Annotated in this window: 231 protein-coding genes, 2 tRNA genes and 1 pseudogene (2 of these 234 running past the window's edge); 117 read left to right on the top strand and 117 right to left on the bottom strand. The window is 60.9% G+C overall.

Features of this window, described 5'->3' with window-relative positions; translation table 11 throughout:
- Positions 1 to 170 carry the end of an AraC family transcriptional regulator gene (locus tag LVY75_15090; GenBank protein XAZ24530.1) on the top strand. Its footprint begins 898 nt before the window's first position, so the window shows 170 of its 1,068 coding nt (coding positions 899-1,068); its start codon lies beyond the left edge, outside the window; the stop codon is at positions 168 to 170.
- Between the two features lie 17 nt (positions 171 to 187).
- Here LVY75_15090 and LVY75_15085 read toward each other — a convergent pair whose 3' ends face one another.
- Together LVY75_15085 and LVY75_15080 are read right to left on the bottom strand one after the other, a co-directional pair.
- Complete coding sequence (locus LVY75_15085) at positions 188 to 1,141, bottom strand: peptidoglycan-binding protein (GenBank protein ID XAZ24529.1); 954 nt, start codon at positions 1,139 to 1,141, stop codon at positions 188 to 190.
- The gene (locus LVY75_15080) at positions 1,113 to 2,651 is read right to left on the bottom strand and encodes a HAMP domain-containing histidine kinase (protein XAZ24528.1); all 1,539 of its coding nucleotides are present in this window, start codon (positions 2,649 to 2,651) and stop codon (positions 1,113 to 1,115) included. The genes LVY75_15085 and LVY75_15080 overlap by 29 nt, the downstream gene beginning before the upstream one ends.
- 451 nt (positions 2,652 to 3,102) lie before the next feature.
- On the opposite strand from LVY75_15080, the gene LVY75_15075 reads away from it, so the two are divergent.
- Positions 3,103 to 3,627 carry a DUF5330 domain-containing protein gene (locus tag LVY75_15075; protein ID XAZ25726.1) on the top strand — a complete coding sequence of 175 codons (525 nt, stop codon included), beginning with the start codon at positions 3,103 to 3,105 and terminating at the stop codon, positions 3,625 to 3,627.
- Positions 3,628 to 3,838: 211 nt separating this feature from the next.
- Positions 3,839 to 4,261, top strand: coding sequence for a SufE family protein (locus LVY75_15070; GenBank protein XAZ24527.1), 423 nt, complete (start codon positions 3,839 to 3,841; stop codon positions 4,259 to 4,261).
- A gap of 94 nt (positions 4,262 to 4,355) precedes the next feature.
- Here LVY75_15070 and LVY75_15065 read toward each other — a convergent pair whose 3' ends face one another.
- From LVY75_15065 to LVY75_15020, 10 genes are all read right to left on the bottom strand, one after another.
- Positions 4,356 to 4,781, bottom strand: coding sequence for a YciI family protein (locus tag LVY75_15065; protein ID XAZ24526.1), 426 nt, complete (start codon positions 4,779 to 4,781; stop codon positions 4,356 to 4,358).
- A gap of 261 nt (positions 4,782 to 5,042) precedes the next feature.
- Positions 5,043 to 5,474 carry a MucR family transcriptional regulator gene (locus LVY75_15060; protein ID XAZ24525.1) on the bottom strand — a complete coding sequence of 144 codons (432 nt, stop codon included), beginning with the start codon at positions 5,472 to 5,474 and terminating at the stop codon, positions 5,043 to 5,045.
- 438 nt (positions 5,475 to 5,912) lie between these two features.
- Positions 5,913 to 6,245, bottom strand: a complete 333-nt coding sequence (gene mnhG, locus LVY75_15055; protein XAZ25725.1) for a monovalent cation/H(+) antiporter subunit G — start codon at positions 6,243 to 6,245, stop codon at positions 5,913 to 5,915.
- Complete coding sequence (locus tag LVY75_15050; protein XAZ24524.1) at positions 6,245 to 6,556, bottom strand: cation:proton antiporter; 312 nt, start codon at positions 6,554 to 6,556, stop codon at positions 6,245 to 6,247. The genes mnhG and LVY75_15050 overlap by 1 nt, the downstream gene beginning before the upstream one ends.
- A complete protein-coding gene (locus tag LVY75_15045; GenBank protein XAZ24523.1) occupies positions 6,553 to 7,032 on the bottom strand; it encodes a Na+/H+ antiporter subunit E in 480 nt (159 codons plus the stop codon). The genes LVY75_15050 and LVY75_15045 overlap by 4 nt, the downstream gene beginning before the upstream one ends.
- On the bottom strand, positions 7,029 to 8,576 hold the full coding sequence (locus LVY75_15040) for a Na+/H+ antiporter subunit D (protein ID XAZ24522.1): 1,548 nt from the start codon (positions 8,574 to 8,576) through the stop codon (positions 7,029 to 7,031). Before LVY75_15040 ends, LVY75_15045 begins: the two co-directional genes overlap by 4 nt.
- Before the next feature lie 61 nt (positions 8,577 to 8,637).
- The gene (locus tag LVY75_15035) at positions 8,638 to 9,015 is read right to left on the bottom strand and encodes a Na+/H+ antiporter subunit C (protein ID XAZ24521.1); all 378 of its coding nucleotides are present in this window, start codon (positions 9,013 to 9,015) and stop codon (positions 8,638 to 8,640) included.
- Positions 9,015 to 9,434, bottom strand: coding sequence for a Na+/H+ antiporter subunit B (locus LVY75_15030; protein ID XAZ24520.1), 420 nt, complete (start codon positions 9,432 to 9,434; stop codon positions 9,015 to 9,017). Before LVY75_15030 ends, LVY75_15035 begins: the two co-directional genes overlap by 1 nt.
- Before the next feature lie 265 nt (positions 9,435 to 9,699).
- The gene (locus LVY75_15025) at positions 9,700 to 12,057 is read right to left on the bottom strand and encodes a putative monovalent cation/H+ antiporter subunit A (GenBank protein ID XAZ24519.1); all 2,358 of its coding nucleotides are present in this window, start codon (positions 12,055 to 12,057) and stop codon (positions 9,700 to 9,702) included.
- Between the two features lie 128 nt (positions 12,058 to 12,185).
- On the bottom strand, positions 12,186 to 12,389 hold the full coding sequence (locus LVY75_15020; GenBank protein XAZ24518.1) for a hypothetical protein: 204 nt from the start codon (positions 12,387 to 12,389) through the stop codon (positions 12,186 to 12,188).
- 547 nt (positions 12,390 to 12,936) lie between these two features.
- On the opposite strand from LVY75_15020, the gene LVY75_15015 reads away from it, so the two are divergent.
- The 5 genes from LVY75_15015 (at position 12,937) to msrB (ending at position 17,394) form a co-directional block, all read left to right on the top strand.
- Positions 12,937 to 14,598, top strand: a complete 1,662-nt coding sequence (locus LVY75_15015; protein XAZ24517.1) for a SulP family inorganic anion transporter — start codon at positions 12,937 to 12,939, stop codon at positions 14,596 to 14,598.
- 227 nt (positions 14,599 to 14,825) lie between these two features.
- Complete coding sequence (locus tag LVY75_15010) at positions 14,826 to 15,620, top strand: DUF2092 domain-containing protein (protein ID XAZ24516.1); 795 nt, start codon at positions 14,826 to 14,828, stop codon at positions 15,618 to 15,620.
- A gap of 23 nt (positions 15,621 to 15,643) precedes the next feature.
- Positions 15,644 to 15,844 carry a hypothetical protein gene (locus tag LVY75_15005; protein XAZ24515.1) on the top strand — a complete coding sequence of 67 codons (201 nt, stop codon included), beginning with the start codon at positions 15,644 to 15,646 and terminating at the stop codon, positions 15,842 to 15,844.
- An 86-nt stretch (positions 15,845 to 15,930) separates the two neighbouring features.
- Positions 15,931 to 16,830 carry a hypothetical protein gene (locus LVY75_15000; protein ID XAZ24514.1) on the top strand — a complete coding sequence of 300 codons (900 nt, stop codon included), beginning with the start codon at positions 15,931 to 15,933 and terminating at the stop codon, positions 16,828 to 16,830.
- Between the two features lie 150 nt (positions 16,831 to 16,980).
- Positions 16,981 to 17,394 (top strand): peptide-methionine (R)-S-oxide reductase MsrB, encoded by a 414-nt coding sequence (gene msrB, locus LVY75_14995; GenBank protein ID XAZ24513.1) that lies wholly within the window; start codon positions 16,981 to 16,983, stop codon positions 17,392 to 17,394.
- A gap of 45 nt (positions 17,395 to 17,439) precedes the next feature.
- On the opposite strand, the gene LVY75_14990 is transcribed toward msrB, so the two are convergent.
- Positions 17,440 to 18,507 carry an FAD-binding oxidoreductase gene (locus tag LVY75_14990; protein XAZ24512.1) on the bottom strand — a complete coding sequence of 356 codons (1,068 nt, stop codon included), beginning with the start codon at positions 18,505 to 18,507 and terminating at the stop codon, positions 17,440 to 17,442.
- Between the two features lie 75 nt (positions 18,508 to 18,582).
- Here LVY75_14990 and LVY75_14985 point away from each other — a divergent pair, with 75 nt between their 5' ends.
- Together LVY75_14985 and LVY75_14980 are read left to right on the top strand one after the other, a co-directional pair.
- A complete protein-coding gene (locus tag LVY75_14985) occupies positions 18,583 to 19,122 on the top strand; it encodes a GNAT family N-acetyltransferase (protein XAZ24511.1) in 540 nt (179 codons plus the stop codon).
- Positions 19,119 to 19,865, top strand: a complete 747-nt coding sequence (locus LVY75_14980) for a class I SAM-dependent methyltransferase (GenBank protein XAZ24510.1) — start codon at positions 19,119 to 19,121, stop codon at positions 19,863 to 19,865. Before LVY75_14985 ends, LVY75_14980 begins: the two co-directional genes overlap by 4 nt.
- Position 19,866: 1 nt before the next feature.
- Here LVY75_14980 and LVY75_14975 read toward each other — a convergent pair whose 3' ends face one another.
- The 5 genes from LVY75_14975 to LVY75_14955 all read right to left on the bottom strand — a co-directional run bounded on the left by LVY75_14975 (position 19,867) and on the right by LVY75_14955 (position 22,801).
- The gene (locus tag LVY75_14975) at positions 19,867 to 20,565 is read right to left on the bottom strand and encodes a pentapeptide repeat-containing protein (protein ID XAZ24509.1); all 699 of its coding nucleotides are present in this window, start codon (positions 20,563 to 20,565) and stop codon (positions 19,867 to 19,869) included.
- A 104-nt stretch (positions 20,566 to 20,669) separates the two neighbouring features.
- Positions 20,670 to 21,179 (bottom strand): N-acetyltransferase family protein, encoded by a 510-nt coding sequence (locus tag LVY75_14970; protein ID XAZ24508.1) that lies wholly within the window; start codon positions 21,177 to 21,179, stop codon positions 20,670 to 20,672.
- Between the two features lie 89 nt (positions 21,180 to 21,268).
- Complete coding sequence (locus LVY75_14965) at positions 21,269 to 21,937, bottom strand: hemolysin III family protein (protein ID XAZ24507.1); 669 nt, start codon at positions 21,935 to 21,937, stop codon at positions 21,269 to 21,271.
- A gap of 120 nt (positions 21,938 to 22,057) precedes the next feature.
- Positions 22,058 to 22,378 carry a TraR/DksA family transcriptional regulator gene (locus LVY75_14960; protein ID XAZ24506.1) on the bottom strand — a complete coding sequence of 107 codons (321 nt, stop codon included), beginning with the start codon at positions 22,376 to 22,378 and terminating at the stop codon, positions 22,058 to 22,060.
- Between the two features lie 12 nt (positions 22,379 to 22,390).
- Complete coding sequence (locus tag LVY75_14955; protein ID XAZ24505.1) at positions 22,391 to 22,801, bottom strand: universal stress protein; 411 nt, start codon at positions 22,799 to 22,801, stop codon at positions 22,391 to 22,393.
- Between the two features lie 199 nt (positions 22,802 to 23,000).
- Here LVY75_14955 and LVY75_14950 point away from each other — a divergent pair, with 199 nt between their 5' ends.
- Both LVY75_14950 and LVY75_14945 read left to right on the top strand, forming a co-directional pair.
- Positions 23,001 to 23,957, top strand: a complete 957-nt coding sequence (locus LVY75_14950; protein ID XAZ24504.1) for a VOC family protein — start codon at positions 23,001 to 23,003, stop codon at positions 23,955 to 23,957.
- Between the two features lie 231 nt (positions 23,958 to 24,188).
- The gene (locus LVY75_14945; protein XAZ24503.1) at positions 24,189 to 27,023 is read left to right on the top strand and encodes a phospholipase D-like domain-containing protein; all 2,835 of its coding nucleotides are present in this window, start codon (positions 24,189 to 24,191) and stop codon (positions 27,021 to 27,023) included.
- Between the two features lie 95 nt (positions 27,024 to 27,118).
- Here the strand turns inward: LVY75_14945 and LVY75_14940 are convergent, their stop codons facing one another.
- Positions 27,119 to 28,192, bottom strand: coding sequence for an aldo/keto reductase (locus LVY75_14940; GenBank protein ID XAZ24502.1), 1,074 nt, complete (start codon positions 28,190 to 28,192; stop codon positions 27,119 to 27,121).
- Between the two features lie 95 nt (positions 28,193 to 28,287).
- Here LVY75_14940 and LVY75_14935 point away from each other — a divergent pair, with 95 nt between their 5' ends.
- The 3 genes from LVY75_14935 (at position 28,288) to LVY75_14925 (ending at position 31,752) form a co-directional block, all read left to right on the top strand.
- A complete protein-coding gene (locus LVY75_14935; GenBank protein ID XAZ24501.1) occupies positions 28,288 to 29,187 on the top strand; it encodes a LysR family transcriptional regulator in 900 nt (299 codons plus the stop codon).
- An 82-nt stretch (positions 29,188 to 29,269) separates the two neighbouring features.
- Positions 29,270 to 30,436, top strand: coding sequence for an AI-2E family transporter (locus LVY75_14930; GenBank protein XAZ24500.1), 1,167 nt, complete (start codon positions 29,270 to 29,272; stop codon positions 30,434 to 30,436).
- A 23-nt stretch (positions 30,437 to 30,459) separates the two neighbouring features.
- Positions 30,460 to 31,752, top strand: a complete 1,293-nt coding sequence (locus LVY75_14925) for an FAD-binding oxidoreductase (protein ID XAZ24499.1) — start codon at positions 30,460 to 30,462, stop codon at positions 31,750 to 31,752.
- A gap of 108 nt (positions 31,753 to 31,860) precedes the next feature.
- On the opposite strand, the gene LVY75_14920 is transcribed toward LVY75_14925, so the two are convergent.
- Both LVY75_14920 and LVY75_14915 read right to left on the bottom strand, forming a co-directional pair.
- The gene (locus LVY75_14920) at positions 31,861 to 32,643 is read right to left on the bottom strand and encodes a polysaccharide deacetylase family protein (GenBank protein ID XAZ24498.1); all 783 of its coding nucleotides are present in this window, start codon (positions 32,641 to 32,643) and stop codon (positions 31,861 to 31,863) included.
- 161 nt (positions 32,644 to 32,804) lie between these two features.
- Entirely contained in the window at positions 32,805 to 33,197 is a 393-nt protein-coding gene (locus LVY75_14915; protein ID XAZ24497.1) for a DUF930 domain-containing protein, read from the bottom strand.
- Positions 33,198 to 33,430: 233 nt separating this feature from the next.
- Here LVY75_14915 and LVY75_14910 point away from each other — a divergent pair, with 233 nt between their 5' ends.
- Positions 33,431 to 35,539, top strand: coding sequence for a S9 family peptidase (locus tag LVY75_14910; GenBank protein XAZ24496.1), 2,109 nt, complete (start codon positions 33,431 to 33,433; stop codon positions 35,537 to 35,539).
- A 52-nt stretch (positions 35,540 to 35,591) separates the two neighbouring features.
- A complete protein-coding gene (locus LVY75_14905) occupies positions 35,592 to 36,119 on the top strand; it encodes a DUF1697 domain-containing protein (GenBank protein ID XAZ24495.1) in 528 nt (175 codons plus the stop codon).
- Here LVY75_14905 and LVY75_14900 read toward each other — a convergent pair.
- Positions 36,116 to 36,796, bottom strand: a complete 681-nt coding sequence (locus LVY75_14900; GenBank protein XAZ24494.1) for a TetR/AcrR family transcriptional regulator — start codon at positions 36,794 to 36,796, stop codon at positions 36,116 to 36,118. The two genes, LVY75_14905 and LVY75_14900, sit on opposite strands and share 4 nt — an antisense overlap.
- A gap of 219 nt (positions 36,797 to 37,015) precedes the next feature.
- Here LVY75_14900 and LVY75_14895 point away from each other — a divergent pair, with 219 nt between their 5' ends.
- On the top strand, positions 37,016 to 37,963 hold the full coding sequence (locus tag LVY75_14895; GenBank protein ID XAZ24493.1) for a homocysteine S-methyltransferase family protein: 948 nt from the start codon (positions 37,016 to 37,018) through the stop codon (positions 37,961 to 37,963).
- Between the two features lie 278 nt (positions 37,964 to 38,241).
- Here LVY75_14895 and LVY75_14890 read toward each other — a convergent pair whose 3' ends face one another.
- The gene (locus LVY75_14890) at positions 38,242 to 39,690 is read right to left on the bottom strand and encodes a multidrug efflux MFS transporter (protein ID XAZ24492.1); all 1,449 of its coding nucleotides are present in this window, start codon (positions 39,688 to 39,690) and stop codon (positions 38,242 to 38,244) included.
- 258 nt (positions 39,691 to 39,948) lie between these two features.
- Here LVY75_14890 and LVY75_14885 point away from each other — a divergent pair, with 258 nt between their 5' ends.
- The 4 genes from LVY75_14885 to LVY75_14870 all read left to right on the top strand — a co-directional run bounded on the left by LVY75_14885 (position 39,949) and on the right by LVY75_14870 (position 45,044).
- The gene (locus LVY75_14885; protein ID XAZ24491.1) at positions 39,949 to 41,451 is read left to right on the top strand and encodes a YdiU family protein; all 1,503 of its coding nucleotides are present in this window, start codon (positions 39,949 to 39,951) and stop codon (positions 41,449 to 41,451) included.
- 48 nt (positions 41,452 to 41,499) lie between these two features.
- Positions 41,500 to 42,045, top strand: coding sequence for a glutathione peroxidase (locus LVY75_14880; protein ID XAZ24490.1), 546 nt, complete (start codon positions 41,500 to 41,502; stop codon positions 42,043 to 42,045).
- Positions 42,046 to 42,166: 121 nt separating this feature from the next.
- Positions 42,167 to 44,506, top strand: coding sequence for a glucose/quinate/shikimate family membrane-bound PQQ-dependent dehydrogenase (locus tag LVY75_14875; protein XAZ24489.1), 2,340 nt, complete (start codon positions 42,167 to 42,169; stop codon positions 44,504 to 44,506).
- A gap of 76 nt (positions 44,507 to 44,582) precedes the next feature.
- Positions 44,583 to 45,044: a hypothetical protein gene (locus tag LVY75_14870; GenBank protein ID XAZ24488.1), complete on the top strand. Its 462-nt coding sequence runs from the start codon at positions 44,583 to 44,585 to the stop codon at positions 45,042 to 45,044.
- 49 nt (positions 45,045 to 45,093) lie between these two features.
- Here the strand turns inward: LVY75_14870 and LVY75_14865 are convergent, their stop codons facing one another.
- Positions 45,094 to 47,106 (bottom strand): adenylate cyclase, encoded by a 2,013-nt coding sequence (locus LVY75_14865; GenBank protein XAZ24487.1) that lies wholly within the window; start codon positions 47,104 to 47,106, stop codon positions 45,094 to 45,096.
- 176 nt (positions 47,107 to 47,282) lie between these two features.
- On the opposite strand from LVY75_14865, the gene LVY75_14860 reads away from it, so the two are divergent.
- Positions 47,283 to 47,537: a DUF1127 domain-containing protein gene (locus tag LVY75_14860; GenBank protein XAZ24486.1), complete on the top strand. Its 255-nt coding sequence runs from the start codon at positions 47,283 to 47,285 to the stop codon at positions 47,535 to 47,537.
- A 74-nt stretch (positions 47,538 to 47,611) separates the two neighbouring features.
- Here the strand turns inward: LVY75_14860 and bla are convergent, their stop codons facing one another.
- The 3 genes from bla to dmeR all read right to left on the bottom strand — a co-directional run bounded on the left by bla (position 47,612) and on the right by dmeR (position 49,823).
- Positions 47,612 to 48,496: a class A beta-lactamase gene (gene bla, locus LVY75_14855; GenBank protein ID XAZ24485.1), complete on the bottom strand. Its 885-nt coding sequence runs from the start codon at positions 48,494 to 48,496 to the stop codon at positions 47,612 to 47,614.
- Between the two features lie 71 nt (positions 48,497 to 48,567).
- Complete coding sequence (dmeF, locus tag LVY75_14850) at positions 48,568 to 49,521, bottom strand: CDF family Co(II)/Ni(II) efflux transporter DmeF (GenBank protein ID XAZ24484.1); 954 nt, start codon at positions 49,519 to 49,521, stop codon at positions 48,568 to 48,570.
- 29 nt (positions 49,522 to 49,550) lie between these two features.
- A complete protein-coding gene (dmeR, locus tag LVY75_14845; protein ID XAZ24483.1) occupies positions 49,551 to 49,823 on the bottom strand; it encodes a Ni(II)/Co(II)-sensing transcriptional repressor DmeR in 273 nt (90 codons plus the stop codon).
- Between the two features lie 114 nt (positions 49,824 to 49,937).
- Here dmeR and LVY75_14840 point away from each other — a divergent pair, with 114 nt between their 5' ends.
- From LVY75_14840 to LVY75_14820, 5 genes are all read left to right on the top strand, one after another.
- Complete coding sequence (locus tag LVY75_14840) at positions 49,938 to 50,579, top strand: MarR family winged helix-turn-helix transcriptional regulator (GenBank protein ID XAZ24482.1); 642 nt, start codon at positions 49,938 to 49,940, stop codon at positions 50,577 to 50,579.
- Between the two features lie 41 nt (positions 50,580 to 50,620).
- Positions 50,621 to 51,337, top strand: coding sequence for a hypothetical protein (locus LVY75_14835; GenBank protein ID XAZ24481.1), 717 nt, complete (start codon positions 50,621 to 50,623; stop codon positions 51,335 to 51,337).
- A gap of 152 nt (positions 51,338 to 51,489) precedes the next feature.
- Positions 51,490 to 52,035, top strand: a complete 546-nt coding sequence (locus LVY75_14830; GenBank protein ID XAZ24480.1) for a TlpA family protein disulfide reductase — start codon at positions 51,490 to 51,492, stop codon at positions 52,033 to 52,035.
- A 217-nt stretch (positions 52,036 to 52,252) separates the two neighbouring features.
- A complete protein-coding gene (locus LVY75_14825; protein XAZ24479.1) occupies positions 52,253 to 52,747 on the top strand; it encodes a GNAT family N-acetyltransferase in 495 nt (164 codons plus the stop codon).
- A 40-nt stretch (positions 52,748 to 52,787) separates the two neighbouring features.
- Complete coding sequence (locus tag LVY75_14820; GenBank protein ID XAZ24478.1) at positions 52,788 to 53,366, top strand: glutamine amidotransferase; 579 nt, start codon at positions 52,788 to 52,790, stop codon at positions 53,364 to 53,366.
- Here the strand turns inward: LVY75_14820 and LVY75_14815 are convergent.
- The 5 genes from LVY75_14815 to LVY75_14795 all read right to left on the bottom strand — a co-directional run bounded on the left by LVY75_14815 (position 53,348) and on the right by LVY75_14795 (position 56,646).
- The gene (locus tag LVY75_14815) at positions 53,348 to 54,031 is read right to left on the bottom strand and encodes a cysteine hydrolase (protein XAZ24477.1); all 684 of its coding nucleotides are present in this window, start codon (positions 54,029 to 54,031) and stop codon (positions 53,348 to 53,350) included. The two genes, LVY75_14820 and LVY75_14815, sit on opposite strands and share 19 nt — an antisense overlap.
- 23 nt (positions 54,032 to 54,054) lie before the next feature.
- Complete coding sequence (locus LVY75_14810; GenBank protein ID XAZ24476.1) at positions 54,055 to 54,348, bottom strand: hypothetical protein; 294 nt, start codon at positions 54,346 to 54,348, stop codon at positions 54,055 to 54,057.
- Between the two features lie 39 nt (positions 54,349 to 54,387).
- Entirely contained in the window at positions 54,388 to 55,302 is a 915-nt protein-coding gene (locus LVY75_14805) for a c-type cytochrome (protein XAZ24475.1), read from the bottom strand.
- A gap of 130 nt (positions 55,303 to 55,432) precedes the next feature.
- Complete coding sequence (locus LVY75_14800; GenBank protein ID XAZ24474.1) at positions 55,433 to 55,876, bottom strand: cytochrome c; 444 nt, start codon at positions 55,874 to 55,876, stop codon at positions 55,433 to 55,435.
- Between the two features lie 134 nt (positions 55,877 to 56,010).
- The gene (locus LVY75_14795; protein XAZ24473.1) at positions 56,011 to 56,646 is read right to left on the bottom strand and encodes a LysE family translocator; all 636 of its coding nucleotides are present in this window, start codon (positions 56,644 to 56,646) and stop codon (positions 56,011 to 56,013) included.
- Positions 56,647 to 56,773: 127 nt separating this feature from the next.
- On the opposite strand from LVY75_14795, the gene LVY75_14790 reads away from it, so the two are divergent.
- The gene (locus LVY75_14790) at positions 56,774 to 57,475 is read left to right on the top strand and encodes a YafY family transcriptional regulator (protein ID XAZ24472.1); all 702 of its coding nucleotides are present in this window, start codon (positions 56,774 to 56,776) and stop codon (positions 57,473 to 57,475) included.
- Here LVY75_14790 and LVY75_14785 read toward each other — a convergent pair.
- On the bottom strand, positions 57,472 to 58,242 hold the full coding sequence (locus LVY75_14785) for an SDR family oxidoreductase (GenBank protein XAZ24471.1): 771 nt from the start codon (positions 58,240 to 58,242) through the stop codon (positions 57,472 to 57,474). The genes LVY75_14790 and LVY75_14785 overlap by 4 nt on opposite strands.
- Before the next feature lie 168 nt (positions 58,243 to 58,410).
- Between LVY75_14785 and LVY75_14780 the strand changes: the two genes are divergently transcribed.
- The gene (locus LVY75_14780) at positions 58,411 to 59,325 is read left to right on the top strand and encodes an AraC family transcriptional regulator (GenBank protein ID XAZ24470.1); all 915 of its coding nucleotides are present in this window, start codon (positions 58,411 to 58,413) and stop codon (positions 59,323 to 59,325) included.
- On the opposite strand, the gene LVY75_14775 is transcribed toward LVY75_14780, so the two are convergent.
- The 5 genes from LVY75_14775 to LVY75_14755 all read right to left on the bottom strand — a co-directional run bounded on the left by LVY75_14775 (position 59,322) and on the right by LVY75_14755 (position 62,006).
- Positions 59,322 to 60,167, bottom strand: a complete 846-nt coding sequence (locus LVY75_14775) for a metallophosphoesterase (protein ID XAZ24469.1) — start codon at positions 60,165 to 60,167, stop codon at positions 59,322 to 59,324. The genes LVY75_14780 and LVY75_14775 overlap by 4 nt on opposite strands.
- 84 nt (positions 60,168 to 60,251) lie before the next feature.
- The gene (locus tag LVY75_14770) at positions 60,252 to 60,473 is read right to left on the bottom strand and encodes a hypothetical protein (protein ID XAZ24468.1); all 222 of its coding nucleotides are present in this window, start codon (positions 60,471 to 60,473) and stop codon (positions 60,252 to 60,254) included.
- Positions 60,474 to 60,513: 40 nt separating this feature from the next.
- Positions 60,514 to 60,924 carry an SRPBCC domain-containing protein gene (locus LVY75_14765; protein XAZ24467.1) on the bottom strand — a complete coding sequence of 137 codons (411 nt, stop codon included), beginning with the start codon at positions 60,922 to 60,924 and terminating at the stop codon, positions 60,514 to 60,516.
- Positions 60,921 to 61,244: a metalloregulator ArsR/SmtB family transcription factor gene (locus LVY75_14760; protein ID XAZ24466.1), complete on the bottom strand. Its 324-nt coding sequence runs from the start codon at positions 61,242 to 61,244 to the stop codon at positions 60,921 to 60,923. Before LVY75_14760 ends, LVY75_14765 begins: the two co-directional genes overlap by 4 nt.
- Positions 61,245 to 61,403: 159 nt before the next feature.
- Positions 61,404 to 62,006, bottom strand: a complete 603-nt coding sequence (locus LVY75_14755; GenBank protein XAZ24465.1) for a superoxide dismutase — start codon at positions 62,004 to 62,006, stop codon at positions 61,404 to 61,406.
- Between the two features lie 494 nt (positions 62,007 to 62,500).
- Here LVY75_14755 and LVY75_14750 point away from each other — a divergent pair, with 494 nt between their 5' ends.
- From LVY75_14750 to LVY75_14740, 3 genes are all read left to right on the top strand, one after another.
- The gene (locus tag LVY75_14750) at positions 62,501 to 64,045 is read left to right on the top strand and encodes a hypothetical protein (protein ID XAZ24464.1); all 1,545 of its coding nucleotides are present in this window, start codon (positions 62,501 to 62,503) and stop codon (positions 64,043 to 64,045) included.
- 134 nt (positions 64,046 to 64,179) lie between these two features.
- Positions 64,180 to 64,848: a class I SAM-dependent methyltransferase gene (locus LVY75_14745; protein ID XAZ24463.1), complete on the top strand. Its 669-nt coding sequence runs from the start codon at positions 64,180 to 64,182 to the stop codon at positions 64,846 to 64,848.
- 72 nt (positions 64,849 to 64,920) lie between these two features.
- Positions 64,921 to 65,652: a sulfite exporter TauE/SafE family protein gene (locus LVY75_14740; GenBank protein ID XAZ24462.1), complete on the top strand. Its 732-nt coding sequence runs from the start codon at positions 64,921 to 64,923 to the stop codon at positions 65,650 to 65,652.
- Here the strand turns inward: LVY75_14740 and LVY75_14735 are convergent.
- Positions 65,649 to 65,996: a nuclear transport factor 2 family protein gene (locus tag LVY75_14735; GenBank protein ID XAZ24461.1), complete on the bottom strand. Its 348-nt coding sequence runs from the start codon at positions 65,994 to 65,996 to the stop codon at positions 65,649 to 65,651. The genes LVY75_14740 and LVY75_14735 overlap by 4 nt on opposite strands.
- Positions 65,997 to 66,189: 193 nt before the next feature.
- Between LVY75_14735 and LVY75_14730 the strand changes: the two genes are divergently transcribed.
- Positions 66,190 to 67,419, top strand: coding sequence for an MFS transporter (locus tag LVY75_14730; GenBank protein ID XAZ24460.1), 1,230 nt, complete (start codon positions 66,190 to 66,192; stop codon positions 67,417 to 67,419).
- A 3-nt stretch (positions 67,420 to 67,422) separates the two neighbouring features.
- On the opposite strand, the gene LVY75_14725 is transcribed toward LVY75_14730, so the two are convergent.
- Positions 67,423 to 68,031, bottom strand: coding sequence for a TetR/AcrR family transcriptional regulator (locus LVY75_14725; protein ID XAZ24459.1), 609 nt, complete (start codon positions 68,029 to 68,031; stop codon positions 67,423 to 67,425).
- A 110-nt stretch (positions 68,032 to 68,141) separates the two neighbouring features.
- Here LVY75_14725 and gstA point away from each other — a divergent pair, with 110 nt between their 5' ends.
- Entirely contained in the window at positions 68,142 to 68,825 is a 684-nt protein-coding gene (gene gstA, locus LVY75_14720; GenBank protein XAZ24458.1) for a glutathione transferase GstA, read from the top strand.
- A gap of 152 nt (positions 68,826 to 68,977) precedes the next feature.
- Entirely contained in the window at positions 68,978 to 69,949 is a 972-nt protein-coding gene (locus tag LVY75_14715) for an NADP-dependent oxidoreductase (protein XAZ24457.1), read from the top strand.
- A 51-nt stretch (positions 69,950 to 70,000) separates the two neighbouring features.
- On the opposite strand, the gene LVY75_14710 is transcribed toward LVY75_14715, so the two are convergent.
- Positions 70,001 to 70,903 carry a LysR family transcriptional regulator gene (locus LVY75_14710; GenBank protein ID XAZ24456.1) on the bottom strand — a complete coding sequence of 301 codons (903 nt, stop codon included), beginning with the start codon at positions 70,901 to 70,903 and terminating at the stop codon, positions 70,001 to 70,003.
- Between the two features lie 137 nt (positions 70,904 to 71,040).
- Between LVY75_14710 and LVY75_14705 the strand changes: the two genes are divergently transcribed.
- From LVY75_14705 to LVY75_14695, 3 genes are all read left to right on the top strand, one after another.
- On the top strand, positions 71,041 to 72,234 hold the full coding sequence (locus LVY75_14705; protein ID XAZ24455.1) for an HlyD family secretion protein: 1,194 nt from the start codon (positions 71,041 to 71,043) through the stop codon (positions 72,232 to 72,234).
- Positions 72,235 to 72,309: 75 nt separating this feature from the next.
- Positions 72,310 to 73,932: a multidrug efflux MFS transporter gene (locus LVY75_14700; GenBank protein XAZ24454.1), complete on the top strand. Its 1,623-nt coding sequence runs from the start codon at positions 72,310 to 72,312 to the stop codon at positions 73,930 to 73,932.
- A 30-nt stretch (positions 73,933 to 73,962) separates the two neighbouring features.
- A complete protein-coding gene (locus LVY75_14695) occupies positions 73,963 to 75,159 on the top strand; it encodes an adenylate/guanylate cyclase domain-containing protein (GenBank protein XAZ24453.1) in 1,197 nt (398 codons plus the stop codon).
- A 101-nt stretch (positions 75,160 to 75,260) separates the two neighbouring features.
- Here LVY75_14695 and LVY75_14690 read toward each other — a convergent pair whose 3' ends face one another.
- Positions 75,261 to 76,148, bottom strand: coding sequence for a branched-chain amino acid aminotransferase (locus tag LVY75_14690; GenBank protein XAZ24452.1), 888 nt, complete (start codon positions 76,146 to 76,148; stop codon positions 75,261 to 75,263).
- A gap of 251 nt (positions 76,149 to 76,399) precedes the next feature.
- Between LVY75_14690 and LVY75_14685 the strand changes: the two genes are divergently transcribed.
- Positions 76,400 to 77,440, top strand: a complete 1,041-nt coding sequence (locus LVY75_14685; GenBank protein ID XAZ24451.1) for a zinc-dependent alcohol dehydrogenase family protein — start codon at positions 76,400 to 76,402, stop codon at positions 77,438 to 77,440.
- A 107-nt stretch (positions 77,441 to 77,547) separates the two neighbouring features.
- Entirely contained in the window at positions 77,548 to 78,453 is a 906-nt protein-coding gene (locus LVY75_14680; protein XAZ24450.1) for an adenylate/guanylate cyclase domain-containing protein, read from the top strand.
- Positions 78,454 to 78,456: 3 nt separating this feature from the next.
- Here LVY75_14680 and tetR read toward each other — a convergent pair whose 3' ends face one another.
- Entirely contained in the window at positions 78,457 to 79,068 is a 612-nt protein-coding gene (gene tetR / locus LVY75_14675) for a tetracycline resistance transcriptional repressor TetR (protein XAZ24449.1), read from the bottom strand.
- Positions 79,069 to 79,145: 77 nt separating this feature from the next.
- On the opposite strand from tetR, the gene tet reads away from it, so the two are divergent.
- Positions 79,146 to 80,324: a Tet(A)/Tet(B)/Tet(C) family tetracycline efflux MFS transporter gene (tet, locus tag LVY75_14670; GenBank protein XAZ24448.1), complete on the top strand. Its 1,179-nt coding sequence runs from the start codon at positions 79,146 to 79,148 to the stop codon at positions 80,322 to 80,324.
- Between the two features lie 42 nt (positions 80,325 to 80,366).
- On the opposite strand, the gene LVY75_14665 is transcribed toward tet, so the two are convergent.
- A complete protein-coding gene (locus tag LVY75_14665; GenBank protein XAZ24447.1) occupies positions 80,367 to 81,185 on the bottom strand; it encodes a sugar phosphate isomerase/epimerase in 819 nt (272 codons plus the stop codon).
- A 272-nt stretch (positions 81,186 to 81,457) separates the two neighbouring features.
- Here LVY75_14665 and LVY75_14660 point away from each other — a divergent pair, with 272 nt between their 5' ends.
- The 3 genes from LVY75_14660 (at position 81,458) to LVY75_14650 (ending at position 83,802) form a co-directional block, all read left to right on the top strand.
- On the top strand, positions 81,458 to 81,922 hold the full coding sequence (locus tag LVY75_14660) for a cupin domain-containing protein (GenBank protein XAZ24446.1): 465 nt from the start codon (positions 81,458 to 81,460) through the stop codon (positions 81,920 to 81,922).
- A 179-nt stretch (positions 81,923 to 82,101) separates the two neighbouring features.
- Positions 82,102 to 82,872: a trans-aconitate 2-methyltransferase gene (gene tam, locus LVY75_14655; GenBank protein ID XAZ25724.1), complete on the top strand. Its 771-nt coding sequence runs from the start codon at positions 82,102 to 82,104 to the stop codon at positions 82,870 to 82,872.
- Between the two features lie 219 nt (positions 82,873 to 83,091).
- Positions 83,092 to 83,802, top strand: a complete 711-nt coding sequence (locus tag LVY75_14650) for a hypothetical protein (protein XAZ24445.1) — start codon at positions 83,092 to 83,094, stop codon at positions 83,800 to 83,802.
- A gap of 59 nt (positions 83,803 to 83,861) precedes the next feature.
- Here the strand turns inward: LVY75_14650 and LVY75_14645 are convergent, their stop codons facing one another.
- A complete protein-coding gene (locus tag LVY75_14645) occupies positions 83,862 to 84,485 on the bottom strand; it encodes a LysE family transporter (GenBank protein ID XAZ24444.1) in 624 nt (207 codons plus the stop codon).
- A 148-nt stretch (positions 84,486 to 84,633) separates the two neighbouring features.
- Between LVY75_14645 and zwf the strand changes: the two genes are divergently transcribed.
- Positions 84,634 to 86,142: a glucose-6-phosphate dehydrogenase gene (gene zwf, locus LVY75_14640; protein ID XAZ24443.1), complete on the top strand. Its 1,509-nt coding sequence runs from the start codon at positions 84,634 to 84,636 to the stop codon at positions 86,140 to 86,142.
- A gap of 29 nt (positions 86,143 to 86,171) precedes the next feature.
- On the opposite strand, the gene LVY75_14635 is transcribed toward zwf, so the two are convergent.
- Both LVY75_14635 and LVY75_14630 read right to left on the bottom strand, forming a co-directional pair.
- On the bottom strand, positions 86,172 to 86,462 hold the full coding sequence (locus LVY75_14635) for a hypothetical protein (GenBank protein ID XAZ24442.1): 291 nt from the start codon (positions 86,460 to 86,462) through the stop codon (positions 86,172 to 86,174).
- Positions 86,463 to 86,800: 338 nt separating this feature from the next.
- On the bottom strand, positions 86,801 to 87,196 hold the full coding sequence (locus LVY75_14630; protein XAZ24441.1) for a hypothetical protein: 396 nt from the start codon (positions 87,194 to 87,196) through the stop codon (positions 86,801 to 86,803).
- A gap of 228 nt (positions 87,197 to 87,424) precedes the next feature.
- Here LVY75_14630 and LVY75_14625 point away from each other — a divergent pair, with 228 nt between their 5' ends.
- On the top strand, positions 87,425 to 88,981 hold the full coding sequence (locus tag LVY75_14625) for a DUF853 domain-containing protein (GenBank protein XAZ24440.1): 1,557 nt from the start codon (positions 87,425 to 87,427) through the stop codon (positions 88,979 to 88,981).
- 105 nt (positions 88,982 to 89,086) lie between these two features.
- Here LVY75_14625 and LVY75_14620 read toward each other — a convergent pair whose 3' ends face one another.
- Positions 89,087 to 89,389 (bottom strand): alkylphosphonate utilization protein, encoded by a 303-nt coding sequence (locus LVY75_14620; protein XAZ25723.1) that lies wholly within the window; start codon positions 89,387 to 89,389, stop codon positions 89,087 to 89,089.
- Positions 89,390 to 89,536: 147 nt separating this feature from the next.
- A complete protein-coding gene (locus tag LVY75_14615; protein XAZ24439.1) occupies positions 89,537 to 90,037 on the bottom strand; it encodes a metal-dependent hydrolase in 501 nt (166 codons plus the stop codon).
- A 460-nt stretch (positions 90,038 to 90,497) separates the two neighbouring features.
- Here LVY75_14615 and LVY75_14610 point away from each other — a divergent pair, with 460 nt between their 5' ends.
- Positions 90,498 to 92,018 carry an ATP-binding cassette domain-containing protein gene (locus LVY75_14610; protein XAZ24438.1) on the top strand — a complete coding sequence of 507 codons (1,521 nt, stop codon included), beginning with the start codon at positions 90,498 to 90,500 and terminating at the stop codon, positions 92,016 to 92,018.
- 55 nt (positions 92,019 to 92,073) lie between these two features.
- Here LVY75_14610 and LVY75_14605 read toward each other — a convergent pair whose 3' ends face one another.
- The 3 genes from LVY75_14605 to LVY75_14595 all read right to left on the bottom strand — a co-directional run bounded on the left by LVY75_14605 (position 92,074) and on the right by LVY75_14595 (position 94,260).
- Entirely contained in the window at positions 92,074 to 92,850 is a 777-nt protein-coding gene (locus LVY75_14605) for a VOC family protein (GenBank protein ID XAZ24437.1), read from the bottom strand.
- Between the two features lie 112 nt (positions 92,851 to 92,962).
- Complete coding sequence (locus tag LVY75_14600; protein ID XAZ24436.1) at positions 92,963 to 93,427, bottom strand: DUF1579 domain-containing protein; 465 nt, start codon at positions 93,425 to 93,427, stop codon at positions 92,963 to 92,965.
- An 89-nt stretch (positions 93,428 to 93,516) separates the two neighbouring features.
- Positions 93,517 to 94,260, bottom strand: coding sequence for a thioredoxin family protein (locus LVY75_14595; GenBank protein ID XAZ24435.1), 744 nt, complete (start codon positions 94,258 to 94,260; stop codon positions 93,517 to 93,519).
- Between the two features lie 90 nt (positions 94,261 to 94,350).
- Between LVY75_14595 and LVY75_14590 the strand changes: the two genes are divergently transcribed.
- The 3 genes from LVY75_14590 to LVY75_14580 all read left to right on the top strand — a co-directional run bounded on the left by LVY75_14590 (position 94,351) and on the right by LVY75_14580 (position 96,282).
- On the top strand, positions 94,351 to 94,797 hold the full coding sequence (locus LVY75_14590) for a MarR family transcriptional regulator (protein ID XAZ24434.1): 447 nt from the start codon (positions 94,351 to 94,353) through the stop codon (positions 94,795 to 94,797).
- A gap of 113 nt (positions 94,798 to 94,910) precedes the next feature.
- Complete coding sequence (locus LVY75_14585) at positions 94,911 to 95,318, top strand: MerR family transcriptional regulator (GenBank protein ID XAZ24433.1); 408 nt, start codon at positions 94,911 to 94,913, stop codon at positions 95,316 to 95,318.
- Entirely contained in the window at positions 95,287 to 96,282 is a 996-nt protein-coding gene (locus LVY75_14580) for an aldo/keto reductase (GenBank protein XAZ25722.1), read from the top strand. Before LVY75_14585 ends, LVY75_14580 begins: the two co-directional genes overlap by 32 nt.
- 63 nt (positions 96,283 to 96,345) lie before the next feature.
- Here the strand turns inward: LVY75_14580 and LVY75_14575 are convergent, their stop codons facing one another.
- A complete protein-coding gene (locus LVY75_14575; GenBank protein ID XAZ24432.1) occupies positions 96,346 to 97,890 on the bottom strand; it encodes an acid phosphatase in 1,545 nt (514 codons plus the stop codon).
- 211 nt (positions 97,891 to 98,101) lie between these two features.
- Between LVY75_14575 and LVY75_14570 the strand changes: the two genes are divergently transcribed.
- Positions 98,102 to 99,400: a cytochrome-c peroxidase gene (locus tag LVY75_14570; protein XAZ24431.1), complete on the top strand. Its 1,299-nt coding sequence runs from the start codon at positions 98,102 to 98,104 to the stop codon at positions 99,398 to 99,400.
- Between the two features lie 57 nt (positions 99,401 to 99,457).
- On the opposite strand, the gene LVY75_14565 is transcribed toward LVY75_14570, so the two are convergent.
- Complete coding sequence (locus LVY75_14565; protein ID XAZ24430.1) at positions 99,458 to 99,880, bottom strand: organic hydroperoxide resistance protein; 423 nt, start codon at positions 99,878 to 99,880, stop codon at positions 99,458 to 99,460.
- 127 nt (positions 99,881 to 100,007) lie between these two features.
- Between LVY75_14565 and LVY75_14560 the strand changes: the two genes are divergently transcribed.
- Positions 100,008 to 100,484, top strand: a complete 477-nt coding sequence (locus tag LVY75_14560) for a MarR family transcriptional regulator (GenBank protein ID XAZ24429.1) — start codon at positions 100,008 to 100,010, stop codon at positions 100,482 to 100,484.
- Positions 100,485 to 100,545: 61 nt separating this feature from the next.
- Here the strand turns inward: LVY75_14560 and LVY75_14555 are convergent, their stop codons facing one another.
- Entirely contained in the window at positions 100,546 to 101,946 is a 1,401-nt protein-coding gene (locus tag LVY75_14555) for an MFS transporter (protein XAZ24428.1), read from the bottom strand.
- Between the two features lie 123 nt (positions 101,947 to 102,069).
- On the opposite strand from LVY75_14555, the gene LVY75_14550 reads away from it, so the two are divergent.
- Entirely contained in the window at positions 102,070 to 103,032 is a 963-nt protein-coding gene (locus LVY75_14550; GenBank protein XAZ24427.1) for a LysR substrate-binding domain-containing protein, read from the top strand.
- Between the two features lie 147 nt (positions 103,033 to 103,179).
- On the opposite strand, the gene LVY75_14545 is transcribed toward LVY75_14550, so the two are convergent.
- The 5 genes from LVY75_14545 to LVY75_14525 form a co-directional block, all read right to left on the bottom strand.
- A complete protein-coding gene (locus LVY75_14545) occupies positions 103,180 to 103,905 on the bottom strand; it encodes a L,D-transpeptidase (protein ID XAZ24426.1) in 726 nt (241 codons plus the stop codon).
- 176 nt (positions 103,906 to 104,081) lie between these two features.
- A complete protein-coding gene (locus LVY75_14540) occupies positions 104,082 to 104,894 on the bottom strand; it encodes a L,D-transpeptidase (GenBank protein ID XAZ24425.1) in 813 nt (270 codons plus the stop codon).
- A 147-nt stretch (positions 104,895 to 105,041) separates the two neighbouring features.
- The gene (locus tag LVY75_14535; protein XAZ24424.1) at positions 105,042 to 105,965 is read right to left on the bottom strand and encodes an alpha/beta fold hydrolase; all 924 of its coding nucleotides are present in this window, start codon (positions 105,963 to 105,965) and stop codon (positions 105,042 to 105,044) included.
- 114 nt (positions 105,966 to 106,079) lie between these two features.
- On the bottom strand, positions 106,080 to 107,705 hold the full coding sequence (locus tag LVY75_14530) for a cisplatin damage response ATP-dependent DNA ligase (protein XAZ24423.1): 1,626 nt from the start codon (positions 107,703 to 107,705) through the stop codon (positions 106,080 to 106,082).
- A 3-nt stretch (positions 107,706 to 107,708) separates the two neighbouring features.
- Positions 107,709 to 108,719, bottom strand: coding sequence for a ligase-associated DNA damage response exonuclease (locus tag LVY75_14525; protein ID XAZ24422.1), 1,011 nt, complete (start codon positions 108,717 to 108,719; stop codon positions 107,709 to 107,711).
- Positions 108,720 to 108,874: 155 nt separating this feature from the next.
- Between LVY75_14525 and LVY75_14520 the strand changes: the two genes are divergently transcribed.
- Positions 108,875 to 109,471: a DUF922 domain-containing protein gene (locus LVY75_14520; GenBank protein XAZ24421.1), complete on the top strand. Its 597-nt coding sequence runs from the start codon at positions 108,875 to 108,877 to the stop codon at positions 109,469 to 109,471.
- 5 nt (positions 109,472 to 109,476) lie between these two features.
- Here the strand turns inward: LVY75_14520 and LVY75_14515 are convergent, their stop codons facing one another.
- On the bottom strand, positions 109,477 to 110,043 hold the full coding sequence (locus tag LVY75_14515) for a dienelactone hydrolase family protein (GenBank protein ID XAZ24420.1): 567 nt from the start codon (positions 110,041 to 110,043) through the stop codon (positions 109,477 to 109,479).
- A 139-nt stretch (positions 110,044 to 110,182) separates the two neighbouring features.
- On the opposite strand from LVY75_14515, the gene LVY75_14510 reads away from it, so the two are divergent.
- Positions 110,183 to 111,154 carry a glycerophosphodiester phosphodiesterase gene (locus tag LVY75_14510; protein XAZ24419.1) on the top strand — a complete coding sequence of 324 codons (972 nt, stop codon included), beginning with the start codon at positions 110,183 to 110,185 and terminating at the stop codon, positions 111,152 to 111,154.
- Here LVY75_14510 and LVY75_14505 read toward each other — a convergent pair whose 3' ends face one another.
- A complete protein-coding gene (locus LVY75_14505) occupies positions 111,155 to 113,452 on the bottom strand; it encodes an EAL domain-containing protein (protein XAZ24418.1) in 2,298 nt (765 codons plus the stop codon). It abuts the gene before it with no gap.
- Between the two features lie 269 nt (positions 113,453 to 113,721).
- Here LVY75_14505 and LVY75_14500 point away from each other — a divergent pair, with 269 nt between their 5' ends.
- The gene (locus LVY75_14500) at positions 113,722 to 115,044 is read left to right on the top strand and encodes a TIGR03808 family TAT-translocated repetitive protein (protein ID XAZ25721.1); all 1,323 of its coding nucleotides are present in this window, start codon (positions 113,722 to 113,724) and stop codon (positions 115,042 to 115,044) included.
- A 98-nt stretch (positions 115,045 to 115,142) separates the two neighbouring features.
- Entirely contained in the window at positions 115,143 to 115,808 is a 666-nt protein-coding gene (locus tag LVY75_14495) for a glutathione S-transferase family protein (GenBank protein XAZ24417.1), read from the top strand.
- Between the two features lie 3 nt (positions 115,809 to 115,811).
- On the opposite strand, the gene LVY75_14490 is transcribed toward LVY75_14495, so the two are convergent.
- A complete protein-coding gene (locus LVY75_14490; GenBank protein ID XAZ24416.1) occupies positions 115,812 to 116,708 on the bottom strand; it encodes a LysR substrate-binding domain-containing protein in 897 nt (298 codons plus the stop codon).
- A 191-nt stretch (positions 116,709 to 116,899) separates the two neighbouring features.
- On the opposite strand from LVY75_14490, the gene LVY75_14485 reads away from it, so the two are divergent.
- On the top strand, positions 116,900 to 117,073 hold the full coding sequence (locus LVY75_14485) for a hypothetical protein (protein ID XAZ24415.1): 174 nt from the start codon (positions 116,900 to 116,902) through the stop codon (positions 117,071 to 117,073).
- Between the two features lie 46 nt (positions 117,074 to 117,119).
- Positions 117,120 to 117,497 (top strand): MmcQ/YjbR family DNA-binding protein, encoded by a 378-nt coding sequence (locus LVY75_14480; protein ID XAZ24414.1) that lies wholly within the window; start codon positions 117,120 to 117,122, stop codon positions 117,495 to 117,497.
- Here LVY75_14480 and LVY75_14475 read toward each other — a convergent pair.
- Together LVY75_14475 and LVY75_14470 are read right to left on the bottom strand one after the other, a co-directional pair.
- Positions 117,467 to 118,087: a glutathione S-transferase family protein gene (locus tag LVY75_14475; GenBank protein ID XAZ24413.1), complete on the bottom strand. Its 621-nt coding sequence runs from the start codon at positions 118,085 to 118,087 to the stop codon at positions 117,467 to 117,469. The genes LVY75_14480 and LVY75_14475 overlap by 31 nt on opposite strands.
- A 103-nt stretch (positions 118,088 to 118,190) precedes the next feature.
- Positions 118,191 to 118,547: a DUF4406 domain-containing protein gene (locus LVY75_14470; GenBank protein XAZ24412.1), complete on the bottom strand. Its 357-nt coding sequence runs from the start codon at positions 118,545 to 118,547 to the stop codon at positions 118,191 to 118,193.
- A 123-nt stretch (positions 118,548 to 118,670) separates the two neighbouring features.
- Here LVY75_14470 and LVY75_14465 point away from each other — a divergent pair, with 123 nt between their 5' ends.
- The gene (locus LVY75_14465) at positions 118,671 to 119,426 is read left to right on the top strand and encodes a DeoR/GlpR family DNA-binding transcription regulator (GenBank protein XAZ24411.1); all 756 of its coding nucleotides are present in this window, start codon (positions 118,671 to 118,673) and stop codon (positions 119,424 to 119,426) included.
- On the opposite strand, the gene LVY75_14460 is transcribed toward LVY75_14465, so the two are convergent.
- Complete coding sequence (locus LVY75_14460) at positions 119,401 to 120,222, bottom strand: hypothetical protein (GenBank protein XAZ24410.1); 822 nt, start codon at positions 120,220 to 120,222, stop codon at positions 119,401 to 119,403. The two genes, LVY75_14465 and LVY75_14460, sit on opposite strands and share 26 nt — an antisense overlap.
- A gap of 66 nt (positions 120,223 to 120,288) precedes the next feature.
- Positions 120,289 to 121,293, bottom strand: coding sequence for an asparaginase (locus tag LVY75_14455; GenBank protein XAZ24409.1), 1,005 nt, complete (start codon positions 121,291 to 121,293; stop codon positions 120,289 to 120,291).
- Positions 121,294 to 121,491: 198 nt separating this feature from the next.
- On the opposite strand from LVY75_14455, the gene LVY75_14450 reads away from it, so the two are divergent.
- The gene (locus LVY75_14450) at positions 121,492 to 122,703 is read left to right on the top strand and encodes an MFS transporter (protein ID XAZ24408.1); all 1,212 of its coding nucleotides are present in this window, start codon (positions 121,492 to 121,494) and stop codon (positions 122,701 to 122,703) included.
- Position 122,704: 1 nt separating this feature from the next.
- On the opposite strand, the gene LVY75_14445 is transcribed toward LVY75_14450, so the two are convergent.
- Complete coding sequence (locus tag LVY75_14445; GenBank protein ID XAZ24407.1) at positions 122,705 to 123,328, bottom strand: transcriptional regulator; 624 nt, start codon at positions 123,326 to 123,328, stop codon at positions 122,705 to 122,707.
- Between the two features lie 100 nt (positions 123,329 to 123,428).
- On the opposite strand from LVY75_14445, the gene LVY75_14440 reads away from it, so the two are divergent.
- Entirely contained in the window at positions 123,429 to 124,886 is a 1,458-nt protein-coding gene (locus LVY75_14440) for an MFS transporter (GenBank protein XAZ24406.1), read from the top strand.
- A gap of 61 nt (positions 124,887 to 124,947) precedes the next feature.
- On the opposite strand, the gene LVY75_14435 is transcribed toward LVY75_14440, so the two are convergent.
- The 4 genes from LVY75_14435 to LVY75_14420 form a co-directional block, all read right to left on the bottom strand.
- Positions 124,948 to 125,946 (bottom strand): NAD(P)H-quinone oxidoreductase, encoded by a 999-nt coding sequence (locus LVY75_14435; GenBank protein ID XAZ24405.1) that lies wholly within the window; start codon positions 125,944 to 125,946, stop codon positions 124,948 to 124,950.
- Positions 125,947 to 126,023: 77 nt separating this feature from the next.
- Entirely contained in the window at positions 126,024 to 127,829 is a 1,806-nt protein-coding gene (locus LVY75_14430; GenBank protein XAZ24404.1) for an EAL domain-containing protein, read from the bottom strand.
- Between the two features lie 154 nt (positions 127,830 to 127,983).
- Positions 127,984 to 128,226, bottom strand: a complete 243-nt coding sequence (locus LVY75_14425; protein XAZ24403.1) for an amino acid ABC transporter — start codon at positions 128,224 to 128,226, stop codon at positions 127,984 to 127,986.
- Positions 128,227 to 128,438: 212 nt separating this feature from the next.
- Positions 128,439 to 128,987 carry an HdeD family acid-resistance protein gene (locus tag LVY75_14420; protein ID XAZ24402.1) on the bottom strand — a complete coding sequence of 183 codons (549 nt, stop codon included), beginning with the start codon at positions 128,985 to 128,987 and terminating at the stop codon, positions 128,439 to 128,441.
- A gap of 140 nt (positions 128,988 to 129,127) precedes the next feature.
- Between LVY75_14420 and betI the strand changes: the two genes are divergently transcribed.
- The 5 genes and pseudogenes from betI to LVY75_14395 all read left to right on the top strand — a co-directional run bounded on the left by betI (position 129,128) and on the right by LVY75_14395 (position 134,593).
- Entirely contained in the window at positions 129,128 to 129,802 is a 675-nt protein-coding gene (gene betI, locus LVY75_14415) for a transcriptional regulator BetI (GenBank protein ID XAZ24401.1), read from the top strand.
- Positions 129,747 to 131,209, top strand: a pseudogene (betB, locus tag LVY75_14410) (betaine-aldehyde dehydrogenase). The gene betI and the pseudogene betB overlap by 56 nt, the downstream one beginning before the upstream one ends.
- 51 nt (positions 131,210 to 131,260) lie before the next feature.
- Complete coding sequence (gene betA / locus LVY75_14405; protein ID XAZ24400.1) at positions 131,261 to 132,913, top strand: choline dehydrogenase; 1,653 nt, start codon at positions 131,261 to 131,263, stop codon at positions 132,911 to 132,913.
- A gap of 111 nt (positions 132,914 to 133,024) precedes the next feature.
- Positions 133,025 to 133,900: a sigma-70 family RNA polymerase sigma factor gene (locus tag LVY75_14400; GenBank protein ID XAZ25720.1), complete on the top strand. Its 876-nt coding sequence runs from the start codon at positions 133,025 to 133,027 to the stop codon at positions 133,898 to 133,900.
- 87 nt (positions 133,901 to 133,987) lie between these two features.
- The gene (locus tag LVY75_14395) at positions 133,988 to 134,593 is read left to right on the top strand and encodes a flavodoxin family protein (protein ID XAZ24399.1); all 606 of its coding nucleotides are present in this window, start codon (positions 133,988 to 133,990) and stop codon (positions 134,591 to 134,593) included.
- A gap of 5 nt (positions 134,594 to 134,598) precedes the next feature.
- Here the strand turns inward: LVY75_14395 and LVY75_14390 are convergent, their stop codons facing one another.
- The 3 genes from LVY75_14390 to LVY75_14380 form a co-directional block, all read right to left on the bottom strand.
- Complete coding sequence (locus tag LVY75_14390) at positions 134,599 to 135,069, bottom strand: DUF2214 domain-containing protein (protein ID XAZ24398.1); 471 nt, start codon at positions 135,067 to 135,069, stop codon at positions 134,599 to 134,601.
- A 9-nt stretch (positions 135,070 to 135,078) separates the two neighbouring features.
- A complete protein-coding gene (locus LVY75_14385) occupies positions 135,079 to 135,465 on the bottom strand; it encodes a DUF6152 family protein (GenBank protein ID XAZ25719.1) in 387 nt (128 codons plus the stop codon).
- A gap of 93 nt (positions 135,466 to 135,558) precedes the next feature.
- Positions 135,559 to 136,005 (bottom strand): Rrf2 family transcriptional regulator, encoded by a 447-nt coding sequence (locus LVY75_14380; GenBank protein ID XAZ24397.1) that lies wholly within the window; start codon positions 136,003 to 136,005, stop codon positions 135,559 to 135,561.
- A 419-nt stretch (positions 136,006 to 136,424) separates the two neighbouring features.
- On the opposite strand from LVY75_14380, the gene LVY75_14375 reads away from it, so the two are divergent.
- The 3 genes from LVY75_14375 to cysN are packed head-to-tail and all read left to right on the top strand — an operon-like array spanning position 136,425 to position 139,625.
- Positions 136,425 to 137,168, top strand: a complete 744-nt coding sequence (locus tag LVY75_14375) for a phosphoadenylyl-sulfate reductase (protein XAZ24396.1) — start codon at positions 136,425 to 136,427, stop codon at positions 137,166 to 137,168.
- Positions 137,169 to 137,185: 17 nt separating this feature from the next.
- Entirely contained in the window at positions 137,186 to 138,139 is a 954-nt protein-coding gene (gene cysD / locus LVY75_14370; GenBank protein ID XAZ24395.1) for a sulfate adenylyltransferase subunit CysD, read from the top strand.
- Between the two features lies 1 nt (position 138,140).
- Positions 138,141 to 139,625 carry a sulfate adenylyltransferase subunit CysN gene (gene cysN, locus LVY75_14365; protein ID XAZ24394.1) on the top strand — a complete coding sequence of 495 codons (1,485 nt, stop codon included), beginning with the start codon at positions 138,141 to 138,143 and terminating at the stop codon, positions 139,623 to 139,625.
- A gap of 27 nt (positions 139,626 to 139,652) precedes the next feature.
- Here cysN and LVY75_14360 read toward each other — a convergent pair whose 3' ends face one another.
- The gene (locus LVY75_14360; GenBank protein XAZ24393.1) at positions 139,653 to 140,705 is read right to left on the bottom strand and encodes a LacI family transcriptional regulator; all 1,053 of its coding nucleotides are present in this window, start codon (positions 140,703 to 140,705) and stop codon (positions 139,653 to 139,655) included.
- Positions 140,706 to 141,226: 521 nt separating this feature from the next.
- Here LVY75_14360 and LVY75_14355 point away from each other — a divergent pair.
- Entirely contained in the window at positions 141,227 to 142,732 is a 1,506-nt protein-coding gene (locus tag LVY75_14355; GenBank protein ID XAZ24392.1) for a DegQ family serine endoprotease, read from the top strand.
- 51 nt (positions 142,733 to 142,783) lie between these two features.
- Here the strand turns inward: LVY75_14355 and LVY75_14350 are convergent, their stop codons facing one another.
- Complete coding sequence (locus tag LVY75_14350; GenBank protein XAZ24391.1) at positions 142,784 to 144,190, bottom strand: PLP-dependent aminotransferase family protein; 1,407 nt, start codon at positions 144,188 to 144,190, stop codon at positions 142,784 to 142,786.
- Between the two features lie 97 nt (positions 144,191 to 144,287).
- Here LVY75_14350 and LVY75_14345 point away from each other — a divergent pair, with 97 nt between their 5' ends.
- Positions 144,288 to 144,965: a GNAT family N-acetyltransferase gene (locus LVY75_14345; protein ID XAZ24390.1), complete on the top strand. Its 678-nt coding sequence runs from the start codon at positions 144,288 to 144,290 to the stop codon at positions 144,963 to 144,965.
- Between the two features lie 227 nt (positions 144,966 to 145,192).
- A complete protein-coding gene (gene yghU, locus LVY75_14340) occupies positions 145,193 to 146,071 on the top strand; it encodes a glutathione-dependent disulfide-bond oxidoreductase (GenBank protein ID XAZ24389.1) in 879 nt (292 codons plus the stop codon).
- Positions 146,072 to 146,409: 338 nt separating this feature from the next.
- Here the strand turns inward: yghU and LVY75_14335 are convergent, their stop codons facing one another.
- Both LVY75_14335 and LVY75_14330 read right to left on the bottom strand, forming a co-directional pair.
- The gene (locus tag LVY75_14335) at positions 146,410 to 146,595 is read right to left on the bottom strand and encodes a hypothetical protein (GenBank protein XAZ24388.1); all 186 of its coding nucleotides are present in this window, start codon (positions 146,593 to 146,595) and stop codon (positions 146,410 to 146,412) included.
- A 197-nt stretch (positions 146,596 to 146,792) separates the two neighbouring features.
- Positions 146,793 to 146,869: transfer RNA gene (locus LVY75_14330), tRNA-Pro, on the bottom strand.
- 261 nt (positions 146,870 to 147,130) lie between these two features.
- Here LVY75_14330 and LVY75_14325 point away from each other — a divergent pair.
- On the top strand, positions 147,131 to 147,541 hold the full coding sequence (locus LVY75_14325; protein ID XAZ24387.1) for a hypothetical protein: 411 nt from the start codon (positions 147,131 to 147,133) through the stop codon (positions 147,539 to 147,541).
- Positions 147,542 to 147,636: 95 nt separating this feature from the next.
- On the opposite strand, the gene LVY75_14320 is transcribed toward LVY75_14325, so the two are convergent.
- From LVY75_14320 to LVY75_14310, 3 genes are all read right to left on the bottom strand, one after another.
- A complete protein-coding gene (locus LVY75_14320; GenBank protein XAZ24386.1) occupies positions 147,637 to 151,032 on the bottom strand; it encodes an acyl-[ACP]--phospholipid O-acyltransferase in 3,396 nt (1,131 codons plus the stop codon).
- Between the two features lie 91 nt (positions 151,033 to 151,123).
- Complete coding sequence (locus tag LVY75_14315) at positions 151,124 to 151,405, bottom strand: hypothetical protein (GenBank protein ID XAZ24385.1); 282 nt, start codon at positions 151,403 to 151,405, stop codon at positions 151,124 to 151,126.
- Positions 151,406 to 151,439: 34 nt separating this feature from the next.
- Positions 151,440 to 152,126, bottom strand: coding sequence for a PspA/IM30 family protein (locus LVY75_14310; protein XAZ24384.1), 687 nt, complete (start codon positions 152,124 to 152,126; stop codon positions 151,440 to 151,442).
- Positions 152,127 to 152,237: 111 nt separating this feature from the next.
- Between LVY75_14310 and LVY75_14305 the strand changes: the two genes are divergently transcribed.
- Positions 152,238 to 152,855, top strand: a complete 618-nt coding sequence (locus LVY75_14305; GenBank protein ID XAZ24383.1) for a WHG domain-containing protein — start codon at positions 152,238 to 152,240, stop codon at positions 152,853 to 152,855.
- A 6-nt stretch (positions 152,856 to 152,861) separates the two neighbouring features.
- On the opposite strand, the gene LVY75_14300 is transcribed toward LVY75_14305, so the two are convergent.
- Positions 152,862 to 152,936 (bottom strand) — tRNA-Gln (locus LVY75_14300).
- A 157-nt stretch (positions 152,937 to 153,093) separates the two neighbouring features.
- Here LVY75_14300 and LVY75_14295 point away from each other — a divergent pair.
- The 3 genes from LVY75_14295 to LVY75_14285 are packed head-to-tail and all read left to right on the top strand — an operon-like array spanning position 153,094 to position 154,765.
- On the top strand, positions 153,094 to 153,390 hold the full coding sequence (locus LVY75_14295) for a cupin domain-containing protein (protein XAZ24382.1): 297 nt from the start codon (positions 153,094 to 153,096) through the stop codon (positions 153,388 to 153,390).
- A 2-nt stretch (positions 153,391 to 153,392) separates the two neighbouring features.
- Entirely contained in the window at positions 153,393 to 154,307 is a 915-nt protein-coding gene (locus LVY75_14290; protein ID XAZ24381.1) for an MBL fold metallo-hydrolase, read from the top strand.
- A gap of 2 nt (positions 154,308 to 154,309) precedes the next feature.
- A complete protein-coding gene (locus LVY75_14285) occupies positions 154,310 to 154,765 on the top strand; it encodes a thiol-disulfide oxidoreductase DCC family protein (protein XAZ24380.1) in 456 nt (151 codons plus the stop codon).
- A 170-nt stretch (positions 154,766 to 154,935) separates the two neighbouring features.
- On the opposite strand, the gene LVY75_14280 is transcribed toward LVY75_14285, so the two are convergent.
- Positions 154,936 to 155,841: a DUF1499 domain-containing protein gene (locus LVY75_14280; GenBank protein ID XAZ24379.1), complete on the bottom strand. Its 906-nt coding sequence runs from the start codon at positions 155,839 to 155,841 to the stop codon at positions 154,936 to 154,938.
- Positions 155,842 to 156,066: 225 nt separating this feature from the next.
- Here LVY75_14280 and LVY75_14275 point away from each other — a divergent pair, with 225 nt between their 5' ends.
- Positions 156,067 to 156,456 carry a hypothetical protein gene (locus tag LVY75_14275; GenBank protein XAZ24378.1) on the top strand — a complete coding sequence of 130 codons (390 nt, stop codon included), beginning with the start codon at positions 156,067 to 156,069 and terminating at the stop codon, positions 156,454 to 156,456.
- A 52-nt stretch (positions 156,457 to 156,508) separates the two neighbouring features.
- On the opposite strand, the gene LVY75_14270 is transcribed toward LVY75_14275, so the two are convergent.
- Positions 156,509 to 156,754: a hypothetical protein gene (locus tag LVY75_14270; GenBank protein ID XAZ24377.1), complete on the bottom strand. Its 246-nt coding sequence runs from the start codon at positions 156,752 to 156,754 to the stop codon at positions 156,509 to 156,511.
- A gap of 108 nt (positions 156,755 to 156,862) precedes the next feature.
- Between LVY75_14270 and LVY75_14265 the strand changes: the two genes are divergently transcribed.
- Together LVY75_14265 and LVY75_14260 are read left to right on the top strand one after the other, a co-directional pair.
- The gene (locus LVY75_14265; protein XAZ24376.1) at positions 156,863 to 157,060 is read left to right on the top strand and encodes a hypothetical protein; all 198 of its coding nucleotides are present in this window, start codon (positions 156,863 to 156,865) and stop codon (positions 157,058 to 157,060) included.
- Positions 157,061 to 157,133: 73 nt separating this feature from the next.
- On the top strand, positions 157,134 to 157,409 hold the full coding sequence (locus LVY75_14260; GenBank protein XAZ24375.1) for a hypothetical protein: 276 nt from the start codon (positions 157,134 to 157,136) through the stop codon (positions 157,407 to 157,409).
- Here the strand turns inward: LVY75_14260 and ppdK are convergent.
- The 4 genes from ppdK to LVY75_14240 all read right to left on the bottom strand — a co-directional run bounded on the left by ppdK (position 157,403) and on the right by LVY75_14240 (position 165,488).
- The gene (gene ppdK / locus LVY75_14255) at positions 157,403 to 160,069 is read right to left on the bottom strand and encodes a pyruvate, phosphate dikinase (protein XAZ24374.1); all 2,667 of its coding nucleotides are present in this window, start codon (positions 160,067 to 160,069) and stop codon (positions 157,403 to 157,405) included. The two genes, LVY75_14260 and ppdK, sit on opposite strands and share 7 nt — an antisense overlap.
- A gap of 442 nt (positions 160,070 to 160,511) precedes the next feature.
- On the bottom strand, positions 160,512 to 163,970 hold the full coding sequence (locus LVY75_14250; GenBank protein XAZ24373.1) for a chromosome segregation protein SMC: 3,459 nt from the start codon (positions 163,968 to 163,970) through the stop codon (positions 160,512 to 160,514).
- Between the two features lie 78 nt (positions 163,971 to 164,048).
- Positions 164,049 to 164,747 (bottom strand): DsbA family protein, encoded by a 699-nt coding sequence (locus tag LVY75_14245; GenBank protein ID XAZ24372.1) that lies wholly within the window; start codon positions 164,745 to 164,747, stop codon positions 164,049 to 164,051.
- 249 nt (positions 164,748 to 164,996) lie between these two features.
- Positions 164,997 to 165,488 carry a DUF721 domain-containing protein gene (locus LVY75_14240; GenBank protein ID XAZ24371.1) on the bottom strand — a complete coding sequence of 164 codons (492 nt, stop codon included), beginning with the start codon at positions 165,486 to 165,488 and terminating at the stop codon, positions 164,997 to 164,999.
- A 97-nt stretch (positions 165,489 to 165,585) separates the two neighbouring features.
- On the opposite strand from LVY75_14240, the gene mutY reads away from it, so the two are divergent.
- Genes mutY through LVY75_14225 form a run of 3 tightly spaced genes read left to right on the top strand, consistent with a single transcriptional unit; the run spans position 165,586 to position 167,663 of the window.
- The gene (gene mutY / locus LVY75_14235) at positions 165,586 to 166,677 is read left to right on the top strand and encodes an A/G-specific adenine glycosylase (GenBank protein ID XAZ24370.1); all 1,092 of its coding nucleotides are present in this window, start codon (positions 165,586 to 165,588) and stop codon (positions 166,675 to 166,677) included.
- Between the two features lie 2 nt (positions 166,678 to 166,679).
- Positions 166,680 to 167,294, top strand: coding sequence for an HAD family phosphatase (locus LVY75_14230; protein ID XAZ24369.1), 615 nt, complete (start codon positions 166,680 to 166,682; stop codon positions 167,292 to 167,294).
- 3 nt (positions 167,295 to 167,297) lie between these two features.
- Positions 167,298 to 167,663: a nuclear transport factor 2 family protein gene (locus LVY75_14225; GenBank protein XAZ24368.1), complete on the top strand. Its 366-nt coding sequence runs from the start codon at positions 167,298 to 167,300 to the stop codon at positions 167,661 to 167,663.
- 129 nt (positions 167,664 to 167,792) lie between these two features.
- Here LVY75_14225 and LVY75_14220 read toward each other — a convergent pair whose 3' ends face one another.
- The 3 genes from LVY75_14220 to LVY75_14210 all read right to left on the bottom strand — a co-directional run bounded on the left by LVY75_14220 (position 167,793) and on the right by LVY75_14210 (position 169,756).
- The gene (locus tag LVY75_14220) at positions 167,793 to 168,923 is read right to left on the bottom strand and encodes a site-specific DNA-methyltransferase (GenBank protein ID XAZ24367.1); all 1,131 of its coding nucleotides are present in this window, start codon (positions 168,921 to 168,923) and stop codon (positions 167,793 to 167,795) included.
- Between the two features lie 147 nt (positions 168,924 to 169,070).
- Positions 169,071 to 169,430, bottom strand: a complete 360-nt coding sequence (locus tag LVY75_14215; protein ID XAZ24366.1) for an antibiotic biosynthesis monooxygenase — start codon at positions 169,428 to 169,430, stop codon at positions 169,071 to 169,073.
- Positions 169,427 to 169,756, bottom strand: a complete 330-nt coding sequence (locus LVY75_14210) for an NIPSNAP family protein (protein XAZ24365.1) — start codon at positions 169,754 to 169,756, stop codon at positions 169,427 to 169,429. Before LVY75_14210 ends, LVY75_14215 begins: the two co-directional genes overlap by 4 nt.
- A gap of 71 nt (positions 169,757 to 169,827) precedes the next feature.
- Here LVY75_14210 and LVY75_14205 point away from each other — a divergent pair, with 71 nt between their 5' ends.
- Positions 169,828 to 170,514, top strand: coding sequence for an ArsR family transcriptional regulator (locus LVY75_14205; GenBank protein XAZ24364.1), 687 nt, complete (start codon positions 169,828 to 169,830; stop codon positions 170,512 to 170,514).
- 78 nt (positions 170,515 to 170,592) lie between these two features.
- Here LVY75_14205 and LVY75_14200 read toward each other — a convergent pair whose 3' ends face one another.
- On the bottom strand, positions 170,593 to 171,261 hold the full coding sequence (locus tag LVY75_14200; protein XAZ24363.1) for a GntR family transcriptional regulator: 669 nt from the start codon (positions 171,259 to 171,261) through the stop codon (positions 170,593 to 170,595).
- A gap of 160 nt (positions 171,262 to 171,421) precedes the next feature.
- Between LVY75_14200 and LVY75_14195 the strand changes: the two genes are divergently transcribed.
- On the top strand, positions 171,422 to 172,111 hold the full coding sequence (locus tag LVY75_14195; protein ID XAZ24362.1) for an HAD-IA family hydrolase: 690 nt from the start codon (positions 171,422 to 171,424) through the stop codon (positions 172,109 to 172,111).
- 154 nt (positions 172,112 to 172,265) lie between these two features.
- Here the strand turns inward: LVY75_14195 and LVY75_14190 are convergent, their stop codons facing one another.
- The gene (locus LVY75_14190; protein XAZ25718.1) at positions 172,266 to 172,952 is read right to left on the bottom strand and encodes a hypothetical protein; all 687 of its coding nucleotides are present in this window, start codon (positions 172,950 to 172,952) and stop codon (positions 172,266 to 172,268) included.
- A 262-nt stretch (positions 172,953 to 173,214) separates the two neighbouring features.
- Here LVY75_14190 and thrC point away from each other — a divergent pair, with 262 nt between their 5' ends.
- The 6 genes from thrC (at position 173,215) to LVY75_14160 (ending at position 180,458) form a co-directional block, all read left to right on the top strand.
- Positions 173,215 to 174,615, top strand: a complete 1,401-nt coding sequence (gene thrC / locus LVY75_14185; protein XAZ24361.1) for a threonine synthase — start codon at positions 173,215 to 173,217, stop codon at positions 174,613 to 174,615.
- Between the two features lie 27 nt (positions 174,616 to 174,642).
- Positions 174,643 to 175,941, top strand: a complete 1,299-nt coding sequence (locus tag LVY75_14180; protein XAZ24360.1) for an insulinase family protein — start codon at positions 174,643 to 174,645, stop codon at positions 175,939 to 175,941.
- Between the two features lie 30 nt (positions 175,942 to 175,971).
- Complete coding sequence (locus LVY75_14175) at positions 175,972 to 176,586, top strand: GNAT family N-acetyltransferase (protein XAZ24359.1); 615 nt, start codon at positions 175,972 to 175,974, stop codon at positions 176,584 to 176,586.
- Entirely contained in the window at positions 176,583 to 179,495 is a 2,913-nt protein-coding gene (locus LVY75_14170) for a sensor domain-containing phosphodiesterase (protein XAZ24358.1), read from the top strand. Before LVY75_14175 ends, LVY75_14170 begins: the two co-directional genes overlap by 4 nt.
- 134 nt (positions 179,496 to 179,629) lie before the next feature.
- On the top strand, positions 179,630 to 180,055 hold the full coding sequence (locus LVY75_14165) for a hypothetical protein (protein XAZ24357.1): 426 nt from the start codon (positions 179,630 to 179,632) through the stop codon (positions 180,053 to 180,055).
- 94 nt (positions 180,056 to 180,149) lie between these two features.
- The gene (locus LVY75_14160) at positions 180,150 to 180,458 is read left to right on the top strand and encodes a Dabb family protein (GenBank protein XAZ24356.1); all 309 of its coding nucleotides are present in this window, start codon (positions 180,150 to 180,152) and stop codon (positions 180,456 to 180,458) included.
- Between the two features lie 12 nt (positions 180,459 to 180,470).
- Here LVY75_14160 and LVY75_14155 read toward each other — a convergent pair whose 3' ends face one another.
- From LVY75_14155 to LVY75_14135, 5 genes are all read right to left on the bottom strand, one after another.
- Complete coding sequence (locus tag LVY75_14155; protein ID XAZ24355.1) at positions 180,471 to 181,370, bottom strand: zinc ABC transporter substrate-binding protein; 900 nt, start codon at positions 181,368 to 181,370, stop codon at positions 180,471 to 180,473.
- A 15-nt stretch (positions 181,371 to 181,385) separates the two neighbouring features.
- Positions 181,386 to 182,258: a metal ABC transporter permease gene (locus LVY75_14150; GenBank protein ID XAZ24354.1), complete on the bottom strand. Its 873-nt coding sequence runs from the start codon at positions 182,256 to 182,258 to the stop codon at positions 181,386 to 181,388.
- Positions 182,255 to 182,995, bottom strand: a complete 741-nt coding sequence (locus LVY75_14145; protein XAZ24353.1) for an ABC transporter ATP-binding protein — start codon at positions 182,993 to 182,995, stop codon at positions 182,255 to 182,257. The genes LVY75_14150 and LVY75_14145 overlap by 4 nt, the downstream gene beginning before the upstream one ends.
- A gap of 283 nt (positions 182,996 to 183,278) precedes the next feature.
- The gene (locus tag LVY75_14140) at positions 183,279 to 183,764 is read right to left on the bottom strand and encodes a peroxiredoxin (protein ID XAZ24352.1); all 486 of its coding nucleotides are present in this window, start codon (positions 183,762 to 183,764) and stop codon (positions 183,279 to 183,281) included.
- Positions 183,765 to 183,832: 68 nt separating this feature from the next.
- Positions 183,833 to 184,672, bottom strand: a complete 840-nt coding sequence (locus LVY75_14135; GenBank protein XAZ24351.1) for a cytochrome C biogenesis protein — start codon at positions 184,670 to 184,672, stop codon at positions 183,833 to 183,835.
- Positions 184,673 to 184,813: 141 nt separating this feature from the next.
- Between LVY75_14135 and LVY75_14130 the strand changes: the two genes are divergently transcribed.
- The 3 genes from LVY75_14130 (at position 184,814) to LVY75_14120 (ending at position 186,867) form a co-directional block, all read left to right on the top strand.
- Positions 184,814 to 185,419 (top strand): YqgE/AlgH family protein, encoded by a 606-nt coding sequence (locus tag LVY75_14130; protein XAZ24350.1) that lies wholly within the window; start codon positions 184,814 to 184,816, stop codon positions 185,417 to 185,419.
- Between the two features lie 94 nt (positions 185,420 to 185,513).
- Positions 185,514 to 185,705 (top strand): CsbD family protein, encoded by a 192-nt coding sequence (locus tag LVY75_14125; protein XAZ24349.1) that lies wholly within the window; start codon positions 185,514 to 185,516, stop codon positions 185,703 to 185,705.
- Between the two features lie 85 nt (positions 185,706 to 185,790).
- Entirely contained in the window at positions 185,791 to 186,867 is a 1,077-nt protein-coding gene (locus LVY75_14120) for a putative zinc-binding metallopeptidase (protein XAZ24348.1), read from the top strand.
- Here the strand turns inward: LVY75_14120 and rnhA are convergent, their stop codons facing one another.
- The 5 genes from rnhA to LVY75_14095 all read right to left on the bottom strand — a co-directional run bounded on the left by rnhA (position 186,868) and on the right by LVY75_14095 (position 190,539).
- Positions 186,868 to 187,320 (bottom strand): ribonuclease HI, encoded by a 453-nt coding sequence (rnhA, locus tag LVY75_14115; protein XAZ24347.1) that lies wholly within the window; start codon positions 187,318 to 187,320, stop codon positions 186,868 to 186,870. It abuts the gene before it with no gap.
- A complete protein-coding gene (locus LVY75_14110) occupies positions 187,317 to 188,282 on the bottom strand; it encodes a homoserine kinase (protein ID XAZ24346.1) in 966 nt (321 codons plus the stop codon). The genes rnhA and LVY75_14110 overlap by 4 nt, the downstream gene beginning before the upstream one ends.
- 65 nt (positions 188,283 to 188,347) lie before the next feature.
- A complete protein-coding gene (ispH, locus tag LVY75_14105; GenBank protein ID XAZ24345.1) occupies positions 188,348 to 189,352 on the bottom strand; it encodes a 4-hydroxy-3-methylbut-2-enyl diphosphate reductase in 1,005 nt (334 codons plus the stop codon).
- Between the two features lie 61 nt (positions 189,353 to 189,413).
- Positions 189,414 to 190,166 (bottom strand): SURF1 family protein, encoded by a 753-nt coding sequence (locus LVY75_14100; protein ID XAZ24344.1) that lies wholly within the window; start codon positions 190,164 to 190,166, stop codon positions 189,414 to 189,416.
- Positions 190,159 to 190,539 carry a DUF983 domain-containing protein gene (locus LVY75_14095; GenBank protein XAZ24343.1) on the bottom strand — a complete coding sequence of 127 codons (381 nt, stop codon included), beginning with the start codon at positions 190,537 to 190,539 and terminating at the stop codon, positions 190,159 to 190,161. Before LVY75_14095 ends, LVY75_14100 begins: the two co-directional genes overlap by 8 nt.
- A 125-nt stretch (positions 190,540 to 190,664) precedes the next feature.
- Here LVY75_14095 and LVY75_14090 point away from each other — a divergent pair, with 125 nt between their 5' ends.
- Complete coding sequence (locus tag LVY75_14090) at positions 190,665 to 191,306, top strand: chloramphenicol phosphotransferase (protein XAZ24342.1); 642 nt, start codon at positions 190,665 to 190,667, stop codon at positions 191,304 to 191,306.
- 76 nt (positions 191,307 to 191,382) lie between these two features.
- Here the strand turns inward: LVY75_14090 and LVY75_14085 are convergent, their stop codons facing one another.
- From LVY75_14085 to coxB, 6 genes are all read right to left on the bottom strand, one after another.
- Positions 191,383 to 192,261: a cytochrome c oxidase subunit 3 gene (locus LVY75_14085; protein ID XAZ24341.1), complete on the bottom strand. Its 879-nt coding sequence runs from the start codon at positions 192,259 to 192,261 to the stop codon at positions 191,383 to 191,385.
- Positions 192,262 to 192,318: 57 nt separating this feature from the next.
- Entirely contained in the window at positions 192,319 to 192,924 is a 606-nt protein-coding gene (locus LVY75_14080; GenBank protein XAZ24340.1) for a cytochrome c oxidase assembly protein, read from the bottom strand.
- A 4-nt stretch (positions 192,925 to 192,928) separates the two neighbouring features.
- Positions 192,929 to 193,066, bottom strand: a complete 138-nt coding sequence (locus tag LVY75_14075; GenBank protein ID XAZ24339.1) for a hypothetical protein — start codon at positions 193,064 to 193,066, stop codon at positions 192,929 to 192,931.
- Entirely contained in the window at positions 193,066 to 194,022 is a 957-nt protein-coding gene (locus tag LVY75_14070; GenBank protein XAZ25717.1) for a heme o synthase, read from the bottom strand. The genes LVY75_14075 and LVY75_14070 overlap by 1 nt, the downstream gene beginning before the upstream one ends.
- A gap of 67 nt (positions 194,023 to 194,089) precedes the next feature.
- Complete coding sequence (ctaD, locus tag LVY75_14065; GenBank protein ID XAZ24338.1) at positions 194,090 to 195,793, bottom strand: cytochrome c oxidase subunit I; 1,704 nt, start codon at positions 195,791 to 195,793, stop codon at positions 194,090 to 194,092.
- A gap of 17 nt (positions 195,794 to 195,810) precedes the next feature.
- Entirely contained in the window at positions 195,811 to 196,704 is an 894-nt protein-coding gene (gene coxB, locus LVY75_14060) for a cytochrome c oxidase subunit II (GenBank protein ID XAZ24337.1), read from the bottom strand.
- Positions 196,705 to 197,018: 314 nt separating this feature from the next.
- On the opposite strand from coxB, the gene LVY75_14055 reads away from it, so the two are divergent.
- The 4 genes from LVY75_14055 to maiA all read left to right on the top strand — a co-directional run bounded on the left by LVY75_14055 (position 197,019) and on the right by maiA (position 200,369).
- On the top strand, positions 197,019 to 197,681 hold the full coding sequence (locus LVY75_14055; protein XAZ24336.1) for an invasion associated locus B family protein: 663 nt from the start codon (positions 197,019 to 197,021) through the stop codon (positions 197,679 to 197,681).
- A 78-nt stretch (positions 197,682 to 197,759) separates the two neighbouring features.
- On the top strand, positions 197,760 to 199,175 hold the full coding sequence (gene tldD / locus LVY75_14050) for a metalloprotease TldD (GenBank protein ID XAZ24335.1): 1,416 nt from the start codon (positions 197,760 to 197,762) through the stop codon (positions 199,173 to 199,175).
- Positions 199,176 to 199,186: 11 nt separating this feature from the next.
- Positions 199,187 to 199,678 (top strand): GNAT family N-acetyltransferase, encoded by a 492-nt coding sequence (locus tag LVY75_14045; protein ID XAZ24334.1) that lies wholly within the window; start codon positions 199,187 to 199,189, stop codon positions 199,676 to 199,678.
- A 64-nt stretch (positions 199,679 to 199,742) separates the two neighbouring features.
- Positions 199,743 to 200,369, top strand: coding sequence for a maleylacetoacetate isomerase (gene maiA, locus LVY75_14040; protein XAZ24333.1), 627 nt, complete (start codon positions 199,743 to 199,745; stop codon positions 200,367 to 200,369).
- Positions 200,370 to 200,403: 34 nt separating this feature from the next.
- Here maiA and LVY75_14035 read toward each other — a convergent pair whose 3' ends face one another.
- From LVY75_14035 to LVY75_14025, 3 genes are all read right to left on the bottom strand, one after another.
- On the bottom strand, positions 200,404 to 200,922 hold the full coding sequence (locus LVY75_14035) for a hypothetical protein (GenBank protein XAZ24332.1): 519 nt from the start codon (positions 200,920 to 200,922) through the stop codon (positions 200,404 to 200,406).
- A 78-nt stretch (positions 200,923 to 201,000) separates the two neighbouring features.
- Positions 201,001 to 201,300: a pyrophosphatase gene (locus LVY75_14030; protein XAZ24331.1), complete on the bottom strand. Its 300-nt coding sequence runs from the start codon at positions 201,298 to 201,300 to the stop codon at positions 201,001 to 201,003.
- Positions 201,301 to 201,365: 65 nt separating this feature from the next.
- Positions 201,366 to 202,652, bottom strand: coding sequence for a D-alanyl-D-alanine carboxypeptidase (locus tag LVY75_14025; GenBank protein XAZ24330.1), 1,287 nt, complete (start codon positions 202,650 to 202,652; stop codon positions 201,366 to 201,368).
- Positions 202,653 to 202,885: 233 nt separating this feature from the next.
- Between LVY75_14025 and LVY75_14020 the strand changes: the two genes are divergently transcribed.
- Positions 202,886 to 203,920: a polysaccharide deacetylase family protein gene (locus tag LVY75_14020; protein ID XAZ24329.1), complete on the top strand. Its 1,035-nt coding sequence runs from the start codon at positions 202,886 to 202,888 to the stop codon at positions 203,918 to 203,920.
- Between the two features lie 5 nt (positions 203,921 to 203,925).
- Here LVY75_14020 and pdxH read toward each other — a convergent pair whose 3' ends face one another.
- Complete coding sequence (pdxH, locus tag LVY75_14015) at positions 203,926 to 204,546, bottom strand: pyridoxamine 5'-phosphate oxidase (protein ID XAZ24328.1); 621 nt, start codon at positions 204,544 to 204,546, stop codon at positions 203,926 to 203,928.
- Positions 204,547 to 204,610: 64 nt separating this feature from the next.
- Here pdxH and LVY75_14010 point away from each other — a divergent pair, with 64 nt between their 5' ends.
- From LVY75_14010 to LVY75_13995, 4 genes are all read left to right on the top strand, one after another.
- Positions 204,611 to 205,069: a hypothetical protein gene (locus tag LVY75_14010; GenBank protein XAZ24327.1), complete on the top strand. Its 459-nt coding sequence runs from the start codon at positions 204,611 to 204,613 to the stop codon at positions 205,067 to 205,069.
- Between the two features lie 282 nt (positions 205,070 to 205,351).
- The gene (locus tag LVY75_14005; GenBank protein XAZ24326.1) at positions 205,352 to 206,560 is read left to right on the top strand and encodes a DnaJ domain-containing protein; all 1,209 of its coding nucleotides are present in this window, start codon (positions 205,352 to 205,354) and stop codon (positions 206,558 to 206,560) included.
- A 122-nt stretch (positions 206,561 to 206,682) separates the two neighbouring features.
- Positions 206,683 to 207,501: an enoyl-ACP reductase FabI gene (gene fabI, locus LVY75_14000; protein XAZ24325.1), complete on the top strand. Its 819-nt coding sequence runs from the start codon at positions 206,683 to 206,685 to the stop codon at positions 207,499 to 207,501.
- Between the two features lie 32 nt (positions 207,502 to 207,533).
- Positions 207,534 to 208,124, top strand: a complete 591-nt coding sequence (locus LVY75_13995; GenBank protein ID XAZ24324.1) for a phosphoglycerate mutase family protein — start codon at positions 207,534 to 207,536, stop codon at positions 208,122 to 208,124.
- 16 nt (positions 208,125 to 208,140) lie between these two features.
- Here the strand turns inward: LVY75_13995 and LVY75_13990 are convergent, their stop codons facing one another.
- Positions 208,141 to 208,401, bottom strand: a complete 261-nt coding sequence (locus LVY75_13990) for a DUF1344 domain-containing protein (protein ID XAZ24323.1) — start codon at positions 208,399 to 208,401, stop codon at positions 208,141 to 208,143.
- A 246-nt stretch (positions 208,402 to 208,647) separates the two neighbouring features.
- On the opposite strand from LVY75_13990, the gene LVY75_13985 reads away from it, so the two are divergent.
- The 3 genes from LVY75_13985 to ribB all read left to right on the top strand — a co-directional run bounded on the left by LVY75_13985 (position 208,648) and on the right by ribB (position 214,212).
- Entirely contained in the window at positions 208,648 to 211,821 is a 3,174-nt protein-coding gene (locus LVY75_13985; GenBank protein ID XAZ24322.1) for an EAL domain-containing protein, read from the top strand.
- Positions 211,822 to 212,000: 179 nt separating this feature from the next.
- On the top strand, positions 212,001 to 213,098 hold the full coding sequence (aroC, locus tag LVY75_13980; GenBank protein ID XAZ24321.1) for a chorismate synthase: 1,098 nt from the start codon (positions 212,001 to 212,003) through the stop codon (positions 213,096 to 213,098).
- Between the two features lie 10 nt (positions 213,099 to 213,108).
- On the top strand, positions 213,109 to 214,212 hold the full coding sequence (ribB, locus tag LVY75_13975) for a 3,4-dihydroxy-2-butanone-4-phosphate synthase (GenBank protein ID XAZ24320.1): 1,104 nt from the start codon (positions 213,109 to 213,111) through the stop codon (positions 214,210 to 214,212).
- A 33-nt stretch (positions 214,213 to 214,245) separates the two neighbouring features.
- Here ribB and LVY75_13970 read toward each other — a convergent pair whose 3' ends face one another.
- The gene (locus LVY75_13970; GenBank protein ID XAZ24319.1) at positions 214,246 to 215,436 is read right to left on the bottom strand and encodes a winged helix-turn-helix domain-containing protein; all 1,191 of its coding nucleotides are present in this window, start codon (positions 215,434 to 215,436) and stop codon (positions 214,246 to 214,248) included.
- A 125-nt stretch (positions 215,437 to 215,561) separates the two neighbouring features.
- Here LVY75_13970 and LVY75_13965 point away from each other — a divergent pair, with 125 nt between their 5' ends.
- Genes LVY75_13965 through LVY75_13955 form a run of 3 tightly spaced genes read left to right on the top strand, consistent with a single transcriptional unit; the run spans position 215,562 to position 217,434 of the window.
- Positions 215,562 to 216,236, top strand: coding sequence for an energy-coupling factor ABC transporter ATP-binding protein (locus tag LVY75_13965; GenBank protein XAZ24318.1), 675 nt, complete (start codon positions 215,562 to 215,564; stop codon positions 216,234 to 216,236).
- Entirely contained in the window at positions 216,236 to 216,844 is a 609-nt protein-coding gene (locus tag LVY75_13960) for an energy-coupling factor transporter transmembrane protein EcfT (GenBank protein XAZ24317.1), read from the top strand. Before LVY75_13965 ends, LVY75_13960 begins: the two co-directional genes overlap by 1 nt.
- A 23-nt stretch (positions 216,845 to 216,867) precedes the next feature.
- Complete coding sequence (locus LVY75_13955) at positions 216,868 to 217,434, top strand: biotin transporter BioY (protein XAZ24316.1); 567 nt, start codon at positions 216,868 to 216,870, stop codon at positions 217,432 to 217,434.
- Here LVY75_13955 and LVY75_13950 read toward each other — a convergent pair.
- On the bottom strand, positions 217,431 to 217,832 hold the full coding sequence (locus LVY75_13950; GenBank protein ID XAZ24315.1) for an acyl-CoA thioesterase: 402 nt from the start codon (positions 217,830 to 217,832) through the stop codon (positions 217,431 to 217,433). The genes LVY75_13955 and LVY75_13950 overlap by 4 nt on opposite strands.
- 186 nt (positions 217,833 to 218,018) lie before the next feature.
- Here LVY75_13950 and LVY75_13945 point away from each other — a divergent pair, with 186 nt between their 5' ends.
- The 5 genes from LVY75_13945 to dxs all read left to right on the top strand — a co-directional run.
- Positions 218,019 to 218,954, top strand: coding sequence for a histone deacetylase family protein (locus LVY75_13945; protein XAZ24314.1), 936 nt, complete (start codon positions 218,019 to 218,021; stop codon positions 218,952 to 218,954).
- Between the two features lie 2 nt (positions 218,955 to 218,956).
- Positions 218,957 to 219,208 (top strand): exodeoxyribonuclease VII small subunit, encoded by a 252-nt coding sequence (locus tag LVY75_13940; GenBank protein ID XAZ24313.1) that lies wholly within the window; start codon positions 218,957 to 218,959, stop codon positions 219,206 to 219,208.
- 89 nt (positions 219,209 to 219,297) lie between these two features.
- On the top strand, positions 219,298 to 220,065 hold the full coding sequence (locus LVY75_13935; protein XAZ24312.1) for an SDR family oxidoreductase: 768 nt from the start codon (positions 219,298 to 219,300) through the stop codon (positions 220,063 to 220,065).
- A 90-nt stretch (positions 220,066 to 220,155) separates the two neighbouring features.
- Positions 220,156 to 221,079: a pirin family protein gene (locus LVY75_13930; GenBank protein XAZ24311.1), complete on the top strand. Its 924-nt coding sequence runs from the start codon at positions 220,156 to 220,158 to the stop codon at positions 221,077 to 221,079.
- A gap of 102 nt (positions 221,080 to 221,181) precedes the next feature.
- A protein-coding gene (gene dxs / locus LVY75_13925) for a 1-deoxy-D-xylulose-5-phosphate synthase (GenBank protein ID XAZ24310.1) crosses the window boundary here: on the top strand, positions 221,182 to 221,343 show its start. The gene runs 1,755 nt beyond the window's last position; only the first 162 of its 1,917 coding nucleotides appear in the window; its start codon is at positions 221,182 to 221,184; its stop codon lies off the right edge, out of view.

The following is a 221,343-nucleotide window of genomic DNA, read 5'->3' as shown; positions in this document are numbered from 1 at the left end:
ATGCGTTCAAGCGCGTGACCGGCATTGCGCCGAAGCGCTACCGGACTTCGGCCGCTATCAATGTCGGGCCGATCGAAGAGGTGGTCGATGTCGAAGGTCGGGTGCGAACGGTGGACTACCGGCTCCTGCGGTTGGCGAGCCAGCCGTCAGCCCTGCCGCGGCAAGGCTGATTTCAGTCCGTTATTGCTCAGAGCGCACCGATTTCCTTGAGCTTCTTCAGGACGGCTTCGCTGGGTTCGCCATTTTCCGGGAGATTGTAGTGCTTCTGGAAGTGCCGGATGGCGGCGCGGGTCTGTTCGCCGGCGACACCGTCAACGCCGACATTGGCGTAGGCCATGTTGACCAGGCCCTTCTGGATCTTCAGCACCAAATCGACACTGGAAATGCCTGACAGCGGAACCTGTTTCGGCCCTGAGGGCGCCGTCTTGACGGTCTTTTCGGCGCTGCGGATTGCGGCTGCGACCGGATCTTCCTCCGTCGCCTTCGACGTCACGTCTTCCCGAGGTTTCTCCGGCGGGACGGTCGAGGGACCGACTGCATCGGTTCTGAGCGCAGCAAGCACGTCGGGCGTCGCATCGCCACTTTGCGCCATGCCAACCGTTTCCTCGAAGAAAAGGATGGCTGCGCTGGTGCGCGGGCCGATGACGCCGTCGGCATTGCCGTTATAGAGGCCGCGGCGGATCAGTTCCTTCTGGATGTCCATCACGAGCTGGCTCGGCTGCTGGCCGGCCGCGGCAGATGGCGGCGTGGTCTGGGTCGTTGCCGCGGCGTCGTCCGGCCGCTCGATGCGGAACGTGGTGACATCGCCCTGCGGCTCAACCTGCGGGCGGAAGCCTATGGCGGTCGGCGCGCCCGGATCGCGGGTACGGAAAATCGGATGCGGATGCGCGCCTGGCTGATACCAGAGTGCGTTGGCAGCGACGAAGGAGAAAATGACGACGAAGGCGATCGTGCCGCCGGCAATGGACGGATTACGGCCGATGACGCCTCCAAGCGCACCGGCGCCCTGAAGACCGAGGCCACCCAGCGCAGTCGCACCCTGCAGGCCAATGCCGCCGAGTGCTGCCGCACCGGTCATCACAAGGCCCGGCTGCTGCCGTCCCTTCCTGCCCTTAGGCGATTTTCGCTTGCGCGCGGCCATCGAAAAGCCCCTCTTCCAGTTCTGCGGCGCCCGCCGCGCCCTTCAGCCGCGGCGGAAACTCGACCGTTTCCACCTGGCCGGCATTTTCTGCCGCCGGGGCTCCGGAACCGTCCGCCGCAATCTCGATGGTGATGATCGTGCCCTCGCCAGGCTGGCTGGCAATGGCGAAATTGCCGCCATGCAGGGCGACAAGGCCTTTGACCAGCGACAGGCCAAGACCCGTGCCCTCGAATCGACGGGTATAATCGTTCTGGATCTGGACGAAAGGTTGGCCGAGTGTGGCGAGCCTGTCGGCAGGAATGCCGATGCCGGTATCGCTGACAGTGAGCTTCAGAATGCCGTCGCGCATGGCCGCATCGACGGTGACCACGCCTCCCGTTTCGGTGAATTTCACGGCATTGCCGACAAGATTGATAAGGATCTGCTGCAGCGCGCGCTGATCGGCCACGACCTCTGCGATACCGCGCTGGACACGGCTCGTGAGCGTCACGCCCTTGCTCTTGGCCTGCAGCGCCAGCATGGATTCGCAGGACCGGATCGATGCGCCGATATCGAAAGGCTCGAGCATCAGCTCGTAGCGGCCGGCCTCGATCTTGCTCATGTCCAGCATCGTGTTGACGACGGAAAGCAGATGCGCACCGGATTCACGGATCAGGCCGACATATTCGCGCTGGCGCTCGTTCTCGAACTTGCCGAAATATTCGCCGATCAGGATATCCGAAAAGCCGAGGATGGCATTCAGCGGCGTGCGCAACTCGTGGCTGACGGCGGCGAGGAAACGGGATTTGGCATCGTTGGCCGATTCCGCATCTGCCGCGCGCGTCTGCGCCTCGGCGCGAAGCCGTTGCTCCACCGAAACATCATGCAACTGGGCAATAACGGCCGAAAGCATGCCGTCGACATCACGCCGTGCGGTCATATCCATGCGCAGATAAGCGAACTGCCTGTTATCGCGCGAGACGGAGGGGCGTTCCAGCCTGAGATCGACGGTCGCCTTTTCCTCGCCCTGGCGCAGCGCATCCAGCGCCTGCAGGAAAAGGATGCGATCGGAAACATGCACCTGCTCGAAGAAGCCACGGCCCTTCAGGTCGCGCATCCAGACGAGATAGTCGCGCTTGTCGCGGCCGCCGGCCATCGTCACGCTGCCAAGCGGATCGAGGAAGAGGACGAGGCCCGGGCTCATCTCAAGGAAGAGATCGTCGGCACTGGCTGCGGCTACGTGCTGTGGAATAGCCTGGCGGGCGAGCGCAATGCTGCCGACGGCAGAAAAAAGAAAGGCGGCGCAGACCGTGGCGACGCCGGCCGGCAGTGCAACTGCGGGGCTGGTAACGATGGAGAGGCCGACCGGAGCGGCGACAAGAGCGGCAGAGGAGAGGAAGACCAGGCGGCGCAGAATGGTGAGCTCGCTCTGACGCACAGCTTCGCCGCCGCTCGTGCGGGAAAGCCAGCTTGCAGCTGCCCGGTCCACGAGGGCTGTCGCCCAACCGCCAATGTCACTCAATACACGCACGCAATACCTGCCCGAAAAGGCCTTTCATTGACCCGGACAATAGGCCCTCGCGGCTTAAGGAAAGGATAAGGCAAAGTCGCCTTCCACAGCCCAAAAATGCTAAAAGTCCCGTTTTGGGCCATCTGCCTGGCTCTTTGAATTTCGTGGTTAATAGCAGGTAAGCGCCGGATTTTCCTCATATTTCAGCATCACGTTAACTCTTGTGGCAGAGCGGCGGGGCAAAAGTCCAGCAATTGCAGGCGGCGGCTGCCACCATGCTTAACGACATCTGTTAGAATTTGAGTGAAATGCCCCGAAAATACCGATCATTAAAATTTGAGATAAATTTGCCGCAAATGCCGATGAGTTTCGAAAAGCTGCATTCGCAACTCGGCTGTAAGGTGCAGACATACCGGACAACCGGCCCGATTCGGCGACAAGACCGGACGGGAAAAACAGGATGGGCAAGACAATGTGGTTTCTGATCAAAGGATCATTCTGGTTTGGCCTTGTGCTCGTCGCTCTCTCCGTTTTCTCTTCGGAGAGCTCCGACAATGCCGGCCACCCGCAATTGCAGCTTTCCGACGCCTTCACCGCGGCAAGCGGCGCTTACGTCTATATCACCGGCATGTGCTCCGAAAAGCCCGAGGTCTGCAGCAAGGGTGGGGAGACCCTGACGGCTCTCGGCTACCGGGCCCGCGAAGGCGCCCGTGTCGCCTATGAGCTGCTCGACAGCCAGTTCAGGGACGACAACTCCAAAATGGCCTCCGCAAAGACGGCCGTGCCGCCGGCGCCTGTCGCGCTTGCCGCTCCTTCCCTGCCGGAGGCCATCACTAATACAATGCGCGAGGCTCAGGCCGCGCTGAACCAGCCGATGCCGCACCTGCCGCAGCCCTACCGCCCACCGGTAGACGACGGCGCTTCGACCGAACGTGTGGTAACCGGAACCATTCCGGCCGGGTCGATCCCGCTGCCGACGCCGAAACCGGCGATCTGACGAATTTCGCGGGCACCCCGCCCGCGCCCCAGCTTGCATCGGTGGTCCGCATGACGCGGAGATGCCCCATGCCTGACGTGCCTGCCCTGTTTATTTCAGCACTTTGCTGCGCCGTGAGGATGCCCATCCCTCACGGCGTTTCTTTTTAACGGTTCAAATCTGCGGTCGCTTCGCCTATATGAACTGATAATAGTGAAAGGCCTGAACAAGCATGGCGACCCTCGACCAGATCATCGACGACTTTTCCTTCCTGGACGATTGGGAAGACCGCTACCGCTACGTTATCGAACTCGGCAAGGCGCTGCCTGAACTGGCAGACGAGAAGAAGACTTCCGAGAACAAGGTGATGGGCTGCGCCAGCCAGGTATGGCTGGTCACGCATACAGCAGGCAATCCCGACAATCCGGTCATGACATTCGAAGGCGATTCCGACGCGCATATCGTGCGCGGCCTCGTCGCTATCGTGCTTGCCACCTATTCCGGAAAGACTGCTGCCGAGATCGCCTCGCTCGATGCTTTCGAGATCTTCTCAAAGATCGGTCTGACTGAAAATCTCTCCTCGCAGCGCTCGAACGGCTTGCGCTCGATGGTCAACCGCATCCGCGAGGAAGCGCGCGTGCGGGCTACTGCCTGACAGGTGCGATCCGCACGAGAAAACAAGCCTTGAGACCAGACGGTTCGGCGCACGGAGAAATACGCCGGGCGCCGAACCTGATCTTGCCGATTCGTTATTTGCCGTTTGTCATCCGCTCACCGAGACGTTCTGCCCGCTCGGCAAGCTCCGGCGTCAGGGCCTCGCCGAAATCGGCTGCTTCGAACACCTGACGGATTTCGATCTCGCTCGGACCGAGCATTGGATTGGGGCAGCGCTTTACCCACTCGACGGCTTCGTCCATATCCTTGACCTGCCACAGCCAGAAACCGGCGATCAGTTCCTTGGTCTCGGCGAAGGGGCCGTCGATGACCATGCGCTTCGGGCCATCGAACGCGATGCGCTTTCCCTTGGAAGAAGGATGCAGGCCTTCACCCGCCATCATGATGCCGGCATTGACCAGATCCTCGTTATACTTGCCCATAGCCCCCAGAAGCTCAGTCGTGGGCATGATGCCCGCTTCACTGTCTGCCGTCGCCTTGACGATGACCATTACGCGCATGTCTCTTCTCCTCTTGTTTGCGGCGGCATGAGTGCCCGCCCGTCCTCGATCTTTCATGTCATTCCGTCGTTATCGCAAAACCGCTGCGCACTTTTGCGCGACATGATTTAGAGACGGATGAGCAATCGCGAGACCGACATTTTTTGCCGCGCTTTTTTTGAAGATAGATGACGAGAGCCGAAATCACCGGAAGAGACGACCGGTAAATACAAAAAAAGCCGGGCAACAGGCCCGGCTCTTTATCATGCAGCGGTGCAATACTCAGCCGCGGCCGCGCTTGCGGCGCTGTCCCAGGCCCATTTCCTTCGCAAGGCGCGAACGCGCTTCGGCATAGGCCGGGGCTACCATTGGGTAATCGGCAGGCAGGTCCCACTTCTCGCGATATTCTTCCGGCGCGAGATTGTGATGCGTCATCAGGTGGCGCTTCAGGGACTTGAAGTTGCCGCCGCATTCGAGGCACGTAATCTGCTCGTCCTGCACGGACTTGCGGACAGAGACCGCAGGCTTCTGCTTTTCGACGACCGCTGCCACCGGCTGCGGTACGGATGTGTTGCTCAATGCCGAATGTACGTCGGAAATCAGATTAGCCAGGTCGCTGACCGGGACAACGTGGTTGCTGACATAGGCCGCGACGATATCGGCCGTCAGTTCCACAAGCAGCTCCGGCGCATTGCCGGTCGCCATATCCGTCATATTCTTTCTCCTGTTAGCATGCTCAAACGGTCCTTCTCCCAAAAAGACAAAGAACCCTCGTCGTAGAGCCAAACACCAAAAGAGCAGCTTACAGCCTTTGTTTCGAAAAACCGGAATCCACCCCTAGATTCCGAAGACCGTACTCTGCACCAATACTGCCTGACGGTGAGCTACTACGTATTCTTCCAGGCCGTCACCCAGTTAGACATTGACAAACAAGGCTAGGAGACCTGGAAGCAGTACGATTCTAATTCACAATCAGAACTCTACTTGGATTTTCAAATAGCATCGTTTTCGCAAAAGGCCAATTATTAATTGTGATTTTCCTAGAAAAAAAATCCATCACAAAGAATTGGTCAGCGGTTCAGCAAGCTTTACTCGTGCTTCCAGTGCATAAGTTTGCGTAAAATTGCTTAAAATTCTGAGTAGCCCTCGCCCTCAGCGCATTCGCATATCGTCACGTACTGAGATATCGGCCGGAAAATGTCCTGATATATGCGAAGCTCTCGCAAGAAGGTGTGCAGAAACCGGTGCAGTCAGGATAAAAAAGAGGAAACCGGCCAACGCTCTTGCAAGCACAGCAAGTTCGCCCGAATAAAGCCCGGCAGCAAGCAACAACAAACCGGAACCGACCGTGCCGGCTTTTGAAGCGGCGTGCATGCGCGTGTAGAGATCCGGCAAGCGCGCGATACCGATCGCGGCCACCAGGGCGAAGAAGGCACCTGCCAGCAGCAGGACCGCAGTGACGATAGCAAGCGCATAGTCCATTATCATTCGCCTCTCCCCTGCGTCCCAGATGCCACGGCTCTCCGAGAGAGCACGAAACGGGCGAAGGCGACTGTCGCCAGAAAACCGACGAGGCCGAGCGCGATGGCGATATCGATGTAAAGCGAAAATCCGGTGCGCACCGCGACGACGGCAATGAAACCAATGGCGATGCCCGTCATCATGTCGAGCGCCAGGATGCGGTCGGGAAGAGTGGGGCCGGCAATGACGCGCCAGACGGTCACAAAAAGCGCAATACAGAGAATACCGAGGGCTGCGATGGCGGCGGCGGAAACGATGGCGGCAGGCGTTATCATCCAAAGGCCTCCATGATACGGCGCTCGAAACCGCCAGCAATATCGCGCCTGACCGCGGCAGGATCGGCGCAGTCCAGCGCATGCACATAGAGCGTGCGCCGGTCCTCGGAAACATCAACCGAAAGAGTACCCGGCGTCAGTGTGATGAGATTGGCAAGGAGCGTGATCTCAAAATCGGTTCTCACCGTCAGCGGGAATGCGAGGATACCGGGCGCCAGCTGCATACGCGGCGAAAGCACCGTCAATGCCACCCGCCAGGCCGAAAGCGCCAGTTCCCAAAGGAAAAGACCCGCCAGCAGGAAGATGTGCCAAGGGCGGATGCGGCGCGGCGGCGAACGGCCGGCGAAGGCCTCGCGCACGACTGCGAGCGACAGCAGCGACAGAGCGAGGCCGAGAACGAAATTAAGCGGCGAGGTGCTGCCGGTTACGGCGACCCAGGCGACGGCAAGCGGCAGGCTGAGGAACAGGACTGTCATCGTATGGTCCCTTCCGGAAAGACGGAGAAGATATAGGCGGAGGGATCAGCAAGCCCGTCGGCGGCGGAGCGCGCGAGTTGCAGCAACTGTTCCGGCAGGAGACCGATGCCGATGACGAGGATCGTCAACGCCGCAAGCGGAAGACCAGCCGTCCAGCCGGTCCGCACCGGAGGGAGCGCCGGGGACGCGGGACGCCAATAGGCAAACAGGAAGACGCGGCCGCAGGCAATCGTCAACAGGAAGCCGCCGAGCAGGATCGTGCCCGCCAGCCACCACGCGCCGACATCGAGCGAGGCCTTGACCAGCAACACCTTGGGCCAGAAGCCGGAAAAGGGCGGCAGGCCGCAGGCGGCCAGCAGCAGCATCAGCGAAATCGCCGCGAACCAGCCATTCTGACGATAGAGGCCGCCGAGCGCGGCCAGCGAGAAGGAGCCGCCTCGCCTGCCCGCTTCGCCGGCCAGAAGATAGAGCGCCGTCATCAGCACTACCGAATGCAGCGCATAGAAGACTGCGCCGCCGAGGCCTTCGGCGGTGCCGAGTGCTGCACCGATCAGCATATTGCCGATGCCCGAGATCACCACATAGCCGAGCAGACGACGCAGGTCGGTTTCAGCGAGTGCACCGAGTGCGCCGACGAGGACAGTCAGGGCTCCGACGACAGCTATCAGCAGGCTGAGTTCATCGCGCTCGGCCGGCAGCAGCATGACCAGGACGCGCAGCAGCGCGTAGATGCCGACCTTGGTCAGGAGGCCGGCAAAGAGTGCGGAAACGGCGATGCGCGGCGTGTGGTAGGAGGCCGGCAGCCAGAAATTGACCGGAAAGGCCGCAGCCTTCATGGCAAAGGCGAGCAGGAAGAGGCAGGCGAGCGTCATCAGCGGCGCCGTGCCGCTCAAGGCTGCTGCCCGCTCGGCAATGTCGGCCATGTTGAGCGTGCCGAAGCTCGCATAGAGGATGCCGACAGCAATGAGGAACAGCGTCGTGGCGATGAGGTTGAGCACCGCATATTTCAGCGCCCCATCGATCTGCGCCCGTTCGGAACCGAGGATCAGCAGGCCGAAGGAGGAGATGAGCAGCACCTCGAACCAGACGTAGAGGTTGAAAATATCGCCGGTCAGGAAGGCGCCGGTGACGCCTGCCATCAGCAGCATCAGCAGCGGGAAGAAACCGTATCGGCGGCCGCTTTCGGTGGTATCTGACAGGGCATAGATGCCGGCTGCCAGGGCAGCGACCGCTGCGGCCAGCGCCATCAGCGCGCTGAAGACATCGACCGTAAAGGCGATACCGAAGGGCGGCAGCCAGCGGCCCATGACCATGGTGAGCGGGCCGTGTCCGACGACCTGCTGCAGGAGGGCAGCGTCAAGGAGCAGCAGGACTACGAGGCCGGCAATTGCGATCCATGCCTGCAGGCGCGGAAGGCTGCGCAGCATCAGGAGCAGCGCACCGAGGCTGATGCAGAGCACGACCGGCAGGATCGCCAGCCAGTGGGCGGGCGGGACGGGAGCGGTGACCATGGCGGCCGAGAGGTCGGTGACGGGGGCGGCCATTAGTGGGTGCCTCCCGCGAGGGTCGGCGCATGGGCATTGAGCATCCGCATCTTACTCACGATCAATACCCCAAAGGCGGCAGCGGCCGGTCTTCAGGTTCGGCATCGTGCATGCGGGTCGTATCATCGGTGCCGAGCTCCTGATAGGCGCGGTAGGTCAGCACCAGCAGAAAAGCGAGGAAAGAGAAGGAGATGACAATGGCCGTCAGGATCAGCGCCTGCGGCAGCGGATTGGCCGCACCTGATGGCAGCATGTCGGCCCCGGCGGGTATGATCGGCGGCACGACACGGGTCAGCCTTCCTGCCGTGAAGATCAGCAGGTTCACGGAGTTACCGAGAATGGCGATGCCGAGCATCATGCGGATCGAGAAGCGCGACAGGATCAGATAGACAGCGGCCGAAAAGAACAGGCCGACGAGAATGGCAAAGAGCGCTTCCATCAGTCCAGCTCCCTTTCTTCCAGCGCCAGCGCGATCGAAGCGACGGCGCCGAGCACCACGAAATAGACGCCGAGATCGAAGAGCATGACGCTGGAGAGCGGCACTTCCACACCTGCCAGGACGGGATAGACCCAAAGGCCGGTCATGAATGGCACGGCAAAGAAGATCGAGATCAGGCCGGCGAGGCAAGAGAGCAAGAGACCGAAGCCGGCAATCGCCAATGGATGGAAGCGGATCGCCCGGCGCACCGCGTCCACGCCGAAAGCAATGCCGTAAATCGCCAGAGCCGAAGCGGCGATCAAGCCGCCGATGAAACCGCCACCCGGCTCGTTGTGGCCGCGCAGCAGGATAAAAACGGAAAAAAGCAGCATCAGCGCGGTGATGAAGGGGGCGACCGTACGGAAGATGAGGGTGTTCATCGCGTGCCTCCACAAAGAGACTGAGACGGCCGGGGACGTCTACCAACCTCCCTCATTCCTGTGCTTGTCACAGGAATCCAGCCACGACGCGTCTGCGTCGTGAATGACTCACTTGCAGCAAACCAAAGAGTCTCTCCTGCCCAAGGACTTGGGCAGGCTGGATTCCTGTGGCAAGCACATGAATGAGGTGAAACGGTAACGTCTCGCGATACCTCGAACGCTGCATTCGCTGCGAGGACAGAATCAGATTCCAAAGAGACCTGTCTCATGCCTCCTCCGCATCCGGATCGTTTGTCGCCAGCCGGCGCTCCGTGTTGCCGCGGATGCGGATCAGCGCAAGGATGGCGAGGCCTGTCACCGCCACGACGGCGATTTCGCCGAGCGTGTCAGTGCCGCGGAAATCGACGATGATGACGTTCACGACATTGGCGCCGTGGGCGATCAGCTTCGAATGGGCATTGAAGAAATCGCTGAGGGCCGTGTTGAACGGCGCCTGCGTGGCGCGCATCAAAAGCAGCGCGAAGCCGAGACCGCAGGCGAGTGAAAGTACGATATCGAAGAAGCGGCGGACGCCGTGGCGCGGATCGGTCGGCGACAGGCGCAGACGGGTCATGACGAGGGCAAGAATGACGACCGCGAGCGTTTCGACCATGAACTGGGTGAAGGCGAGATCCGGGGCGCCGAAGAGCAGGAAGATCAGCGCGACGGCAAAACCCTGAATGCCGAGCGATACGATCGCCGTCAGCCTGTCGCGGGCGATCAGCACGGCGACAAGGCCGAGCACGGCGATGACCATGATGCCCGCTTCGCGCAGGCGCAGGTCTGCAGGCCAGGCAAAGCCTGGCGGCAGTCCGTCATTGATGACGACCGGTACAAGCAGGATTGCGGCAATGCAGAGGAATGTGCAGGCGACGTAGATATCCAGCCGCCTTGGCTGGACGATGCCGATGAAACCGTGGGCGAAACGGACAAGTCCGGCGATGAAATGATCGAAACCGCGATCCGGGCCACGTGGGGAGTGCAGCACGTAGGCGACGAAAGCCCTGCTACGGTCGAGCTGCCAGTAAACAGCGATGCCGAGTACGATCGTCAGCAACGACAAGGCAAGCGGCAGGCCGATATGCGGGGTCAGCGAAATGGAAACCTCTTTGGGAGCGCCAGCAATAGCGGAGGCCATGGGCGAGGAGATCGCACTGTGGGTGACGCCGGAAAAGACTGCAGCAAGCGGACCTGCCAAAGCAAGGACGGCAGGGCCGAGCCAAAGCAGGACCGGCGCCTCATGCGGATGTTTGGGCGTCTCCACCAGTCTGCCGGCGAAAGGCCTCAGTCCCACGGCAAAGGCGATCGCAAACATCAGCGCATTGCCGAGGACGGCGATGGTGGTGGCAAGGACGGGATAGAGATCACTGCCGACGATAGCCGTATAAATTTCCTCCTTAGCGAGGAAACCGAAGAAAGGCGGCAACCCGGCCATGGAAAGTGCGGCGACGATAGCGATCGCAAAGGTCAGCGGCATGGCCCCTCGCAGGCCCCGCAGCCGCGTGATATTCCGCGTGCCGGTTTCGTGGTCGATGATGCCGGCGACCATGAAAAGCGCGCCCTTGAAGAGCGAATGCGCCACGAGATAGAGCACTGCGCCTTCAATGGCATAATCCGATCCGAAGCCGGTCAGCAGCACCAGCAGGCCAAGGGAGGAGACAGTCGTATAGGCGAGCTTCAGCTTCAGATCCGTCTGTCGGATCGCAAGCACCGAGCCGGTGACGAGCGTCAGGCCGCCAAAGACCGGCAGCAGAACCTCCCATGCGGGTGTTGCGCCCATGACCGGGTTCAGCCGCATCAGCAGATAGACGCCGGCCTTCACCATGGTGGCGGAATGCAGGTAGGCCGAAACGGGTGTCGGCGCCTCCATGGCGTTCGGCAGCCAGAAGTGGAATGGAAACTGTGCCGATTTGGTGAAGGCGCCGCCGAGCACCAGCAACAGGGTGGCAAAATAGAGCGGGCTGCCTCTGACGACATCGCCGAACTGCATCAGTTCCGACAGCTGCGCAACGCCTGTCTGCCCCCAGAGCAGGAGCAAGCCGGCAAGCAGCAGCAGCCCTCCCCCGCCTGTGACGACGAGTGCCTGCAAAGCGGCGCGCCGTGCCGCCTGCCGTTCATAGTCGAAGCCGATCAGCAGAAAGGAGGTGATCGAGGTGAGCTCCCAAAAGATGAAGAACATCAGAAAGCTGTCCGACACCACGACGCCGAGCATTGCGCCCATGAAGAGGAAGATGAAGGAGAAGAACCGGCCCTGATCCGGATGGCCCTTCAGATACCCGCCGGCATAAAGCACGATCAGCGTGCCGATGCCGGTGATGAGCAGGGCGAAGGTGAGCGACAATCCGTCGAGGAACCAGGAAAAACGCAGGCCCAGGCCCGGCACCCAGTCATAGCCGCCGGTTATGATTTCGCCATCAGCGATCTGCGGCACGAGACGCAGGAAATGCAGGAAGGCGAGCAAAGGGGCGACGGCGAGCAGCCAGGCGCCGCCTGCGCCGAAGGCACGAATGATTAAGGGAGCCGCAAGAGCGCCGATCAACGGCAGACACAGGGCCAGAAATGTCAGAGCCGTGACATCGGCCATGTCCCCTCCCCGTGAGCACGGATGAAAGCCGGCAATCAGCCTTTTCAAGGCTTAGGTGAATCGGCTGATAGCCTCAAGCAATTTCGACAACCCGCAATGGGTGCGGGCTGTGTTCACAGGCTTGACGTTCAGGAAAGGCGCGTGGCGAGACGCAAAACGGAACCGTGCAGGATGAAGAAAGCGAGCGGCAGCGGCCAGACCAGACAGGCGACCAGCCCTGCGATACGGAACACCGTCCAGCGATCATGATTGACCCAGCCCTCCAGCAGGGTCACACCCATGGCAATCGCGGCGACTGCGCCGTACAGAACAATCATCAGAGTATGAAACACCGTTTGTCCCCGAAACACGCAGCATTAAGCTTAATGGCACACTAAAGATAAAGCACGGGTGATTCGTCGTCTTCCCCCGAATTGGGTAGATGACAATTGGGGCGCTGAAGCGGCACGGTCTGCTTTGGGGACCTGATCACACCGAGGCTTCCATCCTCAGGCACTCTCAGGACAGGCCGAGACGGCTATTGGCGGGCGAAAAAATCCGCGGCGACGACCTAAGAGAACATCAGTTCTCCTACAATGACCGCAAGAAAGATGTAAGCAACGACCCCCATACTCACTTCTTTTCGCATGTATTTTACGTTATAATGACACCTCTTTTAGTTTGCACCCGTCCAGTAAACATCCAACTCTGCTGAGGCAGAGTGCGTGGCATGTGTATTCAATTGAGTTTCTACGAAGCGAGCACAAGGTTTTGAACTGGAGCAAGACAGCCGCTGACGCCGGGACGCGGCTATAGTGACATCGTCAAAATGCCCGGTGAAATGTCACGAAAGCGACTGAATTTCCGATCGGAGCAGTGGCCGTGTCCCACGAAACCCACATGGCAGTCAGGAGAAACGACGGCGGTGCCTCGTTCGCGGCTGGCCTTCGGTTCGATATAATGGCGGGCCTTGTCGCCGCTGCGGTCGTACTGCCCAAGGCCATGGCTTATGCCACGGTTGCCGGGCTGCCGGTGAGCGTCGGTCTCTATACGGCATTCGTGCCGATGATTGTCTACGCATTACTCGGCACGTCACGCGTGCTGAGTGTCAGTTCGACCACCACCCTTGCCATTTTGGCCGGGACCGAGCTTGGAACCGCCGTTCCAGATGGCGATCCAGGCAAGCTGGTCACCGCCGTTGCGACACTTGTGGCGTTGACGGGGGCTCTCCTCATTGCAGCCTCCGTGCTGCGCCTGGGGTTTGTGGCCAACTTCATTTCATCGCCAGTGTTAACCGGTTTCAAAGCAGGCATCGGCCTGGTGATCGTACTGGATCAGATACCGAAACTGCTGGGCGTGCATATTGAAAAGGCGGGCTTTTTCCGCGACATCATGAGCGTGGTCCAGCATATACCCGAAACGTCGCTGCTTACGCTGGCCATTGCAGCCGTGGCGCTGATCGCCTTGTGGATGATGGAAAGGCTTTGGCCCCATTCTCCGGCCCCACTCGTGGTCGTCGGCGCGGGCATTCTGGTATCCTGGCTCGCCGGTCTCAATGCCTTGGGTATCGCGACAGTCGGATTCATCCCGCGGTCGCTGCCGTCACTCACTCTCCCCAGCGCCAGTTTGGTCGAGCAACTCTTGCCCGGAGCGCTCGGCATCGCACTTATGAGTTTTACCGAAACGATTGCCGCGGGTCGGGCGTTTGCCGCACCGTCCGAGCCCCCAATCAGGCCCAACCGCGAACTTCTCGCGACAGGCACGGCCAACGTGGTCGGCGCATTCTTCGGCTCGATGCCCGCAGGTGGTGGCACTTCGCAGACGGCGGTCGTCCGCGCAGTGGGCGGGCGGTCCCAGACGGCCTCGCTTGTCACTGCTGCGACTTCTGCGGCCACCATGCTGTTCCTTGCGCCGCTGCTTGGCTTGCTGCCACAGGCCGTTCTCGCCGCGATTGTGATCATCTACTCGGTCGGCCTCATTGCTCCGGCGGAATTTGCGGCCATCCGCAAGGTGCGGCGAATGGAATTTCGCTGGGCACTGGCGGCATTCCTCGGCGTGCTCGTGTTCGGTACGCTTCAGGGCATCGTCGTCGCGATCGTTCTTTCGCTGATCGGTTTGGCCAGTCAGTCGGCGAAACCGAAAGTTTACGTCATCGGCTGCAAGCCGGGCACTGACGTGCTCCGGCCGCTGTCTTCGGACCATCCTGACGACGAAACATTTGATGGTCTGCTGATACTGCGCCCGGAGGGACGGTTGTTTTTCGCCAACGTCCAGCAAGTCGCGGATCAGATTCAGGCATTCGTAGCCGAATACAAACCGAAAGTGCTCGCACTCGATATGAGCGGGGTCTTTGACATCGAGTATTCCGCTCTCCAGACGATGATTGAGAGCGAACGCCGCGTTACCGACCAGGGCATAACCGTCTGGCTCGCAGGTTTGAATTCCGATGTACTCGACTATCTTCGCGCCTCCGGTTTCGCCGACAAGCTCGGCCGTGAGCGCCTCTTTTTTAGCATGAATGCCGCTCTGCAACGCCATTTGGAGCAAAAGAGCGGCAGCTAGGCATGGACTGGAGCCGGCAGCATTGCGGTGGTGCGTCGCTGCGCTGCTCTCCTTGGCATCTTCAATCTTTGCAATGCAGTCTTTTTGAGGGAGCAAGCTACTTCAGCCGAAAGTCGCTGGTGGACCGTCTCAGCGAGGCCCACACGAGCGCTGTAGGACAATCCATCCCGCGCGTTTGTTTGAGCCACGCGGGTCGTCTTCTCACTATCTTAGCGGAGGAAACACCCATGCGATCTCGATCGGAAAACCCCTTTCAGAATGCCCGCCTGCTTGCCGCTGGGCTTGCCCTGGCTGCGCTGACTTGCGCGACGTCCGCCCAGGCCGACGACACACAAGCGAAGAGCCTGCTAAAGGCGATGTCGGACTACATGGCAGCGCAGGACGCAATCTCCTTCGAATATGACACGAGCCTGGAGGTCGTTACCAAACAGAAGCAGAAACTGGCACTTGCAAGCTCCGGCGCGGTGAAGCTCAATCGGCCCGACAAGCTGAACGTCACACGCCAGGGCGGCTTCGCTAACGTCGAAATCGTTTTCGACGGCAAGACACTCTCGGTTCTCGGGAAGGACGCCAACCTTTACGCTCAGACGGAAGTGCCCGGAACGACCGACCAGCTGATCGACGCCTTGCGGGACAAATTCCATCGGCCGCTGCCGGCCGGCGACATCTTGATGTCACACCCTTACGACGCGCTCATGTCGGAGGTCACCGACGTCAAGGATCTCGGGAGTGGCGTAATACGCGGCGAGGAATGCGATCACCTGGCATTTCGCACCAAGGAAGGGGTGGATTGGCAAATCTGGATTGCCCAGGGACAGAACCCCTACCCTTGCCGCTACGTTGTTACCAGCACCAAGGTCGCAGGCTTTCCGCAATATACGATTGACATACGGTCATGGAAGGCAGGGGCGGACGTGGCGGCAGGCGACTTCAGCTTCAAGGCGCCCGACGGGGCTCAAAAGCGGGATTTGAGCAAGCTTCCAGACGCTGACGAACTGCCAGAGATATTCTCCATGAAATGATCGAACTTGAAAGGAGAGACGGCATGCTTAAATGGATCGCTATCACGTTGCTTGCTGTAGTCGCCGGGGGCTCAAGCATCGAATTTCGCGGCGCCCTTCCGGTCGAATTCAACCTGATGCCTTCCGCAGAGGCCAGGGTTGGGCGCCCGCTGACACCCGTCAGCGTCGCCGGCGTTGCCCGCAGGAGCGCAAGGCGATGCGCGGCAGGTGTCTATAACTGTTAGCCAAGGCAACTGCGCGCAGCGACCACGTCCTTTCAACGACAAACTGCGCGCAGCCGCCGGATCTGTCTGTGCAGGGGGGTGTCGACATGGCAAAGGGCTCTACAGAAGACCATTCGTGTGAAACCTCTGCGTTGCTGGCCGAAGTGATCTATCGGTTCGCGTTCGATGCGCCACACAGGCCCCTGCCGCAGGATGCAGATGCTGCTCGTTTGCGGCTCGAGGCTGGCAATCGGGCTTTCGCCGAACTCCTGACCCGATTCGGATCTTCCAAGGCGACAACATTAAGTATCGATATCGACCCGCGGGATCTCGGCCTTTATCCAAGGGGCAGCGGCGCGCCAGCTCAGCAACCGTTCGCGGCAATTGTTGGCTGTGCCGACGCCCGTGTTCCTGTCGAGCTAGTCTTTTCCGAGGGCCCGAACGACTTGTTCGTCGTCAGGACCGCCGGCAACGGCATCGGAGATGATGTCGTGGGGAGCCTGAGCTATGCGATTAGCCATCTCGGGGATAGTCTCAAGTCTATCGTGGTTCTTGGCCACAGCCGGTGCGGCGCCGTTTCTACGGCAGTCGATGTCTATTTGCAGCCCGCCAAATACATGCATATCGTGCCGCTGAAGGATCTGCGGTGCATTGTGGACCGCACACTGGTCATCGTCCAGCTCGCAGCGACCTGGCTGGAAAGGGCTCATGGAGTGGAGGTCATTCGCCAACCGGGCTATCGCGCAGCACTGGTCGAGGTTGCGATCGTGCTGAACGCCGCTCTCACCGCTTATAGCATTCGGACGTGCCTCGGGCTAACCGGAAGCGACTCGATCGATGTCGTTTACGGCATCTATCTTCTGGAGCAACGGCTCGTATGGGCGCCACGAGAAAAAGGGCAGAACTGGTTTGGGCTTGCGTCTGCGCCTCACGACGCGAATGAATTTGCTGTTCTGTGTGATCTCGTGGTCTCCTGCCCCAGGATACAGGCTTTGCTCGTTGCTTAGGGGCGTATCGAGAGCAGAAATATCTCCGATCACGTGCGATGCCCCCAGGTTCAGCTCCCGGAGGCGCGATCCCAGTCTTGATCAATTGCGCTCAACGCACCACATTTGCGCACGAAAAGAGATTGCCCCCATCGGCGAAAGGAGCACTCCATGGCCGAAACGACCACCACACCAAAAGTCCACAAGACCGATGCCGAATGGAAGGAACTGCTGACCCCCGAGCAGTACCGTATCACCCGCCAGCACGGGACCGAACGCGCCTTTACTGGTCCCTACTGGGATTCCTTCGAGACCGGTCTCTACCGCTGCGTCAGCTGTAATTCGCCGCTCTTCCGCTCCGACACGAAGTTCGATGCCGGATGCGGCTGGCCGAGCTATTTCGAGCCGGTCTCTCCGGAGTCCGTGACCGAACACAGCGACACGACCTATGGAATGGTGCGCACGGAAATCCGCTGCGGCACCTGCGAGGCCCATCTCGGTCACGTCTTCCCGGATGGGCCGCCGCCGACCGGCCTTCGCTACTGCATCAACGGGCATGCGATGGTTTTCGAGCCCGGCAAGTAAGAGCTTGAAACCAAAACGAAAAGCGGACCCACGGGTCCGCTTTTTTCATATCAGGCCGGCGCATGGGATGAGCGGCGAACGCCGGCCTTCCAGCACATGCTCTGCGGCAAGCCGTCCAAGCAGCGGCGCGAGAATGACGCCGGGATGACCGACCGCGACATAGGCGCCCTCGATGCCGGGCAGGAAACCGAGCCGCGGCATTTCATCGGAGAAGAATGGCCGGTAACCGGCAGCAGCCTCGATCAATGAGACGCCTTCGGGCAGGCGCAGGCGCTCATGCATGATCTTCAAGATCCGCTGACCAACCTCTTCCGGTGCGTTCTCCGCGGAATCATCGATATAGCCCTTGGCGACGTGCAACATGTTGTCCGCTGATTGGCGAATTTCCAGGCCGGGGCCGCGGAGAATGCGGTTCACGACAGGCTCTGCGCACCTATAGCGCAGGATGATCGAGGGTGAGGCTTCGACGCCCGTTTGGAAATCCACGCTTTCCGTCAGGCGGTCGACCGCTGTTCCGCCTGCGAGGATCACGAGATCGGCCTCGATCGTGCCATCGGCCAGACGTACGCCACGCACCCGATCGCCCGAAAGGATGAGGCTTTCGACCTTCCGGCCGAAGGTAACGGGCACGCCGGCGGCATCGATCAGGTCCCGCGCCAGCCTTGCAGGATCGAGCGCGAGATCGCGAGGCGAGAAGATCGCGCAGGCGGGAGGCTCAAGTAGATTGGGCTCCCATGCTGCGATCCTTGCGGCATCGACCAGTTCGACATCCGTCCCTTCGGCGCGATGGGCTGCGGCGAAGTCTTCGGTTTCCGCAGTGCCTTTGAGCCAGAACAGGGAACCGGGACGCGCGGCGACAAAGGCATCCGGCAGATCGGAGTGCAGGCGGGTATAGTCGGCGAGCGCCTGCTGCACGAGGCCGTAATTGACGGCTCCCGGCACGACATTGATGATATTAACCCAGCCGAAGGCCCGTGCCGTCACGCCGCTGCCGGCTTGCTCATTTTCATCCACGACTTGGACAGTGGCTCCACGCCGGGCCAAATGGAAGGCAAGCGAAGCGCCGACAACGCCGGCACCAACGATAATGACGCGTATCTTTGCAGATGCCATGGCGGAAGCTCTCGTATAAAGCGGACTGAAGAAGTTGGCGGGCTTAGGCGCGCTGGATGACAGAGGGATGAAACAATGTCCATCGTCCGCGAAATCCTGCGCAGCGATCGGCTGGTGTTGCGCGAAATCACCGTCGCGGACCTGCCGGCGCTCGAGCGCATCTTCGCCGATCCGCTGTGCATGCGATATTACCCTTCCGTGAAGGATGCCGCAGCAACGCGCGATTTCTTCGACAGGCTCGCCTTCGGAAGCTATGAGAAAAATGGTTTCGGCCTCTGGGCGATGATCGATCGCGAGAGCGGCGAACTGCTCGGCGACTGCGGGATCACACTGCAGGACACATCGCGCGGATTGGAGCCCGAGCTTGGCTACCACCTCTGGCCGGATTACTGGGGCAAGGGCTATGCCACCGAGGCCGCGCTTGCCTGCCGCGATCATGCCTTTTCGGCCATGGGGCTGTCGCGCCTCGTCAGTATCGTCAGCCTGGAAAATCTTCCCTCGCAGAAGGTCGCCGGACGCGTGCATCAGCGGCGAGAGATCTTCAGCAAGCAGAACGCGGCCGGCGAGACGGTGGAACGTTATCTCTACATCAGCGAAAGGGCATCAGACGTATGAGCACAGTTTCCGACGATCCCCTCTACCGCGACCCTTCGCTTGCGCAATTCTATGATACCGCCAATCGCTGGGGGCCGGATTTCGACTTCTGCATGAAGCTTGCGGAAGGCGCCCATTCCGCGCTCGACCTCGGCTGTGGCACCGGAGAACTGACGGCAGCGCTCGCAGCGACACGCGACGTCACTGGCGTGGACCCGGCCGCCGCCATGCTGGATATCGGCAGGGCGCGGCCAGGCGGCGACAAGGTGGAATGGATCGAGGGTGATGCGCGCACCGTTCGCCTCGGGCAGAAATACGATCTCATCGTGCTGACGGGCCACGCTTTCCAGGTCTTTCTGACGGAAGAAGACCAGCGCGCCGCCCTTGCGACCATTGCCGCACATCTCAGTCCCATCGGCCGGTTTGTCTTCGATACGCGCAATCCCGGTTTTCTTGGACAGCAAGACGTGCGTCATAGCAAGGTGCGCCAGCTCGAACATGCGGAGCTTGGTGCGATCGAGGCCTCGGACGAGTCGCATTACGATGAGACGAGCGGCATTCTTTCCTACGAGAACGGCTATCGCGTACTCTCGACCGGCGAGCGTTTCGCCGGACGTTCGAAAATCCTCTACACCCCGCGCGACAAGCTTGCCGCAATGATCAGCGATGCCGGGCTAACCGTCGATGCATGGCATGGCGAATGGGAAGGCAACCCTTTCCAGGCACAGTCGCGGGAGATCATTCCGGTCGGCCGCCTAGCCTGAGTTAATCCTGCTCCTGCGGGCAAGGCCAGTTTGACGGGACGGTAAGCCCCGAAGGCAGCTTCGTGGAGGAATCGCCACAGGCAAGATCGATCTGCGCCTGCTGCAGGCCTGTGGCGGCGGACAGATCCAGCCCCTCGATGCGGGTCAGGAACATGAAGGCACGGTCGAAGCTGATCGGGCCCTCATAACGTGCACCCGTCAGATCGGCGCGCGAGAGATTGGCGAGCGCGAAGCTGACGCCCGTCAGCACCGCCTTGTCGAAATTGGCGCGGCCAAGCTCGGCTTTCTCGAAATTGGCCTTCGTCAGTTGCGCACCGGTGAAATCGGCCCGCTGCAGCTCTGCACCGGCAAAGCTTGCGCCGTCGGCGGCCGCACCTGCAAAGGTGGAGCGGTAGGCCTCGATCTTGCCGAAATTGGCGCCCTGGGCACTTGCTCCGGCCAGAGAGGCGCGCACGAGGGTTGCTTTTTCCGCATTGGCAGATTTGAGGTTGGCACCGCCGAGATCGGTCAGCGAAAAATCCGTGCCGGCAAGGTTGGCGCCCTGCAGGTCGCTGCCCTGAAGCATCAGGTTCTTTTTGTTACACTCCTGCCAGTCGAGCTCCGGCGAAGCCGTGCTGCCGCAACTGGCCGCCATCGATGGCAGCGAATAAGCTGTCATGACCAGGAAGGCCGAAAGACCGAGCACCGAGCGTCCAAACATCAACCTCTCCTCCGCGAGTCGCGCCATCAGAGATTCCTACAAGGCGCAGACTACGATAAAAATATGGTTAGTCCTCGCCAGCAATCAATCTGGAACCGGCCCTATCAGACCTTCGGTACGCGCAGTTCCATACAGGTCAGATCCAGCCAGCGGCCGAATTTGATGCCGACCTCGGAAAATGTGCCGGCGATGCGGAAGCCGAGCTTCTCGTGCAGTTTGATGGAGGCGGCATTTTCGGCCTCGATGCCGGCAATCATGACATGGATGTTGGCGGCGCTTGCACGCTCGATCAATGCGCGCATCAGCTTTTCGCCGATGCCGGCGCCGCGGCAATCCTTGTCGACATAGACGGAATGCTCGACCGTGTGGCGGTAGCCATCGAAAGCACGCCAATCACCGTAAGAGGCGTAGCCGGCGACCTTGCCATCCATTTCGGCGACGATGACCGGAAAGCCCCTGCCCTTGCGGGCCTTGAACCATTCCAGCCGGTTGTCGAGATCGACAAGCGTTTCGTTCCAGATCGCCGTCGTATGTTCGACGGCGTGATTGTAGATATCTCTGACAGCAGGAAGATCAGCTTCGGCAGCGTCCCTGATAAGAACGGTATTGGTCATGTGGCAGGCCCGGCTCGGAATGGTCGTGTTCGAATAAGCTTGTTTGCACGGGGAATACGCCGGGCGCGGGCTTATGTAAACGCAAGATGTCAGAAGGCGGGGACCGAGAGGCTGAAGCAGGTCAGCACGGCCGAATAGTGCACGGCGGCGGCGGCCACCACGAAGGCGTGCCAGATCGCATTCTGGAAGCGGAGCCTTTCCCAGACATGGAAGATGACGCCCAGCGAATAGATGATGCCGCCGATGATGATCAGCAGCATGGAGGCATAGGGAATGCGCGAAGCGACGGGCTCTGCCACCAGTACGCCGCTCCACCCCATGGCGAGATAAAGCAGGATCGCCAACCGGTCATACCTGCCCGGGAAAACACATTTGACGAAGATGCCGAAGGCTGCGATCGCCCAGATGGCGATCAGCGTGCCCAGGAGCAGCGGGTCATCGGCGCCGCGCTCCAGAAAGGGCGTGTAGGTGGCGGCGATCAGGATGAAGATCGCCGAATGATCGAACCGGCGCAGATACCATTTGGTGCGCGAAACCGGCCAGATATTGTAGGAAAAGGAAATGCCGAGCGTCAGCACCAGTCCCACGCCGTAAACCCAGGCGGCAACAAGCGCGCCGGCCGGGCTCCAGAGAGTGGCGTAGAAGATCAGTACGGTCACGCCGATCAGCGCAAAGAACAGCCCGACGCCATGAACAATGCCGTCCGCGATCAGTTCATATCTGTCGTAGGCCCAGCGAATGCCGTTGAACTCGCCCATGCACGCGCCCTTACTCAGAGTAAGGGGATGGTCGCATTGAATTGGGCAAGGCGCAACCGGACGCCTGGTGGCGTCAGGTTAAATCTTTGTGACGAGCCAAGCGTGTTCTTGATGGCGCGCTTACTTGCCCGCCGCGCAATCCTCGCAGAGCGGCGTCTGCGGCAGCACTGCAAGGCGGGCCGCGGAGATCCCGGCGCCGCAGCGGGCACAGGTGCCGTAAGTGCCTTTGGCGATGCGTTCGAGGGCGGCATCAATGGCGCGCAACTCCTCTTCTCCGGCCTGGCCGAGACCTTCCAGCACTTCGTCGTTCTCGTTTTCGATGGCGCGGTCTTCGTCATCGATCGCCTTGGTGCGGCCGAGATCCGTATCGATCTTTCGCAGGCGCGTTGTCAGTTCGTGCCAGCGATCACGCAGGATCTTTTCCTGTAATTTCATGTCCATGGGTTTCACGTCCTACCGGTCCACCAGCACCGAGCACTTGGCGTGACGCACTACGCGATCGGCGGTGGCACCGATGAAGTAGTTGTAGATATCGGGAAGATGCGAGGCGACCATGATGAGATCGGCACCGTGGTTTTCGGCAGCGGCCAGAATGCCGTTGGCGGGCGGACCGTTGCGGACTTCGACGGTGGCCGGAATGCCGGTCTTGGCAACGAGGCTATCCAGCCTGTCACGGCCTTCCTTCATGGCGTTTTCGACGACGTTTGCCGGCAACTCTATAGCGACGTAGGTCGGAATATCCTCGACGACGTTGAGGAGGATGATCTCGCCGCCATCGTCGAGCAGCTTTTCCGCCTTGCGGAAAATCTTCTCGCCTTTTTCGATGCTGCCGATTTCAATCGGAACGATGATCTTCCTGTACATGCGATCCTCCTTGAGGTGTTGCTCTTCGTCGTCAACTATCCTCTCCGGATAGATAAAGCGCATTGACTGATATCAAGTGGAGAGCCAGGCATCGTCAACGTTTTCAGAACGCTTCATCGTCAAAAATGGGCCTTCTGTGAACAATGTGAATAGGCCATATAGATATCAAGTACAGCAGCCGAGGGGAGCTTACAGGCGAATGGACCGGCGAAAATTCCTCGCGCTCGCTACGGGCGGCACACTTGCCGCCACCGCCGGTACGCCTTTTAATTCCAGGGCAGGAGATCATTCCATGACATCATCAGAAACTTCCTATGCGCTGACGCGCCCTGCCTATATCGACCAGTCGCACCTGGTCGTAAAAGACCTGGCGGCGGTCTCCGGTTTCTATCAGAAGATACTTGGTCTGTCGGTGCTCGAAAAGACCGCAAGCGGTGAGGTTCTCGGTGTTGCCAGCCTGCCGCTCCTGACGCTGACGACAGACAACAACGCACGCGAAGCTCCCCGCAACGCCGCAGGCCTGTTTCACACCGCCTTCCTCGTACCCAATCGCACCGAGCTTGCGCGCTGGCTTCGTCATGCTGCGCAGAACAATGTCACGCTCGAAGGCGCGTCCGACCATGTGGTCAGCGAGGCGATCTATCTTTCCGATCCGGAGGGCAACGGCATCGAAATCTATGCCGACCGGCCACATGAAGGCTGGAAATTCCACCCAGACGGCATGGTGGAGATGGCGACCCTGCGGCTGGATCTGCAGGCGCTCTACAACAGCGCCCCCGATGACGCGTGGACCGGAATGGCTGACGGCACTGCGATCGGTCACATCCACCTGCAGGTCGGCGACATCCCGCAGGCGGATGCCTTCTATCGCGACGTGCTTGGCCTGAAGGTGATGGCCCGTTATCCGAGCGCGAGCTTCTTTGCGAGCGGCGGCTATCACCACCATCTCGCCGCCAATATCTGGAACAGCCGCGGCGCCGGCATGCGCGCAGACCACATGACCGGCCTTTCCGACTACAAGATCCGCTTCAACGACAAGGAAACGCTCGACAAGGCCGTGTTGAAGCTCGACGAACTGGAGATCAAGAGCGAGAAACGCGACGGCGGCGTCTTCCTCAGGGATCCGTGGGGTATAGGGCTGACGCTTTCAGCCTAAGGCGACCACCCTCAGACTATATCAGAAGGGTCGTTTCGGAATTTTCCGAAACGACCTTTTTGTTTTCAGGCAATTACCAGTCGCCCAGCCTGGCGATGCAGCGGGTCTCGACGCCATCATGCCGCTGTAATAAACTGGGCGTATCCATCTACTTTGCAACCCTGAATAGATTTCGCAGCCATTCCCGATCGTATCCCAACGAAATGTCCGCCTACGGACTGAGGAGGCAGAATGACAGTCGAGGACTCCCAGCGCGTCAAGCTGGTGGCGCAGCAGGTCGCGGCTGCCAGTCCGCCTGATGTGCAGGCAGATATCCGGGCGCTGATGCACAGCGCCGATAAACCCGAATGGCTTAGCGAAGCCGGCCGCGCCATGAATGTCCGCTATGGGGGCGTGCGCGCCCTGATGAACAAAGACCAGCCTGTCGAGGAAGGGGTGGATATCGGGCCGCCACCTGTTGGTAACGACGAGACTATCGTCTTTGCCGTGGGCACGCCGGTTTTCCTCGTCAAGAACAATGCCGTCGATATCGACAGCGCCCGCGAGGAGGCCAGGGCGTGGCGTCGCATCCTCACGGAAAACGCCGCGAATGTGAACCGGGCGATGGTTTCGATCGGCCGTGTCGATGTAAGCAACGCCGATCGCGACTATGCCGGCACGGCCTGGGTGATCGACGATGGCCTCGTTGTAACCAACCGGCATGTGGCCAATCTTTTCGCCGAAGCAAGCGGCACCGGCTTCAGGTTCAAGATCGGTTTCGACGCACGCCGCGAGATCGGCGTCAATATCGACTTCCTGGAAGAATACGGCAATGACGCCAGCGACGAGGTGAAGATCGAACGCGTCGTCTGGGTGGCGCCGGAAAGCGGGCCCGATGTCGCCTTCCTGAAACTGGAGCAGAAGTCCTCGCCGGTCGGACGTTTGAAACTCGACCTTGCTGTCGATCTGCCAGTGCGCAATCTGCCGGTTGCCGCAATCGGTTATCCGGCCAGCGATTCCCGCTTTTCCGACCAGAGGCTTGCCGAAAAGATCTTTGGCGGCGTCTTCACCAAGAAACGGCTTGCGGTCGGAAACCTGCTGGCCGCCGATGAGAACCGTGTCACGCATTCCTGCTCCACCCTCGGCGGCAATTCCGGCTCTCCGCTGCTCGACATCGGCACCGGGAGGGTGACCGGGCTTCATTACAGCGGCACCGAATTCATCGAGAATGACGCGGTCCCGGCAGCCGTATTGCAGCGCTGCCTGCAACGCGCCCGCGGACTGCTCGAAGCGCCATCGAACGGGGAGATCATCGTGAGCGGCAAGGACGGCAATAGCGGCGGCGGAAGCGGAACAGGCAGCAGCGGCGGGAAAGTAACGTTCACGGTGCCGCTGAAGATCACCGTTGAACTCGATACAGCTGCGCTGCAATCATCGCTTTCCGGCGGACCGACACTCTCTTCTTCGGGATCGACCTTCGTCGTGAATACGGCCGGTTCCGGCACCGATGCGGCAGCGGTCGCGCCGATCGCGATGCCGACCAAGGAACAGGTGTTTGCAGCGGTGCGCAGCGCGCGATCGCAATTTGCCAATCGCGAGGATGTCGTCGCAATCAAACCGGGCTATCGCTTCGAGAATGGCGAGATCACCGATCAGCGCGCCGTCGTGATTGCGGTCAATCGCAAGCTCGAGTTGGGTGCCCTGGAAGCACGCGGCCGCACGAAACTGCCTGATTATATCGATGGCGTTCGCACCGATATCACCGTTGCCTCCGCACAGGATCTCTTCGGCATCGATCTGGACGAAGCCGCGACGGCAAGCTGGCACACGAATTACAAGCCGCGCCCCGATCTGCCACTGAGCCGGCGCCCGGTCAGCGGCAAATTCGTCATCCATACCGGACCCGACGCAAGCTGGCCGCAGCTTGGCCCGTTCCTGTCGAAGACCCGCACCTCGCTGGTCGTTGCCATGTACGATTTCGGAGCGACGAATGTCGCCAATGGCGTGCTGGACGCGGTCAAAGGCCAGGCCGAGACCATCTCCATGGTGCTGCAGATGGGCGGCAAGGTGCATGACGGCGACCTGACGGATGCCGAAGCGGTCGCTCAGATCCGCGATGCGAAGGGTAATAAGTTCGATTTCGCGCCGGCGAGCGTCGGCAAGGACGGCATCTTCGATTCCGCCTATCACATCAAGGTCGCCGTGCGTGACCACAAGGCCATGTGGCTCTCGAGCGGCAACTGGCAAAGTTCCAACCAGCCAAACGTGGCGCCTTTGACGAACAAGGATGACGAGGCATCGGCACTACGGCTCTACAATCGCGAATGGCATGCCATCCTTGAAAACGCTGAGCTCAGCAAACTCTACGAGGCGCATATCCTGCGCGATCTTGCAGAGGCCAAGACGGTGACGGAGGCCGGCATCGTGCCGGAACAGCTGGTGTTCCTGCCAGCCAATCTCGCCATGGATACGCTCGAGGCGCCTCAGAAGCCGCGCTATTTCCAGCCGCTGACCGGCGAGCGCACGATCGACGTGCAGCCGATCCTGACGCCCGACAACTATATCGACGTCGTATTGCCATTCATCCAATCGGCCAAGAGCCGGATCTATTTCCAGAACCAGAGCTTCAATACCAAGACAGTGGGCGACAACTATCGCCGGCTCCTGGATGCGCTGCTTGAAAAGCAAAAGGGTGGCCTCGACGTGCGCATCATCTTCCGCAGCTTCGGCTCCGAGGACCGCGACGTCATCAGCAATGCCAAGGATTACGGCTTCGATACCAACAAGATCCGCAAGCAGAAGAACTGCCATACCAAGGGGATTATCATCGACAGCGAAGCCGTCCTGATGGGCAGCCACAACTGGACGACAGCCGGCACCGGCTTCAACCGCGATGCGAGCCTGATCTTCTATGATGTGGAGATCGCCAAGTTCTACGAGGAAATCTTCCTCTACGACTGGAACCGTATCGGCCCGGCAAAAATAGATGAAAATCTGCCGCCGCCGGTGCTTGCGCCGGCCGGAGCGGAAACGGCACCGCCATCAGGCTACATTGCCGTCCCGCTTTCCATTGCACTTGGGCGGTGAATTTGGAACGGCACGGCTAGGCTTTTCGCAGCAAAGAGTCCAAACGACAAATGGCGCCGTTTCCGGCGCCATTTCCATTTGAATAACCTCGGACTTCAATGACGGGGCTCGATGGTCACCTCGCCGAACATGACGCCGCGCGTTAGCGGCTTGGCGAGGAAATCATGCGGGAAGCCAAGGACAATCGCGCTTGCCTCGGCGAGGCGGGCGCGGTGTTCGTCCGACAGGACAACATCGAGCGCACCAAGATTGTCTTCGAGCTGGGCCATCGTCTTGACGCCCATGATCGGCGAGGTCACGGCCGGATTGGTCAGCGTCCAGGCGATCGCCACCTGTGCCGGCGTCTTGCCGATTTCGGCTGCGACCTGCTTCACGACATCGGCGATGCCGAGACTGCGTTCCGTCAGCGCACCGTTGCCGGCGGCGACATTCTTACGGGTGCCGACCGCACTTGCCGTTCCCGCCCCGATATCGAGATCGGAGCGGCTGTATTTGCCTGTCAGAACGCCCATGCCGAGCGGCGACCAGGGAATGACGCCGAGGCCGAGTTCATGGGCCATGGGGATCAGTTCGCGCTCCACCGTGCGTTCGATCAGGCTGTATTCGATCTGCAAGGCGACCAGCGGCGCCCAACCACGCAGGTCGGCCAGCGTCTGCATGCGCGCAACCTGCCAGGCAGGGGTGTCGGAGATGCCGGCATAAACGATCTTGCCGGCAGTAACGAGATCGTCGAGCCCGCGCATGACCTCTTCGACCGAGGTCGTGAAATCCCAGGCATGCAGGTAGAAGAGATCGATGTAGTCGGTATTCAGTCGCTTCAGACTGTCTTCTACCGAACGGATCATGCTGCGGCGATGATTGCCGCCGGAATTCGGATCTTTCGGGCGCGAGGTAATCGTATATTTGGTGGCGATGACAAGCTCGTCGCGGCGGCCTTCGGCAAAGCGGCCTACGAGTTTTTCCGAGGTGCCGCCGGTATATTGATTGGCGGTATCGATGAAGTTGCCGCCGCGATCGACATAGGCGTCAAACATGCGGCGGGACTCCTCTTCATCCGCGCCCCAGCCCCAGTCTGTTCCGAAGGTCATGGCGCCGAGCGACAGCGGCGAAACGCGCAGGCCGGAACGGCCGAGGAGACGGTAGCGGTCAAGGGACAATGTATCAGTCATGGGTAATCTCCTGTGTTGCAGACAGAAGATGCGCCTTGCCGATACTGACAACAATGCTACATTATCGGCATGGCTTCCTTAGAAAAAAGAGTATAATGCGCGGTAGCGACTATGCGGAACTCAGGGCTTTTGCCGCGATCGCCGAGCACGGCAATTTTGCCCGTGCGGCCGCCCGGCTCGGCATATCCGCCTCCGCGCTCAGCCAGACGATCCGCACGCTCGAGGAGCGGATGGGCATCCGGCTGCTCAACCGCACGACCCGCAGCGTGGCGCCGAGCGAGGCAGGCCAGCGGCTGCTTGCCCGGCTGCTGCCGGCACTTGCCGATCTCGACCAGGCGGTGGCGGATGTTTCTGCGCTGCGCGATACGCCGGCCGGCCTGCTGCGCATCAACGCGCCGCGGGTTGCGATCGTACACAGGCTGGCGCCGCTGATTGCGCCTTTCCACGCGGCCTTTCCCGATATCGTCATGGACATCATCGTGGATGACAAACTCTCCGATATCGTCGCAGACCGCTTCGATGCCGGCATCCGTCTGGGCGAGATGGTGGAAAAGGACATGGTGAGCGTGAAACTCGGCGGCGAGATGCGGCTCGTCGTCGTCGCCTCGCCCGACTACATCGCGCGCCACGGCATCCCGGACACGCCGCGCGACCTGCGCGACCATTCCTGCGTCGTCTCCCGCTGGCCGACGGATGGTAGCCTCTACCACTGGGAATTCGAGCGCGGCGACGAGAAGCTTGAGGTTGCCGTTTCGGGACCGCTCAGCACCACAGACAACGATCTGATGCTGCGGGCCGTGCTCGATGGCGTCGGCATCGGTTATCTCTTCGACTATCACGTCGCGGAACATCTCGCTGCAGGACGGCTGATCAGCATGCTCGACGAGTGGACACCGCCCTTCCCCGGCTTCCACCTCTATTATCCGAGCCGGCGCCAGATGCCGCCGCCGCTACGCGCCTTCGTGGATTTCGTCGCGCGACAGCGGGCTGCCTAGATGGCTCGATACCAGAGGGGAACCTGTGGCAACCCCTGTGCGTTGATTGGCGAAGCAATCGGGCTTCGGGGACTTATCGCACATGGGTATCGCCAACGGCATCCGGAAACAGGCAAGCAAGATCCGTCTTGGCGAACGCCATACCAGCGCATGGGCGCGAACGCTGCAGGAAGCAGCCGAGGGGCTGCCACCGGCACCGGTGCGGCGCGTCGAGAAGGATGGGCTCGATGTCAGCATGGCCTGGGCCATCATCGGCATCTTCGGCATCCTCGGGCTTGCCGCCGTCTATCAGATGTCGCTGATCCTGATCCCGATCACGCTCGCCGTAGTCGTCGGCATGATCCTCGGCATGGCAGCCGAGAAACTTTCGAAGATGGGTGTGCCGCGGCTTGCCAATGCCGTACTGCTTTCCAGCGGCGTCGCGCTTGTCATCTTTTTGCTCGTCAATTCGCTTGCCGGACCACTGACGATGCTTGCCAATGACGCGCCTGATTTCATCGATCGCACCACACAGCGCATCATGCCTTATCTGGAACGGATCGAGTGGCTGCACATCACGCCCGCGACTTTCCAGAGCGGGCCTATGTCCATCGAATCCCTGCTCGCGAATACCGGCAACGTCCTGCACGTGGTGACGACGAACCTGACGCCGGCGCTGGTACAGGGGCTGATCTTCTTTGCTGCCCTGCTGCTCTTTCTTGCCAGCCGTGTCAGCCTACGCAAGACGATAATCATGACCTTCCGCGAGCGTGCGCAGAGGCTCGCGGCAATCCGCGTCATCAATGCCGTGGAACAGGCGCTCGGCTTTTATTTCGCCACAGCCTCTCTGATCTATGTCGCGCTTGGTGTCGTCATGACCATCATCGCCTATGCCGGCGGTCTGCCGACGCCCGTTCTCTGGGGCTTCTTCGCCTTCATCTCGAGCTTCATCCCCTATCTCGGCATCACGATGATGACCTTTGCCGTGGCTATCGCAGGCGTCATGTCCCATGACGGCATCGTCATCGGCCTCATCCCGGCGGCAGCATTCTTCACCGTGCACCTCGTCATGGAGAACCTTATCTTCCCCGCGGTCATGGGGCGGCGGTTGGAGATCAACCCCTTCGTCGTCTTCCTGGCGATCATCTTCTGGACGTGGATGTGGGGGGCGGTCGGCGCCATGCTGGCCCTGCCGCTGTCGCTCGTCGTCATGACCATCATCGACGAACTGCTGATCGAGGAAAAACCACAGCCGCAACTGCCGAAGTAACGACAGCGCCCGGAGACAAGCCTATGGCATCCGACCTGCATCTCAACGAAGCCAGCCACGACGAGCTCGTGGGCGGCTGCTCGCTCTGGGGCAGGAACGGCGTGCAACCGGTCTATCAGCCGCTGGAGCAGAGCTTCAAGGCCGATATCGCCATTATCGGCGGCGGCATCACCGGCGCGCTTGCCGCCGAACATCTGACGGCGCGTGGCTTCTCGGTGGTCGTCATCGACCGCGAACAGCCTGGGCTCGGCAGCACCGCGGCAAGCACGGCGATGCTGCAATGGGAGATCGACCGCACGCTCGGTGAGTTGGAGACCTTTTACGGCTTCGAACGGGCGGCCGGCATCTATCGACGCAGCGCTGCCTGTGTCGCGGGGCTTGCCAAGCTGATTGCCGCCCATGGCATTACCTGCGGTTTCCAGCCCCGCAATACACTCTATCTCGCCAACAACCACGAGGGTGCGCGCGAACTGATGGACGAACGGCAGCTTCGCCGCCGGGCGGGACTGCCGGGCCACTATCTCGAACATCCCGATCTCCTCACCCAATACGAATTCGACCGCGATGCAGCGATCCTCTCACCGGGGTCAGCGCAGGCCGACCCGCTGCTGCTCACCTGGTCTTTGCTGCAGATTGCCTTTTCGCGCGGTGCGCGGCTGATCAACGCCTCGGTGACTGGGCTTCACAGCGAAGGCGGACGCGTCACGACCGAGACGAACGGCGCCCATGTGATCGAGGCGCAGCATGTGGTGCTGGCGACCGGCTATTCCATGCCCGGCCTGGACATGCCGAAGCTGCATCGCGCCAGTTCCAGCTGGGCGCTCGCCACCGTTCCACAGAAGCCTGACGATCTCTGGCGGGATGGCATGCTGCTCTGGGAAGACAGCCATCCCTATCTCTATGTGCGCACCACTGACGACAATCGTATCATCGCCGGCGGCGAGGACGACGACACGACCGACCCCGAAGAGCGCGACCGCAAGCTGCCGGGAAAGGTCATGGCGATCCGGGAAAAGCTGAAGCGGCTATGGCCGAAGGCGGATACACGGGTGGAGCATGCCTGGTGCGGCACCTTCGGTGAGACGGCAGACGGCTTGCCGCTGATAGGTCCTGTGCCCGGCATGGCCGGCGTTTATGCCGCCTACGGCTACGGCGGCAACGGCATCACCTTCTCCTACCTCGCCGGGCAAATGATCGGCGCAATGCTCGCCGGCATGCATCGCGACTGGTTCGAGGATTTCGCCCTCGACAGGGATGCGCCGACCATGCGGAGTTTCGCGGCGGATTGGACGCGGACCGGCGAGGAACTGAGATAAGCCCCGTCCCAGAGCATTTCCGTTTATTTCGAATCAGGAAAGTTCTCTATCTCTTTGCTTTTACGCAATTCCGGACGCAATCCGCTGCACACTTTTGCCGGAATTGCTCTATTCCGTCGTCTTGTCGTCGCCCGTATCAGCAACATCCTGCAGCCGGACGAACTCCGTGCCTTTTGCCTTGAGATCGACGAGCGCCTTGGCGACGCCCTCACCGGCCGCATGGGTCGGCTGGTTGATATGGGAGATGACGACATCGCCATCCTTGGCCGAGGAAATGCGCTTTTCGGTGACCGCCGCACCCAGCAGCGAGCCGCCGTCGCCATTCACGGAATAACCGGCGATGCGGTATCCCATGGCGCGGATCTGGCCGATGGCCGAGAGATCGTATTTGGCAGTCGAGCCCCGGAACCAGTGGGGTGCGGGAATGCCTGATGCGACCATGGCGGCAGCACCGCCCTCCACCTCCTGCCTGACGGCATCGGGCGATCCGGCGGATGCAATGCCATAGACCAGCACCGGCTTGTCGATTGCCGGGATATGCTTCTCGCCGTGATTCTCCAGCTCGAAAAGGTCGGGATTCTGCAGAAAGACGGCAACGGCCTTCGGATTGCGTTTCAGCCAGCGGGCGGTGACGAAGATCGTCGCCGGGATACGCTCGCTGACGAGCGTCGACAGGATGCGCTCATCAGCCTCGCCCATGCAGGCATCGAAGGTGAGCGCGATACGGGCGCGGCCTGATACGTTGGAGCGGGCGATGTGCAGATGCGGCTCAACGAGCTTCGGACCGGCTGCCGCTGGCGTATGGGCTGGCGTGGCAGGAGCAAGTATTTCGGCGGCAAATGCCGACGGGGCAGCCAGGAGCAGCGCAGAAGCGAGAAGACAGCGTTTCATGAAGAATCAGATTCAGTTGATGTTTCAGGCAATATTAAAACAAAGAAACGAAGCGGGCCATGTGGCCTGATGCCGCCCGGCGCGAGCGGTTCATGTCTCAATCTGCCCGCATTCCTGTGCCCGTCACCGGAATGTGAGAGTGACGGGAAGAGGCCGAGGGCTCAATCGTAAAGATAGTATTTTGTCCACTTATCCTTCGGCACCTTGTCACCGATCTTGTACTGCAGGTTACGCACATTGATGTGCTGCGGGCCGGTAATGCAGGTGTAGGAAAGGTGATACCAATCGCCCTTGCTGCGGAAGACGGCGCCGGGGGCTTCGAGGCGGTCATCGCTTGGGATCGGGTCCTTGAATGTGTACGCGATGACCTTGTCCGGCCGGAAGCCGGTGCCGTCCTGGTTGATGCGACTCATGGCTTCGGTATCGCAGCTCTGCTCGAGGCGGGTGGCCGGATCCAGCTTTTCGAGCTGCTTCTTGATGGCGGGATCGACTGCAAGGGCGGACGAGGCTGCAAGGGCTGCAAGCGACATAAACAGGACCAGACGTTTCGGCATTACGGAGAAACCTTTACTGTTATGTATTCATCATAATGCCGCCGGAAGCTTGCCGGAGGCCTGACGCGGGTGCAATTTTCGCGCAGCGCTAGCGGACATTCTTAAACAATGTGGTGACATCAAGGCAACGCGCCGGCCATTTTGTCTCAATAAGGTTCACCGGCCGACGCTTGATCATGACCCGCCGCACCTCTATCTCTTGCCCACCGATACCGCCCTTTACGGAGCTTTCCTTGACCGCTTTCAAGAACCTGCCCGCCCCGCCCGCTGCTGAAAAAAGGCCCGTCTCCGATACGCGGCACGGCATCACGCGCACTGACGACTATGCCTGGCTGCGGGCAGACAACTGGCAGGCCATGTTCAAGGATCCCTCCATCCTCGACGCGGATATCCGCGCCCATCTGGAGGCCGAAAATGGCTACATGAACGCGGCCATGGAAGACACCAAGGCCTTGCAGAAGGTGCTGTTTGCCGAAATGCGCGGCCGCATCAAGGAAGACGACAGCTCGGTCCCGATGAAGGACGGCCCTCATGCCTACGGCACGTCCTTCGTCACCGGCGGCGAGCAGCCCCGCTATTTCCGCATCCCGCGCGATGGCAATGTGAAGGACGAGACGATCCGCACAATCCTTCTCGACGGCGACAAGGAAGCCGCCGGCAAGGCCTATTTCCGACTCGCCGGCCTCGATCATTGCACGGACCACAGCCGCGGCATCTGGGGCTATGACGACAAAGGCTCGGAATTCTTCACGCTCAGGGTTCGCGATCTTTCAAGCCTCGAAGACCTGTCCGACGTGATCGAGAATACCGGTGGCGGCGGGGTCTGGGCGCCCGACGGGAAGAGTTTCTTCTATTCGGCGCTCGACGAGAACCACCGCCCCTCGAAGGTTTTCCACCACGTCCTCGGCACGCCGCAGAGCGAAGACAGGCTGGTTTACGAGGAGGCGGATGCCGGCTTCTTCATGGGCGTCGGCGGCTCGCTGCTCGACGACTTCATTTACATCGACATCCATGACCACGAGACGAGCGAATATCGCCTCTTGTCGACGAAGGACCTGAACGCCGAGCCGAAGCTGGTAGCGGTGCGCGAAGAAGGCATCGAATATTCGCTGACCGAAGGCGGCGACGTCTTTTACATTCTCACCAATGACGGCGGCGCCAAGGATTTCAAGATCATGGAAACGCCCGTTGACAAGCCGGGCAAGGAGAACTGGCGCGAGGTCGTGCCGCACAAGCCGGGCACTCTGATCATCAGCCACATGGCCTATGCTCGCCATCTCCTGTGGCTCGAGCGCAAGGACGGCCTGCCGCAGATCATGATCCGCGACCGCCTGAGCGGCGAAGAACATGCAATCGCCTTCGATGAGGAAGCCTATTCGCTCGGCCTTTCGGGTGCCGCCGAATATGACACAGACGTCATCCGCTTCTCCTATTCCTCGATGACGACGCCCTCGCAGCTTTACGATTACAACATGGTCACCCGCGAGCGCACGCTCTTGAAGACGCAGGAAGTGCCATCGGGCCATAACCCTGACGACTATGTCACCCGCCGCGTCTTTGCGCCGGCATGGGATGGCGAAAAGGTACCGGTGACCCTGCTCTATCGCAAGGATACGCCGCTCGACGGCTCCGCTCCCTGCCTGCTCTATGGCTACGGCGCCTATGGCATTACCATTCCAGCCGGCTTCAACACCAATTGCCTGTCGCTCGCCGATCGCGGCTTCGTCTATGCCATCGCCCATATTCGCGGCGGCAAGGACAAGGGCTTTGCCTGGTACGAAGACGGCAAGATGGACAAGAAGACCAATACGTTCAAGGACTTCATCGCTGCCGCTGACTATCTGAATCAGGAGAAGTTCACGTCCTACGCTGGTATCATCGCCGAGGGCGGGTCTGCCGGCGGCATGCTGATGGGTGCGGTTGCCAACATGGCGCCGGAGAAATTCGCGGGTCTCATCGCCGCCGTTCCTTTCGTCGACGTCCTGAACACCATGCTCGACGACACGCTGCCGCTCACTCCGCCGGAATGGCCGGAATGGGGCAACCCGATCGAGAGCCGCGAAGAATACGAGCAGATCGCCGCCTATTCGCCCTATGACAATGTCGGCGCGAAACCCTATCCGCCGATCCTGGCGCTCGGTGGCCTGACGGACCCGCGCGTCACCTATTGGGAGCCGGCGAAATGGGTCGCAAAGCTGCGCGACAAGACGACGGGTGCCGCACCCATCCTGCTCAAGACCAACATGGACGCTGGCCATGGCGGGGCTTCGGGCCGCTTCCAGCGGCTGGAAGAGATCGCATTCGAATATGCATTTGCGATAAAGGTAGCGGCCAAGATGTAGGGCGCGCGGATGTGGCGTGCCCTGGTGCGCCACTCGCTCAAGGGAGGGAGAAATGGCCGTCTATATCGCGCTGCTGAGAGCCGTGAATGTCGGCGGCACGGGCTCCCTGCCGATGGCCGAGCTGAAGTCGATCTGCGAGCAGCTCGGCTTCACCGACGTGAAGACCTACATCCAGAGCGGCAACGTCCTGTTCCGTTCGGATGGGGCCGAAAAGGCGGTGGAGGAGAAGCTCGACGAGGCACTGGGAAAGAAGATGGGCAAGCGACCGGGCGTTATGGTGCGCAGCCGCAGGGAGCTTGACGGCATCATCGCCCACGCGCCCTTCCCCGACGCCAAGCCGAATTTTCTGCTGGTCTATTTCCTGCCCGAGGCAGCACCCAAGGATGCACTGGAAAAGTTGGTGGCGCCCGATGGCGAGGAAGCAAAGCTCGCCGGGCGCGAAATCTATGTGCACTATCCCATCGGCTCCGGCCGATCGAAGCTGAAGCTTCCGGCACTGAAGGCAGGCACCTCCCGCAACCTCAACACCGTACGCAAGCTTGCCGGCCTGGCGGCTGAGCTGGAAGACGGCAAAGCCTAAAGCTGCTCGCCACTCCTCACCGTGCCATAGATATGTTCATGTCTGACGGCAACGAGCGGCGACTCGATGGCGGGCAGGAAGAGCATCCTCACGAAGATGCGCAGCATCAGCACCTGTTCGGCGAGCGTATTCGGCTCCTTCAGCGTCTTTGAGAGAACGATGCCGCCTTCCAGCACCGAAGAAACCATATCGGCGAGCTGGTCGACATCGACGGGCTCGCGTGGCGAATAGACTTCCATGATCTCGCGGAACATGCGGCCGAAGCGGCGGCGCCAGGCAAGTACGGCATTGCGGTTTGTCTCCTGGATCTCGCGATCGAAGAGCCGCTCGTAATAGCAGACTGTCGCCACGAGGCAGCCCGGATGGCCGTTCGGCAGGTCGGCGACCAGTTCGGAGAGCAGCTTCAAGCCCAGCAGAAAGGATTGAAGCGGATCATCCATCAGATCGCGCGCACGGCTGAAGATCTCGTCATAGATGCGTTCGTCGTTTTCGATGTAGCGGTTGAGCAGCGCTTTCGCGAGCTCGTTCTTGTCCTTGAAGTGGTAAAAGAAGCCGCTCTTGGTAATGCCGGTTTCGACGATCAATTCCTCGATGGACGTGCCGCCGAACCCCTTCTGCAGGACCGCTGCTTCCGCCACATCAAGGATGCGATTCCGCGTTTCTTCGCCCTTTCGCATGTTCCCCTCCTGTACCCACGGTACAGTTTTCTGGACAGCTAGATCGAGCCCGCCTGCGCCCCCGGCAGCACCGGCCCATGCAAGGGATTGATTTCAATCCGCAAAATTCGAAACCTGTGATAGTATACCGCAAGTCGCCTAGTTTGACACCAGAATAAGCGGCAGAACATGACCATCGACGGCAGTCATTTCAGGCGCCTCGACTGGAGAGGTTTCACGATGGCAAAGTACAGGCATGGGTTGCCGCAGCTTAAAGGCGGCGCCTTCATTAGCGATGGCGGCATGGAAACCACGATGATCTTTCAAGAAGGCATCGATCTTCCGCATTTCGCCTCCTTCGTATTGCTGGCATCCGAAGACGGGCGGGAGCGCACGAAGAACTACTATCGCCGCTACCTGGATATCGCCCGGCGACACGGCACGGGCTTCGTGCTCGACACCGCCACATGGCGTGCCAATCCCGACTGGGGTCAGAAGCTCAACTATACGACCGAAGCGCTGCAAACAGCAAACGAGCAAGCCGTCGAACTGCTCGTGGGCTTGCGCCACGACTATGAGCGACCGGAGCAGCCAATTGTCGTCAGCGGCGCCATCGGCCCGCGTGGCGACGGCTACAAGGCGGGCGTCATGAGCGCCGACGAAGCGGAGGACTATCACGCCTTCCAGATCGAGACCTTCGCCGGCACCGAGGCCGATATGGTCGCTGCTTTCACGCTGACCAATATCGATGAGGCGATCGGTATTGCGCGGGCAGCCAGCACGCTCGGCATGCCCTGTGCCATCTCCTTCACGCTGGAGACGGATGGCAGGCTGGTGACCGGCCGCAGCCTTCAGGATGCGATCGAGACGACGGATGCGGCCACCGGCGGATCGCCGGCCTACTACATGATCAACTGCGCCCACCCGACGCATTTCGAGGCGGCGCTCGATCATGGCAGCGGCTGGGTAAAGCGCATTTCCGGCATCCGCGCCAACGCTTCGACCATGAGCCATGAACAGCTCGACAATAGTGAAGTGCTGGATGCCGGCGACCCTGCCGATCTGGGCCAGCGCTACCGCGAGCTCCTTCGCCGCATGCCGCAGGTGCACGTGCTCGGCGGCTGCTGCGGCACCGACCACCGCCATGTTGCGGCGATCTGCGAAGCGTGCCTGCCCCGGGCGGCGTGACGGAGTGATCGGGAGGGCATGGCGTGACGATGGTGGGGGCAATGACACGCCGGCGCAGCTGGCGTGATCTGTGGCTTGCGATTAAAGGGCAACAGACGCAAGCCGAACCGGAGGCGGCTGTGGAGGTGGCATGCAGGATATGGATCTTGCGGCCTTCGAGGACCTCGACCGCCGCATGGCCTACGGGCTCCAGGCGGACCAACGCAAGGCGCGTCCATTGCGGCGCAGGCGATTGCGGGAACCTGTCGGCCTCTGACGAAGAGGAAGGCGCCTCAGCTTCAGGCTGCGGCGCCTTTCTTGTGCTTGACCCTGTAGCCGCTGATCTCTTCGCCCGCCGTCGGCGAGAAGCGCAGGTTCCAGATGGTGGCGCTGATCGAAATGATCGCAACCACGATGAAGGCGGCGGAGAAATCGCCAAGCTTCGGCGTTTCGACATCGTTGAACGCCATCGAGGCATGCAGCGCCAGTGCGCCGATGCAGATGCCGAGCGAGAGCATCAGCTGCTGGAAGGTGGTGTAGAAGCTCGTGGCCGAGCTCATGCGTTCCTGGCTGATCTCGTCATAGGCGATGGTATTATAGGCGGTGAACTGGAACGACATGAAGAAGGCGCTGAGCACGAGCGCGATGAAGATCAGCGGCATCGGCCAATCCGGCCGGAAGGCGGCGCAGAGACCATAACCGATCGTGCCGAGAATGCCGTTGATAATAAGGCTTCGGCGGAAACCGAAACGGCGGAAGACGGCCTTTGCCAGGGGTTTCATGAACAGCGCGCCGAGTGCGGTGGAAATGACGATCTGCCCCGCGGCGGCGGCCGAAAGACCAAAGCCGATCTGGAAGAGCAGCGGCAGCAGGAAGGGCTGCGCGCCCTGCGTGATGCGCGTCAGCGAACCGGCGATGACAGAGGTGCCGAAGCTCGGCACCCTCATCAGCGAGAAATCCATGATCGGGGCCGGATGCCGGCGCGCATGGCGCAGATAGGCAATGCCGAAGAGCAGGCCGATCGCAATGAGGAAGATCGAGAAGGAACCCTGCCCTTCATGGCTCGACAATTCGAAGCCGAACAGCATCGAGCCGAGCGAAATGCCCGAGAGGATGAAGCCGATCGTATCGAAGGGACCGGCGGCCTTGCCCTTCACCTCGTCGATATAGATCGACACGAAGATCATGCCGATGATGCCGATCGGCACGTTGATGTAGAAGATCCAACGCCAGTCGAGATAGGTGACGATGAAGCCGCCGAGTGGAGGGCCGACGATCGGGCCGATCAGCGCCGGCACCAGCAGCCAGGACATGGCGCTGACCATATCCTTGCGGTCGACGCTGCGCATCAGCACCAGACGGCCGACCGGCATCATCATGGCACCGCCGATGCCCTGCAGCAGGCGGGCAAGCACGAGGAACGTCAAGGTCGGCGCAAAGGCACAGAGGATCGAGCCAACCACGAAGACGGCGATCGCCGAGCGGAAGACGGTGCGCGAGCCGAAACTGTCTGCCACGCGGCCGCTGGCGGGAATGAAGATCGCAAGGCTGAGCAGGTAGGAAGTCAGCGCAATCGACATGGCCGGGGCGTCGACGCCGAAATCGCGCGCCATCGTCGGCAGCGCGGTCGCCAGCACGGTTGCGTCGACATTTTCCATGAGCATGGCACTCGCGACAATCATCGCGATCACCCGGAAATTGGGTGCTGCACGCCGGACCATCGGCGCATGATAAATCTGATCCGACATCGTCAGGGATCACTCGCAAAGGCGCAGCGGAGCACACGGGGCGACAGGGCCGCGGGGATGACATGGCAAAAATGCCAAGAGGAGATGGTTTTGCTATACGCCTGCAATCATGGCGGCGCTATGTCTTTTATGGCACATCTGCTTTGCAGAGAGGTAAAGGCCGATCACCATTCCTTGCACTTTTTTGCCCTTCGTGAAGCGGATGGTTTGGACCTAAGGCGGCTTGCGTGACCGCATCTGCGGCCCTACCTATTAGTCATGACCTCCGCCCCGCAGACAAACCCGCCGGAAAACGCCTTCGGCTTCGACAACAGCTATGTGCGGCTACCGCAGAACTTCTTCGCCCTGCAGGCGCCAACGCAGGTGGCCGAGCCGTGGCTGATCAAGCTCAACGAACCGCTGGCTAGAGAACTGGGGCTTGATGTCGAGGTCCTGAAGCGCGATGGCGCAGCAATTTTTTCCGGAAATCTCGTGCCTGGCGGCGCGGAGCCGCTGGCGATGGCCTATTCCGGCCATCAGTTCGGGCATTTCGTGCCACTGCTCGGCGACGGGCGCGCGATCCTTCTCGGAGAAGTGATCGACCGCAACGGGAAGCGCCGCGATATCCAGCTCAAGGGCGCGGGCCAGACGCCGTTTTCGCGCCGGGGCGACGGGCGGGCAGCTCTCGGTCCGGTGCTGCGTGAATATATCATCAGCGAAGCGATGTTTGCGCTCGGCATTCCCGCCACGCGGGCGCTTGCCGCCGTGCTGACCGGCGAAGGCGTTCGGCGTGAGGATATCTTGCCGGGCGCCGTCTTCACGCGCGTCGCAGCAAGCCATATCCGCGTCGGTACCTTCCAGTATCTTTCCGCTGGTGGCGACGAGGACGGCATCAAGGCACTCGCAGATCATGTCATCGAACGGCACTATCCCGAGCTGAGGGCGGCGGAAAATCCCTATCTCGCGCTCTATGAAGCTGTCTGCGACCGGCAGGCGGCGCTGATCGCCCGCTGGCTGCAGGTGGGCTTCATCCATGGAGTGATGAATACCGACAATATGACGATCTCGGGCGAGACGATCGATTTCGGTCCCTGCGCCTTCATGGATATCTACGATCCGATGACGGTGTTCTCGTCGATCGACCAGCATGGGCGCTACGCCTATGCCAATCAGCCGGGTATCGGGCAATGGAACCTGGCGCGGCTCGGTGAAGCGCTGCTGCCGCTTGTTGATGCCGACAAAGACAAGGCGATCGAGCATGCCAACGCCATCATCAAGGCCTATGGCGAGCGTTTCCACGCCTATTGGCTGCAGGGCATGCGCGGCAAGATCGGTCTGACTTCAATCGAAGACGGCGATCTCGAACTCATCCAGTCATTGCTGGCGCTGATGCAGGCAGGGGGCGCAGATTTTACGCTGACCTTCCGGCGGCTGTCGGCCGTTGCAGGCGACGAGGCGTCCGAGGCGGTATTCACATCGACTTTCCGCGAGCCTGCTGCCGGCACCGAATGGCTGGCGCGCTGGCGCGAGCGGCTTTCGCGCGATCCGCAGATGCCCAGTGATCGGGCTGCAGCAATGAAGCAGGTCAATCCGGCCTTCATTGCGCGCAACCATCGGGTCGAGCAGGCGATCGAGGCGGCCGTTGAGGACGGCGATTTTTCGCTGTTCGAGGCACTGCTCACAGTTCTTTCGCACCCCTACGAGGAGCAGCCGGCGTTTACAGCCTATATGGACCCGCCGAAGCCGGAAGAGCGGGTGCTCCAGACCTTCTGCGGAACCTGATTTCAGACAGTTCCAATTCAATTCGCCCCATATTCATTGGAGATAAAAATGACTGACCTTCTCGATATTCCGGTCAAGACAGTGCAAGGACGTGAGACGACGCTCAACGAATATCGCGGCCAGGTGCTGCTCATCGTCAATGTCGCCTCCAAGTGCGGCCTGACGGTGCAGTATGAAGGGCTTGAAAAGCTCTATGCCGACAAGCGCGAGCGCGGCTTCGTCATCGCCGGCTTCCCGGCCAATGACTTCAAGGGCCAGGAGCCGGGCACGGATGCGGAAATCCTGGATTTCTGCACCAGCACCTTCGGCGTCGATTTCCCGATGTTCTCGAAGATTTCCGTCAAGGGACCGGACAAGCACCCGCTCTACAAGAACCTGACCGGCTCCGAAGTGGAAACGACAGGCGAAGGGCCGATGCGTGAGCGGCTGAAGGGCGCCGGCCTTGCCGGCGACGACAAGGAAATCCTCTGGAACTTCGAGAAATTCCTTGTCGGCCGCAATGGCAAGGTCGTTGCCCGTTTCGCCCCCGACGTCACGGCGGACGACAACCGCCTCGTCTCGGCAATCGACCGCGAGCTTGCAAAAGCCAACTAGCGCGCCTGTTTCAACCGCGGCCAAATGCGGCGGTTGAAAGGCAGGCCTCCCGCTCTATCTGCCTGATCGGCGTATGTTTTTCGCCATTCTCCGATCCGGCTAACCAGCGGGAGACTGCCTTATGGCAATCGTCATTACCTCCATACTCTTCATCATTTTCGGACTGACGCTCGGCGGCGGCGGGCTGTGGCTCGTCACGCTTGGCGGCAGTGTCTTCTATCTCTTCGCGGGACTGATGTTCCTGCTGACGGCAGGCCTGCTTCTCATGCGCAAGGCAGTCGCGCTGTGGGTCTATGCAGTACTCGTTGTCGTGGCTCTCGCCTGGGCAATCTGGGAGGTGGGGTTCGACTGGTGGCAGCTCGGCCCGCGCGGCGGCCTGATCATCCTCTTCGGGCTCTGGCTGCTGACGCCATGGATCCGCAGGCCGCTCGGCTTTCGCAGCCCGACCGGCATCTATTACGGTGCCAATCCCTGGCCGCTGGCCATTCCGGTCATTCTCGCCATCATCGTCGCCGGATATTCCATGACGACGGATCCGCACGACCTCGCCGGCGATCTGCCGACGCAATCATCCGCTGCAACGCCGGCTTTTGGTGGCAATGTGCCTGACGGCGAATGGCATCAATATGGCCGCACGCCCTACGGCCAGCGCTATTCGCCGCTTGACCAGATCACTGTGCAAAATGTTTCCACCCTCGATGAGGTATGGCGCTACCAGACCGGCGACGTGAAGAAGCCCGACGATGTCGGCGAGACCACCTATCAGGTGACCCCGCTGAAAGTCGGCAACACGCTTTATCTCTGCACGCCGCACAATTGGGCGATTGCGCTCGATGCCAAGACCGGCCAGCAGAAATGGAAATATGACGCCAATTCCGGCATGAACCCGGACCGGCAGCACCAGACTTGCCGCGGCGTGACCTATTACAGCGACGAGGCGACACCTGCCGGCCAGCCCTGCAAGGAGCGTGTGTACCTGCCAACTTCGGATGCGCGCCTCATCGCGCTCGACGCGACCAACGGGCAGGTCTGCGCGAGCTTTGCCGACCATGGCGTGCTGCAGCTACAGACCGGCATGCAATACAATCCGGCCGGCTACTACTACTCCACGTCGCCGCCGGTCGCCGTCGCGGGCAAGATCATCATCGGCGGGGCGGTTAACGACAACTATTCGACGAAAGAGCAGTCCGGCGTCATCCGCGCCTATGACATCAACAGCGGCGCGCTGATCTGGAACTGGGATTCCGGCAATCCCGACCAGACGACACCGTTGGCCGAGGGCCAGCATTACACGACGAATTCGCCGAACAGCTGGTCGGTCTTCAGCGTCGATGACCAGCTCGGCATGGTCTATATCCCGCTCGGCAACCAGGTGCCGGACCAGCTCGGCATGAACCGCAGCGCCAATGTCGAGAAGTTCTCGTCGTCGGTCGTGGCGCTCGACATCAATACGGGCCAGCTGCGATGGGTGCAGCAATTCGTCCACCACGATCTCTGGGACATGGACGTGCCGGCCCAGCCGGTGCTCGTGGACCTGACGAAGCAAGATGGGACAGCGGTGCCGGCGCTCGTCGCGCCTACCAAGCAGGGCGACATCTACGTGCTCGACCGGCGCACCGGCCAACCGATCATTCCCTTCAAGGAGATTCCGGCACCCGGTGGCACGATCCCGGAAGATCATAGCGCGCCGACCCAGCCGATCTCCGATCTCACCTTCTCCCCTGAGCCGCTGCAGGAAAAGGACATGTGGGGCGTCTCGCTGTTCGACCAGCTTGCCTGCCGCATCGAATTCCACCGCTACAAATACGAGGGCCGCTATACACCGCCCTCGCTGCAGGGAACGATCGTCTATCCCGGCAATTTCGGCACGTTCAACTGGGGTTCGGTCGCCGTCGATCCGGAACGCCAGGTGATGTTTGCCATGCCGACCTACCTGGCCTTCACCTCGCGCCTGGTACCGGCCGCCGATATTCCGCCGCGTGGCCAGGATGAGAAGGGCAGCGAACAGGGCCTCAACCGCAATGACGGTGCGCCCTACGGCGTATTCATGGGTCCCTTCCTCGGGCCGCTGCAGATTCCCTGCCAGGCGCCGCCTTGGGGTTATGTCGCCGGCGTGGATCTCCGCACCGGCCGCATCGCCTATATGCACAAGAACGGCACGGTGCACGACATGACGCCGCTGCCCCTGCCCTTCAAGGTGGGCGTGCCCGGTATCGGCGGGCCAATGATGACCAAGGGCGGCGTCGCCTTCCTGGGCGCCGCCGTCGACAACTATCTGCGCGCCTATGACGTGACGAACGGCCGACAATTGTGGGAAGCCCGGCTTCCGGCCGGCGGTCAGGCGACGCCGATGACCTATATGACGGATGACAACAAGCAATATGTCGTCATGGTTGCGGGCGGCCACGGTTCGGTCGGCACCAAGCCGGGGGACTACGTGATCGCCTACTCGCTGCCGTAGTGCAACCAGAAGGAGACACCAGCTCCGGGCAGGTTTGCCCCATCATACTGCTACCGTTTTTCAGGGGGATTTTTTCATGGAAATCGGTAGCAGCCTTTCAATTTACTCTGGCCTTGGTGCACTTTTCGAGCAGGGCAAATCCAAGAATAAGCAGGCCGACGAATTTGGCGGCAGTGCGCGTAATCAATCCGGCGCCGGCCTGCAGCCGAGCGCGACCCCGCCGTCGATCGCCAATACGATGTGGGCGGTACAAGCCGGCAACGAGACCTATATCAACCCGTCGGACGCCGAAATGGAAGCCAAGGCCGCACACAGGAGCCTGGTCGATGAGTTCACCGACTGGAGCAACATGGACCCGGCCGAATTCATCCGTGCCCGTTACCTGGAATCACGCGGCCTGACCGAGGACGACCTGAAGGCCATGCCTGCCGATCAGCGCGAGGCGATCGAGAAGGAAATTGCCGAACAGATTAAACGCGAACTCGCCGGCATTGAGGATGACGGAACCGCGACAACAGACGACATTCCAGCCGCCTGAGGCCGCAACACCAACCGACATACGGCGGAAAGCACACTCCGCCGCTTTTCTACTCCGGCAACCCCGCCATTCGAAGAGCCTCGATATATCGGTTACGGTCGTCCGGTCGCCGAAACGGCGGCAGGATATCGGCAAGATTCGAAAGCCGGAGCGCGGGATCCAACTGGCACAGGCGGGCGATCGTTCCCTGCGCTTCCGCACTCCGCCCGCTCATGACCTGACTTGCCGCCATAACACGCATCGCGCTCGGATAATTCGGCTGGTGGCGTAACGATCTCGCCGCCCAGACGGCGGCATCTTCGTAATGTCCGGCGCAGAAATGAGCCAGGCCGGTGTTGAACTGCCAGGCAAACAGGCGAGGATCCAAAGGGCTCAGACGCATGGCGAGGGCTGCATGTTCGACGGCCTTGTCGGGCTCGCCAAGGCAGGTCTTCACCCAGCTGCTGGTGCCCAGAGCAGCGGCGAGATTCGGATTGAGGAAGAGCGCGCGATCGATACAGGCCGCACTATCATCAAGGTCGCCGCCGACATAGCCGAGGACATATCCACCGTAGGAGAGCGCAACCGCATCGTCCCAGCCGAGTTCGACCGCTCTTCTCGCCAGTCGGGTCGCTTCAGCAATCTCCTCGGCGGGATTGGCCATCCAGCCATTGCTCTTTCGGGTCGCGTAGCATCGCGCCGCCCGGGCATACGCTATGGCGAACTCCGGGTCGCGCTCGATCGCCTTCATGAACAGCCGCAGGGCCTCATCGGTGACCGATCTATTGGTGACCGTCCGGTCAAACGCCGCCAGCCCGCGCAGATAATAGTCGTAAGCGTCAAGGCTCTCCGTCGGCTTGCGTTTGGCGCGCTCTATCTCCGCCTCCTCTACTTTCGGCGTTATCGCGCCGACGATACTAGAGGCCACCTGATCCTGAAGATCGAATATATTTGCAAGCGTCCCATCAAAACGGTCTGCCCAAAGGTGCGCACCCGTCGACGTGTCGATGAGTTGTCCGGCAATGCGGAGCCGGTCTCCCGTCCGACGCACACTTCCCTCGACCACATAGCGCACGTCCAACTCGCGCCCGACCTGCTTGATGTCGACGGCCTGCCCTTTGTAGGTAAAGCTCGAATTCCGCGCGATGACGTAGAGATGGCGGAATTGGGCAAGGGCGATCGTGATATCCTCCACGATGCCATCGGCAAAATATTCCTGCTCCGCATCGCCGCTCAAATTCTGAAATGGCAATACCGCAACCGAGGGCCGATCGTGATGCTTCGTCGGGGCTGAGAAGGCCTGCATCTGCGAGATGACGTCAGGCCCCGGTTCGGCCCGCTGATGTAAGGGTTGTTGTCGCGACTGCAGCGAAACGGCCAGGGAGGACGTCTCCGCTTCGGGTTCGGCGCCGAGATGCTTCTTCACGAGGGCCCGGCAGGCCTCGAACTGTCGCATGGCCGCATTCTCGTGTCCCCTGAGAATATGCATCCGCATCAGAGCCCGGTGAGCTGGCTCTATCGTCGGGTCCGAGGCGAGCAATCTCTCTGCGAGCCCTTCGCAGGCTGGCTCTTCGGCGGAGCCCGGATCGGTGAGCATGAGGCTCAACCGCTCCACGAGTTGCAGCGCCTTGCGCCGATATGTGCTCTGGTAAGGTCCGAACCACTCATCGAGCCCGTCCGGAATGGACTCGCCCGCAAGCATCTCACCGCGGTAGAGGTCTGCTGCAAAGGCAAGATCAGCGGCTCCGCCCGCCTCCAGCTTCCGGTCGAAGATCGAAATGTCGGCTTCGTCCGGGCCGAAAATCAGGACGACCGTCTCCTGATCTCCGTCGATGTAGACAGTGGCTTCGCTGCTCGCCGGAAACGCCCGCCTGATATCGACCAGCGCCTGCCGCAAGCTATTGCGGGCCTGTTCATTGCTTCGTCCCGGCCAGAAGGCTTCGGAAAGCAATTCCCGGCGACAGCCGCGGCGCCCTGCAAGAACCAGAGCAGCAAAAAGAAGCGACGTCTTGCGCGTGGCGAAGCGTACTTGCCGGTCTTCCGGGGAGGCAACTTCGAGGCCGCCTAGCAACCTGATACGCACAGAAAGCCTCCCGATTTGGATCGCCGCTGCAGAATAGCATTTGGGAAGACGGATTTAACACCGATTTAGCGGCGGCTTGTCGAAGTTTTCCTGGCCGTTCACGCCCAGCCCAACAGGCCGAAAACACCCCCATGGCACATTCCCACCCGCACATTTCACAAATAGGAGACTGGGAAATGGCTCACACGGAAACTCACGCCGCCGCCAGCGCGCCGATACAACAGGTGTCCGAGTCCAGGCTGAACAACATCACAATATTGACTGCTGCATTGGCCGCTGCCGTGAGGCAGTGGCGCAGAGCTGCCGCCAGGCAGAGGGTGCTGGCAGACCTGACGCCCGATCAGCTGAGAGATATCGGTCAACCCGAAATCAATCGCCCGATGCTCGAAGTCAAAGCAGGTCTGATCACGAACTTGATGTCAATGCGATAACCGGCAGGTTCAATTGCATTGCTGCGACGAAACCATGGTTGCTAAGCTGCTGCCGAACGGCGGATCTTTCCGTTTCAGACCATCTCGGTAATCATCTTGCCGATTTCGGCGAAGACGGGATTGAATTCATCCATCTTCACGGTCGCTTCTCCGATGTAGACGGCGGCGACGATCGGGCCGCGCTTGGGCGGCCAGATGATGGCGATATCGCCGGCGGAATCATTGTCGCCCGTGCCGGTCTTGTCACCGATCTTCCAATCGCCGGGCAGGCCTGCGCGCAGGCGCGCACCACCGGTCGTGTTCGCAATCATCCAGTCGATCAGCTGATTTGCAGAGGTTTCCGCCAGAACCGAACCGAGCGCGATATTGCCAAGAGAATCCAGCATTGCATCCGGCGTCGTGGTGTCGCGCGGATCGCCTTTCGTGGCTTCGTTCAGCGCGGTTTCCATGCGGTCGAGCCTTGTCGTGCCGTCACCGATGGAGCGCAGCCAGTCGGTGAGTGCGGCCGGGCCGCCAAAACTTTCCAGCATCAGATTGCCGGCGGTGTTGTCGCTCAGCGTAATGGCGGCCTTGCAGATCTCGGCCATCGTCATGCCCTCACCGCCCGCGTGCTTTTCGGTCTCGGGGGAATAGGTGACGAGCTTGTCCTTGCCGTAGGTGATACGCCGGTCGAGGCTCTCATCGCCCTTATCGACACGGGCAAGAACGAGGCCTGCAGCCAGGACCTTGAAGGTGCTGCACATGGCGAAAGGCTCGCTGCCGCGATAGCCGAAGGAGACATTCGTGTCGCTGTCGAGAACGGAAACCCCGAGGCGCCCGCCAATGCGCGCTTCAAGCGCTGCAAGCCGCTTGTCGATATCGTCATTCTGTTGCTCGGCGCGCACGCGAGACGCAAAGCCCAGCGCGGGCAGCAGCAAGGCGGAGCCCATGAAGCTGCGGCGGGTGAGGCTGTGATTCATGAAGACCTCCGGGGAATCAGGATCACAGGCGTAAGGCCCGATTGCGGCGGCATCTCGGCTTTTTGGCAGGATCAGGCAGCGTGCGTGACCTCCACCGTCACATGCGACAACTCGTCCAGGCTCGCGAGCCTCTCCTTGTAGAAGGCGGTATCGCGCGGCTGCGGCGTCAGCACCGCGACAATCGCTGCATGGTGGCCGGGACCGACCTGCCAGACATGAAGATCGGTGATGCGGTCGCCATCGCCTTCGATCGCTCCGCGGATTTCGTCCGGCAGTGTTTCTCCTTCCGAGAGCACGTCGAGCAGCACGGCGCCCGACGATTTCATCAGTCCCCAGGACCATTGCGCAATGATGAGAGCGCCGACGATGCCCATCAGCGGATCAAGCCACAGCCAGCCATAGAGGCTACCGAAGGTGAGTGCGGCAATGGCGAGCACAGAGGTCAAAGCGTCGGCGATGACGTGCATGTAGGCGGAGCGAATATTGTTATCCGCATGACTATGGTGGCCATGATCGTGGCCGTGGTGATGATCGTGATGGTGATCATGCCCGTGTCCATGATGGTGGCCGCCGCTACCGCTCAGCATCCAGGCACTGACGAGGTTGACGGCAAGGCCGATGACGGCGACGGCGATCGCCTGGCTGAAGCTGATCGGCACGGGCGAGGTGATGCGCAGGAAGCTTTCCCAGCCCATCAGCAGGGCGATCATCGCCAGAATGATGGCACTCGCAAAACCGGCGAGGTCGCCGAGTTTGCCGGTGCCGAACGTGAAGCGCGGATTGCGGGCCTGCTTGCGGGCGAAGAGATAGGCGAGCGCGGAAATGAGCAACGCGCTGGCATGGGTGGACATATGCCAGCCATCGGCCACCAGCGCCATCGAGCCGTACATGGTGCCCGCGCCGATTTCGACGACCATCATCACCGCTGTCAACGCGATCACCAGCCAGATGCGGCGTTCGTTGCGGGCATGGTCCTGCCCCAGGAAGACATGCTCATGTCCGTAGCTATTCGTTCCGGCACTCATTGCCAGCTCCTTACCGATATCGATCCGGCTCAGCGGATATAGGTTCGCAATACTTCCGATATTTCCTCGACCGCCTCCGCCCTCGCCTTCTCGTCGGCGGCATGCAGCACGTGTTCGTGCAGATGGTCGTCCAGCACCTCGCCCGTGAGACCCGTCAGCGCGCCGCGCACGGAGGCAAGAAGCTGGAGGATCTCGCCGCAGGGGCGCTCGCCCTCCAGCGCACGTTCGACCGCCTCGAGCTGCCCGCGGATACGGCTGACGCGGGCGATGAGTTTCTTCTTCTGATGGGTCGTATGGGACATGGCAGTCTCTGATGTAGTATAGGGGGGTACCCTATATTACCTTCACGAAAAACGAAAGCGGCAATCCATCGCAGCGGCTCTTGAATTTACATAGGACTCCTATATATTGAACCTATGGAAACGCCAAAAGACCCGACATCGATCGACAACCGCATCAGCGAAGGCCTGACCCGCATCGCGATCGCAATGCGCAGCGACGAATGGTCGAAGGCCGAAAAGGCCGGACTGAAGCCGACGCAGCTTGCGATCCTCGAATTTCTCGCTGGCCGCGATAGTGCGCGGGTGAAGGAGATTGCGGCGCATCTCGGCGTCTCGCAGCCGACAGCGACGGATTCGATTGCGGCACTGGAGCGCAAGGGGCTGGTTGCCAAGGAGAGCGCTCCCGGCGACAAACGTGCCACCGCGATCCGCATCACGACGGAGGGAATGGCGGCGTTCGGGTCCGTTTCGCCGATCGAAACGGCAGCGATGGAAGCAGCCCGATCGCTTTCCCCCGGCGAGCAGGAAGGCCTGCTGCTGTCGCTCGTCAAGATGATCCAGCATCTGCAGGAGGCGGATGCCATACCAATCCAGCGGATGTGCACGAGTTGTCGTTACTTCCGTCCCTACCAGCATTCCGGTGCGGCCAAACCGCACCACTGCAATTTCGTGAACGCGGCCTTCGGCAGAAATGAACTGCGCATCGACTGCCGCGACCATGAAACCGCCGATCCGGCAACCCGGGCTGCCACCTGGGACGCCTTTGAAAAAGGATAGGCGCACTCTCCAGGCAAACCAAAAAGAGAAGGACGTTCAAAATGTTAAGGCAGTTTATCACCGGCGCGGCCATTGCCGGAACGCTATCGCTTTGGCTGGGCTCGGCCATGGCCCATCCCGTCACGGCAGAACCATCCAAGGGCGTGAAAGCCTCGTTCGACATTATCGAAACGCAGATCGTCACCAAAGGCGACAAGGCGATCTTTTCGACGCGCGTGCGCGGCGAGGCCGGCGCTGAAAAGCCCGCTGCAACCGGCAAGTTCGAAGGCTCCGGCGTCTATGCCTATGTCTGGCCGACCTCGCTCAACAGTGGCGATATCGGCTTCGACCGGGATCAGGGCATCGTGGCGCTGGCCGTGACTTTCCATCCTGACTTCGACGATGCCGCCAATAAGGGCAAAAACCGCGATGTCTGGCATCCGCACTGGGTCGTGCTCAACGAGGACAAGGCCTGCGCCGGCGGATTGAAGGTGACCGACATCCCTGACGGCGCCAAGCCGAAGCTTCCCGCCACATGGCCGGGCGTTCCACTGCTGATCGACAGCCCGGATTATCCGACCACGCTCAAGGGCGACCGTGTCGATGTCGCCATCCCACTGTCGCTCATCGGCGGCATCACAGGTGCTTCCTATGACGGCGTGACCGCAGGGCTGAAGGTCAACGGCAACCTGCATGCCCCACTGCTTTGCGTCGATAATGTCTTCAAGGTCGCCTCCGGCAATCTCAGCCTGCCGGGCAAGGTCATGCCTGCGAAGTAACAGGGGCGCCGGTCCGCCGACTGCCATCGCCGGACCGGCTCTTTCCTCTCTCCAGGCAAATAGAGAAGAGAAAACACCAGGCAGATTTATCCCATTGCTGCCCGGATGCAACGGGTGGCGGGACCGCCTGCCCAACGACAAAGGATTTCGACATGTCCGATCTGACACTCGCACCGGAGCTTTCGGTCAGCGAATGGTTCAACACATCGCAGCCGCTCTCCATCGCCGGACTGCGCGGCAAGGTGATCTTCCTGCACAGTTTCCAATTGCTGTGCCCCGGCTGCGTGGCTGAAAGCCTGCCGCAGGTGCGCCGCATCGAGCGCATCTTCGCCAACACGGATCTCCAGGTCATCGGCCTGCACACGGTCTTCGAACATCACGAGGCGATGACGCCAACCGTGCTCAAGGCTTTCATTCACGAATACCGGCTGACCTCGCCCATCGGGGTCGATCAGGCCGACCAGCGCTCCGACATACCGATGACGATGCGCCGCTATGGTTTCAGGGGAACGCCCTCATCCGTGCTGATCGGCCGCGATGGTGTGATCCTGCATCATGCGTTCGGCGTCGAGGACGATATCGCGCTCGGCGCCCGCATCGGTATGGCGCTTGCAGCACCCATCCCGATGGCGACGTCAGCTGAGGAGATTGAGGGTTGCGCGGCCGGTGTCTGCGCCGTACCGGCAGATGCGGCCTGAAACGGCTCCGATCCGGGCCCAAGCTGCCATTGACAAACGGGCGGTTTCGGACAATCAATGGCGCATGATCAAGAACGCGCACCATAACCGCTCGTATTTTTGGCTGTACCTGTAAAGGGCGGCCGAGACAGATCACAATGTCAACAAGCCGCCGTCAGGCGGCTTTGTTGTATCGGCAGCGTCCTGGCGGCATAATCGTAAAAAGGACGCGAAGACCATGCTTGAAATCGAAGACAGCGAAATATCGCTCATGCGCCCGCCGGTGGTGACGATCCGCGCCGCCAAACCCCGCGACATCTGCGAACTCCATGAAATGATCGGCCTGCTTGCCGCCCATCATGGCGACATCTCCGCCTCGACGCCGGAACAGCTCGAGCGCGACCTCTTCGGCCCGACGCCCTGGATTTCTGCCATTGTCGCCGAAGGCAGCGACGGCCTGATCGGCTACGCGATCCTCGTTCCGCTCTACAGGGCGCAGGAAGGCAAGCGCGGCATGGACCTGCATCACCTTTTCGTGCGCGACGGCCATCGCGGCCATGGCACCGGCCAGCTTCTCGTCGACCGCGCCCGGGAAACGGCCCGCATTGCGGGCTGCGATTACCTCTCCGTCAGCGCTGCGACCGGCAATCTCAAGGCTCACCGCTTCTACGAACAGATGGACTTCACCCCTCGCCCGGTCACCGGCATGCGCTATATGCAGGCTCTGTCGTGAGTGGCTCCAGCCGCTCGGCCATCTTGCAAGGGAGGAAAGCATGACCCGACTGGCGGTGGTTCTGACCGAAGGCTTTGCGGACTGGGAAGTGGGGCAGCTTGCTGCCTCCGCTCGCACCCATTTCGGCTTCGATGTGGTGACGGCAAGTCCCGGCGGCGCGGAAATCCGCTCCATGGGCGGCATGCGGGTGGCGGCCGATACTGTGGCCGAGAACCTGCATGGCGACGCTTTCGATGCGCTTGTTATCTGCGGGGGCACGATCTGGGAAACCGAAAGGGCGCCCGACCTTTCATCCGTCATCGACGACTTCATCACGCGTGGCAAGGTCACCGCTGCGATCTGCGGCGGGACGCTGGCCCTGGCACGCGCGGGTGCATTGAACAATATTCCGCATACCAGCAACGCGCCCGATTTCATTGCCGGTGCTGAGGGCTATCGCGGCCAGACGCATTATCGCGACGGTCCGCACGCCGTAAGATCGGGCATGATCGTGACTGCGCCCGGTTCGGCGCCGATTACTTTTACGGCTGAGATCTACCGGGCGCTCGGCTTCGGCAGCGAAGAACTCGACACCTATGTGCAGATCCTCGGCGCGGAGCATCAGCCGAAGGCTGCCTGAGACGTGTCGAGCAGGCCGATCACCTCAGTCGTCGTACGCACATCGCCGAAGCTGCGATAGACCGAATAGAGCGCCATGTTGTGGTCTATGTCTCGGCGAGCGGCATTTGCGTCAGCCAGCATGATGACGCGGAAACCGCTGCTGCAGGCATCGCGAGCCGAGGATTCGCAGCAGATGTTGGTCAGAGTACCGGTAATGAGAACCGTATCGACGACGCGCGATTTCAGGATGGCCGCAAGCGGAGCGCTTTCGGGATGGAAGGCGCTGTAAGAAGTCTTCTCGATCAATAGATCCTGCGGTTCGGGGACGAAATCGGGCGCAAGCCTGCCTTCTACCGGCCCTTCGCCGCCCGAGGTGCGGTAAAGTTCCGCGATGGTTTCACCAAAGAATTCGCGTGCCAGCTCGGGATAGGTCTGGCGAGGAGCCGGCACCACCCAGACGATAAGCCCACCGCACGCGCGCACCGCAGCAACGAGCGCCTGAATATTCGGAACGATGCCTTCCGCGTAGCTGCCCGGCGTCACGAAAAAGGGGATCATGTCGACGACGACCAGGGCGGTCCTTGCCGGCGTGAGGCTGGTGAAAGCGAAACGCCGTCCGCGGCGCTCTTCCTGCCGCGCGTATTCACGCGGCTCGATCTGCCAGGCATGTCGTTTCAAGACCATTCCTCCGTTTGGAGATTGAGGCCTCAACGTATACCGAGTCGCGGTAACGGCGGTGTCTCTTTCATCGGAGCATCCTCGGCGGCCACCTCATGCGCCGGGCGGGTTGCCCATTGGTGCAGTGCTCTCTTGACGAACAGGAAGGCTGCGGCCCTCGCCTGCGCCAGATCGCCGGGATCATCGAGGCGGCTGGCAATCTTTGCCTCCATCATCGCGAGCGTTTCGGAAAACCAGCGCGCAAGAACCGCATTGCGCGCGGCGAGCCGTTCACGCATGCGGGCAATTGCGGCGTCTGTTTCCTCAAGGGTCGGGTGCTTCATGCTGCCAATGTGGCCGGCGGTGCTTGCCCCAGGCAGACGCTACTTGCTCGGAACCGCCTTCAGATAGGCGGAGATCGCCTCGATATCGGACTGCGGCAGATGGGCGATGTTCTGTTGAACGTCCACCATCTGGCCACCGGCGGAGTCGAAATCGGGGGTGAAGCCGGTCTGCAGGTAGTTGGTGATATCGGCCTCGCTCCAGGAGCCAACGCTCTTCGAGCCCGGCGTGATATCGGGTATGCGGCCCTTGCCTTCCGGGTTCGGCGCGCCGGCAAGCCATTGATCACGGAGGAAGCCGCCGAGGAAATCGCGTGGGGTGTGGCATTCACCGCAATGGCCGAGGCCCTCGACCAGATATTGGCCGCGTTTCACCTTGTCGTCGGCATTGGCAAGCACGACGCGGGGCTGATCATTGAAATAGAGGAGCTTCCAGCCGCCGAGCGCCAGGCGGATGTTGAACGGGAACGGCAATTCGTGCGGCGGGGCAACGTTGCTGCTCTTCGGCAGGGTCTTCAGATAAGCGAAGAGATCGTTGACATCCTTGTCGCTCATGCGCGTGTAGGAGCCATAGGGGAAGGACGGGTAGAGGTGCTGTCCGTTGGGGCCGACGCCGCGCTTTATCGCGTTGCCGAACTGAGCCAGCGTCCAGCGACCGATTCCTGCCTGCTCATCCGGAGAAATGTTTGGCACATGGAAGGTCCCGAAGGGGCTCGTGAGGGCAAGGCCGCCGGCCAGCGTGAGTTTCGCATCGCCTTGCGCACCGGGCGTGGCATGACAGCTGACGCAGCCGCCAGCCCAGAATACCTTCTCGCCATTCGCGACGTCAGGCGCGCCGAGATTGGCCCAGTGGCTATCCGGAAACGGATCCGGCGCGGTTACGAAATAGAAAACTGCGCCGCCGATCAAGACGACGCCGATGAGACAGAGCACAAAGCGGACGAACCTGCGGACCATGCGCCGCCTCTCCTTACTATCAATGTTCAGGGGCGTTCCCCGGCCCCGGTGCCGGAAAAGAATAAGGCGATCCGCACCGGCGGCAAGGGCCGGTGCGGATGACGGGATCATGAGAGAATAGCTCTACCGCCTAGTCCTTCTTGATGCGATAGAGCTGATGACAGCCACCGCAATTGCCGCCGAGCGTGTTCAGCGCCGCGCCGACGCCGGCAGCATCAGCCGGAAGCTGGGCGAGCACGGTTTCGGCGTCGGCAGACAACTTCGCGGCGCGTGCCTTGAAGTCATCCATGTTTTCCCAGATCTTCGGGCTTGCTTCTTCGTCGCCCGTCTCGGTGCCCGGCTTGAACTGGTCCGGGAAGGCCTTCGCCGTGGTGGCGATCGTCGTCAGCGCCGCCTTGACGGCATCCGCATCATAGGGCTTCGTGCCCTTGGCGATGGCGGACAGCGAGCCTGCTGCGCCACCGATCTGTTTCATCATTCCAATGCGCGCGTCATGCGTGCCGTCGGCCGCCATAACCGAACCGAGGGCAATGCCGGCGAGCGCCGCAGCCGCCGCTACTGTTTTCCAATTCATTATTCTCTCTCCATTGTTCCGCCGGCGAAGCCGGCCGAGGGCAATCTGCACCGCGATCATGACAAAATCCATGTGGCCGCATAGTCACGTTTGGCCGGATCCTCATAAAAACAACGTGATAAACATAGACGGAATCAGGCCGTCTTCCAGCCCTGCCATAGACTGATCGCGGAGATGACGACCAGCAACAGGCCCGCGAGGCGGCCGATGACGGCAGTCGTATTCGGATTCGACAACAGGAGGTCGCGGCTGCGGCCGGCCGTCATGGCCAGGGTGCCGTAGACGGCAAGCTGAGTGAGCACGGTCATGATGCCCATGATCAGCCCCTGGAGCCAGATCGGCCCAAATTCCGGCTTTATGAACTGCGGATAGACGGCCAGTACGAAAATGTAGGCCTTGGGATTGACGAGGCAGGTAACCGCCCCCTGTCGGAACGCCTTCCAGGTGGAGCGCGCCGTGCCCGGGCCGACTGCCTCGACCTTGATGGAACTTCTCATCAGCGAGACGCCGATCCAGATCATGTAGGCGACGCCGGCAAAGAGCAGCAGGTTGAAGATACCGGGCAGCATGGCGACGAGAATGCCCACCCCCGCCGCACCATAGGCCGAGTGCACCGCCCCACCCAGCATGATGCCGCTGGTGGCCGCAAGGCCGCGCCTGGTGCCGCCGGTCAGGGCATTGGCGAGCACGAAGAGCATGTCCATGCCGGGCACGATGATGATGCCGAAGAGAAGGGTGAAGTAGAGCCAGAGGCTTTGGTGATAATCCATGTCAGTTGTCCGTCCCGCTTTCAATCACGCTTTTAAGGAAGAGCTTTGAATTTCAATTCGATAGACAGCTCTATACGGCAGCCCAACTGACAGTGTATTGTCAGGAGCGTTGGCGAAAGGGCGGCAAATGCGCAAGGCCTCCAGGCTTTTCGAGATCATCCAGATATTGCGGCTGGCGAAGAAGCCGATGACTGCGGCCGTCATGGCCGAGAGGCTTGAAGTGACGGTTCGCTCGATCTATCGCGATATCGCCGCACTGCAGGCGATGCGGGTGCCGATCGAAGGCGGGCGCGGCATCGGCTATATCATGCGGCCGGGCTTCGACCTGCCTCCCCTGATGTTTTCGATCGAGGAGACGGAAGCGATCGTGCTGTCGCTGGCGCTCCTGGAGCGCACGGGCGACGAAGGGCTGAAGCTCGCCGCACGGCGGGTCAACCAGAAGCTTGTCGGCGCAGTGCCGCCGCCGCTGCGACAGGCGATGGAAAACAAGGCGCTCTATGCCTGGGGTACGGTCGCGCCGGCGCCTGCCGGTTTGGACCTCGCCATCGTGCGCGGAGCGATCCGCGACGAGCGCAAGCTCACCCTCTCCTATCGCGATGAAATGGGACGTGCGACCGAGCGGATGATCCGCCCGATCGCACTGATCTATTATTCCCAGACCGCCAATATCGTCGCCTGGTGTGAACTCAGGCAGGCGATCCGCAATTTCCGCAGCGACCGCGTGGAGGCTTGCGCTGAGGCGGACGTCTTTTTCAAGGGGGAAGGCGACGGCTTGCGCACGCTCTGGACCGAGAGCTGGACGGAAAAGCCGCTAGTGGCCAACGCTTAGAGCGCCATGCCGCCGGAAACCTCGATGCGCTGGGCGTTGACCCAGCGGTTTGCCTCCGTCAGCAGCGAGGCGATCATCGGGCCGATATCGTCAGGTACGCCGGCACGGCCAAGCGCCGTCATCGAAGCAACCCTGCGGTTGATTTCCGGATTGTCGCGCACCATACCGCCACTGAAATCGGTGGCAATTGCGCCCGGCGCGACCGTGTTGACAGCAATGCCGCGGGCACCGAGCTCATTGGCCATGTAGCGCGTCAGCACCTCGACGGCGCCCTTCAGCGAACCGTAGGCCGAGGAGCCCGGGACGGCGACGCGGGCAAGGCCGCTGGAGAGATTGACGATACGGCCGCCATCGGCAATGACAGGCAGCAGCTTCTGCGTCAGGAAGAAGACGCCCTTGAAATGGATGTTGTAGAGCTTGTCCATTTCCTCCTCGGTCGTCTCCGCTATCGAGGCGTGGTAGCTGGTGCCGGCATTGTTGACGAGAAAATTGAAACGCTCACGACCCCAGCCCTTCAGGACCGAGCGGACATTGTCAACGAAAGCATCGAAGGCGGCGACATTGCCGGTATCGAGCTGCAGGGCGGCGGCCCTGCGGCCAAGCGCCTCCACCTCGGCGACGACCTTATCGGCCTCCTCGCGGTTGGAATTATAGGTAAAGATTACGTCGACGCCATCGCGCGCGAGGCTGATGACGGTGTTGCGGCCGAGACCGCGGCTGCCGCCGGTGAGGATTGCGATTTTGGCATTTGCATTCGGATCGGTCATCTCAATTGCTCCTTGTTCGGATGACCAGAATCTAGGTCCGGCACCGCTTTTCCCGAATGCCGAAAGCGTCGAACTTCTTGCCTATTCCTCCAGACAGGTTGTCGCCTTCCGTTCGTAGAGTAAGATGGCGGGCAAAGGCGCGACAGAGACCGCCACCGGAGACGAATGATGTCTGACCAGATCAAGACAGCGCTCACCCAGTATATGGACAGCCATGGCGGCGGCGACGGGCTCTATGCGACCGCCCTGCCCGGCTTCTACCTGATGCGCTCTTCCACGCTCACCATGCCGAAGCCGGCGATCTACAAGCCGGCGCTTTGCATCATCGTCGATGGCGCCAAGCAGATCATGTTCGGAGAGCGGCTTTTCACTTACAGTGCCATGCAGTCGCTTGTCATCAGTGTCGAGATGCCGGCCTTCGGCCAAGTGATCGAGGCAAGCCCGGAGCGGCCGATGATCGCGCTGACGCTGGAGCTCGACGTCACCATTCTACGCGAGGTTCTGGAGGCGATGGAAGCTCCGCCGAAGCCATCGGGAGACGGCGGTCCGGGCGTTTTCGTCCAGAATTTCGGAGCGGAACTGCAGGACTGCATCCTGCGGCTGATGCGCATGCTCGGCACGCCGAAATCTATCCCGATCCTGCGACAGTCGATCCTGCGTGAAATCAGCTTCTGGCTGCTCTCGGGCGAAAACGGCAGCGAGGTCAGCAAGCTGGCTCTGCCCGGCAGCCAGACGCGGCGCGTGGCCGATGCCATCCATATCTTGCGCGATAATTTCACGGTGCCCCTGCGCGTGGAGCAGCTTGCGGCGGCAGCGCGAATGAGCGCCTCCTCCTTCCACCAGCATTTCAAGATGCTGACCTCGATGAGCCCGCTGCAATATCAGAAGCAGCTCCGGCTTCTCGAAGCGCGGCGGCTGATGGTGGCCGACGGCATCAATGCCGCCAATGCCGCCTATCAGGTGGGCTATGAAAGCGCCTCGCAATTCAGCCGCGAATATGCGCGCATGTTCGGCACACCGCCGAAGAAAGATGCGCTGGAGCACCGGGCACAGCCTGTACCTGATGTGGCGGGAGCCGCCTAGTAGGGTAGCGTGCGGCTATCCTCGCGGCCGAAACCACGGATTTCCATCCGGTCCGGATAGACATCGACGATCGCGAAGGTGTTTTCGCTCTCGGTATCGACCACGCCCTTGAAATTGACGAAGTGGCAGCCGGCCACCTTGCCGTAATTGCCGACATGGTTGTGGCCGTTGAGATAGGCGACGACGCTTGTCTGCGAAGCCAGCAGTTCGACAATCCGCTCGCGGTCCCACATGTCGTGTTCGCAGGGTGGATAGACGGGGAAGTGATTCATGACGATCACCTTCTCGCCTGCGGCCTTCGCCTGTTCGATCTCGCTCGCCAGCCAGGCAAATTGTTCGTCGCTCAGCGATGCGTTCCACGCATGCGCGTTGTCGGCACCTGCTGCCGATAGAGCTGCCAGGCGGTCGTGACCGAGCCTGTTCAAGGGATGGCCTTCCGGCGTCGCGAAAGTGCTGACCTCATTGCCGTTCAATACGATGAAACGGTAGTCGTGGCGCTTGAAGCTGTAATAGGGTGCCGGCATGCCGACGCGTTCAACAACCTTTTCCAGGTATTCGGGAGCAACGCCGAAATCGTGATTGCCGAGCAGGAAGTGCGCCTCATGGCGCAGCTTTTCATAGGCCGGCAGGATATCGTCGAAGCTATTGAAATCGCGGTCGATGATATCGCCGAGCGTCATGACGAAGCTCAGCTCCTCGCCGTTGAAAGTCTCGATGGCAGCACCGACCTTGGCCAGGCTGTTGGCGTAATAGCGCCCCATCTCGGCCTGCGGTTCGATGGCGGCATACTGCGGATCGGCGATGATGCCGAAGCGGAAAAGGGGAAGATCGGCTGATGACATGCGGCGTGATGTAGAGGCCGCGAATGACAGCGATGTGACGGCGCTGCCAGTCGCGGCATTTCAGTGAGTAGCTCTTGCGATGCCTCAGCTTGCCGCTGATGCCGGCTCACGCCTGCCCGTGAAATAGGGCAATGCGAACATGTAGAGACCGCTGAATAAAAGCAGGAAAAGCGGCGGCAGCGGCGAGTAGACCACCCATGCCGGCGGGGTGCCGAGTGCCATGGTGGCGAAATTGGCTATGACGGTCACCGTGAAGATGATCGACAGCCAACGGTGGAGCTGGCGGACAGATTTATTCCAGTTCATTGTTCTTCCTCCTCAAAAATCAGACGCCGCGCGTCCTGCATCAGTCGGGGCGCGCCAGGACCTGTTCCAGATTTTCGAAGAAGCGCTGCCAGCCGAACCTGGCGCCTTGGTAGGCCTGCTCCTGATCCGGGCGGAAGCCGGCTTGTTCCATGCGCAGGTGCGTGCCCGAGCCGATCGGTGTCAGGGTCCAGGTGACGGTACTTTCAAGGCCATAGGCATCCCAGGTATAGGCAAGCGTCCTGTTCGGCTCGATTTCCAGCACCCGGCAGTCGACGGAGCCCCACTCGGCGGTGAGCTTGAAACGATGGTCCGGAACGGGCTTGAAGTCGTTCTTCATCAGCCATTCCTGGATCAGATGCGGCTGGGTGAGCGCACGCCAGATTTTTTCCGGCGGGAACGCGATCTCCCGTTCGACGACGACGGAGCGGAGTTCAGTTGCGGTGTCGGTCATTGGTCCATCCTTTTGAGTAAATCTTCCAGGGCGTCGAACCGGCTTTCCCAGAAGCCGGCCATCTCGGTCGTCCAGTCGGCGAGCGGAGCAAGTGCGCGGATTTCGGCGCTGTAGTGCGTCTGACGACCCTCATGGCGGTCGCGCACCAGGCCGGCGGTTTTGAGTACCGCGAGATGTTTGGAAACAACCGGCTGAGACACACCGGCGTGGGCCGTCAGAGCGCCAACCGTCTTCTCACCTTCACGGCACAGGCGCTCGAAGATGCCCCGACGGGTCGGATCGGAAAGCGCCCTGAACAGCGCATCTTGAACATTCGACATTTAAACTCATACCCGGTTGGCTATGGATCGATTTATAGCCAACCGGGTATGAGTTAGTCAAGCCATCTTTGTTTGACAAATTGCAGGTCAACCGAAGCAGAAACGAAAACACCCGGCGCTTGCGGCGCCGGGTGCTGAAAAGCGGATGCTCGGATGCGCTTACTTCGTTGCTGCTTCGTAGCGTTCCAGGACGTAGTCCCAGTTGATCAGGCTGTCGACGAAGGCTTCGAGGTACTTCGGACGAGCGTTGCGGTAGTCGATGTAATAGGAATGTTCCCAGACGTCGACGCCGAGGATCGGGGTGGCGCCGTGAACGAGCGGGTTTTCGCCGTTCGGGGTCTTGGAGATTTCGAGCTTGCCGTTCTTGACGGAAACCCAGGCCCAGCCCGAGCCGAACTGGGTGGCGCCGGCATTGGCGAAATCCGCCTTGAACTTGTCATAGCCGCCGAGGTCGGAGGTGAAGGCAGCTTCGAGCTTGCCCGGCAGCTTGTTGCCGCCGCCGCCCTTCTTCATCCACTTCCAGAAATGGATGTGGTTGTAGTGCTGGGCAGCATTGTTGAAGAGGCCAGCGTTGGTGCCGAAGGACTTCTTGACGACGTCTTCCAGGGAGAGATCGGCCATGCCGGCTTCCGCTGCAAGCTTGTTGCCGTTGTCGACGTAAGCCTTGTGGTGCTTGTCGTGGTGGAACTCCAGCGTCTCCTTCGACATGAAGGGAGCAAGGGCTTCGTAGTCATAGGGAAGTTCAGGCAATTCGAAAGCCATATCAGATCTCCTCTTGGCAATAGATTGCGTCATCGGCAGGTGAGGCGGAACATAGGAGGGGAAGCATTGAGAGGCAACCGGCGAATTATCAAAAAACAACAGCTTCGAGGAAAAATTGCCTCTCGTGACGGGCTCTCCTAACACGCATAAATCACAGTGGATGCCGCGCTTTCAAGGATGCACAGGCAGCGCGACGAAAAAGACCAAGACTGCCGCGCACAGGAATAGATCCCTCTCCTCGCTGGCGGTCACGTCGCACCCGAAAATGAGGCACGCTCGCGTCCCGCAGCCGCGCTTAGGGGACGCCGCCGATATTTCAATAAAAAACTGTTAATTTCTCGTGGGCGCTTTTGACAGACGGTGAACCGCGCGTCTTAGATGCAATCTAGGGCTATCAAAGAGGGTTAGCACAACCTTTGATAGGATCTGCTTAATTAGCATTGCATAAATCATTTCAGGGACTTCTGACATCAACTTCGGGGCGTATGATGGTCATGAGCTTTTTTCGTCGTAATGAAGAACCGGTCAAGCCGGGTTCGAGAGTATCGAGCCATCGCCAGACATTTTCCATCACCGAACAGACGGGCCTCGTGGAGAGGCCGCCAGTGCAGTACAACGTTTCGGAAGTCGACGATTTCCAGGCTTTCGGCACGGCAATCGAGGAGAACAAGCAATCCTCCGAAGAGCTGCTCGTCAGCCTGACGTCGCTGCAGGAGCGGGTTTCCTCGCTGCTCGGCGCGCATAGCCACTCGCTCAGCGAAACGGGCGCGCTGAGGGCCGAATGTTCGCGTTTGAGTTCGCTGCTCGACTATGAGAGCAATGCGCGGCGCAAGTCCGATCAGGAAAACCAGCGCCTGACCGCCGACAACAAGGAGCTGAAGCTCGACGGCAGCCAGCTTCGCGTCGAAGCCGGCACCTACCGCGAAGAGCTGGTGAAGCTGCAGGGCGTGCATGAGCTGACACGGGAAGAATTCACCGTCGTCGAAGCGCGGTTGATCGACGCCGAACGCGAGATCCGCGACCGGGCGCTTCAGTTCGACGACGTTTCCTCGCAGCTTCGTCGTACGCAGCAGGATCATGATGCGCGCAGCCGCGAACTGGCGAGTACCCGCGAGAAGCTGGAGCTGGAAACCACGGCGCATCAGCTGCTCACCGAAAGCTCGCGCCGCGAAAACAGCATCCAGCTGCGCGAAATCGCCCGCCTCAATGAGGAACGCACCCACCTCAAGAGCAACCTTTCTGAGCATGAGGCGCTGACGCGCGGCCTGCAGTCCTCCGTCGCCAACCTGAAGCAGGATCTGGCCGCTTCCGAGGAGCGTCATCGCCGCCTGGAAGCCGAGTTCGAGACGCTGGAAACCTCCTCGACGCTCGAAATCGCCAACCTGCGCACCAAGCACGAAGCGATCGGTTCGAAGTCCGAACTCGTCGAGAAGCTGCTGTCGACGGCCAACAGCCGTAACAAGATGACGGACGAGGAACTGCAGTCGACCCGCGCGGAACTGAAGCGCACGAAGGGCGAACTCGCCACCGCGCTGGCGCGCCTTGAGCGGATGACTGACGAGCTCAACCGCGTTCGCCTCAACGGCACAGAAAGCGAAGCTGCCCGCCGCGAACTCGCCGCCCACAGCAACGATCTCGTCATGAAGCTGCGTGAGGCTGAAAGCCAGCGCAGCAAGCGCGACCGCGAAATCGAAGCCTTCAAGCACGATCTCGATACGCGCCTCGACACCGACCGCTACGAAATCGGCCAGCTGCGGACGAGCCTCGAAATCGCCAAGTCGGAAATCCGCCAGCTCCGCGCCGAACGCGCGATCCTCAGCGGCCAGCTCGAAGTGGCCCGCGGCGATCGTCCGAGCCTCGCAGACGCCCTGCCCGTCGAAGAGCCCCTGAAGGAAGATGTCCGCATGCCGGCCGCCACCTTCGCGCCGATGATCGACATTTCCAACAAATCGCTGCGCGGCACCGGCGCGGTTGCCGGCTCGGTCAATGACGAGCTTGCCGCCATCGAAACCAATCTGCGCACGCCGCCGGCAGAGTGATCGAGGCTTCCTTGGTCACGAAAAGACCTTTCCGCTGAAGGCAAAAGCAGCGGGTTGGACAGGTCCTTTGCCATGCGCCGGAACCGGAGCCTGCCTTCACGAGTTTGAAGGCAGGGTCTGGAGGAGGCGCTCTCATGGGGCAAGTTCAAAATCGGGGTCAAATTCAAAATCAGGCGGAAGACCAGCAGAAGATCTATCAGCGCTGGGCACCGGTCTATGACCGGGTCTATCGCAGTCTCCTGCGTGATGGTCATCGTACGCTAGCACGGCTTGCCGCTGGCGCCGGCACCGACATTCTGGAGATCGGCGTCGGCACCGGCCTGGTGCTATCGCACTATCCCCGGCGTTCCCGGGTGACGGGCATCGACATTTCCGAACATATGATCGCCAAGGCACGGGAGAAAATTGCCCGCCACAAGCTTTTCCACGTGCGGCACCTACAGGTGATGGACGCTCATGCGCTGAGCTTCGAGGACAAGTCTTTCGATGCCGTCTGCCTGCCCTTCGTCATCACGCTCATTCCCGAGCCGGAACGGGCACTGGACGAATGCGCGCGTGTTTTGCGGCCGGGCGGCGAGATCATCCTGGCCAGCAAGCTCGGCGACGGCGCAGGACTGCAGGGAGCAATCGAGGACGCGGTGGCGCCGCTTGCCCGGCGGATCGGCTGGAGCTCGTCTTTCCGGATCAGCCGGATCACCGACTGGGCGCGCGCGAGCGGCTTCGATGCCATTGAAATCTTGCCGGTTTTCCCGAACGGGTTCTTCAAGGTCATCCGCCTCAAACGGCACTCGCCGAACGTTTGAGCCGGAACTTTTTTCGCCCTCAGCGTGTTTGCAGTATGCCTTCGGTCAGCCCTTTGCTCGTCAAGGATTTTCATGAGCACGGATTTCTTCCTCTTCATCGTCATCGGCTTCTGCGCACAGATCATCGATGGCGCGCTCGGCATGGCCTTCGGCGTGCTGTCCACGACCAGCCTGCTGACGCTCGGCGTCCCAGCCGCCAATGCCAGCGCCATGACGCACGTGACGGAGCTGTTCACGACGGCAGCATCGGGCATTTCCCATGCCTGGCACCGCAATGTCGACTGGAAGCTCGTGGCGCGGCTGGCGCCGGCCGGCATGATCGGCGGGGCCGTCGGCGCCTTCCTGCTTGCCAGTGTCGATGGCAAGCTGATCGAGCCCTTCGTCTCGGCCTATCTGATCGTGATCGGCCTCCTCATTCTCTGGAAGGCTTTCCACCCGGCTCCGAAGCGTGATGTCCGCGACTGGATGGTGCCGCCGGTTGGGGTTTGCGCCGGCGTGCTGGATGCGATCGGCGGCGGCGGATGGGGACCGATCGTCACCAGCTCGCTCGTCGGCCGCGGCCATGATCCGAAGCGGGTTATCGGATCGACCAATTTCACCGAGTTCGCGGTGACGCTGACGATCTCGATCACCTTCTTGCTGACACTCGGCTGGTCGGAGCTCGGCTCGGCAGCGGGCCTGATCATCGGCGGGGTGATCGCCGCACCCTTCGGGGCGATCCTCGTCAAGCGCCTGCGGGTGAAACCGCTGATGGTCGCAGTTTCAATCATCATTATCGCGACATCTGCGATACGGTTTTTCTAGCCAGTGTTTCGGCCGAAATAGACATCGACGCCGGAGATCTTCTCGCCGTCGAAGCGAAAGCTTTCCATATTGCGGAAGGCTTTGCCGCTGGTCATCTCGGCCCGGTAGCGCACGACAGCCTCTTCGCCGTCGACCGCCAGGAACTCGATGTCGAAGCCCGTCAGTGCCGGCTCGTTCGGCCAGCAGCGCTCGAAATAGGTTGCACGGTCGATATGGTCGTCCTGCGGGCTGGAAAAGGTAAAGTCCTCCGTCAGCATCGCATCGACGATATCCTTCCGCTGATCGATATAGGCTGCGTAGAGATCGCGCAGCATCCGTGCGCGGGCCTCGTTCCTGCTGGTCATAATCGCTTCCTCCTTCGATAATCTGATTTCATTTTGCAATCAGTTAGAGGCCCGATCATGACTTTCAAGCCGCCTTTTGCGCCGGGGGCAGGTCGGATCGGGCGGAATCCGTCCTTGGCAGGCCGCGGGGCGGTGCGTAAAGTGAGGATAGCTTCATCTTGGCGTAGCCAGACAGTACCGAAGAAGATCCGCAATGACCGATACGCAATGGGACGCCGCGAAGGTGGCGCCCGGCTCCGCCTACTGGAAACGCAACCTCGTCATCTCGCTGCTTGGCTCGTTCACGACCATTGTGGCGATGACGCTGCTGCTTCCGTTCCTTCCGCTTTATGTGGAGGAGCTCGGCGTGAGTAACCATGCGGCGATCGTGCAGTGGTCGGGCATCGCCTATGGCGCGACCTTCCTTGCTGCCGCCTGCGTGGCGCCGATCTGGGGCCGGCTCGGCGACATCTACGGACGCAAGCTTATGCTGGTGCGCGCCAGCCTCGGCATGACGATCGCCATATCGCTGATGGGCATGGCCGGCAGCGTCTGGCAACTCGTGGCGCTGCGCCTTTTCGTCGGCCTGGCCGGCGGTTATGCATCCGGCTCGATGGTGCTGGTGGCGACACAGACGCCGAAAGACCGGTCCGCCTGGGCGCTCGGCGTGCTCTCGTCAGGCATCATGGCCGGCAATCTCGTCGGTCCTCTGATCGGCGGGGCGCTGCCGCCTATCATCGGCATCCGTGGCACGTTTCTGGCGGCCGGCGGCATGATCTTCTTCGCCTTCCTGGCGACGACCTTCCTGATCAAGGAAGAGAAGTCGGCGGCCCGCAAACAGGCGGCCAAGGCATCCGGCGGCTGGAAATCCATTCCCGACAAGCGGCCGGTCGTCGCAATGCTGGCAACCGGGCTGCTGCTGATGCTCGCCAATATGTCGATCGAGCCGATCATCACCGTCTATGTGGCGCAAATCGTGCCCGACCAGGGCCAGGTAACGATGATTTCCGGCATCGTCATGTCGGCGGCAGCGCTGGGCAGCATTCTGTCTGCCTCGCGGCTCGGGAAGCTTGCCGACCGGATCGGTCATTGGCCGGTCATTGCCGGCGCGCTCGCGATCGCGGGGCTGCTGCTCATTCCGCAGGCCTTCGTGAACGCCTCATGGCAACTGATCGGCCTGCGCTTCCTGATGGGACTGGCGCTTGGCGGGCTGTTGCCCTGCATCACCGCGGTCATCCGGCATAGTGTGCCTGATAGTGCCGCCGGCAGTATTCTGGGCCTGTCCATCTCTTCGCAATATGTGGGACAGGTCGCCGGGCCCGTTCTCGGCGGCTTTGTCGGCGGGCATATCGGCATGCCGGCAGTCTTTCTCGGCACCTGCGTCCTGCTTCTTGCGGGTGCGGCCTTCACATGGCTGGTGCGCACGAAGAGCGAGGAAGCCTGAGGTTCAGGCTTTGCCGCAAATCATGTCGACGCCGGACTGTGCCAGGGCCTCCAGCGTCTCGCGACTGTCGCCGGCGCGAGCGCGGACGGCCAGCGAATGCATGACGGCGGAGGCGAGCCTTGCAAGAGTGTGAGGGTCGCCTCCATCCGGCAACTCGCGCCGCTCTAACGCGAGCTTCAGGCGCTTTTCGATCTCGCCGTCGAAATCATCCAGGCTGCGGCTCAATACTTCCCGGACGCGTTCATGCTGGATCGCCTCGGCTGTTGCGGTTCCGATGAGAAAACAGCCCCGCGCGGCTGTTTCGCCGTGAAGATAGATCTCCAGAGCCCGTTGATAGACACGTGCGAGGTTTTCGCGCAGCGGCAGCGATGGGTCGAGCGCATCGGCAAGCACATCCATACTCTCGGCGCGATAGCCCTCGAGTGCATCGAGATAGAGGTCTTCCTTGTCTCCAAAGGCGCCATAGAGGCTCGGGCGATTGAGCTGAGTGGCGGCGCTCAACGTATCCAGCGACGTACCGGCAAAACCCCGATCCCAGAAGACCTCCCTTGCCTTCTGCAAGGTCACCTTCGCATCGAAAGCCCGTGGACGCCCGCGCTTCTTCTCGCTCATTTTGTACCATTTCGCATAAAATAATTGACCAAGGGAATTTTATGCGAAATAGTACAAATGTCCAACGGATTGATGCAGACGGCCTCGCACCGTCGCAGGAGGAGAAAAACATGAAGCTCTATATGCACGCGGCCGCCTGTTCGCTCTCGCCGCATATTGTCTGCCAGGAGCTCGGTATCGATATCGAGCTCATCACGGTCGATCGAAAGACACATCGCACCAGCAACGGCGAGGACTATCTCGCCATCAATGGCAACGGCTATGTGCCGGCGCTTATGCTCGATGATGGCAAGGTACTGACGGAGGGGCCGGCGATCGTGCAGTTTCTTGCAGACAGCGCTCCTGATGGAAGACGCATGCTGCCCGAGATCGGTAGCTTCGGCCGCAATCAGGTGCAATCCCTGCTGAACTTCATCACATCGGAGCTGCACAAGCCGATGGTGATGCTCTTCAATGCTGATTACGCTACCGTGCATGAGGCGATGCGTGCGGTCGTTCAGAAGCGCCTCGGCTGGATCAACGGAAGGCTTGCCGGCCCTTATCTCACCGGCGAGAATTTCACGGTCGCGGATGCCTATCTCTTCGTCTGCCTCAACTGGTCGCCCTGGATTGCGATCGATCTCGATCTTTTTCCAGCTCTTCCTGCCTTCATGAAGCGCGTCGCTGCCCGCCCGGCCGTACAGGCGGCATTGAGCGAGGAAGGGCTTATGGCCTTCAATGCCGGCGGCAATTTCTTTGCGCCCATCGCCTATATCCAGTCCGCCGGATATGTCGGCTCTCCGGTCCGGCCGTGATAGAATGCCGGTCCGGCAGGAAGCGCCGCCGGACCGGATTATCCTTTGATGGTTGATAATCCTTCCCGAACAGCATGGATTATCGAAAGCCTTCGATGGCGGCATCTTCACTCCATCGAAACCGGTAGCCCGGTCAAACAAAGGAGCGAACAATGACCACCTTAGCGGAGAATGTCGCGAAGACAGGTAAAACCATGAAAGCCTGCAGGGTCCACGCGTTCGGACCGCCGGAAGCTATCATTCAGGAGCAGGTCGAGATCCCCGCGCCCGGTAAGGAAGAGGTTCTGATCAAGGTGCATGCGGCCGGTGTCGGCCCCTGGGATGGCTGGATCCGATCCGGCAACAGCGCCCTGCCCCAGCCCTTGCCGCTGACACTCGGTTCCGATCTCTCGGGCACGATCGAAGCGGTCGGCGAAGGTGTTACGCACGTGGCCCGCGGCGATGCCGTCTATGGCGTTACCAATCCCCGCTTCATCGACGCCTATGCGCAATATGCGATTGCAGTCGCCGGGATGATTGCTGCAAAGCCCGAAAGCATCGGCCATGTCGAAGCTGCCTCGATCCCCGTTATCGCTGTTACGGCAAAGCAGGCGCTGTTCGACCAAGCCAAACTTACCGCCGGACAAACCGCCCTCATCCATGGCGCGGCCGGCAATGTCGGCGCCTATGCCGTGCAATTCGCCCACAAGGCCGGGCTGAACGTGATCGCGACGGCCAGCGGCGGCGATATCGACACCGTCAAGCGGCTCGGCGCCGATGTGGTCGTCGACTTCCGCAGCCAGCACTTCGAGGATTTCGCTCACGATGTCGATGCCGTCATCGATCTTGTCGGCGGTGAGACGCAGACCCGTTCCTTCGCGGTGTTGAAGCGCAGTGGCAGGCTGATTTCGGCCGTCTCGCGGCCGGATCAGGAGCTTGCCAAGGCCAAAGGCGTCGAAGCGCTCTTCTTCCTCGTCAATGTCACGACGAAGGAGCTCCGTGACATCGCTGCGATGGTCGATGCCGGCGAACTCGAAACGAATGTCGGCGATGTGCTGCCACTCGATGCGGCAATCACGGCGCATGAGATGCTGGAGGGCAAACGCCCGCATGCAAAGGGCAAGATCGTCCTGCAAGTCGCCTGAGATGATCCCGGACAGCGTTCGATGGGATAAACAGTCCCAACGGATGCTTTATCACGCCATCCATTTGCGGTGCTCGGCGAACCGCTCCACAAGCATATCCAGGAACAACCGCACCTTGGTCGGCAGATGGCTGCGGTTCGGATAGACGGCGTTGATATGGATCTCGACGCCGCGATAGTCCGGCATCATCCGCACGAGGCGACCGGCCTCCAGATCCTCGAATACGACGAAGCTCGGCGCGAGGAAGATGCCCTGCCCGTTCAGCACCAGATAGCGCAGCGTCTCGGCGCTGTTGGAAATGATGCTTCCGCCCACCTTGACGCTTTCCTGCCGCCCCTCGGCATCCTCGAAACGCCATTCCTCACCGAAGGGATAGTATGCATATTGCAGGCAATTGTGCTCGGCGACCTCGGCCGGCGTCGTCGGCATGGCGTGGGTCTTCAGATAGTCGGGTGAGCAGACGAGAAAATGCCGCCAGGGCGTCAGCTTGCGCGCAACGAGGCTCGAATCCGGCGATGGCGTCGTGCGGATCACCAGATCATATCCGTCCTCGATCATGTCCACCGCGCGCTCGCCGATGTTGAAATCGATCTGGACGGCAGGATAGAGCGTCATGAACTCGTTGATGACGGGCAGCAGGAAACGGACGATGGCGCTGCTGGTGTAGAATCTCAGCGTGCCGCGTGGCGTCGAACTCAGGGCACCCGCAGCACGATCCGCCTCTTCGAGATCTGCCAGGATCTGCGACGAGCGCTCGTAATAATATTTGCCGGTCTCGGTCAGGCTTACCTTGCGCGTGGTGCGGTTCAGGAGCCGCACGCCGAGGCGATCTTCCAATGATTGCACATGGTTGCCCACCATGGTGACGGACATGTTGAGGCGCCGCGCGGCAGCGGAAAAGCCGCCACACTCCACCACCCGACCGAAGACTGTGAGACTGGTCAGCCGATCCATATCGCTCCTCGATTATCCGCTGAGAGTTGATGATCCTTCCCGAAAACAGCAGATTATCAGAAAGCACTGCTGGGTCCATCTTCCACTCATCGAACAGGGCTTCGCACGAACGAAGCAAAGACGAATGGAGAAGGACAATGGTTGAACTGCCCCGCAACGAAGCTTTCAAGACCGTCCAACCGGCCGAAAGCGCCCCCGCCGCCGAAGCGATGGCTGCAGCGGCAGCGGCCGTGGAGACCCCGAAGAAGAATGGCCGCAAGTTCTTCAAGCGCGCCGTGATCGCCGCAGCCCTGCTCGCCGGCGCCGCCTTCGCCGGTGATTTCGGTCACCATTACTGGACCGTCGGCCGTTTCATCGAATCCACCGACGATGCCTATGTGAAGGCCGACTATACGACGGTCGCCCCGAAGGTCGCCGGCTATATCAAGCAGGTGCTCGTCAACGACAATGACACGGTCAAGGCCGGACAGGTTCTCGCCCGCATCGACGACCGTGATTTTCAGGCAGCGCTCTCCCAGGCCAAGGCCGATGTGAAAGCAGCCGAGGCTGCCGTTACCAATCTCGACGCGCAGATCTCGCTGCAGCAGTCGATCATCGAACAGGCCCATGCAACACTCGATGCCTCGCAGGCTTCGCTTGCCTTCGCCCAGTCCGATGCGGCCCGTGCCGGCCGGCTGATTACCAATGGTGCCGGAACGCAATCCCGCGCCGAACAGAGCCAGTCGCTGAAGGATCAGGCTGCCGCTGCAGTCGAGCGCGATCAGGCTGCTGTCGTCGCCGCCGAGAACAAGGTGCCGGTGCTGCAGACCCAGCGTGAACAGCTGCTTGCCCAGCGCGACCGCGCCGTTGCTGCCGCCAGCCAGGCGGAGCTCAATCTTTCCTACACGGAAATCGTCGCCGCCGTTGACGGCACGGTCGGCGCCCGCTCGATCCGCGTCGGCCAGTATGTCACCTCGGGCACGCAGCTGATGGCGGTCGTGCCGCTGCATGCGGTCTATGTGATCGCTAACTTCAAGGAAACGCAGCTGACCTTTGTGCGCCCCGGCCAGATGGTCGAGATCAAGGTCGACAGCTTCCCCGATGTTGCGATCAAGGGCCATGTCGACAGCGTTTCGCCGGCCAGCGGCCTCGAATTCTCGCTGCTGCCACCGGACAACGCCACCGGCAACTTCACCAAGATCGTCCAGCGCATCCCGGTCAAGATCGTCATCGACGACGAACGCCTTGCCGGCCTGCTGCGCTCGGGCATGTCCGTGATCCCCGACATCGATACCAAGGCCGCCCAGACCTCCGCGGCCGCGGCGGAAGGATTATCCACCCCTGCTGGATGATCCTTCCATTCCTTTCTCAATTATCACCCGAACAGCGTCATGAGACAGTTCCGCAGAGCCGGAAGGAGATAAGTCATGGCTACGCTTCAGATCGCCGCAAACAGCAATTCGGTCGCGCGCCCTGCCGCTGCGATCGCCCCTGCCGCCAAACCCGTCATGAGCCCGCTTCGCATGTGGACCGCGGTCGTCGGCTCCACGCTCGGCGCCTTCATGGCGATCCTCAACATCCAGATCGTCAATGCTTCGCTGGCCGATATCCAGGGCGCTATCGGCGCCGGCACCGACGATGGTGGCTGGATCTCGACCTCCTATCTGATTGCCGAGATCGTCGTCATTCCGCTCAGCGCATGGCTTGCCCGGGTCTTTTCGGTCCGCAACTATCTGCTGGTCAACGCCATCCTCTTCCTGGTCTTCTCGGTCGCCTGCGCCTTCGCTGTCAACCTGCAGCAGATGATCATCCTGCGCGCCATCCAGGGCTTTACCGGCGGCGTGCTGATCCCGATGGCCTTCACCATCATCATCACGCTGCTGCCCAAGCCCAAGCAGCCGATCGGCCTCGCGCTCTTTGCGCTCTCGGCAACCTTTGCGCCGGCGATCGGCCCGACCATCGGCGGCTATTTCACCGAAAACTGGGGCTGGGAATATATCTTCTATATCAACCTCGTTCCCGGCGCCCTGATGGTCGGCATGCTCTGGGCTTCGCTCGACCGTGCGCCGATGAACCTCGGCCTGCTCGCCAAGGGTGACTGGCCCGGCATCATCACCATGGCGATCGGTCTTGCCGCGCTTCAGACCGTGCTCGAAGAAGGCAACAAGGAAGACTGGTTCGGCTCGGAGTTCATCGTCCGCCTCTCGATCATCGCGGCCGTCTCGCTGACGCTCTTTCTCATCATCGAACTGAAAGTCGCCCATCCGCTCCTGAACCTGCGGCTGTTTGCCCGCCGTAATTTCGGCTTCGGCATCCTTGCGAATTTCCTGCTGGGTATCGCGCTCTATGGCTCGGTCTTCGTGTTGCCGATCTACCTGGCCCGCATCCAGGGCTACAACTCCGAGCAGATCGGCTTTGTGCTTGCCTGGACCGGCATCCCGCAGCTCCTGCTGATTCCGCTGGTGCCGCGCCTGATGAAGCGGTTCGATATTCGCCTGCTGATCATCGTCGGCTTTGCGCTCTTTGCCGTCTCGAACTTCATGAACGTGCATATGACAGGCGATTATGCGAGCGATCAGCTCTTCTGGCCGAATGTCGTGCGTGCCGTCGGTCAGGCGCTGGTCTTCACGCCGCTCTCGGCGATCGCCACGGCAGGCATAGAGCCGGAGAATGCCGGCTCGGCTTCCGCGCTCTTCAACATGATGCGCAACCTCGGCGGTGCCGTCGGCATTGCCTCGCTGCAGACCTTCCTGTCGAAGCGCGAGCAGTTCCATTCGAATATCCTGACCAACTCGGTCTCGGTCTTCGAGGAAGCCACCCGCGACCGTGTCGCCAGGATGACCGCTTACTTCATGAACCATGGCGTCACCGATCAGGCGCTTGCCACTCACAAGGCAGTCGTTGCCATCGCGCTGAAGCTGCGCAAGCAGGCCAATATCATGGCTTTCAGCGACACCTTCTTCCTGCTCGGCGTCGCCCTTGTGGTGGCCCTGCTTGCCACCCTGCTCCTCAAGAAACCCGGCCAAGTCTCCGGCGGCGGCGCTCACTGAGCGCCCCCGCTCCCAAGGAGGAGAACACCCATGAACAATCTTCTCGACATCGACTATGCCGTTGAAACCAGGGCGCCTGCCGGCAGTCTCAACACGACGGCGGTGCTCGGCCTCATCGAATGGCTGACCGGCGACGAATGCCATGCCCTCGACGAGGTCGGCCTTGTCTCTGGCCTTGGCCGCCGCCTGCGTGCACTCGGCGTTCCGGTCGACCGGCTGACATTGCATCTCATGACGCTGCATCCGGAATATATCGGTCGCACCATCGCCTGGGCGCCAGGCGAACCGGTGGAGATCCATGACCGCGAGCACGGAACGCGGCTGGCCATTGCCAACACGCCGCTTCAGAAGGTTTTCGAAAGCCGCGAAATGCTCGTCGTCGGTCCGGGCCAGAGCCCGCATGGCCGCTGGCAGCATATCGATGTCTTTGCCGGACGCGCTCTGGTGCAGCTGATGATCGCTCCGCTCTGCAATGCCGATGGCCCGGTCAGCGCCGCGATCTTCGGCACCAAGCGGCCGGGCGGTTTCACATCATCGGAAATGCAGGTGATCGAACGCATAATCCCGGCGCTGCGCAATACCAGCGAACTCCGTATCCTGCGCCAGGTCGAACTCAGCCTGCTCGACACCTATATCGGCCCGTTGACGGCGAGCCGCATCCTGGCCGGCCGCATCCGCCAGGGCGAAATCGAATCCATGCAGGCGGCCCTCCTGCTCTGCGACCTCAGAGGTTTTACCGAACTCTCGAACAGGCTGCCGGGCGAGACGGTGCTCGGGTTGCTGAACGCCTATTTCGACCGGGTCATTCCGGCGATTACGCACGAAGGCGGCGAAGTGCTGAAGTTCATGGGCGATGCGGTGCTCGCCTTCTTCCCCGGATATGATGCGACGCGTACCTGCAATGCAGCGCTTTCGGCGGCACGGGCGATCCTCGAAGCGCTCGATGGGTTCAAATATGACGGCATCGGCGCCAAGGCCGGCATCGCGCTGCATCATGGAGAGGTCAGCTACGGCAATATCGGCTCCGGCCGGCGACTGGATTTCACGCTGATCGGCGGGGACGTCAATCTTGTGAGCCGCATCCAGGGCGCATGCAGCGAGCTTGGGGAACAGTTGCTGATGTCGGAGGCGTTTTACGAGGCGGTGAAGCCGGAGGATGCGGTTTCGGCGGGAAGCCATCGGTTGAAGGGCTTCCCTGACGGGGCTGAGTTGTACAGGGTGAGGTAGGTGAACCGCGCCGTACCGCAGGCCCTTCGCATGCCTTAGGGCGTTCGCTGCTGCCATTGATTCACTGGATCAATTGCAGCACGGCGCGGCAGCGCAGCTTGCTACTCATCACTCGCGGAGCGGCCGTAGGCCCAATCCATGTAGAGTTCCAGCGCCTTGCGGGTGACCGGACCTTCCTGGAAGTTGCGGCCGTCGAGCCTGTTGACGCCCACCACCTTGGAATAGTTGCCGGTCGTGAAAATCTCGTCGGCACCCATGAAATCGTCGACCGAGAGCGTCGCCTCGCGCACGTCGAAGCCGGCCTTGTGCAGAAGGCCGAGAATGCGCTGCCGGGTAATGCCGGCAAGGAAGGTACGGTTGGCGACAGGCGTCAGGATCACCCCGTCCTTGACCATGAAGATGTTCGACGAGGCGGTTTCCACGACATTGCCGTTCGTGTCGCGCATCAGCGCATTGTCGAAGCCGCGGCTTTTCGCTTCGGCAATTGCCCGACCGCTGTTCGGATAGAGCGAGCCCGCCTTGGCGTCGGTCATCGCGGTTTCCGGTGTCGGGCGACGATAGGGAGATACGGTGAGCGATGAGCCGCCATGGCCGCCCATTGCCGCTTCGAAAAGGCAAAGTGCAAAACGCGTCGATTCACCGTCGACAGTCACGACGCTGCCCGGCGAACCATGCTCGCCCCAATACATCGGCTTGATATAGATCGGCGTCTTGCCATCGAACTTCTTGACCCCTTCCCAAGTCAGCGCCTCGATCTCTTCGGCAGTCTTGAGTGGCTTCAGACCCATGGCGACTGCAGAGCGGTTGACGCGCTGGCAATGCAGGTCGAGATCGGGCGCAATGCCGTCGAACCAGCGGGCGCCGTCGAAGACCGTGGAGCCGAGCCACATGGCATGCGAAGTCGGCCCGATCAGCGGCGGGTTGCCGGCAATCCATTCTCCGTCGACATAGGTCCATGTGGTCGTGCGGGGTGACGTATCGACGCGCATTTCAGCTCTCCTCCTGAAGTCGGCAAAGCAAAATCCTCACTGCCGGGGGCGGTCAAGCGCAAATTGACGGTTGAAACATCGACGCAAGAAAATGCCGGAGACCGCGTTACGATTGAAATATTGATGCGCGTTTGATGGTGCTAAAACGATGGGTGCATAAAGGAAAATGATGAAAGGCCGACTGGATGGATGCCACTGCCGCGTGCCATCATGGCAGGCGGAAAGGCGCGGGCGGACAAGGAGATGAACAGATGAAAGCCATGTATTACGAAGCCTTCGAACAGGCGCCTGAGATCCGCACCGTGCCGGACCCGACGCCTTCGGAAGACGGCGTGGTCATCGAGGTCGGCGCGACCGGCCTCTGCCGCAGCGACTGGCACGGCTGGATGGGCCATGACCCGGATATCCGTCTGCCGCATGTGCCGGGCCACGAGCTTGCGGGCAAGATCGTCGCGACCGGCAAGGGCGTCGTACGCTTCAAGGTCGGCGACCGGGTGACGGTGCCCTTCGTTTCCGGCTGCGGCCATTGCGGCGAATGCCATTCCGGCAACCAGCAGGTCTGCCCCAACCAGTTTCAGCCGGGCTTTACCCATTGGGGTTCATTCGCCGAATATGTCGGGATCGACTATGCCGACACCAATCTGGTGCATCTGCCAGAAAGCGTGGACGATGCCACCGCGGCGAGCCTTGGCTGCCGCTTCGCCACCTCCTTCCGCGCTGTCGCCGACCAGGCGCGCACCGGCCCGGGCGAATGGATCGCCGTGCACGGTTGCGGTGGCGTCGGGCTTTCGGCGATCATGATCGCCAGTGCACTGGGGGCCAATGCGATCGCCGTCGATATTTCCGTGGAGAAGCTTGCCTTTGCGCGCGAATGCGGGGCTGTCGCCACGATCAATGCTTCCGCGGTCGGCGACGTGGCCGAAGCGGTGCGTGAGATCACCAAGGGCGGCGCGCATGTTTCCATCGATGCGCTCGGCCACCCTGTCACCTGCTTCAATTCGATCAAGAACCTGCGCCGGCGCGGCCGGCATGTGCAGGTGGGGCTGATGCTCGGCGAGCATTCCACACCGCAGATTCCGATGGCGCAGGTGATCGGCCATGAGCTGGAAATCTACGGCAGCCACGGCATGCAGGCCTGGCGTTATGATGCGATGATGTCCATGCTCGCTGCCGGCAAGATCGCGCCACAGAAACTGATCGGCAGACGCATCAGCCTTGAAGAGGCAGTACCGGCGCTGATGACGCTCGACAGGGCCGAGGGCACCGGCATCAGTGTGATTACGCAGTTTTAGGCGGTCGCAAAACGATGGCCCGTGCCGTCGGGCTACCGAACCAAAGGTTGCGATCCCATCTATAGAGTGACGAAGCCAGCGATATGCCGGCGGCGATGGGGGACTTCATGAGCGAGACACAACGCAAGCTGACAACGATCTTTGCAGCCGACGTGCAGGACTATACGCGCATGATGGGCGAGGACGAGGAAGGCACGCTCGCCATGCTCAAGCACTATCGCGATGCCATGTCGCGCCTGATCGCCTCCCATGGCGGGCGCGTGGTCAACACCTGGGGCGACGGGTTGCTTGCCGACTTTCCGAGCGTTGTCGAGGCGGTCCGGGCGGCAATCGACGTCCAGAACGAGCTTGCCGGCAAGAATGCGGCACGACCGATGGACGGACGCATGCTCTTCCGTATCGGCATCAATCTCGGCGATGTCATTGTCGAAGGTGAGGATATCTACGGCGACGGCGTCAATATCGCAGCCCGCCTGCAGGCCTCCGCGCCGGCCGGAGGGATCGTGATCTCCAACACCGTCTATGACCAGGTGCGCAACAAGGTGGCGGTCGGATTTGATTTCCTGGGGGCCTTGGAGATGAAGAATATCGCCGACGCGGTGCCAAGCTATGCCGTTCGCATCGGCGCTGTCGGTCCGGAGCCACAGAAGCCGGCGGCCGCTCCCGAACGGCCTGTCGAGATGCCGAAACCACGATCGGTGGCACCGCGCGGCAGGCTGCGCAAGCTTGGCGGCATTCTGGCTGTCATTGGCGCCATGATCCTAATCATCAATATTGCCACCTGGGAGGGGGAGTTCTGGGCTGTATGGCCGCTGCTCGCCTTCGCCTTCGTCGCGGCGATGATATGGGTGCGCATGCAGGACCGTTTCGACCAGCGCGTCGCCGCGCTTGCCGTCATCGGCGTTGGAATCGTCGCCATCAACATGCTGACATGGCACGGGACATTCTGGGCGATCTGGCCGATGCTGGGACTGTCTGTCGCCGCCGGGATTCGCTGGGCAATGCGCGACTGAGCATCAGGCGCGTTCTGCGAGCCGCCGTTCAGCGCCATCGATCATCATCTGCAGCCCGGCTTCGAAGAAAGCTTCGTGGCCGGATGTGCGGTAATGCACAATTGCCCGGTGTGTGAGCGGGAAATCGGCTGCGGCAGCGTCGAGCTTTTCCTGCTCCGGCGGCGGTTCTGTCTGTTCCTCGATGACGCAGCCGACCGTGTAGCGGGCAAGGGCAACGAGCAGTTCCATGGCGAATTCCGCTTCCATGCCCGCTCCCACGAGGACAGCGATATGGGCTTCGACATTGGGAAGGTCCTGCGGACTGGTTTCCGTGCCGGCATGCACGCGGCCGCCATCGCGATAGCTCAAGAGCGTGCGACGGAAATCACGGGTGTTTTCGAGCATGAAGTCCCGCCAGTTCTCAGGCACGACCGGCCAGTCGTGGGTGTGTCCGCGCGCCATGATCTCCTCGGCCATGGCTTCAATCAGCGCCCGCTTGCTCTTGAAATGCCAGTAAAGCGCGGGCTGGCGCACATTCAGCCGATCGGCGAGCAGCCGTGTGGAGAGGGCATCGATGCCCACCTCGTTCAAGAGCTTCAGCGCTTCGTCGACGATCTGCGCCCGATCCACCTTCATCCTGTTTCCATTCCCTGTTGCCATTTCAATTTATCAGCGATAAGGAACTTATCAGTGATAAATTTTCGGGTAATCCCATGAAAAAGGCGCTCACCGTCATCTATGCCACCGTCATCCTCGATGCGGCCGGCATCGGGCTGACCCTGCCGATCTTTCCGCGGCTCCTGGAGGATGTCGGCCATACCGACAATCTCGGATGGCGATTCGGTGCCTTTCTGGCGCTTTATGCGCTGATGCAGTTCATCTTCTCTCCGGTGCTCGGGTCGCTGTCGGACCGGTTCGGCCGCAAGCCGGTGCTGATGCTGTCGCTTGGCGGGGCGGCGTTCGACTACGTGTTCATGGCCGTTGCTCCATCGCTCTGGCTGCTCTTCATCGGCCGGGCGATCGCCGGCATTACCGGTGCCAGCAATGCGGTCGCTGCCGCCTGCGTGACCGACATTACCGAAGATGCCGAGCGCACGCGCCGCTTCGGCCAGCTCAGCGCCTGCTTCGGCATCGGCTTCATCGCCGGACCGGCGATCGGCGGCGTGTTGGGTGAGTTGTCCGTGCGGCTGCCCTTCATCGCCGCTGCAGGGCTCAATGCAGCCAACCTGCTGATGGCTTTCTTCCTTCTGCCGGAGACGCGCAGAACCGGTGCAGAAGCCGAGAGCCACGAGTTTTCGCCGCTGGCGCATTTCCGCTGGCTGCTGGGCTACCGGCTGCTGCTGCCCCTCGCCGGCGCCTATTTCGTCCTTGCGCTTGTCGGCGAGGTCGGCGGCACGATCTGGGTGCTCTATGGACAGGACAAATTTTCATGGTCGCCGATGATGGTCGGTCTCTCGCTCGCCGCTTTCGGCTTCTTCCATGCCGTCGTGCAGGCCTTCATCGCGGGGCCGATCAGCGAAAGATGGGGGGAGCACCGTGCGCTCCTGATCGGCATCGTCGCCGACAGCGCCGCCTATATCATCATCGCGCTGGTGACAGAGGGCTGGATGGCCTTCCTGCTGATGCCGCTCTTCTGCCTCGGCGGCATCGGGGCGCCCGCCCTGCAGTCTCTGGTGACAGGGCGCGTCGACAGCGATCATCAGGGACGTGCGCAGGGGCTGCTTGCGAGCATGACCAGCCTTGCCTCGATCATCGGGCCGCTGGCGATCAGCACCATCTACTTCGCTTCGCGCGATGTTTTCCCGGGGCTTGTCTGGGTCCTGGGCGCAGGTTTCTATGTGCTCTGCCTGCCCGTTGCCTTCACGCGCCGGTCGAAGGATGCGCCTGCCTGAAAGCGGACGGCGGCGGGATGAACAGCCCGCCGCCTGTCTCCGTTACTGGGCGACGCCGATCGAAGCCAGGTATTCAGCCGAAGCGATGATCTTCGACTTGTCCTTGATCTCGATGATCAGGCGCGGGTTGCTTTCGACCTTGGCAAGGGCAGCGAAGATCGCACGCCAGTTGACCGTGCCTTCGCCCAGCGCCCAGTGGCGGTCGGCATAACCATCGGCATCCTGCAGGTGCACATGGCCGAGGCGGTTGCCGGCGGCATGGACGTAATAATCCACAGGCGGGGCGCCGGTGGAGCCGTGGGCATAGTGGGCATGGCCGGTGTCGATCGAGACGGCGACGGCCGGTGAGTTGAAGCTCTCGGCCAAAGCCACGCGGATATGCGGGTCCTTGTCTTCGATGTTCTCGATGACGAGGGTGCAGCCGATTTCCTCGGCGCGCTTCACCGCATCGCGCATCGTCTGATGGCAGTAATCGATGATGCTTTCGCGCTCGCCGGGATTGTTGTCGAGATTGTTGTAGCCCCACGTCGTATAGGGGCTGTGGACGACCATATGCGTGCCGCCGATCGCAGCGCAGACATCGAGGCCCTGCAGCATACGGCGGGAGACGACGGCGCGGATATCCGGATCCTGCGAGGCGATGACGAATCCCCAGAACGGGCCATGGATGCCGACGCGGCCCTTGTAGCCGTCGAGCAGCTTCCTGACGTGATCGGCGCGCGGGGTCCAATCGCCATTCAGAACATCTGCATTGATGAAGCTCTGCAGTTCGAGATCACGAGACTTTTCGAAGAGCCAGTCACGATGGTTTTCGAGTTCGTTGATCGTCATGGCGGCGCCGACGATGGGAAGAGAAGACATGGGGGTGCTCCGCTGATGGTATGCCGGATTGGCAGGGAAGGATCGGCGCGTTCTATGCGCCTCTTCTGTGTCGCCGATATTACAGAAAAGACGACGGCCAACCTGTCGCACTTGCGCTGCGGGGAAGCCATACCGATATGATCGCGGTCGGCTTCGGAGCCTGAAAGCGCGCAAAGTCGCTTGTTCTTCGCCCCTCCCCCGATTTTGCGGCGGTTGCCAAAACGACCGCGAAGGTCTATCGGACCGCCCCGCAAGAAAAAGAAAGAGACACCATGTCCAACTCATTTGTGAAAACAGATGCCCGGACGGAGGCAAGAAGCTTCTTCGTGCTGGGCGACAAGGTCGAGCGACGGGCTCGCCTCACCGGCAATTGGCTGAACATCTTCGACATGACGGTTGCGCCCGGCGGTAAGACGCCGCGTCACGCCCATGCAAGCCCGGAAGTCTTCCGGATCATCGAGGGCACGCTGACGATCTGGCGGCTGACCGATACCGGGCCGGAAGAGATCCAGGCAAGCGCGGGCGACATCGTCACCATCGCCCCCTTCATGGTGCACGGCTATTCCAACAACGGAACCGTGCCTGCGGTCTTTTCTGCCATCGTCGATCGCGAGATGGCCGAATTCATCGAGACCGAAGGTGTCACCGAACAGCCGCAGGGCAGCCCGTCGCCGGAGACGGTGGCGCGCATGCGGGCGGCTGCAAACGCCCACGGGATCACGATCCTGGCGGCATAGGTCAAATGCGCCGCAGTTGCGGGCAAAGAGACCGTCGGGACACCACGCCGACGTTAAACACATTCCTTTTCCCACCGGGCCGGTCTAGCGTTCGAGATAATCACGCTGTTGGCGGCGACATAGACAAAATTTGCATCCGCCGCGTCGTAGGACGCTGCCCGCCATGAGGAGAGACGATGATGGCATGGTCAGCCAGCCAATATGTGAAATTCGAGGATGAACGCACCCGCCCGGCGCGCGACCTGCTGGCGCAGGTGCCGCTGACGGAGTTGCGCCACGCGGTCGATCTCGGCTGCGGGCCGGGCAATTCGACAGAGCTGATCATCGACCGCTATGGGGCGGCAAATGTTTCCGGCCTCGACAGCGATTTGAACATGCTCGAGGCCGCTCGCAAACGGCTCCCGGGTACGGCTTTCGTCGAGGCGAATCTGTCCACCTGGCAGCCGTCGGAACCGGCGGACCTTTTGTTTGCCAATGCCGTTTTCCAATGGCTGCCCGACCATCTCGATATTTTCGACCGGCTGATGGACGGGCTGGCGCCGGGCGGCGTGCTTGCCGTGCAGATGCCCGACAATCTCGGCGAGCCGAGCCATCTGATGATGGAGGAGACGGCGCATGCCGGCCCGTGGAAGGGTGCCTTCGAGAAGAAGAGCGTACGTCGCAACGTGCTGCCACCTCCTTCGACCTATTACAGCCGGCTGATCGCCAAGTCGTCGCGGGTCGACATCTGGCATACGATCTACAATCATCCGATGGACAACGCGGCTGCCATCGTCGAATGGGTCAAGGGAACGGGTCTTCGCCCCTATCTCGACCATGCCGGCGAAGAGCATCGCGAGGCGTTTCTGGCCGACTATCTGCAACGCGTCGACAGGGTCTATCCAAAGGCGGCCGACGGCAAGGTGCTGTTGAAATTCCCGCGTCTCTTCATGGTGGCCGTGAAGGCCTGACCGGCAAATCCTGATTTCTCTGGCGCCGGCAGCGATTCATCCATCGCTGCCGGCATCGTTTTGTCGTCATTTCGCAAGCCACACGCAAAGTTTGAAGTGTAGCGATCGGTCTTGGGGTTTCTCAATCCAGACGTGCTTTTGCCGGCGTCATCGACGCTGATCGCTATCCGTTAAACGCCTTTGCGCATTGCGCGCGAGGACCGACAAAGAGATTTTGAGATGGTTTCTTCTGTTTCCAACATCAGGCTGCAGACTGCGCAGATCGCGCTGCAGGTGATCAAGGGCGGCTCTTCAGAGAGCAGCTCCAGCAGCAGCACGACCGACCACGATTATTCCAGCCTGCCCTCACAGACCCGCTCGGCGCTCTCGGTCATGCTCGACAAGATCAATGCCGGCAAGGCCGGATCGACAGACGCAGCCGGCAATACTATTGCCAGCACCGATATCACCACCGCCTCCTTCATGGCGCTGCTGCGCCAGAACATGACGGCCGCGGCCGACGCCAAGGGCGCGGGTAGCCAGGAGGCCGCCATGCTTGCCGCCTTCAAGAAGGGCCAGCTGACGGTCACCGATCCGACCCAGGGCGTTTCGATCAAAGCCTGGGACGTGACCGATCCCAAGGAGGCCGATGTCGACCAGAAGAAGGGCACCGACATCAAGACCGACGATTGGAACGACTTCCTGCGTGACCATCTGCAGCGCGATTCGCATGGCCGCCTTGTCAGAAGCGAAAACGGCAGCTTCATCGAGAAGGGCACCGGCAACGAAGTCTATTTCGGCCAGGTTGGCTCGCAGAACTACTACATCACATGGCCGGCGAAGTCCGAGACCAAGCCCGCCAATGGTACCGGCGACAAGCCGGCAACCGACAGCACCGGTTCGAAGCCGGCCACCGATACGACCACCGACAAGTCCGCCTCCAAGGCATAAGGCGACCAACGTTCAAAGACGGCCATTGCGGAAGAACCTTCCGCAATGGCCGTTTTCTTTCAGGAGACAGCAAGCTCGGCCAGCGACAGGACAGCCGTCGCAAGGATGACGAGGCCGAAGCAGATGTTGAGGATCCTTTCGCTCGACGGCTCAAGCCGCATCTTGCCCAAGACGACACCCAGCCACAGCCAGAAAATGTCGACGATAATCATGACGAGGACGCAGAGCACCCATTTGGCCTGCATGTCCAGCGCGCCGTCCTGCGAGAGCCGATAGGCGGCAAACAGCGAGGCGAAGGCGATATAGGCCTTGGGATTGGTGAGACCGAGCACGACACCACCAGCAACGGTCGGCGAAGCGCGCCGACGCGCGGCCGAGAGATCAGCGCCGACCGGTGCCGAGGCAATCTTCCACGATAGCCAGACCAGATAGAGAGCGGCCGCGACCGTCATGATCAACATTGCCATGGGGATTGCCGCGATCAATGACAACAGGCCGGCAGCAGCAGCTGCGGCCGCAACCGCCAGACCGATCTGCAGACCGAGATAGAAGCGCAGGCCGGTCGTCATGCCATGCTGGCGGCCGATCGCCAGAAGAGCAGCAATTGCCGGTCCGGGCGAACCGAGAAGAGCAAGAGCAAGAGCAGCCGTGAGGAAGAAGCCTGCGCTGACAAGGTCGATCATGCACCACCCAATGACATAACGATATCTTTATGTCTTTATATGCTTATGGCGCCGTGTCAAACACTTGTTATCCTTGAGCTGCAAGGTGCTTGCGGCAAAGCCGGAGCGCTTTATATTCGGCCGGACAATTCAGCAGGAGATGACACGCATGGACGCTCACCCCACCCCGCCCGTCACTCTCGTCATCTTCGGCGCCACCGGCGACCTGACACGGCGACTGCTGGTGCCGGCCATCATCAATCTCACACGCAGCCGCCTCGTCGGCACGGATCTCAACATCCTCGGCGTCGGCATCGAACCGGGCGACGATGAATTCCTGCGCCAGCGGCTGGATGCTTTTCTCGCCCATCTCGAAGGCGAGGAGGCAAGCGCGAAGGACGAAGCCTGGGAGAGCCTGCGACCGCGCATCGCCTATCTGCAAGGCGATTTCACCAAGGACGATATCTTCCTCGAAATCGGCAAGCGGCTTGGCAAGACCTGCAATGCGGCCTTCTATCTCGCCGTACCGCCGAGCTTCTTCGGGCCGATTGTCGAAAAACTTGCCAGTCTCGGGCTGATGGACGAGAGCGGGGGCTGCTTCCGCCGCGTGGCAATCGAAAAGCCGTTCGGCACCGACCTCGCGTCAGCGCGTGCCCTGAATGAGCGCATCCTCGCTCAGGTCGAAGAAAGCCAAGTGTACCGGCTCGATCATTTCCTCGGCAAGGAAACGGTGCAGAACCTGATGACGGCGCGTTTTGCCAACATGATGATCGAGTCGCTGTGGAACAACCGCTATATCGACCACGTGCAGATCACCGCCTCGGAGATCGTCGATGTCGGCACACGCGGGAAATTCTACGACGCAACCGGCGCGCTGCGCGACATGATCCCCAACCATCTCTTCCAGCTTCTGGCGATGATTGCCATGGAGCCGCCGAACAGTTTCGACGCCGAGGCGATCCGCAACGAGAAGAGCAAGGTGCTGAAGGCGCTGCGCATCTATACGCCAGAGGAAGCCAAGGCGAATGGCGTGCGCGGGGCTTACGCCGCCGGTCCGCTGAATGGTACCGACTTGCCCGCCTATCGCGATACGAAGGACATTTCGCCTACCAGCAAGACCGAGACCTATGTGGCGCTAAAGCTCTATGCCGATACGTGGCGCTGGGCCGGCGTTCCCTTCTATCTGCGCACCGGCAAGGCGATGACGGCGCGCGATACGGAAATCGTCATCACCTTCCAACCGGTTCCCTTCGCGCAGTTTCGCGAGACGGAGGTCAACCGCCGCCTGCCGCCGAACAGGCTCGTCATCCAGGTACAGCCCGATGAGGGCATGAGCATGGAGATTTCCATCAAGTCACCCGGACAATCCGTCGACACAGTGCCGGTCTCGCTCGATTTCCGCTATGCCGACAAATTCGATATCGGCAAGACGACAGGCTACGAATCGCTGCTCTACGACCTCTTCATCGGCGATCAGACGCTATTCCAGCGCGCCGACGGCATCGAGGCCGGCTGGGCGGCGGTGCAGCCCTTCCTTGACGAGTGGGCTAAGGACGATCGCATTCCGGACCCCTACACTCCCGGCACCATGGGACCCGCCTGCGCCGACGAACTGATCCAGCGCGACGGCCGCGAGTGGCATGAACTGGGCGTTATCCTTCACAGGAACGGCAAATAGCCGTTCCTGCTCTCGGTCCACCTCGACCGTCAGCGGCAGGCCGCTGCCAGCGTGCGGTCACGCTCGGCATTGCGATAAGCGCGCGTGCCATGTTTCGGGCAGACTGTCCGCTCCGACGGAATAACGACGGTGACATTGTCATTTTCAACGGGATCCAGCGGAATCGAGATGCCGCCGCCGTTTGAGTTGGCGTCCGGCACGGTGCCGGGCGGCATGCCGCCAAAGCGGCCGGAATAATCCATATCGCCGAGGGTCTGGGCGAAGACCGGGGCGGCGAAACCGAGGAGGATGATCGAGGCTGCTGCAATCACCGTACGCATGACCAAATTCCTTCTTATGTGGCCGATATGAAACGAGATTTGAGCATGCATCGTTCCAGCCGATCCGGCCGTCGGTAAAAGATCCGGCTTGATTTAATCTAGGGAGGGTGAGCGTGAATTTCCATGCAGCGGGCGATGTTCCCGAAGGTTTGAACTCATATCAAAAGGCGATTGCGCGCTTGAGAAAAGTATGCGTGGGTGGCGGGTGACCGCCGGGCCCGGATAGCAGCTTGATCGGGCTCGCGCCAGTCATGAAACACTCGGGGAAGGACGAGGAAAGTGCTTGAAATAAAAAGCCCTCGGACGATGCCGAGGGCTCACTGAAATGATGGATCGGGTTAAACGAACTGGCTCAGGCCGGGAACCGAGGCAACCACCTGATCGACCACCTCTTCGCCGGCATATTGCTTGGCGATGGCGATGGTTTCCTTGGCGAGCGAGGTGATTTCGCTCATGCCGAGACCCTCGCTCATCAGCTGCTGGCCGAGGCCCATGATGCCGCCACCGCCGAGCGCGCTCATCAGGCCGCCGAGCAGACCGCCGCCACCGCCGGAACCTTCGCCGTTGAACTGGGCAACGAGTTCGGTGGCACCCGGGATCTTCTCGATCATTTCGGTGACCGGCCCATCGGCCGCTTCGCGCTGCAGGAAGCCGAGCATCATGCCGAGCGCCTTTTCGGCCAGATCAGGCGCAATGCCCACACGATTGGCGATTTCAGTCACAATCTCATTCATCGTCAGCCTCCTGTTTTTGACGTTAACGTCAACGTAATCGAATTGAGAGGGCAACTCAAGCGGCTCTCCCTGTCAGCGTCCGCTCCCGCTTTCCGTTTTAACACAGGCAGTTGTCCGTCTCCTGTCGCCTGCTTATAACAGAGAAACGATATTTGCATGACTGTGCGGAAAGAGCACTCCGCATATTCTGGAATTGAGCGGCGGCATCGACCGAGGGAGACATTCTACATGCTCGAGGACGGCAAGATTTTCATCGGCGCAAGCCGCAATCCTGATGACAGCATCAACAAGGGCGAATATCTCGACCTCAAGTTCGGCAACCGTCATGGACTGGTGACCGGTGCCACCGGCACCGGCAAGACGGTGACACTGCAGGTGCTGGCCGAGGGCTTTGCTCGCGCCGGCGTCCCGGTTTTCGCCGCCGACATCAAGGGCGACCTCTCGGGTATCGCGGCCAAGGGCGAAGCGAAGGACTTCCTCACCAAGCGAGCCGAGCAGATCGGCTTCGACGATTACGAACTCGAGCAGTTCCCGGTCATCTTCTGGGATCTGTTCGGCGAGAAAGGTCATCGGGTCCGCACCACGATCGCCGAGATGGGGCCATTGCTGCTCGCCCGGCTGATGGATGCTTCCGAGCCTCAGGAAGGCGTCATCAACATCGCCTTCAAGATCGCCGACAAGGCCGGACTGCCGCTGCTCGACCTCAAGGATTTTACTGCGCTGCTCAACTATATGGGCGAGAATGCCACAGAGCTTTCCAGCCAGTTCGGTCTGATTTCCAAGGCTTCGGTCGGCTCCATCCAGCGCGCGCTGCTGGTGCTGGAACAGCAGGGTGCGGAACATTTCTTCGGCGAGCCGGCCCTGAAGATCACCGACATCATGCGCACGTCAAACAATGGCTACGGGCAGATCTCCGTGCTTGCCGCCGACAAGCTGATGATGAACCCGCGCCTTTACGCCACCTTCCTGCTGTGGCTGCTTTCCGAGCTTTTCGAGGAACTGCCGGAAGTCGGCGATCCCGACAAGCCGAAGCTCGTCTTCTTCTTCGACGAGGCGCATCTGCTCTTCAACGATGCGCCGAAGGTGCTGATCGAGCGCGTAGAGCAGGTCGTGCGCCTCATTCGCTCCAAGGGGGTCGGCGTCTATTTCGTGACGCAGAACCCGCTCGATGTTCCGGAGACGGTGCTCGCCCAGCTCGGCAACCGTCTGCAGCATGCGCTGCGCGCCTATTCGCCGCGCGAGCAGAAGGCGGTGAGGACGGCGGCCGACACCTTCCGCCCCAACCCGGCCTTCGATTGCGCCACCGTCATCACCACGCTCGGTACCGGCGAGGCGCTAGTCTCGACGCTTGAAGCCAAGGGCGCACCCTCGATCGTCGAGCGTACACTCGTTCGCCCGCCGTCCGCCCGCGTCGGACCGCTGACGGATGCCGAGCGCCAACTGGTCATGGATCACAGCCCCGTACTTGGCGTCTATGACGAGGACGTGGACCGTGAATCCGCCTTCGAGATGCTGGCCGCCCGCGCCCAGAAGGCCGCTGATTCCGACGCGGCCAAGCGGGCGCAGGAACAAGCGCCGGCGCCGCAGGAGGGCAGCACGACATCAGGCTGGACCCTACCCGGCTTCGGCGGCAGCGATAACGACGACAAGGCACAGCCGCGCGGCCGTTCCGGCTACCAGCGCGAAACGGTGATGGAAGCGGCGATGAAGAGCGTCGCGCGTACGGTGGCGACGCAGGTCGGCCGGGCGCTGGTGCGGGGGATCCTGGGAAGCCTGAAGCGGTAGGACTGAAGCGTGGTGCGATCTCTCGGATCCGCTGCCACGCTTTAAGTCTGTCCGGCGCGGCCGGCATCGCAGAACGGCTGCCCGCTCTTGTCCAACCAGCGTTGATCAGCGCTTGCGGACAAATTCCGTGCGCAGGACAAGGCCCTTGATCGTATCGTGACGGCAGTCGATCTCTTCGGGATTATCTGTCAGACGGATCGAGCGGATAACCGTGCCCTGTTTCAGGGTCTGGTTGGCGCCCTTTACCTTCAGGTCCTTGATGAGCGTGACGGAATCGCCGTCCGTCAACACGTTTCCGGAGGCGTCGCGAACCTCGGATGCAGCCTGCGCGGCTGCAGCGATCTCCGAGGCCGGGCGCCATTCGCCTGTCGCCTCGTCATAAACATAGTCGTCGTCACCAACTGCCATCATTTCGCCCCCGATCAGGAATGTCTCTTCAGCCCTGGACGGCGGCTTATAACGATCACAGGGTGTTGTGCAACCGCGTCGGCAAGCCTCCGTCAGCAGAACTCAATGCAGCTTTTCCGGGACCGGCGCGAGGCCGTCGCATGTTGGTCAGACCGCAGGTCGACCGGTTTCGGCGCGTCGGCGGCGTATCAGGAAGAGGGCGAGCGCCGAAAGGCAGATCGAGATTTCCAGCAGGAATGTCCAGTGAAGCAGGAAGCTCACGATCCAACTGGCATGGGTTGCGGGGACCCGAACCAGCTCGAACTCACGAAAGGAGAAAGGTGCCAACCAAAGGAGCGGCGCCGCGATCGTATCCATGACCATATGCAGCATGGCGGCTGCGAAGAAGACGAAACCCGTGGCGAGCCAGTCCGGACGGAGCCATTTGAGGAACGGCAGGACCAGGACCGCCGCGACCAGCCAGAAGAGCGGCCAATGCGTGACATAGGCATGGTGGTGAACCCGGCCGCCGGAGGCATAGAAAAAGATCATGTCGAAATCCGGCGCGACGCTGCCGATCAGCGCTGCCGCCATGATGGCAGAGGATGGTGCCCTGCGTCGCGCGGCAGTTCCAAGGATATAGCCTGCCGGCAGATGAGCGATGAGCATGCGGTGCCTCCCTGTGACGCCTGACATCGCTAGGAGGCGATTGTGTCGGGATCAAAGCGGCCGCGACATGAAGACTTCGGTGTGGCTGATTTCTGCCGGCATGGTGTGAAAGGGTGCGAGTGCGATGCGGCTATCTCCATCGTGATCCCTTGTTTCCAGGCGCGAGCAATGGTATTTCCCTCGTGCAATCGAGAAAGAAAGGAGGGCTGCGCATGAACATCTATTTCCGGCATCATCGCCAGCGTGGCCCAGTCAACGCCCTGCAGATGCGTTTGCAGGGCTGACCAGAGACCGTTTCTCGCAAATCTCTTCCTGGTCTGCCCCTAGTGGCACTGCTGCACCTGAATGCCCGCCGTTCAAGCTGCAAGCATTTCATAATCCGCCAAGCATAACGCGCTTTTCCGTCGATGGCTGGAAGCCCCGGATATGCGCGATCGCTTGGCAAGACCAGGATACGATCATGACCCTCATCAATATCCGCAATCTCGGCATCGTTCTCTCCGCGCCGCTGTTTTCGAAGCTCAATCTCGTCGTCAATGCCGGCGACCGGATCGGCCTCGTGGCTGCGAACGGGCGCGGCAAATCCACCCTGCTCAACCTGATGACCGGCAAGCTGGAACCGACCGAAGGCGAGCTCACCAGGGCGCGCGGTCTCACCATCGGCCATGTGGAGCAGAATGTGCCGCCGGCACTTCTCGACGCCAGCTTCCGTGACGCCGTGCTTCACGCCCTTCCTCCCGATCAGGCCGACGGTGAAAGCTGGCGTGCGGATGTCGTGCTGGAATCGCTCGAAGTGCCCGAGGAATTGCGCGAGCGGCCGCTCCGGCAGCTCAGCGGCGGCTGGCAGCGGCTGGCACTGATCGCCCGCACCTCGGTGAACGAACCGGACGTGCTGTTGCTCGACGAGCCGACCAACCATCTCGATCTCGAAAAGATCGCGCAGGTGGAAAACTGGTTAAACGCGCTGCCGCGCGATACGCCCGTGATCATCTCCAGCCACGACCGCGCCTTCCTTGATGCGACGACCAACCGGACGCTCTTCCTGCGGCCGGAGCAATCGCCGGTTTTCTCCCTGCCCTACAGCCGGGCGAGAGCGGCACTCGACGAGGCGGACGCATCCGATGCGCGGCGCTACGAGAAGGATATGAAGACGGTCGAGCAGTTGCGGAAACAGGCGGCCAAGCTCAACAATATCGGCATCAATTCCGGCAGCGACCTGCTGGTGGTCAAGACAAAGCAGTTGAAACAGCGCGCCGAAAAGCTGGAGGAAACGGCCAAGCCCGCGCATCTGGAGCGTTCGGCAGGCGCAATCCGCCTGGCCAATCGCGGCACGCATGCCAAGGTGTTGGTCACGCTTGAGGATGCGGAAGTCACCACGCCTGACGGCACGCTGCTCTTCCGCACGGGAAAGCAGTTCATCTGCCAGGGCGACCGCATCGTACTGCTCGGGCTCAACGGCGCCGGCAAGTCGCGGCTGATCTCCATGCTGCGCGCGGCGATCGCCGAGCCAGCAAAGGCAGGCATCAAGGCCACGCCCTCGCTGGTGCTCGGCTATGGCGATCAGCTGCTTGCCGATCTCAGCGATGCCGACACGCCGCTGCAGACGATCATCCGCCGCTTCGATGTCGGCGACCAGCGGGCGCGCTCACTGCTTGCCGGCGCCGGCATGACGATCGAGATGCAGGGCAAGCCGGTCAAACTGCTCTCGGGCGGGCAGAAGGCACGGCTCGGCATGCTGGTGCTCAGGCTGACGCAGCCGAACTTCTACCTGCTCGACGAGCCAACGAACCATCTCGACATCGAGGGTCAGGAAGCGCTGGAAAACGAACTGCTGGCGCATGAGGCGAGCTGCCTGCTCGTCTCTCACGACCGCAGCTTCGTGCGCGCGGTCGGCAACCGCTTCTGGCTGATCGAGCGGAATAAGCTCGTGGAGGTGGAGAGTCCTGAAGGGTTCTTTGCAAGTGTGGGAGGGGCTGGGTAAGGCCTGCAGAGATGAGGGAGCGCGCGGATGCGTGCTCCCTCCTTGTTGACGATGACTACCGCACAGCCGCCGAGAGGCAGAAAAATGCTCCCTGCGGATCCACGGCCTGGCAGACCCAGCCGCCGGGGACTTCCATCGGACCGTTGACGACCTTGCCGCCGCCGGCATTGGTGCGCTCGATCGCAGCATCGAGCGCGGGCACGGTGAAATAGTAGGACCAGAAGGCCATGCCGACCTCAGGCGGGCGGGTCATCATGCCGCCGGTCTGTTTTCCGTGTTCGGCGAAGATGTGGTAGACGCCCATTGGCCCCATGTCGAAGTCATGATCCTTCGTCCAGCCGAAGAGCCTGGAATAGAAGTCGAAAGCCTTTGCCCCGTCATTGGCATAGAGCTCGCGCCAGCCGACATGGCCGGGCGTGTCGAAGGGTAATTCCGGCGGCGGGTTTTCCATCGGCAGCGGCGTCATGATGCAGAGCACCGCTCCGTCCGGATCGGCGACGACCGCGAAACGGCCTATGCCTGGAATATCCGCAGGCTGGCGGCGGATGGTGCCGCCATTTGCGGAAAAGTCGCGTGCCGACTGATCGACATTGTCGACGGCGACATAACCAGTCCAGTTCGGCGGGATGCCCTGCCCTTCCAGCTCTGCGGGAAAGGGCATCATGCCGGCGACCCTGACGCCGTTTGCTTCGAAGATGACATATTCCGGCTGGTCCACCGCCGGCATTTTGCTCGATGTCCAGCCGACGACCGATCCGTAGAATTTTGCCGCCGCATCGGGATCCGGCGTCATCAGTTCGCACCATATGAACTTGCCATGCGTATTGGACATCGTGTTCTCCTCGGTCCACGCTTGAGTTCTGTCTCGTTGTTTGCACGCAATTCCGGACACAAAACCGCTCTCGCACTTTTGCTGGAATTGCGCTTGAGATGCCCCGGCGAATTCAGCCCTTGCGGGTATATTTGACTTCCATGAACTGCTTCCAGGTGCCGTCGGCTTCCCTGGCGCTCGATGTGAAGGTCCTGACATTGTCGTCGAGAAAGGCGATCTGCTCGCGATAATCAGCAAGACCGTCGCCTTCGAAGGCCGGCCCTCTGGTGTAGAGCGACAGAACATTTCCCGAGGGATCGACCTCGCCCTCATAGACCCACATGTAATCCATCATCGAGCCGATCCAGCTGCCGACATATTTGCCTTTGCTGGAGTCGTAGCCGAGGGTCAGGATTGTCGTTGCCTGCTTGCCGTCGCTCATTTGACCGGCTCCTTCGGCAACGAACCAGATGCCCTGCAGGGAGCGAACGGTCTCCTGCCAAGGCTTGTCGCCGGTCATGTCTGAGGCGGCGACGGTCCAGTCGCCGACCATTTTCTCCAGGAAAGCATGCTCCTTCAGCACTTCTGCAGTCTTCATCGTCCTTCTCCTCCGGATGATGGATGGCTGGCTGGATGCTTCACGCAATTCCAAACGCAGAACCACACGACAGTTTTGCGGGAACTGCGTTAGTGGCAGCAGGATGAGGCCTGGGGGGCTTCCTCATATTCATCGTGACGCTTCACGAAATCCATCGTCGAATCCTCGTTGCGACCCTTGGGGGCATGATCCAGGATCATCAACGTGCCGAGAATTTCTTCCGCGCCGCGGGCGTAGCTCGAATAGGTATGGAACACTTCACCCTTCTCATTCTTGTAGAAGGCCGAAAGTCCGGGCAGTTCGTCATTGGCCTCATCAGGCGCTACGGAAGTGAAATTGTAAAAGACCTTGTCCTTGGCAAGGTCCTCGGGCGTGAAAGATACGTGATAGTCGAAATTGAAGTCGCTGCCGAAAGACGAAACCCAGGGAAATTTCCAGCCCATACGCGTCTTGTAAGCCTCGATCTTGGCGAGCGGCGCGCGGGCGACGGAAACAAGGGTGACGTCATGGTGGTTGAGGTGAGCCAACGTGCCGTCGAGATGATCGGCCAGGAACGAGCAGCCCGGGCATCCGGCTTCCCATTCGGGGCCGAACATGAAGTGATAGACCATGAGCTGGCTGCGGCCATCGAAGAGGTCGGCGAGCGATTTCGGCCCCTGAGGCGTGTCGAACGTGTAGTCCTTCTCCACCTTCACCCAAGGCAAAGCCATGCGTTCGGCATTCACCTTGTCTCGGAGATGCGTCGCCTCCTTCTCTTTCGAGAGCAGGGAGCGGCGGGCTTCAAGCCATTGCTCGCGGGAAACGACGGGATTTTGAGTTACCTTGTTCAGCATGGTCTACGCCCTCCTCCGGCGCGGCCGGCACGTTCCGGCAAATAGTCTCCTCTTCTTGACTAAATAGATTGATATCAATAGAAATGGGTCATGTCAAACGCGATAATGATTCCATTTTCTACGACGCTTCTGGTGCGCGACACGTGCCTCTGCCTGCACGTACAACGCGCCGCCCGCGCGCTTGGCCGCCTGTTCGACGATGCGCTGCGGCCCGTCGGATTGACCAACGGGCAGTTCTCGCTGCTGATGTCCTTGAACCGGCCGGAACCGCCGCCGATGGGCCCGGTCGCAAGCCTGCTTGCCATGGACCAGACGACGCTGACGGCAGCGCTGAAACCGCTGCAGCGCAGGGGGTTGGTCGACATCGTGCCCAACCCGAAAGACCGGCGCGGCCGGCTACTCCGGCTGACGGATGAGGGGCGAGCCGTGCTGCAGAAGGCTCTGCCAATCTGGGAAAGCACGCATGCGTCGCTCGAGGCGAAAATGCCCGGGGGCAATGCGGATGGGCTGAGGCGAGACCTGCAATACCTGGCGTGATCTTCCTGCAGCCAGGGACAAGACGACTGCAAAATCAGCCTTAAAAAGCCTCTTGACTTAGAGCGCGCTCGAAGCCGTAGCTTCCTTGGCGTCGTGACGAGAACAGGTGTTTCATGAAGATCAGTGACCTCGCGAAACGGTGCGGTCTGTCGGCTCATACGCTGCGTTATTACGAGCGTATCGGCCTGCTGCCCTATGCCGATCGCGACCGATCCGGACAACGCGACTACGACGCTTCAATCCTTTCCTGGATCGAGTTTCTCGGCCGTCTGAAGACGACCGGCATGCCGATCCGCGACATGCTGCTTTATGCAAAGCTTGCCGGTAGCGGGAAAGCCACTTTCAGCGAGCGTCGCGAGATGCTCAAAAAGCATCGTGAGCATGTCCGGGCCCATGTGGCCGATCTCGAATCCTGCCTTCGCGTCCTCGACGGCAAAATCGCTTCCTATGAGGAGGCGGAAGAAAGGATGAGAGATGACAAACGGAAGATTGCAGACACGCCGGCTCGGGCAAGGACTTGAGGTCGGGTCGATCGGCCTCGGCTGCATGGGCATGAACTGGGCCTATGGCGCAACGGCGGACGATAGAGGTGAGGCGATCGCCACGATCCATCATGCGCTCGAGCGCGGCGTCACCCTGCTCGATACGGCCGATACCTATGGTCCGCACACCAACGAAGAACTCGTTGGGGAAGCGATCAAGGACCGGCGTGACCAGGTGGTACTGGCAACCAAGTTCGGCATCGTACGAGCAGCTGGAGCGATGCCCGGCGTCAGCGCCCAGTCGGCCAACGGACGGCCAGACTATGCAAAGGCATCCTGCGAAGGGTCTTTGCGCCGGCTCGGCGTCGACCATATCGACCTCTACTATCTCCACCGTGTCGATCCCGATACACCGATCGAAGAGACGGTGGGCGCGATGAAGGAACTCGTCGAAGCCGGCAAGGTCCGACATATCGGCCTGTCGGAAGCCAGCGCCGAGACGATCCGCAGGGCGCATGCCGTGCATCCCATTACTGCCGTTCAAAGCGAATATTCGCTCTGGTCGCGCGAGCCGGAAGACGGCGTGCTGCAGACGCTTCGTGAACTCGGGATCGGGCTTGTCGCCTATTCGCCGCTCGGACGCGGTTTCCTGTCCGGAGCGATCAAGTCTGTCGACGAACTCGCGCCCGACGACTACAGGCGCAGCTCGCCGCGGTTCATGGGTGAGAACTTGCAGCGGAACCTTGAACTGGTCGCGGTAGTCGAAGAGATTGCGCGCCGCAAGGGCGCAACACCCGCACAGCTGGCGCTCGCCTGGGTGATGGCTCAGGGCGAAGATATCGTGCCTATTCCCGGCACGCGCCGCCGCACGCGGCTCGACGAAAATCTTGGAGCGGCTGCCGTTGACCTGACGCAGCAGGATCTCGAGGAAATCGCCGGCGCCCTGCCCCGCGCTATCGGAGATCGCTACAGCGAAGTCGGCATGCGCGCGCTCAACGGATAAGACATCCGAAAGCAAGAAGTCTTCTCCCCAATGTCTGGGGAGAAGACAACGTTATCGTGACGATCAGCGCGTCAGGTCGAGCGATGCCGTCAGGTTGCCCATCGGCGGCTCGTTGTTCAGCGCCAGCGCCCTGTCGCGGGCAAGCAGGCCCGGAAGCACCGGCAGGTCGTAACGGGCCGTGATCAGGCGCAGGATCGAGGTCGTGTCATATTGCGTATGATCGACCATGCCGCCCTTGGCATAGGGCGAGATGATGAAGGCTGGAATGCGATTGCCCGGGCCCCAGCGGTCGGCCTTCGGCGGAGCGACGTGATCCCAGAAGCCGCCGTTTTCGTCATAGGTGACGATGACGAGCATATGACCCCATTGCGGGCTCTTTTCGAGATGGGAGACGAGATCGGCGAGGTGCTGGTCACCGCTCGAGACATCGGCGTAGCCACCATGTTCGTTGAGGTTGCCCTGCGGCTTGTAGAAGGAAACGGCCGGCAGTTTGCCGTCGTCGATATCCTTGATGAAGCCTTCGCCGCCGAGGCCGCCGTCCTTCAGATGCTCGGCGCGGGCGGGCGTGCCCGGCGCAAAATTGGCAAAGTAGTTGAAGGGCTGGTGATGGAACTGGAAGTTCGGCACCGGCGTGGCGTTCTTGCCATCGAGGGCTGCCTGCCATGCGCCGCCGTACCATGCCCAGCTGACGCCCTTTAGTGACAGGAGATCGCCGATGGTGATCTCGTGCTGCGGCGGCAAGGTGTTGGGCTGCGAGGGATCGGCATAGGCTGCATCACCGTCCTTGGCCGGTGGATTGGCGCTCGGCTGGTAGGGCGGCTGCATGGTGTTGACGGCATAGAAATCCGGCGTGAGGTTGCCGTCGGAGACGAATTTCGGGGCACCGTCGAGCGCGGATTTTGGTGCATTTTCGGCAACGGTCAGCGAAATGCCGTCGGCATCGACCTTGGCGATCGTGGGCTTGGCGGGGCTCTTGTCGGCATCCGCATAATAGGGCGCGCAGGCGCAGATCAGCTGGAAGTGGTTGAAGAAGGAGCCGCCGAAGCCACCCTGGAAGAAGTTGTCGGCGAGGACGTATTTCTTGGCGACCTGCCACATCGGCAGGATCGAGCCGTCATAGTGGCCCATGACGAGGCTGCCGGAATCAGCCCAGGCGACGAACTTGTCGTTCTTGCCGCCATCGATCTGCATCTGCTCCTCGTAGAAGCGGTGCCAGAGGTCGCGGGTGATGACATTGGTCGATTGAGCAAAGCCCTTGGGATCGTCGATCGAGAAGACGGCATTGGCGAGGTGAGCGGACTGGGCCTCGGTGACGGCGGGTGTCACACCCTTGGCGGTGAGACCGCCCCAGGAAGGCGGCAGTTCGGAAAGCGGCGCGCCATCGCGATCGAGCTGGCGTGCCTGGCTTTCGCTTGCATTGGCGAGGCCGTTGGCGCCGGGAAAGCTGCCATAGAGGTTATCGAAACTGCGGTTTTCAGCGTAGATGACGACGATATTCTGGATCTTGTCCATGCCGGCGGGCGCTGCATGGGCGGCCGTGGCAAGCGCCAGCGGCAGCATGGCCGAGCCGGCCAGCGAAAGATTGCGGAGGAATTTCAGTCTGGTCATGGCGGGATACCTCATGGCTAAGGGGGCGTGGCTAGAGGGGCGTCGGGCGGACGTGGAAAGACCCAGCGCAGGCGAGACGCTATTCCCGCCATCTATCAACTTTGTGACATCGGGCGGGTTGTTGCTGCGGCCGGTACGCGCGCGTCATCAATCTGTTGCAGTCAGGTTCGATCATGAGCATGTATTATGTTAACTCGTTGGAATCGCTGACATGGCGACAAAGATTATCTGGCTTCTGCGGTCCGGACTGGCGCTTGGTCTGGCGGCCAGCACGCTTGGCTTCAGCCTTTTTCCCCTGCGGCAAAGCAGCGCGGCCGTCACCGGCGGCGTGCACCCCGGCCCGATGTCGCGGGCACAAGCCTATGCCCGCGCCGAGGCGATGACGGAACTCGGCCGCAAGATGTTCTTCGATTCCTCGCTTTCGGCCTCCGGCATGCAGGCCTGCGCCTCCTGTCACGACCCGCATCATGGTTTCGCTCCTGATACCGCGACACCGGTCGAAATGGGCGGGGCGCATCTGGACCGGCCGGGCCTGCGCGCGGTGCCGACCTTGCGCTACCTGCAGGCGGTCCCTTCCTTCACCGAGCATTTCTACGATTCCGAGGACGAAGGCGACGAGAGCGTCGACAATGGGCCGACGGGCGGCCTGACCTGGGACGGGCGCGTGGACCACGGCTATGACCAAGCGAAGATCCCGCTGCTTTCGCCTTTCGAAATGGGCAACAAGGACGAAAGCCAGGTCGTCGCCTCGCTCAGCAAGGCTGCCTATGCCGACGATTTCAGGGAGATTTTCGGCCAGGATGTCTTCGGCAACGCCGGGGATGCCTTCCAAGGGGCAGTCGAGGCGCTCAGCACTTTCGAGCAGAGCGGCGCAGACTTCTATCCCTATTCCAGCCGCTATGACGCCTTTCTTGCCGGCAAGGGCACCCTGACGGCGCAAGAGCTTCACGGGCGCGAACTCTTCGAAGATCCGGCCAAGGGAAACTGTTCGAGCTGCCATCTGAGCGAGCCCGCCAACGACGGGGAGCCGCCGCAATTTTCCGACTTCGGCTTCCTCGGTCTCGCGGTACCGCGCAACATGGCAATCCCGGCCAATGCCGATCCCAACTACCATGATCTCGGCCTTTGCGGCCCTCAGCGTACCGATTTCAAGGATCGGCCGGATTATTGCGGCCTGTTCCGCACGCCGACGTTACGCAATGTGGCACTGAAGAAGAGCTTCTTCCACAATGGCTATTTCCACTCGTTGCGCGACGTTGTTTCCTTCTATGCCACACGCGACAGCGATCCGGGCCGCTGGTATCCGAAGAACGCCGACGGCACGATCCGCAAATATGACGATATACCGGAAGCCTATTGGGGCAATCTCAATCAGGACCCGCCCTTCGGCCGCAAGCCCGGCGATCCGCCGGCACTGACGGAATCGGAAATCGACGATATCGTCGCTTTCCTCGGCACCCTGACCGATGCCGATCAGTTGCCCGGGCCAGCACAGCAGGCGGCGCATTGATCCAAAGGAAAAGGCCGGAGCAATGCCCCGGCCCTTGTTCACTGGTGTAGCAAGTAATCAGGCAACCGTGACCGGAACTTCGGTCGAGGTGCGCATGGCGTGGCTGTAGGGGCAGACGATGTGGGCCGCAGCTGCGAGCTTTTCGGCAGTTTCGCGGTCGACACCCGGGATGTTGACGGTCAGGGCCACTTCGATGCCGAAGCCGCCGCCATCTTCACGCGGGCCGATGCCGACGGTTGCGGAGACGGTGGTTTCCTCGGGAATCTTGACCTTTTCCTTGCCGGCCACAAATTTCAAGGCACCGAGGAAGCAGGCGGAATAACCGGCCGCAAAGAGCTGTTCGGGATTGGTGCCTGTTGCGCCGTCGCCGCCGAGTTCCTTCGGCACGGTCAGCGTGACGTCGAGAACGCCGTTTTCGGAAACGGCGCGGCCTGCGCGGCCACCGGTGGCGGAAGCTTTGGTCGTGTAGAGAATAGGCATGACAATCTCCTTTGGTTGGCCCCGTTCGTTCGGGTTGAGTTTTTAATAACGCCCAATTAAATTGTACGCAAGTGAATTTTGCAAATTGCATTCGGAATTTGAAAAGAGGACAATGGGACCTCTGAGGATGACAGCGATGAAAGCGAGAACGGCGAAAGTGATGGAAATACCGGAAGAGGAAAAGCGGCTGGAGAAGCAGCTCTGTTTCGCGGTTTACGCGACGGCGCATGCCTTCACCCGCGCCTACAAGCCTATACTCGACAAGGTGGGCCTGACCTATCCGCAATATCTCGTCATGCTGGTTCTATGGGAAAAAGCCGAACTGCCGGTCAAGACGATCGGCGAGCAGCTCGATCTCGATTCCGGCACGCTCTCCCCTCTCCTCAAGCGGCTGGAACAGAACGGCCTTATCAAGCGCACCCGTGATTCCCGCGACGAGCGACAGGTCATCGTGTCGCTGACGCCGAAAGGTCAGTCGATGAGGGGCGAGGTCAATACGATCATGTCGTCGATCGGCGAGGCGATCGGCTGCACGCTGGAGGAAATGGCGGTCATGCGCGACATGCTGACCCGGCTGCGCGGAAATCTCAACGCAAGCATATAGGCCGAGGCCAAGCACGGCCTGAAAGACGATGCCCGCGCCACCCCGGCGCGGGCAATTTGCATTATTCCGCTGCCTGATATGCCTGCGGGCGAAGCGTGGCGCTCTTCGGGCCGACAGCGGCAAGCAGGGTGATCAGGATCGCCAGCAGCGCCACGAAGACGATGCCGCCGACATAGGGATCCCAGCCGAAGTGCGGGGCTGCGGCGAAGATGGCGGAAGCGGCCGCAAGCACGATGCCGCCGCCGATCTGGAAGGAAGCGAAGAGCAGGCCGGAGGCAAGGCCGGACTTGTCTTCCTCGACATCAGACAGTGCTGCAACCTGGATTGCCGGATAGGTCATGGCATAGCCGACGCCGAGCGGGATCTGGTTCAAGGCAACCAGGATGATCGGATCGATGTGGCCGACCAGAGCAACCCAGAGGATATAGCTCGTCGCCTGCAGCCCGACGCCAACCGCCATCAGGCCCGTCGTGCCGCGGTTCTGCGCGACAGTGGCAAAACGCGGTGCAAGGAACATCACGCAGACACCGCCGAAGGCGAAGCAGAAGCCGGTGGCAAAGGCCGACCAGCCGATCACATCCTGATAGTAGAGCGTGGCGATGAACTGGAAGCCGACATAGGCGCCCTGGAACAAAGCGGCGATGGCATTGGCATGGCTGAGCTTTGCCCGGCGGAAGATATGCAGCGGCACCATGGGATCGGCATGGCGCGATTCGACGATCAGGAAGAGTGCGATCAGCACCACGGAAGCAACGAGCGAGCCCCAGGTGAAGAAGTCATTCCAGCCGGCTGCGGCAGCGTTGGTAATGCCGAAGACGAAGAGCAGCAGGCCGGGGGTGATCGTCAAGGCGCCCGCCCAGTCGAAATGCTTGCGTCCCTCGCCGCGCCGCGTATCCGGAGGCAGGACAAAGGGAGCGATCGCCAGCGTGAGGATTGCGACCGGAGCGCCCATGACGAGCGTTGCCCGCCAGCTCACGAGAGTGGCGGCACCGCCGAGCACCATACCGAGCACGAAGCCGGTGGCGCCCGTCGAGGCGAAGACGCCGAGCGCCTTGGCCCGCTTCTCGCCCTCGCCGAAGACGGAGAGCAGCAGGGCAAGGGCCGCCGGGGCGGTAAAGGCTGCGGCGATGCCTTTTACCAGGCGGGCAGCGATCAGCGTCGGGCCGCTATCGACGAAACCGCCGGCAATGCTGGCGGCCGCGAAGATGCCGAGCGACCAGAGGAAGACGCGGCGGTGGCCGAAGAGGTCGGCGACACGGCCGCCGAGCAGCAGAAACCCGCCGTAACCCAGCACATAGGCGCTGACGGCCCATTGAAGCGAGGTTGGCGGCATACCAAGTTCGGTCTGGATGGCAGGCAGGGCGACCCCGATGGTGGAAACATCCATGGCGTCAAGGAAATTCGCAGCGCAGAGCAGCAGCAACGCCAGGCCGGCTCCGCGTGGAGATGGGGAATTGGTCATCGATCTCGGTTCCTTCTTTGCTGCCGTCGTCGCCGGGAGGCTGGCGGGCGGCAGGGAACGAGAAAATGTACAGCTTCAAACCCTATTGCAAATTGATAGTAGCCATGTCAGGTATTACTCATAATGATGAATGATGCTGTCCTTCGCAAAATCGATCTGAACCTTCTGCTTGCCTTTTCAGTGCTGATGCAGGAGCGCAATGTCAGCCGTGCAGCTGAAAGGCTGTTGCTCGGCCAGCCCGGACTTTCCGCCGCGCTCAAGCGATTGCGCGAGGCGCTGGACGACGAACTCTTCATACGCGTCGGCCGCGGCCTGCAGCCGACAGCGCGGGCGCTGGCGATCGCCCCAGCGATCGAGGATGCTCTTTCAGGCATCGAACGGGCGATCCGCCCGCCCAAGGGTTTCGACCCGTCGACCTGGCAGGGTGAATTCCGCGTCGGCATGTGCGACAATCTGGAAACCGCTTTCTTCGGCCCGCTGGTTGCGCGGCTACGTCAGCTTGCGCCGGGCGCGCGGCTCGTGGGCGTGGCAGCCGACAAACGCGATGCGGCGCAGATGCTTGATGACGGCGCTTACGAATTCAGCATTTCCGTGCATGGCGAACCCGCCTCCTGGCACATCCGCATGCCACTGTTCGAGCAGTGTTCGATCGCCATTTACGACCCGCAGCAATTGAAACTGAAGCCGCCAATCAGCGTCGAGGATTTCGTCGCCGCACCGCATATCGCCATCTCCTTTGTCGGTAGTGCGACGACGGCGGTCGATGCCGCGCTCGACAAGGTGGGTTTGAGCCGCAACGTGGTGGCGACGGTGCCCCGCTATTCTGCGGTGCCGCCGGCGCTCAGAGCCATGCCGTCGATTGCCATCGTGCCGGAATCGCTCGGACGCTGCATGGCGCAGCTTCACAATCTCGAGGTCTCGATGCCGCCGATCGAGCTGCCGGCCGACCCTGTGTCGATGCTGTATCGGCGGGTGGACAGGGCGGACGAGCGGGCGTCGTGGTTTCGGCAGTTGTTTGTCGAGGTGGCGGACAAGGCGCTACTTGCTTCGGGCTGCAAGGCTGGGATTTGCGCTGAGGCGGCGTAACTATCAAGTCAAAAGAAAACCGCCCGTGTTGGGCGGTTTTTTGTGTTTTGGGGTTAGGCACCCTTCCAGCCCTGCGCTTACGCTTCGGGCGTTCGCTGCTGCAATCGATTCACTGGATCGATTGCTCGGGCTACGCCCGACCGCAGCTCACTGCCAAACAACGATCGGGGTTTTGTTGGGAACGCGGTCGTAGAGGTCGATGATGTCCTGGTTGAGCAGGCGCACGCAGCCCGACGAGACCGCCTTGCCGATGGAGCGCCATTCCGGGTTGCCGTGCAGGCGGTAGAGCGTATCTTCGTTGTTCGAGAAGATGTAGAGCGCACGCGCACCGAGCGGATTCAAGAGACCTGGCTCCATGCCGCCACGCTCGATCGAGTATTTCGCAAGCTCCGGCTGACGGGCGACCATCTCGTTCGGCGGCTTCCAGCGCGGCCATTTCTGCTTCCACTGGATGACGCCATTGCCCGACCAGGCGAAACCTTCGCGGCCGATACCGACACCGTAGCGCATCGCCATGCCACCGGGCTGGACGAGATAAAGGAAGCGCGAGGGCGTATCGACGACGATCGTGCCCGGCGGCTGGCCGGTCGGATCCACGACCTGCTGGCGATAGTAGCGCGGGTCGATCTGCTGGTAAGGAACGGCGGGGATGAGGAAACCGCCGTCTTCGATTGGGCCGTACATGACGGCAAGTTCTGCTTCGCTGGGTACGCTCGTCGTCTGGAACGCGCGGAAGGGCGAACGGTAGCTGATCGACATGCCGCCATTTTCGACCGTATTCGAAGTGGAGGCACAGCCTGCCAGCGCGGAAGCCGCTGTCAAAGCCGAAAAGGAAAGAAAGCTACGACGGGAGATGGGGTTATCGAGGCTCATGACGCGGGACTGATTTCCTTCGTGATGCGGGGCTTGCCATAAACGCAGCTCACCCCTGATTCGTCCAATGCCGAAATCGACAAGGAAAAAATCTATCGGCTTATACTAAATAAACCATAGCATCACGCAGACGTGTCCGGCTTCGGGCAGACGATCTCGCCTGCCCTGTTGCAGCCCTACATCACCACGATCTCCGACTTGGCCGACACGCGGTCGTAGAGGTCGACCACATCCTGGTTGAGCATGCGTACGCAGCCGGAGGAAACCGCCTTGCCGACGGATTGCCAGTCCGGGGTGCCGTGAATGCGATAGAGCGTGTCCTGGCCATCCTTGAAAATATACATGGCGCGGGCGCCGAGCGGATTTGCAAGGCCCGGATTCATGCCGCCATTTTCCGCCGAGAAGGGGCGAACCTCCGGCTGGCGGGAGACCATTTCGACCGGCGGCGTCCAGCGCGGCCACTTCTGCTTCCACTGGATGACGCCACGGCCCTTCCAGGCAAATCCCTCGCGGCCGAGGCCGACGCCGTAACGCATGGCCCTGCCATTGCCTTCAACGAAATAGAGGAAGCGGTCCTGGGTATCGACAACGATCGTGCCGGGGCGTTCGTTGGTCTGGTACTCGACCTCCTGGCGCAGATATTCCGGACGGATGCGAGTGGCCGGGATGGCCGGCAGCGTGAAATCGCCGTCCCTGACCTGGCCGTACATGCCCATGTCGAGGTTCAGCGGGTTACTGACCGGCAGACCGTAGGTCTGATTGAACTGCGTCCTGTAGAGTTCGCGTGTATGCGGCACCGGTTGATCGGGAAGCGGCTTGACGCGACGCGGATCGACGCCCGGCGGCTCGTAGAAGACCGGTGAAATCTCCTGCACGAAGCGCGCAGGCGAATCGGCTGCGACATCGGGGACAAGAATGTTGCAGCCGCTGAGCATCGTTGCAGCAGCCGCGAGCCCGACAAACGGGAAAGCCCGGCGCAGAAAATTCATGAATCTACCCTCATCAGCGATCACGGAGACAGCATTATCTGCTCACAGGATGGCATTCGCGGCTGGCGCGAGGCTGGTGCCAGAAGCTGGAACCCGCCGAAAAAGACGGATGACGCAGGTCCCTGCCGGACATGCATCCGGTAACTGTCAGGCCGCCACACCACGGAAGAATTCGATGCTCTGCGCGATCTCGGCCGGCAGTGCCGAAGTGTGGTTGCCGTCAACGGTATCTGCTTCGATATGCGTACCGGCCGCACGGGCACGCGAAACGAGAAGATCGGCGCGATCGTTGAAATGAGACTCTTCCGTTCCGTGCAGCACACGTACCGGGCACTTGAAGCTGTGCGCATAACAAAGCGCCGTGCGTACCTCGAATTCATGCGCGTTGGAATCGTCGAAGCGGATGTCTTCGGGATAGCGGTTGAAGAAGCGGAAGGCATCCGCATTGCCCGAAATCGGCACCGCCGCCCGAAAATGATGCGTACTCATCGCCGTCAGCATGGTCAGCGTGCCGCCGATGCTGTGGCCGGCAATGAAGAGGCGTGCGGGATCGACGCCCGGCAGATGGCGCAGGCGCTCGGTTGCGGCGAGCACGTCGTCCACCTCGTCATAGAAACCGGAGAAATTGCCCATCTGGCCGTTTTCGCCGCGCATGGAAGGCATCATAACCACATAGCCGGCATCCACGTAGGGCTTCATGAGCTGCCAATGGCCAATGCCCATGGCATTGCCGCCGTGAAGGAAGAGGATGCCGGGCTTCGACTTGGTCCCGCGCTTGTATTTGGACACCCAGGCCGTCAACTCCAGCTCGCCGCCATAGCCGGAGCGGTAGAATATCCGGTCGGCATCGGCCGGTGCCGTCAGCGGCTCATATTTATCCGGCGCCGGCCCCTTCTGCAGCAGCTTGGTGCGGAAGTGATGGCGGACACTGGCATAGTCATGCTTGGCGAGCCTTGGAACATCCGGGACATCGAAGGCATTCGCGAGGCGAGGCAGCATAAGAGAGCCGGCTATCCCTGCAAGCACGCCGCGGCGTTGACGGAAAAAGGCATTTCGTTCTTGCGAGCTCATACGCGGCACCCATCATTTCCCCGGCCCAAAAAATCTGCACCGGACGAACCTTGCCGCCAATACACATGCTGTTGAAAACGGGGGACTGCGTCATTTTTGCGCAGGCAGATGATATCAACCCGCCTTGGCGTCGATCATAGCAATGAGCGTGCGCAAGCGATCGGCCTCGTAGGAGGGCTTGTCGGGGCGCAATCTCGCGATGCGGGGGAACCGCATGGCTACGCCCGACTTGTGGCGTGTGGAGCGATTGATTCCCTCGAAGGCGACTTCCACCACGAAGCCGAACTCCTTGTCCGCCCGCACTGCGCGGACCGGGCCGAAGCGCTCGGTCGTGTTATTGCGCACGAACTTGTCCAGCACTTCGAGCTCGGCATCGGTGAAGCCGAAATAGGCCTTGCCGACAGGGACGAGCTGTTCGCCATCCTCATCCTCCGCCCAGACGCCGAAGGTGAAATCGGAATAATAGCTGGAGCGCTTGCCGTGGCCGCGCTGGGCATACATTAGCACCGCATCGACATTGTAAGGATTGCGTTTCCACTTGAACCACGGCCCCTTCATGCGACCAGCCTGATAGATGCTGTCGCGGCGCTTGATCATCACGCCTTCGATAACGGGATCGGGCGGGGCAGCACGGAGATCGTCCAGCTGCTCCCAGGTGGAGAACGGCACCAGAGGCGAGAGGTCGAAGCGGTCGTGCGGGGCGCGGTCGATAATTTCCGAGAGCCGGTCGCGACGCTCGATATAGGGCTTGCCGCGCACGTCCTGGTCGCCGTCGAAAAGCATGTCATAAGCGCGGATGAAAGCCGGATATTCTTCCAGCATCCGTGCCGTCACCGTCTTGCGATTCAGGCGCTGCTGCAGGTCGGAGAAGGTGCGGGTCGGGTTGTTGGAACGCGCCGTGCCGCCAACCAGAAGCTCTCCGTCGATGACGCCGGAAAAGCTGATTGAATCAAGAACATCAGGAAAGGCACCGGAGATATCATCACCGGAGCGGGAATAGATCCTGCGTGTCTCGCCGGAGCGGGAGAGCTGGACGCGAATACCATCCCATTTCCACTCGGCGGCATAATTGGCGGCGTCGAGACTATCGAGATCGCCCTCCTCCACCGGATTGGCAAGCATCACGGAATGGAAGATCGCAGGCGTTGCAAGCACCGGCTTTTCCTCACCACCCTCCAACCATTTGAAGAGCGTTTCATAGGGCGGCTGCAGGCCGTGCCACAGAGTTTCGATCTCGGTCACGTCCTTGCCGCCGAGATCGGCAAGCGCCTGCTTGGCGAGGCGGGCGGAAACGCCGATGCGCAACGCCCCGGTCGCGAGCTTGATGAAGGCAAAGCGCCCGGAGGAATCGAGACGATCGAGCAGGTCGCGCACGAAGCTGCGTACTTCCGTGCGGCCAAGCGAATTCATCCTGACGACCACCTCGCCAAGACGCGGCTGGGCGAGCGCAGAGCGGTCGATATCGCGTTCATTATCCCAGACCAGCGAGATGGTTTCGGCGAGGTCGCCGACATAATCATAGGAGTAGCGGAAGAGCACATCGTCCATGCGCTCCAGAACCAGTTCGCGCAGCATCGCGGGCTTGACGTTGCGCACCTCCAGCGTGCCGGCAATGGCAGCAAGGCCATAGCCGCGATCAGGGTCAGGCGTGTCGCGGAAATAGTCGGTCAGCAGCTTGAGCTTGCCGTTGCGGCTGGGGGTCAAGACCAGGCGGTCGAGGAGGTCGGCGAAGGCTTTCATGCTTCAATCCCCCTCGTCCTCATAACCCACCAGGTGCAGCGGCTTGGCCTTGATGCCCTGGAGCTCGCACCAGCGCACCAGTGCCTCCTCGCGGCCATGGGTGACCCAGACCTCCTGCGGGGCAAGCTCGGTGATCGTCTCGGTCAGTTCCGGCCAGTCGCAATGGTCGGAGATGACGAGCGGCAGTTCGACACCGAGCTGTTTGGCGCGCTGGCGCACCATCATCCAGCCGGAGGCGAAGGACGGCAGCGGATCGTTGAAGCGGCGGGCCCAGCGGTCGGCAAAGGCAGAGGACGGGCCGACGACGACGGCGCCCTTGAAAATGGACTTGTCGCGGCTTTCGATCGTGGCCGGCAACAATTCGCCGAGATCGATGCCCTGGCTGACATAATAATCGCAGAGACGTTCCATCGCGCCGTGAATATAGATCGGTTCACCGTAACCGGCGTCGCGCAGCAGGCGGATGACACGCTGTGCCTTGCCGAGCGCATAGGCTCCGACGAGGTGTGTGCGTTCGGGAAACTGGCGCAACGAGGCGAGCAGCTTGCCGGTCTCGTCGATCGGATCGGGATGGTGGAAGACCGGCAGGCCGAAGGTCGCCTCGGTGATGAAGACATCACAGGGCACGGGCACATAGGCTTCGCAGGTCGGGTCGGGCCGGCGCTTGTAGTCGCCCGATACGACGATGCGCGTGCCATTCTTCTCGATGGCGATCTGGGCCGAGCCCAACACATGGCCGGCAGGATGGAAGCTTACCTTCACGCCGTTGACGACGAGTTCTTCGCCGAAAGCGACCGGCTGTTCGCTGGCAGAGAAGCCGTCGCCGTAGCGGATGCGCATGATATCAAGTGTCTGGCGGGTGGCGAGCACATTCACGTGGCCGGGACGCGCGTGATCGGAATGGCCATGGGTGATCAGCGCCCGCTCCACCGGCCGCACCGGATCGACATAGAAGCCGCCTTCCGGGCAATAGAGCCCTTCTGGGGCGGGATAGAGCAGCGCGTCTGGTCTCATGACAGCAAAGATAGTGGGAAATGCGTTTTGCGCCAGAGGGATACGCAGAACCAAATTCAGCGGTGAAGACGGGCTATGCGGCCTCTGTCCATTGCATCCGCCGCCAAGCCTCGTTAGCTTCGCCCGCGCTCGGCAAGGAAGCGGATGAGAGGCATATGAGGACTGTTTTCGGATATGCGTTGGTGGCGTTCGGGCTGGCTCTGCCTGCCGCAGCCGCGGGAACCGACTGGCAACCGAGCGAGGAAGTGAAGGCATATGCAATCGCCGGCCGCACCGGCATGCAGCTCTACCAGTCCATCGGCGAGCGCGGCCCGCAGGTCGGGCCGGGCCGGGTCATCGCGCATACGACTTTCAAGCTGACCTGGACGCGCAAATACGAACAGCAAGGCAGTGCCTGCACGCTGACTTTTGCAAAGCCGAAGCTCATCATCATCTACACGCTGCCGAAGGCGCCGAACGACCTGCCGGCGGCGACCAAGGCAAGTTGGGAGAGCTTCATAGCGGGTGTGCGCATACATGAGCGCTGGCACGGCGAGACGATCATCGAAATGGTCAAGGAGATCGAGACGCTGAGCAACGGCTTCTCCGTGCCTGATGATCCCGGCTGCAAGAAGATCAGGCCGGAGCTGACGGTGCGGCTCGGAGAGCTCTCCAACAGACAGCGTCAGCGCGGCCGGGATTTCGACCGCGTGGAAATGAGCGAAGGCGGCAATATCCAGCAGCTCATCCTGAAGCTGGTGAACGGTCCCTGAGCGGTTCAGAGCGCAGCGAGGAAAGTGTCGACGCGGCTCCAGGTGGCCTCCGCCGCCTTTGCATCGTAGTCAGGCAGCGACGGATCGGTATAGAGATGGCCGACGCCGGGATAGAGGAAGACCTCCAGGCTGATACCAGCTCTTGCGGCATGCGCGCGCCATGGAGCCACCTCGTCCGCGGGCGCGAACTCGTCGGGGTCCGCCAGATGGACCTGAAGGGGAATGCCTTCGCGCGCGTTTGCCGGAATTTCTGCGATGCCATGCAGCAAGAGGATGCCGGCCGCTTGCGGTCGTCCCGGCCAGAGGCTCGCGGCTACGCCTGCGCCCATGGAGAAGCCGCCGAGGACGGCCGATGCCGGCAAGTCGGCGATCGCCTTTTCAGCGCGCCCGCAAAGTTCGGCCCAGCCGATCTCTTTCCTGAGGGCAAAGCCTTCTTCGAGCGTGCTCCCTACCCTTCCCTCGTAAAGATCCGGCGTTACGACCTGATGGCCTGCCGCGCGCAGACGCGCCGCGGCGTCGCGTTCAAGGGACCGCAATCCGTAGACCGAGTGAAAAAGTGCAATCGCCGCCATCACCATCTCCCTGTTTTGTGGGCTAAACATAGGGTTTCTGCAACGTGAAGGCGAGCTTTAACGCACAAAAGCCCCAAATGAGCCAAAGAACCACCGGAATCGCTTTCTAGCCATTGCCGAGGCATGGCCGGAGGGGATGATGGGACGGAAGCTCAAATATGCAGGCGCGGCAATTCTCGTATTTGTCGCCGCAGTTTATCTCAACAATACCAGCTTTCTAGCCAAACATCGCGAGGGCAAGCCGTTGCTTCTGGCGCATCGCGGCATTGCCCAGCGTTTCGATGAGACGGATCTCAAGAACGACACCTGCACGGCTACACGCATGCTGCCGCCAAAGCACGACTATCTGGAGAACACGATCCGCTCTATGCAGGCGGGTTTTAATGCGGGTGCGGACGTGGTGGAGATCGATATCCACCCCACGACGGACGGGCAATTTGCCATCTTCCATGACTGGACACTCGATTGCCGGACAGATGGGCATGGCGTGACGCGGGAGCATTCCATGACCGAGATGAAGTTGCTCGATATCGGCTATGGCTACACCGCCGATAACGGCAAGACATTTCCTTTTCGTGGCAAAGGCGTCGGTCAGATGCCGACCCTGGATGAGGTGCTTTCTACCTTCCCGGACAAACATCTGCTCATCAATGTCAAAAGCCGCGACCCCGCGGAGGGCGAAAAGCTCGCTGCCGTGCTGAATGGCCTGCCGGCTGAGCGGCGCGCCAGGATCATCGTTTATGGCGGTGATGAGCCGATCGATCGCTTCAGGCAATTGGCGCCCGAGATCCGCACGGCTTCGCGCGCCAGTCTCATGGGCTGCCTTACCGGCTATATCGGCTATGGTTGGACGGGTGCGCTGCCTGCCGATTGCAGGAATGTGATGATGCTGGTGCCGATCAATTACGCGCCCTGGCTGTGGGGCTGGCCCGACAGGTTCCTCAACCGCATGCAGGATGCGAATACGCTGGTCTTCGTGATCGGCCCCTATCACGGCGGCGGCTTTTCGACCGGTATCGACAGTGCCGAACGCTTTGCGCAACTGCCAGCCAATTACTCCGGCGGCATATGGACGAACGAGATCGAGACGGTCGCCGATCTGGTGAAGTGATCAAGCGCCCCGCGCGAGCAGCATGACGACGATTTCTTCCGGCGCAACAGGCTTGGAGAAGCGATAGCCCTGCGCCTCCTCGCACCCTGCGTGGCGCAGGAAATCCAGCTGCGCATCGGTTTCCACGCCTTCGGCGAGCACTGAGAGCTTCAGTGTCTGGGCAAGCGAAATGACGGCCGACGCGATGGCAACGGCAGTCGTATCTGCAGGCAGAGCCTCGACCAGCGAGCGGTCCATCTTCAGCCGGTCGAAGGGAAAGGTCTTCAATGCGGCAAGCGAGGAATAGCCGGAGCCGAAATCATCGATCGACAGGCGCACACCGAGCGCGCGCAGAGAGAGCATGATGGCGAGCGCTCTGGCCGCATCCTGCATGATGACGCTTTCGGTCACCTCCAGCTCCAGCCATCGCGCATTGAGCCTATGGCTGTCGATCGCCTCGGCGACGTGGGAGGCGAAGTCCGGATCGGCAAACTGCTTGGGCGAGACATTGACGGCAATGGTCAGTGGCGTCAGGCCCATGTCCTGCCAGGCGCGAGCCTGGCGACAGGCCTCGTTCAGCACCCACAGGCCGAGCGGCACGATGAGACCGGTTTCCTCCGCAAGCGGAATGAAATTGGCAGGCGGTATCACGCCCTTCGTCGGATGGTTCCAGCGCACCAGTGCTTCGAGGCCGGTAACGCGGCCTGTCGTGACATCGACCTGCGGCTGATAGAGCAGGAAAAGCTGGTGGGCGACGATCGCCTGGCGCAATTCCTCCTGTTCGGTGAGCGGCAGGTCGACGGAATCGCTTACAACGCCGTCGTGATATTGCAGCGTATTCCGACCGAGCTGCTTGGCGCGGTACATGGCGCGATCGGCATTGGTGAGCAGTTCGTCCGGTGTGGCGCCGTCCCATGGGAAGGCGGCGATGCCGATGCTCGAGGTGACAGCGATTTCACCCACAACGGAGCGGACCGGCTTGGAAATCGCCTTCTGCAGATCGCGCAGGCGCCGCATGATGCCGGCATCGTGACTGGACTGGTGGACGAGCACGACGAGGAATTCGTCACCGCCGAGGCGTACGACCATATCCGAAGCCCGTACGCAATTCGCCATGCGCGTGGCGGTTTCCTTCAGCACCTCGTCGCCGGCGGCGTGGCCGCTCGTGTCATTGATCTCCTTGAAATTGTCGAGATCGATGTAGGCAACGGTGACCTTGCGGTTGTTGCGCCGGGCCTGATCGAGGATCTTCGCCATGCGCTCCTTCAGAAAAGCACGGTTCGGCAGGCCCGTAAGATCGTCGTGATGGGCCATGAAATGAATGCGGTCATCGACACGCTTGCGCTCTACGGCAATGCCGGCGACGTGGGTGGCGAGCGCCACCAGTTTCATTTCGTGTTCGGTGGGGCGCCGCGTCTCTTTCGAATAAAGCGCGAAGGTGCCGAGGACATTCTTCTGCGAGGTGCAGATCGGCGTCGACCAGCAGGAGCGGAAGCCGAACTGGCTGACCATCGCCCGGAAATCCTCCCAGAGCGGGTCGGCCATGACGTCCTCGACGATGACGGTTTCGCCACGCCAGGCTGCCGTGCCACAGGAGCCCACCTTCGGGCCGATGACAACGCCGTCGATCATGCGGCTGTAGGCGCCGGGCAGATTGGGAGCCGCGCCGTGGTAGAGCCGCGTACCCTCGCTGTCCAGCAGCAGCACGGAGCCGGAAATGCCGGTCATCTGCCGCTCGATCATCAGCACCAGCGCTTCGAGGATCATCGGCAACGGTTCATTGCGGGCGATCATTTCCAAGAGGTTCGCCTGGCCGCGATAGAGCTCCTCCTGCCGCTTGCGCTCGGTAATATCGCGGGAGACGCCGATGAGCCCGACGACTTCGCCGCGATCGTTGCGCAGCGGTATCTTGGAGGTCAGGCGGCACATGGTACCGCCACCAGGCAGCGGCACGAATTCCTCCAGGTCTATGCGGGGCTCGCCGCCCGACATGATCTCCTGCTCGACATCGAAATACCGGCGGGCCGTCTCAAAATCGAACAGGTCGAAATCACGCTTGCCGGCGATCTCGGCAGCGTTCTCAAATCCGTGGCTGCGCGCCGTGACAGCATTGGCGAAAACGAAGCGGCCGTCGCGATCCTTGACGTACAGAAAATCGGGAAGCTCGTGGACGATCGCCTTGAGGCGGAGGTTCTCTATGCCCTCGGAAAGATGGTGCGCGGTCGCCGCCATCATTGCCTCGGTGGCAGCTACGATACGTTGTGTCTCGGCACTGAAGCTATCACCAGATTCCCAACGCCGGGCACCAATTCCATTCATGACGCTGTTCTCCCGGTAACCTCAGGCGCTGTCCACAATAGTCATAATTGAAACCGCTTTCCAAAATAGCGAGCATTTCCTTCAGGTTGTTTAAATGGAAAGGTGAACAAGACGACAATATCCGAGAGGTTGCGTTTCTTACTCGACCGACGGTTATTCTTCTTTTGCGGATATGCATCAAAAGAGGACATTTCTACTGGCATGTTTCCTGCGTGGGCACCGATATGAAGAAAGATTTCAGCAAAATCTCCCGGCGAGATCTGCTTGGCATGCTGGCCGCCTCCGCGGCAGCCATGACGGCGGCTCCCGTTGGTGCGGAGCAACCCGATCTGCGCGGCTCGATCAATGCGGTCCGGTATCGCGCCGTTCCCGAGAGCGGCGACAGGAAGAACCGTAACCTGCAGCAGATGATCGAGCAGGCGGCTCGCGAGAACGCACCGGTCTTCCTGCCGCCGGGCACCTACCCGATCTCCAACCTGACCTTGCCGGACAATACGCGCATCAGTGGCGTGCCCGGTGCGACGCGGATCGTCTATACCGGCGAAGGCCATCTCTTCGCAGCCGAAAATGTCGGCCGCATCGAGCTTTCCAACCTCGTGATCGACGGATCGAACCGCTTGCTTGCGGACTATGCCGGCGGGCTCGTCCAGTTCACCGGTGTCGGTGAGGTCCTGATCGACAATTGCGAGATCATCGGCAGCCGCAAGCACGCCCTGCAACTCGAGCGCTGCGGCGGGCGGATCGAGCGCAGCACGATTTCCGCCGCCGGACAGTCCGGTATCTATGCGGTGGAATCTTCGGGACTTGAAATATCGGGCAATACGGTTTCGGATTGCGGCAATGGCGGCATTCTGGTGCACCGCTGGAAGAAGGCCGAGGATGGCACGGTCGTGTCCGGCAACCGCGTTTTCAATATCCGCGCCAATGATGGCGGCACCGGCGAGAACGGCAACGGCATCAATATTTTCCGCGCCGATGGCGTAACGGTGACGAACAATCAGATCTCCGACTGCGCCTTCACCGCTGTTCGCGCCAATTCCGGCTCCAACATCCTGATCAGCAACAACCAATGCCGCCGCTCCGGCGAGACGGCGATCTACGTGGAGTTCGAATTCGTCGGCGCGGTCGTCTCCGGCAATGTGATCGACGGGGCGGCAAACGGCATATCGATTGCCAATTTCGACCAGGGCGGCCGACTGGCAAGTGTGACGGGCAATGTCATCCGCAACCTGACGCTCAAGGGGCCTTACAAGCACGAGGTCGGCTTCGGCATCGGTATTGCGGCGGAGGCCGATACTCTGGTGTCTGGCAATGTCATCGAGGATGCGCCGCGCTGGGGGCTGCAGATCGGCTGGGGGCCTTATCTGCGCAATGTCGTCGTCAACAGCAATGTCGTGCGCAAGTCGCCGGTTGGCTGCGCGGTCTCGGTTGCCGAGGGCGCCGGTTCCGCCGTGATCACCGACAATATCTTCCAGGAGATGGGCAAGGGCGCTGTGATGGGGTTCGCGTGGGAGAAGCAGGTTTCTGACGAGCTTGCTGACAATAACTCCCGCTATAAGCAGCTGACCGTCGAGCGAAACCGGATTTCCTGAGTGCTATCAAAAGCTTTCATCGACATATCATCCGCGGATGCTTTCTTCACGATCGCGCTGGCTTTAGGGTCGGCGCACCAAAGAAGAGGGACATTTCCATGCTGACGATTTATGGGGTTTACCGCTCGCGTTCGGCCCGCATTTACTGGATGGCCGAGGAACTCGGGATCGAATTCGAGTCCGTGCCGGTGTTGCAGGCCAAACGGCTTGCCAATCCGCTCTCGCCGGACGCGCCTATCAATACTCTGTCGCCGAAGTTCCTTGCGTTGAACCCGATGGCATTGATCCCCGCCGTCAAGGACGGCGATCTCGTGCTGAATGAGTCGCTGGCAATCAACCTTTACCTCGCACGCAAATATGGCGGCGAGCTCGGCGGCAATACCGTCGAGGAAGACGGTTTGATGACGATGTGGACGGTCTGGGCGGTTTCCGAACTCGATGGCAATACGGGCAAGATCGTCTCGACCTATGATGACGGCAGGGAAAACACCGAGGCAGGACGCGCGGTGATCGATGTCGCGTGCCGTACCATGAAGCGGCCGCTCTCGGTTCTCGAAAAGCATCTCGACGGCAAGGACTGGATCGTCGGCGGACGTTTCACGGTCGTCGATCTCAACATCGCGGAAGTGCTGCGCTATGCCCAGAGCGAAACCGCGCTCTTCGAGGCACATCCGAATATCGACGCCTGGATCAAGCGTTGCCAGTCGCGCCCGGCCTATCTGGAAATGCAGCGCAAGCGCTCACTGGAGCCGATCGAGATTTGAGAATCAGCCGAAGATCGCGGCTGTTTCAGCCATTTGCTCGCGAATCCAGGCCTTGAAGTCACGTACCTTCTTCGGCTCACGGCTGCCTTCGGCTGTTACGAAATAATAGCCGTCGCCGGTATTGGCGCGGATGCCGAAGGGTGCGACCAGCCGGCCCTCCTGCAGGGAAAAGCCCGCAAGCGTCTGCCAGGCAAGCATCACACCCTGCCCGGCAATCGCCGCATCGAGGCAAAGCGAGGCATCGTTGAAGCTGTGGCGTACTGCGGGCGGGGCACCGGATAGGCCGGCCGCCTGCATCCAGACATCCCATGTGAACATGGCATGGGCATCGATGACGGCCGGGAGCTTCAGGATATCGGCCGGCCTCTTCAGTTTCGCGGCCATCTGCGGAGAACAGACGGGAAAGACCTGCTGATCCAGAAGGTGCTCGATCCTCACGCCGGGCCATTGACCCTTGCCGACGCGGATCGCGACATCGATATCGGAGGCGGCCGGATTGATGAGCCTCGTCGTCGCATCGAGGCGCAGGTTGATTTCCGGGTGGCGCTCCATGAAACGGTCCAGCCGGCAGACCAGCCAGCGGGCGGCGAGAACGGGTGCTACCGAAATGGTCAGAATGCATTCGTCCTTTCGCTGCGCCATCGAGACAGCTTCCGAAAGACGGAGGAAGCCTTCGTTCAGGGCGGCAAGGACAGGTGCGCCTGCTTCCGTTACCAGCATGCCTTTCGGCGTGCGCTCGAAGAGCAGTCGGCCAAGCTGGGCTTCGGCCTTGATGACCTGCTGGCTGACGGCGCCGACGGAAACGCCAAGTTCATCCGCCGCCGCCTGAAGCGAGCCAAGCCGGCCGACGGCTTCCAGTGCGCGAAGGCCGTTGAGATGCACGGAGTTGAGATTTCTCATATAGTTTTCCTATAGCAGGAAACCGGTAATCTCAATTGAAAAGCAAGCGTTCGCGGCTGATATTGCGATCATTGGACGCCGATCTTCATTCCATGACTAGATTGGACGGCCGGCCAACTGAAATCCGTAGCGCCAAAAGCCGAGCTGCGCCCTCAGAAAGCGAGAGCAAGATGTCGTTGCTGAAGTTTTTCTTGAACGAATCCAACCCTGTCGCCAGGGTACCGCACAGCGAACATGACAGGGGTGACGATCTTCTCGATCACCCGGATATCGCCTCGATGTCGCAGCGGGAGCTTGCCGATCTGCCGCTGCCGGTCCCCGCGCCCGGACGCCCCCTGCAACGACAACTAGAGAAATGCGCCTGAACATATGATAGAATCTGCCCGGGGACGATTCAGGGCGGACATTACGATGGAAAGCATAGCGAGCATTCTGGCGCGATTGAAGCGGTTGACAAAGGAGGCTGGCCTTTCCGGCATCGAGGAAAGCACGTCTTATGGCAACCTGGCGCTGAAGGTCGGGGGCAAAAGCTTCGTCGCGGTCAAGAACGACGAAACGGTGGTGATCTCGATCCCGATCGACCACAAGGAACATCTATTGACGATGGCGCCAGACATCTACTTTCAGACGAACCATTATGTCGGCTGGCCGCACCTGCCCGTGCGGATCGCCGCCATCGGCGACGATGAACTCAAGCAGCGACTGATCGACGCCTGGACGTACCGGGCGCCGAAGAAGCTGATATCTGCTTACCGTGCTCAGGCCTTTTCACGTGCCAGCGCGCGCTGAACAGCAGGGCGTTCCAGCATGCGGGCATAATGCGCGCTGATCCCCGGGAAACGCGCGGGATCGACGCCATCGGACGGCAGCCAGCCGGTCATGACGAAAAGATAGGGGTCGGCGACCGTATAACTGTCACCCATCACCCATGGCCCCCTGAACAGGGCGGCCTCGATAAGCTCAAAGCTTTCACCCATGGTCTGCGGCACCTTGGCCTTCATGGATTCCAGGGCAGCTTCGTCATCAGCCCAGCGGGAACCGCGCGGGCGGTGGGCGTGGTTCACATGCACGGTGGAAGAGATGTATCCGTTGAAAGCCTGCAGCCGGGCAAACTCGAACGGATCGTCTAGCGGGGCGAGTTTCGCGGTCGGCGCCGTCTGCGCGATGTAGGCGAGAATCGCCGTCGACTCCGTCAGTACGCCACGGTCGGTGAGGAGCGCCGGAACGCGGCCCTTCGGATTGATCTTCAGAAATGCTTCCGAGCGCTGCTCGTTCTCCCGCGTATTGACCTTCTTCGTATCGAAGGAAAGGCCGGATTCCTCCAGGGCAATAAGGCTTGCGAGAGCGCAGGTACCCGGTGCGAAATAGAGTGTGTGCATAATGAGACTCCCCTTTCGGGGAGCCTTATAGCGCGAGTTTCAGGACCGGCGAAAGACGCCGGGGCGCTTTCTCTTCTGCGTCTCGGGAAGAAGAGGCAGGGCCTCAAGCACAACCCGGCACATCCTCCAGCCGATGCCAGACGGGAATGCCGCGCTCGGTGGCGATGCGGACGTCATTATCGGCACCCTTGGAGTCGCCCGGCAGGCGCAGAACGCCCTCGCAAAGCTGCAGCAGCCTGCCTGCGACCGGATGGAAGATTTCCTCGTAGAGATCGTCACCCACCGACTTGCCGCCGGCGGCGTTCCACACCGGCAATGCCACCCATTCGCCGATCATGGGCACATGGCCAGCCTTGAACAGCGCGTGCGACGGCTCCTCGAGGCGCTTGAGATTGGCAGCCATCTTCGTCGGGTCATCGCCCGTCCCGGACCTGTAAGGCCCGGCAATCAAAATCAACATGATCTACTCCATCAAGTCCCGGCCTCATGCACGGGATTTCGCGAAAATGCACGATATTTCTTGAATGTCGAGTCAATTCGTGCATATTCACGATATTCCGTAAATTTTCGTGCAAGAACATTCATGCTGACCAGCCAACGCAAGACCCTCATTCTCGACATCCTGCGCCGCGACGGGCAGGTCATCGCCAAGCGCGTGGCGGAGGATTTCGAGCTTTCGGAAGACACGATCCGCCGCGACCTCCGCGAAATGGCGGCGGAAGGGCTATTGAAGCGCGTGCATGGCGGCGCCTTGCCCATTGCCCCCGACCTGCCAGACTTCACGGCCCGCCGCGACGTCGCTTCCGACGTCAAGGCGCGGCTCGGCGCGAGGGCGGCGCAGATGGTGAAGGCCGGACAGATGGTATTTCTCGACGGCGGCACGACGACGGCAGAAGTTGCCCGTCACCTGCCGCGCGACATCGCCTTCACGATCGCCACCCACAGCCCGACGATCGCCGCCGAGTTGGAGCATCACCCGACGGCCGAGGTGATCCTCTGCGGCGGCAGGCTCTACAAGCATTCCATGGTGGCGACAGGCGCGGTCGCAATGGCTGCAATCTCCGCTCTGCGGCCGGATCTCTTCTTCCTCGGCGTGACGGCCGTCCATCCCGTGCACGGATTTTCGACCGGGGATTTCGAGGAGGCGGCCATCAAGCGGCATATCGCCCGGTGTTCGGCGGAGACGCATGTGCTGCTGACGGCGGAGAAATTCGATCTCGTTTCACCCTGCACAGTGCTTGCCGCAAGCGAAGTGGCGGGGCTGATCGTGCCCGCAGAAATGCCTAGGGAAAGGCTTCAGCCCTACGCCGAACTCAATGTCGCAATTGCCTCAGCTTGACCCGCTTTCGGCGGAGCGGAGGAACGATGCCCGGCGGCAGCAGGCTGAGGACAAGCGCGGCGATGAAAACCATAAGCACGAAGACACCAGGCAGGACATTGCCGAGCCCAAGCGTCAGTATCTCGTGGAAGCGTGGCTGGACATTCGCAATGATGGCCGCGAGCGCCGGCATGCCTAGAAGCTTAGCCACCATCGATGAAAGCCAGTTCATTTCAGCAACAGCGGCGAGAACGCCATAGAAGGCCGCGGCGTAGACAATGCCGCGTAGGACAGTCGAGGCGCCGAGGGGCCTAGTGCCATCATCCTCGAAGGGAATGGCAAGATAGGCAAGCAAGGAGGCGAGAAACAGGAAAGCCAACGGAAGTGCTTCAGATATCGCGGCCCATTGCAGGCGTTCGCCGGTCGCGACGAACAGCAGGAAGGGCATGGAGGCCACAAACCACAGGATTACCGGCAGCCCCCAAAGCCGCAGCAGCGAAAGATAGCTCAGCCGCAGCAGCGCAGCGCCAAACAGAATCCCGATCGCAATCCACACGCCTGCAGTTTTCAGCGTACCGGCCATGAACTGCACCACCGGCATGCAGGAGCCGGCCATTTCCACACAATTGGAGAGCTGGACCGCAAGCCAGGTGAAGTAATCGAAGCAGAGCGTAAAGAACATCAGGAGGGTGATGCCAGTCAGCATCCACCACAAATAGCGGCCTGCGAACATGTTCTGCCCTCGCAGATCAGGAGGAACCGTATTCATGCGCTCCGTCGCGGCGAAGACACGGCTGACCGCCGGACGTGCCTCCATTTATATTAGGTAATTCTTATTTTTTTATAACTTATATATTTAACAATGCAGCGATCGGGGCAGCGATCAGGCAAAGGCATCTGTCACCCTGACATCACCGACATGGATGCCGTTCCAGTTGCGCATCGATTTATTTGCCATAGCGCTCAGCGCGGCATGTTCCTTGCCGCCCTTCTCGAAGTGGCGTGCAAGCGTCGCGGCAACCATGGCCTCGGCAGCGCGCGTGGTGCCGTCATCACACTTCAATGCGATTGCAATTCCCTGTTCCGGGATAGCCGCGCAGAAGACACCTTCCGCGCCCGTCTTGCAAAAGATCCGTCCGGGGGCGATCTGCATCAGTTCGGTGCAGGCACGGCCGGTGCCGGCCACATAGAAGGGCTCGGCCATGCAGGCTTCGATGAGCCGGCGGGAAGCTTTCGCGCGTTCGGGGCCGAGGCCATTACCCGTCGCCATCTTCGCAAAGCCATGAGCAAGTGCTTTCAGCGGCACGGCATAGGTCGGAATGGAGCAGCCGTCGGTGCCGCAGACATCATGACCGAGTGCGGCGCCCGTCAGGTCCCCCATGGCGTCTCGGATCTGCTGCTGCAGCGGATGATCGTAGCTGACATAACCCTTGCTATCGATATCCTGATGGCAGCAGACGCAGATGAAACCGGAATGCTTGCCGGAGCAATTGTTATGAAGCGCCGTCGGCTTCTCCAGCGTGCGCGCCTGATGGATCAGCGTCTTCTGGTCCGAAGACCAATGCGCGCCGCATTCCAGCGCCCCCACGTCACGGCCGGCACGCGAGAGCATGGAGGCGGCAAGCGCCACATGTTCATCCTCGCCGCTATGCGAGGAACAGGCGAGCGCCAACTCCCTGTTGCCGAAGCCATAGGCATCCGCCGCGCCGCTTTCGAGCAGCGGCAGGGCCTGCATGGCCTTGCAGGCCGAGCGCGGGAAGACACTTGCTTCGATATCGCCACGCGAAAAGGCGACACGGCCATCGCCATCCACGACCGCAACAGAACCGCTGTGACGGCTTTCGACAAGGAGGCCCCTGGTGACTTCGACGAGGACGGGATTGGGCATGGCAAGGATCCGGATGTGGGTAAAGAGACTGCAGGAGGCATAGCCCCTCCATCTCTGAAAGCCAACGGAATTCGCGCCTGATGCCGGCCAATCACAGCATCTAAACAGCGATCACACGAAGTGACCGGCGGTGCGTCAAACTATCGTTTTCCGTGTGGACGCTATGGGGCTAAAGGTGGGGTATCAGGACTCGTTTTCATGCCATCCTCATTCTCTTCCATCATCCGCGACAGCCGCATCCGCATTCCAACCGTCACGCTGGTGGCGCTCGCCTTCACCTATGCGTCGACCGTTCCCTACCAGTCGATTATCGGCATCAGCGAACTCGGCATGAGTGACGGCGCCTATTCGGCGCTGGTCTTCTTTGCTGCCATCGTCAATGTCTCGATCAGCCTGACGCTCGGCATATGGTCGGACAGGCTGACGGAAAGACGGCCGCTGGTGCTTGCGCTTTCTATTGCCGGTATGATCGGCTTCGGATCGATAGCGCTCATCCATAGTCCCGCTGTCTTCATCTTCTCGGTGCTGTTCCTCGTGCCGATGAGCAATTCCACCTATTCGCTGCTCTTTGCCAGCGTGCGGGCGCGCACCAACCAGCTGGTCCGCAGCGAAGCGGTCGCCATCACCTCGACAGTGCGCGCACTCTATTCGGGGTCCTGGGCGGTGGCGCCCGGGCTGGTCGGGCTTGCGCTGGTCACTTCGCCATCGATGACGCCGGCTTATGGCGTGGCGGCGGTGGCAAGCCTCATCTGCTTCTGTCTCTATTTCTTCTTTGCGCCCGGCAATGGACCGGTACGCGAAACGATCCCCAACCAGCCGGGCTTCTTCGCTTCACTGAAGCGGGTCTTTGCGCCCGATGTTTTCATCCGTGTTTTCGTCATGTCGCTGCTGCTCGGCCTGCAGCGGCTGAGCGGCATGGTTTCGCCGCTCATCGTCGTGCACAAGATCGGCGGCAGCGTCGTCGATGTCGGCTTTCTCTCGGGCCTGACGGCTTTTCTCGAAATGCCCTTCATGATGATGTGGGGGCTTGTACAGCGACGTTTCCGCACTGTGCATGTATTGGCTTTCGGCTCGGTGCTCTACTGCCTCTATCTGGTGCTGCTCGGCTTTGCCACCGCACCCTGGCAGCTCTATGCGCTGCTCGGTCTCAATGCCTGTGGGGCTGCTGCCATCCTCAGCCTGCCGATCACCTATCTGCAGGACCTCATCGCCGACCGGCCGGGTCTCGGCAGTTCGCTCATCTCGCTCAACACCTTTATAGGCATTGGCGTTGCCGCAGGTCTTTTCGCGCTCGGAACAGCGGTAACGGATTATTCCGGTACGGCCTTTGTCGGGGCGGCGACAGGCATCGCCACCATCGTGATCCTGCTCTATCTGGAAAGCGGCAGCGGCGTGCGCCAGCCTGCCTAAGTCATCGCGGTGTGATGCGATAGGCGCAGCGTCGTGCCCCAAGCAGGATGTGTTCGCTGCGCTCGACCCTGGCCGAAAGCACGCTGCGGAAAGTATCGAGCTCGGAACGGCAAAAACCGGCGCAGGCGGTTGCCGCCGCGCAGATCGGACAATGGTTCTCGACCAGCATCAATGATCCATCCTCCTCCTGCCAGCTATCGGCCATATAGCCCTCGCGGCTGCGGATGGCGGCCAGCCCCTCCACGCGGGCAGCAAGATCCGGCTTGTCTGCGAGTTCGTCGCGATAGCGCTGCAGCGTTTCGTTTTCGCGCGCAGTTATGACGGTATCGAGTGCTGCGGGGCCGAGTTGCTGAACCACCGTTGTCAGCAACGTCGCCGTGAGCTCGGCGTGGCCGTCAGGGAAATGACTGTTACCTTCCGCTGTCAGATGCCAGAGCTGGCTCGGACGCCCCCTGCCCCTGGCGGCGACGCTGACGGGCTCCACCAGCCCCTCCTCGGCCATCTTCGCAAGCTGCTGGCGAGCGGCTTCGCCGGAAATACCGAGCGCATCGCCGAGCGCAGCAGCAAGCTGCGGCCCTTCTGTCTTCAACAGGATCAGGATACGATTGACAGGGGACTGGCGCATATTTTCCAAGTTATCTCTTGTTTTAATCCGGTGCTCATGCAATTTTCCAATTCATAACTTGGAAAATAATCACGGGTCAGGAAAAACGCAAGGATTCATCATGTCCGAGACCGCCTTGGAACCGTCAGGCTCGACCACTTCCGTCTTCCAGCTGTTTTCTCCCACGCTTCTGCCGGCGACGCTGATGCTTGGCGGCGGCATGACAATCTCTGCCGTGGAAAGCTACATTACAGCAACGATCGCGCCGAGCATTGTGCGCGATGTCGGTGGGCTGGAGCTGTTTTCACTGGTCACGACGCTTTATATCGCCGCCACCATATTGGGCGCGATCTTCATGGCCATGCGGCCAAGGACTATCGGGCTGCGCAGTGTCTATGTCATCGCGGCTGTGATCTTCGGCGTCGGCAGCCTGCTTTGTGCGGCTGCACCTTCAATGCCGGTCGTGCTGATCGGCCGTACGGTGCAGGGTTTCGGCACCGGCGCACTCGCCGCCCTTTGCTACGCCTTCATCCGTTTTGTCTATCCAGAACCGCTCTGGCCCAAGGCGTCCACGCTCTATGCGGCGATCTGGGGTATTTCGACCGTCATTGGCCCGACGCTCGGCGGCTTCTTTGCGCATGGCAGCGCCTGGCGCTACGCCTTCGCCGTGCTTGTCCCGCTCGGCGTATTGATGGCGGTGCTGGCGCCGCGGCTCCTGCCGCAGGCCAAGGACGACCGGGAACACACAAAAATGCCGGTCGCGCAGATCTGCCTGCTGCTTGCAGCGGTGCTGCTGGTCTGCACCGCTGGCACAATCGAGTTGACGACTGCCAAGATTGGGCTGATCGGCGTTTCAATCGTCGCCGTCGGCGCCATGCTCGTCATGGAACGCAGGGGAAACAACCGGTTGCTGCCCTTGGGCGCGGTGACACTGAGCCAGCCGATATCGCGTGTCTATCTGACGATGCTCGGCCTCAACTTCGTTCTCGTCAGCGATATCTTCATTCCCTATTTCCTGCAGGTTCTGCACGGGGTAACGCCGCTGATTTCGGGCTATCTGGTGGCTCTCGTCGCGCTCGGCTGGACGGTGGCGGCCTTTTTCAGCGGCTCCTTCTCCGGCAGGAAAGCCAACGCCGCGATCATTGTGGGCTGTTCGACCGAAGCCGCAGCGACAGCCATGCTGGCCGTCTTCCTTGCCCGCGAGAACCCTGAGGCGCGCCTCATCATCCTCGCACCGGCGGCCGTCGCCATGTTCATGATGGGTTTTGGTGTCGGCCTCGGCTGGGCACATCTCGTCGCCAAGGTGCTGAAGCTGGTAGCCGACAGCGAGCAGGACAAGGCTTCAGCCGCCATCCCGACCATAAGCTCGCTCGGCAGCGCTTTCGGCGCGGCCTTCGCCGGTGTCATTGCCAACGGCACGGGACTGGTTGAGCCGGGCGGCATTGCGGGTGCATTGTCTGCGGCGAGCTGGCTCTATCTCATCATGGCATTGCCCGGGTTGATTGCGACAGGCGCAGCGCTGTCGCTCACAGCATCGAACCGAAAATCGGAATCGATTTTCGGAAAGCCCGATGCGTAGATTCAAAGAGTTAGAGTATGTCGCGATCGCAAAACCGCTATACACTCTTGTGCGACACGCTTCAGCCGAGTTTCAGCATGATCTTGCCGATGTGGTTGCTGCTCTCCATCAGCCGATGAGCGGCCGCTACATCCTCGAATGCAAAGGTCTCGTAGATGACGGGTGCGACCGTGCCGGCTTCCAGAAGCGGCCAGACCTCGGAGAGAAGATCGTCGCGGATCGCCCGCTTCTCCTCCGCCGTGCGCGGGCGCATGGTGGAGCCTGTCACAGTCAGGCGCTTGACCATGATCGGCGCCAGATTGACCTTTTCGGCAACCGCGCCCTGCAGGAAGGCGATGATGGAGAGGCAGCCGTCCTTGGCCAGCGAGGCGATGTTCTTCTCGAAATAGGCGGCGCCAATCATATCGAGGACGATATCGACACCATGGCCGGTTTCTTCCCTGATGACGGCGGCGAAATCTTCCTGCCTGTAGTTGATGGCGCGCCTGGCGCCAAGCCTCTCGCAGGCCTCACACTTTTCCTTCGAGCCGGCGGTCGCATAAACCTCGGCACCGAAAGCCTTGGCGAGCTGGATCGCGGTCGTGCCGATGCCGCTGGAGCCGCCATGGATCAGCACTTTCTCGCCTTCCGTCAGGCCGGCCATCTGAAAAAGGTTTGCCCAGACGGTAAAGAAGGTCTCGGGAAGGGCCGCTGCCTTCACCGCATCGAACCCTCTCGGGAAGGGCAGAGCCTGACCGGCCGGCAGAAGGCAATACTCGGCATAAGCGCCGCCATTGGCTAGGCCGCAGACCTTTTCGCCCAGCGAATAACCCGTCACGCCAGGCCCGATCGCGACCACTTCCCCGGCGAGTTCGAGGCCGAGAATGGGGCTCGCATCTTTCGGCGGCGGATAGCTGCCCTGGCGCTGTGAAATATCGGGCCGGTTGATGCCGACCGCTTCGGTGCGGACGAGGATCTGACCTTCCGACGGCGCCGGCACAGGTCCATCCGCAATGACCATTGCCTCCGGCCCACCGAACGAGGGCACATCGACAAAACGCATACGCGACGGCAACGACATGACCGGCTCTCCCTATTCCTAAGCAATGGAGATAAATCAGGGTCCGTAGCTTGGGAAGGCCGGAAGTGGCAGAGGCGTCAATTCGCCTCGCCTAACGTATGGAATACGAGGCCTTCGTCGCTCTCCTTGGCGCTCGACTTCACCTGGGCGATCTCGGCGCTGACCCGATTGATATCGTCGATAACCAGACCCTCGGACAGTTCCAGTACGCCGATCGAGCAGCGCATCAGTGGGAACAAGGCTTCCGCACCGGCACGATCGTGCCCGCGGATGCGGCCGGCGGCGCGGTCCTTATCCGAATAGAGATCGAGCACGTCGTCATGGAAGTCGCTGATGAGACGATCGAGGATTTCCGTCAGTTCCTCCTTCGTCCAGCCGACGACGCCGATGAAGAAGTCATCGCCGCCGACATGGCCGAGGAAGTGGCGCTCGGCGAAGAAGTAGCGGCGCATCAGCGCGGCAAAGAGCGAGATCGCATGGTCGCCGAGGTGGAAGCCGTAGGCATCGTTGAAGGGCTTGAAGTTGTCGAAGTCGCAATAGCAGAAGTGGCGCACTTCATCGCCGTCGCGTCCGGAATGGCGCATGAAGTCGCGGATGGCGCGGTTGCCCGGCAGGCCGGTCAGCGGGTTCTGATCCTGCGCCGTCTTCAGTTGCTTCTCGTTGATGACCTTGATGAGCGAGGCGGCGGAAACGACACCGGCGTAGCGCATGTTGTCGGTGAGGATCAGGCAGTTGCTTCCTTCCATATTGGCGAAGATCGCCATCAGCTGATCGGCGTCGCTGTCGAGGCCGACGATCGGCGCGCGCTCGACGAAATGTGATATGGCGCGCTCGTAGACCTTGTTCTTCAGAAGATCGCGGCCGAAGGGCTGGTAGATATATTCCTTGAGGTGATGCTCGTGGATGATGCCGCGCGGCTCACCATTGGCATTCAGGACCGGGAAATAGGCCTGGCGGGGATTGCGGCGGAAGAGCTCGAAGACCGTATCGATGGCGTCGCTCTCGTAGACGGTCGGCAGCATTTCGATCTGCTTGCGGATGAGGATTTCGTCGAGCGACTGGCTGGTGCCCTTGTTCTTGCCGAGTTCCTGCAGATGCGGGAAGGCCGGCACCAGTTCCGAAAGATGCGTGGACGGGCGGGAGATGAACCAGCCCTGCACGAGATCGACGCCATAATCTCGGCAGACGATGAATTCGGCTTCCGTCTCGATACCCTCGGCGATCACGCGGGTGCCGAGGACATGAGCCATATTGACGATACTCTTCAGCAGGTGCCGCTTGCGCGGGCTGCGATCGATATCGGCGACGAAGTGGCGGTCGATCTTCAGGTAATCGACGGAATAGTCGCAGAGCAGTTTCATTTCGCCGTGACCGACACCGAAATCGTCGATCGCCAGTTTGAAACCAGCCTTGCGCAGGCGCGAGACGAGCTCGGCGAATTCGGGCACGCTGGTATTGTCGAAGCGCTCGGAGAATTCGAAGCAGACGGAGGATGGGGGGATATTGGCCGTTTTCAACTGCAGAAGCAGGCTCTCGAGAAGGCGATTGCCCAGCGGGATCAGGCGGACATCGAGATTGAGAAACAGCGTCGCGGTTGCGAAGTTCGACAGCGTGGCAAATTTGGCGAGCGCTCGGCTGGCCACCATTTGCTCGAGCTGCAGAAGCTGTCCGTTCTCATGGGCTTCGTCGAGGATTTCGATCGGCGTCTCGAAGCCGATACGCTCCTGCCCGCGCATGAGGGATTCATAACCGAAAACCGTGCCGGTACCGGCTTCGACAATCGGCTGAAACGCATTTTCAATGACGAGTTTGGCGAGGGTGACGATCTGATCGCTGGCGTAACGACGCACGACACCCGGTTTGACGCTGGCAGCCAAAGACATGCCAATCTCCACTGTGACCTTTTCTTTTTCGGCCGGACAATGGAGCAGAAGGGTCAACGAACCCTTTCGTCAGTGTGAAACTTTCATGACCGCGCAAACGCTTATGCACGCAGCGCGCTTATTAGATTTTTTGATCTTACAATCAACGGCTTGGCTAGGCCGAACGGCGATGCTCGGCTTCGTGATCGGCGAACATATCGGCGACGCATCTGCCGCTGCCGGGTGCGCTTTCGTCAGCAAGGACTTCGCTGCTGTATTCGCCCAGTTTGCGGGCGGCATCCCACAGTCGCAGTGCCTCGCGCACGACTTCGCTGCTCGATGCATATCCACCTTGATCAACAGCATCGCGGATGCCGGCTGCCTGGAGCGGTGAGATGGAAACGGTGACCATCGGCATGGAATTCTCCTCCCATTCTATTTCGGCAGAGACTGCCTCGGGGGTCCATTTTCGGCTTCTCAAGGCGACAAGCGCCAATGCCGAAGTGCCTGAGCACAGGAGGCGGCTCTTCTGCGAAGCCGATCTCCAGCGGAGAACATTAGTCCCCCGTCATGACCTTGTCAAAAAAGAAACGGCCGGATCGAACCATCATCCCGCCTCTCTCCAAAGTCTCAAGAGCGGATACGTAGGCCGAAGGCGAGCATTGTCCAGCCCTGAACGATGAGATCGATTGCCAGGAAGAGGCCAAGGATCCAGAGGCTGTTGACAGGCCAGCCAAGCGCGATCACGAAGCCTGCGAGAGCAGTGATGAGGCCGCTCGCAACAATCCAGGCCCAGCCCTTGAGGGGCCGCATGCGGATGCCGACGAAGAGCCGGAAGACACCGGCAATGAGCAGCGCGATGGCCAGAAACAGGGTCAAGGCGGCAGATGTGAGGATGGGATTGATGAAAGCACAGATGCCGGCGAGCACATAGAGCACGCCGCTCAACGCCCAGAAGAGCACATGATCCCAACCACGCACCTGGAAGGCATGGACGAGATAGATGACACCGCCTGCCAGCATCAGCATGCCGACATAAAAGACCGAAGCGACGGTCGCCATCAGCAGGTTGCTGACAGCGATGAGACCGCAAATGAGAAGCAGCACGCCGAGACCGGCGAACCAGGCCCATTTCGACCGCAGCGGGGATGCGGACATTCCGTCATAAATATTGGCCATTTGCGCACCTCCTGATTGCCGGAGATATGCTGCAACAATTTTGCACGGAAAGAGATGAGCGAGATCAATCTGGCGAAAGATTTTTATTGATTGATCAGTCAATCAAAAATACGTTGCTTATATTCTGGGGAGAAATTGGCTTGCCGAAGGTTGGAATGGAACCGGTGCGCCGCAAGGCGCTTGTGGATGCGGCACTGCGGGTGATCGGCGATCACGGCTCGCTGACCGTCACCATGTCTGATATCGCCCGGCGGGCAGGCGTCTCGCCGGCGCTTGCACATCATTATTTCGGCAGCAAGGAGCAATTGCTGATCGAGACGGTTCGCTTCCTTCTACGCCAGTTGCGCAACGATGCGGTGACGGCGCTGAGAGAAGCAGCGACACCGCGCGAAAAGGTCTCAGCCATTATCCGCGTCAGCTTCCAGGCAGACCAGTTTGCGCCGCAGACGATCGCCGCCTGGCTTGCTTTCTATGCCGAGGCCCAGCGATCCGAGGAGACACGGCGTTTCCTCGTCATCTATGCCCGGCGCCTGCGCTCCAACCTGCTGGCACCGCTGAGGTCGCTCTGCGCTGCCGATGCCGCAGAACGCATCGCCGAAGGCGCGGCCGCGATGATCGACGGGCTCTATATTCGGCAAAGTCTGAAATCGGCGCCGATCGGCATTACAGCCTCGATCGCCCTGACTGAGGATTATGTCACGACACAACTCGCCCGTATCGGGGGCATGAACCAAGCAACATCAAGCAGGGACCAGCGACATGAAAGCCCAGCCGAAAGCATCGCACTTCATCGACGGGGAATATGTCGAGGATGAAGGCGGCACCGTCATCGAAAGCATCTATCCGGCAACCGGCGAAGTGATCGCCCGGCTCCATGCCGCAACACCCGCCATCGTCGAAAAGGCGGTTGCGGTCGCCAAGCGCGCGCAGCCGGAATGGGCGGCGCTGAGCCCGATGGCGCGTGGGCGCATCCTGAAGCGCGCGGCCGAGATCATGCGCGAGCGCAACCGCGAACTTTCGGAATTGGAAACGCTCGATACCGGCAAGCCGATACAGGAAACGATCGTTGCCGACCCGACCTCGGGCGCCGATGCCTTCGAATTCTTCGGCGGCGTGGCACCCGCCGGCCTGAATGGCTCGCATATCCCGCTCGGCCAGGATTTTGCCTATACGAAACGCGTGCCGCTCGGCGTCTGCGTCGGCATCGGCGCCTGGAACTATCCGCAGCAGATCGCCTGCTGGAAAGGCGCGCCGGCGCTGGTCGCCGGCAATGCCATGGTCTTCAAGCCATCGGAAACCACGCCGCTCGGTGCGCTCAAGATCGCCGAGATCCTGCATGAGGCCGGCCTTCCGAAGGGCCTTTACAACGTCATCCAGGGCGACAGGGACACCGGACCGCTGCTCGTCAACCACCCTGATGTCGCCAAGGTGTCGCTGACTGGCTCGGTACCAACAGGGCGCAAGGTGGCTGCTGCGGCTGCGGGCCAGCTCAAGCATGTGACGATGGAACTCGGCGGCAAGTCGCCGCTGATCGTCTTCGAGGACGCCGATCTCGACAGCGCCGTCGGCGGAGCGATGCTCGGCAATTTCTATTCGACGGGCCAGGTCTGCTCCAACGGCACGCGCGTCTTCGTGCAGAAGAAGATCAAGGGCGAATTCCTGAAGCGATTGAAGACGCGTACCGAGGCGATCCTCATCGGCGACCCATGGACGAAGCCAGCCAGCTCGGCCCGATGGTGTCCTGGGCGCAGCGCGAAAAGGTGTTGTCTTATATCGAAAAGGGCAAGGCGGAGGGTGCGACACTGGTGACCGGCGGTGGCATTCCCAATCACGTGACCGGCGAAGGCTACTATGTGCAGCCAACCGTCTTTGCCGATGTGACCGATGGCATGACGATTGCCCGCGAAGAAATCTTCGGCCCAGTCATGTGCGTTCTCGATTTCGACGACGAGGCGGAGGTGATCAAGCGCGCCAACACGACGGAATTCGGCCTTTCCGGCGGCGTCTTCACTGCCGATCTGACCCGCGCGCACCGCGTCGTCGATCAGCTGGAAGCCGGCACGCTCTGGATCAACACATACAATCTTTGCCCGGTGGAAATTCCGTTCGGGGGATCGAAGCAATCGGGCTTCGGGCGCGAGAATTCGCTGGCAGCACTCGAACACTATAGCGAGCTGAAGACGGTTTATGTCGGCATGGGGCCGGTCGCCTCACCCTACTGAGCCATCCAAAATCGACGCATCCGTTGCACACGACAATCCAAAGGGAACAGCATGCAACAGGCAGATTTCGTCATCGTCGGCTCCGGCTCGGCAGGCTCGGCGCTTGCCTACCGGCTTTCGGAAGACGGCAAGAACACGGTCATCGTCATCGAGGCTGGCGGCTCGGATTTCGGGCCGTTCATCCAGATGCCGGCGGCCCTTGCCTGGCCGATGAGCATGAAGCGCTATAATTGGGGTTATCTTTCCGAGCCCGAGCCGAACCTCAACAACCGGCGCATTACAGCCCCGCGCGGCAAGGTGATCGGCGGCTCCTCCTCCATCAACGGCATGGTCTATGTGCGCGGCCATGCGGAAGACTACAACCGATGGGAAGAGCTCGGCGCCAACGGCTGGGCCCATGCGGATGTGCTGCCCTATTTCAAGCGCATGGAGCATTCGCACGGCGGAGAAGAAGGCTGGCGCGGCACGGACGGGCCGCTGCATGTGCAGCGCGGCGTGCTGAAGAATCCACTGTTTCACGCCTTCATTGATGCCGGCAAACAGGCTGGTTTCGAGACGACCGAGGATTATAACGGCTCGAAGCAGGAAGGCTTCGGGCTGATGGAACAGACCATCCATCGCGGCCGGCGCTGGTCGGCGGCAAACGCCTATCTGAAGCCGGCGCTGAAGCGGCCGAACGTTGAACTCGTCAAGAGTTTTGCGCGCAGGATCATCATCGAGAACGGCCGCGCCACAGGCGTGGAAATCGAACGCGGCGGCGCAGTCGAGATCGTCAAGGCCAATCGCGAGGTGATCGTCTCGGCTTCCGCCTTCAACTCTCCGAAGCTGTTGATGCTGTCAGGCATCGGGCCAGGTGGCCATCTGCAGGACATGGGCATCGAGGTAAAGGTCAACCGGCCGGGCGTCGGCGCCAATCTGCAGGACCATATGGAATTCTATTTCCAGCAGATCTCGACGAAGCCGGTGTCGCTCTATTCTTGGCTGCCCTGGTTCTGGCAGGGTGTCGCCGGCGCGCAATGGCTGCTTTCCAAGGGCGGCCTCGGCGCTTCCAACCAGTTCGAAGCCTGCGCCTTCCTGCGTTCCGCACCGGGGCTGAAGCAGCCGGACATCCAGTATCATTTCCTGCCGGTCGCCATCAGCTATGACGGCAAGGCGGCTGCCAATACGCACGGCTTCCAGGTGCATGTCGGCTACAATCTCTCCAAGTCACGGGGCAACGTCACCCTGCGATCGGCCGATCCGAAGGCGGATCCGGTGCTGCGCTTCAATTATATGAGCCATGCCGAAGACTGGGAGAAATTCCGCCATTGCGTGCGCCTCACCCGCGAAATCTTCGGCCAGAAGGCCTTCGACCATTATCGCGGCCCGGAAATCCAGCCGGGCGAGAAGGTCCAGACGGATGATGAGATCGACGCCTTCCTGCGCGAACACCTTGAAAGCGCCTATCACCCCTGCGGCACCTGCCGGATGGGCGCGAAGAACGATCCGATGGCGGTGGTCGACCCCGACACGCGGGTTATCGGCGTCGATGGCCTGCGGGTCGCAGACAGCTCGATCTTCCCGCATGTCACCTATGGCAATCTGAATGGTCCATCGATCATGACGGGCGAGAAGGCCGCAGACCATATTCTCGGCAAACAGCTGATAGCCCGCTCCAATCAGGAACCGTGGATCAATCCACGTGCTGCGGCGAGCGACCGTTAAGGCTGCACAAAAAACTGGACAGCGTGTCACAAATCGCTGCCTCATCTCGTCCAGCCTTCTCGAATGGACAAGATGAAGGAAATGGCGACGGCAATGGCGAAGCTGGATCAGATGACAGCGGCAGAGGGAGATGCGAGTACCGCTTTCAATCCGCTGCGCCCGCGGCTGACGCGGGTTGCCTATCGCATGCTGGGATCAGTCGCAGAGGCGGAAGACATTGTGCAGGAGGCTTTCCTGCGGTGGCTCGATGCCGATCGCAGCGCTGTCCGCGAGCCGGCCGCCTTCCTGCATCGGGTCGTGACGCGGCTTTGCCTCGATCAGCTGAAATCGGCCCGGCGCCGGCGTGAGACCTATATCGGGCCGTGGCTGCCGGAGCCTGTCGTGGTCGCGGCCGAGGAGGAAGTCGACGACGTTACGCTGCCGCTGATGCTGGCGCTGGAACGGCTCTCGCCGCTCGAGCGCGCGGTCTTTGTGCTGCATGATGTCTTTGGGGTCGGTTTCGAAGAGATCGCAGCGACGATCGGGCGCAAAGCGGCGGCCTGCCGCCAGCTTGCCAGCCGGGCACGGGCCAATGTCCGGAGCGCGCGGCCGCGTTATGCCCTGCCGCCCGAGCACGGAATGCAGATCGCCTCTGCCTTCTTCACGGCATCGCGCAGCGGCAATATCCAGGAATTGCAGGCGCTGCTTGCCGAGGATGCAACCGTCTATACGGACGGTGGCGGCAAGGCAGTGGCGCCGCGGAAGCCGATCATCGGTCGCGACAAGGTGACAAGGCTTTTTGTCGCGCTGGCACCGATCTTCACCGCGCATATGTCGCAACTGCTGCATTACGGCTTGATCAACGGATTGCCGGGCTTTGTCAGCATCGAGGAAGACGGCTGGCTGCAGACTACAGCCCTTCAGATCGAGGGTGAGAGGATCACCGCGATCTATGTGACGCGCAATCCCGAGAAGCTCGCGCATCTGGAACAGAACGCCCTGCACTAGGCGCATCACGCTCACAATCTGCCGGTTTCACCATCCGCAGTCGACTGCGGAGCGGGCACCCGTTTTCACATCAGAGGAGATCGACCCATGACAGAGACACGTATCGCCATCGTCTATCACAGCGGCTACGGCCACACCGCGCGCCAGGCAGAAGCGGTAAAGTCGGGCATCGACCGGGTCGCCGCTGTCAACGGTCTGCTGCTGACAGTGGAGGAAGCGCCGAACCGTTGGGACGATCTCGCCGCAGCGGAGGCGATCATCTTCGGCGCGCCGACCTATGTCGCCGGACCTTCTGCCGCTTTCAAGGCCTTTCAGGAGGCAAGTTCGCGCGCGGTCATGGCGGCCGGTTATCGCTGGAAGGACAAGATCGCGGCCGGTTTCACCAATTCGGGTTCGCAGGCGGGCGACAAGCTCGCCACCCTGATGCAGATCGCGCTGTTTGCCGCCCAACACGGCATGCATTGGATCAATCTCGACTTGCCGCCAGCCAACAATTCCTCCTTCGGCTCCAAGGAGGAGCTCAACCGGCTGGGGTTCTGGCTCGGCGCAGCCGCGCAATCGAATGTCGACGAAGGCGCTGACATCGTGCCGCCCGAAGCGGACCTCGCGACCGCTCGCCATCTCGGCCAGCGGGTCGCCGAAGCAACGTTGCAATTCGTGCGTGGACGCGGCCCGGCAACATCAGACGGGTGATTGGCTCAGAGAAAACCGATCCACCGTCCGGCTACGACGGCCGCGATCCATATGATCGCCGAGAGAGTTGCGGAGAACCGCACAACGGGGCGGATAATGCCGATCGTGACTGCGGTTCGCCAAGCCCGCCCGGCATGCACTGCCAGCACATTCAGAATGCCGAAAGCGATCAGCCCCAGCTTGGCAAGAAAGGCAGGATTGGCGGCATATTCGATCGGACGAACGCTAAAGAGACAGAAGCCGGTGAGCAGCGCCAGGGCGAGGCCGACGCCGGCCGAGCGGGACAGGAATAGCGCAACGACCTCCACAGGCACCTTGCCAAAGAAACCGGCGAGCCTGAGATCAAGCGGCAGGATGGCGCCGACCAGAAGGCCGATCGCCAAGATATGGGCGGCATTGACGAACATATAGAGCGTTGCGGAGCGGCGAAGCTCGACCGCAAGCGTGCTGGCAGCCAGCCATTCGAGAAGCTCCATGACGAGGCGTCAGTTCGTCTGGATGCGTTCCGGATAGATATCGTAGCGCTTTTCACCGACAGTGATGCGCACCGCCTTCATCCGCTTCTCGGTGCGGTCCTGTGAGCGGTTTCCGAGCGCTGTGACCTGATCGCCGGGCTTTGCGACACCTTCGACGAAGCCCGCGCGCTCCGTCTGGCGCGGATTGCCGAGTTCGACGCGCCAGACGCCGTCATCAACGGTTGCGACATCGAGCGTCGGGTGCGGCCCGCCCATGGAAATCTGCTGGATGGTGCCGCGAAGCTCGATCTGATCGGCTTCCGCCCACGACCAGCCGTGATGGGCCGCGGCACCGGTTGCGACTGTCGCCGACAGCAGGACCGTTGCCAGCGCTCTCTTTGTCGAAAGTGCAAACATCATTTTTCTCCCTACCCGAATGCACGGGCAGGTGGAGCATGTCAGGCAGATGGAAAGGTCACTCACCGAATCTTGAAGGCCGGTGAGAGGAGATCAGGCAAGTAGCCGGGTGACTTCGGCGCCGCGCTTGGTGCCGACGGCATCGGCGATCGTCGTGGAGAACAGCACCTTGCGGGTGGCATCCGCTACCTTGGCGAAGACGTGGCGAATTTGGCAGGTCTGCTCGCCTTCGCAATCATCGCACTTGCGGTAAGCGGTGATCGACAGACAGGGCAGCGGGGCGATCGGGCCGTCGATGATGCGCAGGATCTCGCCGAAGGTGATGCTGTGGGCTGGCTTCAACAGCAGGTACCCGCCCTGCTTGCCGCGGCGGCTGACGACGATACCGTGGTGTTTGAGGTCGAGCAGGATCTGTTCGAGAAACTTCTTCGGGATCTTTTGCTGCACAGCAATGTCGGAAATCATGACCGGTTCGTCGGCCGCAGCTTCCGCCAGAACCGTGAGCGCCCGCAGCGCATATTTTGCCTTTTGCGTAATCATCTCGGACCGTCGACACACACAGGGCGGTGTCGAATCCGACATCGCGAAAAAAGCTAATTGCCTCTATTGCACGGCCAGCATGAACGGAATTTGAACGCGCTGGAAAAAGCCTTGAGAGACAAGTATTTTGGCCCTGTTTTTTACCCTCGGCCAACAGCTTGTAATCTATTACAAAAGAGGGCAATTTTCATCATCCGTGCCATCAATTCAGATTTCCAATTGACAGGCGCCGTGTAACACTACTATTTCTATAGACATTAAGTTCGAGGTGCGATTTCTGCGCCTGCGGCTGCTTTTCTGCATTGCGGCAGGATGGGAGAGATATTTGCTCCGCTAAGCAGTCCTTTCGAAATCCCTTTTTCTGTCCGATCCATCTTTGAGCTGCGATACTCCGGCCAATATCAAGGACAGGATCCCCCATGACTGTTATCAATCCGATCGAAGAAGCCGAGGCTTTGGCTGACAAGCTTTCGGGTCTCGACCTTGCCGGCCGGCTTTCGTTCGTCGCCGGCCTTGGCGGGCGTGTGGTCTTCACCACCTCGCTCGGCATCGAGGACCAGGTCATATCGGCCGAGATCGGCACGCATCGCCTGCCGATCGACGTCGTTACCCTGCAGACAGGACGGCTTTTTCCCGAAACGCTTGCGCTGATCGACGAGACCGAGAGCCAGTACGACATCCACATAACCCGCTACGAACCGGAGCAGGCAGATATCGACGCCTATGCGGCGAAATACGGCATGAACGGTTTCTACGAGAGCGTCGAAGCCAGGCATGCCTGTTGTGGCGTGCGCAAGCTGAAGCCGCTTGCGCGGGCGCTGGCAGGCGCGACGATCTGGATCACCGGCCTGCGCCGCGGTCAGTCGGCCAACCGCGCCGAGACGCCGTTTGCCGAGTATGACGCCGAGCGTCATCTGCTGAAGGTCAACCCGCTCGCCGACTGGGACATCGAGAAGATCAAGTCCTTCGTCGCCGATAACAGCGTGCCGGTAAACCCCCTGCATGCCCGCGGCTACCCCTCGATCGGCTGCGAGCCCTGCACCCGCGCCATCAAGCCCGGCGAGCCCGAACGTGCCGGCCGCTGGTGGTGGGAGCAGGACGAAAAGCGCGAATGCGGTCTGCATGTCGCCGAAGAGGCCGCCGCGATCGCCGTGCAGCAATAAGAAGTCTGGAGTATTTTATGCCCGATACCCGTCAGGATACGGAACTCACCAATCCGCAGAGCGCCAAGCCGCCACTCGACCCGCATCTGAAGGCGCTGGAAAACGAAGCGATCCACATCTTCCGCGAAGTCGCCGCCGAATTCGAGCGTCCGGTGATGCTCTATTCGATCGGCAAGGATTCCTCCGTGCTGCTGCATCTGGCACGCAAGGCCTTCTATCCCGGCCGCGTGCCCTTCCCGCTGCTGCATGTAAATACCGGCTGGAAGTTCGCGGAAATGATTACCTTTCGCGACGAGATTGTGAAGAAATACGATCTCGACCTGATTGAACATATCAATCCGCGCGGCAAGGCTGAAAACATCACGCCATTTACCTACGGCTCTGCCCGCTACACCGACATCATGAAGACGGAAGCGCTGCGGAATGCGCTTGATGCCGGCCAGTTCGACGCGGCCTTCGGCGGCGCGCGGCGCGACGAGGAAGCGTCCCGGGCCAAGGAACGCATCTATTCCTTCCGCACGCCCGACCACCGCTGGGATCCGCGCAACCAACGCCCGGAGCTCTGGAACGTCTATAACGGCCAGATCCGCAAGGGAGAGAGCGTTCGCGTCTTCCCGCTGTCGAACTGGACCGAAGTCGATATCTGGCGTTATATCCAGGCCGAGGAAATCCCGATCGTACCGCTCTATTTTGCCGCCAAGCGCCCTTATGTCGAGCGCGACGGCATGATGATTGCGGCATCCGATCCGCGCCTGGAACTGCTGCCCGGCGAAACGAAGCAGGAAGATTTCATCCGTTTCCGCACGCTCGGCTGCTTCCCGCTGACCGGCGCGATCCGCTCGACGGCCACCACCCTTGAAGACATTATCGCGGAGCTGGAGATCGCCACGGTTTCCGAGCGCCAGGGCCGCGCCATCGACCGCGACCAGTCCGGCTCCATGGAAAAGAAGAAGCGTGAAGGATATTTCTGAGATGAGTGCAGCAATTCCCGCAAACGTCGTCGCCGTGCCCGCCGCCGAGCCTCTGAAGGCCGTGCGCGACTCGCGCCCGTTGCGCCTCATCACCTGCGGCAGCGTCGATGACGGCAAGTCTACCCTGATCGGCCGCCTGCTCTGGGACACCAAGGCCGTCAAGGAAGACCAGGCAGCAGCGCTTCGCCGCGATTCCACCGGCAAGCAGAACGATCTCGGCCTGCCCGATTTCGCGCTCCTGCTCGACGGGCTGCAGGCCGAGCGCGAACAGGGCATCACCATCGATGTCGCCTATCGCTATTTCTCGACCGACAAGCGCTCCTTCATCGTCGCCGACACACCCGGCCACGAGCAGTATACCCGCAACATGGCGACCGGTGCCTCCACCGCCGATCTTGCCGTGCTGCTGGTCGATGCCCGCGCCGGCATTCTCGAGCAGACGCGCCGCCATGCGACGATCGCCTCCTTGCTCGGCATCAAGCAGTTCGTACTCGCCGTCAACAAGATCGACCTGACGAACTATGACCGTGCCGGCTTCGACAAGATCACCCACGAGTTCAAGGAATTTGCGCTGTCGCTTGGCGTCAAGCAGATCACCGCGATCCCGATGTCGGCATTGAAGGGCGAAAACGTCGTCTATTCCGGCCAGGCAGCCATGCCTTGGTATAGCGGCCCGACGCTGGTCGAGACGCTGGAACACGCAACCGTGCGCTCCGGCCAGTCGACCGGCTTCCGCCTCTCGGTGCAGCGCGTCTCGCGTCCCGGCGAAAGCTTTCGCGGCTATCAAGGCACGGTTGCCGGCGGCTCGGTGAAGCCTGGTGACAGCGTCATGATCCTGCCGTCGGGCATGGTCGCCAATGTCACCAAGATCGTCACCTTCGATCTGGTCCGCAATGCAGCCGTTGCCGGTGACGCGATCACGCTCGTTCTCGACCGTCAGGTGGATGTGGCACGCGGCGACATGATCGTCTCGATCGACAGCCAGCCGCAGACCGGGCTTTCCTTCGACGCGCAGGTCGTTGCCCTGCAGCCGGAAGGCATTGAAGCGGGCAAGCGCTACTGGCTGAAGAGCGGCTCGCGCCGCCAGCGTGTGCAGGTCGAACCCGTCAGCCAGCTGGAACTGAAGAGCGGCACCTGGAACTCGGCTCAGCGGCTCTACATGAACGCCATCGGCAAGGTGCGCCTGGTTTTCGACGAAGCCGCGATCTTCGATCCCTATGAACAGAACCGGGCCACCGGCTCCTTCATCCTGATCGACCCGGAGACCAACAACACGATCGCCGGCGGCATGGTGACCGGTAAGCGCGCCGACGTCAGTGGCCTTCATGGCAATGATGCCCGCGTGATCCTGTCGCTTCCGGCCGACCTTGCCGAGCAGATCATGGCAAGCGAGTTGTTCGCCAAGCGCAGCCACGAAGCGGAGGTGCGCCGCATGACGGCATCGGAAGCGGCCGAACTCTGGTCGAGCGCGGCAAGCGATATCTAAGAAAAAAGGGGCCGACCGGCCCCTTTTTTATTGCTTCGGCATCGAGCGTGTCGACCCGCGCTCGATGATCGAGAAGCCGAGATCGACCCTCTGCTCTTCCGGCGGCTCCTCGCGGATGGCGCGCAGCAGCATATCGGCGGCGCGGCGGCCGAGGTCATGACGCGGAACATGCACCGTCGTCAGGGATGGCGAGGTAAACTGCGCGAATTCCAGATCGTTGAATCCGCAGATACCGAAATCATCGGGCACCTTGATGCCGCGTTCATTGCACTCGATCAGAGCTCCAAGGGCGAGATCATCATTTTGCGCGAGGATCGCATCGAGATCGGGCATCCGCTCCAGCAACTCGGTGAACAGTCGCCGCCCGAGACCGATGCTCGTGGAACCGTCGACGCCGTGCATCAGCGATGGACTGCCGAGGCCGACCTGGCGCATGGCCTCCTCATGTCCCGCACGACTGCGGCGCGAGCGGATGTCGCTTATCCCGCCGATGAAACCAATCCGCTTGTATCCTTTCGACAGGAGGAAACGGGTGGCGGCTGTCGCGGCCACATGATGCGACATGCCGACAAGCAGCGTTTCCGGCGGCTGGCTGAGATCGGCAACATGGGCGACCGGAAAGGCGGCTGCATCCATCAGCATCGCAAGGCCATCATAATATTCCGCGTTCACGAGGATGATCCCGGCCGGCTTCTGCGCCAGGAAGGATTTGAACTGGCTGATTTCCTGATCCGCGTCGTTGAGGGTGTTGGCATATTGCACGCGCAGATCCGTAGCGCGCAACCGCTCCTCGATGCCCATCATCACACCGGTAAAGCAGGGGTGGTGAAGCGAGGGCGTTATGACGCCGACGATGCCGCTGTGACGGCCGGCAAGCGCGCGAGCGGCGAGATTGGGGATGTAACCCATTTCGTCGACAGTGCGCAGGATGACCTCGCGCAGCTCTTCTGAGACGATTTCGGGGTTGCGAAGCGCGCGCGAGATGGTGATCGGACTGACCCCTACCCTCTTTGCGACGTCGCTCAGCTTCACATGGGAACCGCGCTTCTTTTCCCGCCCCGGCTTCACTGAATCCCTCATCGCTTCCCGCATGCCACCGCGAGCCCCGCCTCCCGTCGATTCGCAGCTTCCCTTTTCTGAAGAAAAATTAATTTAGAGTCTACTAACATTTTAAAGTCCATCTCAACCGAAACGCGAAAAAACATGAACAAATATCGCAAATGTTTCGGTTTAATACGTCGCTTGCAGGCTGATGGATCACGGAAAAGTGGAATATATTTCACTATTCTGGCGCCTCGCGAGGCAGGCAACACGAGCGCCGGGATAATTTCGGCAATGCTTGGCCAGTCAAGATTAAATTATAGTAATGTGTTACGATACCGTAATATAAACATGATCAATGTTTAATTTGTAAATCCCGCAGAACGGATCATATAGGTATCAAGCGCCAATTCTTACCGATCACAGTATTCGCCAAATCATACAGGCGAAATATAAGTAATAAGCGGTAAAAGCTGGTGGAAATACTCGTTGACGCCAAGGTCCATGGCATGGAACCAAGACGCCATTCAATGCCAACGCTCTCGCAAGGGACTTCCACTATGTCAAACATTCTTCGCAAGCACCGGGCCGCAGCACTTGTCGGAGCGGCCATCGTTCTCGGCGCGGCCTCCCTGCCGTTTGCCCTTTCCTCTTCCTCGACGGCGCTTGCCGCGCCGGCTGAGGCAGGGGGCGCTCTTACCTCCAGCGGCTCCTTTGCTGCCGTCGTCGATGCCGACAAGCCGGCCGTTGTAACCATCACCACCACGATGAAGGCCACCAATGCCAGTGCAGACGGTTCGCCGATGGACGAGCAGTTCCGGCAATTCTTCGAACAGCAGGGTATTCCGCTGCCGCATCAGGCACCGCAGCAGCAACAGCCGCAGCAGCATGCCATGGCGCTCGGCTCCGGTTTCGTCATCAGCCCCGACGGCGTGATCGTTACCAACAACCACGTCATCGACAACGCCATCGACATCAAGGTCACGCTCGACGACGGTACCGAACTGCCGGCCAAGCTGCTCGGCGCCGATCCCAAGTCCGACCTCGCCGTTCTGAAGGTCCAGGCTCCGCATCCGCTTGCCACCGTCGCCTGGGGCGATTCCGACAAGCTGAAGCTCGGCGACCAGATCCTGGCCATCGGCAATCCGTTCGGCATCGGCACCACGGTAACGGCGGGCATCGTCTCGGCCCGTGGCCGCGACCTGCACAGCGGCCCGTACGATGATTTCATCCAGATCGATGCGCCGATCAACCATGGCAATTCCGGTGGTCCGCTGGTCGATCGTGATGGCAATGTCGTCGGCATCAATACCGCCATCTACTCGCCAAACGGCGGCAGCGTCGGCGTCGGCTTCGCCATTCCTTCCTCCGAAGCAAAGGTGATCGTTGCCAAGCTGCAGAAGGACGGTTCGATCGATCACGGCTATCTCGGCGTGCAAATCCAGCCGGTCACCCAGGATGTCGCCGATGCTGTCGGTCTCTCCAAGGCTGAAGGCGCGCTGGTTGCCGCCGTCACCAACGGGACGCCTGCCGCCCATGCCGGGATCAAGACGGGTGACATCGTAACCGCCGTTGGCAGCGAAAATGTCAAGACGCCGAAGGACCTGTCGCGCCTCGTTGCCGACCTGTCGCCGGGTGCGAAGGAAACGCTGGCCGTCTGGCGTGACGGCAAGACGGTCGATCTCAACGTGACCGTCGGCGGCAATGAAGACACGCAGAAGCAGGCCGCCGTCGAAAGCAGCGATGATCAGGGCCAGGCTGCCGGTCAGCCGAGCCTCGGCATCGGCCTTGCCGACCTGACGCCTGATATCCGCCAGCAGCTCAACCTGCCCCACAGCGTTGCCGGCGCCGTCGTTGCCAATGTCAACCCGGACAAGTCAGCCGCTGCTGCCGGCATCCAGCCCGGTGACGTGATCGTCTCTGTCAACGACAAGCCGGTGCACGATGCCCGTGACGTCAAGACCGCCGTTGCCGATGCCGGCAAGTCCGGCCGCAAGTCGGTGTTGCTCCTGATCGAACGCGGCGGCAACAAGACCTTCGTGGCCGTGCCCTTCGCCGCCGCTTGAAGGGCACCCACGTGAGCACTGCGCCCGGACCCGCTCCGGGCGCATGTGTTCTCAGCTCAGAATCCGATCGAGATCGGCTGCCAGTCTTTGAACGGCAGCCGTTTCCGCTTGCGAGATGCCGAAAAGGATGCCGGGATCGGCTTTGCCGATGAAGAAGCCTGACATCGGCATCAGTCCATAGCCTAACGCATTGGCCTTGGCGACGAACGCCCGGTCGTCCACCGTCTGATCGCAAAACCAGGCTCCAAGCTGCAGTCCGCCATTGCCACCCGAAAGGGCCAGCCTGCCCGCGAAACGGCTCTCCAGCATGTCGGTCATCAAGGCCATGCGTTCGGCATATTGCTGGTTCATGCGCCTCAGATAGGCACGCAGCCGGCCTTCATTGATAAAATCAGCAAGAGCCGCCTGAATATGAGTGGCGACGGCAACACCCCTGCGATGCAGCGCTTCCGACGCCTCCGGCACCAGCCAGCGCGGCACGACAGCGTAGGCGACGCGCAGGCCGGGCGCCAGCACCTTGGAGAAGGTGCCGATGTAAGCCACGACCTCCGCCCTGTCGATGCCCTGCAGGGCCGCGATCGGCCGTGAGCCATACTGAAAGTCGCTGTCATAATCATCCTCGACAACAAGGCTTTCGTGCCGGCGAGCAGCTTCCAGCAGTGCCAGCCGCCGCGGCAGGCTCAACGTCGCGCCGGTCGGATACTGGTGCGATGGCGTCACGTAGATCAGCGCCGGCTGCGGGCCTTCCACCCTGGAGACGTCGATGCCCTGCTCATCGCAGGGGACCGGCACGATGTCGGCACCCGCATCGTCGAGCAGCAGCCGGGCGGCGCTATAGCCCGGGTCTTCCATCCATGCGGTCTTGCGCCCGCTCCTTCTCAGCATTGCCCTTGCAAGCATGTCGATCGCCGCGCGCGTGGAGGGGACAATCATGACCTGCCCCGGCTCGGCGACCACGCCGCGCGTCGTCGAGATATGTTCGAGGATCGCTTCGCGCAGCTCGTGGATCCCCGTCGGGTTCTCATAGCCGAGATGATGGCTGCGCAGAGACCGGCTGGACGAAGCGAGGTGACGGCTCCAGGCACCATGCGGGAAATCCGATACATCGGACACACCGGGCCGGAACAGGCCGCGATAGGAGGGCCGGTCCGATCTCGCCTCCTCAAGAGGAGCGCGGTCGTCCCGCTGACGTTCCGGTCGCATGCGTTCGAGGGCGGCAACCCGTGTCGCAGCACCGGCGAAGGCCTCGATATAACCTTCGGATTTCAGCCGCTCATAAGCTTCCACCGCCGTAGACCGCGCGACCTCGAGCGAGGCCGCAAGAGCGCGGGTGGACGGCAATTTGTGTCCGGCCGGAAGCTGGCCGAGCAGGATTCGGTCGCGCAGGCTTCGATAAATCTGGCCGGACAGATCGCCGCCGCTTCGATCGAGGTTCAGCCATGCAGGTGCCGATGTCATCAGTCAACTGGTCTGCCAATAAGTTTAAAACTGGACTTTTACTCCAGTCCATTTGCAAGGCAAGAGCAGCAGGAGTTCAATACATCACTTCAATGGAATGACCGATATGACAAAGGAACTTACCGACTGGAAGGGTGTTGCGCGCCCCGACCGCGCGCCGATTGAAGGCCGCTACACCCGCCTGGAGCCACTGGATGCCGCAAAGCACGGCGCCGATCTGCTCCGCTCTGCGCAACAGCCGGGCGCTGAAGACCGCTTCCGCTATCTCTTCGAACAGGCACCGGCCGATATGGCAGCCTTCATGCCCTGGCTGGAAAAGTCCGTCGCGAGCGAAGACCCGCTGTTCTTTGCCGTGGTCGACACGGCGACGGGACGTGCCGAAGGCCGGCAGGGGCTAATGCGGATCGATACCGCCAATGGCGTGATCGAGATCGGCAACATTCTCTGGGGACCTGAGATCGCGCGCAAGCGGGTGGCGACCGAAGCGCTCTATCTTTGCGCCGCTTACGTCTTCGACACACTCGGCTACCGCCGTTTCGAGTGGAAGTGCAACAACCTCAACGAACCTTCGAAGCGCGCGGCACAACGCTTCGGCTTCGCCTTCGAAGGGATCTTCCGCCAGCACATGGTGCAAAAGGGGCGCAACCGCGACACCGCCTGGTTTGCGATGACGGACGGCGACTGGCCGAAGCTGAAGGCTGGATACGAGACATGGCTGGCACCCGAGAATTTCGACGCCGAGGGCCAGCAGAAGAGCAAGCTCAGCTTCCAATAGAGATCCAAAGCGTCTCACTGGACGTGTCACGCCTTGGTCTTCTGTTTCGCATGTGCTTATCGCAAAACGCTGCGCACGTTTGCGCGAGTACTGCCACCCACGGCGATTAAAAAGCCGCCGCCCTGATGACAATAACTTCATTGCTACCAATATGTTCAGGGGTCCCAGTTGAGGTTAAGGATTGGGCCGCTCATTCAAAGCACGAAGTTATTCCGTCAGGAGATCACATGACCAGCTCGTCCGACTATACGCCCCCCAAGATTTGGACCTGGGACAAGGAAAACGGCGGCCAATTCGCCAGCATCAACCGCCCGATTGCCGGGCCGACCCGAGAAAAGGAACTGCCGGTTGGCCGGCACCCTCTGCAGCTCTATTCGCTGGGAACGCCGAATGGCGTGAAAGTGACGATCATGCTGGAAGAGCTGCTGGCGCTCGGCCATAGCGGCGCGGAATACGATGCCTGGCTGATCAGGATCGGCGATGGCGACCAGTTCGGCAGCGGTTTCGTCGAGGTCAACCCGAACTCCAAGATCCCGGCGCTGATGGACCGCAGTGGCGAAAAGCCTGTTCGGATCTTCGAATCCGGCGCGATCCTCACTTATCTTGCGGAAAAATTCGACGCCTTCCTGCCGACCGATCCGGCCAAGCGCGCCGAATGTTTCTCTTGGCTGTTCTGGCAGGTAGGCAGCGCGCCCTATCTCGGCGGCGGCTTCGGCCATTTTTATGCCTATGCACCGACGAAGATCGAATATGCGATCAACCGGTTCGCCATGGAGACCAAGCGTCAGCTCGACGTGCTCGACCGGCGTCTCGCCGAGAGCAAATATATCGCCGGCGACGAGTTCACCATCGCCGACATGGCGATCTGGCCCTGGTATGGTGGTCTCGTGAAAGGCTGGATGTACGGTGATTCCGCCGAATTCCTGCAGGTGCAGGAGTACAAGCACATGAACCGTTGGGCCGACATGATCGGCGACCGCCCGGCCGTCAAGCGCGGCCGCATGGTCAACCGCGTCAGCGGCGACCCCTCGAGCCAGCTCCACGAGCGTCATGACGCCAGCGATTTCGAGACGAAGACGCAGGACAAGCTGCAGGCAGCCGGCTGACGGGATCACAAGGTTAGGCGCGCCGCTGCGAACGGCGTGCCTGCGCTCGGAGAAAAAACGGCGCGAGGCGGAAATCGCAAATTTTCCCACTAAAAATGATGGGTTTTTAGGCGAACTGTACCGAATCCGGCAAAAGTGCCCTCGCCTCATTCTTCCAGTCTTGCTGAAATGCCCAAGCTCTCCTGCCACCTTTCGGAGAGCTTTCCCCATCTACCCCGCCGAAAGCCACCGGCGGGGCTTTTTTATTCCAGCGTCAGAGAAACGGGGAACTCTCACCCGCGTCGGAGCGGACTGGCGCCGACGATCATGAGCAAAGCTTTGGGTGAAACAGATTCCAGTCAGCGCCACTTCGGCTGAGGCTTCGGAGCATTCGCCTGGATCTCATGGAGCGGCGCCCGATGGCCCAGGAGCTTCTTGAGCTTCTCCTCCTCGGCCGGGCCTATGCCGAATTTTCGGCAATGCTCGGTGATGTCCTGATCTTTCGGGCCGGGAATTCGAACTTGTCGATTGTTCATCTTCTTCATTGATGCTTCCTCCTCCGAAGGAAACCAGCTTAGCGCCAATTTGTTCGTTAGCAAAACCTAAAATTCCGGGCTTGCATGGTTCAAACCGGTGCATTTGCGGGAACGATCTGATGGGCGTGGCGAGCGCGTCCCAGGGGACGTTGAGGAAGGACAGAAAGCCGGAAAAGAAAAAACCCCGCCGAAGCGGGGTTTTCGGCTGGTCGGAGTGGAGTGATTCGAACACTCGACCCCCACGTCCCGAACGTGGTGCGCTACCAGACTGCGCTACACTCCGTGACCAGCGGCGCCTCTATAGACCGGCCTATTATGTTGCGCAAGCACCAAAATTCAAAAAGGCGCGGGAATTTTTAACGGGCTCGTGACAAGGTGTTTCAGCCCACCGTGCAGCAAAAAGCCACACCCTCGGCAAATTCTTCAGAAGCAGCCAAGTGGCAATTTTCTTTTGCCGGGTTACAGGCTAAAGGGCTTGACGGGACAGGCGAAACCGTCGCGAAGGCGGCTTCGCAGCCACTGGCTAGATATCAGGGACGACACGATGAAACTCCGCACCATGACCGGGGCCGCCGCGCTTGCGATTGCGCTTGCCGGATGCACCACCATACCTTCCGCCGGCAACCCGATCGAGGCGCGCTGGGTCGGCCAGTCGGCCGGCAAGTTCTTTGCCGCCTATGGCCCGCCGCTCAGCGACCGCGACGAAGGCTCCTCGACGATCTACACCTGGAAGGGCGGTTACAAGACGGTGCGCGTGCCCGCGAAATATGCCGAAGGTGCTGACGGCAAGCGCGGCAAGCAGATTGCGAGCGCCCGCACGCTTTACCTGCGCTGCCAGGCCGAAATCACCACCAGTTCCGACTATACGATCCGCGATATCCGCACTGTCACCGATATCCCCGGTGTGAACGGTCCTTCCTACTGCGCCGAGTTCCTGGCGCCGGAACAGAAGTAAACCGGATTGTTCGTCCGATAATGCCAACAGGCGGCCCGCAAGCCGCCTGTTTTGTTTTCACTTATGATCACTGCTGCCGGAGAATGAAGCCGGTTTTACGCCGCCTGCTCCGGCTGGGCCGCGCTCTCGGCCAATCTGCGCGCCGTCACAAAATCCACCTTTCCGGAGCCGAGGACCGGCACTTTGCCGATGGTAACCTCGGCCGGCACCATCATGTCCATGGCGCCCTTCGATTTGGCAAAAGCGAGGAATTCGGCGCGAGTGGCAGTCGGCGCATCGGTCAGAAGTACAAGCCGCTCGCCCTTCTTTGCATCCGGTATCGAGGAGACGACCGAAAGAGCGCCCGGCCAGCGTTCTGCGGCAAGGGCCTCGACGGCCGCGAGAGATATCATCTCACCGCCGATCTTGGCAAAGCGCTTGGCGCGGCCGCGGATCTTGACGAAACCGTCCTCGTCGATGGTGACGATGTCCCCGGTATCATGCCAGCCGTCCACAAGCGGTTCGAGCACGCCGGGATTTTCGGCACGCAGATAGCCGGCCATGACGTTGGCGCCGCGGACGACGAGGCGGCCACCGTCATCGATGCCGGGTACGGGTTCGAGCTTCCATTCCATGCCCGGCAGGATTTTGCCGACAGTGCCGGACTTGTTGTACATCGGCGTGTTGATCGAAATAACCGGCGCCGTCTCGGTGACGCCATAGCCTTCCAGAATGCGCAGGCCGAATTTCTCCATGTAGGTGGCGCGGGTGGACGCCTTCACCGGCTCGGCACCGGAGAAAATATAGCGGATGGAGCGGAAGTCGTAAGGGTGGGCCGTCCGGCTGTAGCCGTTGAGGAAGGTATCGGTGCCGAAGATGATCGTAGCATTCGAGACATAGATCAGCTCCGGCACGATGCGGTAGTGCAGCGGCGACGGATAGAAATAGACCGGCACACCCGAGATCAGCGGCAGCACTGTGCCCGCCGTCAGCCCGAAGGAGTGGAAGACCGGCAGGATGTTGAACACCTTGTCGCCGCTGTGGAAATCGATGCGGGCGGCGGCCTGGGCGGCGTTCGACAGGATGTTGCGATGGGTCAGCACCACGCCCTTCGGCGTACCTTCGGAGCCCGAGGTGAAAAGTATGACGGCCGGATCATCAGGCTGGCGCTTCACCAGCGGCCGTGCCTTGTGCAGATAGCCCCTGATCTTGCTCACAAGGCCGATTTCGGTGCGGAGATCGTCAAGCCAGACGATCTTAAGCTGCTTTTCCATCTCCTCGATGACCGGGCCGAGCTTGGCCTGGGCCACGAAGGCGCGGGATGTGAGGACATGCTTCACCTCCGCCGCCTTGCAGGCGGACAGGATATTGGCCGCACCGGCGGTGAAATTCAGCATGGCCGGCACCTTGCCCGCCGTCATCACGCCGAGGAGCGTTGCGGCGGCGCCATTGGCATTCGGCAGCATGACGCCGAGATTGCGTTCCGGGAACATGCCACGGAATTTCGCGCCGAGCACGGCAGCACCCGTCAGCAGCTTGCCGTAAGTGAGCTTGCCGGTGACCGGATCTTCGACGGCGAGCTTGCCCATGCCGAATTCGTGGCTCGCCTCGATGATGCGGTCAATGACGGTCGAGGATGTATCGGCGGTCCGGAACATCAGGTTCGACATGACCTGGTAGAGGGCGGCACCGGCTGCCGTGCGGCGCTTGCGGCCCTTGAGTTCGGCCGGAACTTCGAGCTTCACCGGCTCGAGAATGGTGACCTTGACCTTGGGGAACAGCCGGCGGCGGATCTTGCCGTCGTTCAGGTAAGAGAGATAGCTCTTCTCCAGGCCGTCGATGCGCACCGGCACCACCATCGCTCCAGTCTTGTCGGCAACCATGGCGGCGCCGTCATAAACCTTCATCAGCGTGCCGGTTACTGTCAGGCGCCCCTCGGGAAAGATACCGATCGGGCTGCCGTCCTGCACGACCTTGATCAGCGAGCGCGTCGCCATCGGCTTGGTCGGATCGAGCGGCAGGAATTTGCACATTTTCAGGAAGGGTCTTACCCACCAGGCTTGGGCGATCTTGTAATCGACCGCAAAAACCGGCTCCTCCTCGGTGATGGCAAGTGCCAGCGCGCCGTCGAGCAGACTGACGTGATTGAGCGCGATGATGGGAGCCGGCCCTGCTTTCTTGATATTTTCGAGGCCTTCGACTTCCAGCCGCATGAAGGCACGGAACAGGATCGAGACGAAATCGCGGAAGGCATTGGTCGGCAGCGTCTTCAGCATCAGCCAGGCAACGGCGAAATTGATGATGCCGAGGCCGATCAGGATCTGCGGAATAGACGCACCGAAGGCCTGGACGACGGCAACAGCACCGAGGCCGACAGTGATGAAGAGCGCCGACAGGACATTGGCGGCACCGATGACGCGGGCGCGGCGGTCCTCATGCGCCCAGGTCTGCAGCGCGGCGAAAGTCGGAACTGCGATGAAGGCGCCTGATATCGCCATGCCGGCGAGATCGATTGCGACGCGGATCGTGTTCTGGCCGGCGAAGAAAGCCAGGATGGTTGTCGCATGGCTGGTCGATTGCAGACCCCACAGATTCCAGGCGAGATCGAGGCTGAAGATGGCAAGCAGGGCCGTGCCGATCGGCGCAGGCAAAAGTACAATGCGGCCTGATGACATCCAGGCGGCGATGGCGGAGCCCACTGCGACTGCCACGGCAAAGACCGTCAGATAGGCGGGCACGACAATTTCCGAACCGCCGAGCAATTCGGTGACCATGGTTGGCAGGATAGACAGCACGAATGCGCCGACCAGCCAGAACCAGCAGTTCATCAGCGCCGAACGCCACAGGCGCTTGTCGCTGCGGATTTCCATGACGAGGTTGTAGCTGGAGCGGATGACGTTGGTATCGACCTCGAGATCGGGAGCCTTGGAGCCGGTTGCCGGGATCATCCGGCTGGCAAACCAGCACAGCACCGAAAGACCGATCATCATCGTGCCGAAGACGAGGACATTGTCGCCGCCGGAAAAGGCGAATGCGGCAACGATGGTGCCACCGAGGATGGCGATGAAGGTGCCGCCCTCGATCCAGGCATTGGCCTTCGGCAGGTCGCGGCGTTCCAGGTGATCAGGCAGAATGCCGTATTTGATCGGGCCGAAAAGCGCGGAGATGACGCCAAAGCCAAACAACGCCGCCATCAGGATCCAGATGGAGGAGAAGGCAAGACCGACGACAGCAACGACCGCCACCGCAATCTCGCATCTCTTCAGCAGTTCGGCGACCTTGGCCTTGTCGTGCTTGTCGGCGAGTTCGCCGCCGATTGCCGAGAGCAACAGGAATGGAATGATCAGGACGACGCCGGCAAGTGTGACCAGTGCCGCGCCCTCGGCAGCCGACATCTGGAAGAGGATCAGGAATACAAGAGTATTCTTCAGGAAGTTGTCGTTGAACGCGGTGAGGAACTGCGTCCAGAACAGCGGCGCGAATTTCCTTGATGTCATCAGGTTGGTTTGCACGGCAGATCCTCCATTGGCTCGCAGAGAAGGCCACAGAGTTGTTACGCAAAAGTTGAGTATAGCAACAACTCTGTGGTGTAGTTAATGAAGATTAGTCTTCACCGTTACGATTGAACTTGACGAGCAGCTTCTCGGTGCGGGCGTCTTCAACCTTGCGGATCAGCTTTTCGGATTCAGCATTGTCGCGCAGCGTCTTGGTTATATTTACCGTCGTTTGAACCAGCATCAGGATGCCCATCGCCAGGTAGCCTTTGCCCCAGAGATCGAGCGGCATCATATAGAGGCCGAGCGCCAGCATGAAGGCTGCGGCGCCGAAGGAGATGTAGGAGAAGCTGACCCAGCTGGCGGAATGTTTCTGGAAACTGTCGTTCATTGTCGTGATTCCCTCAGGTTTGATGATGCTGATTTTAAGCGGCGGGGTTGATGCGGCTGCGCAGGCGGGCGAGCACGTCATCGGCGGAAGAGCGCAACGGCGCACCGCATCCGGCATTGGCAAGCTTCTCGATGATGCCGGCAGGAGCGGTCGAAGTCTCCATCGCCTTCAGGGCCGAGGCCGTCATCTCATTCTGGTTCTGACGGATGCGAAGGCGCGCAAGCGTCTCCTCGGCATCGTCAAGCGTCGCAAGGCCTGTGCCGGCAACGACGACATCGAGCTTCTGCGCCTCTTCGGTGGCGCGGGCCAGACGCTCGCCACGCTGTAGTTCCTGCAACCGCATTTCGGAGATGCGGACAATTCCCTTCAGCTTGTCGATAGCAGTCGTGAACTGCGCCTGGGCCTTTTCGGATTGATCGCGCTCGGCCTCGAGATAGGCGATCGCTTCGGCAGCCTCACGGGCCAGTGCTTCATTGCCCTTGGCAAGCGCAGCAGCGGCGCGAGTCTCGAGATCGTCGATCCGGGAAACGATCGTTGCGTGCTGAGCCCGCTCCTGCTCGTTCTGGGCAATGGCGATCGCCACGCTGCGGCGGGCCGACTGGATCGATTGTGCGGCATCGCGAATCTGCTGGGCGAGCAGAGGTACGGCATTGCGATCGGCAAAGGCCTGTTCGGCATCGTATGCCCTGCCCCGCAACAAAGTCGAAATCAGTTTGAACATTTCTTTCCTCCGGTTTATGAACGTTGTTCACAAGTTGAGTTATGGCAGAATCCTGAACGACGTTCAAGAATAATTTTGAACGTCGTTCACGAAATCGAAGCGAGATGGTTAATGGCCGGGAAAAGAGAAGAAAAACGCGAAGATCTGAGGGCGCGGCTGATCGATGCGGCACGAAGCCGGATTATGCGAGAAGGGCTTGCAAACCTCAGGGCGCGCGAGATCACCCAGGATGCCGGCTGTGCGCTCGGCGGCCTCTATACGGTCTTCGCCGACCTCGCCGAACTCGTTATCCATGTGAATTCCACGACGCTGAAGGCGCTGGAAGCAAGGCTCACCTTGCCCGAGACCAGGGACAGGACACCGACGGACCGGCTGCGCAATCTGGCGCAGGGATATTTAGGTTTCGCAGTGGAAAACCGGAATCTCTGGAAAGCGCTCTTCGAGCATTACCCGCCTGAAACCAGCCCGACGCCGCAATGGCATCTCGATGAACATCTCTTCCTGATGAACGTGATCGCAGAACCGCTTGCCGAGCTGCAGCCAGATATGACGGCGGAAGACAGAGCGATCCGCGCCCGCACGCTGTTCGGCGCCGTTCACGGCGTCGTCAGCATCAGTCTCGAAGGCCGCTTCGTCGGTCTGCCGGCCGAGCGCCTTGCGCGGGAAGTAGATGAGCTTGTGGTGACGATTGCCGCGGGTGCGGCGGCAAGGCGTTTACAAGCTATTTGAACGTTGTGGCTGGGGCGCCTGGATTCGAACCAGGGGATGGCGGTACCAAAAACCGCTGCCTTACCGCTTGGCTACGCCCCACCAGAGCTGAAGCGGATGCCGCTTCGCCAAAACGTGGCCTGATTAGCAAAGGTCGGACTGCCCCACAATCACTAAGTTCACTGCGACGTCATATTTGTATGCGCGGCCATGCCGGCATGGTAGGACTGCAAGCATCGAACAGCCAATGGAGACACCGTTGAGCCAATATCGCGCCCGTCCACCAGCGCTTGCGACGCTGATCCTCGATGATGCCATCGTGCGCATCACCCAGTGGGATTTCGAGCCGGGTGCCGATACCGGCGTTCATACGCATGGCTTCGGCTATGTGGTCGTGCCGATGACCGATTGCCAGTTCCTGATCGAGGATGCCGAGGGTAGCCGGCGGGTGGATGTTGCCAAAGGGGCTGCCTATCGCCGCGAGGCCGGTACCGAGCACAATGTCGTCAATGCCGGCGAGCAGCCCATGTCCTTCATCGAGATCGAATATAAATAGACATGTCCGGTGCGAACTTCGATCTTTTCTTCGATCCGGCCTATGGGCGGGCTGTTCCGGTCGCAGAGGGCATCCAGCGCCTGACGGCGAATAATCCGAGCCCTTTCACCTTTCACGGCACGAACAGCTATATCGTCGGCGGCTCATCGGTCGCCGTTATCGATCCGGGACCGGCGAATGCGGCGCATTTCGAAGCGCTGATGACAGCGCTTGCCGGCCGGCAGGTGACGCATATTTTCATCAGCCATACTCATCGGGACCACTCGCCGCTTGCAAAACGGCTGAAGGCGGAAACCGGCGCACTGACGGTTGGCGAAGGGCCGCACCGACCCTCGAGGCCGCTGCGCGAGGGCGAGGTCAACCCATTTGCCGAAAGCTCCGATACGGATTTCGTGCCGGATATCGCTATCCGTGACGGACAGACGATTTCCGGCGACGGCTGGGCGCTGACGGGGGTGCTGACGCCCGGCCACACGGCCAATCACGCAGCATTCGCGCTCGAGGGAAGCGGCATCCTTTTTTCAGGCGATCATGTGATGGCCTGGGCAACGACGATCGTCGCACCGCCGGACGGATCCATGGCGGACTATATGGCCTCGCTCGACAAGCTGCTTGCCCGCGATGACGGCCTGTTGCTGCCCGGCCATGGCGGGCCGGTGACTTCGCCTGCGCCCTTCCTGCGCGGGCTGAAGACGCATCGGCGCCTGCGGGAACGCTCGATCATCGAACGTATCCGGACGGGGGAAAGCACCATCCCCAGGATGGTCGAGATGATCTACCGCGATACCGATAAGCGACTGCATGGCGCGGCGGCACTTTCGGTACTGGCGCATATCGAAGAACTGATGGAGCGTGGCGAAGTCACCGCCGATGGGCCGCCTTCGCTTGTTGCGCATTATCGGTTGGCCGGAGGCTGAGAATGGCAAGGTCCGCGGATTACACCTATCGCGACGATCCTTCCGTGCCGGCCTTTGCTGATGACAAGCCGCTGATCCTTTTCGATGGCGAATGTGTCTTCTGCTCCGGCTGGGTTCAGTTCCTGTTGAAGCGAGACAAGGAAAAGCGCTACCGCTTCATCGTCGCCCAGACGCCGCTCGGCGAGGCACTCTACCGGCACTACGGGCTGGAGACGCGGGATTACGAGACCAATCTGCTGATCGACAAGGGCCGTGCCTATTACAAATCCGATGCGACGATCCGGATGCTGGAAGGGCTTGGTTTGCCTTGGGCTCTGGCCGGTGTGTTGCGGATCGTGCCGCGGCGGATTGCGGATGTCGTCTATGGGGTGGTTGCGCGGAACCGGTTGAGGATTGCAGGGCGGCGGGAGAGTTGCATGGTGCCGACGGCTGACGTGCGGGAGCGGTTTTTGGGGTAAGGCGAGTTCTGCGCTCCTTCGTTGGCGCCAGGTGCTCGATTTATAGGACAGGTTCGCGATAAGGGCGTTTTCGTGTGCCTCACCGTATCCCGGCCCTTCGCATGGCTCAGGGCGTTCGCCCCTGTAATCGATCCACTGGATCGATTACTGCCGCTTTGCGGCACCGGGGCTCACCCACCCGCAATCCCGAGAAGCTCTGAATCGAGGGCACCAAGATATTGCTCGGCCTCTTCGGCGCTGAAGCCAAGGTCGTGCTGGCCATAGCGGGAGGCGACGCGCACGTCGACGAAGGTGGTTTCGGCCTCTTCGCGCAGGCGGATGATGAAATCGAAACGCAGACCGAGGATGAGGGTGCGGGTCGTGCCTTGCAGGATCACGCCATTGGCGCCGCGGATCATCTTCGCCACATCATCCTCATAGGGGCGCGGCGTCGGCACGGGGATGACATCGGGGGAATCAGCCACACCGCTTTCCGGCTGGGCCGGAACCGGCTTGTCCTCAAGCTCGCGGCCGGGCGTCGTATCGCCTTCGCTTTTGGTGATGGTGACGCCGTTCTGCTTGGCGACCTTCTTCACGGCCTCCAGAACACGGTCGAGCGCTCCGTCGTAACGGCGGCCCGTGAGCTCCGGATAGGCGGAAAGCTGCTTCTCGCGGTCGCCTGATGTCACGACCGGTTCACGAGGCAGCCAGATCTGGTCGGCCTGCGGCGTCGAGAGCCAGTCGGGCGCGGAGGCGGTATCCGTGGTCACGTCGTAGATTGCCGGCAGGGTGAAATAGCGCTCCGCCGCAAAGGCGCCGATGCCGAGCGGAAAGGCTGCATAGATGAGCGCCGCCAGCGCATTCGTCCCGCCCTCGGCACCGGTCATCCAGAGGCTGCGCAGGCCGATGGCAGCCAAGAGGGTCGCGAGGACCGCGCAGCCGACAGAAACGAGCAGCACGAGGATGAGATAGGGTGTCGCCAGACCGCCGAAGCGATGGGCAATCAGCACCGCTACCGAGAGCACGAGCGCAAACGCCCCGAAATGCCGCGATAAGCGGGCAGCGCTGGAAACGGGACGATCGAAACGGATGGCCATCAAAACTACCGGTTGGTCGGCGGCGAGCAATCGAATGAAGCTGCTGCCATCGACTTTTCTAGTGCAAGATTCGTCTAAATTGAAACTCTTGTCTGAGCATTGCCGAAGCAATCCACGTCAAAGGTCCAAGTCTGAGGGCGCTCCCTCTGTAAGCTATTGCTGATATGCCGTAAAAAGGCCATTCTACCGGGGTCTGATACATGTCCCACGAAACAGGAGAGACAGATGATCTCGTCCGAAATGAGGGAAAGGCCGCAGGCATCTTCGCTTGGCGGCATCGAGCGTGGCGAGCCGCTCTTGCCGCTGGAACTTCTCGAACTCGAACTCTCGCTGGAAGGCTACGCCGATGGCGAGGCCGGATTCTGCGAAGCGGTGCGCAGAGCTGCTGCCGAAACCCGAGGCGAATTTCTCTTCGACCTGCCGGCGGCGGGGCTCGTCGAAGATTGCAGGCGAATCGCCGTGCTGCGCATCCCGACGTCGGACAAGACGATGCGGGTGGTTCTAGCCTTGCTCGACCAGAACGGTACGGAAATCCGAATGCAGGCGCCTGATGAGGACACCGAACATCTGGTGCGCTTCGCCGATGCCTTCATCGAGGTCCTCGAGCGGATCTGAATCCCAAGCGTCTCGTTAGCGCAAAACCGCTGCAGATTTCGCGAGCCATGCTTCAATCGCGGCTGGCCGCAGCTTCCGCGAGCGAGCGGAAAGGAAATTTGCGGCCGCATTCGCATTTCAGCATGAATGTTTCCTGATGCACCGAGGGGCGCTGCACAAAGAAGCCGCGCGGCAGCTGGTCGACCTTGAAATCGGGAGTCTTGCGCTTGGCATCATCAATCTCGGAGGCCTCCGCAAAGCCGCTATTGCCGCATTGCGGACAGGTGAGTTTCTTCGAGAATCGATCGCGGATCGCCATGGTGCTCTTTCCTGTGAGTTGCCTTTGCTCTTACATAGGAATGCATGGCGGTGAAAGTGGAACCAAGCCTGCACCCTGCCGTTCCTTCTTCAGTGAAGGAGGTAAATCATGCCCAACAGAGACCCCATCCCCGCACCCGGCGCAGAGTCGCCGCTTGGCCCGCAGCCAACACCGGGTATTCCCGACCGCATCCAGGAAAAACCGCCGTTGACCCCGGCGCAGGATCCGAGCGATACGAAGAATCCGGAGGATCCGCCACTCGATCCAGCCCTTCTGCCGATCGGTGACCCCGCGGGCGCAGCCTGATAATATAGTCGGGTTGACGACGTCAGGCGGATCGATTCTCCTGGCCTGGCGTTCATGCTCGAGGAAGATACCGATGCGCCCATATATCCTGCCCCTTCTTGCCGTTCTGGCCGCCGGGCTTGCCGCCTGCCAGACGCTGACGCCCGAGGAGCGGCGGGCACGTGACGAGCAGACCTGCACCGGCTACGGCTTCAAGCGCGGAACGGATGGTTTTGCGACCTGCCTGCAGCGGATCGAGCTCGACCGCCGTGCCCAGGCCCGCTACGACAGCGACTGGGTGATGGCCGATATGGCCTATAATCTGAACGGTCCCTATTACTACCCGCGCTATTACCGCTACCGTCACTGAGCGGCGGCAATGACCGCCTGGGCGGCCGCAAGCCGGGCGATCGGCACGCGGAAGGGCGAGCAGGAAACGTAATCGAGGCCGATCGTCTCGCAGAAATGGATTGAGGCGGGATCGCCGCCGTGTTCGCCGCAGATGCCGAGCTTCATGTCGTTGCGGGTGCGCCGCCCGCGCTCGGCGGCAATGCGGATCAGTTCGCCCACGCCATCGAAATCCAGGGATATGAAGGGATCATGCTCGATGATGCCCTTGCGCTGGTAAGTCGGGATGAAGGCCGAGGCATCGTCGCGCGAAATGCCGAAAGTGGTCTGCGTCAGGTCGTTGGTGCCGAAGGAGAAAAATTCGGCCGCCTCGGCGATGACGTGGGCACGCAGTGCGGCACGCGGCAGCTCGATCATCGTGCCGACGAGGTAATCGATGCGCATCTTGGCTTCCGACATGACATCCTGTGCCACGGCATCGATCTTCGCCTTGACGTAATCGAGTTCGGAGCGAAGGCCGACGAGCGGCACCATGATTTCGGGAACGACGGCAGCACCCGTTTCTTTTGCAGCAGCGACCGCCGCCTCGAAAATCGCGCGGGCCTGCATCTCGACGATCTCGGGATAGGAGATGGCAAGGCGGCAGCCGCGATGCCCGAGCATCGGATTGAATTCGTGCAGCGCGTCGACACGCTGGCGGAGAGCCGAAGGCTCCATGCCCATGGCATAGGCGACCTCGGCGATCTCCTCGTCACTCTTCGGCAGGAATTCATGCAACGGCGGATCGAGGAGGCGAATCGTCACCGGCAGTCCGTGCATGACGGAGAACAGGCCGGTGAAATCGCCCCGCTGCATCGGAAGGAGCTTGTCGAGAGCGCGCAGCCTGCCCTTTTCGTCCTCGGCCAGGATCATCTCACGCATGACATGGATGCGCTCGCCCTCGAAGAACATATGCTCGGTACGACAAAGGCCGATACCTTCGGCACCGAAAGAACGGGCCGCGCGGGCATCGGCCGGCGTGTCGGCATTGGTGCGCACCGTCATGCGGCGAGCACGATCCGCCCAGCCCATGATGCGGCCGAAATCGCCTGACAGTTCCGGCTGGATCATCGGCACCTCGCCCTTGAGGACCTGGCCGGCGGAACCGTCGATGGTGATGACATCTCCCTTTTTCAGCGTCACGCCGATGCCCATCAACCGCTCATTGCGGGCGTCGATGCGCATGGTGCCGGCGCCGACGACGCAAGGGATCCCCATTCCGCGGGCGACGACGGCCGCATGGCTGGTCATGCCGCCGCGTGTGGTCAAGATGCCTTCGGCAGCATGCATGCCGTGAATGTCTTCGGGGCTGGTCTCGACGCGCAGCAGGATGACCTTGCGACCTTCCGACTCTGCCTCAACCGCCTCTTCCGCCGTGAAGACGATCTCACCGGTCGCTGCACCGGGCGACGCCGGCAGGCCGGAGCCGATCACCTGGCGGCTGACACGCGGATCGATGGTCGGATGCAGGAGCTGGTCGAGCGTCGACGGCTCGATGCGCAGGACGGCTTCGTCCTCGGTGATGACACCTTCGTCCACCATGTCGACGGCGATCTTCATGGCTGCCCTGGTCGAGCGCTTGCCGGAGCGCGTCTGCAGCATCCAGAGCTTGCCACGCTCGATGGTGAATTCGATGTCCTGCATGTCGCGGTAGTGCGACTCCAGTTCGGCGCAGATGCGGCCGAACTCGGCGAAGGCCTCGGGCATCAGCTTTTCCATCGAGGGCTTTTCGGAACCTGAGGCTATGCGCCCCTCCTCGGTGATGCTTTGCGGCGTGCGAATGCCGGCAACCACGTCTTCACCCTGCGCATTCACCAGGAATTCGCCGTAGAGGATCTTCTCGCCCGTCGAGGGGTTGCGGGTGAAGGCAACGCCCGTCGCCGACGCGTTGCCGAGATTACCGAAGACCATGGCCTGGATATTGACGGCAGTGCCCCAGGCTTCCGGAATATTGTGAAGTTGGCGATAGGTGACAGCGCGCGCGTTCATCCAACTCGCAAACACCGCGCCGACAGCGCCCCAGAGTTGTACCGCCGGATCCTGCGGGAAGGCCTCGTCCAATTCTTCTTCGATCAGCGCCTTGTAGAGCGAAACGACATGCTGCCATTCGGAAGCGCTGAGCTCGGTATCGAATTCGTGGCCAAGGCGCGCCTTCTCATCCTCGAGAATTTCCTCGAAGAGATCGTTGCCGAGCCCCATGACGACATCGGCATACATCTGGATGAAGCGACGATAGCTGTCCCAGGCAAAGCGCGCATCCCCGGCGTCATGGCCGAGCGCCTGCACCGTCTCGTCATTCAGGCCGAGATTGAGCACCGTATCCATCATGCCAGGCATGGAAACACGAGCGCCTGAGCGAACGGAGAGCAGAAGAGGCTGTTTGCCCGCGCCGAAACGGCGGCCGGTGATCTGCTCGATATCCGCAATGCCTGCGAGCACCTGCTCCTTCAATGCGGGATCGATCTTGCGGCCGTTCTTGTAATAGGTGGTGCAGGCTTCGCTGACGATGGTGAGGCCAGGAGGGACCGGAAGGCCGAGGCTGCACATTTCGGCGAGATTGGCGCCCTTGCCGCCAAGGATCTCCTTGTCTCGCGCCCGGCCTTCAGCCTGCCCATTGCCGAACGTATAGACCCACTTGGTCATCTTCCCCCCAACACCATTTCGGGAACCAGCTTAATCCCTTGGTGTTGAAATGAAAATCGACAAATGCGGCGAAATGTTGCGTCGCACAATAAATCCGCGACAGGAGGCAAGATCAAACGGTTGAAACGGAGGAGGCGCAGTGCAAGCGCATAAAAAAAGCTTTGCGGGACTGCAACAACGGTCCCGCAAAGCCTTGTTTCCGTCCGGCCAGGAAAACCGGACGGGGGGTCCATCTATGCCCTGCGATCTTCGACCGTTCGCTCCCAACCCGAAGACAGCATTGCAAATTCCACGGTACGCAACGACCGATTGCTACTTATCCGTACCGGCGCGGTTGCGATAAAACAACTTCTAATGCAATGCGCGCAAAAGAGCATCACCCAAATGGGGTACGCACCCGATGTCAGGGTGACCTTTTTTGGTCTTTAATTAAAATGCCGCCTCAGGCCGTCTCACGGAGACGCTCTGCAGTCTGCAGATCAACCGAGACCAGCTGAGAAACACCCTGCTCGGCCATCGTCACACCGAAGAGGCGATTCATGCGCGCCATGGTGATCGGGTTGTGGGTGATGATGACGAATCGTGTCTCCGTGGAGGCCGCCATCTCGTCCATCAGGTTGCAATAGCGCTCGACATTGTGGTCGTCGAGCGGGGCATCCACCTCGTCCAGCACGCAGATCGGCGCGGGATTGGTGAGGAAGACGGCAAAGATCAGCGCCATTGCCGTCAGCGCCTGCTCGCCGCCGGAAAGCAGAGTCATGGTCTGCGGCTTCTTGCCGGGCGGGCGGGCGAGGATTTCGAGGCCGGCTTCCAGCGGATCGTCTGATTCAATGAGCTGCAGCTCCGCCGTGCCACCGCCGAAAAGGTGGGTGAAGAGCCGCTGGAACTGGGCGTTGACGACGTCGAAGGCGGCAATCAGTCGTTCGCGGCCTTCACGATTCAGGCTCTGGATCGCGCCGCGCAGTTTTCTGATGGCATCGATGACGTCGTCTCGTTCCTTGATGAGCGCTTCCAGCTTCTCGCTGAGCTCCTTCTGCTCCTCGTCGGCCCGCAGGTTGACGGCGCCCAGACGCTCGCGCTCTATCCTTAGCCGCTCCACTTCGCGCTCGACCTCGCGCGGATCCGGCAGCGTCTGCAGTCCCGGCCGGCCGGCGAGGCGCAACGCCTCATGGGGCTGTACATTGAGTGTCTCACGAATGCGCTGTTCGCTCTCCTGCCGCTTCTCGCGTGCGGAGACGAGGCGCTCCTCGGCGCGGCCGCGGCGCTCGCGGCTTTCAGCAAGCTCCGAAAGCGCTGTCGCCGCCTTGTGGTCAGCGTCGCGCTGCAGCAGCTCGGCTTCGGCCAGCAGATCAGCGGCATGACGGCGGGCCTCCTCGGCCTTCTGCAATTCCGTCAGCAAAGCGCGGCGCTTGTCATCGAATTCATCGGGCGCCATTTCAAGCTCGGCGGCTTCTTCGCGGGCCTCCTCCTCACGATCGCGGAGCGTCGCGATGTGATCTTCCGCACTTGCGGCGCGCTGTCGCCATGTCTCGCGCTCCTGGCCGATGGCGACGATGCGGCGCTGGCGCGCATCGTTCTCGCGGTTCAGGCTCTCATGGCGAGCGCGCGCTTCAGCAAGCGCACCGCGATCGGTCGCGACTTCGGCCTGCTGGAAGCGCAGACGGTCATCGAGCGCGGTCAGATCTGGCGCATCTTCGAGTTCGATGCGGGCATTTTCTTCCTGAACGGCAACATCTTCGAGCTGCGACTGCAACTGACTGACGGCTTCGGCGACGACATCGCGGCGGCGAATGAGATCGCCCGAGGCGCGCTCCGCAGCGGCCAGAGCCTCGCGTGCCTCGGCAAGATGACGGGCGGACAGGCGGTTCATGTCGCGGGCGTCAGTGAGCCTGCGCTCCTCTTCACGGATCGCATCGGCCGCAGCGGCAAGGCGCTCCTCTGCTTCGGTCAGAACATCGCGAGCGAGTTCTGCCTCACCTTCGAGCTCGGCGAGGCGGTTTTTCTGGGCGAGACGAAGAGCGGCCGCGCTCGGTGCGTCCGCGCCGGCGACATGGCCATCCCAGCGATAAACGGCGCCTTCCCTGGTGACCAGCCGCTGGCCGGCCTTGAGTTCCTTCACCAGACGCGGCGCATCGCTGGCGGCCACCAGGCCTATCTGGCGCAGGCGACGGATCAGCGCGGCGGGTGCACGAACGTGATTCAGCAGCGGCACAGCACCAGCAGGCAATCCCGGATCGCCGGCACCATCGCCGTTTTCCGACCAATGGGCGGGCGCATTCGGGTCGAGCGGGGATTCAAGGTCGTCTCCGAGGGCGGCACCGAGCGCGGTTTCGAAACCGCGATCGACTTTCAGCTCTTCGGCAACCGGCGGGAATTCGCCTGTGGCGGCGCCTGCCAGCATGCGCTGGATTGTGCGTGCTTCCGTCTCAAGCGCGTTGAGCTTGCTGCGTGCCTGATCAACCGGAGCGCGGGAGAACGCTTCCATCTCGCGCGCCTTGGCGAGCGCCAGTTCGACGGACTGGATCGCCGCTTCGGCCTCGGCGACGGCGATCTCGCCGGCTTCCACCACGGCGCGCTTTTCTTCCGGGTCCGGCAGCGTTGCGATCCTCTCGCCGACACCGGCAAGCTCGCGGTTGGCCTCGTCCATCTGGCGTTCGAGCCTGAGCTTGCGATCAGCGAGATCGCGGATGGCGCGTTCCAGCTGGTTGCGTCCGGCTGCGGCTTCAGCGCGCTCCGCGGTCAGGGTGGTGAAGATACGCTCACTATCTGCGAGCTTGGTGGCAGCCTCTTCGAATACCTGCCGCGTCTCCTCGGCATAACGGCCGGAATCGGCGAGGGTTTCGCCGATATCGGCCTCTTCGGCATCGAGCCTTGCCAGGATGACGGCATTGTCGGCGACAAGCCGTTCCTCGCGCCTGATATCTTCGGCAAGCTGCGTCAGACGACGGGTGAGTTCATCGCGACGGCGCAGGATGCGGTTGGCATCTTCCTCGAGCTGGCTGCGGGCGATTTGCAGGCGCTGGAGGGCGGCCGCGACCCTCGCCTCGCCTTCGCGCAGTTCAGGCAGTTTCAGGCTGGCAATGCCTTGGCTCTTAGCCGCCTCCATCTGGATCTGCGCCTTTTCGGCGACGACGACGGTTGCCTGATTGAGTGCGCTATCAGCCTCCGCCTCAGCTTCCTTCGCCTGCACCCAACGGATGTGCAAGAGCATAGCCTCGCGGGCGCGAATATCGGCAGAGAGCGTCTTGAAGCGGTTTGCCTGGCGCGCCTGACGCTTCAGGCTCTCGATCTGGCTTTCGAGCTGCGACGTGACGTCATCCAGCCGCTCCAGATTGCTTTCTGCGGCGCGCAACCGAAGCTCGGCCTCATGGCGGCGGGAGTGCAGTCCGGAAATCCCGGCCGCCTCTTCCAGCAACTGGCGGCGTGCCTGCGGCTTTGCGGAAATCAGTTCGCCGATACGCCCCTGCCCCACCATCGAGGGAGAACGAGCGCCGGTGGAAGCATCCGCGAAAAGCAGCTGAACATCCTTGGCGCGGCTTTCCTTGCCGTTGATGCGATAGATCGATCCCTGCTCACGCTCGATGCGTCGGGTGACCTGAATTTCATCGCTGTCATTGAAGGCGGCAGGCGCGGTACGTTCGCCATTATCAAGATAGAGCGCAACTTCGGCCGTGTTGCGCGCCGGGCGGTTTCCCGAGCCGGAAAAGATCACGTCGTCCATGCCGGACGCGCGCATGTTCTTATAGGAATTCTCGCCCATGACCCAGCGCAGGGCCTCGACGAGGTTGGACTTGCCACAGCCGTTCGGTCCGACGACACCCGTCAGGCCACGCTCGATAATGAATTCTGTCGGTTCGACGAAGGATTTGAAGCCGACAACGCGGAGCTTGTTGAACTTCATGCCACGGCCTCACACCGCGCAAAAGAAAAAGCGGGCGCACGGCTTTCACCGTCGCCCGCCTTCGCAAAACGGTACGGATCAGAGGAGGCTGTCGATGAGGGCCGACATGGTGTCAACCGGCATGTCTCCAGAATAGCGCTTGCCATTGATGAGGAACGTCGGCGTGGCATTGACGCCGAAGTCCTTGGAACCCCGTTCCCGCGTGGCATTCACTTCATCCAGCAGTTTCTGGTTCGTCAAGCACTTCGTGAAGCTATCCTCAGTAAATCCGGCAAGCTTCGACATCTGCAGCAGTGCAGCGCGGCCATCATCGGCTGCTGCCCAGACCTGCTGCTGCTTGAAGAGCATGGCGACCATCGGGAAATACTGTTCGGGTGTTGCGAGCTCCTCAGGCTTCTGCGGGTTGCAGCGGGCAAGCATGAAGGCAGCGGCAGCGCGGGGGTCGAAGGGGAATTCGCGCAGGATGAACTCGACCTTGCCGGTATCGACATATTTCTGCTTGATGGTGTCGAAGGTCGTGTTGTGGAAGTGGGCGCAGTGCGGGCAGGTCATCGACATATATTCGACGATCTTGACCGGGGCATCGGCTTTGCCGAGTGCCATTTCCGGCAGCGCGCCGGGCTCCAGCACCTTGGCCATGTCGACATCGCCGTCCGGCTTCGGAATTTCCGGGGCTGCCTGCGCCTGCGCCGTACCGTATACCGCCATGGATGCGGTTGCGGCGGCGACACCGCCCAGAAGCTGGCGTTTCGTCAATTGCATTTCAGAGATGCGCATGGGTTCCCCATAAACAAGTGTGGCAGCTGCTTGTGCGATATAACGGCCAGAAGCCGCTAACAAGGCACGCTTCGCCAACTTTCTTCAAAGAATTGTGACCTGCGAAAGACGAATAGTCAAAAGACTGCAGGATTTTGCCCTATCGATTGAGATCGCGACGATTGCCGACACGCAGAACCGGAAACCGGACTGCGTCGTCATCGATATCGTCAATCACGCGACAGTCGCCGGCGAGGCGTCAAACGACAGCTATCTGCCCCGCTTGCCCAATACCGCCGTCCCCAGACGAGCGATCGCCTTTCTGATCTTTTCATCCTCCAGGCCCTGCATCATCCCTTCCAGCTTGCGGGCCGCCTCGCCCTTCAAGGGCGGCGGCGTGCGGGAACGTTTGACCGGCTGGTAGACCGGTTTCTGGACGATGCGGAGCTGGTGGACGGCGGCAAAGCCGAAGAAGCTGTTGATGCGTTGGATAAGCTCCCCCTGCGCGTGGGTGAGGAAAAGAGCGCGTGCGCCTTCGCAGGCAACCGTCAGCACACCGGGACGGAAGTTTCCATCATCGCCGCCGCCGCGGGCCCAGGCGATCTTTTCCGGGCGGGTGCAATCGGCGAAGTCCTCGCCGGCGATTTCGTCCCAGGAGCCGAGAAGTGCGCTGTTGATGCCGGCACGGCGGGCGAGAACGGGATCGATGATGCCGTTCGTCAGCTCTGCAATCTGCTTCTCATCTTTGCGTGGATAACTCATCGAAACCTTGGTAAGCGACGTCCATCGGCGGCCGCCGGCTTGATCACGCCGCCTTGCTTCGCCAAGTATAGATCACTTCCCCCGATCGCGGCAAATAATGACGACACGCACACCGGACGCGCCGACTGCCTCCCCTCTCCTGGAATGGTACGACCGCCATCATCGCGACCTGCCCTGGCGGGTTTCGCCACCGATGGCCAAGCGCGGCATCAAGGCCGATCCCTATCACGTCTGGCTGTCCGAGGTGATGCTGCAGCAGACGACGGTGCAAGCGGTAAAACCCTACTTTGCCAATTTCCTTGCGAAATGGCCGTCCGTGACGGATCTCGCCGATGCGCCCGTTGAAGCGGTGATGGCCGCCTGGGCGGGGCTCGGCTATTATGCTCGGGCGCGCAATCTGAAGAAATGCGCCGAAGCCGTTGCCAGCGAACATGGCGGCATCTTTCCCGACACTGAAGAGGGCCTGAAAGCCCTGCCCGGCATCGGCGACTATACGGCCGCAGCAGTCTCGGCCATCGCCTTTAACCGTCAGGCCGCCGTGATGGACGGCAATGTCGAGCGGGTTATCTCGCGGCTCTATGCCATCGCTACGCCGCTTCCAGCCGGCAAACCGCTGATGCGCCAGAAGGTGGCGCTGCTGACGCCGGCTGACCGACCCGGCGATTTTGCCCAGGCGATGATGGATCTCGGCGCCACGATCTGTACGCCGAAGCGCCCGGCCTGCTCGCTCTGTCCGTTCAACGGATCGTGCGAGGCATTGCGGCTGCACGATCCCGAGCAGTTTCCGGTCAAGGCCGCCAAGAAGGAAAAACCGATCCGGCGGGGTGCGGCCTTCGTGGCAGTCACCTCCGATGGCGATATCCTGCTTCGGCGGCGGATTGAAAGCGGGTTGCTCGGCGGCATGACGGAAATTCCGACGACAGCATGGACAGCGCGGCAGGACGGCGAGACCTCAGCCGAAGCGGCACCCTTCAAGGCTGACTGGGAGAGCGCCGGCAGCGTCACCCACATCTTCACCCATTTCGAGCTCAGGCTTTCGATCTTCCGCGTGGCACTTACCAATCGCGTTCAAATCGATGAAGGCTGGTGGGAGCCAGTTATAAATCTTGAAGCTCAGGCGCTGCCGACTATCATGAAAAAAGCGATCGCAGCGGCTATTCCTCTCGCGTTCAAAACAGCCAAGGGATGATTATGGCAAACGACATCAAGCATATCGTTTTCGATATTGGCAAAGTTCTTATTCATTACGATCCGCAAATTCCCTTCAGCCGCCTCATTCCCGATGAGGCCGAGCGCACCTGGTTTTTCGCCAATATCTGCACGCACGACTGGAACGTCGAGCAGGACCGCGGCCGCACCTGGGCCGATGCCGAGGCCTTGCTGATCAAGGAGCATCCGACCCGCGAAGAGCATATCCGCGGCTTTCGCAAGAACTGGCACGAGATGATACCGCATGCCTATGAAGACAGCGTCGCGATCATGGAGGGCTTCATCAATGAAGGCCGGGACGTGACGATGCTGACCAACTTCGCGTCCGACACATTCCGCGAGGCGCAGGAACGCTTCCCCTTCCTCAAGAAGCCGCGCGGCGTAACCGTTTCCGGTGATGTCGGCCTCATCAAGCCCGATATCGCGATCTACGAAACGCATGCGAAGAGTTTCGACCTCGATCCGGCTGCGACAATCTTCATCGACGACGCACCCGTCAATGTCGAGGGCGCTAAGGCCGCCGGCTGGAATGCCGTGCTCTTCACCGGCGCCGACAAGCTGCGCGCCGACCTCGCGACTTACGGTTTGAGGGCCTGAGCCATGGCTTTCGATCCCGCTGACGCCATCGACCGCTTCCACGCGGCGATCAACGCGCTCGATTTTCCCGAGATCGAGCGCTGGTTCGCCGAGGATGCGACCTACGTCTCCAACGGCGTCGGCAGCCTTGCCGGTCGGGCCGAGATCATGGCTGCCTTCCGACGCTATTTCGACGATTACCCTGACCAGACAGCAGAAAACTCCCTGGTGGAAACGCTGACGCCGCTTTCCGGCCGGGCTGTCTGGTCCGTTCGGGCAACACACAGCAAGACCGGCAAGCCGCTGATCCGCGAAGGCGAGGAAACGATCACCTTCAATGCGGACGGCAAGGTTACGCGGGTCGATGTGACCGACTACCAGGAATTCTGAGGCGAGATTGCTGCCGCTTTTGCAGAAACAAGAAGCCCGGGGTCTTTCGGCCCCGGGCTTCTTGTTTCTTCTTCCGTAACTGGAGGTACAAACCGGAAGAAGCTGTATCTCAATCTTGCAAGATGTTGCTCAATCCATCTTTGCAAGGTCGCTGCGGATGATGGACCGCAAGTCGTCGATTGGGCGCAGGGATTGCCCGTCGTCGAAGTGCCAGAATGTCCACCCGTTGCATGCATCAAGGCCCTGCACTTTCGCGCCGAGACGATGAATGGAGCCAGCCTCGCCACCAGCGGCGACAGTGCCGTCGGCGCGCACCACGGCGCTGTAACGCCGTCTGGCATCCGTCAGCACCTGGCCGGGCTTGATAAGGCCGCTTTCGACCAGCACGTTGAAGGCGACGCGGGCCTCGGCCTTCTTGCCGGTCATGACGGTCAGTTCCGCCTTGCCGAGCGGCTCGACGGCGGCGATGCGGGCAGAGGCCGCATCGATATAGTCCTGCTCACGCTCGATGCCGACGAAGTGGCGGCCGAGACGCTTGGCAACGGCGCCGGTCGTTCCCGAACCGAAGAAGGGATCGAGAATGATATCGCCGGGCTTCGACGAGGCCATGATGACGCGGGCGAGCAACGCTTCCGGCTTCTGAGTCGGATGGACCTTCTTGCCATCCTCGCCCTTCAGGCGCTCGTTGCCGCTGCAGATCGGGAAGAGCCAGTCGGAGCGCATCTGCACATCGTCATTGGCGGCCTTCATGGCATCGTAATTGAACGTATAGCCCTTGGCCTTGGCGTTCGGGCTCGCCCAGATCATCGTTTCATGGGCATTCTGGAAACGACGGCCCTTGAAATTCGGCATCGGGTTCGTCTTGCGCCAGACGATGTCGTTGAGGATCCAGAAGTTCAGGTCCTGCAGCGTAGCGCCAACGCGGAAGATATTGTGATAGGAGCCGATGACCCAGATCGTGCCCGTCGGCTTCAGCACACGGCGGCAGGCGAGCAGCCAGGCGCGCGTGAAAGCATCATAGGCCTCGAAGGAGGCGAACTGGTCCCATTCATCGTCGACGGCATCGACCAGCGACTGGTCGGGACGGTGCAGCGTGCCGCCGAGTTGAAGGTTATAGGGCGGATCGGCGAAGATGACGTCAACCGACTGGTTCGGAAGAGCCTCAAGGGCTGCAACGCAATCGCCCTTGATGATCGTGTCGACCCAAGAACCCGGCTTGACGGAAGCCTTGAGGTCGGCAAGCGGAAAAACAGACGCCATTTAGATACTCACTCATACGCTTTACGCTTAACTGTCCGTTATGGTTACGCAAGTTGGTTACCAAAGACTGAAGCATCGACCCGTTTCGGGAAAATATTCGGGTTTGCGCGTAGGAGAGAGGCAGGCACAGGCCGGTGCCTGCCCCTTTCATTCCACTACATGAAGGCTATGGACGTGCCTGCTGTCTTCAGGTGCTTCGGCCCGCTCGATCATGCCATAATCCCTGATCACCTGGCCGATACGCAGGCGATAGTCTGCGAAAATGCCGTTGCGGCCGGCCTTCTGGGCCGCGCGATGGGCCTCGAGATTGCGCCACTCGCGGACCGCCTCTTCGTCCCTGAAGAACGAGAGCGAGAGGATCTTGCCGCGCATAGTCAGGCTCTCGAAACGCTCGATGGAGATGAAGCCGTCGATCTTTTCGAGTTCGGATCTGAGTTCGCCGGCTAGGTCGAGATAGCGATGGCGTTCGCCGACATAGGGGATGACTTCGAAGATGACGGCGATCATGGCAGTACCAGTCTCGTATGTGGGGCCGAGACATTCTTCAGGAAGATGCGGTCCTCTTTCAGGATGAAGCGTTCACGGCGGGCGAATTCGTAGTTCTCCCGACCGAGCGGATCGGCGGCAAGTCTTGCGCGATAGGCCTCATAGGCTGTCAGGCTTTCGATGTTGTAGACACCGTACGCCGTCGTCGCGGAACCCTCGTGCGGGCCGAAATAGCCGATCAGGTCGGCGCCGTTTCTCGGGATCGCCTGCCCCCAGTTGCGGGCATATTCGGCAAAGGCATCCTTGCGGAACGGGTCGATCTCGTAGCGGATAAAGCAAGTGATCATCGTTTTCTCCTTTCGTGTGAGAAGCGTTTTCGCACGTTGCCGTACGAGAATGCTTCGGTTACGATCGAAGTATGAAAGAAGGGCCTGACATTGCTCAGATCGGCGCGCTCATCGGCGATCCGGCGCGCGCCAATATGCTGGCGGCGCTGACCGGCGGGCGTGCGCTGACGGCAACCGAACTTGCTGCGGCTGGCGGCATCACCCTGCAGACCGCAAGCACGCACCTTTCAAAACTCGAAGCCGGCGGCTTGCTGGCGCAGCGCAAACAGGGGCGACACCGCTACTTCACGCTCGCCGACGAGGCAGTCGCGCGGCTGATCGAAAGCATGATGGGCCTTGCGGCAAGCCGAGGGCATCTGCGCCATCAGCCTGGTCCGAAGGACCCGGCACTGCGCAAGGCGCGTATCTGCTACGATCATCTGGCGGGCGATTTTGGCGTGCGCATGCTGGACAGCCTCGTTGCCTCCGGGTCGATCGATGCCATCGGCGACGGGCTTGCGGTGACGGCGAAAGGCGAGAGCGATCTGCAATGTATCGGCATCGATGTCGGCAGCCTCAAGTCCTCCCGCCGGCCGCTCTGCCGCTCCTGCCTCGACTGGAGCGAACGCCGCGCCCATCTTGCCGGCAGCCTCGGCAAGGCGCTGCTTTCGAATTTCATGGAGAACGGCTGGGCAAGGCGGATACCGGAAAGCCGCTCTGTGGTCTTTTCACCCGAGGGTGAGCGGCAGTTCCTCAAGCTCTTTCCGCTGGAAGGCTAAGGCGCGACACGCGTATTCCTGAATGGTTGCGAGCGACCTTGGTGCAAAACTCGCTCAGGTACCTACAATTTTGAGAATTCAGCCGACGATAGCAAAAGCTTCACGTTCGCCGCCCTTCTGGGCGGGTTGCGGGGCACGTCCGATCCACTGCACATGCTTCTGCAGGATGGCGGCAGCCTCCTCCGCCTTGCCCTGACGAAGTGCGGCAAGGATGGCCCTGTGATCGTGATCCGTACGTTTTTCCCAACCGGATCGCCAGGCGGAAAACAGGAAGCGGGCACTTGCCGCATGGAGGTCGTCGATCGAGGCGAGCAGGCGCGGCATGGCGCAAGGGGTGAGGATCAGGCGGTGGAAGCGGCGGTTCGCCTCTTCCCAGGCATGCACATCGGCAGCGGCATCGCCTTCGCGTGTCGCCTCCTCCGCAGCGTCAAGAATGGCGGGCGTCAGGTGGCGGCTGGCATGTGTCAAAGCAAGCACTTCGAGTGCGGCGCGCATTTCAGCGACCTCGCGCACCTCGGCGAGATCAAAGGAGGCGACGCGAACGCCACGGCGCGGCTCGCTGATCGCCAGTCCCTGCGCCTCCAGCCGACGGAAAGCCTCGCGTACCGGCACATGGCTGGTGTCGAACTCCTCGGCAATATGGTCCTGTCGAAGACGAGCGCCAGGCGCAATCTCGCCATGGACGATGCGCTCTGCAAGCACGCGGGCGATGCGCGCGGTGATGGTGTCTTCAGGTTCCCTGCTCATTGCCATCAAGTAGCGAGCCCTGCAGGACTTGTCGAGGTGGCACGGAACCTGCTCGCGGCAAAGCTGCCCGCACAATGCATTCCAGCCATGCCGTGCAGCCGATTGAGCTTTCGGCGGCCATCGTGTAAAGCCGCATCATCCCCGAATAAGGCATGAGTATATGGACGGCTTCGACCTCATCATCTTCGACTGCGACGGCGTTCTGGTCGATTCCGAAATCATCGCTGCCAACGTGGAATCGGTGTTGCTGACCGAAGCAGGCTTTCCGATCAGCGTCGAGGAGATGAACGAGCGCTTCGCCGGCCTGACCTGGCAGGACATACTCTTCCAGATCGAGCGCGAGGCCAGCATTCCGATCTCGGCATCCCTGCTCGACAAGTCGCAGCAGATCCTGGACGTGCGGCTCGAACAGGAAGTACAGGCTATCCCCGGTGTCGAATATGCCGTCGGTCGCCTTCCGATGAAGCGGTGCATCTGCTCCAATTCCTCGAGCAAGCGGCTCGACATGATGCTTGGCAAGGTCGGCCTGAAGCAGCTCTTTGCACCAAACATCTTCTCCGCCAAGGATCTCGGCCCAGATCGTGCCAAGCCAAAGCCGGATATTTTCCTGCATGGCGCCAGCCAGATGGGCGTTTCGCCTTCCAGGACTGTCGTTGTCGAAGATTCCACCCATGGCGTTCATGCCGCGCGTGCGGCAGGCATGCGGGTTATCGGCTTCACCGGCGGCTCGCATACCTATCCATCGCATGCCGACAAGTTGACGGATGCGGGCGCAGAGACGGTGATTTCACGCATGAACGATCTGCCCGGCGTTGTCGCCGCGTTGGCGGAGTGGGAAGGCGTGCTTTAAGGGCGCAGCCTTGAAACTCTAGCGGAAGAAATCCGCACCGGGAGCCCGCAACCTGCGGGCTTTTTTGCATCTAGGGTGATGTTTGTCGCGCGGCAGCACGTAGCACGCCAATGGGCGCGTTGGGTCTTACAGGAGTGATCAAGCGGCCGATGCTTCAGCTGCTCTTCTTCTTCGAGTTCTTTGCGTTCTTGGGGGGCTGAGTGTCGAAACCGACATTGACGCGCACGAGAGCACCGGAGCCGACCGGCATCTTGATCCCTTCATGGCGGAAGATGACCTGGGTGGCCGGTGCGCCGGCCGGGATCTGGGCTGGGAAATTCACGACTTCGGACGACAAAACATCCTGACCATCCAGCACCGAGATGCGGATCGGCAGGGTGACCGGGCCGGAGGCGCCGCCCGGGCCGGCGACGAGGCGAAGCTGCGCCACGACGGTCATCGAAAGTGCCGTATCGTTCAGCGTGCACTGGCGGGTGTAGTCACCGAAGGATGCCTGGAAGACCACTTGCTGCGGGTCGCCGGTCTTTGCGCCCTTCGCATAGGTGCGATAGATCGCATCCTGATCGCGCATGAATATCTGCGGGCAAGCGCCCTGAACCACCGGCGCGACCCTGCCTTGTGCGGTAACGCCGGTGCCGATCGGGGCCTGGTTCGACGAAGGATTGGTCGGTGCGACCGGCATGATCTGGGCATCGCCATTCGGCTGAAGCGGCGCCGGGCCGGTTGCCGCGGCGGTCGCCTCAGGCTTGCTGTCGCCGCCGAGGCCAAGCGAATTGCAGCCGGCAAGGGCGGCAAAAAGCGATGCAGAAACAATGAGACGCGAGACCTTGCCGAGCACGATATTCCACCCCTTGCAGACGCTTTTCTTCTAGGTGCTTGCGACTTTCCCGCAAGGCCTTTCATGACAGTTGGCGATGGTCTATATCAGCGGCGCAAAGAAAAATCGATTGGGTAAGCACCGTTTTGATGCACTTTTCGGCGCCGGATGCGGGCAACTTCAATAACATACCTGCGGCAATGCCCCGGCGAGCCGGCAAGCTCCCTCTTTTCAACGCGGCGACTGTCCGTTTTTCGCGCGGAAACTCTCCAGCCATAGATCAAGGATGACGAACGTGGACTATATCTCGACCCGCGGCGAGGCCCCTTCCCTCGGCTTTTGCGACGCCCTTCTGGCAGGGCTGGCGCGCGATGGCGGGCTCTATGTTCCGCGCAAATGGCCGAGTTTTTCCAAAAAGGAAATCCGGGCGCTGCGCGGCAAGACGTATCAGGAGATCGCCTTCACCATCCTTTCGCCCTTCACCAATGGTGAAATCCCGGACGAAACCTTCCGGGCGATGATCGACGAGGCCTACGGCACTTTCCGCCATCCGGCGATCGCGCCGCTGGTACAGACCGGTCCGAACAGTTTCGTGATGGAACTGTTCCACGGCACGACGCTCGCCTTCAAGGATGTGGCGATGCAGCTTCTTGCCCGCCTGATGGATTACGCGCTGGAGAAGCGCGGCGAGCGGGCAACCATCGTCGGCGCCACTTCGGGCGATACGGGTGGTGCCGCGATCGATGCTTTTGCCAACCGCGAGCGCACCGACATCTTCATCCTCTTCCCGCATGGCAAGGTTTCGCCCGTACAACAGCGCCAGATGACGACGTCGACATCAGGCAACGTGCACGCGCTTGCCGTGGAAGGCAATTTCGACGATTGCCAGAACCTCGTCAAAGCCATGTTCAATGACACGGCCTTCCGCGACAAGGTGAAGCTCTCGGGCGTCAATTCGATCAATTGGGCGCGTATCATGGCCCAGATCGTCTATTATTTCACGACGGCGATCGCACTCGGCGGGCCGGACCGGAAGATCTCGTTCACGGTGCCAACGGGCAATTTCGGCGATATCTTCGCCGGCTACTGTGCCAAGCGCATGGGCCTGCCGATCGACAAGCTCGTCATCGCCACCAACGAGAACGATATTCTGGCGCGCATGCTGAAAACCGGCCGCTATGACATGAAGTCGGTGAAGGCCACGACCTCTCCTTCCATGGATATCCAGATATCCTCGAACTTCGAGCGGCTGCTGTTCGAAGCCTATGATCGCGACGCCTCCAAGGTTCGCGCCGCAATGGAAAGCCTCAAGCAATCCAATGGCTTCGAAATTTCGCCCGAAGCGCTGAAATTCATCAAGAAGGATTTCCGTGCCGGTCGCGCAAGCGAGCGGCAGGTGGCAGAAACGATCCGCAAGACCTATGAAGAAACCGGCTATCTCCTCGATCCGCATTCCGCGATCGGCGTCTTCGTCGCCGCCAAGCGGGAAAAGCCGAATACGCCGATGGTGACGCTTGCGACTGCGCATCCGGCGAAATTCCCCGCTGCCGTAAAATCCGCCTCCGGTATTGACCCGGCGCTTCCGACGTGGCTTGCTGATGTGATGCACAGGGAGGAGCGCTTCCAGATCATCGAGCCCGAGCTCAAAGCGGTTGAAACCTTTATCGGCAAGCATGCCCGCAGCTAGATGACGGCAAGCGCAGAAAGATAGCACATGACAGTTGAGTGCACCCGGCTCAAATCCGGGCTGACAGTAGTCACACAGACCATGCCGCACCTTGAAAGCGCTGCGCTCGGAGTCTGGATCAAATCAGGTTCGCGTAATGAGACGGAAGACGAACACGGTATTGCCCACCTGCTCGAACACATGGCCTTCAAGGGAACGGCACGCCGCTCCGCCCGCGAGATCGCCGAGGAAATCGAGGATGTCGGCGGCGAAGTGAACGCTGCGACCTCCACCGAGACGACCTCTTATTATGCCCGTGTCCTGAAGGATCATGTACCGCTCGCCGTCGATATCCTCGCCGATATCCTGACGGAATCCGCCTTCGAGGAAGAAGAGCTGGAACGCGAGAAGCAGGTCATCCTGCAGGAGATCAACGCGGCCAACGACACGCCCGACGACGTCGTCTTCGACCGCTTCTCCGAGGTCGCCTATCGCGGCCAGACGCTCGGGAGACCGATCCTCGGCACGCCGGAAACCGTCGTTTCCTTCACGCCGCAGCAGATCCGCACCTATCTCGGCCGCAACTACACGACCGACCGGATGTTCGTGGTGGCGGCGGGCGCCGTCGAGCATGACGAATTCGTTCGCTTGGTCGAAGACCGCTTCGCCAGCCTGCCGACCACGCCCAATGCGCCGCCGGTCATGGAGCCAGCGCGCTACATCGGCGGCAATGTGCGTGAGCCGCGCGACCTCATGGACGCGCAGATACTGCTCGGCTTCGAGGGCAAGGCCTACCACGCCCGCGATTTCTATTGCTCACAGATCCTCGCGAATATCCTCGGTGGCGGCATGTCCTCCCGCCTCTTCCAGGAAGTGCGCGAATTTCGTGGCCTCTGTTATTCAGTCTACGCTTTCCACTGGGGCTTTTCCGATACCGGCATCTTCGGCATACATGCCGCAACCGGTGGCGAGAACCTGCCGGAACTGGTGCCTGTCATCATCGACGAGTTGCACAAGTCGGCCGACAGCATCCACCAGAAGGAAATCGAGCGCGCCCGTGCGCAGATCCGCGCCCAGCTTCTCATGGGCCAGGAAAGCCCCGCCGCCCGCGCCGGCCAGGTCGCCCGGCAGATGATGCTTTACGGTCGCCCGATCTCCAATCCGGAGATGATGGAGCGCTTGGAAGGCATCACCATAGAGCGTCTGACCGACCTAGCGGGTCGCCTGTTCTACGACACCGTTCCGACGCTTTCGGCGATCGGTCCGCTTGAGCAGCTTGCCCCGATGGAAGACATCACCGCCTCGCTTTCGGTCCCGGCACCGAAGACGAAGCAGGCGAGCCTCTGACCGACACATCCGTTGCGCCGAGGGGTATCGATGCCAAAATCGGTTTTTCGGTTCCTATCGCGACAGCCTGAAGCGGTCGAACTCGAAAACGATAAATATGTCCTGCGCCTACCGCGCTATCAGGATTTCAGCCAGTGGCACCGGCTTCGCGCCGATAGCCGCCGATTTCTGGAGCCCTGGGAGCCGACATGGCGGCGCGACGAGCTGACCGAGGGATCGTTTCGCGCCCGGGTGATCCGCGGCAAACAGGAATATGCTTCGGGACAGGCGGTCCCGCTCTTCATTTTTCTAAGAAAGGACATGACGCTCGTTGGCGGCGTCACCATCGGCTATATCCGCCGGGGTGCGGCCCAAAGCTGCATGATCGGCTATTGGATGGGCGAGCGTTTTGCCGGCCAGGGCCATATGTTTGCCGCACTTCAACTGGTTATTCCTTATATCTTCGCCGGGCTTGAGTTGCACCGTATTGAAGCAGCCTGTATTCCAGACAATGCACGGAGCATTCGCCTGCTTGAGAAAGCCGGGTTCCAGCGGGAAGGCTACCTGCGCGGATATTTGAAGATCAACGGTCAGTGGCATGATCACGTGATGTTTTCACGTCTGGCCAGTGACGCGGATACAGGCAGGAAACCCAACAGCCGATGAACAAAGACCGCATGCTGCTGACGTCACCGTCCGGACGAGTGATCACGGTGATCGCAGCCCTTCTCCTGTCGGTATTCGCCCTTGCGGCGGGAACCGTGCAGGCGGCCGAACCGGTAAAGATTTCCCGCGACGATACTGCGCTGGACCTGACTGCCACGACCGAAATCTACGCCAACCAGGGCGAAGCCTTCCAGGTTTCCACCGCGGCCGGCGCCGATGGTATCCGCCGGCGTATCGAAGTGCGGGCAAGTTCGGAAAACCATCAGGGCGACTGGGCAGTCTTTGCGCTTGCCAATGTCTCGGAAGAGCAGCTTGAGCGCGTCATCGTCGCGCCGCACTTCCGTCTCGTCAATTCCAAGCTGTTCTGGCCCGATCTCGGCTCGCAGCGCATCATTGCCATTACCCCCAGCGAAGGTTTTGCACTCGACCGCCAGCCGAGCGACGAAGCGGACGTCTTCCGCATCACGCTGAACCCCGGTGCCGTCATCACCTTCGTGGCCGAGCTTGCGACACCCGACCTGCCGCAGATCTATCTGTGGGAGCCGGATGCCTACAAGGACACGATCAACGCCTTCACGCTCTATCGCGGCATCGTGCTCGGCATTGCCGGCCTGCTGGCGGTTTTCCTGACCATCCTTTTCGTCGTCAAGGGAACCTCGATGCTGCCGGCGACGGCGGCACTCGCCTGGGCGGTGCTCGGCTATATCTGCGTCGACTTCGGCTTCCTTGGAAAGCTGATCAGCGTCGCCTCGGCGGATCAACGAATATGGCGCGCCTGTGCGGAGGTGGCGCTCGCCTCGAGTTTCGTGATCTTCCTCTTCACCTATCTCAATCTCAACCGATGGCATGTGCATCTGGGTTACGCCACGCTTGCCTGGGTGCTGGGTCTTGCGCTGCTCTTCGGCGTTGCGATCTATGATCCCTCGATTGCGGCCGGCATTGCTCGGCTCTCCTTCGCACTGACGGCGGCAACCGGCCTCCTGCTGATTATTTACCTCGGCTTCAACCGCTATGACCGCGCCATCCTGCTTGTGCCTGCCTGGGCGCTGACGCTTGTGTGGCTGTTTGGCGCGTGGATGACGATCACCGGCCGGCTCGACAATGACATCATTCAGCCCGCACTCGGCGGTGGTCTCGTCCTCATCGTGCTCCTGATCGGTTTCACCGTGATGCAGCACGCCTTTGCTGGCGGCGCCTTCCAGCAGGGCCTGTTCTCCGATCTCGAACGCCAGTCGCTGGCGCTGACGGGCTCCGGCGACATGGTGTGGGACTGGGACGTAGCGCGCGACCGTGTCGTCACCATTCCCGATGTTTCCGTAAAACTCGGGCTTTCGCCGGGCACAATGCATGGCGCGGCGCGCAACTGGCTGCCGCGGCTGCACCCTGACGATCGCGACCGTTTCCGGGCAACGCTTGACGTGCTCCTGGAACATCGCCGCGGCCGGCTGAACCACGAGTTCCGCATCCGCGCCGAAGACGGGCACTTCCATTGGCTCCTGATCCGTGCCCGGCCGGTGCTCGGCTCGAACGGCGAAATCATTCGCTGCGTCGGCACGATCGTCGATGTGACCGAGCAGAAGAACTCCGTCGAGCGGCTGCTGCACGATGCGCTGCACGATAACCTGACGGGCCTGCCGAACCGGCAGGTCTTCATAGACCGCCTGCAGTCGGTGCTGACGCTGGCACCGGGTGGCGAGACGCTGCGTCCGACCGTGATGGTGATCGACATCGACCGCTACAAGCTGGTCAACGATTCGCTCGGAGTGGCCGCGGGCGACAATATCCTGATCGCACTCACCCGGCGTCTCCGCCGTCTTCTGAAACCGCAGGATACGCTGGCGCGTCTCTCGGGCGACCAGTTCGGCCTCATCCTTGTTTCCGAGCACGATCCGGCCAAGGTCGCGGATTTCGCCGATGCGATGAGCAAGGCGATCATGGTGCCGATCAATTTCTCCAACCGCGAGATCATCCTGACCGCCTCGATCGGCCTCACCTCCTGGGTGGACCAGCAGGAAAGTGCATCCGGCCTGCTCAGCGACGCCGAGCTTGCCATGTATCGGGCCAAGCGCGCCGGTGGCAACCGCGTCGAGCCTTTCCAGCCGGCCTTCCGCGATTTCGGCACCGACCGCCTGCAGCTTGAATCGGATCTGCGCCGCGCCATCGAACGCAAGGAACTTTCGATGGTCTACCAGCCGATCGCGCGGCTGGAGGATGTCGAGATTGCCGGTTTCGAGGCGCTGATGCGTTGGGAACATCCCAAACGCGGCAATATCCCGCCCTCGGAATTCATCCCGATCGCCGAAGCTTCCGACATCATCGGCGCGCTCGGCATCTTCGCGCTGGAACAGGCGACCAACGACCTGATGGGGTGGCAGAACCAGACCGGCGAACTACCGATCTTCGTCTCCATCAACCTCTCCAGCGTGCAGCTTCTCAACAATGAGCTTTACGACGACGTCCGCTCGGTGCTGGCGAAAACCCATTGCGATCCTTCAAGGCTGAAACTGGAACTGACGGAATCCATGGTGATGGAAAATCCGGAACAGGCCCGTCTCGTGCTGCAGAAGCTAAAGGAAGCAGGCCTTGGCCTGGCGCTCGACGATTTCGGCACAGGCTATTCTTCGCTTGCCTATCTCACCCGCTTCCCCTTCGACACGATCAAGCTCGACAAGGCGCTGGTGCGCGACAACAGCGACAAGAAGGCAACCGTGCTGAGATCGGTGATCTCCATGGCGCGCGAGCTGGAGATGAAGGTGGTCGCCGAGGGCATCGAATCCAACGAGGATGCGATCGAGCTTGCCAAGATGGGCTGCAGCTATGGCCAGAGCTATCTCTTCGGTCCGCCGATGCCGTCGGAATCGGTGCTGCGACTGCTGAGGGAACGGTTTCCGCTGACGAAGCGGGCCTGATCCCAAAGCCTGTTTCACCGGATTTTCTGAGGGATTGGCACCTCTTGGATCGATACGGGTTTCCTTGCCTGCGGCGGCCATTGACCATTGGCTGCCGATATGCGCCTCTGCCTCAGCGCAACAAGGAAAATTCGATGCTCAAGCTTCTGCTCGCCCTCTCGATGGGCCCATTTTGCGTCTCTCCGGTCTACGCTGCCGAAATTCATCCGCCCGCGCTGAGCTGCCTGGCGGCAGCAGCGCCGGCGCGCTGTGAAAAATTGAAGAAGGATTTCACGGCCGCCTATGCGCTGGCCCACAAGGGCGATCATGGTGCGCAGGTGACCGTAGCCTTCTGCCTCTCCACCGGTTGCCGGGGCGCCGTGATCATCGACAAGGTGGCCGCTTGCAGCTGGCATATCGTTATCGCCAATTCCGGGGCAGCGACCGTCATCGACGGCTCCAACCTCAAGGATACCTGCAGGCCAATGACGGAAGAGCAGAAGGCTGCTGCACGTGCCTTGTCCCATGATCTCGTCCGCAAGATCTATAACCGTGCGGTGGCGGTGGCGGACCAGATGTAGGCCTTCGACGGGTCTGGCAGCTGCGGGCGCGAAATATCGTTGCCCTTGTCGTTTTCGTCGCTATTCTGCCCGAAAACATATCGGGAGGTACCTTATGATCCTGCACTGCGTATTCATGCGGCTGAAGAGCGCTATGACGCCTGACGACAAGCAGGCGCTGTTCGACGCCATCGTGGCGCTGAAGCAGGTGATCCCGGGAATTCTTGACATTAAATACGGGCCGAATGTTTCACCCGAGGGGCTGCATGGCGGTTTCGTCGACGGCTTTGCCGTGACCTTCGAAAGCCCCGAGGCTCGTGATACCTATCTCGTGCATCCCGAGCATGTGACCGTCGGCGAGCGCATCGTCTCGTCGACGGATGGAGGCCTGGCGGGCCTCCTGGTTTTCGATTTCGTTCTCTAAGCTCCCGTCAGTTCAGCTCGACTTCGCCATAGCGGCGGAGAGCTGGTCGACATTGTAGCGGAACATCTTCTCGTAGGTCGGAGCCGGGCCTTTCGAGTCCGAGAGAGATTCGACGTAGAGTTCACCTCCCGGCTCGGCGCCCGTCGCAGTGGCAACCTGCTTGACGAGGCGCGGATCGTTGGAGTTTTCGAAGAAATAGGTTTTCACGTGTTCCTGCTTGATCTGCTCGATCAGCTTGGCAACGTCGGCGGCCGACGCTTCGCTTTCGGTGGAGAGGCCGAGAGGCGCCAGGAAGCTGACATTATATTCCCGGCCGAAGTAACCGAAAGCATCGTGACTGGTCAGCACCTTGCGGCTGTTATCGGCGATCTTGTCGAGCTTGGCATGGGCATAGGCATCCAGCTCGTCGAGCTTCTTCGTATATTTTTCGGCATTGGCCTTGAAGGCTGCCGCATCGGCCGGATCGGCAGCGGACAGCGCTTTTTCGATGTTGGCGACCCAGATCTTCACGTTCACGGGGCTGTTCCAGACATGCGGATCGGTGACGGTCTTTCCGTCCTCTTCCATGGTGCGGGTGTTGATGCCCTCAGAGACCGTGATGGGTTTGCCCTTGTAGCCGGAGGCGGTGATGAGGCGATCCATCCAGCCTTCCAGCCCCTCGCCACTGACGAAGGTGACCTTTGCGGCGTTCAGCGCTTTGGCATCGGCCGGCGACGGCTCGAATTCATGGGGATCGCCGTTCGGGCCGACGAGGCTCGTGACCTTGACGTGATCGCCGCCGATCTGGCGGACGACATCGGCAAGCACGGTGAAGGAAGCGACGACCTTCAGCGTTTCGGCCGAAGCCGGCACGGCCGAAAGCACCATCAGCACGGGCAAGGCGGCGGAGAGAAGCAGTCTGCGGGATAACATTGATGGCTCCTGTGATCAGCCCTTCAGATGCGGGCGGGGGAAGAAACGTCGGGCAAGGCCCGACGGCGCGAAGAAGATGGAGAGCGCGTAAAACAGCGCCGCTGTCATGATGATCGTTGGGCCGGAGGCAAGCTCGAGGTGATAGGACGCGATGAGGCCGAGATAGCCGGAAGCTGCGGCGCTGACCGCTGCTGTCGCCATCATGGCCGGCAGACTGCGCGACCAGAGCTGGGCGATCGCGGCCGGCAGCATCATCAAGCCTACGGCCATCAACGTGCCGAGCGCCTGGAAGCTCGCGACAAGGTTCAGCACCACCAAGAGCAGGAAGAGAAAATGATAGACCGGGCCTCGCCCGGCGACGGCACGCAGGAAACCCGGATCGAAACATTCCGCGACCAGCGGTCGGTAGATGACCGCTAGTGCCAGCAATGTAACCGATGTGATGGCGCCGATCTGCGTCAGTGCCGGTGCATCGATGGCAAGGATCGTGCCGAACAGCACATGCAGCAGATCAATGTTGGAGCCTCGCAGCGAGACGATAAGCACGCCGAGGGCCAGCGAGGCGAGATAGAAGCTCGCAAAGCTCGCGTCTTCCTGAAGCACGGTCATGCGACTGACGACGCCGGACAGCAGTGCGACAGAAAGGCCAGCGACAAGTCCGCCAATGCCCATTGCAGTCAGCGACAGCGAGCCGGCAACGAGATAGCCGATCGCCGCCCCCGGAAGCACTGCATGGCTCATGGCGTCTCCCATCAGGCTCATGCGTCGCAGCATCAGGAAGACGCCGATGGGGCCGGAGCCGAGACCAAGGCACAGGCAGGCGACGAGCGCGCGGCGCATGAAGCCATAATCGGCAAAGGGAGCGAAGAAGATATCGTAGGCCGTCATGCCGCCGGCTCGCAGGCTTCGGCATCCTCGTCCCAACGTTCGGCCATGGCGCGAGCCTCAAGCAGATTGGCTGACGACATGACCTCCTGCGTCATCCCCCAGCCGATCAGCCGGCGGGCGAGCAGCAGGGTTTCCGGGAAATGCGCCCTCACCTGCTCGAAATCGTGGAGCACGGCGATCACTGTCCGGCCGTCGCCGTGCCAGCGGGCGATGATATCGAGCAGGTCCCTGGTCGTGCGGGCGTCGATGGCGGTGAAGGGTTCATCGAGCAGGATGACACGGGCATCCTGCAACAGCAGGCGGGCAAAGAGCACGCGCTGGAACTGGCCAGCCGAGAGCGAGCCGATGTGGCGCGCCTCGAAGCCTTCCAGCCCGACGATGCCGAGCGCGGCGCGGGCGCGCATACCGTCCTGTTTCGCAACGCTGCGGAAAGCACCAGCCGAGCGCCAGCTTCCGAGCAGCACCGTATCCAGAACGGAGATCGGAAAGCGCCGGTTGATATCTGCTGCCTGTGGAAGATAACCGAAATCGGCGCGCTGCAGCCGGTGCTCCACTCGCCCCTCAGCCGGGCGCAGTTCCCCCATAATCGCTTTCAGCAGCGTGGATTTCCCCGCCCCGTTCGGCCCGGCGATTGCCGTCAGGCTCCCCGGCTGGAACGTGCCGGAGAGGTGATGGACCGCCGGGTGGCGATCATAGGAAACTGTCAGATTGTGGAGGCGGATGACCGGCGCGCTCATGGCAGCAAGATCGCCCAATGGATCGCAAGCCACAGGAGCGCAACGATAATGATTGCGCCGCCGGCACGCAGCAGCGCCGATTGTCCGAGCAGGCTGCTGATGGCGAAACGTTGGGGGGCGGTCGGCATTGCTCATTCCCTATATGTAATAACATTACAGTTATGTTATAACGATTGCGGCAAGAATGAGGCAAAGACGACCGGTGCCATATCGACGCCTGTTTCAACGACAAATAAAAAAGGCGCCCGAAGGCGCCTTTCACACAAGCATCGATGGTTCCGGGTCAGAGCTGCTCGAGCATCGCCGCGGCACCGGAAACCGTCGCCTGCCCGGGCGATTCCTCGACATTGAGCGACTTCACGACACCGTTCTCGACCAGCATCGAATAGCGCTTGGAGCGCACGCCGAGGCCGCCTCCGGAAAGATCGGCATCGAGGCCGACCGCCTTGGTGAAGCCGGCATCCCAATCGGCGAGGAAGTGGATCTTGCCAAGGCCGCCCGAGGACTGCGCCCAGGCGCCCATGACATGCCAGTCGTTGACGGCAAGGACGGCAATATCGTCGACGCCCTTGGCGAGAATGGCATCGCGGTTTTCCAGATAGCCCGGCAGATGGTTCAGCGAACAGGTAGGCGTGAAGGCACCCGGCACGGCAAAGAGCACGACGCGCTTACCGGCGAACAGTTGCTCGGTGGTGGTTTCGACCGGGCCGTCGGTGGTTTTTTCCTTGAAGGTGGCGGCAGGAAGCTTGTCGCCGATCGCGATGGTCATGGATTTTCTCCTCGGTTCAGGCTGGCCGCGGCAAGGCCGCAGGGATGGGCAGGGACTATAAGATGCGGTCAATCAAAGGCAAGCGTGGTTTCCATGGCGCGCGTGCCGTCAATGACGAGCACACCCCACTGCTTGCCCCTTATGTCGTAATTCTTCGGCAGCTTGCCGATCGTAATATCGGTGGAGTAGGCATTGCCGCTGCGGCCGATATTCGTCTGCTTCGTAAAGGCATAGCCGCTGGGACCGGTCGCGACGATATCGGGAGTACCGCCTCCCGCCTCCGGCAGTGTGATCTTCAACGAGAGCTGTTTGAGGTCGCTCGATACGGCGTGTGCCACGACCTTAAAATCGGCAGTTGGGGCTTCGGGAAGTCGGGCGGCAGCGTCGCGAAGGATCATCTCCTCCTGCGGGCGCGATTGGGCAACAGCTTCGAATTTCAGTAAAAGCTGCGCCTGGAAAGGAATGCAAATATCCTTGCAGATGCCGATGAACGCAGTGGCGTCTATTGCGACCGGCCCTGCCTTCGAAGCCGTCAGCGAAAGTGGCAGGGTTACCGGTGCATCATAGCCGATGTCCTCGACCTTGCCGCGGGAGATATATTTCGGGACGGGATAGGAAATTGCGTCAAGCGTTACGCCGCTTTGCGGTACGATGGTGATCTGCGGGGGGATACCGTTATTGCCCGGCTCGCGCCAATAGGTAATCCAGCCAGGCTTCGGCTCGATCTGGAGGCCGGCCCTTATATGGCCATCAGCGTCCGGCGGCAGAGCCACGAGACGCATCCGGCCGCCCTCATTCTCCGCCCAGTTGCTCATTTCCGCATGCGCCGCACGCAACAATCCAAGCATGGATGAAGCCGAAACGACTGCAATTAACAAGGGCCGCACAAGTAATGAAATAACTCTCATGGAACAAGGGTTTACCGAAACTCGCCAATTGCCGCTAGAAGTCCCGCCCATTTAAATCTTCATTTTCAGTTGATTGATTTGTGACATTGCCCCATGTTTCTCTTGTCGGAGCCTTAGTGCAGTCTGGCGGCAGGAGGAACCATGTCCCTTTCAACGCTGAAGAACAGACGGGAACGCGGATTTTTCGATGGTCAGTTCCTGATCGCCATGCCCGGCATGGAAGATCGAAACTTCGCACGCACGGTCATTTATATATGCGCCCACTCGGATGCGGGCGCCATGGGCTTCGTCATCAATCGCCCGCAGAGCCTTACCTTCACCGATGTGCTGCTGCATCTCGATATGATCAAGCAGGAAGATTCCATCGTGCTGCCGAAAGATGCCCGGGAATTTCCGATCCAGACCGGCGGGCCGGTCGAGAGCGGTCGCGGTTTCGTGCTGCATTCCGACGATTATATCAGCGACTCCTCCATTCCCGTCAGCGACGATATCTGCCTGACGGCGACGCTCGATATCGTGCGCGCCATCTCCAAGGGTGGCGGCCCGAAGCGGGCCACCATGCTGCTTGGCTACTCCTCCTGGGGTGCGGGCCAGCTCGAAAACGAAGTGGCCGCGAACGGCTGGCTCAATTGCGCGGCCAATGAGGAGCTGATCTTCGATCGCTGCCTCGATGACAAGTATGAGCGGGCGCTTGCCAGTATGGGTATTACACCGGCCATGCTTTCGGCCGAAGCCGGCCACGCCTGAGACTGCACCATTCCGGAACGAAATTCTTCCATTGGCGTTTCCAATCGGCAAGCGCGGGCACCCCGTCCGCGACTATCCGAGAGGAGACATCGAAATGGGTAGCACTGGCGATAAGATTTCCGGCAAGGTCAACGAGATGGCCGGAAAGGCAAAGAAGACAGCCGGCAAGGCCACCGGCGACCGTGAAATGCAGGCCAAGGGTGGCATGCAGGAAGCCAAGGGCAAGGCCCAGGTCGCAAGCGGCAAGGTGAAGGACAAGCTTAAGGGCGCTGTCGACCGTCTCTGACCTTCGGTTTCATGCCCAGTTCAATGCCTGTCGCACCCATGTGCGGCGGGCATTTTCCGTCATATCCTACCTGTAGGGGGCTGCCATGAGGTTGTTTACCTGCGACAATTGCGATCAGGTCATTCATTTCGACAACAGGCTGTGCGTGCGCTGCAACCATCGCCTGGGCTTTTTCGCCAGCGATCTTTCCATGCATGCGCTGGAATCACGCGACGAGGTGAATTGGCAGCTCGTCTCCGATCCGAACCGGCTCGTGCGGTTTTGCGCCAATGCGGGTCTCGACATCTGCAACTGGCTGGTCGATGACGGCAATGATTTCTGCATTGCCTGCCGACATAACCGACTTGTACCGAATACCGACACGCAGGAGGGTATCGATCGCTGGCGGCGCATCAGCCAGGCACAACGCCACCTCTTCTACTCGTTGTTGCGTTGGAAGCTGCCGCATCCCGACCGGCAGGAAGATCCGCAAGGCGGCCTCGTTTTCGACTTCCTCGAAGACGCCGTCCAGAATGACGGCAATATCGTGCCGGCGATGACCGGGCACGAGGAAGGATTGATCGCCATCCGTGCGGCCGAAGCAGATGACCTGACGCGCGAGCAGGCGCGCGCGGCAATGGATGAACCCTATCGCACCCTGCTTGGACATTTCCGTCACGAGACCGGGCACTTCATCTGGGACAAGCTGGTGCGTGACCGCAACGGCTTAGACGCATTCCGCGTCGTCTTTGGCGACGAAAGGCAGGATTATGCGGCAGCGCTTCAGGAGCGCTACACCAATGGGCCGGCACCCGGCTGGCAGGAAAGTTTCATCAGCGCCTACGCCTCCGTCCATCCCTGGGAGGATTTTGCGGAATGCTTCGCGCATTACCTGCACATCGTCGATACGCTGGAAACGGCCCGCAGTTTCGGCATAGCGATCGACCCGCGCGGACATGAAGAGATCGCAGCGGAGGTGGATTTCAATCCTTACCGGGCGCAGAGCGCCGAGCAGCTCGTCAGCGCCTGGGTGCCGCTCAGCCTGGCGATCAACGCCATTCAGCGCAGCATGGGACAAGCCGATTCCTATCCCTTCGTGCTGTCGCAGCCAGTCGTAGCGAAGCTGGAATATATGCACGAGCTGATCCAGGCTGCCGCGAACGAGCAGCGACAGGCGGCCTGATCAGCCTGCCTTTTTGCTCTTCTTGAAAGGTTCCATACCCTTGCGGGCGAGCTCATCGGCGCGCTCGTTCTCAGGGTGGCCGGCATGGCCCTTGACCCAATGGAGCGTGACCTTGTGCCTGTTGCGGGCTTCCTCCAGCGCCTGCCAGAGCTCCGCATTTTTCACCGGCTTATTGTCGGAGGTCCTCCAGCCGTTTTTCTTCCAGCCGAAAATCCACTTGGAAATACCGTCCTTCACATAGGCGCTGTCGGTGTAGAGATCGACCTCGCAAGTCTCCTTCAGTGCGCTGAGCGCGGAGATCGCAGCCATGAGTTCCATACGATTGTTGGTGGTTTCAGCCTCACCACCGGAGAGTTCCTTCTCCACATCGCCGTAACGCAACACAGCGCCCCAGCCGCCCGGGCCTGGATTGCCGGAACATGCGCCATCGGTGAAGATATCGATGTGCTTCATAGGCTCAACCCGTATTCCGCAGGCGACGAAATCTGGCGATGAAAGCGCAGCTTGCGCAGATATTCCAACGGATCCTTCTTGGTGACCATTGCGCCTTCGGGCGTCGTCAGCCAATCGTAGAGACGGGTCAGGAAGAAGCGCAACGCCGAACCGCGAGAGAGGACCGGGAGAGCCTTGATTTCTGCCTCGCTCAGAGGGCGCACGCTCTGATAACCCTCCAGCATCTGCGTACCCTTGGTGATGTTATAGGCGCCGTCCTTTTCGAAGCACCAGGCATTGAGGCAGATGGAGACGTCATAGGCCAGCAGATCATTGCAAGCGAAATAGAAATCGATGAGGCCCGACAACTCATCGCCGAGGAAGAAGACGTTGTCGGGGAAAAGATCGGCGTGGATGACACCGGCCGGCAGATCCTTCGGCCAATAGGCGCGCAGGAAATTGAGATCGCTGCGGATTTCATTCTGCAGGCCAAACTCCACCTCGTCGGCGCGCTCCTCCGACTTGTCCCAGAGCATCTGCCAGCCATCAAGCGACAGCGCATTCGGCCGTGTCAGTACAAAACCTTCACCAGCGACATGCATCTGCGCCAGCGCCTTGCCGACCTCACGGCAGTGTTTTGCCTCCGGCTTCCTCAGCCACATGCCTTCAAGGAAGGAAATGAGCGCGGCCGGACGGCCCGACAACGTGCCGAGCAACGCGCCATCCTTGCGCGGCAATGGCAGCGGACAAGACAGGCCGCCTGCCGACAGATGCTGCATCAAGCCGAGGAAGAAAGGCAGATCGTTCTTTTCCACCCGCTTTTCATAGAGCGTCAGGATGAGCGGCGCCTTCGACGTATGGAGCAGGAAGTTGGAATTCTCGACGCCCTCGGCGATGCCCTTGTAGGAGAGCAGCTGGCCAGCATCATATTCAGTGAGAAACCATTTCAGCTCGTCTTCGGCGATATCGGTATAAACTGCCAAGGTGGGTCTCTCACTGTCGAGGCGATGTTGTCAGATGGGTGCGGCGGAGGAGAACTCCCCTCGCCCTATTCCCCGTTCACGAATGCCATGTCAGCCGTCGTCAGCTCAAGGCTGCGCAGTTCGCGGTTAACGAGGAAGTGCTCGTTTTCCTGAACCGTTTCGGCAAGCTCGACACGGGCGTCGAAGCGAGTGCGGAATGCCTCGATGATCTCGTTGACGATCACTTCCGGGGCGGAAGCGCCGGCGGAGAGGCCGAGAGTGGCAATCGGACCGATCTCATCCCAGTCGAGCTCGGAAGCGCGCTGCACGAGGATCGACTTCTTCGCTCCTGCCCGCAGCGCCACTTCGACGAGCCGCTTGGAATTGGAAGAATTCGGAGCGCCGACGATGATGAAGAGATCGCAACCGGGAGCGGCTTCCTTGACTACTTCCTGGCGGTTGGTCGTGGCATAGCAGATGGAATCGGCAGCCGGCGCGTGCAGCTTGGGAAAGCGCTCTTCCAGACGCTTGATGACGCCGGCGGTATCGTCGACCGAGAGCGTCGTCTGCGTCACGTAGCCGAGATTATCGGGATCACCAGGCTCGTAGGCATCCACATCCTCGACTGTTTCGATGAGCGAGACAGTGCCTTCGGGCAGCTGGCCCATAGTGCCGATCACTTCCGGATGGCCGGCATGGCCGATCAGGATGACGTGGCGGCCGAGGCGATTGTGGCGCATTGCCTGCTTGTGAACCTTGGAGACCAGCGGACAGGTGGCGTCGAGATAGAAGAGGTTGCGGGCATTCGCATCCTCGGGCACGGATTTCGGCACACCATGGGCGGAGAAGACGACCGGCTGGGCACGGTGTTCGGCCGGGATCTCGTCAAGCTCCTCGACGAAGACCGCACCTTTTGCTTCCAGCCCTTCAACGACATACCGGTTATGCACGATCTCATGGCGGACATAGACAGGTGCGCCATAGGCCTTCAACGCCAGTACGACGATCTGGATTGCCCGGTCGACGCCGGCGCAGAAGCCTCGCGGACCACAAAGCCTGATCGTCAAAGGAGGTTTAGCCGCAATATTCATAACATACCCAGTTTGAGCTTCAGGGACCTCTAACCCAATATGGGGCGGAATTGAAGCGATACTATTGCGCAGCACCCTTGCGGGGGCGAAACCAGGAGATGGCGACGACGACGGCGAGAACCACCGCCAGCCCATACCAGGTGAAGGCATATTGCAGATGGTCGTTCGGCAGATCGACCTGCGTGACGCCGCCGATCGGAAAACCCGCTGGGTTGGGCGTGGAATCGGCATCGACGAAGAACGGGATGACGCTGGCCTTATCGAGATTGACGCTGGAGGCCATCACATCGAGATCCTTCCAGTAGAAGATGTTTTTCGCCACGTCATTGTCCGGCACCAGCGAGGACGGTTTTCCCGGAAGCTTGGCGCGCGCGAGGCCGGTCACCGTCTGCTGATCGGTCAGCTGGCCCTGCATGCGCATTTCCGGCTCCTTGTTCTCGTAGGGAACGAAGCCTCTGTTGACGAACAGATAGCGCCCGTCCTCAAGCTGCAGCGGCGTGTAGATGTAATAGCCGGTCCGGCCGCGCCAGGTAGCGAAGAAGTGGCGCTCCTTGTTGTTGATATAGCGGCCGGTGGCGGTGACCGTGCGGTATTCGATATCGCCGCCCTGAGACGCCATGGACTCGATATCGGCAAGCGGAACCGGGGCTGCGACACGACGCTCGGCAATATCGGCGAGCAGGCCTTCTTTCCAGTGCAGGCGCTCCACCTGCCAGGTGCCGAGCGAGATCAGGATGGCGAGTGCGATGAGAACGGCGATGCCGGTAAAGATCGGCAGCTTACGGCGCGGAGCCGGGCTCTGGATGTCAGTCACTCAGGCGTCCCTCACGGGCATTGTGACGATATTGCATGGCGATGAGTATGCCCTTGCACCAGCGCAGTGCGAGCAGAGACAGAATGATCGTCAGCGGGCCAAAGAGCAGGATGTGAACCCAGATCGGCGGCGCATAATTGACCTGAAGCCAGAGCACCGAGCCGATGATGATGAAACCAACGATGAGAATGACGAAGACGGCCGGGCCATCGCCTGCATCGGCGAAGGAATAATCGAGCCCGCAGGCGGCGCAACGCGGCTTCAGACCGAGAACGCCGTCAAAAAGCTGGCCATGGCCACAGCGCGGGCAGCATCCCCTGATGCCGGTCTTGACCGGATCGACCGGGGGAAATTGCGCGTTGTCTTCATTCATGACCATCTCCATGCAAACGGCTTTTCGCCGTCTGCCATAACTCTCCCATAAAGTATTCGCATCCCGAATGGAAATACCTGCGCGTTTTCGCCTCAGTGATTCGCGCCAACAGAAGAAGAAGACTGATGACCAACGAAAGCCATGCCGGACAGATCATTATCCTGAACGGTGCGCCGCGAAGCGGAAAATCCAGCATTGCGCGCGCAATCCAGGAAGAATTCGAGGGGCCGTGGATCAACCTCGGCGTCGACAGTTATAATGCCATGACGCCGGAGCGCTACCTGCCCGGTATCGGATTGAGGCCCGGCGGCGAACGGCCGGACCTCGAAGAACTCGTGCCGTTCCTCTACGCGGCGCTCTACGAATCGATCGCCATCCATGCCGGATTGGGCCTCAACGTCGTCGCCGATCTCGGCCACCACGACAGCTATTCGCAGCCACTCGGCATTCTCAGCGATTGCGCCAGGCGGCTCGACGGATTTTCCGTACTGTTCGTCGGCGTCAAATGTCCTATCGAGACGATCATGCAGCGGCGCGAGGTCAATCAGGACGGGCGCGAGACCCTCTACCTGCGTGCCACCGAGGAGACGCCTGTACCGGAGCCGGTGCAGCGCTGGCAGGACGAAGTGCATCGCCCAGGTCTCTACGATATAGAAGTCGACACATCCGTGCTGACCGCGCTCGAATGCGCCGAGGCGATCCGCCATCAGCTGGATCTTGGTATCCCCGAGCCTTCGGCCTTTGAGAGGCTGGCCGGCCAGCGATAAATCAGCGAGCCACGTTGCGGCAAAGAAAAAGGCGGGGCCGAAGGCACCCGCCTTTTTGATTTCTATCCGACCTCGATCAGCCTGCCGCGACCGGAGCGCCCCAGCCGCCCCAGACGTAGATGCAGAAAAACAGGAACAGCCAGACGACGTCGACGAAGTGCCAGTACCAGGCTGCCGCCTCGAAGCCGAAGTGCTGCTTCGGCGTGAAATCACCGCGCAACGCCCTGATGAGGCAGACCAACAGGAAGATCGTGCCGACCAGAACATGGAAGCCATGGAAGCCGGTGGCCATGAAGAAGGTCGCACCGTAGATCGAGTTGCGGAACTCGAACGGAGCGTGAGCATATTCATAGGCCTGGACGGAAGAGAAGAGCACGCCGAGCAGCACCGTCAACGTCAGGCCCTGGATAAGGCCCTTGCGGTCGTTGTGCAGCAGAGCGTGGTGAGCCCAGGTTACCGTCGTGCCCGAGAGCAGCAGGATGACGGTGTTGTAGATCGGCAGGTGCCAGGGATCGAGAACCTCGATGCCCTTTGGCGGCCAGACGCCGCCGGTATAGGCGAGCCGCGAAGCCTGGATGGCTTCATGCGGAAAGAGGCTGGCGTCGAAATAGGCCCAGAACCAGGCAACGAAGAACATCACTTCCGAAGCGATGAACATGATCATGCCATAGCGCAGGTGCAGCGACACGACGCGGGTATGGGCGCCCTCGTGGGCTTCCTTCACGGTGTCGGACCACCAGCCGTACATAACGTAGAAAACGAGAGCGAGGCCGATGAAGAAGAGCCACGGATGGGCCCACTCGATGCCGAGAACATGCAGCGAGCCGCCGTTCAGGTAGCGCATATAGCCGACGCCGCCGAAGGCCATCAGGAATGCGCCGAGCGAGGCCAATATCGGCCACGGGCTCGGAGCTATGATGTGGTAGTCGTGATTCTTCTGATGAGCATCGGCCATGTCAGATCCCCGGTGTCTTCCTTCTCCGCTTCCGGCACTGCCGGAAACACTCCTCAATCAAAGTTTCTTTTCAGCCTGCCCCGCACTACCCTCATTCGAAGCCACCGGCTTCGGACCCTCTTTGGGATAGAACGTGTATGACAGCGTGACCGTGTGAATGCTTTTCGATTCAGCGGCCTTGGTAATTTCCGGATCGATGTAGAACACGACCGGCATTTCAAGCTTTTCGCCCGGCTTCAGGTCCGTTTCATTAAAGCAGAAACATTGCACCTTGTTGAAATAGGCGCCCGCTTCGCCTGGCGTGACGTTGAAGATCGCCTGGCCGCGCTGGGTTTCGTTAGAACGGTTCTCGGCGATGAAGTTGACCTGGATGGTCTCGCCGATCTTCGGATTGACCTCGCGCTCGACCGGCTTGAATTCCCATTGCAGGCCGGGAGCGACGTTCGCATCGAAAGTGACGCGCATCGTGCGGTCGAGGATGACGCTCGAAGCCTGGTCCACGCGCTGTGTCGTGCCGTTGTAGCCGGTCACCTGGCAGAAGAGCCGATAGAGCGGGACGGCGGCGTAGCTCGCAGCGCCCATGCCGACGACGAAGCTCAGGCACATGAAGACGACGGCAGCATTGTTGCGCGGCTTCTTCGGTGCGTTGACGGCGTCGCTCATTCCATCAACCTCCATGTCCCAGAAACTTGACGATGGTGATGGCGTAGAAAAGGATCACCAGACCGGCGAGGACCACACCGAGCGCGATGTTGCGATTGCGGCGCGACTTGCGTTGCGCTTCGGTCAGCTTGACCAGATCCATCAGAACGAGCCTCCTGCGTACGAGACCAGCGTGGCGACCAGCCGGTCGAGCATCAGCGCGGAGAACACGGCGAAGAGGTAGAAGATCGAGAAGCCGAACAGCTTCTTGGCAGGGATCATCTTGAGATCGCCGTCGGGCATGCGCCAGACGGCGATGGAACAGTATATGAAGACCGCGCCGAGGGCTGCAGCGACGACGCCATAACCGACGCTGGCGAAGCCGAGGAAGGTCGGCAGCACCGCACAGATGGCCGTCAGCACGGCATAGGCAACGATCTGATGCTTGGTGGTGCGCTCGCCCGACACGTTCGGCAGCATCGGCACGCCAACCGCTTCGTAATCCCTCATCTTGAAGAGCGCGAGCGCCCAGAAATGCGCCGGCGTCCAGAGGAAGATGATGAGGAAAAGAACAGTGCTTTCGATCGTGACGGAATTGGTCACGCAGGCCCAGCCGATCATCGGCGGGAAAGCGCCGGCCGCGCCACCGATGACGATGTTCTGCGGCGTCGAGCGCTTCAGCCACATTGTGTAGATGACGGCGTAGAAGAAGATGGTGAAGGCGAGAATGAAGGCCGACAGCCAATTGATCGCGAGACCGAGGATCGTCACCGAGAAGCAGGAGAGCACGAGGCCGAAGGCCAGAGCCTCCTTGGGCAGGATACGGCCGGCCGGGATCGGGCGCTTGGCGGTGCGGCTCATGACGGCGTCGATATCGGCGTCATACCACATGTTGAGCGCACCCGACGCACCTGCGCCGACGGCAATGCAGAGGATGGCGATCAGGCCGAGAACGGGATTGATGTGACCCGGCGCCAGCACCAGGCCGGCAAAGGCGGTGAAGACCACGAGCGACATGACCCGCGGCTTCAGAAGCTCGAAATAATCGCGCGCACTGGCCTCCGACAGGCGAAAATCGCCGTCTTCAGCAAGAGCCTCGTGATTGTCGATTACCGTCATCATTCCGTCCTGATCAAATTAACTGACAGACGCCGCAGAAGCCTGCGGCGTCTGGAAAACCGGCACCTTACTTGATGCGCGGGAGCTGTTCCCACTGGTGGTACGGCGGCGGCGAAGGCAGCTGCCACTCGAGGGTCGTTGCGCCCTCACCCCATGGATTGTCACCGGCAACGCGCTTCTTGGCGAAGGCTTCCCAGACACCGACGAGGAAGATGATCACGCCGACGAAGGAGATGTAGGAGCCGATCGAAGAAACATAGTTCCAGCCGGCGAATGCATCCGGATAGTCGATGTAGCGGCGCGGCATGCCGGCGAGGCCGAGGAAGTGCTGCGGGAAGAACACCAGGTTCACGCCGATGAACATGACCCAGAAGTGCAGCTTGCCGAGGAATTCGCTGTACATGTAGCCGGTCATCTTCGGGAACCAGTAGTACCAGGCAGCGAAGATGGCGAAAACGGCGCCGAGCGACAGAACGTAGTGGAAGTGAGCCACGACGTAATAGGTGTCATGCAGCGAGCGGTCGAGGCCGGCATTGGCAAGCTGGACGCCCGTGACGCCACCGACGGTGAAGAGGAAAATGAAGCCGATCGCCCAGATCATCGGCGTGCGGAAGCTGATCGAGCCACCCCACATCGTTGCGATCCAGGAGAAGATCTTCACGCCCGTCGGAACGGCGATGACCATCGTTGCGAAGACGAAGTAGCGCTGCGCATCGAGCGACAGGCCGACCGTGTACATGTGGTGAGCCCAGACGACAAAGCCGACGGCACCGATGGCGACCATGGCATAGGCCATGCCGAGATAACCGAAAACCGGCTTCTTGGAGAAAGTCGATACGATATGGCTGACGATGCCGAAGCCCGGCAGGATCAGGATGTAGACTTCCGGGTGACCGAAGAACCAGAACAGGTGCTGGTAGAGGATCGGGTCACCGCCGCCTTCCGGCGCGAAGAAGGCTGTGCCGAAGTTACGGTCGGTCAGCAGCATGGTGATGGCGCCTGCCAGAACCGGCAGCGATAGCAGCAGCAGGAAGGCGGTGATCAGCACGGCCCAGGCAAAGAGCGGCATCTTGTGCAGCGTCATGCCCGGAGCGCGCATGTTGAGGATCGTGGTGATGAAGTTGATCGCACCGAGGATCGAGGACGCACCGGCAATGTGGAGCGCGAAGATCGCCAGGTCGACTGCCGGACCCGGCTGACCGCCGACGGCAAGCGGCGGATACATGGTCCAGCCGCCACCTGCACCATAGGCGCCGGCCGGGCCTTCGACGAACATCGAGATGCACAGCAGCAGGAAGGCCGGAACGATCAGCCAGAAAGAGATGTTGTTCAGACGCGGGAAAGCCATATCAGGCGCACCGATCATGATCGGCACCATCCAGTTGGCGAAACCTCCGATCATCGCCGGCATGACCATGAAGAAGATCATGATCAGCGCGTGAGCGGTGGTGAAGACGTTGAACATGTGCTTGGCGCCGTCGATGGCGGCATCACCTTCGAAGCCGTAGACCATGGAGGCCAGGCCGTGGAAGATCTGGATGCCCGGCTCCTGCAGTTCCATGCGCATGGCGACGGAAAGAAGGCCGCCGACGATGCCGGCGAAGATCGCGAAGATCAGATAGAGCGTGCCGATGTCCTTGTGGTTCGTCGAGAAGAACCAGCGGTCTGCAAAGCTCGGCGTATGCGAGTGATCGTGGTGGTCGTCATGCGCGTGTGCGTCATGAGCGTGGTGATCATGAGAATGATCGTCGTGAGCGGAAGGTCCAGCCATTGTCCCGATCCCCTATCTTACTTTGCGACGTTTTCAGCGACATCGACGGTCTTTGCAGAACCATCGGCAGCGGCGATCAGCGTTTTGTAGGCGCCGGGCAAGTCACTGGCGGCTGTCGTCAGCCACTGCTTGTACTTATCCTCGGAGACGACACGGATAGCGATCGGCATGAACGCATGGTCCTTGCCGCAAAGCTCGGAACACTGGCCGTAGAAGAGGCCTTCGCGCTCGGCGCGGAACCAGGTTTCGTTCAGGCGGCCCGGAACGGCGTCGATCTTGATGCCGAAGGACGGCATGGCGAAAGCATGAATGACGTCGGTCGGCGCGGCAGTGACAAGAACGCGAACGGTCTTGTTGACAGGCAGTACGAGTTCGTTGTCGACGGCCAGAAGGCGCGGATAGACAGCAAGGTCGGTCTTGCCGGCAGAGGCACGATCCGGTTCCTTCAGAAGATAGGAGTCGAAGGCGACAGGCGTTTCGCCGGAGCCCTCATATTCATAGTTCCACTGCCACTGGGTCGCGGTCGCCTTGATCGTCACATCCGGATTTTCCGGCAGGGTGAGCTGTGCGGTCAGCAGAGTGAAAGAAGGAACAGCGAGGAAAAGAAGGATAAGAACCGGCCCCACGGTCCAGATGACTTCGATTACCGTATTGTGGCTCGTCTTGGAGGGAACCGGGTTTGCCGAAGCCCGGAACTTGAAACAGACGACCAGAATGAGAACGAGAACGAACAGCGTGATCGGAACGATGAACCACAGCGTATATTGTTCGAACCAGTGGATCTCCCGCATGATCGGCGTTGCTGCCGGCTGCAGTGTCGCCTGCCACGGCATCGGCTGATCGGCATATGTGCCGGAAGCAAAAAGCAGACAGACCAGCGCGGTCAGGGCTGCATAAGCCTTCTTAATCACCTTGTAATCTCCCTCGAGCGCTGATCTGCGATAAATCGAGCGCAGAATCCTTGCCATCCTGTGCGCTTCAAACCACAGTTTGGCATCCGCCGCAACAGGCAGAAGCAATTGTCTATGCGGCATTTTTGCTCAAAGACTGCCTCCTCAGCCACGGCAAAACATTGCAAGCTTTTCATCAGCATACGAAAAACGCGCTCCAGCGCCAATCCGCCAGCTGCACATTCTTTCAGCGAGGTCCTATTTCTGCCGCAGTCCCCCGGTTTTCACGGGGTGGGGCTTTTCATTTTCTGTGGGCAGCTTCACAAATAGCGGCAATGATTCGATATCCAGAGGTTTTCATGGGTTTCCGTTCCCTCGCGCGGCCTTTTGTTCTGGCCGCAGGCATCGCGACCGCCGCGACGAGCCCCGTTTTCGCGCAGCAGACGCCGACGCCCGCGCAGTCGCGTCCTGCCGCGCCCGCTGCGAAGCCCGCCCCGACACAGCAGCCCGCACCGTCTGCGACGCCGAACGTCGAGCAGGTAACGCCCAGCCAGGCTCAGCCGCCGGCTCCCGGCACGGTCCGTTCCAACCATGGCGCATGGTCCGTCGTCTGCGACAAGCCGGCGGGCGCCTCGGCCGAGCAGTGCGCGCTGATGCAGAACGTCATTGCCGAAGACCGTCCTGAAGTAGGCCTCTCCGTCGTCGTCCTGAAGACCGCCGACCGCAAGTCGAAGATCCTGCGCGTTCTGGCGCCGCTCGGCGTGCTGCTGCCGAACGGCCTCGGCCTCAATGTCGACGGCAAGGATATCGGCCGCGCCTATTTCGTGCGCTGCTTTGCTGACGGCTGCTATGCCGAAGTCGTTCTCGAGGACGAACTGCTCAAGACCTTCCGCAGCGGCGCGCAGGCAACCTTCATCGTCTTCCAGACGCCGGAAGAAGGCATCGGCATCCCTGTCGACCTCAAGGGTTTCGCAGAAGGCTACGACGCCCTGCCCTGATGCGGGGCTTGCTCGCGCAGTGCATCAGACCTACATCGGCTATTGAGCATTACCGCTCTTCTTGCGGAGCATAAAACCATGACCACGGATCTCCTGACGCTCTTTGATGCCGATGAAGCGACGATGCGCAAGCATGTCGCCGAGGCGCTTACCGGCGCCGATGACGGCGAGCTCTTCATCGAGCACGCGCAGGCGGAATCGCTGACCTTCGACAATGGCCGCCTCAAGGGGGGCAGCTTCAACACAGAGCAGGGTTTTGGCCTGCGCGCGGTTGCCGGCGAAGCGGTCGGCTATGCCCATGCGGGCGACCTTTCGGTTTCGGCGCTGAAGCGGGCAGCCGATGCGGTCGGCGCCGTCACGCGCGGTTATTCCGGCTCTTACGCTGCAGCACCGCAGGGTACCAATCGCAAGCTCTATACCGACGAGAACCCGATCGGTTCGCCGACCTTCGAGGAGAAGGTCAAGGTGCTGACTGATATCGACGCCTATCTGCGCGGCAAGAACGACAAGGTGCGGCAGGTCACTGCTTCGGTCGCGGCAAGCTGGCAGGTAGTCGATATCCTGCGCGCCGATGGCCATCGCGTGCAGGATATCCGCCCGATGACGCGCATCAACATCTCTGTCATGGTCGGCGACGGCGACCGGCAGGAGAGCGGCTCCTACGGCCAGGGCGGCCGCATCGGTTTCGGTGATTTCATCGCGACAGGAAGCTGGCAGCACGGTGCGGACGAAGCGCTGCGGCAGGCACTCGTCAATCTTGAAGCGATCGATGCACCTGCCGGTACGATGGATGTCGTGCTCGGCTCGGGCTGGCCCGGCGTCATGCTGCACGAGGCCGTGGGCCATGGTCTCGAAGGCGACTTCAATCGCAAGAAGACGTCTGCCTTTGCGGGTCTCCTCGGCCAGATGGTGGCCGCCCCCGGCGTGACCGTCGTCGACGACGGTACGATCGACAGCCGCCGCGGTTCGATCACCATCGACGACGAAGGCACGCCTTCCGCCTACAACGTGCTGATCGAAAACGGTAAACTGGTCGGCTACATGCAGGACCGGCAGAACGCCCGGCTGATGGGCATGGCGCCCACCGGCAACGGCCGTCGCCAGGGTTATGCGCATGTACCAATGCCGCGCATGACGAACACCTACATGCTCGGTGGCGACAAGACGCCGGAAGAGATCATCGCTTCGGTAAAGAAGGGGATCTATGCTGTCTCCTTCGGCGGCGGCCAGGTGGACATCACGTCAGGCAAATTCGTCTTCGGCTGCACCGAGGCCTATCTCATCGAAAACGGCAAGATCGGTGCGCCGATCAAGGGCGCCATGCTGATCGGCAACGGCCCGGACGCCATGAAGCGCGTGTCGATGATCGGCAACGACATGAAGCTCGACACCGGTATCGGCAATTGCGGCAAGGCCGGGCAATGGGTGCCGGTCGGCGTCGGCCAGCCGCATCTGCGCATGGACCAGGTGACTGTCGGCGGTACGCAGACCTGAGGCGGGCGACAATGGGCGGCATTGAGATCAGAACCTTCGCTCCTGACGATGCCGACGGCGTGATTTCGGTCATCCTGCCGATCCAGCGCGAAGAATTCGGCATCGACATCACCGCCGACACGCAGCCGGACCTGCGCGTCATTCCGGATTTCTACCAGTCCGGCAAGGGCCAGTTCTGGGTGGCGGTCAAGGATGGTGCCGTCGTCGGCACGCTCGGCCTCAAGGATATCGGCAACAACCAGGCGGCCCTGCGAAAGATGTTCGTGGCCGCCGAGGTGCGGGGCCGCGAACACGGTGTGGCCGCCCGGCTGCTCGAAGCGCTTTTTGCCCATGCCGGCAAAGTCGGCGTCACCGATATCTTCCTCGGCACGACGGACAAGTTCGTCGCCGCGCACCGGTTCTATGAGAAGAACGGTTTCTCCGAGATCGCCAGCAAGGACCTGCCGCGAGAATTCCCGCGAATGGCCGTCGACAGCAAATTCTATCGATATAAGTTCGGCTGACTCAGACTTTCAGAAGGTTGTTATGCGGCTGATCTCGCGATGGCAGAATTCCGCGGGAGAGCGAGTGCGGATCGCGCTCAATCTCAAAGGTATTTCCTACAGTTACGTTCCCATCGGTTCGCTTGAAGCGGGCGAATACAATCGGCTCAATCCACAGGGGCTGCTGCCAGCCTTGGATATCGGCGGTCGTGTTGTGCCTCAATCGTCGGCGATCCTGGCTTACATAGAGGAGAACTATCCCGATCCGAGCCTCCTGCCCGAGGATCCGCTACTGCGTGCGCAGGCGAGAGGTTTTGCCGCCCACATTGCTTCGAAGATGCACTCCCTAACGGTCCAGCGCGTCCGGTATTTCTTGCAGGAGGCACTTGGCGGCGGCGAGGCCGAAGTAAAGCGATGGGTGCGCCACTGGCTGGGACTTGGCTTTGCCGCGCTTGAAGAAACGCTCGCGCAGCGTGAAATCCAGTCGCCCTTCTGTTTCGATGATCGTCCGGGCTGGGCCGACCTGCATCTGATTCCGCAGATGAGCAACGCTCGCCGTCTTGGCCATGATCTCTCGCCCTATCCCCTATTGCTCTCGACTGAGCAGCGCTGTGTGGTTCTCGACGCCTTCCGCTCGGCTCGGCCGGAGGCGCAGCCGGATTTCCCGAAGCCGGATCGCTTCGCTTCAAGTGCGTCACTCGGAACAACTTGATACAAGCCGATAGGAGTGATGACAGCAGTGACACTCACAGCACGGGCTCTTTAATGTAACGATCGATTATTGATGTCGCGTCTTTCGCGGAACAGCCCTTGATCCGATCCAAGGGAACGAAAATCGTCCTCGGCAGGATTCCCCAGGCCCATGCGAAGAGATCACTCAAAAGTTTCGGATCTGCGTCATCCCGGACGACCAATCTTAGCGTTCTTTCCGATGTGCGTGCTCGATTCACCTTGCTGATCTTGCTGATTACCCGCCAGTGAAGGCTGGCCGAAAAGCCCTGATGCTGGATGCCTTCGGGTGATAAGACAATGAGCGGTCTGCTGAAGGTGATCTTCGAAGCCCGGTAGATCGAGCGGGCGAGTTGAGCCGACATGACGACGAGCGCTAGACCGGCCATGAATGGAGGAAAGGCTTGGAAGACCAGTTCGCCGCTGGCGATCAGCGCGAGGACGATACAAATCACGGACTTGAAACCGACGACCGTCCAGTAGTTCAAGACGTTTTCCCAGATCTCCAGCTGCAAAGCGTCACCGGCGCCATCCACAGAAGCGCCTGCCGGTCCTATCCAGCGCATGCGTCTATCCCGTCTCAAAGCAGCATACGCCATGCCCTGTCAGGTCTATCAAGGCTTGAACCGCCATTTCCGCTCGATTGCGGCGGCGAGATCTACCTCGTGACGCCGAGCAAAGAGCAGGACATGGCCGAGAATATCGGCAGTTTCGTCGGCCAGGTCGCGCTCCATCTCCTCGGGCGAACGGCCTTTGGCACGGCCGCGGCCGGTCAGGCGGTTCCAGGCCTGGGTCAGTTCTCCCATTTCCTCCTGCAGCTTCAGCAGAAACCAATCGGCATCGCGCTCGATGTCATTGGCGGCGGCGTAGGCGGACGATGAGGTCTCGAACTGGTCGGCGAGCCGTTGCAGCATGACGTTCTCCTTTTGTTTATGAGGAGAGCGCCGATTCCCGAAGTTTGTCCAGAGCGAGCCGCGGCTCAGCCCTGGTTCGGCAACAGCATGCAGTCGTAGGAGCGCTTCTTCAGGGCGTCGCAGGCAGAGGTCGCGTCTTCCTTGCTCTGGAAGCCAATGAAACGGGCGCGATAAATCGCATTGGCGCCCTTGCCGACAGCTTCCGTGTAAGGCGAGGCGGAAACCAGCGGCGCACCGGCCTCGGACTGGGCCTGCGCGAGGAGCGCGCGGGCAGCATCGGCGCTCGGGGCAGCCGAGATCTGAATCTGCCAGCCGCCTGTCTTGCCGGCCGGCGCTTTCGCCGCCTTGCCGGCATTCATGATTTCGTCCATTGCCGCCGGGCGCTCAAGCGGGACAACTCCGTCGTTGGCAAAGCCAAGCGCCTTCTGTGCAGGTGCTGCTGCGTCGTCCGCAACGCGCGGCGCGTTCGCCGGCACGGGAACATCCGTCTGCTCCGCAGCCGAGGCTACCTCGACCTGCTGCTTGGCATTGATGCTTGCAGTCAAGCTGGCGCCACCGGAGGAGGCTCTGCCCATGTAGCGGTCGAACAATCCGGCCATCTTGGCATCGCGGCTGCGGGCCGTGCGGCCGCCGAGCACCACGCCAACCACGCGGCGGCTACCGTCCTTCACGGCGCTGACAATGTTGAAACCGGAGGCATTGGTATAGCCGGTCTTGATACCGTCCATGCCCTGATAGCGGTACATGAGATTGTTGTGGCCGCGGATGGTCTGGCCACGGAAATTGAAGCTCGCGATGGAGAAGAGGCGATATTCGCCTGGATAGTTCTTCATCAGCGCCACGGCGAGCGTGGACATATCGCGCGCCGTCGTGACCTGACGCTTGTCCGGCAGGCCGGACGCATTGACGAAGACCGTGCGGCCCATGCCGAGCTGACGGGCCCTCTGGGTCATGAGCCTGGCGAAATTGCTTTCCGAGCCGCCGAGCTTCTCACCCATGGCGGCCGCCGCATCATTGGCCGATTTGACGATCATGCCATAGACCGCCTCGCGCACCGTGATCGTGCCGCCCGCCTTCACGCCGAGCTTTGTCGGCGGACGGGAGGCAGCATATTTCGACATGGTGATCGGTGTATCCCAGGTGATCTTGCCGCGATTGAGCGCCTCGAAGGTGAGATAGAGCGTCATCATCTTCGTCAGCGAAGCCGGATAGTTCAGCGTATCACCGTTTTCCGAGGCAAGAACCTTGCCGGTGCGGGCATCGAGGACGAGGGAAGCGCTACCGGCGAAGGCCGCAACAGGTGCAGAAAGTGCCAGCGACGCGGTCAAAATGGCAGCCAAAAGCCTTCTCATGCACTTCCCCTCATTATACCCGGCGAGTCGCTACAACCGGAATTATGTCCCGTATTGTGACAGATGCCCATAATCTGGCGCGACTTTGAGGCAACGCCCAAGTTTTTTCCAAGCTTTTGTTTCGCTTGGTTAACAGCCGGTCAACAACCCGTTTTCCCTCCGGGATTCAGCAAGGTTTAACGGCGGCATTGGTAGCCTGTGTGACACGATTACAAAGCGGGGTCACGGAAAAAATGGGGCAGTGGAAGCGGCGGCTGAAGCGCATCGCGATCGGCAGCGGGCTGGAAGCGGCGTGGCTGGCGAGCGCTGCCGGGCTCATGAAGGAGGCCCGCGGACGCGGCGTCATCTTCACGCTCCATCATGTGCGCCCGCATGTCGCCCAACCGTTCGAACCGAACCAGCATCTTGAAATAACACCAGAATTTCTGGATTCAACGCTCCGGCGCCTGAGACGGATCGGCTATCGTTTCGTACCGCTCGATGTGGTGCCCTCCCTGTTGTCGGACCCGCAGGACGATCGCCTGTTCGCCGCCTTCACACTGGATGACGGGTATCGCAACAATCTGATCCATGCCCTGCCCGTCTTCGAACGGCATCAGGCGCCCTTTACCATTTTCATAGCGCAGGGCTTTGCCGAGGGCTCGCACAGCATCTGGTGGGAAACGCTGGCACTGCTGCTTAACCGGGAAAATAGCATCGAGTTCAATTTTGGCCGCGGCAGGGAGAGACTGGCGCTCGATACGCTCGTCCGGAAATGGGACGCCTTCGACAGGCTTGCCGAGTTTATCCACAGGCAGGACGAGAGCCACGCCCTCGTCGAGGTGGATGCGCTGGCGCGGCGCCACGGGATCGAGCCGCTCGACATTACGCGGGAACTGGTCATGGGACCGCAGGAGCTGCGCAATCTTTCGGCAAGCCCGCTCGCCAGTCTCGGCGCCCATACTATCAGCCACAGGGCACTTGCCCGCCTGCCGCATGCCGAAGCCCGCATCGAGATGGAAATCTCGGCAGATTATGTCGAGTCGATCACCGGCATTCGTCCCCGGACAATCGCTTTTCCCTATGGAACGAAGGAGGCAACAAAGGGCCGTGAAGCGGAGCTTGCGGCAAAGCTCGGCTTTGCCGTAGCCGTGACAACGCAGCCGGGCATTCCGGCAGCAAGCAAGCCCACCTATATGCCGCGTATCTCGATCAACGGCTTTTACCAGAGGTCACGCTATGTTTCGGCGCTGGCATCAGGCATTCCATTGAAACTGCTTGGGAAATAAGCTCTCTACGGGTACATCCGCACCTTGTCCCAGCCCCCCTCGGGCGTCGGCCGGCGGAACTCGATCCGGTCGTGCAGCCGGAACTTCTGGTCTTTCCAGAACTCGATCGAGGTCGGGCGGATCCGGAAACCAGACCAGTAAGACGGGCGCGGAATGTCGCCGATGGCGTAGCGCGCTGTGTATTCGGCAACCGCCTTTTCCAGGGCAAAACGGCTTTCGAGCGGGCGCGACTGCTTGGAAGCCCAGGCGCCGATACGGCTGCCGCGGGCACGCGTCGCAAAGTAGGCGTCGGCCTCTGCGTCTGTGACCAGTTCGACAGGGCCGCGAACGCGCACCTGACGGCGCAGCGTTTTCCAGTGGAAACACATGGCAGCTTTCTTCTGCCCCAAGATTTCGCGACCTTTCTGACTCTCGAAATTCGTGTAGAAGACGAATCCGTCAGTATCGAAACCCTTCAGGAGAACCATGCGGACATTGGGCAGCCCATCTTCATCGACCGTCGCGAGCGCGACAGCATTGGGGTCGTTGAGTTCGGAAGCCTCCGCCTCCTTCAGCCACTCCCCAAAGAGCTTGAAGGGCTCTTCACTTTCCGTAAAGTCACCAGCTGTTAACCCGTTTGCCGACATATTAATTCAAATCCCGAGGTTTCTAAAAACTGACCCAGCCTCTCAGACTGGGGAAGGATGCAGGGTGGAAGTCATAGCAAAGACACATCGCCATACAAAGGGTTCGCTGCGCCGCAGCGTCAGACTCTCCATCGTCGGTATTGCGATCCTGTCACTTTCCGGCTGCATGACCGGAGGGTTCGACTTCCTGAGCTCGGCAAAGGTGGATCGTTCGGTTGCGACCGGCACGGTGCCGCAGCCCGCCCCGAGCACCGATACGCTTTCCGACGAGATGACGGTGCGCAACGCCGTGACGTCGGCCGATATCCAGAAACTCGAGGGGCAGCCGCTTCCCTGGGCGAATGCCTCGACCGGCAGCGCCGGCGTCATCGACACGATCGTCGAGAATAATGATGCCGGTCAGGTCTGCCGGCAATTCCGCACGACACGCCATTCCTATGTCGGTATCGCCAAATTCTACGGCAAGACCTGCCTTGTCGGCGGCGGAAACTGGCAGCTTCTGAGCTTCCAGCCGGAAAGCTGATCCGCTCCTTTACCCGTTTTGCGGCGTTGGCCACGCTGAAACTTCAGGGTTAATGCGGCGTGCCGATTCGCTTCAATGTTTAGTGAAAGACTAACCATTAGCTGCAAAACACCCCATATCCAGCTTCGGAAATAAGAAGTGATTAGCAACTCTCCCGCACGATCGGCCGACGAGCGTGCTTTCCTGTCGTGAACCGGGAGGCGCGTCATGAGTTGAGATTCGGATTCCGGGGAGCGCCACGAGGAAGATGCCTCCCGGATTGCGACAGCGGCGGTGCGAACAATGCGTGATCCATATAAGGTTCTGGGCGTCAAGCGCGACGCGGATGCGGACGAAATCAAGGCGGCCTGGCGCAACATGGCCAAGGCCGTGCATCCCGATCACAATCAGGGCGACCCCACGGCCACCGCGCGTTTCGCCGAGATCGGCCGCGCCTATGAAACACTGAAAGATCCGCGAAAGCGCAATCTCTTCGACAGCGCCGTACGCATGGCTGAAGCAAAAAAGCAGGAGCAGACGATCATGCAGCAGCGTCAAGCTGCGCGTGAGGCTGCCGCCCGCGCCAAGGCCGCTCAGGCCAATGCCGAGCGGGTGATGGAAGAGCTCGCACGCGCCAATGCCAATGCGCAGAAGGCCGCAGCGGCAGGTGCCAAGCAGCAGCAGGCAGGCTCGACCGAAGCGGCAGAAGAGATGGTCGAGCGCATCTTTGGCGCACAAGCGACCCGCAGCGCCGGCGCGCAGGCGCAACCGCAGGCACAGCAAGCATACTCTCAGCAGGCGCACTCCCAGCAGGCACAGGCCAAGCCGCATGCAGCGGAGGCGGCCAGGCAGCCGGAACAGGAGACAGCAGAATCCGAAACCGCCAGGGCGGAGGATGAGCAGACGGAGGCCACGACCGGCACTGGCGTCAACATGTCCCTGCCGCTCAGCCTTCTGACCTCGCTGGTGCGCCGCTTCACCGGCACCGGTCAGCCGGGCCCTGAAAAAGCACCGGATGAGGTGGCAACCGCCACCGTGACGATCGAAGACATCATGAGGGGCAGCTGGACGACGGTTTCCCTTCCGGAAGGCCGTGAAGTCGGCTTTGCCCTGCCAGCCGGCACGACCGAAGGCCATCAGGTCCGGCTCAAGGGCCAGGGGTTCAAGTTGCCGGGCATGCAACGCGGCGATGCCGTCATCAACATCCATATCGCGCCCGATCCGAGATTCACCGTCGATGGTTTCGACGTGCATGCCGTCTTGCCGCTCAACATCGAAAACGCAGTGCTTGGCACCGAAGCGCGCGTCGATGGTCCGCAGGGACCGGTCAATGTAACGGTCCCCGCCTGGTCCGGTTCCGACAAGACGATCCGTATTCCCGACCAGGGGCTGCCCAACGACAGCGGTGGAAAAGGCGATCTCGTCGTCGAATTGCGCATTATGTTGTGGGAAAAACCTGACGATAAGGTCACCGATCTCATGCGCAGCATGCGTGAAGGGCTATTTTTATGAAATTTTGGTGACAATCGCACCCTTTGTTACGATGCCTAACAGTTGATGATCTTGGGCCTGCTTGAACCGATTAACGGCCTATGCCATAGGCAGGATCATCAGAATTCCTAGGGAAGCGAAATATGGCTCAAGCATCCGGCCTCATGGCAGGCAAACGCGGCGTCATCATGGGTGTCGCCAACAATCGTTCGATTGCGTGGGGTATTGCCAAGGCCATTCATGCGCAGGGCGGAGAAGTTGCATTCACCTATCAGGGCGATGCCCTGAAGAAGCGCGTGGAGCCATTGGCTGCCGAAATCGGCGCCGTCATGGTTGGCCATTGCGACGTCAGCGACGAATCCACGATCGATGCCGTTTTCGAAAACGTCGAGAAGCTGTGGGGCAAGATCGATTTCATCGTGCATGCGATCGGTTTCTCCGACAAGGACGAGCTGACCGGCCGTTACGTCGATACGACGCCTGACAATTTCACTAAGACCATGCAGATCTCCGTCTACTCCTTCACGTCGGTCGCGCGGCGCGCCGAGAAGTTGATGACGGAAGGCGGTTCGATGCTCACCCTCACCTATTACGGTGCTGAGAAGGTGATGCCGAACTACAACGTCATGGGCGTTGCCAAGGCGGCACTCGAAGCGAGCGTCAAATATCTCGCCGTCGACCTCGGACCGAAGAACATCCGCGTCAACGCCGTTTCGGCAGGCCCGATCAAGACGCTTGCGGCCTCCGGCATCGGCGATTTCCGCTACATCCTCAAGTGGAACGAGTATAACGCGCCGCTGCGTCGTACCGTGACCATCGAGGAAGTGGGCGATGTCGGCCTATACCTGCTCTCGGACCTGTCGCGTTCCGTGACGGGTGAAGTGCATCACGCCGACAGCGGCTATCATGTCATCGGCATGAAGGCTGTGGACGCGCCTGATATTTCCGTCATCAAGGACTGAGCGTCCTTACCTGCAAAGCGGAGCCGATCCCCGTGCTTATCTATGTGATCAGACACGGCCAGACCGACTGGAATGCGGAACGCCGCCTGCAGGGCCAGAAGGATATTCCGATCAATGCGATCGGCCGCGAACAGGCAAGACAGAACGGGATCGCCCTTGCGGCGGTCCTGAAGGGCGAGGATACGGAATTCGATTTCGTCGCAAGCCCGCTCGGGCGCACGCGCGAGACCATGGAGATCATGCGATCAGCCATGAGGCTTCCGCCCAAGGACTATCGAACCGACGAACGCCTGGTCGAAGTCTCCTTTGGCGACTGGGAAGGCTATACGATAAAGCAGCTCAGGGTCTCTCAGGCCGAGCGAGTGACGGAACGCAACATCAACAAGTGGGATTTCATTCCGCCGGGCGAGGATGCGGAAAGCTACGAGATCATGTCGTGGCGAACAGGCGCATGGCTGAATTCAGTCGACCGGCCAACCGTTTGCGTCACCCATGGCGGCGTCATCAGAAGCCTGTTCAAGCTAATCTCCAACCTTCCCAAGGATGTCGCCTCCGAAGGCGAAATCCCGCAGGACCGGATTTTGAGGATCGAGACGTCGCGAGGCCAGATCGGCTGGATCTGATCCTGCAGATCCTTGCTTACTTGACGATGTCGAGATCGTTGATGACGCGCTTGCCGTCGACTTCCGTATAGAAGATCACAACCTTGACGCCGGCCTTCAGGCCTTCGAAATCGAATTCCTCGGGCGCCTGATAGGTCTTGCCGTCATCCAGCGTCAGGACGAGATTGGTAGTGTCGACCTTCTTGATCGTCGCCTCGACATCGGCACTCTCGGCAAAACTGCTCATGGGCGAAAGAAAATTTGCCGTCGCCAGAAGCGTAGCAATAACGAAACGCATGTCGGCAATCCCCTTTAAGCGCTGCCATGGATATCGAGTGGCCACAGATAAACTCCTGAATATGGCGAAAATTGCCCGGAAGAATGGCTTTCGGCGCCCAATTGATGAATAGGATTTTACGGATAATCAAGAGGCCCGTTTAACCGTCTTTTTCTCTCTGTTTACGTGATTTAGCGGCCGCGAATGCGCGCAATCGTAAATTAACCCCTGCCCCCTAAAGTCGGCGCGAATGTAGGGGTGTGTGATTTGCAATTCCGGCTGAGCAACGGCAACCAGCTGCGGCGTGTTCTGAAGAATACGCGCGTCTCTCTGCTGGTTTCCGCCATCGTGGCCATCGTCGTTATTGCCGTCGGCTTTGCACTCGACCGCGCGAATACTGCTGCCTATCTGCGCGAGCTGCACATCCGTACTGAAAACGAGACCAACCTGATCCGTGCCCGCGTGATGGCGCAGATCAATATGGATATTACCGCCGTCCGCGACCTTTCCAACCTGATCTCGCTCAGCACGCAGACGAACGAGGCGGAGATGGAGCGGCAGATCAACTGGCTGCTGATCCAGAACCCGCATTTCATCAATATTGCGCTCGCGCCCGATTTCATCGTCAAATCGGTTTATCCGGCGCAATCCGACAAGGACCGAATCGGCAAGGATGTGCGCGAGCGGCTGATGGAGCGCATGTCGATCAGCCGCAATGCCGGCGACCAGTCGGCACGCTTCTACGGCCCCTTCAAGACGACGGATGCAGAAAACGCCTTCGCGATCTTCTTTCCGGTTTTCGTCAAACAGAACGGCCAGCGCCGCATCTGGGGCGCCGTCGAGGTGGTCATAGACCAAAACATGTTCTACGAGTCGACCGGCCTGATGCCAGCGCGCAACAGCGAAAATCAGGAGCGCTATCCGCATCTCGACCATCTGTCGATCGCGGTGCGCGACATCGGCATTCCGAATGAGACGGCTGCGCCCTTCTTCGGCCCCGCCAATATTTACGAAAAGGACCCGCTCCGCCGCAAGATGAGCTTCGCGGGCGGGCGATGGGAACTGGCGGCAGTGCCGAACGACGGCTGGCACGCGGTTCCCGGCAATCGGCATGAACTGCGATTGATCATCGTCGCCGCGGGCTGCGTGATCATCATCCCGATCTTTTTCGCGACCCTGCTGCTCGGCGAACGCAACCGTAACATCACGCAGCTCGAGGCCCGCGAAGCCAAACTTCTCGAACTGTCGCAGCGCCTTAACCTGGCGCTGGAATCTTCGCGCATCGGCATATGGGAGTTGCAGGAGAACGCCACCAACCTTTCCTGGGACGCACGTGCATCCACCCTTCACGGCCTAAAGTCGATCGAAGGCAGCCGACCGCTGGAAGTGTGGCTTTCGACGATCGTGCCCGAAGACCGCGAAATCGCCGAGGTTCATTTCTTCGGCTGCAGCATCGCGGGAGAAGCCTGCACCGCGCAGTACAGGGTGATGCGGGAAGACGGCCGGATCCGCCACCTGCGCTCCATCGGCGCCTTCTATACGGATGCCGGTGGCACGGGAAAAACAATCGGCATCGTCTGGGATGTGACAGCCGATGCGGAAGTCACCAACACGCTTCGCCTTGCCAAGGAAACGAGCGAGCTCAAGAATGCCGAGCTGGAACTCGCGCTGGAAGAACTTTCGAGCCGCGAGGCGGAGCTTTCCGAACTCTCCGGCAAGCTCGACCTCGCGCTCGATTCCTATCAATGCGGCATCTGGGAGGCCATTCTCGGCAAGCGCGGCTCGATCTGGGACGAGCGTATGCACGAGCTCTACGGATTGAAGCAGAGCAATGCCTTCGTGACCGAAGATGCCTGGCTCTCCTGCATCCACCCCGATGATCGCGGACTGGCGCTCGAAAGCGCCCGGCATTTCAAGCAAGTCGGAGACACTCATACGCTCGTCTGCCGCGTGCCGGATGAAAATGGCGGCCTGCGCTACGTGCGTTCCGTCGGCAAGGTGCATCGCACGCCGGCCGGCGAGATGAAGATCATCGGTATCGCCTTCGATTCGACCGAGGATGCGTTGATGACGCTGCGCCTCAAGGCCGCGAAGGATGAGGCGATCACCAAAAACATCGAGTTGGAACTCGCCAAGAACAGGATCGAGCACAACTCCCTGCACGACCCGCTGACCTCGCTCGCCAATCGCCGCAAGCTTGATATCGCACTGGAAAACCTGACGGATGCCGGCCGCGGCGAGCGGCAGAAATTCGCGATCCTGCATATCGACCTCGACCGCTTCAAGGAAATCAACGACACGCTTGGGCATGCAGCCGGCGACGCGATGCTGGTACATGCCTCACGCGTGCTTTCAAGAAGCCTGCGCGACAGCGATGTCGTTGCCCGTATCGGCGGCGATGAGTTCGTCATCCTCTCCTTCGACGTGGGCGATAAGGAGATGGCGGAGCTTGCCGGCCGCGTCATCGAGGAAATGCGCCAGCCGATCGATTTCCAGGGCTTTCCCTGCCGCTGTGGTGTGTCGATCGGCATTGCGCTGGCGAACGGCATTCATGTCGACGCCCGCAAGGTCCTGATCAATGCCGATATCGCGCTCTACCGGGCCAAGAGCCTCGGCCGCAACCGCTTCGAATTCTTCAACCACAATCTGCAGGCCGACATCATCAACAATAAACGCACGGCTGATGAAATCCTCGCCGGGATCGACAACGGCGAGTTCACGGCCTGGTACCAGCCGCAGTTCAGCGCCCGTACGATGAAGCTGACCGGTGTCGAGGCGCTGGTGCGCTGGCGCCATCCCTCCAGGGGCTTGCTCACGCCGGACAAGTTCCTGCGCATTGCCGACGAGATCAATGTCGTGCAGACGCTCGACCGCATCGTGCTGGAGACCGCTCTGCGCGACAAGATGCGCTGGGCGGCACAGGGCATCTTCATACCGAAAATCTCCGTCAACGTTTCGGCACGGCGCCTGCATGATGGCAGCCTTCTGGAATCGCTCGAAGGCCTGCAGATCCGTCCCGGCGAAATTTCCTTCGAGCTGGTGGAATCCATTTTCCTCGATGAAAGCGAGGACGTGGTTTCGCATAACCTCGAACGGATCAAGGCACTCGGCATCGATATCGAGATCGACGATTTCGGTACCGGTCATACGTCGATCGTGTCGCTGCTCAAGCTCAAGCCAAAACGGCTGAAGATCGACCGGCAGCTCGTAAAGCCGATCGTCGCCTCCTCGCAGGAGCGGGCGCTCGTCAGTTCCATCATCGAAATCGCCCGCTCGCTCGGCGTGGAGACAGTGGCCGAGGGCGTCGAGACGCTCGCCCACGCAGAATTGCTGCGCGATCTCGGTTGCGATCTCCTGCAGGGTTACGCCTTCGCACGCCCCCTCTCCTTCGATGATTTCGCCATCGAGGCGCGCGGCACGGCTTGGCTGCTGGCATCCTAGAGCGCTGTGCATCCATTCGGACGCACGAAGGCAAACTTCCGAAATACCATTTCCCCGATCGCACCATCGGGCGCAAAGAAAGGCTTTTGCCTGAACGTTTTTTTGGCCTATGAGTGTCGCGCCTTTTTGAGTAATGGCGCGGCCGGTGACGACCGGCTCCGCGCACCCGGCGGGAACACATGTCGCACAATACATTCGGTCATCTCTTCCGTGTAACCACCTGGGGCGAAAGCCACGGGCCGGCGCTCGGCGCCGTCGTCGACGGCTGCCCTCCGGGACTGCGCTTCAAGCTGGAGGACCTGCAGGTCTGGCTCGACAAGCGCAAGCCCGGCCAGAGCCGTTTCGTCACCCAGCGGCGCGAAGACGACCTGGTAAAGGTTCTCTCGGGCGTGATGATGGATGCCGACGGCGAGACGATGATTACGACCGGCACGCCGATCTCCATGCTGATCGAAAATACCGACCAGCGCTCCAAGGATTACGGCGAGATCGCCCGGCAGTATCGCCCCGGCCACGCCGACTATACCTATGATACGAAATACGGCATCCGCGATTATCGTGGCGGCGGCCGATCCTCTGCCCGCGAGACGGCAGCCCGCGTTGCGGCAGGCGGCATTGCCCGGCTCGTCGTGCCCGGTGTCACCATCCGTGGCGCGCTGGTGCAGATCGGCAAGCACAAGATCAACCGCGCCAACTGGGACTGGGATCAGGTCGGGCAGAACCCGTTCTTCTCTCCCGATGCCGAGATCGTGCCCGTCTGGGAAGAGTATCTCGACGGCATCCGCAAGGCCGGCTCTTCGATCGGCGCCGTCGTCGAGGTGATTGCCGAAGGCGTGCCGGCCGGCCTCGGCGCACCGATCTACAGCAAGCTCGACCAGGATATCGCTTCGCTGCTGATGTCGATCAATGCCGTGAAGGGCGTGGAAATCGGCAACGGTTTTGCTGCCGCCGAAACGAGTGGCGAGGACAATGCCGACGAGATGCGCATGGGTAACGACGGCAAGCCGATTTTCCTGTCCAACAATGCCGGCGGCATTCTCGGCGGCATTTCGACCGGCCAGCCGGTTATTGCCCGCTTCGCCGTCAAGCCGACCTCATCCATTCTCACCGAACGGCAATCGATCGATGCCGACGGCAAGAATGTCGATATCCGCACCAAGGGCCGTCATGACCCCTGCGTCGGCATCCGTGCCGTGCCGATCGGCGAGGCGATGATCGCCTGCGCCATTGCCGACCACTATCTTCGCGACCGCGGCCAGACCGGCCGGCTGAAATAGGACTTGTCCCATGCCTTATGACCAGAAGCGTGTTGTCGATGCCATCAGGGCCTTCGAAGCCGGCGAGATCGTTGTCGTCATGGATGACAATGATCGTGAAAACGAGGGCGACCTGATCGTCGCCGCCGTGCATGCGACGCCGGAAAAGATGGCTTTCATCGTGCGCCACACGTCGGGCATCGTCTGCGCGCCGATGCCGAAGGAAGAGGCGAAGCGACTGAACCTCAACGCGATGGTGGCGGAAAACGATTCCGCGCACACCACCGCCTTCACCGTTTCCGTCGACTTCAAGCATGGTACGACGACGGGCATTTCTGCCGACGACCGCACGCTGACAGTACGCAACCTTGCCAACCCGAATGTCGGCGCGTCGGATTTCGTCCGCCCGGGCCATATTTTCCCGCTGGTCTCCCGCGAAGGCGGCGTGCTGATGCGCTCCGGCCATACGGAAGCGGCAGTCGATCTCTGCAAGCTTGCCGGCCTGCCGCCGATCGGCGTCATCTCCGAACTCGTCAATGACGACGGCACGGTGACCCGCGGCCCGCAGGTCGTGGATTTCGCCGAGCAGCACGGGCTGAAGCTTCTGTCGGTCGCCGACCTCATCGCCTATCGCCAGCGCAAGGAAACGCTGATCGAGCTCGGTTCGAGCTTCGATATCGAAACACCGTTCGGCAAGGCCAAGGCGCACACCTATTCGCTACCCTGGGATCCGATGCAGCATCTCGCGGTCGTCTTCGGCGATATCAGGGATGGCGTCGATATTCCAGTGCGTCTGCATCCGGAAAACGTCGCCGACGATCTGTTCGGCAAGCGCAAACCGGTCGACTTCTACATGCAGAAGATCGCCGAACAGGGCCGCGGCGTCATCGTCTACCTGCGTGAAGGCTCCGTCGGCGTCGGCCATTACGACAATGGCCGCAAGGCCCGCAATCAGGGCCGCGAGGCCCATGTCGAGGCACAGACACGCGATAGCGAATGGCTGGAAATCGGCCTCGGCGCACAAATTCTGAAGGATCTTGGCGTCAGCTCCATCAAGCTTCTGACCAGCCGCGAGCGGCACTATGTCGGCCTGGAAGGTTTCGGCATCAAGATTTCCACCACCGAGATCTGCTGACCGGCGATCCCTTCTGCTCTCAAGGAGAGGGGATCATCCTTTCCAGCCGTCCAGATAGACGACTTTCTCTACGCCGGCGAAACGCGCCAGACGCTCCAGTTCTGCCTCCAGCTTTTCGAGCCGCCCGGCGGATGTCTTGACACGCGGTTCCAGCCATAGCCTTTTGACGTCCAGCGTGCCGTTCTTGCGGTCGGCCTTCATGTCGATACGGCCGATGAGCCTGTCGCCTTCCAGGAGCGGAAACACGTAGTAGCCATATTCGCGCTTCGGCTCCGGGACGAAGATTTCGATGCGGTAGAAGAAACCGAACAGTCGCTCTGTCCGGTTTCTGTCCCGGATCATCGGATCAAACGGGCTGAGCACCCGGATTCGCGGCGGTGCTTCCGGATAGTCATCGAGCGTGCCAAGGAAATCGGCTGAAGCCCAGGAGGAACGTGGCTTGCCGCCAAGGGCCGGTTCGATCAGCACCTCGATCAATTCATCCCGATGATCGGCCACCCACGCCTTTGCCTCATCCGGCGAGAGCAGGTCCCAAAAGGCTGCGATTTCGCCGTGGGTGGCAAAGCCCAGACGGGCAAGCGCGCTGCGGCACGCCCAATCGACGAATTCCTCGCGGCTTACCACCGGTTCGTGGAATTCGGCAGGGATGACGCGCTCGGCGAGATCATAGATCTTCTGGAAATTGGAGCGGCCGGCGATCGCGAATTTGCCGGTGCGCCAGAAATATTCGAGCGCCGTCTTGTTCGGGTGCCAGTTCCACCAGCCGCCGGAAACATGCCCGTCCGCCTTCATGTCGCGCGCCAGAATCGCGCCGTTATTGACTACCCGTTCAAAGGTCTCCTCGAAGGAGGCTTCGAAGCCTTCGCCACGCCATTTGCGCCAGCGCTCGATGATTGCCTTCTCCTCGTCGAGGAACTTGTGCTTCCAATATTTGAAGAAGGCGCTGGGCAGGATGGAGGCATCGTGCGTCCAGTGCTCGAAGAGCGCGCCATCCTTCTCCAATAGCGCGGTCAAGTGTTCGCGGCGGTAGGTCTGGTTGCGGGAAAAGAGAATCTGGTGATGGGCGCGCTCCACCGTCTGGATACTGTCCACCTGCACGAAGCCGAGATCATGAATGAGGTCCAGCAGGCCGGCCTTGGTCAACGCGCGGTTCGGAGGCGCGCTCAGACCTTGCTTGGCGAGAAAGATACGGCGGGCATCGGAATTGGAGAGCAGATTCGTCATCCAGCCATCATAGCGCGGAAAATCTTCCTAGCCACCCGATACGATATTCCAGCCGATTTGATTTTGATCCTTTATCGGGTCGTCACCGCTCTATAAAAGCGGGAATTCAAACACGGGGACCAGAATTGGATATTCGTTTCGAGAGCGCAGGCGCCAGTTTCGGAGCAAGGGTAGCGGTCGAGCCGCTGACGCTGTCTCTCACCGAAAACCGCCTCGGCGTCATCGGGCTCAATGGTTCCGGCAAGACCACTTTCGCGCGGATGGTCAATGGGCTCATGAAACCCACCACGGGCAAGGTTATTGTCAATGGACGGGATACGCGTGACGAGAAGACCGCGCTTGCCGAAGTCGGCTTTATCTTCCAGTCGCCGCAGAACCAGATCATCCTGCCGATCGTCAGGGACGACATCGCTTTCGGACTGAAAGGCAGAGGCCTCACAAAGGCAGATATCGAGAGAAAGGTCGAACTGGTGCTCGCCCGGTTTAACGCCGAGGAGCTGGCTCCTCGCCGGGCGCATGAGCTTTCGGGCGGCGAGCTGCAGATCGCGGCGCTTTGCTCAGTACTGGCGACGGGTCCCGATATCCTTATCCTCGACGAGCCTACCAACCAGCTCGACCTGCGCAACCGCGCTCTGGTGCAGAAGACCATCGACGGGCTCGAAGAAAATGTCGTCGTCATCACCCATGATCTTGAATTGATTTCAGGTTTCGAGCGGGTGCTGCTGTTCCACGAAGGCAAGCTGGCAGCCGATGCGCCGGCGGCAGAAGCGATCGCCCGCTACAGGGAGCTTGCCGCCTGATGCAGTCACTCTACGTCGAAGGCAACAGCGCGCTGCACCGGCTTTCGCCACGGGCAAAGATCTTTTCGCTCTTCCTGCTCGGCGTCGTGCTCTTCATCGGCGACAACCTTCCGCTGCTTGCCATCGTCACGCTGCTGACGGCGTTGGCTTATCGCAGCATCGGCTTGTCGCTGAAGGAATCGGCCGTTCGGCTGCGGCCAATCTTGCTGACGATCGTGATCGTGGCGCTCTTCACACTCATCGTCAATCCGTGGCACATGGCGCTTGCGACGCTGCTCCGGTTGACGGCGCTGATGCTGTATGCAGCCGCAGTGACTGCAACGACGACAATCACGCAGTTCATGGACGAGATAACGGCGCTTGCACGACCGCTGGAGCGGACCGGCTGGGTGAAGGCCGACGACATCGGGCTGGCAGTTGGCCTCGTACTGCGCTTCGTGCCCGAAATCATCGCCCGCTACCATGCGATCAGCGAAGCGCATGCGGCGCGTGGACTAAAGATGCGACCGGTGACAATCCTTACCCCGCTCATCATATTGACGCTCAGGGATGCGGATAACATTGCCGCGGCGATTGACGCGCGCGGCATTCGGCGGCATGTCAGTTAACGACTTATGAATTGGAGACCCCGATGAGCACGCGCGACCTCGTTCTTGCCGCTCTTTTTGCCGCAATTATCGTGGCTCTTGGCCTGCTGCCGCCCATCTATCTCGGTTTCGTTCCAGTGCCGATCACCGCGCAATCGCTCGGCGTCATGATGGCAGGCGTCGTACTCGGCGCAAGACGCGCCACGATTGCCGTGCTGATCGTGCTGGTGCTCGTTGCGATGTCACTGCCGGTGCTTTCGGGAGGCCGCGGCGGATATGCCGCCTTCGTGGCTCCGACATCGGGCTTCCTGTTCGGTTGGGTCTTCGCCGCTTTTGTTACTGGCTTCCTCAGCGAACGGCTGGTGCATGGCGATCAGTCCAGCCTCGTGCAGACGGTAAGCTTCTTCCTTGCCGCCATGATCGGCGGCATCGTCGTGCTCTACGCCTTCGGCATCGCCTATCTGGCCTTTGCCGCAAATATCGGCCTGCAGCAGGCCTTTGTGGGCAGCATGGCTTTCATTCCGGGCGATGTCATCAAGGCTTTCGTTGCAGCGCTCGTCGGGCGGGCCGTGATGGCCGGCTATCCGTTGCTGCCGATTCGGGCTGCCTAATCCAGGAAACCATAGAGCCAGTCGCGCGTCTCTTCGGGAAGCGTGACCGGCTCGCCGTCCTCGCGGCTGCGTGCCTGCCAGGTGATCTCAACCTCGGCGGCACGCTCGTCCTCTATCTCGGCAGCGATAAGGAAGCCGATGGAACGGACGCCGATCTTATCGACGGCGGCAGTGAAGGTTACCGTCTCGTGATAGTGCAGTGGCCGGTGAAGGATGCAGGACACCTTGGCAGCAGTGTAAACTGGCTCGTCCTCTACGCCGGGTCTCAATGACCAGAAACCTGCAAGTACGGATTCCGCATAGGAAATATAGGAGGCCAGAAACATCTGGCCGTTCATATCCACATCGCGAAACGGCACACGCAATTCCACCATGTCCGGGCGGTTCGTCTTACTCATTTACTGGTCTGCCTTGCAGGTTATCACTGCGACCCTATCACGGGGTCCGGCGAAGTAAACGAAACAATTAAAATAGCGTAAACGCCGGCATAGGGCTCTTAACTGCGGCGATCCAGCTTGTTGAAATCGGCAGGCAGCGCCCCATCTCGTGTGGATCATGACATATACGACCGATAGAGTGCCGACATGAGCACCCGTCTTTACGAACATCCCATCTTTCTCGAGCACGTGACGCCGTCTGGCCATCCCGAGCGCTCCGACCGTATCCGTGCGCTGAATGTGGCGCTGGAGCATCCGAACTTCGAGCGGCTGGACCGCAAGCAAGCCCCTCAGGCAAACGAGGATGCGGTGCTGCTTGCCCATCCGGAAGAGCATCTGATCGCCGTCATGCGGCAGATCCCGGAAGAGGAAGACAAGATCAACCAGCTCGAAGCCGATACCTATGCCAGCCAGAAGAGCCTGCAGGCGGCGCTGACCGGCATCGGCGGAGCGATGGCTGCCGTCGACGACGTGTTCCGCGGCAAGGCGGACAATGTGTTCGTTGCCGCCCGCCCGCCGGGACATCATGCCGAGAAGATGACCGCCATGGGCTTCTGCTTCTTCAACAATGCGGCGATTGCCGCCCGCCATGCGCAGAAGGCGCATGGCGCTGAACGTGTGGCCATCGTCGATTGGGACGTGCACCATGGGAACGGCACGCAGGATATTTTCTGGGACGATCCTTCCGTGCTTTTCTGCTCCACCCACCAGATGCCACTCTATCCCGGCACGGGGGCAAAGGACGAGAACGGCGCGCATGGCACCATCGTCAACGCACCGCTTTCGCCCAATGTCGGCAGCGATCATTTTCGCGAGGCCTTCAAGTCGCGCGTACTTCCGGCGCTTACCGATTTCCGGCCCGACCTCATCATCATCTCTGCCGGTTTCGACGCGCATCACCGCGATCCACTGGCGCAGATCAACCTGACAGGCGAGGATTTCGACTGGGCAACAGGCCGGCTTCTCGAAGTTGCCGACCGCAGTGCCAATAACCGGGTCGTCAGCCTGCTCGAAGGCGGGTATGATCTGGAAGGACTCGCCGAATCGGCGGGCATGCATATTCTGAGAATGATGAAGGGTTGAGAATGACTGACAGCGCCAAGCCGGAGGTTTCCGGCCTTTCCTTCGAAAAGGCGGTTGCCGAACTCGAAAGCATCGTTGCGCGCCTCGAACGCGGCGACGTGGCGCTGGATGAATCCATCGAGATCTACGAGCGCGGCGAAGCCCTGAAGAAGCATTGCGAGACGCTGCTTTCGGCCGCCGAAAACCGCATCGAGAAGATCCGCCTCGACCGCGCCGGCAAACCGCAGGGCGTGGAACCGCTCGACGGCGCCTGAGACGCGTACCGAAACTCCCTTTCAAGACACTTGGCGACCGGCTTCTGACCGATCTATGATCCCTCGATAGATATCAAGGGAACAGCAAGATGACGGACAGATTGAAGGGCAAGGTCGCCATTGTCTCGGGTGGCGCGACCGGCATGGGCGGCGCTGCCTCGAAGCTCTTTGCGGCTGAGGGCGCGCGCGTCGCCATCATCGATCGCAATGGCGAGGCGGCAGCGAAAACCGTCGATGAAATCCGCACTGCGGGCGGCGAAGCCGATTATTGGACGGCCGACGTCTCCGAAGAGGCAGCCGTCAATGCCGCGGTCGCCGGCGTCGAGGAACGCTACGGGCCGGTGACCGTGCTTTTCAATCATGCCGGCACGATCGTCATCAAGCCGTTCCTGGAAACCACGCTGCAGGAATGGGATTGGCTGCACGCCGTCAACGTGCGCTCGATGTTTTTGATGACCAAGGCCGTACTGCCCAAAATGATCGAAGCCGGCGGCGGATCGATCGTCTGCACGTCATCGATCTCGGCGGTTGCCGCCACGCCGATGGAAGTGCTCTACGATACGACGAAAGGCGCGGTGCATATGTTTGCGCGTGCCATCGCGGTCGAATTCCGGGACCGCAACATCCGCTGCAATGCCGTCTGCCCGGGCTTCATCCGCACGCCGCACGGCTTGCGCGAAGTGAAGGAATTGCAGGCGCATGGCGTCGATGTTTCGGACGCAGCGATTGCCGCGCAGCAGGGCCGGATCGGCGAGCCAGAGGATGTCGCCCGTGCGGCGCTCTATCTTGCCAGCGATGAATCGATCTTCGTCAATGGGGCGCATCTTTTCGTGGACAATGGCTTCACGGCGATCTGAGCGCTTCGCCGCTATCTGACAAACTGACCCTTTCGCCACAGACCGGCAGACGCTATCTGTGGCTCCAGGCCTTTGTGATCGGAGTGCGCCATGTCCTTCTTCCCCGGTAAAGATCCCCTCCCCGGCGATGCCTTCGCCTGCGATGCGATCGAAAACCTGATCATCCCGCGCACCAGCGATATCGGTGGCTTCCAGGTTCGTCGTGCCCTGCCGACGCGGCAGCGCCGGCTTGTCGGGCCATTCATTTTCTTCGATCGCATGGGACCGGCGATCCTGAAGCCGGATGAGGCGCTGGACGTGAAGCCGCATCCGCATATCGGGCTCTCAACCGTCACCTATCTCTTCGACGGGGAAATCCGCCATCTCGACAGCCTCGGAACGGAAAAGGTCATCCGACCCGGCGACATCAACCTGATGACGGCCGGTCGCGGCATCGTGCATTCGGAGCGCACGCCGGACAATCTGCGCGGCCATCCGCTCTCCATGTCCGGCCTGCAGACATGGCTGGCGCTGCCCGACGACAAGGAGGAGATCGATCCTTCCTTTGCCCATACCGAAAAGGGCGACATGCCTGTTATCGACGATGGAGGGGTGACCGGCCGTGTCGTCATCGGCTCGTTCGAAGGGCTGAAATCGCCGGTGAAGGCTTTCACCGATACGCTCTATGCGGATATTGCCCTGCAGCCGGGCGCGAAATTTCCCTTCGGCGCCGCCCATGAAGAACGCGCGGTCTATGTGCTCTCGGGCGAGGTCGTCATAGCCGGCGACCGGTTCGCGCCAGATCAGCTTCTCGTTTTCCGGCCAGGCGATGCGATCACGCTCGAAGCGGGCGTCGCGGGCTGTCATCTGATGCTGTTCGGAGGAGTTGCACTCAACTCGAAACGCTACATATGGTGGAATTTCGTATCTTCCTCGAAAGAGCGAATCGAGAAAGCCAAGGAGGAGTGGCGCACCGGGCGCTTCGATATCGTCCCCGGCGACGAAGAGGAATTCGTGCCTTTGCCGGAGGGCTGAAGTGCTCTAAGGTGAAAATCTTGCGGTTATGCAAATGTAGTTGTTTTGCCGCAATTCAATCGAATAAAGCAAAGCCGATCAGTCAAAGAAGAGCGCCCGCCCGTGACACAATCCCCGAAGACCCCGCTGCTCGATCAGGTCACCTATCCTGCCGACCTGCGCAAGCTCGAGGACCGCGACCTGCCGCAGCTGGCACGCGAAGTCAGGGACGAAATGATCGACGCCGTCTCCCGCACCGGCGGGCATCTCGGCGCAGGTCTTGGC

The organism is Sinorhizobium sp. B11 (genome assembly GCA_039725955.1).
Taxonomy (GTDB): domain Bacteria; phylum Pseudomonadota; class Alphaproteobacteria; order Rhizobiales; family Rhizobiaceae; genus Rhizobium.
This window is presented reverse-complemented; position numbering and strand designations above follow the sequence as displayed.

Excerpts from the sequence above, each read along its gene's own strand:
- LVY75_14205 (XAZ24364.1), top strand. The coding sequence starts at position 169,828 with ATGAAAGAAGGGCCTGACATTGCTCAGATCGGCGCGCTCATCGGCGAT.
- LVY75_14085 (XAZ24341.1), bottom strand. The coding sequence starts at position 192,261 with ATGGCCGATGCTCATCAGAAGAATCACGACTACCACATCATAGCTCCG.
- LVY75_14440 (XAZ24406.1), top strand. The coding sequence starts at position 123,429 with ATGTCCGAGACCGCCTTGGAACCGTCAGGCTCGACCACTTCCGTCTTC.
- LVY75_14890 (XAZ24492.1), bottom strand. The coding sequence starts at position 39,690 with ATGTCGGATCAGATTTATCATGCGCCGATGGTCCGGCGTGCAGCACCC.
- LVY75_14650 (XAZ24445.1), top strand. The coding sequence starts at position 83,092 with ATGGTTTCTTCTGTTTCCAACATCAGGCTGCAGACTGCGCAGATCGCG.
- fabI (XAZ24325.1), top strand. The coding sequence starts at position 206,683 with ATGGCTCAAGCATCCGGCCTCATGGCAGGCAAACGCGGCGTCATCATG.
- LVY75_13950 (XAZ24315.1), bottom strand. The coding sequence starts at position 217,832 with ATGAGTAAGACGAACCGCCCGGACATGGTGGAATTGCGTGTGCCGTTT.
- LVY75_14740 (XAZ24462.1), top strand. The coding sequence starts at position 64,921 with ATGAGCACGGATTTCTTCCTCTTCATCGTCATCGGCTTCTGCGCACAG.
- LVY75_14425 (XAZ24403.1), bottom strand. The coding sequence starts at position 128,226 with ATGCCGATGGTCACCGTTTCCATCTCACCGCTCCAGGCAGCCGGCATC.
- LVY75_14490 (XAZ24416.1), bottom strand. The coding sequence starts at position 116,708 with ATGAGAAATCTCAACTCCGTGCATCTCAACGGCCTTCGCGCACTGGAA.
- LVY75_14870 (XAZ24488.1), top strand. The coding sequence starts at position 44,583 with ATGGAAATCGGTAGCAGCCTTTCAATTTACTCTGGCCTTGGTGCACTT.
- LVY75_14130 (XAZ24350.1), top strand. The coding sequence starts at position 184,814 with ATGTCCCTTTCAACGCTGAAGAACAGACGGGAACGCGGATTTTTCGAT.
- dmeF (XAZ24484.1), bottom strand. The coding sequence starts at position 49,521 with ATGAGTGCCGGAACGAATAGCTACGGACATGAGCATGTCTTCCTGGGG.
- LVY75_14380 (XAZ24397.1), bottom strand. The coding sequence starts at position 136,005 with ATGATTACGCAAAAGGCAAAATATGCGCTGCGGGCGCTCACGGTTCTG.
- LVY75_14785 (XAZ24471.1), bottom strand. The coding sequence starts at position 58,242 with ATGACCGATCCGAATGCAAATGCCAAAATCGCAATCCTCACCGGCGGC.
- LVY75_14265 (XAZ24376.1), top strand. The coding sequence starts at position 156,863 with ATGCCCAACAGAGACCCCATCCCCGCACCCGGCGCAGAGTCGCCGCTT.
- LVY75_14940 (XAZ24502.1), bottom strand. The coding sequence starts at position 28,192 with ATGACTGATACATTGTCCCTTGACCGCTACCGTCTCCTCGGCCGTTCC.
- LVY75_14555 (XAZ24428.1), bottom strand. The coding sequence starts at position 101,946 with ATGACCAATTCCCCATCTCCACGCGGAGCCGGCCTGGCGTTGCTGCTG.
- LVY75_14825 (XAZ24479.1), top strand. The coding sequence starts at position 52,253 with ATGCTTGAAATCGAAGACAGCGAAATATCGCTCATGCGCCCGCCGGTG.
- LVY75_14550 (XAZ24427.1), top strand. The coding sequence starts at position 102,070 with ATGATGAATGATGCTGTCCTTCGCAAAATCGATCTGAACCTTCTGCTT.
- LVY75_14630 (XAZ24441.1), bottom strand. The coding sequence starts at position 87,196 with ATGAATGAGATTGTGACTGAAATCGCCAATCGTGTGGGCATTGCGCCT.
- LVY75_14175 (XAZ24359.1), top strand. The coding sequence starts at position 175,972 with ATGCCAAAATCGGTTTTTCGGTTCCTATCGCGACAGCCTGAAGCGGTC.
- LVY75_15065 (XAZ24526.1), bottom strand. The coding sequence starts at position 4,781 with ATGCGCGTAATGGTCATCGTCAAGGCGACGGCAGACAGTGAAGCGGGC.
- LVY75_14215 (XAZ24366.1), bottom strand. The coding sequence starts at position 169,430 with ATGATCGCCGTCATCTTCGAAGTCATCCCCTATGTCGGCGAACGCCAT.
- LVY75_13970 (XAZ24319.1), bottom strand. The coding sequence starts at position 215,436 with ATGACGAATCTGCTCTCCAATTCCGATGCCCGCCGTATCTTTCTCGCC.
- LVY75_14325 (XAZ24387.1), top strand. The coding sequence starts at position 147,131 with ATGAAACTCCGCACCATGACCGGGGCCGCCGCGCTTGCGATTGCGCTT.
- LVY75_14165 (XAZ24357.1), top strand. The coding sequence starts at position 179,630 with ATGCTCAAGCTTCTGCTCGCCCTCTCGATGGGCCCATTTTGCGTCTCT.
- yghU (XAZ24389.1), top strand. The coding sequence starts at position 145,193 with ATGACCAGCTCGTCCGACTATACGCCCCCCAAGATTTGGACCTGGGAC.
- LVY75_14135 (XAZ24351.1), bottom strand. The coding sequence starts at position 184,672 with ATGAGAGTTATTTCATTACTTGTGCGGCCCTTGTTAATTGCAGTCGTT.
- thrC (XAZ24361.1), top strand. The coding sequence starts at position 173,215 with ATGACGAACGTGGACTATATCTCGACCCGCGGCGAGGCCCCTTCCCTC.
- LVY75_14420 (XAZ24402.1), bottom strand. The coding sequence starts at position 128,987 with ATGGCCAATATTTATGACGGAATGTCCGCATCCCCGCTGCGGTCGAAA.
- LVY75_14160 (XAZ24356.1), top strand. The coding sequence starts at position 180,150 with ATGATCCTGCACTGCGTATTCATGCGGCTGAAGAGCGCTATGACGCCT.
- LVY75_14310 (XAZ24384.1), bottom strand. The coding sequence starts at position 152,126 with ATGTTCAAACTGATTTCGACTTTGTTGCGGGGCAGGGCATACGATGCC.
- LVY75_14635 (XAZ24442.1), bottom strand. The coding sequence starts at position 86,462 with ATGCGTACGGTGATTGCAGCAGCCTCGATCATCCTCCTCGGTTTCGCC.
- LVY75_14610 (XAZ24438.1), top strand. The coding sequence starts at position 90,498 with ATGACCCTCATCAATATCCGCAATCTCGGCATCGTTCTCTCCGCGCCG.
- cysN (XAZ24394.1), top strand. The coding sequence starts at position 138,141 with ATGAGTGCAGCAATTCCCGCAAACGTCGTCGCCGTGCCCGCCGCCGAG.
- LVY75_14540 (XAZ24425.1), bottom strand. The coding sequence starts at position 104,894 with ATGAATTTTCTGCGCCGGGCTTTCCCGTTTGTCGGGCTCGCGGCTGCT.
- LVY75_14965 (XAZ24507.1), bottom strand. The coding sequence starts at position 21,937 with ATGGGCGAGTTCAACGGCATTCGCTGGGCCTACGACAGATATGAACTG.
- LVY75_15035 (XAZ24521.1), bottom strand. The coding sequence starts at position 9,015 with ATGGAAGCGCTCTTTGCCATTCTCGTCGGCCTGTTCTTTTCGGCCGCT.
- LVY75_14375 (XAZ24396.1), top strand. The coding sequence starts at position 136,425 with ATGACTGTTATCAATCCGATCGAAGAAGCCGAGGCTTTGGCTGACAAG.
- LVY75_14470 (XAZ24412.1), bottom strand. The coding sequence starts at position 118,547 with ATGTTGATTTTGATTGCCGGGCCTTACAGGTCCGGGACGGGCGATGAC.
- LVY75_15000 (XAZ24514.1), top strand. The coding sequence starts at position 15,931 with ATGGCAAAGGGCTCTACAGAAGACCATTCGTGTGAAACCTCTGCGTTG.
- LVY75_14125 (XAZ24349.1), top strand. The coding sequence starts at position 185,514 with ATGGGTAGCACTGGCGATAAGATTTCCGGCAAGGTCAACGAGATGGCC.
- LVY75_14830 (XAZ24480.1), top strand. The coding sequence starts at position 51,490 with ATGTCCGATCTGACACTCGCACCGGAGCTTTCGGTCAGCGAATGGTTC.
- LVY75_14170 (XAZ24358.1), top strand. The coding sequence starts at position 176,583 with ATGAACAAAGACCGCATGCTGCTGACGTCACCGTCCGGACGAGTGATC.
- LVY75_14745 (XAZ24463.1), top strand. The coding sequence starts at position 64,180 with ATGGGGCAAGTTCAAAATCGGGGTCAAATTCAAAATCAGGCGGAAGAC.
- LVY75_14945 (XAZ24503.1), top strand. The coding sequence starts at position 24,189 with ATGACAGTCGAGGACTCCCAGCGCGTCAAGCTGGTGGCGCAGCAGGTC.
- LVY75_14465 (XAZ24411.1), top strand. The coding sequence starts at position 118,671 with ATGCTGACCAGCCAACGCAAGACCCTCATTCTCGACATCCTGCGCCGC.
- LVY75_14510 (XAZ24419.1), top strand. The coding sequence starts at position 110,183 with ATGGGACGGAAGCTCAAATATGCAGGCGCGGCAATTCTCGTATTTGTC.
- LVY75_14815 (XAZ24477.1), bottom strand. The coding sequence starts at position 54,031 with ATGGTCTTGAAACGACATGCCTGGCAGATCGAGCCGCGTGAATACGCG.
- LVY75_14615 (XAZ24439.1), bottom strand. The coding sequence starts at position 90,037 with ATGCTCATCGCTCATCTGCCGGCAGGCTATATCCTTGGAACTGCCGCG.
- LVY75_14480 (XAZ24414.1), top strand. The coding sequence starts at position 117,120 with ATGGAAAGCATAGCGAGCATTCTGGCGCGATTGAAGCGGTTGACAAAG.
- LVY75_15040 (XAZ24522.1), bottom strand. The coding sequence starts at position 8,576 with ATGGCCGCCCCCGTCACCGACCTCTCGGCCGCCATGGTCACCGCTCCC.
- LVY75_14200 (XAZ24363.1), bottom strand. The coding sequence starts at position 171,261 with ATGAGCAGGGAACCTGAAGACACCATCACCGCGCGCATCGCCCGCGTG.
- LVY75_14925 (XAZ24499.1), top strand. The coding sequence starts at position 30,460 with ATGGCATCCGACCTGCATCTCAACGAAGCCAGCCACGACGAGCTCGTG.
- LVY75_14535 (XAZ24424.1), bottom strand. The coding sequence starts at position 105,965 with ATGAGCTCGCAAGAACGAAATGCCTTTTTCCGTCAACGCCGCGGCGTG.
- LVY75_14620 (XAZ25723.1), bottom strand. The coding sequence starts at position 89,389 with ATGGCAGTTGGTGACGACGACTATGTTTATGACGAGGCGACAGGCGAA.
- LVY75_14350 (XAZ24391.1), bottom strand. The coding sequence starts at position 144,190 with ATGACATCGGCACCTGCATGGCTGAACCTCGATCGAAGCGGCGGCGAT.
- LVY75_14725 (XAZ24459.1), bottom strand. The coding sequence starts at position 68,031 with ATGAGCGAGAAGAAGCGCGGGCGTCCACGGGCTTTCGATGCGAAGGTG.
- LVY75_14520 (XAZ24421.1), top strand. The coding sequence starts at position 108,875 with ATGAGGACTGTTTTCGGATATGCGTTGGTGGCGTTCGGGCTGGCTCTG.
- LVY75_15075 (XAZ25726.1), top strand. The coding sequence starts at position 3,103 with ATGTGGTTTCTGATCAAAGGATCATTCTGGTTTGGCCTTGTGCTCGTC.
- tldD (XAZ24335.1), top strand. The coding sequence starts at position 197,760 with ATGACCACGGATCTCCTGACGCTCTTTGATGCCGATGAAGCGACGATG.
- LVY75_14260 (XAZ24375.1), top strand. The coding sequence starts at position 157,134 with ATGCGCCCATATATCCTGCCCCTTCTTGCCGTTCTGGCCGCCGGGCTT.
- LVY75_14475 (XAZ24413.1), bottom strand. The coding sequence starts at position 118,087 with ATGCACACACTCTATTTCGCACCGGGTACCTGCGCTCTCGCAAGCCTT.
- LVY75_14860 (XAZ24486.1), top strand. The coding sequence starts at position 47,283 with ATGGCTCACACGGAAACTCACGCCGCCGCCAGCGCGCCGATACAACAG.
- LVY75_13940 (XAZ24313.1), top strand. The coding sequence starts at position 218,957 with ATGACTGACAGCGCCAAGCCGGAGGTTTCCGGCCTTTCCTTCGAAAAG.
- pdxH (XAZ24328.1), bottom strand. The coding sequence starts at position 204,546 with ATGTCGGCAAACGGGTTAACAGCTGGTGACTTTACGGAAAGTGAAGAG.
- LVY75_14360 (XAZ24393.1), bottom strand. The coding sequence starts at position 140,705 with ATGAGGGATTCAGTGAAGCCGGGGCGGGAAAAGAAGCGCGGTTCCCAT.
- LVY75_13945 (XAZ24314.1), top strand. The coding sequence starts at position 218,019 with ATGAGCACCCGTCTTTACGAACATCCCATCTTTCTCGAGCACGTGACG.
- LVY75_14685 (XAZ24451.1), top strand. The coding sequence starts at position 76,400 with ATGAAAGCCATGTATTACGAAGCCTTCGAACAGGCGCCTGAGATCCGC.
- LVY75_14285 (XAZ24380.1), top strand. The coding sequence starts at position 154,310 with ATGGCAAGGTCCGCGGATTACACCTATCGCGACGATCCTTCCGTGCCG.
- LVY75_14195 (XAZ24362.1), top strand. The coding sequence starts at position 171,422 with ATGGACGGCTTCGACCTCATCATCTTCGACTGCGACGGCGTTCTGGTC.
- LVY75_14775 (XAZ24469.1), bottom strand. The coding sequence starts at position 60,167 with ATGTCATCAGCCGATCTTCCCCTTTTCCGCTTCGGCATCATCGCCGAT.
- LVY75_14220 (XAZ24367.1), bottom strand. The coding sequence starts at position 168,923 with ATGGCGTCTGTTTTTCCGCTTGCCGACCTCAAGGCTTCCGTCAAGCCG.
- LVY75_14450 (XAZ24408.1), top strand. The coding sequence starts at position 121,492 with ATGCCATCCTCATTCTCTTCCATCATCCGCGACAGCCGCATCCGCATT.
- LVY75_14750 (XAZ24464.1), top strand. The coding sequence starts at position 62,501 with ATGAGCTTTTTTCGTCGTAATGAAGAACCGGTCAAGCCGGGTTCGAGA.
- betA (XAZ24400.1), top strand. The coding sequence starts at position 131,261 with ATGCAACAGGCAGATTTCGTCATCGTCGGCTCCGGCTCGGCAGGCTCG.
- LVY75_14805 (XAZ24475.1), bottom strand. The coding sequence starts at position 55,302 with ATGGTCCGCAGGTTCGTCCGCTTTGTGCTCTGTCTCATCGGCGTCGTC.
- LVY75_14730 (XAZ24460.1), top strand. The coding sequence starts at position 66,190 with ATGACCGATACGCAATGGGACGCCGCGAAGGTGGCGCCCGGCTCCGCC.
- LVY75_14895 (XAZ24493.1), top strand. The coding sequence starts at position 37,016 with ATGGCAAAGTACAGGCATGGGTTGCCGCAGCTTAAAGGCGGCGCCTTC.
- LVY75_14625 (XAZ24440.1), top strand. The coding sequence starts at position 87,425 with ATGCTCGAGGACGGCAAGATTTTCATCGGCGCAAGCCGCAATCCTGAT.
- ribB (XAZ24320.1), top strand. The coding sequence starts at position 213,109 with ATGCCTTATGACCAGAAGCGTGTTGTCGATGCCATCAGGGCCTTCGAA.
- LVY75_14395 (XAZ24399.1), top strand. The coding sequence starts at position 133,988 with ATGACAGAGACACGTATCGCCATCGTCTATCACAGCGGCTACGGCCAC.
- LVY75_15070 (XAZ24527.1), top strand. The coding sequence starts at position 3,839 with ATGGCGACCCTCGACCAGATCATCGACGACTTTTCCTTCCTGGACGAT.
- LVY75_13955 (XAZ24316.1), top strand. The coding sequence starts at position 216,868 with ATGAGCACGCGCGACCTCGTTCTTGCCGCTCTTTTTGCCGCAATTATC.
- LVY75_14455 (XAZ24409.1), bottom strand. The coding sequence starts at position 121,293 with ATGCCCAATCCCGTCCTCGTCGAAGTCACCAGGGGCCTCCTTGTCGAA.
- mutY (XAZ24370.1), top strand. The coding sequence starts at position 165,586 with ATGACGACACGCACACCGGACGCGCCGACTGCCTCCCCTCTCCTGGAA.
- LVY75_14095 (XAZ24343.1), bottom strand. The coding sequence starts at position 190,539 with ATGAATGAAGACAACGCGCAATTTCCCCCGGTCGATCCGGTCAAGACC.
- aroC (XAZ24321.1), top strand. The coding sequence starts at position 212,001 with ATGTCGCACAATACATTCGGTCATCTCTTCCGTGTAACCACCTGGGGC.
- LVY75_14545 (XAZ24426.1), bottom strand. The coding sequence starts at position 103,905 with ATGAGCCTCGATAACCCCATCTCCCGTCGTAGCTTTCTTTCCTTTTCG.
- LVY75_14800 (XAZ24474.1), bottom strand. The coding sequence starts at position 55,876 with ATGAATTGGAAAACAGTAGCGGCGGCTGCGGCGCTCGCCGGCATTGCC.
- LVY75_14075 (XAZ24339.1), bottom strand. The coding sequence starts at position 193,066 with ATGGATCTGGTCAAGCTGACCGAAGCGCAACGCAAGTCGCGCCGCAAT.
- LVY75_15015 (XAZ24517.1), top strand. The coding sequence starts at position 12,937 with ATGGCAGTCAGGAGAAACGACGGCGGTGCCTCGTTCGCGGCTGGCCTT.
- LVY75_14790 (XAZ24472.1), top strand. The coding sequence starts at position 56,774 with ATGCGCAAGGCCTCCAGGCTTTTCGAGATCATCCAGATATTGCGGCTG.
- LVY75_14090 (XAZ24342.1), top strand. The coding sequence starts at position 190,665 with ATGACCAACGAAAGCCATGCCGGACAGATCATTATCCTGAACGGTGCG.
- LVY75_14705 (XAZ24455.1), top strand. The coding sequence starts at position 71,041 with ATGGTTGAACTGCCCCGCAACGAAGCTTTCAAGACCGTCCAACCGGCC.
- dmeR (XAZ24483.1), bottom strand. The coding sequence starts at position 49,823 with ATGTCCCATACGACCCATCAGAAGAAGAAACTCATCGCCCGCGTCAGC.
- LVY75_14835 (XAZ24481.1), top strand. The coding sequence starts at position 50,621 with ATGTTAAGGCAGTTTATCACCGGCGCGGCCATTGCCGGAACGCTATCG.
- LVY75_14930 (XAZ24500.1), top strand. The coding sequence starts at position 29,270 with ATGGGTATCGCCAACGGCATCCGGAAACAGGCAAGCAAGATCCGTCTT.
- LVY75_14955 (XAZ24505.1), bottom strand. The coding sequence starts at position 22,801 with ATGTACAGGAAGATCATCGTTCCGATTGAAATCGGCAGCATCGAAAAA.
- LVY75_14270 (XAZ24377.1), bottom strand. The coding sequence starts at position 156,754 with ATGGCGATCCGCGATCGATTCTCGAAGAAACTCACCTGTCCGCAATGC.
- LVY75_14530 (XAZ24423.1), bottom strand. The coding sequence starts at position 107,705 with ATGAAAGCCTTCGCCGACCTCCTCGACCGCCTGGTCTTGACCCCCAGC.
- LVY75_14445 (XAZ24407.1), bottom strand. The coding sequence starts at position 123,328 with ATGCGCCAGTCCCCTGTCAATCGTATCCTGATCCTGTTGAAGACAGAA.
- LVY75_14770 (XAZ24468.1), bottom strand. The coding sequence starts at position 60,473 with ATGAACTGGAATAAATCTGTCCGCCAGCTCCACCGTTGGCTGTCGATC.
- LVY75_14960 (XAZ24506.1), bottom strand. The coding sequence starts at position 22,378 with ATGGACATGAAATTACAGGAAAAGATCCTGCGTGATCGCTGGCACGAA.
- ctaD (XAZ24338.1), bottom strand. The coding sequence starts at position 195,793 with ATGGCTGGACCTTCCGCTCACGACGATCATTCTCATGATCACCACGCT.
- LVY75_14645 (XAZ24444.1), bottom strand. The coding sequence starts at position 84,485 with ATGATCGACCTTGTCAGCGCAGGCTTCTTCCTCACGGCTGCTCTTGCT.
- LVY75_14680 (XAZ24450.1), top strand. The coding sequence starts at position 77,548 with ATGAGCGAGACACAACGCAAGCTGACAACGATCTTTGCAGCCGACGTG.
- LVY75_14140 (XAZ24352.1), bottom strand. The coding sequence starts at position 183,764 with ATGACCATCGCGATCGGCGACAAGCTTCCTGCCGCCACCTTCAAGGAA.
- LVY75_14245 (XAZ24372.1), bottom strand. The coding sequence starts at position 164,747 with ATGCGCATCTCTGAAATGCAATTGACGAAACGCCAGCTTCTGGGCGGT.
- LVY75_14400 (XAZ25720.1), top strand. The coding sequence starts at position 133,025 with ATGACAGCGGCAGAGGGAGATGCGAGTACCGCTTTCAATCCGCTGCGC.
- LVY75_14020 (XAZ24329.1), top strand. The coding sequence starts at position 202,886 with ATGGGGCAGTGGAAGCGGCGGCTGAAGCGCATCGCGATCGGCAGCGGG.
- LVY75_14840 (XAZ24482.1), top strand. The coding sequence starts at position 49,938 with ATGGAAACGCCAAAAGACCCGACATCGATCGACAACCGCATCAGCGAA.
- LVY75_14880 (XAZ24490.1), top strand. The coding sequence starts at position 41,500 with ATGACTGACCTTCTCGATATTCCGGTCAAGACAGTGCAAGGACGTGAG.
- LVY75_13935 (XAZ24312.1), top strand. The coding sequence starts at position 219,298 with ATGACGGACAGATTGAAGGGCAAGGTCGCCATTGTCTCGGGTGGCGCG.
- LVY75_14355 (XAZ24392.1), top strand. The coding sequence starts at position 141,227 with ATGTCAAACATTCTTCGCAAGCACCGGGCCGCAGCACTTGTCGGAGCG.
- LVY75_14155 (XAZ24355.1), bottom strand. The coding sequence starts at position 181,370 with ATGTTATCCCGCAGACTGCTTCTCTCCGCCGCCTTGCCCGTGCTGATG.
- LVY75_14990 (XAZ24512.1), bottom strand. The coding sequence starts at position 18,507 with ATGGCATCTGCAAAGATACGCGTCATTATCGTTGGTGCCGGCGTTGTC.
- LVY75_14240 (XAZ24371.1), bottom strand. The coding sequence starts at position 165,488 with ATGAGTTATCCACGCAAAGATGAGAAGCAGATTGCAGAGCTGACGAAC.
- LVY75_14715 (XAZ24457.1), top strand. The coding sequence starts at position 68,978 with ATGACCACCTTAGCGGAGAATGTCGCGAAGACAGGTAAAACCATGAAA.
- LVY75_14985 (XAZ24511.1), top strand. The coding sequence starts at position 18,583 with ATGTCCATCGTCCGCGAAATCCTGCGCAGCGATCGGCTGGTGTTGCGC.
- LVY75_14760 (XAZ24466.1), bottom strand. The coding sequence starts at position 61,244 with ATGTCGAATGTTCAAGATGCGCTGTTCAGGGCGCTTTCCGATCCGACC.
- LVY75_14905 (XAZ24495.1), top strand. The coding sequence starts at position 35,592 with ATGGCCGTCTATATCGCGCTGCTGAGAGCCGTGAATGTCGGCGGCACG.
- LVY75_14290 (XAZ24381.1), top strand. The coding sequence starts at position 153,393 with ATGTCCGGTGCGAACTTCGATCTTTTCTTCGATCCGGCCTATGGGCGG.
- LVY75_14695 (XAZ24453.1), top strand. The coding sequence starts at position 73,963 with ATGAACAATCTTCTCGACATCGACTATGCCGTTGAAACCAGGGCGCCT.
- LVY75_14765 (XAZ24467.1), bottom strand. The coding sequence starts at position 60,924 with ATGACCGACACCGCAACTGAACTCCGCTCCGTCGTCGTCGAACGGGAG.
- LVY75_14345 (XAZ24390.1), top strand. The coding sequence starts at position 144,288 with ATGACCGATATGACAAAGGAACTTACCGACTGGAAGGGTGTTGCGCGC.
- bla (XAZ24485.1), bottom strand. The coding sequence starts at position 48,496 with ATGAATCACAGCCTCACCCGCCGCAGCTTCATGGGCTCCGCCTTGCTG.
- LVY75_14950 (XAZ24504.1), top strand. The coding sequence starts at position 23,001 with ATGGACCGGCGAAAATTCCTCGCGCTCGCTACGGGCGGCACACTTGCC.
- LVY75_15060 (XAZ24525.1), bottom strand. The coding sequence starts at position 5,474 with ATGACGGATATGGCGACCGGCAATGCGCCGGAGCTGCTTGTGGAACTG.
- LVY75_14915 (XAZ24497.1), bottom strand. The coding sequence starts at position 33,197 with ATGCCGAAACGTCTGGTCCTGTTTATGTCGCTTGCAGCCCTTGCAGCC.
- LVY75_14585 (XAZ24433.1), top strand. The coding sequence starts at position 94,911 with ATGAAGATCAGTGACCTCGCGAAACGGTGCGGTCTGTCGGCTCATACG.
- LVY75_14495 (XAZ24417.1), top strand. The coding sequence starts at position 115,143 with ATGCTGACGATTTATGGGGTTTACCGCTCGCGTTCGGCCCGCATTTAC.
- LVY75_14900 (XAZ24494.1), bottom strand. The coding sequence starts at position 36,796 with ATGCGAAAGGGCGAAGAAACGCGGAATCGCATCCTTGATGTGGCGGAA.
- LVY75_14250 (XAZ24373.1), bottom strand. The coding sequence starts at position 163,970 with ATGAAGTTCAACAAGCTCCGCGTTGTCGGCTTCAAATCCTTCGTCGAA.
- LVY75_14810 (XAZ24476.1), bottom strand. The coding sequence starts at position 54,348 with ATGAAGCACCCGACCCTTGAGGAAACAGACGCCGCAATTGCCCGCATG.
- LVY75_14120 (XAZ24348.1), top strand. The coding sequence starts at position 185,791 with ATGAGGTTGTTTACCTGCGACAATTGCGATCAGGTCATTCATTTCGAC.
- LVY75_14590 (XAZ24434.1), top strand. The coding sequence starts at position 94,351 with ATGTCAAACGCGATAATGATTCCATTTTCTACGACGCTTCTGGTGCGC.
- msrB (XAZ24513.1), top strand. The coding sequence starts at position 16,981 with ATGGCCGAAACGACCACCACACCAAAAGTCCACAAGACCGATGCCGAA.
- tam (XAZ25724.1), top strand. The coding sequence starts at position 82,102 with ATGGCATGGTCAGCCAGCCAATATGTGAAATTCGAGGATGAACGCACC.
- LVY75_14570 (XAZ24431.1), top strand. The coding sequence starts at position 98,102 with ATGGCGACAAAGATTATCTGGCTTCTGCGGTCCGGACTGGCGCTTGGT.
- ispH (XAZ24345.1), bottom strand. The coding sequence starts at position 189,352 with ATGAATATTGCGGCTAAACCTCCTTTGACGATCAGGCTTTGTGGTCCG.
- LVY75_14885 (XAZ24491.1), top strand. The coding sequence starts at position 39,949 with ATGACCTCCGCCCCGCAGACAAACCCGCCGGAAAACGCCTTCGGCTTC.
- LVY75_14070 (XAZ25717.1), bottom strand. The coding sequence starts at position 194,022 with ATGACGGTAATCGACAATCACGAGGCTCTTGCTGAAGACGGCGATTTT.
- rnhA (XAZ24347.1), bottom strand. The coding sequence starts at position 187,320 with ATGAAGCACATCGATATCTTCACCGATGGCGCATGTTCCGGCAATCCA.
- LVY75_15050 (XAZ24524.1), bottom strand. The coding sequence starts at position 6,556 with ATGATAACGCCTGCCGCCATCGTTTCCGCCGCCGCCATCGCAGCCCTC.
- tet (XAZ24448.1), top strand. The coding sequence starts at position 79,146 with ATGAAAAAGGCGCTCACCGTCATCTATGCCACCGTCATCCTCGATGCG.
- LVY75_14430 (XAZ24404.1), bottom strand. The coding sequence starts at position 127,829 with ATGTCTTTGGCTGCCAGCGTCAAACCGGGTGTCGTGCGTCGTTACGCC.
- LVY75_14315 (XAZ24385.1), bottom strand. The coding sequence starts at position 151,405 with ATGAACGACAGTTTCCAGAAACATTCCGCCAGCTGGGTCAGCTTCTCC.
- LVY75_14875 (XAZ24489.1), top strand. The coding sequence starts at position 42,167 with ATGGCAATCGTCATTACCTCCATACTCTTCATCATTTTCGGACTGACG.
- LVY75_14605 (XAZ24437.1), bottom strand. The coding sequence starts at position 92,850 with ATGTCCAATACGCATGGCAAGTTCATATGGTGCGAACTGATGACGCCG.
- ppdK (XAZ24374.1), bottom strand. The coding sequence starts at position 160,069 with ATGACCAAGTGGGTCTATACGTTCGGCAATGGGCAGGCTGAAGGCCGG.
- LVY75_14575 (XAZ24432.1), bottom strand. The coding sequence starts at position 97,890 with ATGACCAGACTGAAATTCCTCCGCAATCTTTCGCTGGCCGGCTCGGCC.
- LVY75_14150 (XAZ24354.1), bottom strand. The coding sequence starts at position 182,258 with ATGACGGCCTACGATATCTTCTTCGCTCCCTTTGCCGATTATGGCTTC.
- LVY75_14595 (XAZ24435.1), bottom strand. The coding sequence starts at position 94,260 with ATGCTGAACAAGGTAACTCAAAATCCCGTCGTTTCCCGCGAGCAATGG.
- LVY75_14665 (XAZ24447.1), bottom strand. The coding sequence starts at position 81,185 with ATGTCTTCTCTTCCCATCGTCGGCGCCGCCATGACGATCAACGAACTC.
- LVY75_14055 (XAZ24336.1), top strand. The coding sequence starts at position 197,019 with ATGATTCGATATCCAGAGGTTTTCATGGGTTTCCGTTCCCTCGCGCGG.
- LVY75_15085 (XAZ24529.1), bottom strand. The coding sequence starts at position 1,141 with ATGGCCGCGCGCAAGCGAAAATCGCCTAAGGGCAGGAAGGGACGGCAG.
- zwf (XAZ24443.1), top strand. The coding sequence starts at position 84,634 with ATGGACGCTCACCCCACCCCGCCCGTCACTCTCGTCATCTTCGGCGCC.
- LVY75_14820 (XAZ24478.1), top strand. The coding sequence starts at position 52,788 with ATGACCCGACTGGCGGTGGTTCTGACCGAAGGCTTTGCGGACTGGGAA.
- LVY75_14755 (XAZ24465.1), bottom strand. The coding sequence starts at position 62,006 with ATGGCTTTCGAATTGCCTGAACTTCCCTATGACTACGAAGCCCTTGCT.
- LVY75_14600 (XAZ24436.1), bottom strand. The coding sequence starts at position 93,427 with ATGAAGACTGCAGAAGTGCTGAAGGAGCATGCTTTCCTGGAGAAAATG.
- LVY75_14795 (XAZ24473.1), bottom strand. The coding sequence starts at position 56,646 with ATGGATTATCACCAAAGCCTCTGGCTCTACTTCACCCTTCTCTTCGGC.
- LVY75_14690 (XAZ24452.1), bottom strand. The coding sequence starts at position 76,148 with ATGCGCGTCGATACGTCACCCCGCACGACCACATGGACCTATGTCGAC.
- LVY75_14045 (XAZ24334.1), top strand. The coding sequence starts at position 199,187 with ATGGGCGGCATTGAGATCAGAACCTTCGCTCCTGACGATGCCGACGGC.
- LVY75_14920 (XAZ24498.1), bottom strand. The coding sequence starts at position 32,643 with ATGAAACGCTGTCTTCTCGCTTCTGCGCTGCTCCTGGCTGCCCCGTCG.
- LVY75_14970 (XAZ24508.1), bottom strand. The coding sequence starts at position 21,179 with ATGACCAATACCGTTCTTATCAGGGACGCTGCCGAAGCTGATCTTCCT.
- LVY75_14180 (XAZ24360.1), top strand. The coding sequence starts at position 174,643 with ATGACAGTTGAGTGCACCCGGCTCAAATCCGGGCTGACAGTAGTCACA.
- LVY75_14980 (XAZ24510.1), top strand. The coding sequence starts at position 19,119 with ATGAGCACAGTTTCCGACGATCCCCTCTACCGCGACCCTTCGCTTGCG.
- LVY75_14230 (XAZ24369.1), top strand. The coding sequence starts at position 166,680 with ATGGCAAACGACATCAAGCATATCGTTTTCGATATTGGCAAAGTTCTT.
- LVY75_14515 (XAZ24420.1), bottom strand. The coding sequence starts at position 110,043 with ATGGCGGCGATTGCACTTTTTCACTCGGTCTACGGATTGCGGTCCCTT.
- LVY75_14565 (XAZ24430.1), bottom strand. The coding sequence starts at position 99,880 with ATGCCTATTCTCTACACGACCAAAGCTTCCGCCACCGGTGGCCGCGCA.
- LVY75_15025 (XAZ24519.1), bottom strand. The coding sequence starts at position 12,057 with ATGGCCGATGTCACGGCTCTGACATTTCTGGCCCTGTGTCTGCCGTTG.
- LVY75_13990 (XAZ24323.1), bottom strand. The coding sequence starts at position 208,401 with ATGCGTTTCGTTATTGCTACGCTTCTGGCGACGGCAAATTTTCTTTCG.
- LVY75_14500 (XAZ25721.1), top strand. The coding sequence starts at position 113,722 with ATGCTGGCCGCCTCCGCGGCAGCCATGACGGCGGCTCCCGTTGGTGCG.
- LVY75_15005 (XAZ24515.1), top strand. The coding sequence starts at position 15,644 with ATGCTTAAATGGATCGCTATCACGTTGCTTGCTGTAGTCGCCGGGGGC.
- LVY75_14660 (XAZ24446.1), top strand. The coding sequence starts at position 81,458 with ATGTCCAACTCATTTGTGAAAACAGATGCCCGGACGGAGGCAAGAAGC.
- tetR (XAZ24449.1), bottom strand. The coding sequence starts at position 79,068 with ATGAAGGTGGATCGGGCGCAGATCGTCGACGAAGCGCTGAAGCTCTTG.
- LVY75_15010 (XAZ24516.1), top strand. The coding sequence starts at position 14,826 with ATGCGATCTCGATCGGAAAACCCCTTTCAGAATGCCCGCCTGCTTGCC.
- LVY75_14030 (XAZ24331.1), bottom strand. The coding sequence starts at position 201,300 with ATGCTGCAACGGCTCGCCGACCAGTTCGAGACCTCATCGTCCGCCTAC.
- LVY75_14335 (XAZ24388.1), bottom strand. The coding sequence starts at position 146,595 with ATGAAGAAGATGAACAATCGACAAGTTCGAATTCCCGGCCCGAAAGAT.
- LVY75_14005 (XAZ24326.1), top strand. The coding sequence starts at position 205,352 with ATGCGTGATCCATATAAGGTTCTGGGCGTCAAGCGCGACGCGGATGCG.
- LVY75_14710 (XAZ24456.1), bottom strand. The coding sequence starts at position 70,903 with ATGGATCGGCTGACCAGTCTCACAGTCTTCGGTCGGGTGGTGGAGTGT.
- LVY75_14385 (XAZ25719.1), bottom strand. The coding sequence starts at position 135,465 with ATGTTTGCACTTTCGACAAAGAGAGCGCTGGCAACGGTCCTGCTGTCG.
- LVY75_14145 (XAZ24353.1), bottom strand. The coding sequence starts at position 182,995 with ATGAGCGCGCCGGTCATCCGCCTCCACAATCTGACAGTTTCCTATGAT.
- LVY75_14780 (XAZ24470.1), top strand. The coding sequence starts at position 58,411 with ATGTCTGACCAGATCAAGACAGCGCTCACCCAGTATATGGACAGCCAT.
- LVY75_14080 (XAZ24340.1), bottom strand. The coding sequence starts at position 192,924 with ATGAGCGACGCCGTCAACGCACCGAAGAAGCCGCGCAACAATGCTGCC.
- LVY75_14025 (XAZ24330.1), bottom strand. The coding sequence starts at position 202,652 with ATGAGAAGGCTTTTGGCTGCCATTTTGACCGCGTCGCTGGCACTTTCT.
- LVY75_14505 (XAZ24418.1), bottom strand. The coding sequence starts at position 113,452 with ATGAATGGAATTGGTGCCCGGCGTTGGGAATCTGGTGATAGCTTCAGT.
- LVY75_14280 (XAZ24379.1), bottom strand. The coding sequence starts at position 155,841 with ATGGCCATCCGTTTCGATCGTCCCGTTTCCAGCGCTGCCCGCTTATCG.
- LVY75_13930 (XAZ24311.1), top strand. The coding sequence starts at position 220,156 with ATGTCCTTCTTCCCCGGTAAAGATCCCCTCCCCGGCGATGCCTTCGCC.
- LVY75_15045 (XAZ24523.1), bottom strand. The coding sequence starts at position 7,032 with ATGACAGTCCTGTTCCTCAGCCTGCCGCTTGCCGTCGCCTGGGTCGCC.
- LVY75_14935 (XAZ24501.1), top strand. The coding sequence starts at position 28,288 with ATGCGCGGTAGCGACTATGCGGAACTCAGGGCTTTTGCCGCGATCGCC.
- LVY75_14700 (XAZ24454.1), top strand. The coding sequence starts at position 72,310 with ATGGCTACGCTTCAGATCGCCGCAAACAGCAATTCGGTCGCGCGCCCT.
- LVY75_14435 (XAZ24405.1), bottom strand. The coding sequence starts at position 125,946 with ATGTCGTTGCCGTCGCGTATGCGTTTTGTCGATGTGCCCTCGTTCGGT.
- LVY75_14210 (XAZ24365.1), bottom strand. The coding sequence starts at position 169,756 with ATGATCACTTGCTTTATCCGCTACGAGATCGACCCGTTCCGCAAGGAT.
- LVY75_14525 (XAZ24422.1), bottom strand. The coding sequence starts at position 108,719 with ATGAGACCAGACGCGCTGCTCTATCCCGCCCCAGAAGGGCTCTATTGC.
- LVY75_14460 (XAZ24410.1), bottom strand. The coding sequence starts at position 120,222 with ATGGAGGCACGTCCGGCGGTCAGCCGTGTCTTCGCCGCGACGGAGCGC.
- LVY75_14560 (XAZ24429.1), top strand. The coding sequence starts at position 100,008 with ATGACAGCGATGAAAGCGAGAACGGCGAAAGTGATGGAAATACCGGAA.
- LVY75_15030 (XAZ24520.1), bottom strand. The coding sequence starts at position 9,434 with ATGAACACCCTCATCTTCCGTACGGTCGCCCCCTTCATCACCGCGCTG.
- LVY75_14735 (XAZ24461.1), bottom strand. The coding sequence starts at position 65,996 with ATGACCAGCAGGAACGAGGCCCGCGCACGGATGCTGCGCGATCTCTAC.
- LVY75_14275 (XAZ24378.1), top strand. The coding sequence starts at position 156,067 with ATGATCTCGTCCGAAATGAGGGAAAGGCCGCAGGCATCTTCGCTTGGC.
- LVY75_13960 (XAZ24317.1), top strand. The coding sequence starts at position 216,236 with ATGCAGTCACTCTACGTCGAAGGCAACAGCGCGCTGCACCGGCTTTCG.
- LVY75_14390 (XAZ24398.1), bottom strand. The coding sequence starts at position 135,069 with ATGGAGCTTCTCGAATGGCTGGCTGCCAGCACGCTTGCGGTCGAGCTT.
- LVY75_14225 (XAZ24368.1), top strand. The coding sequence starts at position 167,298 with ATGGCTTTCGATCCCGCTGACGCCATCGACCGCTTCCACGCGGCGATC.
- LVY75_14975 (XAZ24509.1), bottom strand. The coding sequence starts at position 20,565 with ATGTTTGGACGCTCGGTGCTCGGTCTTTCGGCCTTCCTGGTCATGACA.
- cysD (XAZ24395.1), top strand. The coding sequence starts at position 137,186 with ATGCCCGATACCCGTCAGGATACGGAACTCACCAATCCGCAGAGCGCC.
- gstA (XAZ24458.1), top strand. The coding sequence starts at position 68,142 with ATGAAGCTCTATATGCACGCGGCCGCCTGTTCGCTCTCGCCGCATATT.
- LVY75_14305 (XAZ24383.1), top strand. The coding sequence starts at position 152,238 with ATGGCCGGGAAAAGAGAAGAAAAACGCGAAGATCTGAGGGCGCGGCTG.